Origin of the sequence: Diaminobutyricimonas sp. LJ205 (genome assembly GCF_009755725.1) — a bacterium.
Lineage (GTDB): Bacteria > Actinomycetota > Actinomycetes > Actinomycetales > Microbacteriaceae > Ruicaihuangia.
Map to the genome: position 1 here is coordinate 2392384 of NZ_CP046619.1, position 223604 is coordinate 2615987.

The 223604-nt window shown below is 66.9% G+C and carries 225 protein-coding genes, 4 tRNA genes, 3 pseudogenes and 1 riboswitch (2 of these 233 only partly in view); of the genes and pseudogenes, 92 read left to right on the plus strand and 140 right to left on the minus strand.

The genetic code is table 11. The annotated features are described in order from the left end of the window. The 3 genes from GO591_RS11605 to GO591_RS11615 all read right to left on the minus strand — a co-directional run. Positions 1-618: the 5' portion of a DUF4386 domain-containing protein gene (locus tag GO591_RS11605; RefSeq protein ID WP_232466163.1), read on the minus strand. It extends 99 nt beyond the left edge of the window; only the first 618 of its 717 coding nucleotides appear in the window; its start codon is at positions 616-618; the stop codon falls past the left edge of the window. 219 nt (positions 619-837) lie between these two features. Continuing rightward, entirely contained in the window at positions 838-1935 is a 1098-nt protein-coding gene (locus GO591_RS11610; protein WP_157156961.1) for a zinc-binding dehydrogenase, read from the minus strand. A gap of 225 nt (positions 1936-2160) precedes the next feature. Beyond that, positions 2161-3891 (minus strand): L-aspartate oxidase, encoded by a 1731-nt coding sequence (locus tag GO591_RS11615; RefSeq protein WP_157156962.1) that lies wholly within the window; start codon positions 3889-3891, stop codon positions 2161-2163. A 76-nt stretch (positions 3892-3967) separates the two neighbouring features. On the opposite strand from GO591_RS11615, the gene GO591_RS11620 reads away from it, so the two are divergent. Further along, positions 3968-4903, plus strand: coding sequence for a LysR family transcriptional regulator (locus GO591_RS11620; protein WP_157156963.1), 936 nt, complete (start codon positions 3968-3970; stop codon positions 4901-4903). Here GO591_RS11620 and nrdF read toward each other — a convergent pair. The 4 genes from nrdF to nrdH all read right to left on the minus strand — a co-directional run bounded on the left by nrdF (position 4900) and on the right by nrdH (position 8796). Beyond that, positions 4900-5919 carry a class 1b ribonucleoside-diphosphate reductase subunit beta gene (nrdF, locus tag GO591_RS11625; RefSeq protein ID WP_157156964.1) on the minus strand — a complete coding sequence of 340 codons (1020 nt, stop codon included), beginning with the start codon at positions 5917-5919 and terminating at the stop codon, positions 4900-4902. The two genes, GO591_RS11620 and nrdF, sit on opposite strands and share 4 nt — an antisense overlap. Positions 5920-5991: 72 nt before the next feature. Beyond that, entirely contained in the window at positions 5992-8151 is a 2160-nt protein-coding gene (gene nrdE / locus GO591_RS11630) for a class 1b ribonucleoside-diphosphate reductase subunit alpha (protein WP_255446908.1), read from the minus strand. Next, entirely contained in the window at positions 8121-8537 is a 417-nt protein-coding gene (nrdI, locus tag GO591_RS11635; RefSeq protein ID WP_157156965.1) for a class Ib ribonucleoside-diphosphate reductase assembly flavoprotein NrdI, read from the minus strand. Before nrdI ends, nrdE begins: the two co-directional genes overlap by 31 nt. A 25-nt stretch (positions 8538-8562) precedes the next feature. Next, positions 8563-8796 carry a glutaredoxin-like protein NrdH gene (gene nrdH, locus GO591_RS11640; RefSeq protein WP_157156966.1) on the minus strand — a complete coding sequence of 78 codons (234 nt, stop codon included), beginning with the start codon at positions 8794-8796 and terminating at the stop codon, positions 8563-8565. A 351-nt stretch (positions 8797-9147) separates the two neighbouring features. On the opposite strand from nrdH, the gene GO591_RS11645 reads away from it, so the two are divergent. After that, complete coding sequence (locus GO591_RS11645; RefSeq protein ID WP_157156967.1) at positions 9148-10356, plus strand: MFS transporter; 1209 nt, start codon at positions 9148-9150, stop codon at positions 10354-10356. 169 nt (positions 10357-10525) lie between these two features. Beyond that, a complete protein-coding gene (locus GO591_RS11650) occupies positions 10526-10744 on the plus strand; it encodes a hypothetical protein (protein ID WP_157156968.1) in 219 nt (72 codons plus the stop codon). 168 nt (positions 10745-10912) lie between these two features. Here GO591_RS11650 and GO591_RS11655 read toward each other — a convergent pair whose 3' ends face one another. Then, positions 10913-12199, minus strand: a complete 1287-nt coding sequence (locus tag GO591_RS11655) for an MFS transporter (protein WP_157156969.1) — start codon at positions 12197-12199, stop codon at positions 10913-10915. Between the two features lie 143 nt (positions 12200-12342). Then, positions 12343-13128: an alpha/beta fold hydrolase gene (locus GO591_RS11660; protein WP_157156970.1), complete on the minus strand. Its 786-nt coding sequence runs from the start codon at positions 13126-13128 to the stop codon at positions 12343-12345. 115 nt (positions 13129-13243) lie between these two features. Here GO591_RS11660 and GO591_RS11665 point away from each other — a divergent pair, with 115 nt between their 5' ends. Next, on the plus strand, positions 13244-14128 hold the full coding sequence (locus GO591_RS11665) for a DUF4349 domain-containing protein (RefSeq protein ID WP_157156971.1): 885 nt from the start codon (positions 13244-13246) through the stop codon (positions 14126-14128). On the opposite strand, the gene GO591_RS11670 is transcribed toward GO591_RS11665, so the two are convergent. Both GO591_RS11670 and GO591_RS11675 read right to left on the minus strand, forming a co-directional pair. After that, a complete protein-coding gene (locus GO591_RS11670; RefSeq protein WP_157156972.1) occupies positions 14102-14449 on the minus strand; it encodes a DUF488 domain-containing protein in 348 nt (115 codons plus the stop codon). The genes GO591_RS11665 and GO591_RS11670 overlap by 27 nt on opposite strands. A gap of 135 nt (positions 14450-14584) precedes the next feature. After that, positions 14585-15196 carry an ABATE domain-containing protein gene (locus GO591_RS11675; protein ID WP_198295467.1) on the minus strand — a complete coding sequence of 204 codons (612 nt, stop codon included), beginning with the start codon at positions 15194-15196 and terminating at the stop codon, positions 14585-14587. 101 nt (positions 15197-15297) lie between these two features. Between GO591_RS11675 and GO591_RS11680 the strand changes: the two genes are divergently transcribed. From GO591_RS11680 to GO591_RS11700, 5 genes are all read left to right on the plus strand, one after another. Next, positions 15298-15858, plus strand: a complete 561-nt coding sequence (locus GO591_RS11680; protein ID WP_157156974.1) for a carboxymuconolactone decarboxylase family protein — start codon at positions 15298-15300, stop codon at positions 15856-15858. 140 nt (positions 15859-15998) lie between these two features. Then, positions 15999-17633, plus strand: a complete 1635-nt coding sequence (locus tag GO591_RS11685; RefSeq protein WP_157156975.1) for an acyl-CoA dehydrogenase family protein — start codon at positions 15999-16001, stop codon at positions 17631-17633. Positions 17634-17672: 39 nt separating this feature from the next. Then, positions 17673-18998: an MFS transporter gene (locus GO591_RS11690; RefSeq protein ID WP_232466164.1), complete on the plus strand. Its 1326-nt coding sequence runs from the start codon at positions 17673-17675 to the stop codon at positions 18996-18998. Positions 18999-19040: 42 nt separating this feature from the next. Continuing rightward, the gene (locus GO591_RS11695) at positions 19041-20396 is read left to right on the plus strand and encodes an MFS transporter (RefSeq protein ID WP_157156976.1); all 1356 of its coding nucleotides are present in this window, start codon (positions 19041-19043) and stop codon (positions 20394-20396) included. 137 nt (positions 20397-20533) lie between these two features. Continuing rightward, entirely contained in the window at positions 20534-21130 is a 597-nt protein-coding gene (locus GO591_RS11700) for an NADPH-dependent FMN reductase (RefSeq protein ID WP_157156977.1), read from the plus strand. Between the two features lie 19 nt (positions 21131-21149). Here GO591_RS11700 and GO591_RS11705 read toward each other — a convergent pair whose 3' ends face one another. From GO591_RS11705 to GO591_RS11725, 5 genes are all read right to left on the minus strand, one after another. Then, complete coding sequence (locus tag GO591_RS11705; protein ID WP_157156978.1) at positions 21150-21860, minus strand: ANTAR domain-containing protein; 711 nt, start codon at positions 21858-21860, stop codon at positions 21150-21152. A gap of 31 nt (positions 21861-21891) precedes the next feature. Next, the gene (locus tag GO591_RS11710; protein WP_157156979.1) at positions 21892-22554 is read right to left on the minus strand and encodes a GAF and ANTAR domain-containing protein; all 663 of its coding nucleotides are present in this window, start codon (positions 22552-22554) and stop codon (positions 21892-21894) included. After that, on the minus strand, positions 22544-23659 hold the full coding sequence (locus tag GO591_RS11715) for a fatty acid desaturase family protein (RefSeq protein ID WP_157156980.1): 1116 nt from the start codon (positions 23657-23659) through the stop codon (positions 22544-22546). The genes GO591_RS11710 and GO591_RS11715 overlap by 11 nt, the downstream gene beginning before the upstream one ends. A 114-nt stretch (positions 23660-23773) precedes the next feature. Then, complete coding sequence (locus GO591_RS11720) at positions 23774-24817, minus strand: NAD(P)-dependent alcohol dehydrogenase (protein ID WP_157156981.1); 1044 nt, start codon at positions 24815-24817, stop codon at positions 23774-23776. A gap of 117 nt (positions 24818-24934) precedes the next feature. After that, the gene (locus tag GO591_RS11725) at positions 24935-25444 is read right to left on the minus strand and encodes a formylglycine-generating enzyme family protein (RefSeq protein WP_232466165.1); all 510 of its coding nucleotides are present in this window, start codon (positions 25442-25444) and stop codon (positions 24935-24937) included. Between the two features lie 126 nt (positions 25445-25570). On the opposite strand from GO591_RS11725, the gene GO591_RS11730 reads away from it, so the two are divergent. Next, a complete protein-coding gene (locus GO591_RS11730; protein WP_157156983.1) occupies positions 25571-25861 on the plus strand; it encodes a DUF4287 domain-containing protein in 291 nt (96 codons plus the stop codon). A gap of 25 nt (positions 25862-25886) precedes the next feature. Here GO591_RS11730 and GO591_RS11735 read toward each other — a convergent pair whose 3' ends face one another. The 6 genes from GO591_RS11735 to galU form a co-directional block, all read right to left on the minus strand. Then, on the minus strand, positions 25887-26900 hold the full coding sequence (locus tag GO591_RS11735; RefSeq protein WP_157156984.1) for a serine hydrolase domain-containing protein: 1014 nt from the start codon (positions 26898-26900) through the stop codon (positions 25887-25889). Between the two features lie 63 nt (positions 26901-26963). After that, positions 26964-27039: transfer RNA gene (locus GO591_RS11740), tRNA-Ala, on the minus strand. 19 nt (positions 27040-27058) lie between these two features. After that, a complete protein-coding gene (locus tag GO591_RS16050; protein WP_255446909.1) occupies positions 27059-27181 on the minus strand; it encodes a hypothetical protein in 123 nt (40 codons plus the stop codon). A 42-nt stretch (positions 27182-27223) separates the two neighbouring features. After that, positions 27224-28132: a hypothetical protein gene (locus GO591_RS11745; RefSeq protein ID WP_157156985.1), complete on the minus strand. Its 909-nt coding sequence runs from the start codon at positions 28130-28132 to the stop codon at positions 27224-27226. Between the two features lie 125 nt (positions 28133-28257). Then, a complete protein-coding gene (locus GO591_RS11750; protein WP_157156986.1) occupies positions 28258-28911 on the minus strand; it encodes a GNAT family N-acetyltransferase in 654 nt (217 codons plus the stop codon). A gap of 12 nt (positions 28912-28923) precedes the next feature. After that, positions 28924-29817, minus strand: coding sequence for a UTP--glucose-1-phosphate uridylyltransferase GalU (gene galU, locus GO591_RS11755; RefSeq protein WP_157156987.1), 894 nt, complete (start codon positions 29815-29817; stop codon positions 28924-28926). Positions 29818-29856: 39 nt separating this feature from the next. Here galU and GO591_RS11760 point away from each other — a divergent pair, with 39 nt between their 5' ends. Both GO591_RS11760 and GO591_RS16140 read left to right on the plus strand, forming a co-directional pair. Continuing rightward, the gene (locus GO591_RS11760; RefSeq protein WP_157156988.1) at positions 29857-30438 is read left to right on the plus strand and encodes a 5-formyltetrahydrofolate cyclo-ligase; all 582 of its coding nucleotides are present in this window, start codon (positions 29857-29859) and stop codon (positions 30436-30438) included. Positions 30439-30440: 2 nt separating this feature from the next. Then, positions 30441-30581: pseudogene (locus GO591_RS16140) on the plus strand (FmdB family zinc ribbon protein); the annotation flags it as partial. A 14-nt stretch (positions 30582-30595) separates the two neighbouring features. On the opposite strand, the gene GO591_RS16145 reads toward GO591_RS16140, so the two are convergent. Continuing rightward, positions 30596-30769 carry a hypothetical protein gene (locus GO591_RS16145; protein WP_370455357.1) on the minus strand — a complete coding sequence of 58 codons (174 nt, stop codon included), beginning with the start codon at positions 30767-30769 and terminating at the stop codon, positions 30596-30598. A gap of 72 nt (positions 30770-30841) precedes the next feature. Here GO591_RS16145 and mscL point away from each other — a divergent pair, with 72 nt between their 5' ends. Then, a complete protein-coding gene (gene mscL, locus GO591_RS11770; RefSeq protein WP_157156990.1) occupies positions 30842-31282 on the plus strand; it encodes a large conductance mechanosensitive channel protein MscL in 441 nt (146 codons plus the stop codon). A gap of 926 nt (positions 31283-32208) precedes the next feature. Here the strand turns inward: mscL and GO591_RS11780 are convergent. After that, positions 32209-35877, minus strand: a complete 3669-nt coding sequence (locus GO591_RS11780; protein WP_157156992.1) for an AAA family ATPase — start codon at positions 35875-35877, stop codon at positions 32209-32211. Between the two features lie 209 nt (positions 35878-36086). Here GO591_RS11780 and GO591_RS11785 point away from each other — a divergent pair, with 209 nt between their 5' ends. Further along, entirely contained in the window at positions 36087-36458 is a 372-nt protein-coding gene (locus tag GO591_RS11785; protein ID WP_157156993.1) for a DoxX family protein, read from the plus strand. A gap of 26 nt (positions 36459-36484) precedes the next feature. On the opposite strand, the gene GO591_RS11790 is transcribed toward GO591_RS11785, so the two are convergent. Together GO591_RS11790 and GO591_RS11795 are read right to left on the minus strand one after the other, a co-directional pair. Beyond that, entirely contained in the window at positions 36485-37147 is a 663-nt protein-coding gene (locus tag GO591_RS11790; RefSeq protein WP_157156994.1) for a histidine phosphatase family protein, read from the minus strand. A gap of 22 nt (positions 37148-37169) precedes the next feature. Further along, a complete protein-coding gene (locus GO591_RS11795) occupies positions 37170-37877 on the minus strand; it encodes an NADPH-dependent F420 reductase (RefSeq protein WP_232466166.1) in 708 nt (235 codons plus the stop codon). A 78-nt stretch (positions 37878-37955) separates the two neighbouring features. Here GO591_RS11795 and GO591_RS11800 point away from each other — a divergent pair, with 78 nt between their 5' ends. The 8 genes from GO591_RS11800 (at position 37956) to GO591_RS11835 (ending at position 46236) form a co-directional block, all read left to right on the plus strand. Next, entirely contained in the window at positions 37956-38837 is an 882-nt protein-coding gene (locus GO591_RS11800) for an alpha/beta fold hydrolase (protein WP_157156995.1), read from the plus strand. 166 nt (positions 38838-39003) lie between these two features. Then, a complete protein-coding gene (locus tag GO591_RS11805) occupies positions 39004-40377 on the plus strand; it encodes an MFS transporter (RefSeq protein ID WP_157156996.1) in 1374 nt (457 codons plus the stop codon). A 357-nt stretch (positions 40378-40734) separates the two neighbouring features. Next, positions 40735-41496, plus strand: coding sequence for an SDR family oxidoreductase (locus GO591_RS11810; RefSeq protein WP_157156997.1), 762 nt, complete (start codon positions 40735-40737; stop codon positions 41494-41496). Further along, the gene (locus GO591_RS11815; RefSeq protein WP_157156998.1) at positions 41496-42797 is read left to right on the plus strand and encodes an MFS transporter; all 1302 of its coding nucleotides are present in this window, start codon (positions 41496-41498) and stop codon (positions 42795-42797) included. The genes GO591_RS11810 and GO591_RS11815 overlap by 1 nt, the downstream gene beginning before the upstream one ends. A 2-nt stretch (positions 42798-42799) precedes the next feature. Further along, positions 42800-43747, plus strand: coding sequence for a 3-hydroxyacyl-CoA dehydrogenase NAD-binding domain-containing protein (locus GO591_RS11820; protein ID WP_157156999.1), 948 nt, complete (start codon positions 42800-42802; stop codon positions 43745-43747). 86 nt (positions 43748-43833) lie between these two features. Then, positions 43834-44337 (plus strand): MarR family winged helix-turn-helix transcriptional regulator, encoded by a 504-nt coding sequence (locus tag GO591_RS11825; protein WP_157157000.1) that lies wholly within the window; start codon positions 43834-43836, stop codon positions 44335-44337. A gap of 129 nt (positions 44338-44466) precedes the next feature. After that, positions 44467-45300, plus strand: coding sequence for an oxidoreductase (locus GO591_RS11830; RefSeq protein ID WP_157157001.1), 834 nt, complete (start codon positions 44467-44469; stop codon positions 45298-45300). Positions 45301-45399: 99 nt separating this feature from the next. Then, a complete protein-coding gene (locus GO591_RS11835) occupies positions 45400-46236 on the plus strand; it encodes an SDR family NAD(P)-dependent oxidoreductase (RefSeq protein ID WP_157157002.1) in 837 nt (278 codons plus the stop codon). A gap of 97 nt (positions 46237-46333) precedes the next feature. Here GO591_RS11835 and GO591_RS11840 read toward each other — a convergent pair whose 3' ends face one another. Next, on the minus strand, positions 46334-46507 hold the full coding sequence (locus GO591_RS11840) for a hypothetical protein (protein WP_157157003.1): 174 nt from the start codon (positions 46505-46507) through the stop codon (positions 46334-46336). 77 nt (positions 46508-46584) lie between these two features. On the opposite strand from GO591_RS11840, the gene GO591_RS11845 reads away from it, so the two are divergent. Beyond that, positions 46585-47583: an alpha/beta hydrolase family protein gene (locus GO591_RS11845; RefSeq protein ID WP_157157004.1), complete on the plus strand. Its 999-nt coding sequence runs from the start codon at positions 46585-46587 to the stop codon at positions 47581-47583. Between the two features lie 214 nt (positions 47584-47797). Next, positions 47798-48463, plus strand: coding sequence for a GAP family protein (locus tag GO591_RS11850; RefSeq protein WP_157157005.1), 666 nt, complete (start codon positions 47798-47800; stop codon positions 48461-48463). A gap of 64 nt (positions 48464-48527) precedes the next feature. On the opposite strand, the gene GO591_RS11855 is transcribed toward GO591_RS11850, so the two are convergent. From GO591_RS11855 to GO591_RS11890, 8 genes are all read right to left on the minus strand, one after another. Then, complete coding sequence (locus tag GO591_RS11855; RefSeq protein WP_157157006.1) at positions 48528-49757, minus strand: MFS transporter; 1230 nt, start codon at positions 49755-49757, stop codon at positions 48528-48530. An 86-nt stretch (positions 49758-49843) separates the two neighbouring features. Continuing rightward, a complete protein-coding gene (locus GO591_RS11860) occupies positions 49844-50377 on the minus strand; it encodes a hypothetical protein (RefSeq protein WP_157157007.1) in 534 nt (177 codons plus the stop codon). Positions 50378-50465: 88 nt separating this feature from the next. Next, positions 50466-52607: an ATP-binding protein gene (locus GO591_RS11865; RefSeq protein ID WP_157157008.1), complete on the minus strand. Its 2142-nt coding sequence runs from the start codon at positions 52605-52607 to the stop codon at positions 50466-50468. Further along, positions 52604-53212, minus strand: coding sequence for a hypothetical protein (locus tag GO591_RS11870; RefSeq protein ID WP_157157009.1), 609 nt, complete (start codon positions 53210-53212; stop codon positions 52604-52606). Before GO591_RS11870 ends, GO591_RS11865 begins: the two co-directional genes overlap by 4 nt. Then, positions 53202-54329 (minus strand): hypothetical protein, encoded by a 1128-nt coding sequence (locus GO591_RS11875; protein ID WP_157157010.1) that lies wholly within the window; start codon positions 54327-54329, stop codon positions 53202-53204. The genes GO591_RS11870 and GO591_RS11875 overlap by 11 nt, the downstream gene beginning before the upstream one ends. Before the next feature lie 147 nt (positions 54330-54476). Beyond that, positions 54477-54548 (minus strand) — tRNA-Arg (locus tag GO591_RS11880). A gap of 131 nt (positions 54549-54679) precedes the next feature. Continuing rightward, positions 54680-55147, minus strand: coding sequence for an anthrone oxygenase family protein (locus GO591_RS11885; protein WP_157157011.1), 468 nt, complete (start codon positions 55145-55147; stop codon positions 54680-54682). Beyond that, positions 55144-55986: a Rossmann-fold NAD(P)-binding domain-containing protein gene (locus tag GO591_RS11890; protein WP_157157012.1), complete on the minus strand. Its 843-nt coding sequence runs from the start codon at positions 55984-55986 to the stop codon at positions 55144-55146. The genes GO591_RS11885 and GO591_RS11890 overlap by 4 nt, the downstream gene beginning before the upstream one ends. A gap of 81 nt (positions 55987-56067) precedes the next feature. On the opposite strand from GO591_RS11890, the gene GO591_RS11895 reads away from it, so the two are divergent. Further along, a complete protein-coding gene (locus GO591_RS11895) occupies positions 56068-57015 on the plus strand; it encodes an AraC family transcriptional regulator (protein ID WP_157157013.1) in 948 nt (315 codons plus the stop codon). Between the two features lie 9 nt (positions 57016-57024). Here the strand turns inward: GO591_RS11895 and GO591_RS15805 are convergent, their stop codons facing one another. Next, a complete protein-coding gene (locus GO591_RS15805) occupies positions 57025-57225 on the minus strand; it encodes a hypothetical protein (protein ID WP_198295468.1) in 201 nt (66 codons plus the stop codon). Positions 57226-57497: 272 nt separating this feature from the next. After that, positions 57498-57815 carry an antibiotic biosynthesis monooxygenase family protein gene (locus tag GO591_RS11905; protein ID WP_232466167.1) on the minus strand — a complete coding sequence of 106 codons (318 nt, stop codon included), beginning with the start codon at positions 57813-57815 and terminating at the stop codon, positions 57498-57500. Between the two features lie 102 nt (positions 57816-57917). Here GO591_RS11905 and GO591_RS11910 point away from each other — a divergent pair, with 102 nt between their 5' ends. After that, the gene (locus tag GO591_RS11910; protein WP_157157014.1) at positions 57918-58649 is read left to right on the plus strand and encodes a hypothetical protein; all 732 of its coding nucleotides are present in this window, start codon (positions 57918-57920) and stop codon (positions 58647-58649) included. 72 nt (positions 58650-58721) lie between these two features. Here GO591_RS11910 and GO591_RS11915 read toward each other — a convergent pair whose 3' ends face one another. Continuing rightward, on the minus strand, positions 58722-60476 hold the full coding sequence (locus GO591_RS11915; protein ID WP_157157015.1) for an ABC transporter ATP-binding protein: 1755 nt from the start codon (positions 60474-60476) through the stop codon (positions 58722-58724). Beyond that, a complete protein-coding gene (locus GO591_RS11920) occupies positions 60457-62427 on the minus strand; it encodes an ABC transporter ATP-binding protein (protein WP_232466168.1) in 1971 nt (656 codons plus the stop codon). Before GO591_RS11920 ends, GO591_RS11915 begins: the two co-directional genes overlap by 20 nt. Before the next feature lie 186 nt (positions 62428-62613). Here GO591_RS11920 and GO591_RS11925 point away from each other — a divergent pair, with 186 nt between their 5' ends. After that, complete coding sequence (locus tag GO591_RS11925; protein WP_157157017.1) at positions 62614-63126, plus strand: OsmC family protein; 513 nt, start codon at positions 62614-62616, stop codon at positions 63124-63126. 129 nt (positions 63127-63255) lie between these two features. Here the strand turns inward: GO591_RS11925 and GO591_RS11930 are convergent, their stop codons facing one another. The 5 genes from GO591_RS11930 to GO591_RS11950 form a co-directional block, all read right to left on the minus strand. Next, entirely contained in the window at positions 63256-63549 is a 294-nt protein-coding gene (locus GO591_RS11930; protein WP_157157018.1) for a hypothetical protein, read from the minus strand. A gap of 127 nt (positions 63550-63676) precedes the next feature. Next, positions 63677-64249 carry a hypothetical protein gene (locus tag GO591_RS11935; RefSeq protein ID WP_157157019.1) on the minus strand — a complete coding sequence of 191 codons (573 nt, stop codon included), beginning with the start codon at positions 64247-64249 and terminating at the stop codon, positions 63677-63679. A gap of 14 nt (positions 64250-64263) precedes the next feature. Continuing rightward, complete coding sequence (locus GO591_RS11940) at positions 64264-65415, minus strand: zinc-dependent alcohol dehydrogenase (protein ID WP_157157020.1); 1152 nt, start codon at positions 65413-65415, stop codon at positions 64264-64266. 103 nt (positions 65416-65518) lie between these two features. Then, positions 65519-66019, minus strand: coding sequence for an HNH endonuclease (locus GO591_RS11945; protein WP_157157021.1), 501 nt, complete (start codon positions 66017-66019; stop codon positions 65519-65521). A 333-nt stretch (positions 66020-66352) separates the two neighbouring features. Further along, the gene (locus GO591_RS11950) at positions 66353-68554 is read right to left on the minus strand and encodes a copper-translocating P-type ATPase (protein ID WP_157157913.1); all 2202 of its coding nucleotides are present in this window, start codon (positions 68552-68554) and stop codon (positions 66353-66355) included. 160 nt (positions 68555-68714) lie between these two features. Here GO591_RS11950 and GO591_RS11955 point away from each other — a divergent pair, with 160 nt between their 5' ends. Genes GO591_RS11955 through GO591_RS11965 form a run of 3 tightly spaced genes read left to right on the plus strand, consistent with a single transcriptional unit; the run spans position 68715 to position 71694 of the window. Next, positions 68715-69002, plus strand: coding sequence for a metal-sensitive transcriptional regulator (locus GO591_RS11955; RefSeq protein WP_157157022.1), 288 nt, complete (start codon positions 68715-68717; stop codon positions 69000-69002). 45 nt (positions 69003-69047) lie between these two features. Next, the gene (locus tag GO591_RS11960) at positions 69048-69452 is read left to right on the plus strand and encodes a heavy-metal-associated domain-containing protein (protein ID WP_157157023.1); all 405 of its coding nucleotides are present in this window, start codon (positions 69048-69050) and stop codon (positions 69450-69452) included. Position 69453: 1 nt separating this feature from the next. Next, on the plus strand, positions 69454-71694 hold the full coding sequence (locus GO591_RS11965; protein WP_157157024.1) for a heavy metal translocating P-type ATPase: 2241 nt from the start codon (positions 69454-69456) through the stop codon (positions 71692-71694). Between the two features lie 77 nt (positions 71695-71771). Here the strand turns inward: GO591_RS11965 and GO591_RS11970 are convergent, their stop codons facing one another. Both GO591_RS11970 and GO591_RS11975 read right to left on the minus strand, forming a co-directional pair. Then, positions 71772-72473 carry a C40 family peptidase gene (locus GO591_RS11970; protein ID WP_157157025.1) on the minus strand — a complete coding sequence of 234 codons (702 nt, stop codon included), beginning with the start codon at positions 72471-72473 and terminating at the stop codon, positions 71772-71774. A gap of 376 nt (positions 72474-72849) precedes the next feature. After that, positions 72850-73560, minus strand: coding sequence for an iron-dependent transcriptional repressor DtxR (locus tag GO591_RS11975; RefSeq protein ID WP_157157026.1), 711 nt, complete (start codon positions 73558-73560; stop codon positions 72850-72852). A gap of 107 nt (positions 73561-73667) precedes the next feature. Between GO591_RS11975 and serC the strand changes: the two genes are divergently transcribed. Next, positions 73668-74780 (plus strand): phosphoserine transaminase, encoded by a 1113-nt coding sequence (serC, locus tag GO591_RS11980; RefSeq protein WP_157157027.1) that lies wholly within the window; start codon positions 73668-73670, stop codon positions 74778-74780. Here the strand turns inward: serC and GO591_RS11985 are convergent. Beyond that, positions 74777-75349 (minus strand): DUF3027 domain-containing protein, encoded by a 573-nt coding sequence (locus tag GO591_RS11985; RefSeq protein ID WP_157157028.1) that lies wholly within the window; start codon positions 75347-75349, stop codon positions 74777-74779. The genes serC and GO591_RS11985 overlap by 4 nt on opposite strands. Beyond that, positions 75342-75722: a cold-shock protein gene (locus GO591_RS11990; RefSeq protein WP_157157029.1), complete on the minus strand. Its 381-nt coding sequence runs from the start codon at positions 75720-75722 to the stop codon at positions 75342-75344. Before GO591_RS11990 ends, GO591_RS11985 begins: the two co-directional genes overlap by 8 nt. Positions 75723-75789: 67 nt before the next feature. Here GO591_RS11990 and GO591_RS11995 point away from each other — a divergent pair, with 67 nt between their 5' ends. The 3 genes from GO591_RS11995 (at position 75790) to GO591_RS12005 (ending at position 80095) form a co-directional block, all read left to right on the plus strand. Continuing rightward, positions 75790-76053: a multidrug ABC transporter ATPase gene (locus GO591_RS11995; protein ID WP_157157030.1), complete on the plus strand. Its 264-nt coding sequence runs from the start codon at positions 75790-75792 to the stop codon at positions 76051-76053. Then, a complete protein-coding gene (locus GO591_RS12000; RefSeq protein ID WP_157157031.1) occupies positions 76040-77899 on the plus strand; it encodes a helicase-associated domain-containing protein in 1860 nt (619 codons plus the stop codon). Before GO591_RS11995 ends, GO591_RS12000 begins: the two co-directional genes overlap by 14 nt. A 549-nt stretch (positions 77900-78448) precedes the next feature. Beyond that, on the plus strand, positions 78449-80095 hold the full coding sequence (locus GO591_RS12005; protein ID WP_157157032.1) for a DNA repair helicase XPB: 1647 nt from the start codon (positions 78449-78451) through the stop codon (positions 80093-80095). Between the two features lie 209 nt (positions 80096-80304). Here the strand turns inward: GO591_RS12005 and GO591_RS12010 are convergent, their stop codons facing one another. From GO591_RS12010 to folE, 4 genes and pseudogenes are all read right to left on the minus strand, one after another. After that, positions 80305-81066, minus strand: coding sequence for a pyrimidine reductase family protein (locus tag GO591_RS12010; protein ID WP_157157033.1), 762 nt, complete (start codon positions 81064-81066; stop codon positions 80305-80307). Then, positions 81059-81956: pseudogene (folP, locus tag GO591_RS12015) on the minus strand (dihydropteroate synthase). The gene GO591_RS12010 and the pseudogene folP overlap by 8 nt, the downstream one beginning before the upstream one ends. 83 nt (positions 81957-82039) lie before the next feature. Further along, on the minus strand, positions 82040-83272 hold the full coding sequence (locus GO591_RS12020; protein ID WP_157157034.1) for an NAD(P)/FAD-dependent oxidoreductase: 1233 nt from the start codon (positions 83270-83272) through the stop codon (positions 82040-82042). Next, entirely contained in the window at positions 83269-83871 is a 603-nt protein-coding gene (gene folE / locus GO591_RS12025) for a GTP cyclohydrolase I (RefSeq protein ID WP_157157035.1), read from the minus strand. The genes GO591_RS12020 and folE overlap by 4 nt, the downstream gene beginning before the upstream one ends. A gap of 90 nt (positions 83872-83961) precedes the next feature. Between folE and GO591_RS12030 the strand changes: the two genes are divergently transcribed. The 4 genes from GO591_RS12030 (at position 83962) to GO591_RS12045 (ending at position 87516) form a co-directional block, all read left to right on the plus strand. Next, positions 83962-84621 (plus strand): helix-turn-helix transcriptional regulator, encoded by a 660-nt coding sequence (locus GO591_RS12030; RefSeq protein ID WP_157157036.1) that lies wholly within the window; start codon positions 83962-83964, stop codon positions 84619-84621. Positions 84622-84672: 51 nt separating this feature from the next. Continuing rightward, a complete protein-coding gene (locus GO591_RS12035; protein WP_157157037.1) occupies positions 84673-85365 on the plus strand; it encodes a response regulator transcription factor in 693 nt (230 codons plus the stop codon). Positions 85366-85374: 9 nt separating this feature from the next. After that, positions 85375-87042: a sensor histidine kinase gene (locus GO591_RS12040; protein ID WP_157157038.1), complete on the plus strand. Its 1668-nt coding sequence runs from the start codon at positions 85375-85377 to the stop codon at positions 87040-87042. Between the two features lie 186 nt (positions 87043-87228). Next, complete coding sequence (locus tag GO591_RS12045) at positions 87229-87516, plus strand: WXG100 family type VII secretion target (protein ID WP_157157039.1); 288 nt, start codon at positions 87229-87231, stop codon at positions 87514-87516. 49 nt (positions 87517-87565) lie between these two features. Here the strand turns inward: GO591_RS12045 and groL are convergent, their stop codons facing one another. The 6 genes from groL to GO591_RS12075 form a co-directional block, all read right to left on the minus strand. After that, positions 87566-89197, minus strand: coding sequence for a chaperonin GroEL (groL, locus tag GO591_RS12050; protein WP_157157040.1), 1632 nt, complete (start codon positions 89195-89197; stop codon positions 87566-87568). A gap of 201 nt (positions 89198-89398) precedes the next feature. Continuing rightward, on the minus strand, positions 89399-89662 hold the full coding sequence (locus GO591_RS12055) for an acetone carboxylase subunit gamma (RefSeq protein ID WP_157157041.1): 264 nt from the start codon (positions 89660-89662) through the stop codon (positions 89399-89401). Positions 89663-89690: 28 nt separating this feature from the next. After that, entirely contained in the window at positions 89691-90737 is a 1047-nt protein-coding gene (locus GO591_RS12060) for a DUF3048 domain-containing protein (RefSeq protein ID WP_157157042.1), read from the minus strand. Positions 90738-90801: 64 nt separating this feature from the next. Then, entirely contained in the window at positions 90802-91005 is a 204-nt protein-coding gene (locus GO591_RS12065) for a cold-shock protein (RefSeq protein WP_157157043.1), read from the minus strand. Between the two features lie 255 nt (positions 91006-91260). Continuing rightward, positions 91261-91830 (minus strand): LytR C-terminal domain-containing protein, encoded by a 570-nt coding sequence (locus GO591_RS12070; RefSeq protein WP_157157044.1) that lies wholly within the window; start codon positions 91828-91830, stop codon positions 91261-91263. A gap of 4 nt (positions 91831-91834) precedes the next feature. Next, a complete protein-coding gene (locus tag GO591_RS12075) occupies positions 91835-92125 on the minus strand; it encodes a DUF3263 domain-containing protein (RefSeq protein WP_232466169.1) in 291 nt (96 codons plus the stop codon). Positions 92126-92247: 122 nt separating this feature from the next. Between GO591_RS12075 and GO591_RS12080 the strand changes: the two genes are divergently transcribed. Then, complete coding sequence (locus GO591_RS12080; protein WP_157157045.1) at positions 92248-93351, plus strand: heme/hemin ABC transporter substrate-binding protein; 1104 nt, start codon at positions 92248-92250, stop codon at positions 93349-93351. 1 nt (position 93352) lies between these two features. On the opposite strand, the gene GO591_RS12085 is transcribed toward GO591_RS12080, so the two are convergent. Next, positions 93353-94039 carry an HtaA domain-containing protein gene (locus tag GO591_RS12085; RefSeq protein WP_157157046.1) on the minus strand — a complete coding sequence of 229 codons (687 nt, stop codon included), beginning with the start codon at positions 94037-94039 and terminating at the stop codon, positions 93353-93355. Between the two features lie 120 nt (positions 94040-94159). On the opposite strand from GO591_RS12085, the gene msrB reads away from it, so the two are divergent. After that, positions 94160-94567: a peptide-methionine (R)-S-oxide reductase MsrB gene (gene msrB / locus GO591_RS12090; RefSeq protein ID WP_157157047.1), complete on the plus strand. Its 408-nt coding sequence runs from the start codon at positions 94160-94162 to the stop codon at positions 94565-94567. Continuing rightward, the gene (locus GO591_RS12095) at positions 94564-95106 is read left to right on the plus strand and encodes a nitroreductase family protein (protein ID WP_157157048.1); all 543 of its coding nucleotides are present in this window, start codon (positions 94564-94566) and stop codon (positions 95104-95106) included. The genes msrB and GO591_RS12095 overlap by 4 nt, the downstream gene beginning before the upstream one ends. 12 nt (positions 95107-95118) lie before the next feature. On the opposite strand, the gene GO591_RS12100 is transcribed toward GO591_RS12095, so the two are convergent. The 4 genes from GO591_RS12100 to GO591_RS12115 form a co-directional block, all read right to left on the minus strand. Next, positions 95119-95925 (minus strand): alpha/beta fold hydrolase, encoded by an 807-nt coding sequence (locus GO591_RS12100; RefSeq protein WP_198295469.1) that lies wholly within the window; start codon positions 95923-95925, stop codon positions 95119-95121. Further along, positions 95925-96905 (minus strand): DMT family transporter, encoded by a 981-nt coding sequence (locus GO591_RS12105; RefSeq protein WP_232466170.1) that lies wholly within the window; start codon positions 96903-96905, stop codon positions 95925-95927. Before GO591_RS12105 ends, GO591_RS12100 begins: the two co-directional genes overlap by 1 nt. Positions 96906-97074: 169 nt before the next feature. Continuing rightward, positions 97075-97151 (minus strand) — tRNA-Thr (locus tag GO591_RS12110). 24 nt (positions 97152-97175) lie between these two features. Continuing rightward, the gene (locus tag GO591_RS12115; RefSeq protein ID WP_157157050.1) at positions 97176-98090 is read right to left on the minus strand and encodes a DsbA family protein; all 915 of its coding nucleotides are present in this window, start codon (positions 98088-98090) and stop codon (positions 97176-97178) included. 236 nt (positions 98091-98326) lie between these two features. On the opposite strand from GO591_RS12115, the gene GO591_RS12120 reads away from it, so the two are divergent. From GO591_RS12120 to GO591_RS12130, 3 genes are all read left to right on the plus strand, one after another. Next, complete coding sequence (locus tag GO591_RS12120; protein ID WP_157157051.1) at positions 98327-99424, plus strand: ABC transporter ATP-binding protein; 1098 nt, start codon at positions 98327-98329, stop codon at positions 99422-99424. A gap of 79 nt (positions 99425-99503) precedes the next feature. After that, positions 99504-100772, plus strand: coding sequence for a DUF4032 domain-containing protein (locus tag GO591_RS12125; RefSeq protein ID WP_157157052.1), 1269 nt, complete (start codon positions 99504-99506; stop codon positions 100770-100772). Positions 100773-100858: 86 nt separating this feature from the next. Beyond that, positions 100859-102127, plus strand: a complete 1269-nt coding sequence (locus GO591_RS12130; RefSeq protein WP_157157053.1) for an endonuclease/exonuclease/phosphatase family protein — start codon at positions 100859-100861, stop codon at positions 102125-102127. A gap of 102 nt (positions 102128-102229) precedes the next feature. Here GO591_RS12130 and GO591_RS12135 read toward each other — a convergent pair whose 3' ends face one another. Continuing rightward, positions 102230-103231 carry an NAD(P)-dependent alcohol dehydrogenase gene (locus GO591_RS12135; RefSeq protein WP_157157054.1) on the minus strand — a complete coding sequence of 334 codons (1002 nt, stop codon included), beginning with the start codon at positions 103229-103231 and terminating at the stop codon, positions 102230-102232. 144 nt (positions 103232-103375) lie between these two features. Here GO591_RS12135 and GO591_RS12140 point away from each other — a divergent pair, with 144 nt between their 5' ends. After that, positions 103376-104104: a TetR/AcrR family transcriptional regulator gene (locus GO591_RS12140; protein ID WP_157157055.1), complete on the plus strand. Its 729-nt coding sequence runs from the start codon at positions 103376-103378 to the stop codon at positions 104102-104104. A gap of 47 nt (positions 104105-104151) precedes the next feature. Here the strand turns inward: GO591_RS12140 and GO591_RS12145 are convergent, their stop codons facing one another. Continuing rightward, positions 104152-104610: an Lrp/AsnC family transcriptional regulator gene (locus GO591_RS12145; RefSeq protein WP_157157056.1), complete on the minus strand. Its 459-nt coding sequence runs from the start codon at positions 104608-104610 to the stop codon at positions 104152-104154. A 132-nt stretch (positions 104611-104742) separates the two neighbouring features. On the opposite strand from GO591_RS12145, the gene GO591_RS12150 reads away from it, so the two are divergent. Beyond that, positions 104743-105999, plus strand: coding sequence for a trans-sulfuration enzyme family protein (locus GO591_RS12150; protein ID WP_157157057.1), 1257 nt, complete (start codon positions 104743-104745; stop codon positions 105997-105999). Here the strand turns inward: GO591_RS12150 and rlmB are convergent. The 4 genes from rlmB to GO591_RS12170 all read right to left on the minus strand — a co-directional run bounded on the left by rlmB (position 105996) and on the right by GO591_RS12170 (position 110182). Further along, positions 105996-106985, minus strand: coding sequence for a 23S rRNA (guanosine(2251)-2'-O)-methyltransferase RlmB (gene rlmB / locus GO591_RS12155; RefSeq protein ID WP_157157058.1), 990 nt, complete (start codon positions 106983-106985; stop codon positions 105996-105998). The genes GO591_RS12150 and rlmB overlap by 4 nt on opposite strands. Further along, a complete protein-coding gene (gene cysS, locus GO591_RS12160) occupies positions 106978-108396 on the minus strand; it encodes a cysteine--tRNA ligase (RefSeq protein WP_157157059.1) in 1419 nt (472 codons plus the stop codon). The genes rlmB and cysS overlap by 8 nt, the downstream gene beginning before the upstream one ends. A gap of 24 nt (positions 108397-108420) precedes the next feature. After that, positions 108421-109590, minus strand: coding sequence for a 2-C-methyl-D-erythritol 4-phosphate cytidylyltransferase (gene ispD, locus GO591_RS12165; RefSeq protein ID WP_232466171.1), 1170 nt, complete (start codon positions 109588-109590; stop codon positions 108421-108423). Positions 109591-109699: 109 nt separating this feature from the next. Beyond that, positions 109700-110182 (minus strand): CarD family transcriptional regulator, encoded by a 483-nt coding sequence (locus GO591_RS12170; protein ID WP_157157061.1) that lies wholly within the window; start codon positions 110180-110182, stop codon positions 109700-109702. Between the two features lie 145 nt (positions 110183-110327). Between GO591_RS12170 and GO591_RS12175 the strand changes: the two genes are divergently transcribed. Beyond that, positions 110328-110801: a hypothetical protein gene (locus tag GO591_RS12175; protein WP_157157062.1), complete on the plus strand. Its 474-nt coding sequence runs from the start codon at positions 110328-110330 to the stop codon at positions 110799-110801. A gap of 51 nt (positions 110802-110852) precedes the next feature. On the opposite strand, the gene GO591_RS12180 is transcribed toward GO591_RS12175, so the two are convergent. Together GO591_RS12180 and GO591_RS12185 are read right to left on the minus strand one after the other, a co-directional pair. Continuing rightward, positions 110853-111533, minus strand: a complete 681-nt coding sequence (locus GO591_RS12180) for a response regulator transcription factor (protein ID WP_157157063.1) — start codon at positions 111531-111533, stop codon at positions 110853-110855. Next, on the minus strand, positions 111530-112684 hold the full coding sequence (locus GO591_RS12185; RefSeq protein ID WP_157157064.1) for a sensor histidine kinase: 1155 nt from the start codon (positions 112682-112684) through the stop codon (positions 111530-111532). Before GO591_RS12185 ends, GO591_RS12180 begins: the two co-directional genes overlap by 4 nt. Before the next feature lie 165 nt (positions 112685-112849). On the opposite strand from GO591_RS12185, the gene phoU reads away from it, so the two are divergent. Next, positions 112850-113518, plus strand: coding sequence for a phosphate signaling complex protein PhoU (gene phoU / locus GO591_RS12190; protein ID WP_157157065.1), 669 nt, complete (start codon positions 112850-112852; stop codon positions 113516-113518). Between the two features lie 58 nt (positions 113519-113576). On the opposite strand, the gene GO591_RS12195 is transcribed toward phoU, so the two are convergent. Further along, positions 113577-114320, minus strand: a complete 744-nt coding sequence (locus GO591_RS12195; RefSeq protein ID WP_157157066.1) for a phosphoglyceromutase — start codon at positions 114318-114320, stop codon at positions 113577-113579. Between the two features lie 108 nt (positions 114321-114428). Between GO591_RS12195 and GO591_RS12200 the strand changes: the two genes are divergently transcribed. Further along, complete coding sequence (locus GO591_RS12200) at positions 114429-115295, plus strand: class I SAM-dependent methyltransferase (RefSeq protein ID WP_157157067.1); 867 nt, start codon at positions 114429-114431, stop codon at positions 115293-115295. A 24-nt stretch (positions 115296-115319) separates the two neighbouring features. Here the strand turns inward: GO591_RS12200 and GO591_RS12205 are convergent, their stop codons facing one another. From GO591_RS12205 to GO591_RS12220, 4 genes are all read right to left on the minus strand, one after another. Then, positions 115320-116435: an FUSC family protein gene (locus tag GO591_RS12205; protein WP_157157068.1), complete on the minus strand. Its 1116-nt coding sequence runs from the start codon at positions 116433-116435 to the stop codon at positions 115320-115322. Between the two features lie 7 nt (positions 116436-116442). After that, positions 116443-117519 carry a CAF17-like 4Fe-4S cluster assembly/insertion protein YgfZ gene (gene ygfZ, locus GO591_RS12210; RefSeq protein WP_157157069.1) on the minus strand — a complete coding sequence of 359 codons (1077 nt, stop codon included), beginning with the start codon at positions 117517-117519 and terminating at the stop codon, positions 116443-116445. Next, positions 117509-118105: a nitrobindin family protein gene (locus GO591_RS12215; RefSeq protein ID WP_157157070.1), complete on the minus strand. Its 597-nt coding sequence runs from the start codon at positions 118103-118105 to the stop codon at positions 117509-117511. Before GO591_RS12215 ends, ygfZ begins: the two co-directional genes overlap by 11 nt. 118 nt (positions 118106-118223) lie before the next feature. Further along, positions 118224-118490, minus strand: a complete 267-nt coding sequence (locus GO591_RS12220) for a hypothetical protein (protein WP_157157071.1) — start codon at positions 118488-118490, stop codon at positions 118224-118226. Between the two features lie 58 nt (positions 118491-118548). Here GO591_RS12220 and GO591_RS12225 point away from each other — a divergent pair, with 58 nt between their 5' ends. The 8 genes from GO591_RS12225 (at position 118549) to pstB (ending at position 127582) form a co-directional block, all read left to right on the plus strand. Beyond that, positions 118549-119238, plus strand: a complete 690-nt coding sequence (locus tag GO591_RS12225) for a response regulator transcription factor (protein WP_157157072.1) — start codon at positions 118549-118551, stop codon at positions 119236-119238. After that, positions 119210-120097, plus strand: a complete 888-nt coding sequence (gene mshD, locus GO591_RS12230) for a mycothiol synthase (RefSeq protein WP_157157073.1) — start codon at positions 119210-119212, stop codon at positions 120095-120097. The genes GO591_RS12225 and mshD overlap by 29 nt, the downstream gene beginning before the upstream one ends. 23 nt (positions 120098-120120) lie before the next feature. Beyond that, a complete protein-coding gene (locus GO591_RS12235) occupies positions 120121-122301 on the plus strand; it encodes an RNA degradosome polyphosphate kinase (RefSeq protein ID WP_157157074.1) in 2181 nt (726 codons plus the stop codon). Next, a complete protein-coding gene (locus tag GO591_RS12240) occupies positions 122298-123254 on the plus strand; it encodes an NUDIX hydrolase (RefSeq protein WP_157157075.1) in 957 nt (318 codons plus the stop codon). Before GO591_RS12235 ends, GO591_RS12240 begins: the two co-directional genes overlap by 4 nt. A gap of 267 nt (positions 123255-123521) precedes the next feature. After that, positions 123522-124619 (plus strand): phosphate ABC transporter substrate-binding protein PstS, encoded by a 1098-nt coding sequence (gene pstS / locus GO591_RS12245; RefSeq protein WP_370455279.1) that lies wholly within the window; start codon positions 123522-123524, stop codon positions 124617-124619. Positions 124620-124757: 138 nt separating this feature from the next. Continuing rightward, positions 124758-125711 (plus strand): phosphate ABC transporter permease subunit PstC, encoded by a 954-nt coding sequence (pstC, locus tag GO591_RS12250; RefSeq protein WP_157157077.1) that lies wholly within the window; start codon positions 124758-124760, stop codon positions 125709-125711. Then, the gene (gene pstA, locus GO591_RS12255) at positions 125711-126787 is read left to right on the plus strand and encodes a phosphate ABC transporter permease PstA (RefSeq protein WP_157157078.1); all 1077 of its coding nucleotides are present in this window, start codon (positions 125711-125713) and stop codon (positions 126785-126787) included. The genes pstC and pstA overlap by 1 nt, the downstream gene beginning before the upstream one ends. A gap of 15 nt (positions 126788-126802) precedes the next feature. Beyond that, positions 126803-127582, plus strand: a complete 780-nt coding sequence (gene pstB / locus GO591_RS12260; protein ID WP_157157079.1) for a phosphate ABC transporter ATP-binding protein PstB — start codon at positions 126803-126805, stop codon at positions 127580-127582. Positions 127583-127680: 98 nt separating this feature from the next. Here pstB and GO591_RS12265 read toward each other — a convergent pair whose 3' ends face one another. Then, positions 127681-128001: a GYD domain-containing protein gene (locus GO591_RS12265; RefSeq protein WP_157157080.1), complete on the minus strand. Its 321-nt coding sequence runs from the start codon at positions 127999-128001 to the stop codon at positions 127681-127683. 358 nt (positions 128002-128359) lie between these two features. Continuing rightward, complete coding sequence (locus tag GO591_RS12270; protein WP_157157081.1) at positions 128360-128989, minus strand: DNA-directed RNA polymerase subunit beta; 630 nt, start codon at positions 128987-128989, stop codon at positions 128360-128362. A 56-nt stretch (positions 128990-129045) separates the two neighbouring features. Here GO591_RS12270 and GO591_RS12275 point away from each other — a divergent pair. The 3 genes from GO591_RS12275 to GO591_RS12285 all read left to right on the plus strand — a co-directional run bounded on the left by GO591_RS12275 (position 129046) and on the right by GO591_RS12285 (position 130117). After that, positions 129046-129118, plus strand: a tRNA-Lys gene (locus GO591_RS12275). Between the two features lie 32 nt (positions 129119-129150). Continuing rightward, complete coding sequence (locus GO591_RS12280) at positions 129151-129855, plus strand: RraA family protein (protein ID WP_157157082.1); 705 nt, start codon at positions 129151-129153, stop codon at positions 129853-129855. Positions 129856-129940: 85 nt separating this feature from the next. Beyond that, positions 129941-130117: a hypothetical protein gene (locus tag GO591_RS12285; RefSeq protein ID WP_157157083.1), complete on the plus strand. Its 177-nt coding sequence runs from the start codon at positions 129941-129943 to the stop codon at positions 130115-130117. A 69-nt stretch (positions 130118-130186) separates the two neighbouring features. Here the strand turns inward: GO591_RS12285 and GO591_RS12290 are convergent, their stop codons facing one another. Then, a complete protein-coding gene (locus GO591_RS12290) occupies positions 130187-130786 on the minus strand; it encodes a MerR family transcriptional regulator (RefSeq protein WP_157157084.1) in 600 nt (199 codons plus the stop codon). 44 nt (positions 130787-130830) lie between these two features. Here GO591_RS12290 and GO591_RS12295 point away from each other — a divergent pair, with 44 nt between their 5' ends. Continuing rightward, positions 130831-131250 (plus strand): hypothetical protein, encoded by a 420-nt coding sequence (locus GO591_RS12295; protein WP_198295470.1) that lies wholly within the window; start codon positions 130831-130833, stop codon positions 131248-131250. 41 nt (positions 131251-131291) lie between these two features. On the opposite strand, the gene GO591_RS12300 is transcribed toward GO591_RS12295, so the two are convergent. The 3 genes from GO591_RS12300 to GO591_RS12310 are packed head-to-tail and all read right to left on the minus strand — an operon-like array spanning position 131292 to position 133409. Next, positions 131292-131939: a putative glycolipid-binding domain-containing protein gene (locus GO591_RS12300; RefSeq protein WP_157157085.1), complete on the minus strand. Its 648-nt coding sequence runs from the start codon at positions 131937-131939 to the stop codon at positions 131292-131294. Positions 131940-131945: 6 nt separating this feature from the next. Further along, entirely contained in the window at positions 131946-133016 is a 1071-nt protein-coding gene (locus GO591_RS12305) for an ATP-binding protein (protein WP_157157086.1), read from the minus strand. Between the two features lie 39 nt (positions 133017-133055). Next, a complete protein-coding gene (locus tag GO591_RS12310) occupies positions 133056-133409 on the minus strand; it encodes an A1S_2505 family phage non-structural protein (protein ID WP_157157087.1) in 354 nt (117 codons plus the stop codon). 76 nt (positions 133410-133485) lie between these two features. On the opposite strand from GO591_RS12310, the gene GO591_RS12315 reads away from it, so the two are divergent. Beyond that, positions 133486-133851: a VOC family protein gene (locus tag GO591_RS12315; RefSeq protein ID WP_157157088.1), complete on the plus strand. Its 366-nt coding sequence runs from the start codon at positions 133486-133488 to the stop codon at positions 133849-133851. Positions 133852-133867: 16 nt separating this feature from the next. Here the strand turns inward: GO591_RS12315 and GO591_RS12320 are convergent, their stop codons facing one another. Beyond that, a complete protein-coding gene (locus GO591_RS12320) occupies positions 133868-134746 on the minus strand; it encodes a bifunctional methylenetetrahydrofolate dehydrogenase/methenyltetrahydrofolate cyclohydrolase (RefSeq protein WP_157157089.1) in 879 nt (292 codons plus the stop codon). Positions 134747-134815: 69 nt separating this feature from the next. After that, on the minus strand, positions 134816-136093 hold the full coding sequence (glyA, locus tag GO591_RS12325) for a serine hydroxymethyltransferase (protein ID WP_157157090.1): 1278 nt from the start codon (positions 136091-136093) through the stop codon (positions 134816-134818). Positions 136094-136138: 45 nt separating this feature from the next. Further along, positions 136139-136220: riboswitch (ZMP/ZTP riboswitch) on the minus strand. Positions 136221-136438: 218 nt separating this feature from the next. Between glyA and GO591_RS12330 the strand changes: the two genes are divergently transcribed. Beyond that, complete coding sequence (locus GO591_RS12330; RefSeq protein WP_157157091.1) at positions 136439-137272, plus strand: endonuclease domain-containing protein; 834 nt, start codon at positions 136439-136441, stop codon at positions 137270-137272. A gap of 94 nt (positions 137273-137366) precedes the next feature. Here GO591_RS12330 and GO591_RS12335 read toward each other — a convergent pair whose 3' ends face one another. The 8 genes from GO591_RS12335 to GO591_RS12370 all read right to left on the minus strand — a co-directional run bounded on the left by GO591_RS12335 (position 137367) and on the right by GO591_RS12370 (position 145829). Continuing rightward, positions 137367-138203 carry a class II glutamine amidotransferase gene (locus GO591_RS12335; protein ID WP_157157092.1) on the minus strand — a complete coding sequence of 279 codons (837 nt, stop codon included), beginning with the start codon at positions 138201-138203 and terminating at the stop codon, positions 137367-137369. Between the two features lie 172 nt (positions 138204-138375). Further along, positions 138376-140406: a PhoX family protein gene (locus tag GO591_RS12340; protein WP_232466172.1), complete on the minus strand. Its 2031-nt coding sequence runs from the start codon at positions 140404-140406 to the stop codon at positions 138376-138378. 167 nt (positions 140407-140573) lie between these two features. Then, a complete protein-coding gene (locus tag GO591_RS12345; RefSeq protein WP_157157094.1) occupies positions 140574-141383 on the minus strand; it encodes an anti-sigma factor in 810 nt (269 codons plus the stop codon). Next, positions 141367-141942, minus strand: coding sequence for an RNA polymerase sigma factor (locus GO591_RS12350; RefSeq protein WP_232466173.1), 576 nt, complete (start codon positions 141940-141942; stop codon positions 141367-141369). Before GO591_RS12350 ends, GO591_RS12345 begins: the two co-directional genes overlap by 17 nt. A gap of 116 nt (positions 141943-142058) precedes the next feature. After that, positions 142059-142736, minus strand: coding sequence for a class F sortase (locus tag GO591_RS12355; protein WP_157157096.1), 678 nt, complete (start codon positions 142734-142736; stop codon positions 142059-142061). 5 nt (positions 142737-142741) lie between these two features. Then, on the minus strand, positions 142742-143620 hold the full coding sequence (locus GO591_RS12360) for a DUF4397 domain-containing protein (protein WP_157157097.1): 879 nt from the start codon (positions 143618-143620) through the stop codon (positions 142742-142744). A 206-nt stretch (positions 143621-143826) separates the two neighbouring features. Continuing rightward, complete coding sequence (locus GO591_RS12365; RefSeq protein WP_157157098.1) at positions 143827-144516, minus strand: DUF4397 domain-containing protein; 690 nt, start codon at positions 144514-144516, stop codon at positions 143827-143829. Between the two features lie 113 nt (positions 144517-144629). After that, entirely contained in the window at positions 144630-145829 is a 1200-nt protein-coding gene (locus GO591_RS12370; RefSeq protein WP_232466174.1) for an MFS transporter, read from the minus strand. 111 nt (positions 145830-145940) lie between these two features. On the opposite strand from GO591_RS12370, the gene purU reads away from it, so the two are divergent. Next, complete coding sequence (purU, locus tag GO591_RS12375) at positions 145941-146798, plus strand: formyltetrahydrofolate deformylase (RefSeq protein WP_157157100.1); 858 nt, start codon at positions 145941-145943, stop codon at positions 146796-146798. A 69-nt stretch (positions 146799-146867) separates the two neighbouring features. Here the strand turns inward: purU and GO591_RS12380 are convergent, their stop codons facing one another. After that, on the minus strand, positions 146868-150185 hold the full coding sequence (locus GO591_RS12380) for a S8 family peptidase (RefSeq protein ID WP_232466175.1): 3318 nt from the start codon (positions 150183-150185) through the stop codon (positions 146868-146870). Positions 150186-150367: 182 nt separating this feature from the next. Here GO591_RS12380 and nagA point away from each other — a divergent pair, with 182 nt between their 5' ends. From nagA to GO591_RS16155, 4 genes and pseudogenes are all read left to right on the plus strand, one after another. Next, a complete protein-coding gene (gene nagA / locus GO591_RS12385; RefSeq protein ID WP_157157101.1) occupies positions 150368-151525 on the plus strand; it encodes an N-acetylglucosamine-6-phosphate deacetylase in 1158 nt (385 codons plus the stop codon). A gap of 168 nt (positions 151526-151693) precedes the next feature. Then, on the plus strand, positions 151694-152179 hold the full coding sequence (locus tag GO591_RS16055) for a DUF222 domain-containing protein (RefSeq protein WP_157157102.1): 486 nt from the start codon (positions 151694-151696) through the stop codon (positions 152177-152179). Positions 152180-152231: 52 nt separating this feature from the next. Beyond that, positions 152232-152672, plus strand: a pseudogene (locus GO591_RS16150) (DUF222 domain-containing protein); the annotation flags it as partial. A gap of 169 nt (positions 152673-152841) precedes the next feature. Further along, positions 152842-153249, plus strand: coding sequence for an HNH endonuclease (locus tag GO591_RS16155; protein ID WP_370455354.1), 408 nt, complete (start codon positions 152842-152844; stop codon positions 153247-153249). Between the two features lie 110 nt (positions 153250-153359). Here GO591_RS16155 and nagB read toward each other — a convergent pair whose 3' ends face one another. Continuing rightward, on the minus strand, positions 153360-154145 hold the full coding sequence (gene nagB / locus GO591_RS12400) for a glucosamine-6-phosphate deaminase (protein WP_157157104.1): 786 nt from the start codon (positions 154143-154145) through the stop codon (positions 153360-153362). Positions 154146-154237: 92 nt separating this feature from the next. Between nagB and GO591_RS12405 the strand changes: the two genes are divergently transcribed. The 4 genes from GO591_RS12405 to GO591_RS12420 all read left to right on the plus strand — a co-directional run bounded on the left by GO591_RS12405 (position 154238) and on the right by GO591_RS12420 (position 157655). Further along, positions 154238-154645, plus strand: coding sequence for an FMN-binding protein (locus GO591_RS12405; protein WP_232466176.1), 408 nt, complete (start codon positions 154238-154240; stop codon positions 154643-154645). Next, positions 154632-155489 (plus strand): FAD:protein FMN transferase, encoded by an 858-nt coding sequence (locus tag GO591_RS12410; protein WP_157157105.1) that lies wholly within the window; start codon positions 154632-154634, stop codon positions 155487-155489. The genes GO591_RS12405 and GO591_RS12410 overlap by 14 nt, the downstream gene beginning before the upstream one ends. Next, a complete protein-coding gene (locus tag GO591_RS12415; RefSeq protein WP_232466177.1) occupies positions 155486-156988 on the plus strand; it encodes an FAD-dependent oxidoreductase in 1503 nt (500 codons plus the stop codon). The genes GO591_RS12410 and GO591_RS12415 overlap by 4 nt, the downstream gene beginning before the upstream one ends. Positions 156989-157229: 241 nt before the next feature. Then, positions 157230-157655 (plus strand): Hsp20/alpha crystallin family protein, encoded by a 426-nt coding sequence (locus tag GO591_RS12420; RefSeq protein ID WP_157157106.1) that lies wholly within the window; start codon positions 157230-157232, stop codon positions 157653-157655. Between the two features lie 117 nt (positions 157656-157772). Here the strand turns inward: GO591_RS12420 and GO591_RS12425 are convergent, their stop codons facing one another. Then, the gene (locus GO591_RS12425) at positions 157773-158987 is read right to left on the minus strand and encodes an NADP-dependent isocitrate dehydrogenase (RefSeq protein WP_157157107.1); all 1215 of its coding nucleotides are present in this window, start codon (positions 158985-158987) and stop codon (positions 157773-157775) included. Between the two features lie 98 nt (positions 158988-159085). Between GO591_RS12425 and GO591_RS12430 the strand changes: the two genes are divergently transcribed. The 4 genes from GO591_RS12430 (at position 159086) to GO591_RS12445 (ending at position 160899) form a co-directional block, all read left to right on the plus strand. Further along, positions 159086-159538, plus strand: coding sequence for a GNAT family N-acetyltransferase (locus tag GO591_RS12430; RefSeq protein ID WP_157157108.1), 453 nt, complete (start codon positions 159086-159088; stop codon positions 159536-159538). Between the two features lie 9 nt (positions 159539-159547). After that, positions 159548-160078: an MGMT family protein gene (locus tag GO591_RS12435; RefSeq protein WP_157157109.1), complete on the plus strand. Its 531-nt coding sequence runs from the start codon at positions 159548-159550 to the stop codon at positions 160076-160078. Next, positions 160075-160383: an MGMT family protein gene (locus GO591_RS12440; RefSeq protein ID WP_157157110.1), complete on the plus strand. Its 309-nt coding sequence runs from the start codon at positions 160075-160077 to the stop codon at positions 160381-160383. Before GO591_RS12435 ends, GO591_RS12440 begins: the two co-directional genes overlap by 4 nt. Before the next feature lie 78 nt (positions 160384-160461). Then, the gene (locus GO591_RS12445) at positions 160462-160899 is read left to right on the plus strand and encodes a hypothetical protein (protein WP_157157111.1); all 438 of its coding nucleotides are present in this window, start codon (positions 160462-160464) and stop codon (positions 160897-160899) included. Positions 160900-160948: 49 nt separating this feature from the next. Here GO591_RS12445 and GO591_RS12450 read toward each other — a convergent pair whose 3' ends face one another. Beyond that, positions 160949-162754 (minus strand): ABC transporter ATP-binding protein, encoded by a 1806-nt coding sequence (locus tag GO591_RS12450; RefSeq protein WP_157157112.1) that lies wholly within the window; start codon positions 162752-162754, stop codon positions 160949-160951. Continuing rightward, on the minus strand, positions 162751-164469 hold the full coding sequence (locus GO591_RS12455) for an ABC transporter ATP-binding protein (RefSeq protein WP_157157920.1): 1719 nt from the start codon (positions 164467-164469) through the stop codon (positions 162751-162753). The genes GO591_RS12450 and GO591_RS12455 overlap by 4 nt, the downstream gene beginning before the upstream one ends. Before the next feature lie 322 nt (positions 164470-164791). On the opposite strand from GO591_RS12455, the gene GO591_RS12460 reads away from it, so the two are divergent. The 3 genes from GO591_RS12460 (at position 164792) to GO591_RS12470 (ending at position 167300) form a co-directional block, all read left to right on the plus strand. Then, positions 164792-165058, plus strand: a complete 267-nt coding sequence (locus GO591_RS12460) for a hypothetical protein (protein ID WP_157157113.1) — start codon at positions 164792-164794, stop codon at positions 165056-165058. Next, the gene (locus GO591_RS12465; protein ID WP_157157114.1) at positions 165055-166806 is read left to right on the plus strand and encodes an alpha/beta hydrolase; all 1752 of its coding nucleotides are present in this window, start codon (positions 165055-165057) and stop codon (positions 166804-166806) included. Before GO591_RS12460 ends, GO591_RS12465 begins: the two co-directional genes overlap by 4 nt. A gap of 77 nt (positions 166807-166883) precedes the next feature. After that, the gene (locus GO591_RS12470; RefSeq protein WP_157157115.1) at positions 166884-167300 is read left to right on the plus strand and encodes a hypothetical protein; all 417 of its coding nucleotides are present in this window, start codon (positions 166884-166886) and stop codon (positions 167298-167300) included. Positions 167301-167328: 28 nt separating this feature from the next. Here the strand turns inward: GO591_RS12470 and purH are convergent, their stop codons facing one another. From purH to GO591_RS12485, 3 genes are read right to left on the minus strand one after another with little or no spacing between them, the layout of a single operon-like run. After that, on the minus strand, positions 167329-168969 hold the full coding sequence (gene purH / locus GO591_RS12475; protein ID WP_157157116.1) for a bifunctional phosphoribosylaminoimidazolecarboxamide formyltransferase/IMP cyclohydrolase: 1641 nt from the start codon (positions 168967-168969) through the stop codon (positions 167329-167331). Beyond that, positions 168966-169559: a phosphoribosylglycinamide formyltransferase gene (purN, locus tag GO591_RS12480; protein ID WP_157157117.1), complete on the minus strand. Its 594-nt coding sequence runs from the start codon at positions 169557-169559 to the stop codon at positions 168966-168968. Before purN ends, purH begins: the two co-directional genes overlap by 4 nt. Positions 169560-169563: 4 nt before the next feature. Continuing rightward, the gene (locus GO591_RS12485; RefSeq protein ID WP_157157118.1) at positions 169564-170784 is read right to left on the minus strand and encodes a cell division protein PerM; all 1221 of its coding nucleotides are present in this window, start codon (positions 170782-170784) and stop codon (positions 169564-169566) included. A 163-nt stretch (positions 170785-170947) separates the two neighbouring features. Between GO591_RS12485 and GO591_RS12490 the strand changes: the two genes are divergently transcribed. The 3 genes from GO591_RS12490 to GO591_RS12500 all read left to right on the plus strand — a co-directional run bounded on the left by GO591_RS12490 (position 170948) and on the right by GO591_RS12500 (position 172552). Next, on the plus strand, positions 170948-171712 hold the full coding sequence (locus GO591_RS12490; protein ID WP_157157119.1) for a hypothetical protein: 765 nt from the start codon (positions 170948-170950) through the stop codon (positions 171710-171712). Positions 171713-171776: 64 nt separating this feature from the next. Then, positions 171777-172214, plus strand: coding sequence for a hypothetical protein (locus tag GO591_RS12495; RefSeq protein WP_157157120.1), 438 nt, complete (start codon positions 171777-171779; stop codon positions 172212-172214). Continuing rightward, entirely contained in the window at positions 172160-172552 is a 393-nt protein-coding gene (locus tag GO591_RS12500; protein WP_157157121.1) for a hypothetical protein, read from the plus strand. Before GO591_RS12495 ends, GO591_RS12500 begins: the two co-directional genes overlap by 55 nt. 67 nt (positions 172553-172619) lie before the next feature. Here GO591_RS12500 and sucD read toward each other — a convergent pair whose 3' ends face one another. From sucD to GO591_RS12520, 4 genes are all read right to left on the minus strand, one after another. Further along, on the minus strand, positions 172620-173507 hold the full coding sequence (gene sucD, locus GO591_RS12505; protein WP_157157122.1) for a succinate--CoA ligase subunit alpha: 888 nt from the start codon (positions 173505-173507) through the stop codon (positions 172620-172622). Positions 173508-173532: 25 nt separating this feature from the next. Further along, entirely contained in the window at positions 173533-174702 is a 1170-nt protein-coding gene (gene sucC / locus GO591_RS12510; protein WP_157157123.1) for an ADP-forming succinate--CoA ligase subunit beta, read from the minus strand. Positions 174703-174900: 198 nt separating this feature from the next. Beyond that, on the minus strand, positions 174901-177267 hold the full coding sequence (locus tag GO591_RS12515) for an ATP-dependent helicase (protein ID WP_157157124.1): 2367 nt from the start codon (positions 177265-177267) through the stop codon (positions 174901-174903). 41 nt (positions 177268-177308) lie between these two features. Further along, a complete protein-coding gene (locus GO591_RS12520; protein WP_157157125.1) occupies positions 177309-178292 on the minus strand; it encodes a glycerophosphodiester phosphodiesterase family protein in 984 nt (327 codons plus the stop codon). Between the two features lie 24 nt (positions 178293-178316). Between GO591_RS12520 and GO591_RS12525 the strand changes: the two genes are divergently transcribed. The 3 genes from GO591_RS12525 to GO591_RS12535 are packed head-to-tail and all read left to right on the plus strand — an operon-like array spanning position 178317 to position 179925. After that, positions 178317-178553: a zinc-ribbon domain-containing protein gene (locus GO591_RS12525; protein ID WP_157157126.1), complete on the plus strand. Its 237-nt coding sequence runs from the start codon at positions 178317-178319 to the stop codon at positions 178551-178553. Beyond that, positions 178543-179061 (plus strand): hypothetical protein, encoded by a 519-nt coding sequence (locus GO591_RS12530; RefSeq protein WP_157157127.1) that lies wholly within the window; start codon positions 178543-178545, stop codon positions 179059-179061. The genes GO591_RS12525 and GO591_RS12530 overlap by 11 nt, the downstream gene beginning before the upstream one ends. A 57-nt stretch (positions 179062-179118) precedes the next feature. Further along, positions 179119-179925 (plus strand): Bax inhibitor-1/YccA family protein, encoded by an 807-nt coding sequence (locus GO591_RS12535; protein ID WP_157157128.1) that lies wholly within the window; start codon positions 179119-179121, stop codon positions 179923-179925. A 621-nt stretch (positions 179926-180546) separates the two neighbouring features. Here the strand turns inward: GO591_RS12535 and guaA are convergent. The 8 genes from guaA to guaB form a co-directional block, all read right to left on the minus strand. Next, on the minus strand, positions 180547-182160 hold the full coding sequence (gene guaA, locus GO591_RS12540) for a glutamine-hydrolyzing GMP synthase (protein WP_279586839.1): 1614 nt from the start codon (positions 182158-182160) through the stop codon (positions 180547-180549). Next, positions 182129-182560: a DUF3817 domain-containing protein gene (locus GO591_RS12545; protein ID WP_157157129.1), complete on the minus strand. Its 432-nt coding sequence runs from the start codon at positions 182558-182560 to the stop codon at positions 182129-182131. Before GO591_RS12545 ends, guaA begins: the two co-directional genes overlap by 32 nt. Before the next feature lie 5 nt (positions 182561-182565). Then, positions 182566-183294, minus strand: coding sequence for an SURF1 family protein (locus GO591_RS12550; protein WP_157157130.1), 729 nt, complete (start codon positions 183292-183294; stop codon positions 182566-182568). Between the two features lie 39 nt (positions 183295-183333). Then, entirely contained in the window at positions 183334-184695 is a 1362-nt protein-coding gene (locus GO591_RS12555; protein WP_157157131.1) for a cation:proton antiporter, read from the minus strand. A gap of 3 nt (positions 184696-184698) precedes the next feature. Continuing rightward, complete coding sequence (locus GO591_RS12560) at positions 184699-185226, minus strand: cation:proton antiporter regulatory subunit (RefSeq protein WP_157157132.1); 528 nt, start codon at positions 185224-185226, stop codon at positions 184699-184701. A gap of 82 nt (positions 185227-185308) precedes the next feature. After that, positions 185309-187039: a glycerol-3-phosphate dehydrogenase/oxidase gene (locus GO591_RS12565; protein ID WP_157157133.1), complete on the minus strand. Its 1731-nt coding sequence runs from the start codon at positions 187037-187039 to the stop codon at positions 185309-185311. A 20-nt stretch (positions 187040-187059) separates the two neighbouring features. Beyond that, a complete protein-coding gene (locus GO591_RS12570; protein ID WP_157157134.1) occupies positions 187060-188178 on the minus strand; it encodes a GuaB3 family IMP dehydrogenase-related protein in 1119 nt (372 codons plus the stop codon). 227 nt (positions 188179-188405) lie between these two features. Continuing rightward, positions 188406-189908, minus strand: coding sequence for an IMP dehydrogenase (guaB, locus tag GO591_RS12575; protein ID WP_157157135.1), 1503 nt, complete (start codon positions 189906-189908; stop codon positions 188406-188408). A gap of 263 nt (positions 189909-190171) precedes the next feature. On the opposite strand from guaB, the gene GO591_RS12580 reads away from it, so the two are divergent. The 4 genes from GO591_RS12580 to GO591_RS12595 are packed head-to-tail and all read left to right on the plus strand — an operon-like array spanning position 190172 to position 194169. Beyond that, positions 190172-191455: a branched-chain amino acid ABC transporter permease gene (locus GO591_RS12580; protein WP_157157922.1), complete on the plus strand. Its 1284-nt coding sequence runs from the start codon at positions 190172-190174 to the stop codon at positions 191453-191455. Positions 191456-191466: 11 nt separating this feature from the next. Next, on the plus strand, positions 191467-192447 hold the full coding sequence (locus GO591_RS12585; RefSeq protein ID WP_157157136.1) for a branched-chain amino acid ABC transporter permease: 981 nt from the start codon (positions 191467-191469) through the stop codon (positions 192445-192447). Beyond that, positions 192437-193408 carry an ABC transporter ATP-binding protein gene (locus tag GO591_RS12590; RefSeq protein WP_157157137.1) on the plus strand — a complete coding sequence of 324 codons (972 nt, stop codon included), beginning with the start codon at positions 192437-192439 and terminating at the stop codon, positions 193406-193408. Before GO591_RS12585 ends, GO591_RS12590 begins: the two co-directional genes overlap by 11 nt. After that, positions 193405-194169, plus strand: a complete 765-nt coding sequence (locus GO591_RS12595) for an ABC transporter ATP-binding protein (RefSeq protein ID WP_157157138.1) — start codon at positions 193405-193407, stop codon at positions 194167-194169. The genes GO591_RS12590 and GO591_RS12595 overlap by 4 nt, the downstream gene beginning before the upstream one ends. Before the next feature lie 161 nt (positions 194170-194330). Here the strand turns inward: GO591_RS12595 and GO591_RS12600 are convergent, their stop codons facing one another. The 4 genes from GO591_RS12600 to groES all read right to left on the minus strand — a co-directional run bounded on the left by GO591_RS12600 (position 194331) and on the right by groES (position 197785). Next, positions 194331-195611, minus strand: a complete 1281-nt coding sequence (locus GO591_RS12600) for an ABC transporter substrate-binding protein (protein ID WP_157157139.1) — start codon at positions 195609-195611, stop codon at positions 194331-194333. A gap of 178 nt (positions 195612-195789) precedes the next feature. Next, a complete protein-coding gene (locus GO591_RS12605) occupies positions 195790-196431 on the minus strand; it encodes a hypothetical protein (RefSeq protein WP_157157140.1) in 642 nt (213 codons plus the stop codon). Positions 196432-196479: 48 nt separating this feature from the next. Then, positions 196480-197406 carry an EamA family transporter RarD gene (gene rarD, locus GO591_RS12610; protein WP_157157141.1) on the minus strand — a complete coding sequence of 309 codons (927 nt, stop codon included), beginning with the start codon at positions 197404-197406 and terminating at the stop codon, positions 196480-196482. Positions 197407-197488: 82 nt separating this feature from the next. Beyond that, positions 197489-197785 carry a co-chaperone GroES gene (gene groES / locus GO591_RS12615; protein ID WP_123519617.1) on the minus strand — a complete coding sequence of 99 codons (297 nt, stop codon included), beginning with the start codon at positions 197783-197785 and terminating at the stop codon, positions 197489-197491. A 200-nt stretch (positions 197786-197985) separates the two neighbouring features. Between groES and GO591_RS12620 the strand changes: the two genes are divergently transcribed. Next, positions 197986-199161 carry a THUMP-like domain-containing protein gene (locus GO591_RS12620; protein ID WP_157157923.1) on the plus strand — a complete coding sequence of 392 codons (1176 nt, stop codon included), beginning with the start codon at positions 197986-197988 and terminating at the stop codon, positions 199159-199161. Here the strand turns inward: GO591_RS12620 and GO591_RS16085 are convergent. From GO591_RS16085 to GO591_RS12695, 15 genes are all read right to left on the minus strand, one after another. Then, a complete protein-coding gene (locus GO591_RS16085) occupies positions 199158-199751 on the minus strand; it encodes a DUF4190 domain-containing protein (RefSeq protein WP_157157142.1) in 594 nt (197 codons plus the stop codon). The genes GO591_RS12620 and GO591_RS16085 overlap by 4 nt on opposite strands. 14 nt (positions 199752-199765) lie before the next feature. Next, positions 199766-200083 (minus strand): DUF4190 domain-containing protein, encoded by a 318-nt coding sequence (locus tag GO591_RS12630; RefSeq protein WP_157157143.1) that lies wholly within the window; start codon positions 200081-200083, stop codon positions 199766-199768. Between the two features lie 84 nt (positions 200084-200167). Next, the gene (gene tsaD / locus GO591_RS12635) at positions 200168-201241 is read right to left on the minus strand and encodes a tRNA (adenosine(37)-N6)-threonylcarbamoyltransferase complex transferase subunit TsaD (RefSeq protein WP_157157144.1); all 1074 of its coding nucleotides are present in this window, start codon (positions 201239-201241) and stop codon (positions 200168-200170) included. Beyond that, on the minus strand, positions 201238-201714 hold the full coding sequence (gene rimI / locus GO591_RS12640) for a ribosomal protein S18-alanine N-acetyltransferase (RefSeq protein WP_157157145.1): 477 nt from the start codon (positions 201712-201714) through the stop codon (positions 201238-201240). Before rimI ends, tsaD begins: the two co-directional genes overlap by 4 nt. After that, positions 201711-202331, minus strand: a complete 621-nt coding sequence (gene tsaB, locus GO591_RS12645; RefSeq protein WP_157157146.1) for a tRNA (adenosine(37)-N6)-threonylcarbamoyltransferase complex dimerization subunit type 1 TsaB — start codon at positions 202329-202331, stop codon at positions 201711-201713. The genes rimI and tsaB overlap by 4 nt, the downstream gene beginning before the upstream one ends. A gap of 10 nt (positions 202332-202341) precedes the next feature. Next, complete coding sequence (tsaE, locus tag GO591_RS12650) at positions 202342-202815, minus strand: tRNA (adenosine(37)-N6)-threonylcarbamoyltransferase complex ATPase subunit type 1 TsaE (RefSeq protein WP_198295472.1); 474 nt, start codon at positions 202813-202815, stop codon at positions 202342-202344. Then, on the minus strand, positions 202812-203912 hold the full coding sequence (gene alr / locus GO591_RS12655) for an alanine racemase (protein WP_157157147.1): 1101 nt from the start codon (positions 203910-203912) through the stop codon (positions 202812-202814). The genes tsaE and alr overlap by 4 nt, the downstream gene beginning before the upstream one ends. Then, positions 203909-204259, minus strand: a complete 351-nt coding sequence (locus GO591_RS12660) for a holo-ACP synthase (RefSeq protein ID WP_157157148.1) — start codon at positions 204257-204259, stop codon at positions 203909-203911. The genes alr and GO591_RS12660 overlap by 4 nt, the downstream gene beginning before the upstream one ends. A 6-nt stretch (positions 204260-204265) precedes the next feature. Beyond that, positions 204266-206116 (minus strand): glutamine--fructose-6-phosphate transaminase (isomerizing), encoded by a 1851-nt coding sequence (gene glmS, locus GO591_RS12665; RefSeq protein WP_157157149.1) that lies wholly within the window; start codon positions 206114-206116, stop codon positions 204266-204268. A 54-nt stretch (positions 206117-206170) separates the two neighbouring features. After that, positions 206171-207118 (minus strand): type I pantothenate kinase, encoded by a 948-nt coding sequence (gene coaA / locus GO591_RS12670; protein WP_157157150.1) that lies wholly within the window; start codon positions 207116-207118, stop codon positions 206171-206173. 60 nt (positions 207119-207178) lie between these two features. Next, complete coding sequence (locus GO591_RS12675) at positions 207179-207988, minus strand: HpcH/HpaI aldolase/citrate lyase family protein (protein ID WP_304506149.1); 810 nt, start codon at positions 207986-207988, stop codon at positions 207179-207181. Further along, positions 207985-208458, minus strand: coding sequence for a MaoC family dehydratase (locus GO591_RS12680; RefSeq protein WP_157157152.1), 474 nt, complete (start codon positions 208456-208458; stop codon positions 207985-207987). The genes GO591_RS12675 and GO591_RS12680 overlap by 4 nt, the downstream gene beginning before the upstream one ends. Then, the gene (locus GO591_RS12685) at positions 208455-209630 is read right to left on the minus strand and encodes an acyl-CoA dehydrogenase family protein (RefSeq protein ID WP_157157153.1); all 1176 of its coding nucleotides are present in this window, start codon (positions 209628-209630) and stop codon (positions 208455-208457) included. The genes GO591_RS12680 and GO591_RS12685 overlap by 4 nt, the downstream gene beginning before the upstream one ends. Beyond that, complete coding sequence (locus tag GO591_RS12690; protein ID WP_198295473.1) at positions 209627-211744, minus strand: ATP-binding protein; 2118 nt, start codon at positions 211742-211744, stop codon at positions 209627-209629. The genes GO591_RS12685 and GO591_RS12690 overlap by 4 nt, the downstream gene beginning before the upstream one ends. Positions 211745-211749: 5 nt before the next feature. Further along, positions 211750-213351 (minus strand): carboxyl transferase domain-containing protein, encoded by a 1602-nt coding sequence (locus GO591_RS12695; protein ID WP_157157154.1) that lies wholly within the window; start codon positions 213349-213351, stop codon positions 211750-211752. Positions 213352-213433: 82 nt separating this feature from the next. On the opposite strand from GO591_RS12695, the gene GO591_RS12700 reads away from it, so the two are divergent. After that, positions 213434-214036: a TetR/AcrR family transcriptional regulator gene (locus tag GO591_RS12700; protein ID WP_157157155.1), complete on the plus strand. Its 603-nt coding sequence runs from the start codon at positions 213434-213436 to the stop codon at positions 214034-214036. 90 nt (positions 214037-214126) lie between these two features. Here the strand turns inward: GO591_RS12700 and GO591_RS12705 are convergent, their stop codons facing one another. The 8 genes from GO591_RS12705 to GO591_RS12740 form a co-directional block, all read right to left on the minus strand. Continuing rightward, positions 214127-214405, minus strand: a complete 279-nt coding sequence (locus GO591_RS12705) for a hypothetical protein (protein WP_157157156.1) — start codon at positions 214403-214405, stop codon at positions 214127-214129. Beyond that, positions 214402-215916, minus strand: a complete 1515-nt coding sequence (locus GO591_RS12710) for a dihydrolipoamide acetyltransferase family protein (protein ID WP_157157157.1) — start codon at positions 215914-215916, stop codon at positions 214402-214404. The genes GO591_RS12705 and GO591_RS12710 overlap by 4 nt, the downstream gene beginning before the upstream one ends. Then, the gene (locus GO591_RS12715; RefSeq protein ID WP_157157158.1) at positions 215913-216953 is read right to left on the minus strand and encodes an alpha-ketoacid dehydrogenase subunit beta; all 1041 of its coding nucleotides are present in this window, start codon (positions 216951-216953) and stop codon (positions 215913-215915) included. Before GO591_RS12715 ends, GO591_RS12710 begins: the two co-directional genes overlap by 4 nt. Beyond that, positions 216953-218071 (minus strand): pyruvate dehydrogenase (acetyl-transferring) E1 component subunit alpha, encoded by a 1119-nt coding sequence (pdhA, locus tag GO591_RS12720; RefSeq protein ID WP_157157159.1) that lies wholly within the window; start codon positions 218069-218071, stop codon positions 216953-216955. The genes GO591_RS12715 and pdhA overlap by 1 nt, the downstream gene beginning before the upstream one ends. A gap of 119 nt (positions 218072-218190) precedes the next feature. After that, positions 218191-219552, minus strand: a complete 1362-nt coding sequence (gene glmM / locus GO591_RS12725; RefSeq protein ID WP_157157160.1) for a phosphoglucosamine mutase — start codon at positions 219550-219552, stop codon at positions 218191-218193. Positions 219553-219567: 15 nt separating this feature from the next. Further along, positions 219568-220053: a 30S ribosomal protein S9 gene (gene rpsI, locus GO591_RS12730; protein ID WP_157157161.1), complete on the minus strand. Its 486-nt coding sequence runs from the start codon at positions 220051-220053 to the stop codon at positions 219568-219570. Between the two features lie 31 nt (positions 220054-220084). Next, positions 220085-220531 carry a 50S ribosomal protein L13 gene (gene rplM, locus GO591_RS12735; RefSeq protein WP_157157162.1) on the minus strand — a complete coding sequence of 149 codons (447 nt, stop codon included), beginning with the start codon at positions 220529-220531 and terminating at the stop codon, positions 220085-220087. A gap of 190 nt (positions 220532-220721) precedes the next feature. Further along, on the minus strand, positions 220722-221327 hold the full coding sequence (locus GO591_RS12740) for a TetR family transcriptional regulator (RefSeq protein WP_157157163.1): 606 nt from the start codon (positions 221325-221327) through the stop codon (positions 220722-220724). A gap of 115 nt (positions 221328-221442) precedes the next feature. On the opposite strand from GO591_RS12740, the gene GO591_RS12745 reads away from it, so the two are divergent. Further along, positions 221443-222912, plus strand: coding sequence for an MDR family MFS transporter (locus GO591_RS12745; protein WP_157157164.1), 1470 nt, complete (start codon positions 221443-221445; stop codon positions 222910-222912). A gap of 71 nt (positions 222913-222983) precedes the next feature. Here the strand turns inward: GO591_RS12745 and GO591_RS12750 are convergent, their stop codons facing one another. After that, a protein-coding gene (locus GO591_RS12750) for an NAD(P)-dependent alcohol dehydrogenase (protein ID WP_232466178.1) crosses the window boundary here: on the minus strand, positions 222984-223604 show its 3' portion. 378 nt of this gene lie beyond the right edge of the window; the window shows 621 of its 999 coding nt (coding positions 379-999); its start codon lies beyond the right edge, outside the window — the gene reads right to left on this strand; the stop codon is at positions 222984-222986.

Here is a 223604-nt window from a genome sequence, read left to right on the forward strand (position 1 = left end):
GATTCCTCCTAGCGGGTTCAGCGGCGTCCAGAGGCCGAACAATGAACCGGCGACGGATGCCACGAGCAGCGGTGCTCCGATGAATCCCAGCACGGGGAGCACTCGAGGCACCAACCGGGATTTGTACATCAGGGTTCCCAGGAGCAGGGCGTTCACCGCCGGCAGGAAACCCTGTCCGAGCAGCGTCGTCCAGGTGTGCAGAGCCAGCAGCGCCTGTCCGGTGACCAGCGCTTCTTCGCCCCAGCCCGCCTGCCGTACAGTCACAATCGCCATCAGGCTGACAACGCCCGCGAAGATCGCGGCGGCCTCCAGGACTCGGACGCCGACGAGACCCAGCGCGAGCCCTTCGTTCTGCCGCTTGACCACCCGGTACAGCGCGACGCCGGTACCGATGCAGGCGAGAGCAACGATGACCTCCAGAATGCCACCGAGGATGATCGGGGTATCGGGTCCCGCTCCTGCAATGAAGGTCGGGTCGTTCCGCACTTGCTCATAGAGGGCCAGGGTCGGGATGGATACGAACGTGATCAGGTAGAGCACGCCCGCGACAATCGCGGTCTTTCGTAGCGGATCCATCCGTCCACGACTCGTTGTCAGTGGTTTCGTCGTCGTACTCATGGCGCTCTCCTTCGTGGATTGTTTCCCGAACGTGCTCGGGACTAATCGGAAGGTAGGAGCAGACGTGATGAGCGCACATCACCACATGAGGTGATTGAGGTGGTGATCCTTCACAAGACGAAGTGGGCGGATGCCGTAGCATCCGCCCAACTGTCTTGCGAATAGGATGCCCAGCCTGCTGAATGCAGCTGGCTGGGCATCCTGGTGGGCGAGCGGGTGTCAGTTCTCGAAGTCGGTGATCACGACGCGGATGACGGAGCTGTCCTTGAGTAGCTCGTACCCCTGCTGGACCTCGCTGAGCGGGATCTGCACGGAAACCAGCTCGTCAAGCTTGAAACGTCCGTCCATGTAGAGACGGGAGTACATGGGGATGTCACGCTTGATCGTCGACGCGCCCATGTTCACACCCGAAATCGACTTGGAGAAGTTCTCCGCCTCGACGACCGGCAACGTCACGGCGCCGTCCGGGGACGCCCCAATCAGGTACAGGCCGCCACCGCTTCCGACCATAGCCAGCGAGTCCTGCAGGACAGCGGAGTGCCCGACGTAGTCGAAGACGTGCTGAGCGCCACCACCCGTGATCTCCTGGACCGCTTCGACGGCGTTGGTGTTCCGGGAGTTGATGACGTGGGTTGCGCCGAACGACTTGGCGACCTCGAGCTTGGAGTCTTCGACATCCACCGCGATGATCGGGTTCGCGCCGGCGACCACTGCCCCACTGACACCGTTCAGTCCGACGCCGCCAGTGCCGACGACGACAACAGACTCGCCCTGACGGACGTTCGCACGGTTGAGGACTGCCCCGGCACCGGTGATCACGCCGCAACCGAGGAGGGCAGCTTGAGCCCACGGCATGTCCTTGGGGAGTTTGACCAGCTGGTTCTGGTGCACAAGCATCTGCTGGGCGAACCCGCCGAGCGCGAATCCCTGGAACAGCGGCTCGCCGCCCCGGGAGAGGCGCGGGCGCTGCCCTTCGCGGCGCGTGGTGGCCGCCGGGTTCTGGCAGATGTAGGAGCGCTCGGTCAGGCAGTGCACGCAGGACCCACAGGACTGGATTAGGGATCCAACAACGTGGTCCCCAACTTGAAAGTCGGTGACGTCAGGGCCCGTGGCGATAACCTCGCCGGCGGGTTCGTGCCCCAGAAGAGCAGGCAGCGGGTAGAGGCCTCCGAACGCGTGCTCCTGGATGGAGAGGTCCGAACGGCACAGGCCGCTGGCTTTGACCTGGATCAGCACCTCCGCTCCGATCGGTTCGTCGATGTCGATGTCCTCGAGAACGAACCCCATACCGGTCCCGTTGGTAACTGAAGCCTTCACAGTCGCATTCCTTTCCACCCTTCGTCGTCGGAAGGGAAGCTGCTTTTGATTTATCCAACAGGTGTTGGATAACCGAACTAGATAAAGCATACGCAAGCATGCATCAGAGACCGCTGTGCGCAGCCGGAACGTTCCTCCAAGCCGTTCGTCGACACCACCCTGACTAGAGCGGCCCCTACAAGGCGGAGAACCAAACAGCTGTCGTCGTCGCTGGCTGTCGTTTGACTACTCGACGAGCTTGCCGACCACTGACACCTCCTGGATCAGGTCGGCGATCTCCGCCGGGATCGGCGGAATCTGCTCACGCACGACACCGGTCTCGGGCGACCAGACGAGGTTCACCTGCAGCTCGGGGTCGATCTCCGGATAATCGCTGCGGTTGTGGGCTCCACGGGTCTCCCGCCGCTCGCGAGCCGCCTCAAGGGTGGCTCGAGCCGCGAGCGCAGCCGACTTCAGATCGAACGCGTGAGCCAGATCCTGGTAGCCCGCGACATCCGGGTGCACCCCGATGTCGGACATGCGAGCCTCGATCTTGTCGAGCTCGGCGAGGCCCTGAGTGAGGCCCTCCTCGTCGCGCACGACGCCGGCGAACTCGGTCATGGTGTCACGGATGGCCCGCTGAAGGGCTCGCACATTCTCTTCGCCGGATGCCGCCAGCAGGGCTTCGATCTCACCGCGCGCTTCGGCGACGGCCTCGGCGGAGCGCACCTGGGCTGGCAGCGCAGTCGAGTAGGCGGCGGCCGCCTGTCCGACGATGCGACCGAAGACAAGCAGCTCGATGAGCGAGTTGCCGCCCAGACGGTTGGCGCCATGCAGGCCGCTGGACGCCTCGCCGATCGCGTACAGTCCGTCGACCTCGGTGCTGTGGTCCTCGGACCGGACCCACACGCCGCCCATCGAGTAGTGCGCGGTGGGCGCGATCTCGATCGGCTGCTTCGTGATGTCGAGCATCTGCAGCTCGAGCATGGTCTGGTAGACGCGGGGCAGGCGGGTCATGATCGTCTCGCGCGGCAAGTGGGAGACGTCGAGCCACACACCGCCGTTGGGGGTGCCGCGGCCCTCCCTGATTTCGGTGTAGCAGGCCAGCGCCACCCGGTCGCGGGTGGAGAGCTCCAGGCGCTCGGGGTCGTAGTTGTGCATGAAGCGCTCGCCCAGGCCGTTGCGCAAGATGCCGCCCTCGCCGCGTGCCGCCTCACTGATCAGCGTGCCGGCCGCGTTCTCGGGTTCGATGATGCCCGAGGGATGGAACTGCACGAGCTCGGGATCCCGCAGTCGGGCTCCGGCCTCGACGGCCAGGCGGAACGAGTCACCGGTGTTCTCGTCGCGACGTGAGGAGGTGCGCCGCCAGATCCGGTTGTGGCCGCCGGCGGCGAGGATCACCGCATCGGCATGGATGAGGTACCGGGTGCCGTCATTCAGGTCGAAGCCGTAGGCGCCGAAGACGACGTTGTCGTTCACGAGGATGCGCGTGATGTAAACGCTGTCGAGGATCGGGATGTCGAGTTGGGTCGCCCGATTCACGAGCGTGCGCTGGATCTCGAGTCCTGTGTAGTCGCCCGCGAATGCCGTGCGGCGGTACTTGTGGGCACCGAAGAAGCGCAGCGAGATCCGGCCGTCGTCCTCGCGTGCGAACGGCATCCCGTAACGCTCGAGGTCCTCGATGCCTCGGCGGGCACCCTCGGTGACGATCTGAACCGTGTGCGGGTTGGCGAGGTAGTAGCTCTCCTTGATCGTGTCGGCGGCGTGCTGCTGCCAGCTGTCATCGGCGTCCATCGTGCCCAGCGCGGCGTTGATGCCGCCGGCCGCGAGGGAGGTGTGCGCGTCGTTCTTGGGACGTTTGCCGACCGCGACTACGTCGACTCCCGCTTCGGAGAGTTCGATCGCGGCACGGAGGCCCGACCCACCGGTGCCGATCACGAGGACTGACGTAGAGATCTGGCGTTCTGGAGCGCTCATATCTCAACGCTAGGCACTCGCTTTGGATTACTCCAATGCATAATGCTGGTCGCCACGATGCGGATACAGTATCGATGTGAACCTCGAGCAACTGCGTAGCTTTGTGGAGGTGGCTCGGCTGGGGAACTTCACCCGCGCCGCCGAGCAGCTGCACCTCGCGCAGCCGTCCCTGAGCCGCCAGATCTCCTCACTCGAGCAGGACCTCGGCGCCGAGCTGTTCCATCGCGCGCGTGGTGGCAGCTCGCTCACCGTCGCAGGCGAATCACTGCTGCCCTTGGCCAGGCGGATGCTCGCCGACGCCGAGTCCGTCCGCCGCGAGTTGGCCGAGCTCGCTGGCCTGAAGCGCGGCAGGGTGCGGCTGGGTGCCACGCCCACCCTGTGCATCAGTCTGGTGGCCGAGGTGCTCAGCGCGTTCCATGCGGCGCATCCCGCCATCGAGCTGCACCTCTCGGAGCAGGGATCGCGGCGGCTGCTCGACGAACTCGCCGGCGGCGAGCTGGACCTTGCCCTGATCACCACGTCGGATGCGACATCCGCCGAGCAATTCACGGTGACTCCGCTGCTCGTCGAGGAGCTCGTGGTGATTTCGTCAGCCAGCGCGCCCCCGGTGACCACGCGCGACACCATCGGATTCGAGGATGTCGCAGCCCTGCCACAAATCGTGTTCAGCTCGACCTACGACCTCCGCAGCACGACCGATGCCGCGTTCAACGCGGCGGGGCTCACGCCCGACGTGGTGCTCGAGGGAGCGGAGATGGATGCTGTGCTGCGGTTCGTGGAACGCGGCCTCGGGGTCGCGATCGTCCCCGCGATGGTGCTCATCGACCGCCCGGGATTGCGGTCGGTGCGCCTTGCGCGGCCGCCGCTCACCCGGACGATCAGCCTCGCCCGTCCCGCCGGCGCCACGTCGACCATCGCGGTCGAGGTCATGCAGCGCACGATCGCCACCACCGCGACCGCGTTCGCGGCCAGGGCGGGGGCGACCATGCGCCGCGCTGAGGAGGAGGGCTAGAAGTCCCAGTCCTCGTCTTCGGTGTTCTCGGCCTTGCCGATCACGTACGAGGAACCCGAGCCCGAGAAGAAGTCGTGGTTCTCGTCGGCGTTCGGCGAGAGCGAGGCGAGGATCGCCGGGTTCACGTCGGTCACCGTCTTCGGGAACATCGGCTCGTAGCCGAGGTTCATCAGCGCCTTGTTGGCGTTGTAGTGCAGGAACTTCTTGACGTCCTCGGTCAGGCCGACGCCGTCGTAGAGGTCCTGCGTGTACTGCACCTCGTTCTCATACAGTTCGTAGAGCAGGCTGAAGGTGTAGTCCTTCATCTCCTCACGCTTTTCTTCGGAGACCGTCTCCAGCGCACGCTGGTACTTGTAACCGATGTAGTACCCATGCACGGCCTCATCGCGGATGATCAGGCGGATCAGGTCAGCGGTGTTGGTGAGCTTGGCGCGCGAGGACCAGTACATCGGCAGGTAGAAGCCCGAGTAGAAAAGGAACGACTCGAGCAGCGTCGAGGCGACCTTCCGCTTCAGCGGGTCATCACCACGGTAGTAATCCATGATGATCTGCGCCTTCTTCTGCAGATTCTCGTTCTCAGTCGACCAGCGGAAGGCGTCGTCGATCTGCGGCGTCGAACTGAGCGTCGAGAAGATCGACGAGTAGCTCTTCGCATGCACCGACTCCATGAACGCGATGTTCGTGTAAACGGCTTCCTCGTGCGGCGTGATCGCATCCGGAATCAGGCTGATCGCACCGACGGTGCCCTGGATCGTGTCAAGCAGGGTAAGACCGGTGAACACGCGCATGGTCATCGTCTGCTCTTCGGGCGTCAGCGTCTCCCACGACTGCACGTCGTTCGACAGCGGCACCTTCTCAGGCAGCCAGAAGTTGTTCACCAGACGGTTCCAGACCTCGAGGTCCTTGTCGTCCTGGATTCGGTTCCAGTTGATGGCGTTGACGTGGCTGACCAGCTTGACCTTGCCCTGGTGGGCAGGGTCGTTCGCGGCCGAGTTGACCTTGTCGGTGAGAGTCATTTCGAAGTCCTTGTGGTTGCGGGGTTTGGTTTCGAGACGCTCGCTGGCGCTCGCTCCTCAATCAGCGAATCGTTAGAGCATGCAGCTGACGCAGCCGTCGACCTCGGTGCCCTCGAGCGCCATCTGCCGCAGGCGGATGTAGTAGATCGTCTTGATGCCCTTGCGCCACGCGTAGATCTGCGCACGGTTGATGTCACGGGTGGTGGCGGTGTCCTTGAAGAACAGCGTCAGAGACAAGCCCTGGTCGACGTGCTGGGTGGCCGCCGCGTAGGTGTCGATGATCTTCTCGTAGCCGATCTCGTACGCGTCCTGGTAGTAGTCCAGGTTGTCGTTCGTCATGAACGGCGCCGGGTAGTAGACGCGGCCGATCTTGCCTTCCTTGCGGATCTCGATCTTCGACGCGATCGGGTGGATCGACGAGGTCGAGTGGTTGATGTACGAGATCGAGCCGGTCGGCGGCACCGCCTGCAGGTTCTGGTTGTAGATGCCGTGCTTCTGGACGGATGCCTTCAGCTCGAGCCAGTCCTGCTGAGTGGGCAGCTGCACGGTCGAGTTCGCAAACAGTTCGCGAACGCGCTCGGTGGCCGGCTCCCAGACCTGCTCGGTGTACTTGTCGAAGAACTCACCCGACGCGTACTTCGAGTTCTCGAAGCCCTCGAAGGTCTTGCCGCGCTCGATCGAGATCTTGTTCGACGCCTTGATCGCGTTGTACACGACCGCGTAGAAGTACATGTTGGTGAAGTCGATGCCCTCTTCGGAGCCGTAGTAGATCCGCTCGCGCGCCAGGTAGCCGTGCAGGTTCATCTGGCCGAGGCCGATCGCGTGCGACTTGTCGTTGCCATCCGCGATCGAACGCACCGATTCGATGTAGCTCTGGTCGGACACCGAGGTAAGACCGCGGATCGCCGTCTCGACCGTCTGCGCGAAGTCCGGCGAGTCCATCGACAGCGCGATGTTCATCGAGCCGAGGTTGCAGGAGATGTCCTTGCCGATCTGGTCGTACGACAGGTCGGTGTTGTACGTGGTCGGGGTGTTGACCTGCAGGATCTCCGAGCACAGGTTGGACATGTTGATCCGGCCCTGGATCGGGTTCTCCTTGTTCACCGTGTCCTCGAACATGATGTACGGGTAGCCCGACTCGAACTGGATCTCGGCGAGGGTCTGGAAGAACTGACGCGCCTTGATCTTGGTCTTCTTGATGCGCGCGTCATCGACCATCTCGTGGTACTTCTCGGTGATCGAGATGTCACCGAACGGCACTCCGTACACACGCTCGACGTCATACGGCGAGAACAGGTACATGTCCTCGTCCTTCTTCGCGAGCTCGAAGGTGATGTCGGGGATGACCACGCCCAGCGACAGGGTCTTGATGCGGATCTTCTCGTCGGCGTTCTCACGCTTGGTGTCGAGGAAGCGCATGATGTCGGGGTGGTGCGCCTGCAGGTAGACCGCACCGGCACCCTGACGCGCGCCGAGCTGGTTGGCGTAGCTGAAGCTGTCTTCGAGCAGCTTCATGACCGGGATGATTCCGGATGACTGGTTCTCGATCTGCTTGATCGGTGCACCCGACTCGCGGATGTTCGACAGCGACAGGGCAACGCCACCGCCGCGCTTCGACAGCTGCAGCGACGAGTTGATGCCGCGCGAGATCGACTCCATGTTGTCTTCGATACGCAGCAGGAAGCAGCTGACCAGTTCGCCACGCTGCGCCTTGCCCGAGTTCAGGAAGGTCGGCGTCGCCGGCTGGAAGCGACCGGCGATGATCTCCTCGACCAGGTTGGTGGCGAGCTTCTCGTCGCCAGCGGCGAGACCGAGAGCGGTCATCACGACGCGGTCTTCGAAGCGCTCGAGGTAACGCTTTCCATCGAAGGTCTTCAGCGTGTACGAGGTGTAGTACTTGAACGCGCCGAGGAAGGTCTGGAAGCGGAACTTCTTCGAGTACGCCAGAGCGTCGAGCTGCTCGATGAACTCGAAGGAGTACTGGTCGAGGACGGCCTTCTCGTAGTAGTCGTTCTCGACGAGGTAGTCGAGCTTCTCCTTGAGGGAGTGGAAGAACACCGTGTTCTGGTTGACATGCTGCAGGAAGTACTGCTTGGCCGCCTCGCGGTCCATGTCGAACTGGATCTTGCCGTCAGCGTCATAGAGATTGAGCATCGCGTTGAGGGCGTGATAGTCCAGCCCATCGAGCTTCGCCTGCGCGATTACCGGGAGGTCTGCGACTGCTGATTCCAAAATTCTTCCAATCCTGAAGTGACTGCCCGGGTGTCATCCGGTGTGCCGAAAAGTTCGAAACGGTATAGCAACGGCACCTTGCACTTGGCGGCGACAATGTCGCCGGCAAGGCAATACGCGGTGCCGAAGTTGGTGTTACCCGCGGCGATCACGCCGCGCACCAGTGACCTGTTCTTCTCGTCGTTGAGAAACTTGATCACTTGCTTGGGCACCGCACCCTTGCCGTTTCCGCCACCGTAGGTGGGGAGAACAAGAACGTAGGGTTCGGTGACCCGGATCGTGTCGTCGCCAGTCTTCAGCGGAAGGCGGGTTGCCTTCCGGCCCAGGCTCTTGACGAAACGATCGGTGTTGCCGGAGACGCTGGAGAAATAGACCAGCTGGCTCATCATTGCCTCGCTCGGGCTCCCTCGATCAGGACAGGCGCGTGGCGAGCTCGTTGATCTTGTCGGGACGGAATCCCGACCAGTGGTCGTCGTCGGTGATGACAACGGGAGCCTGCATGTAGCCAAGCGACTTGACCGCTTCGAGCGCCTGCTCGTCGGTCGAAACATCGAGCACTTCGTACTCGATTCCCTTGCTGTCAAGCGCGCGGTACGTGGCCGTGCACTGTACGCACGACGGCTTGGTGTAAACGGTGATTGCCATCCCAAATCCTCCCCAAAACTGCGACCTGTGATTCTGTGGTCTGCGTTGATTCGATACTACATCTAGTGGCTGACATTTAATCCGGCACTAGATGAAGTAATTACAGGCGTGTCATTATTCACAGGTTGTCCACATGGTTGTGAACAGATTCCGGCCGTTTTCCGCAGGTTTCTCCCCCGAAATACTCACAACCACCACTGACATTTAACGCAGGATTCAACATCGCCCGGCGTGTCGCGATCCGGGACATCCGAAGCTCTCCGGCGTGTCGCGATCCGGGACATCGGAAGCGTCCCTGTGGCTGCCTGCGCCGCCGACCCACGCTCCGCGGAACCATAGACTGGTGACCTTGTGAGCAGTTACATGAGCATCTTGCGGACGCCTGGCGTGGCGCGCATTATTTCTGCCCAGCTGCTCGCCCGTTTTCCCAGCGGGATGCTCTCGCTCGCGTTCCTGCTTCATATCGAGCAGGTTCTCGGCTCGTACGGTGCCGCCGGGTTGGTGCTCGCCGCCACCAGCGTCGGGCAGGCCGTGGCCGGCCCGCTCACCAGCCGGTGGATGGGCCGGTGGGGAATGCGTCCGGTGATCACGCTCACGCTACTGATCAGCCTGACCTCGATGCTCACCATCGCGCTGGTCGAAATGTCGCTCGGGCTGTACATGCTGGTGGGTCTCATCTGCGGCCTGAGCAACCCGCCGATCCAGCCGGCAGTGCGCACCATCTACCCGAAGCTGGTCAACTCCAGGCAGCTGACGCCGTTGTTCTCGCTGGATGCCTCGGCGCAGGAGATCATCTGGGTGATCGGCCCGGTCGTCACCACGTTCATCGCGGTGCAGGTCTCCACGGTCCTCGCCATCCTGACCGCGGCGGTGTTCCTGGTCGCCGGCGGGGCGTGGTTCCTCTCCTCCCCCGAAGTCGGACGGGTCCGCATCCCGCGCAGCAAGCGCGCGCTGGGCAAGGTGCTCACCCGCAAGCCCGTGCTTCTCGCCACGATCGTCGGCTTCTTCATGGTCGGCGCAACGGCCGCCGTCGAGGCAAGCGTCGTCGCGGTCTACGGCCATGGCGGCCCGGAGGCCGGCATCATCCTGGCGATCTGGGCGGTCGGCTCACTCGCCGGTGGTCTGGCCTTCGGACACATTCCGGTCGGCCCGTGGGCGCTGGCCCGACGCACCTTCATCGTCTTCGTCGGCATCGCGATCGCCGGCTTCTTCCTCGACTTCTGGTGGCTGTCGTTCGCCCTGCTCATCTCGGGCATCGGCCTCGCCCCGGCGCTCGCGGTGATGTTCGGGATCGTCTCGGCCAGCGTAAAGTTCAGCGACACCGCCGAGGCGTACGGCTGGGTCGGTACCGGCCAGCTGATCGGCGCAGCCTTGGGCTCGGCGATTGCCGGCTTCGCGATCGATTCCGGCGGTGCGAGCGGTGGGTTCATCGCCGCAGGAGTGCTCGCCGGGCTGACGTTCCTGGCCGCGCTGCTCGGCAAGCCGTGGCATCCGGATCTCCGCGGCCGGGACGCCAGCCCGATGCCCGACACCGAACCCGTGCCGGTGCAGCCGAGCTAGGACTCGATCGCGGCATCCCGGCGCACCGCCCCCAGCGAACCGCGCGGGGTTTCTCACACCACGCGGTGCTACGTAACGCTGCATTGTCAATGAAATCCCGCATTGTTCTCAAGCGTCCACCCCGCCGTATTGCTCTCCGCGCACGCGGCTCAAAGTGACAGGGTCTGGCGTGCCTCACATCGTGCGCTGCTCGAAGTTGCCGACGCGGGTGAACGTTCAGGCGCGTAAGCAACATTTGGCCGCGCATCCGGAAGCGCGCAACGGATGCTGCAACTTCCAGCCGCGCGCGCTGTCAAAAGTGGCAGCATCCGGAACCGCGCGGCGATTCATGGCGCAAAGCCGTGGTTTCAACGTCACCCGTCTGCCCTCAAAACAGCGCGGTGTTTGATCAACCATGCGGTGGTTCAAACAGCCGCGCTGTTTACGAAACTCCGCGGTGTTCGGGAGGCTCCACGAAAGTGTGGGGTGCGCCAACGCGATGCCCGACACCGAACGGGTGCCGGTGCCGGTGCAGCCGAGCTAGAGGTTTCGCCGCCACTGGTCGCGGGTGCCGCCGCTACTCCTCGCGCACGGGAAGTCCGGCGGGGGTCGGAGCCGCGTCGCCGTTGTCGACATCCTCGGGGTTGGGCAGCCGGGCGACGAAGCGGAAGTACAGCAACGCGGCGAGGGTGGCGCAGCCGCCGCCGACGATCAGCGGCATGGTGAGGTCGATCCGGCCGAGTAAGCCACCGATCAGCGAGCCGAGCGGCATGGTCCCCCAGAGCAGGGTCCGCCAGGTGCCGTGCACCCGGCCGAGCAGCCGGCTCGGGATCACACTCTGCCGCAGCGACATCATCAGCACGTTCCAGATCGTGACCGTGGCCGACGACAGCGCCAGCATCACACCGGCGACCCAGACATCGGGCCAGAGGCCGGCGAGCAGGATGGTCACACCGCAGCCGACGTTCACGATGGCCATCGTCATCCCGGTGCCGAACCGCTCCTTGAGCGGACCGACCACCATGCTGCCGAGGATGCCGCCAACCGCGCCGGCCAGCATGAACACCCCGAACCAGGCCTCGGTGATGCCGAGGCGCTCGAGCACGAACAGCACCCAGATTGAGACGCCCGCCGAGAAGCAGATGCCGATGAACGTGCTGAGGAACCACAGGGTCCGCAGCATCCGGTTGGCCATGATGAAGCGGTAGCCGTCCACGAACTGCCGGTACCAGGGCACTCGCGGCGCGTCGTCCGGATTGGTGCGGTGCGCACCGGCGGCGGCAGCGGGCAGGAACAGCGCGAGAACCAGGGCAACACCGAACACCACGGCGTTCACGCCGAGCGGGATGAGCACCGACACCGCGAACAGCACCGAGGTGAACGGCGCCGCAATGAAGTTCTGCACGACGAGCTCGCCTGCCTCGATGCGGGAGTTCGCCCGATGCAGGTTCGCCTTCGGCACGACCGACGGGACGACCGCGCGAATCGCGCCGTCGTACACGGTCTCGAAGACGCCGTAGATGAAGATGACGAGGTACAGCCACCAGATGGTGAGCGTCCCGGTGGCGGCCAGGACGACCAGGCCAGCAGCGAGCAGGGTACGCACTCCACTCGCGATCGCGAGGGCGTGCCGGCGGTCGATCCGGTCGATGAGGATGCCAGCCGGGATGGCGAAGAACAGCCATGGCAACAACGCGAGCGCGGCGACGCCCGAGATCAGCAGCGGGTCGTCGGTAAGTCGCACGGCAAGAAGAGGTGCGGCGATCCGGTAGATCCCGTCGCCGAGACTCGACGACAGGTTGGCCGTGAAGATGTTGCCGAACGCCCGGCCGAGTCCGTCTTTCTTGCTCCGTTGCACTTGCATCAGCCTAGTCAAAAGGTGAGTCCGTTCCGGGAAGGCGGACATCCGGCTTCTGTGCCTCGTTGGTACGTCTGTGCCAGTTCGAGCAGACACTCACGTACCAAGCAGGCACAGACGTCGGTGCCAACAGACCGCGCACGGCGGGCTCAGCCGACCGCCGCGTTCACCACTCGTGCGAGCCGCCGCCGGATGACATGGTCGTTCGCCTCGACCTTGTGCGTGGTCACGTGCCGCATCTGCTCGACGATGCGCAGGCCACCTGGCGTCAGGAACGGATCGAGGGTGCCGTACACGATCTGGACCGGCACCTGCGCGGCCGCGATATCGCTGATGCTGGTCTGCGACTCGATGGCGTTCTCCAGCGTGTTCACGAACGCCACCCAGTTGCGCTCGGACACGTCCAGCACGTTCTTGATGGGAGACAGCCGACCGAGTTGGGCAGCGGTACGGATGGTGAAGTCCTTGTTTTCGCGCAGGTACTCGTACATCTTCATATAGAGGCCCATCGCTGCCCGGTCCCGCGGGTCGGACACCGCGGTCGGCGGCACGTAGATCGGCGGCGCGACGAGCACCAGTTTGGTGAGGTTCTTCTTGCGCACGGCGGCATAGCGGGCGGCGATCAGGCTGCCGAGCGAGTGTCCGACGAGGACGAACGGATGCTTCAGCTTCAGTGAGCGGATCGTGCGATCCAGCGCCTGGAAGTGCTCCTCCATGGTGTAGTTCGCGCCGGCGGGCGACGGCGATTCCCCGAAACCGAGCACGTCGATCGAGATCACCCGGCGCCGCTCCGCGAGCATCGGAACCAGGTACTCGAAAGTGACCGAGGAAGACGCGATACCGTGCACGAGGATCACGACGGGACCATGGCCCTCGTCGCGAGCGATGTGCAGCAGCGGAGCCTTCGGCCTGCTGAGCCTGTCGAACCAACCCACGGTCCCCGATTATGGCAGTCCGGTATCGGCGGCCGACGACCGTCCGCGCCCTGACGCTCGAATCGTGACAATCGTTGGGTAGTGCTCAGCGTTATCCGCGCCCTACCTTGGTGGAATGAGGCGAGTACTGGTTGCGGCGGCCGTGCTGATCGGAGCACTGAGTCTGAGCGGCTGCGTTGCCAGCCCGATGAACGGCAGCGGTTCAGACTCGGGCGGGGTGACATCCGAGGAATTCGCGCCGGGCGTGCCCGCTCCCGACGGTCCAGTGCGGGACAGCGACGGGTCCACCGTCGACCAGTCCGCGCGCGATCGCGAGATCATCATGACCGGCCAGATGACGGTGGTCGTCGACGAGCCGACGGATGCCGCGGACGAAGCCACCGACATCGTCGAGGCCGCCGACGGGCGCATCGACAGCCGCACCGAACGAGCCGCCACCGAGCAGAACCGCGGCAGCGCCACTCTCCTGATGCGGATCCCCGCCGACCGGCTGACGGCGGTGCTCGAGGACATCGAGGCGCTCGGCGATCCGCGGGAGACCTCGATCTCGAGCGAGGACGTGACCGTCGTCACCCAGGACCTCGATGCCCGGATCACTGCGCTCCAGGCATCCGTCGACCGGCTGCTGGCGCTGATGGCCACCGCGACCGACACCAGCACCCTGATCGAGGTCGAGCAGGCGCTGTCCAGCCGGCAGGCGGAACTGGAGAGCCTGCAGTCGCAGCGCCGGTACTACTCCGACCAGGTCGCGCTCGCGACCATCACCCTGAACCTGGTCTCCGAGCAGGAGGCCGTGCCCGAGCAGCCGGACACGTTCCTCTCGGGTCTGATCGCCGGCTGGGAAGCGCTCGTCGGCTTCTTCGGCGGACTGCTGGTGCTGGCCGGAGTGCTGCTGCCGTGGCTGGTCGTGCTCGGTGTGCTCGCCCTGCTGGTGATCTTCATCGTGCGGACGACCCGGCGGCGCACGGTGGCATCAACGCCCGTGGAGAACGTCGAGTAGCACCCGCGCGTGGTTGACCACCGGGTCTTTCGCGCCGTAGAGCAGGGTCAGCGTCGGGTGCTCGCGCGTGAGCCGCTCAAGCTCGGCGACCGCGGGGTTGTCCTCGAGCTCGGCGCGGTAGCGGGCGGCGAAGTCGTCCCACTGCTCGGGATGGTGATGCCAGTCTTTGCGCAGCTCGGGACTCGGCGCGACATCCTTCAGCCAGAGGTCGACGGATGCCCGCTCCTTGGTGACTCCGCGGGGCCAGAGCCGGTCGACCAACACCCGGAAACCGTCCGCCTCATCGGCGTCGTCGTACACGCGTTTCAGCCGCACCGCCATGGCCTCATCCTGCCAGTACCGCCAGCGCGAATCGAGGGCGCCCCGTCCGGTGGTTGAGGAGCACGAGATCTCGGCTCCCCACTGATCGAGCTTGTCGAGATCTCGGCGCGCTCGACCAGCGGCAAGAGCAGCTACTCAGCCAGCGGAGAGCGCCGCCATGCGCTTGCGATAGGCGCGGGCGGCACGCACTCGCGCGCCGCAAGCGGGAGAGCACCATTCGCGACGCGGGTGATCTTTGAGGTAGAACAGCGGACACCCTGGCGCCTGGCAGGCACGCAACCGGGCGCGTTGGTCGCCAGTGATCAGGTCGATGGCGTCGGTGGCGAGCGCCGCGAACACCTGCTCCAGCCCCCCGGAGCCGAACTGTTCCGATCGCAGCCAGCTGCCGTCAACCCCGACGCCTGGCGTGAAAGCAGCCCACCGGGGTGCTGCCTGGGACGCCGCGTTGATCGCTGCAATGTGCGAGGGATTCGCTGCAACCCCGTCAACGGCGGCACGCGCCACGCCCCGAGCGGCGGCGCGCAGCGCCTTGAACCGGTCGACGTCGGCGTCCGTTGCGGCGACGGCCGCGGCATCCGATGCGCCCTTCGCAATCAGCCGCGGTTCAAGCTGTGCGATCCAGGCGTCGAGATCAGCAGCCGAGCGGATGCCGTCCCGCTCTTTCCCGCGGACGGCGAACCACGTGTTCATCAAGTCCAGCGCGAGGGCTTCGCCGCGGATCGGCGCACCACCCACGTACTCGGTCATGGTTCTCATGGTAACACCGGCTTGCAACCGATAGAAAAGTGTGGTCTGGTTGATCTCACGGTTCAAATATGACCTAACCGTTAGAACTACTTGGAGGATCCATGACTCGCATCGCCACCGTTGACCCCGCCGCCGCTACCGGCTCCGCCGCTCCCATGCTCGAAGCCGTGCAGAAGGGGATGGGCATGGTGCCGAACATGGCACAGGCGATGGCGACCGCTCCCGCCGTGCTCAAGGGATACCTCGGCCTGAACGCCGCGCTGAGCGGTGGCGTGCTGTCGGCCGCCACGCGTGAGAGCCTGGCGCTCGCCATCGGCGAGCAGAACGAGTGCTCGTACTGCCTGTCCGCGCACACCCAGACCGCGCCGGGCGCCGGCCTGAGCACCGCCGACATCAATGCCGCCCGCCGCGGTGAGTCGAGTGACCCGAAGATCCAGGGTGCCTTGACGTTCGCCCGCGCCGTGAACGCGGGACGCGGCGAGGTGTCCGAGGCGGATGTCGCCGCCGCACGGGCTGCGGGACTGTCCGACGCCGAGCTGGCCGAGGTCGTCGGTGCGGTTGGGCTCAACACCCTGACCAACTTCTTCAACAAGGCAATGGCGACCGATATCGAGTTCCCGGTCGTCACCCCGGGTGAGTTCACCGAGGATGCCGCGGCGTAATCTGCTCGCTGATCGAGCTTGTCGAGATCTCGGCAAGCTCGATCAGCGAAGAGCTCCAGCGGCGGCGAGCGTTGCACCCGCGCGGCATCCGTTAGATACTGCGACGAGGTGCCGCCCGAGGCGCCGAGGAGTCCGAGGCCATGCCCGAGGTCATCAAGCAACCCGTCAGCGATCAACCGGCCACCAATCAGCCGCCGCCGCGCGTTGATGTAGACGAGTTCGGCCTGAACCGGCCACTCGTCGAGGGCGTCGCCCACTTCGACGCGGCCTGGGCGCTCGGCCAGCTGCGCGAGACCGGACGACTGGTCGGCTCCGCGGTGTTCCAGCATGATGCCGAACTGGCCAACCAGGTGCCACCGGTGCTGCACACCCATGACCGCTACGGCACCCGCATCGACGAGGTGCAGTACCACCCGGCGTATCACCGCATCATCCGCGAGGCGCTCGCGCATGGAGCGCACTCCGCCGCCTGGACCGACCCGCGACCCGGCGCGAACGTCGCCCGCGCCGCCACCTTCATGCTCTTCGCGCAGGTCGAGCCCGGGCATGCCTGCCCGGTTTCGATGACCCATGCGGCGGTGCCCGTGCTGCAGAACGCGCCGGCCGAACTGCGGGATGAATGGATGCCCCGGGCCCTCAGCCGCGACTACGACGCCACCCTCTCCCTGTCGAAGACCTCCGCCCTGTTCGGCATGGCGATGACCGAGAAACAGGGCGGCTCCGACGTACGAGCGAACACCACAAGCGCCGTCGACGCCCGCGACGGGAGCTGGCTGATCGACGGCCATAAGTGGTTCTGCAGCGCACCGATGTCGGATGCCTTCCTGGTGCTCGCGCAGACCGACCAGGGCCTCGGATGCTTCCTGGTGCCGCGCGTGCTGCCCGATGGCGCCCGGAATCCGTTTCTCATCCAACGACTCAAAGACAAGCTCGGCAACCACTCGAACGCGTCGAGCGAAGTCGAGTTCCAGGCGACCACCGGCTACCTGATCGGCGAGGAAGGCAGCGGCATCCGCACCATCATCGAGATGGTTGCGCGCACTCGGCTGGACTGCGTCCTCGGCAGCGCGGCCGGCATGCGGCAGGCGGTGGCCGAGGCGATCTGGCACGTGCGGCACCGGTCGGCGTTCGGCGCGCACCTGATCGACCAGCCGGTGATGACCGCCGTGATCGCCGACCTTGCGCTCGAGTCCGAGGCGGCCACCGCGACCGCGCTGCGGCTCGCCCGCGCGCATGACGCGGATGCCTCGGACGATGAGAAGGCGTTCCGTCGGCTGGCCACCGCGGTGGCCAAGTATTGGGTCTGCAAGCGTGGGCCCGGCCACGCCTATGAGGCGCTCGAATGTCTCGGCGGCAACGGCTACACCGAGGCGTTCCCGCTCGCCCGCCGCTACCGGGAGCAACCGGTGATGGCGATCTGGGAGGGCTCCGGCAACGTGATCGCCCTCGATGTGCTGCGCGCACTGCGCGATCGGCAAACCACCAAAGCCTTCACGACCGAGGTCTCGCTGGCTTCCGGCGCACACCCGTTGCTGGACGCGCTGATCAGCCGGGTGCAGCACATGTTGGACGACCCGGATGTCTCCGCCTCACCGCGCGCGCGGCTGCTGGTCGAACTGCTCGCCCTTGCCCTGCAGGCGTCGTTGCTCGTGCGGTACGCGCCGACCGCGGTGTCGGATGCTTTCGTGGGCGCCCGGCTCGGCGCGGACCGTGCCGGACTGTACGGCACCCTGCCGGCCGGCAGCGACCTGCGCGGCATCCTCGACCGGCACTGATCCCCGACGGCGATAGGCTCAATCCCGTTCGTCACGAGATTGGCCACCGAGATTTCCAGCCCCTCCGAGCGTCGCAACCACTTCGTCGACCTCACCCCGCTCCGGCAGAGTCCCGCGTTCGCCAGGCTCTGGGTCGGCAACGTCATCGCCGGAATCGGCAGCCAGCTGACCATCGTCGCGGTCGGCCTGCACGTCTACGATCTCAGCCGATCCACGTTCGCGGTGGCCATGGTCGGCACCGTCGCCCTGGTGCCGATGATTATCGCGGGCCTCTACGGCGGCATGCTCGCCGACGCCTTCGACCGGCGCAAAGTGGCCCTCGCCGCCGCGATCATCGCCTGGCTGTCCACCGCAGGCATCGCGGCGAGCGCCTGGTTGGAGATCGAGAGCCTCACTCCGTACTACCTGTTCACCATGCTGAACGCGGTCGCCGCGACAATCCTCGGTACCTCGCGCAGCGCGATCATCCCGCGGCTGCTCCCCCGCGAACTGCTGCCCGCGGCATCCGCCCTGAACGGCATCAACTTCGGGCTGATGGTCACCGTCGGCCCCGCCCTTGCCGGAGTGCTGGTCGCTGCGGTGGGGTTCAGCTGGACGTACACGATCGACCTGGTGCTGTTCGGCGCCGCCTTCCTCGGCATCGTCACCCTGCCGCCGATCGTGCCCGAGGGCGACCGTCACCGGCCGGGCCTGGAGTCGGTGCGCTCGGGCCTGCGGTTCCTGAAGCACGCCGGGAACATCCGGACCTCGTTCGTCGCCGACCTGATCGCCATGACCTTCGGCCGGCCGCATGCGCTGTTCCCCGCGGTCGGCGCCCTGGTGATCGGCGGTGGGGCCATCACGGTGGGCATCCTCACCGCCGCCAGCGCAATCGGCACCCTGATCAGCAGCCTGTTCTCGGGTCGAGTCGGCGAGGTGCGCTGGCAGGGCCGTGCGATCGGTTGGGCGATCGCCGTCTACGGGTTGAGTGTGCTCGGCTTCGGGATCGTGCTCGGGATCGCTAGCACCGGCTGGACGCATCCGATCACGGAGTCCATCGACGATGTCAACCTGCCTGCGCTCGTTGCCGCGTCACTGTTCCTCGCCGGCAGCGGCGCCGCCGACAACGTCAGTGCCATCTTCCGGGTCACCATGATGCAGACCGCGGTGCCGGACAACATGCGCGGGCGCCTGCAGGGCATCTTCACCGTCGTCGTCACTGGCGGCCCCCGGCTGGGCGACCTGTACATCGGGGTTACTGCGGCCGTGCTCGCCCTGTGGATACCCCCGGTGCTCGGCGGCGTCCTGATCGTCACCCTGATCGCTCTGTTGCTGCGAACCCAGCGCGGCTTCCGCGAGTACGACGCGCTCGACCCGAAGCCGTAGCCGCGCCTCGACGCTCCTTCGGAATTGGGCAACAATGGCCCCATGACCCGCGAACAGCGTCTGGTGCTCGCGATCGCGATCCTCGCCTCGTTCGTGGCGTTCCTCGACGGCTCGGTGATCAACGTCGCACTGCCGGCGATCACCGACGAGCTCGGCGGCGGCATCATCACCCAGCAGTGGGCCGTCGACGCCTACCTGATCACGCTGGGTGGGCTGATCCTCGTCGCCGGGTCGCTCTCCGACGTGTACGGTCGCATCTCCGTCATCCGCTGGGGGCTGATCGGCTTCGGAGTCGCGTCAATCCTCTGCGCGATCGCGCCGACCGCCGAGTTCCTGATCATCTCGCGTGCGCTGCAGGGCGTCGCCGGGGCATTGCTGGTGCCCAGCTCGCTTGCCATGATCATGTCCTCGTTCCGGGATGCGGCGCAGGCCAAGGCGATCGGATCCTGGACCGCCTGGACCAGCGGCGCCTTCATCGCCGGCCCGCTGATCGGCGGCCTGCTCATCGACCTGATCTCGTGGCGGCTGGTGTTCGGCATCAATGTGCTGCCGATTGCGGTGACCCTGTGGCTGCTCGCCCGGCTCGGGCATCGGGACGCACGCAAGGCGGGCGCCCACATCGACTACCCGAGCGCTGCCCTGGCGATCATCGGCATCGGCGGACCGGTGTTCGCGCTCATCGAGCAGGGCCGGTACGGCTGGGGCAGCCCGGTGATCTGGGCGCCGCTCGGGATCGGGCTGCTCTGCTTCGCCGCGTTCCTCTGGCGGCAGCACACCACCCCCGACCCGATGATGCCACTCAGCCTGTTCGCGGTGCGCAACTTCGCCTGGGGCAATCTGGCGACGACCTTCATCTACGCCGCGATCGCGCTCGGCAGCTTCCTGATCGTCGTCTTCCTGCAGGAGATCGGCGGCTACCCGGCGACCCTGGCCGGCCTCGCCTCGGTACCGGTGTCGGTGATCCTGATCGCGTTGTCCTCCACCGTCGGCGGGCTCGCCGGCCGGCATGGGCCACGGCTGTTCATGACCCTCGGACCGATCGTGATCGCGCTCGGCTACTTCCTGATGTTGACGATCACCCCGGACGTGAACTACTGGACCCAGGTGCTGCCCGGCATCCTGTTGTTCGGGCTGGGCCTGGCGATCACCGTGTCACCGCTGACCTCGGCGATTCTCGGCTCGATCGATCCCGCGCAGTCGGGCATCGGCTCGGCGATCAACAACGCCATCGCCCGCGTCGCGGGCCTGATCGCAATCGCCTTCCTCGGCTTCATTACCGGCCCGGAACTGGATGTCGCCGGCTTCCAGCGCGGGCTGATCGTCACCGCCGTGCTGTTCCTGATCGGCGGGGCAATCTCCTTCATCGGCATCCGCAACCCGGTCAAGCAGAGCGCCTGACCGGCGAGGTCTCGGCACGCTCGGCCAGCGGGCGGGGCCGACCCTCCGCTTCCGCTGGGAGGGACGTGACATCCGGATGCCTCGGGATGACACTGAAAGGGCGCTTGCCCGTTGTCCCATCAAAGTAAGGAAGCGCTATGGCCACCATCATCGAACACGAGCCCCCGTACAAGGTCGGCTACTTCGTCGGCAGTCTCGCCCAGGGGTCGATCAACCGCATCCTGTCGAAGGCCCTGGTCAGACTGGCGCCGGACGACCTGCAGCTGACCGAGATCCCGATCGGCAACCTGCCGCTGTACAGCTACGACTACGACAACGACTTCCCGCCGGAAGCGCGCGAGTTCAAGCGGCAGATCGTGGAGTCCGACGCCGTGCTGTTCATCACCCCGGAATACAACCGGTCGATCCCCGGCGCGCTGAAGAACGCCATCGACTGGGCGAGCCGGCCGTGGGGACAGAATTCGTTCAACCGCAAGCCGTCCGCCGTGATCGGCGCCTCGCCTGGCCACCTCGGCACCGCGGTCGCGCAGCAGAACATCAAGAGCGTGCTCTCGTTCTGCAACTCACCGCAGATGAACGCGCCCGAGGCATACATTCACATGACGCCCGGGCTGATCACCGCCGACGGTGAAGTGACAGTCGACAGCACCACCGACTTCCTCCGGAACTTCATGGAGGAGTTCGACATGTTCATCAAGCAAGTGCTCACGGTGGTGCCGAAGGGCGAGCACTGATCACCCGCCACGCTCGGCGTCAGCCTTGCTGAGCGCGCGCCACGATCGAGCGGGCAACCTCCGAGAGCGGTTGCCCGCTGTTCCTCGCGTGCACGCGGATCTGCCGGAACGCCTCGTCCATGCTGACGTGCTCAGTGTGGGCAAGCACGCCCTTGGCCTGCTCGATGATGACTCGGCTATTGAGCGCGTGCTGCAGCTGCTCGCGCACGACATCGCCCGCGCGGAGCGCCCGCTCGTGCACGATGCTGATGCTCGCGACGTCGGCGAGCGCCTGTGCGAGCGTGGCATCCTGGTCGCTGAGAAAGCCGGGATCAGCACGGAAGACCGTGAGTGAGCCGAGCACGTTCTCACGCAACCGCAACGGCACGGCATGCGCCGCCCCGTAGCCGAGCGCGGCCGCCCCGGTGGCGAAGTCCCGCCACCGCGCATCGACCCGGGTGAGGTCATCGACGGCGATGGGTTCGCCGGTGGCCCGCGCCTCCGCGCCGGGTCCGGCGGGCATCTGCAGCAGGTCGATCAACTGGGCATCCTCGCGAGTGGACGCGATGATCACACCCGGTTCACCGTCACCGTCGGCAACGAGGATGCCGGCATCGGTCGCCTCGAGCAGGTCCGCCACACGCTCCACCAACGAGTGCAGCAGATCAACAATGTCGTAGCCGAGAACCAGGGCATCGGCGAGACCGACGAAAGCCTCGACTAGCCGGCTCTCTCTAGTTTCGCCCGCCATTTCAGAATTCTACGACGCACGCCCGGGCGACTCACCGCGACAGATTCAACACCCCGCCGACGATCAGGGCTGCCACGTCCCGAACCGAGAGCCCACTCGAGAAGGAGTGCGCCCGGATGAGAAGCAGGGCATCCGCGGCACTGACCCGTAGCTGTGCGACGACCATCCCCGTCGCCTGATGCACCTCGCGGCGGGAGTAGCCGACATCCGTCAGTCCCTGCGGGTCGCGGTCCAATGCGCGTCGCATTATTTGCGCGGCGGCGACCGAGGCGAGGCCGGTCGCGACGGTCAACGCCTGCGGAGCCATCGCGCCAGGTTCGTCGCTGTACACCGTGACCGCGCCGATGCCGAGCGTGCCGACCCGCAGCGGGAACGCATGCACCGCTCGCACGTACGCTCGATCAACACTGCGCGCGAGCATCGGCCAGCGGGATCCTGCTTCGGTGCGGATGTCGGACACCATCACTGGCAGACGGGCGGATGCCGCATCCCAGCCCGGCCCCTCACCGAGATCGATCTGCGCTTCGTCGAAGTGCGCCGCCGCGGCGTCCGATGCGCACACCATCTCGATACCGAAGGGATCGCCCAGAGTCGAGATCGCTGCACCAGTGGCCGCGAGCACGGCGATGAAGGGCTGGCACAGTTCAGCACCGTCCCCGATACCCGTTGCGGCGAAGGCCGTGTCATCCGTCATTGGATCCGATGCTCTGTCTCTGCACCATGAGCGGGCACTCGAACGGGTCCTTCTCGCCCAGGCCGACCCGGTTGATGTACCGCAGCACGATTCCGTAGGACTCGAACAGGCCGGTCTGCGTGTACGGGATGTTCCGCTGACGGCAGTACGCCGAGATGATCACCGAGGCGCGGCGCAGGTGCGGCCTCGGCATCGACGGGAAGAGGTGATGCTCGATCTGGTAGTTGAGACCGCCCATCGCGGAATCGAGCAGCCGGCTGCCGCGAACGTTGCGGCTCATCAACACCTGTTTCCGCAAGAAGTCCAGGCTGACATCGCGCGAGACGAGCGGCATGCCCTTGTGGTTCGGGGCGAACGATGCGCCCATGTAGAAGCCGAACAGGCCCAGTTGCACGGCGAGGAAGGCGGCTGCGACACCTGGGGACAGCACGAGGAACACGAGCGTGGCGAAGCCGCCCAGCCGGATGGCCAGAAAGAGGATCTCGATAGCGCGACGGTCGACGTGCTCACGTTGGAACACCCGGCGAACACTCGCCGCGTGGAGCGAGAGCCCCTCCAGGAACAGCACCGGGAAGAAGAAGATCCCTTGATGGGCGACCAGCCACGCGGTGACCGGGTTGCGACGGCGGGCCACCTGCTCGGGCGTGAAGGAGATCACCGGCAGGTCGATGTCCGGGTCTTCGCCCTTCTTGTTCGGGTTCGCGTGGTGGCGCGTGTGCTTGTGCTGCCACCATCCGTAGCTCATGCCGATGAACAGGTCGCCGACGACGAGACTGACCCAGTCGTTCCACTTGCCCGACTTGAAGATCTGCCGGTGCGCGGCGTCATGGCCGACGAAGGCGATCTGCGTGAACAGCACCGCGAACCCGGCGGCGAGCGCGAGCTGCCACCAGGAGTCGCCGATCAGAATGAACGCGGTGATGAACAGGCCAACCAGAACCGGGATGGCTGCCAGCTTGGTCCAGTAGTAGCCGTAGCGGCGGCGCAGCAATCCGGACGCACGGATGTCACGGGCGAGTTCGGTGTACTCGCTGTTGCTTGGCGTGGCGGAAGTTTTCGGATGGGTCGCGAGGACGCGCGGCGCCACCGGTTCGACGGGGCTCATGACAATCTCCAGACTCTGCGCAGGGGGCGACCAGGGTCTGGGGTTGCCTATCCGTTCACGCTACGCCCGTGGCGATGAGCCGCGCCGAACTCACAGCGCACGTGGAGGGCGACCTCAGCTGGCGTGCGGCACCACCACGGCGCGGCCGCTGATTTGGCCGGACTCGAGCTTGCGATAGGCCTCAAGCGCGTCATCCATCGAGTACCGCTCAACCTCGGGCGTGATCTGCCCGGCCCGGTACATGTCGACGACCTCGTGCAGGTCGGCGATCGTGCCCCAGTAGGTGTTCGTGATCGTCGATTCGTACGGCGTCGTGAAGAACGACCATTCAGTCGCACCGCCGGCGATGCCCACCACGGTCAGTCGGCTCTGCTTGGCCATTGATGCCTGCGCGGTCTTGATCGTCGGCACCGCGCCGACGAAGTCGAATGCGGCATCCACGCCTTGCCCGTCGGTCAGATCGCGGATCGCCGCCACCTGATCTTCGCCGCCTGGAACTGTGACGGCGCCGCTGGCCGCGGCCCGCTGCATCGCGTCCTCTTTCATGTCGGTGGCGATGACGGTGGCGCCGGTCAGTGCCGTGAGAATCTGGACCGCGATCTGGCCGAGCCCGCCGAGGCCGATCACCAGCGCGGTCCGGCCGCCACCGGCCAGGTTCGGCAGGGCGAGCTTGATCGCGTGGTACGGGGTGAGGCCGGCGTCGCTGAGCGGTGCCGCCGCGATCGGGTCGGCATCACCGAGCGGCACGAGGTTGCGCGCCGGCACGACCACATAGTCGGCCATACCGCCATCGCGGCCCAGGCCGACGCCCAGGTACGGCATGGTGGCGACGTTCTCGCAGTAGGTGTCCTGGCCGCGCGAGCAGGCCCTGCAATGACCGCAGCCGATCGGACCGTAGACCAGGAACGCGTCGCCGGGTGTGAAGCCGTGCACGCCGGGACCAAGTTCCTCGATCCAGCCCGAGTTCTCATGGCCGAGAGTGAACGCCGGCCGCTGAGACCCCGGCGCGCCCTCCTCGAAGTTGTAGATGGCGACATCCGAGTGACAGGCGCCTGCGCCGGCAACCTTCAGCAGCACCTCGCCGGGGCCGGGCTGGGGGCGTTCCACCTCCTCCAAGGTGGGGAATGTCTTGTAGTCCGAGAACACGACAGCACGCATGGTTGCTCATCTCCTTCGAGAGCGGATGCGGCTCACGCTACGCCTCGCACCACCCGCTGGTCGAGCCTGCACCGCCCGCTGGTCGAGCCTGCCGAGACCCGGCCTCGAACGGAATGCTCAGCGCAGCGGCGTCCACCCGACCGGAAGCGGCCCGCGGATGTCGGCGCGTTCACGATCGGCTGTGGCAGACCAGCCCTGCGCCTCACTCACCTGGTCGGCGGTCGTCCAGGCGACATCCGCCAGCGGTCCATAGGTCGGCGCAGTCGAGCCCGCCCGGCAGGCCCGCTCCCATTCCGCCTCGGTCGGCAAGCGAAAGCCGTCGGCGCTGACATCCCAGACGACGTTGCGGTCGTCGATCGCGTATGCAGGAGTGAATCCGGATGCTGCAGATGCCGCGTTGCACCAGCGAACCGCCTCGAACCAGGTAACAGGGTGAGCCGGAGCATCCGATCGTTCCTGTGAGGTGTCGATCGCGCCGAGCACCGCCTCGTACTCAGCCTGGGTGATCGGAGTTCGGCCGCTCTCGAATCCGCGGAGGGTGACCTCGCGCGACAACCCCGACCGCGCGTCGCGCAGCTCAATCGCGCCCGCGGGAATCGCGGTGAGCTGCGGGGAGACGGTTCTCACGGTGTCGGCTGTATCCGCCGTCTTCCCGTATTGCGCCGACGCCGGGGAGTCGTCATCGCGCAGCGCACGAACACCACGTACTATGTCGAGCAGCATTCACTAACCGCGCCCATGGGAGAAGACGACATGTCGTTTCAGGCCTACCTCGACGCCATTGAAACCAAGACCGGGCTTACGCCTCGTCAGTTGGTCGACATCGCCAAATCGAAAGGATTCGATGACCCCGCGGTGAAAGCGGGCGAGATTCTCGAGTGGCTGAAGGCCGACTACGAACTGGGCCGCGGGCATGGGATGGCTCTTGTGCACGTCATCAAGAAGGGGCCTCAGATTGATTCGAAGCACGTCGGTACGACCGGCTCGCATCGGGACGAATCCGAAGTCCTCTGGCTCGACGGCATGGAGAGCAAACCCGCGTGACCACCACGCCCCCTGGTAGTGGGTCTCAGCGGAGGGACGTGTTGATCGCCTCGGCGAGAGCGCCGATCACCGGCCAGGCGCCCTCCGAACTGTTCCCGAGCACGGACACCGTCGTCTGAGTCGCGACCAGGTGCGTCGAGCGGAACGATGTACCCGCGTCGTAGCCCTCGAGGATCAGGGCAGGATGCGTGGCGTGCAGCCAGAAGCCCATTCCGTAGCGCTTGCGCTCGTCGGGCACGTCGTGGCGCGGGCGGATCATCTCGTCGACCGTGGCGCGCGCGACGATGCGGCCCTCCAGCAGCGCGAGCCAGAAGCGGTGCAGGTCAGCGGCGGTCGTGAAGATTCCCCCGTCGCCGTTGCCGAGTACCGGGAGGTGCAACGTGTTGGCGAGGTCGCCCTCGCTATCGATGTACCCCAGCGCTGCGTCGCCCGGCAGCGCGTTGAGCGGAAGGAAGCCCGTGCGCTCGAGACCGGCGGGTTCCAACACGAGGCGCTGTACGACCTGGTGGTAGGTCTCTCCGGTGGCGCGCTCGAGCAGCACCGCCAGCACCATGTAGCCACCGTTGCAGTAGGCAAAGCGCTCTCCGGGCGCGAAGGCCTGCGGATGGCCGTCGAGCATGGGTAGGAACGCCTCTGCCGTCGTGAGGGTGTGCGCGGGGAGGCTCAGCACGTGGTCGCTTGGCTCCCAGTCGGACTCCTCATCGAGGTAGTCGCCGATGCCGGAGGTATGCGTGAGCAGGTGCTCGATCGTCACGGCGTCGTCGATGAGGGGAAGGTCGTCACCGAGGAGTACGCGCGCGGGCTGGTCGAGTCGCAACGTGCCCTGCTCCACCAGCCGCATCACCGCGAGAGCCGTGAAACCCTTACCGCCACTGGCGATCCCGATGCGCGCATCGGGAGTCATGGGCACCCTGTGAGCCCGGTGCAGATACCCCCCGCACCGCTCGAGCGTCCGCTCGTCGGCGACGTCGACGGTGGCAACGCCAGTGAAGGTTCGCTTGGCGATGGCCGCGTCGAACTGGGCGGGATCGACGTTCATGAGTCCCCCTTCGGAACAGTCAAGCCCCCGACGCGTTCTGCGACCGGGGGCTTGTGTGCATTTTGGTGGACCTAAGGGGATTCGAACCCCTGACCTCCTCGATGCGAACGAGGCGCGCTACCAACTGCGCCATAGGCCCAAACTGCCTGAACAGGTTATCACCCTGCGGGAACCGGTTCACACACGTGCCGCGTGCGTTCGATCATTCGACCGCAGTCCGGGCAGACCTGATCGAGCCAGCAGACCGGGTCGCCGGCATCCGTGAGCTCGTGGTCGGGCATGAGGGCAGGATACGCCCGGCGGAGGAGTGCGGGGGCGACTGGTTACGCGCGACGGCGACGGCGGAGGACGGCGTCGAGGTCCGGGGCGGAGGTGTCGACATCCGCCACGATGCCCATGTTCGCGAACCGGCTCTGCACCTTGGCGTTGATCGGCACGACCTCGGGCTCGGCGTGCGCCGCGACGAGGGCACGCTGGCGCTCCTCCTCCTTGGCACGCAGCTCCTCGATCAGATCGACGCCGACCACGACCGGCTTCTGCGGCGCGGGCTTCGACATGTACAGCGGCTTCGGCACCGGCACCGGCGTCCACTCGCGAGTGACCTGTTCGACGGGAGGTGCCACGACCCGCGCCCGACGCGGAGCCTCGACGACGATCGGCTCGGCGATCGCCCGGGCCAGGCGGGCGCGTCCGGTTGCGGCCAGGCGTCCCAGCATCCACAGTGCGACACCGCCGACAGCAGTGGCCGCACCAAGCACCAGCCAGGACGCCACGACAGCCCCGGTGGTCACCATCAGGCCGACCTGGGCGATGAACGTGATGAACGAGGCGAGCAGCACCAGCGATGTGACCGCGCGGGTGCGTCGAAGGCGAGCGGCGGCCGCGGATGCCGCGACCTGCGCCGCGATCAGCGGATCGGTGTCCGCAAGCTGCCGAGCGGACGCACGTGCCGCAGCCGCTTCCCTGGCACGGGCGACGGCTTCGTCGTGCTGCGCCTGCAGTCGGAGGGCACGCTGCTGGGTGGCAACCTCACGGGCGGTGGACTCGGCGCGCACCGCGTGCGGGACTTCGGCGGTCTGCGCCATCACCCGCAGGGTCTGCTGCAGCCGCACCGCATTGCGCTCGGTCGCCAGGTACTCGCGGCGCTTCACCCAACTGGGCAGAAGGTAGCCAAGCCACAACAGCGCGGCAACGGCCAGCATGACCGCTGTACCCACCCCCGAGGATTCCATGTCACTACCGTATCGATCCGGCAGGCGTGGGATTCACCATCCGGTGGGCGTGTCATGCAACGCATGTCGCGCAGTGGGGTGTCTTGCGACGGAAATCACCGGTCGCGGACGACTCGCGAGCGGATTCAGCCGAGCCGCAGCGGAGTCTGCGCCAACGCCCGGTCGGAGGCCGGCACCACTCCGGCGCCTTCCGGCACCCGGCCCTCGAGCCACCTGCGCAGCACGCCCTGCGGCAGCTCGTCGGAGGTGAGCGCGAAGCAGAAGTGGTCGCGCCAGTCGCCGTCGATGTGGATGTACCGGCGGCGCAGTCCCTCGTAGCGGAAGCCCAGTTTCTGGACCACGCGCAGGCTGGGCTCGTTCTCGGGGCGGATGCAAATCTCCATCCGGTGCAGGCCGAGCGAGAAGAAGCAGTAGTCGGTGGCGAGCGCCACCGCGGTCGGGGTCGCGCCGCGGCCGGCGAAGCGCTCCGACACCCAGTACCCGATCGTGGCGCTTGACAGCGACCCGTAGCTGATCGACGACACGTTCAACTGCCCGGCGAATTCACCGTTCGACTCGACGACGAACGGCAGCCCCGACCCCGCGCGCGCATTCGCGAGCAGCGAGCGAATAGTTGCCCGGGCGTCGTAGCTGCCCTGGCCGGCCGGGTTGGTGGCCTCCCACCGCCGCAGCCAGCCACGGTTCACTGCCAGTTCGTGCTCGAGGGTGCGGGCATCCCGCAACCGAATAGGACGGATGCCGGTCTGGCCTGACCTCAGCGTGGGGATCGGGGCGGGCATGACGAATCGGTATTAGTCGAGGCCTGCGACGAAGTCCTTGAGCCACGGCGCGAAGTCCGGGCCGAGGTCCTGGCGGTCAACGGCGAGCTGCACGATGGCCTTCAGGTAGTCCAGGCGGTCACCGGTGTCGTAGCGGCGACCGCGGAACACCACGCCGTAGACGCCGCCGGTCCAATCCGGTGCGGTCGCCAGCTCCTCGAGCGCGTCGGTGAGCTGGATCTCGCCGCCCTTGCCCGGCTTGGTCTTCTCGAGCACATCGAATACCTCGGGCTTCAGCACGTAGCGTCCGATCACGGCCAGGTTCGAGGGCGCGGTGCCAGGGGCGGGCTTTTCCACCATGCCGGTGATTCGCACCACGTCATCCTCATCAGTGGGCTCGACCGTGGCGACACCGTACAGGTGCGCGATCTCCGGATCAACCTCGAGCAGCGCGACGACGGAGCAGTTGCGCTCACTCTGCACGTCGATCATCCGGCTGAGCAGTACATCACGGGCGTCGATGATGTCGTCACCCAGCAGCACTGCGAACGGCTCGTGGCCGACGTGCATCTTGGCACGCAGCACGGCGTGGCCCAGCCCGAGCGGGTCGCCCTGGCGCACGTAGTGCACGTCGGCGAGGTGGCTGGAGTGGTTGACCTTCTCGAGCTTGTCGGTGTCGCCCTTCCTCGTGAGCGCAGCTTCAAGCTCGCCCGCACGATCGAAGTGGTTCTCGAGAGCGTTCTTGTTGCGGCCGGTGATCATCAGGACGTCGGTCAGCCCGGCGGCCACCGCCTCTTCGACGACGTACTGGATGGCAGGCTTGTCAACGACGGGGAGCATTTCCTTCGGCATGGCTTTCGTGGCCGGAAGAAATCGGGTACCCAAGCCTGCGACGGGGATGACTGCTTTCGAAATGTGGAACGCCATGGGCCAAGGTTAGTGGTCAGACCCGAATAGACTTTGAGTATGGCCCCCGACCCGAGCCACGAGAAGCGCGCGCTTCGAGCCGAACTCCGTGAGCGACGACGCACGATGACGGCACCGGAACGGCTTAATGCTGCGGATGCTCTCACCCGTAATCTGCAGGATCTGACAGCCGGTCGGGATGTGCAGTCCCTGGCGACCTACTTGTCCACGCCCGATGAGCCGCCTACGCGGGACTTCGTGCATTGGGCGCACGAGCGCGGCATCCGGGTGCTGATCCCGGTTTCACGCGACGACGGGCTGCTCGACTGGGCGGTCTACGACGGCTCCGAAGAAGAGGACCTGCTCGGCATGCCCACCTCGGGCAGCGAGCTGCTCGGCCCCATCGTGATCAACGAGGTGGACCTGATCGTGGTGCCCGCAGCATGCGTGGACCGCACCGGGATGCGGATGGGCTGGGGTCGCGGATATTTCGACAAGACCTTGGGTTCCATGGAAAAATGCCCGCCGGTTTATGCTGTGGTCTTCGACAACGAGTTTGTCGAGACCGTGCCCAGAGAAGTGCATGATCAACCCGTGGACGGGGTCGTCACCCCGTCCGGGATCGTTTCTTTCAAGGATTGACTGTGCCTACTTACTCTTATCGCTGCACCGAGTGCCAGAACTCGTTCGACATTCACCAGTCGTTTTCGGATGACTCGCTGACCGTGTGCCCGAGCTGCAGCGGCAAGCTGCGCAAGCTCTACAACACCGTCGGCGTGACCTTCAACGGGTCGGGCTTCTACCGCACGGACAGCCGCGCGGCGGCGGGGTCCGGCTCGGGCTCGGGCTCCTCCTCGGACTCCTCGAGCTCGTCGTCTGGTTCTGGCGGCTCCTCTTCGGGCTCTTCGGGCTCTTCGAGCTCTTCCAGTTCTTCCGGTTCTTCCAGTTCTTCCTCAAGCTCCTCCACGAGCAAGACAACGACTTCCAGCAGCCCTGCCGCTGGGTGACCCGCGCCGCCTGTCTCGCTCGGACTGAAGGAGTATCAGTGCTCAAGGGATTCAAAGACTTCATCACGCGCGGCAATGTCATCGACCTGGCCGTCGCCGTGGTCATTGGCACTGCGTTCACCGCGATTGTCAATGCTCTGGTCGATTCACTGCTGAATCCCTTGGTCGGCGCGTTGTTCAACGCGGAAAGCCTCAAGGACGCGTTCGTCGTCAGCATCCCGACCATGTCCGGTGGTGCCGCCGAGCTCGGCTTCGGCGCGATCATCGCGGCGGTGATCCAGTTCCTGCTGGTCGCCCTGGTCGTCTACTTCGTCTTCGTGTTCCCGATGAACAAGTTCCGGGAGCATGCCGCCGCCCGCCGAGCCGGCGAGCCCGGCGCATCGGTCGAGGAGTCAGCGCCCACCGAGACCGAACTGCTCGCCGAGATCCGCGACCTGATCGCCGCCCGCAACGAGACGGGCCGCCACTCGGGCGCGTAGGCTTTCCGGCTGAAGCGCACGGCGACCGCACTTCAGGTGGACGTGACCCGGGCCCATTTCGGGTGGACGTGGACCAGGGCGCATTTCGGGTGAACGGGGATCGGGTGGCCATGGATCGGGTGAAGGTAGTGCGTTTTTGCAATGTCACCCCACGGTGACATTCCGAGAACGGCGGGTCTTCCCGAAAACATCGGAACACAGCACGCTTCCGCTGGTCGAGCTTGCCGAGACCAGGTCTCGGCCGGCTCGACCAGCGACCATTGGCCGCGCGCGCGGGCCATTGTTGCACTCCCGGTGCTCTCGCTGAGCGGCGCGCCGCGGGAAGTTGCGTGCGCGGCTGAACGTTCGCCAGCGCCCGCAACTTTGGACCGCGCGGTGTTTCGCTGACTGCGCGCGGGTTCTAACTCCAGCGGAGTTCTCGCAACACCGCGCAGTCGTAGGGCGGGGTGCACAACCTCCGCGGAGTCGTAGGGCGGGGTGCACAAACCTCCGCGGAGTCGTAGGCTCAGGCCGGATTCGGATGCGGGGTGGTCCGAGACGCGTCACTCGCTTCGGTCGCGGCGCTCCTCAACCAGCGGAAGTGGGGCTCGGGGCGCCCCTCAACCACCGGAAGGGGAGCTTGCGGGACTCCTCAACCACTGGATGGCGGCCGCGGCGCGCGTCAACCAACCGGCGCGGGCTCGCGACCGGGTGGCGACTACCCCCAGTGGGGCGGCTTGTCGGCCTTCAGCCGGTCGTCGTTCTCGTGCTCGTTGTGACGCGGCGGTTCCGCGGTCGGCGTTGGATCGGTGCCCGGAGGCGGCGGAGTCGTCACCCGCCGACGTTTCCGCTCCCGTGGCGCCGACTCACCAGGCGACTTACCGGCCGCCTCACCCCGCGACTCCCCCGCCGCTGACTCGGCGCCAGCGGGGAGCTTCCCATCAGATTCAGACACCGACCACCTGGATCGGTTCGGTCAACGGCCCGACCGGAGCGCCGATCATGGCGCACACCTTGTCGGCGACGGCGTCCGGGTCGCTGAACAGTTCGAACGCGTGCACGCGCAGGTAATGCCAGCCGAGACGGCGCAGCATCTCCGGCCGCAGTCGCAGCGACTCACGCAGCGTGGAGCGGTGCAGCACCGCATCCGTCTCGATCGCGATGCAGCGTCCGCCGTGCGCCGCGACCAGGCCCAACTTGCCGCGGTGGCCAAGCGCGACGACGAGGCCGCGCTTCTCCAGTCGGCGGGCGAGGTCGACGAGCATCGGGTCGCTGTCATCCGGCAGCGGCTCCTCGGCGGCGCGGGCGCTGATCTCGGCGAGGATCTCGGCGAGGGCGACGGCACCGTGCTTCATGCGGCCGTGCTCGATGTCGGATGACTCGAAGCAAGTCACGATCTTCAGGTGCCTGCGGGCCCGCGTCATCGCCACGGCGAGCAGTCGTTCGCCGCCCGGTTCGCCGAGCGCACCGAAGTCGCTGAGCACTCGGCCGTGCGGGGTGCGACCGTAGCCGATCGAGAAGATCACCCGGTCACGGCTCTGCGCCACCGCCTGGTCGACGGTGAGCACCACGAACGGTTCGGCGGAATCGCCGATCACGAACTCCGACAGCTCCGGGCGTGAGGCGATCGCGCCGAGCACCGCCTGCTGCACCCGCACCGCGTGCTTCGGGCTCGCGGTGAGCACCATCAGGGACTCCTGCGGACGAGATGCCGCGTGCTGCAGCACCAGCTCGACGACCCGGTTGACCTCGGCGTCGACGCTCTCCACCGAGCCGTCGTCGGGGTCGGGCATCCCGGTGCCGTCCTCGATGTAGTCCAGGGTGAGGCTGCCGTGTCCGAGGAAACTGCCCGCCCACGGCATCGAGTCGATCCGTCCGCCGTAGAAGCGCCGGTTGACCAGCTCGGCGAGGTCCTCTCCCCCGGCCCGGTAGCTGCGAGTGAGTGACAGCGTCGGCAGCAGGCTGGACAGCTTCGCGAGTGCGGACTCCGCGTGCAGGTCGAGGTGAGCGGATGACTCGGCCTCAACCTCGGCATCCGACTCGTCGATCGCGATGACAAACGGAGCCGGCGTCTGCGTGACCGGGTCACCGAACGCCACGATCTGCCGACCGCGGCGGATCGCACCCAGGTTCTCGGCGACCGTGGTGGCGCCGGCGTCGACGATGATGACCGTGTCGAACGGCATCGTGTCGGTGATCTCATGCACCTCGTACGGGGTTGCCAGCCAGACCGGGGCGACCGCCCGGGACAGGTGCGGCGCGCTGGTCTGCAGGTCGAATGCGGTGATCTCGCCGCGCTTCAGCGCCTTGCGCAGCGCATCGGCCTCGTCGGGCCAGTCGGCGATGCCGAGCTTGAAGTTCTCGGCCAGCTGCCAACTGAGCAGGCCGGCGCTGCCGGCGGCGTGTGCCTCGTCGACCAGCCGGAAGTCGGCCTCCAGTCGGTCGAGCACCGGAGTGTTCGCGTTTAGCAGGGCACGGTCGGCGGCGAGCAGCGACTCCAGCGCGGACTGCCACCAGGCCAGCTCGAGCTCCGCGCCGACCTGCGAGTCGGGCACGTGCCGCGAGGCGAGGTCGGCGATCAGCGGATCGAGCTCGAGGTCCCGCAGCGTGGTCATGAGCGCGGTGCGCTCCTGCAAGTTCGTCAGCACGTCCGACTCGGCGGCAAGACCGTGGATGGTTGCACTGAGCTGCTCGATCGGCAGGTACGCCAGCTGCGAGTCGCGGTTGGCGTGGCCGAGCGGGCCGTCGAGCAGGCTGAGGTCCTGGGTGACCCGCTGGTACGCGACCTGGACGTCGGCGATGCCGACCGGAACCTCCGGGGTGACCCCGACGGCGACATAACGCTGCCAGAGGATCCGCTGCTGCTGGATGCGGGTGAGCGCGTCGTGCAGGTCGCCGACGTGCACGCCGGGACGCACATACTCCTTGGCCAGTTGCCGCAGGCGGCGCCGGTTGCCGCCGGACATGCTCGAGGACTCGCGGCGCGGCGCGGTGGCCGCGATGAGATCGCTCAGCGAGCGGTCGAAGACCACCGGCAGGAACTTGTCGAGCGTGTCCCGCAGGTCGGTGAGCAGTCGCAGGTAGACGCCGAGTTCGTGGATCGACTCGTACGGACGCATCCGGGTCGACCCGATCAGATCGTTCGCGCGCGTGAGCAGGCGCGGCAGGCTTTCGTCGCGCAACTGCTGGGCAAGCGCGTGTGCACGGGCGGCCTCGTCGCCGGTGGCGAATTGCGCGCCGTACCAGGGCGAATCGCCGGGGCCGTAGCGGAACTCGCCGAGGCTCGCCGCGGCGACCATGGTCTCGGCGACGCGGTGCCGGTCATGGGCGAGCCGCTCCACCGAGGTGCGCGACAGCCGCGCCGTGGTCGATGGCGGGGTGGGCAGCAGGGCCAGCCGGCTCAGCTCGGTGACGCAATCGAGCACGCTGATGCCGAGCACCGGGTCGGCCTTGGCGAGCGCCTGCCGGTAGTCGAGCAGCACGGTGCGCAGCCGCACCAGGGCGTCGTCGACCTCGGTCATATCGGACTGCTTGGCCTTCTCGGCGCGCGAGATCGCCCGGATCACGTCGCGCCGCAGGGTGCGCGGGGCGACCGCGAGTCCGGTCAGGCCGATGTCGGCGAACCGCTGGGCAATGCCGCGCAGGGTGGCCCGGCGCGGGCTGACCACGAGCACGCGCTTGTTCTGGCCGACGAGGGCGCCGAGCGCGTTCACCACGGTCTGGGTTCCGCCGGTGCCGGGCAGGGTCTTCACGACCACGGAGTTGCCTGCGGCGATCTCGGTGACGACCCGTTCCTGCTCGGCGTCGGCGTCGAGCAGCAGCACGTCGGTGGAGGGGTCGCGCACGTCCGCGGTGAGGAGGTCGACATCCGTCCGCGATTCGTCGACGGCCCAGCGCGCGGTCGGGTTGCCGGCGAGGGCGTCGAGTACCGGATGACTCGCGCCCGCGGCATCCGCGGCCATGCCATCCGCCACGCCTGCGAACGAGGACACCACGAGTCGCGGCTTGACGTTGAACCACTCAAGGTGGTTAGTCAGCCCGCGCAGCCGGTCAATGACGGCGTTCGGCTTGAAGCTGCCGTCGGATTCGCTGAGCCGCACGAACGCGTCCGCGTCGAGCGTGATCTGGAAGTGCTGCTTCATCGCCCGGGCGAACTCGGGGTTCAACAGGGCGTGCCCGCGCAGTTTGAGGTCGAAGTCACGGCCGTGGCGACGGATCGCGAGCGGACGCAGCAGCACCGGGGCGCGGTAGCTGGTGCCCTCGTGGGTCCACTCGGCGATGCCGATGCCCAGGTGCACGGCGTCGATGCCGCGGGTGGTCTGCAGTTCGCCGCCCTTGTTGGCGATCAGGGATGCCGCCACCTTCGCGGCGCGCAGGGCCAGCTCGTCGCGGATCAGGCTCGACAGCGGCGTGGTCTTGCCGGTGATGAACTGGGCCAGCCCGCCGGGGTGGGTGACGCTGAGTTCGATGCGGGTGCGCGGGGTGTCCGCGAAGTGAAGCAGGGGTGAACGGCCGCCGATGCCGGCCAGCTCGCTCTGCCAATCGGGCGCCGCGACATTGTCGCCGCCGTCCTCGGGCGAAGCGTTCTCGACCGGGAGGACCGGGGTCTCTTCCACTTCAGCTACTTTCTCGGCACGCCACACGCAGCAACCTTAAGTCCCTCGTCCTGCAAAACCGTGCAGCGTTGCGGGGTTTCGGGCTGCCGGGCATGAGTTCGACCCCTATAACGGGGTGCGCCGGGCTGGGAATGCGGAGGTCGCTCGTCAAGTTGAGGAGCATGTTCCGATTCATCCTCATCTCAACGACGATTTCACGAAGGACACCCATGGACATTGCACTCTGGATTGTTGCCGGCATCGCCGCCCTCCTCTTTCTTGCCGCTGGGGCAATGAAGGCCCTCCAGCCCAAGGAGAAGCTCGCCACCTCGATGGGGTGGGTCGACGACTTCAGCACGCCCCAGGTCAAGCTGATCGGCATTGCCGAGGTGCTCGGAGCCCTCGGCCTGATCCTGCCCGCGCTGTTCAATACCGCGACGATCCTCGTGCCGATCGCCGCCACCGGGGTCGCCGTCATCATGATCGGCGCGATGGTTGTGCATGCTCGCCGGGGTGAGGCTCAGATGATTCCGATCAACGTGGTGCTGTTCGCGCTGGCCGCGTTCGTCGCGGTCGGCCGATTCTTCATCGAGCCGTTCTAATCTGCGGCATCCGCCAGGGGTGGGCCCTAAACGGGCTCGCCCCCAGGCCCGGTCGCTGCACCCTCGTCCAGCCGCGCGCCACCGATCGCGATGCCGGTCCACGACAGTGCCGTCCAACCGAGGTCGGGCGAACCCTCGAGCGCAACCACTCCGGTGTTGTGCAGCGAGTGCCGGGCAGCGAAGTCGACGTCGACGTTGTGCGCCCGCGCCGCAGCCCAGACCCGGATCACCTGGCCGTGCGCCACGACTGCGACGGCCGAGTCGTCGGTTGCGGTCGCGGCAACCTCGTCGATGACGCTGTCGAATCGGCCGAGTACCTCGACGCCGTTCTCGCCGCCGGGCATCCGCTGTTCCAGATCGCCAGCAGACCAGCCGAAGCTGATGCGGTGGTAGAGCTCGACCGACTTCCAGTCGGACTTCATCTCCAGGTCGCCCGCGCTGATCTCGCGGAGCCCCTCGCGCACCGCGACCGGAAGCGCGAGCACGTCGGCAAGCGGCGCAGCAGTCAGCTGCGCGCGTTGCTGCACCGAGGCGAAGATCGCTCCGATCGACTCGTCGACCAGGGCCTCGGGCACCGCGGCGGCCTGCTGCAGTCCGAGGTCGGTGAGGCCCGGGCCGGGCACCGCGGTGTCGAGCGCGCCCAGCACATTGGACGGAGTCTGCCCGTGGCGGATCAGCAGCAATCGCATGCTGCCAAGCCTAAGGCGCGGGTCAGACGGGTTGGGCCGCTGGTTCGGCGGTCGCCTCGGCGAGGATGCTGCGGATGTCGGCGGCGCTGTGCCGCCCGCTGAAGATCGCCGTGCCGGGTTGGAAGTTCACGCCCGCGGCGAGCGCCCCGGCGTCGACGACATCGAAACCGAGCGCGCCGATGAACTCGGCGACGATCGCCTTCGCATCGGCGTCATCGCCGGCGATGCCCAGCGCACGACGGTCCGGCGCGTCCTCAGGCCGGCCATCGGACTCCAGCTCGTGGTACCCGATGTGGCCAAAGCTCTTGACGACGCGTGAGTCGGGCAAGAAGTCCCGCACCACCTCACTGCTCGAGCGCTGCTCGAACTCGGCGATGCTGCCGTCGATCGGCGCCCAGTAGTTCATCGCGTCGACGACGACCTTTCCAGCGAGTGCCTCTACCGGCAGCGTGCGGTATTTGTGCAGCGGCACCGCGACGATCACCAGGTCGGAGTCGCGGGCCGCCTGCTCGGCGGTGACGGCGGTCGCGCCGGGAATGACGATCTCGGTCAGCAGGGCGATCTGCTCGGGATCCTTCGAGCTCGAGACGTTCACCCGGTAGCCCGCGGCCAGTGCCTTGCGGGCGATGGCGCTGCCCACTCGTCCGACGCCGAGAACGCCGATGGTGGCATCCGGTCCCAGTCCCATGTCTTCTCCTGCCGTTGTCACGTCAACCAGAACGCGCGGCATGTCCGATTTATGCCGACTCGACGGCTTGAGCTGCGCTACTGTTCTGCTGCCCCGCGATTGCACACCCCGAGGAGACCCGTGCCCATCGAGCATTTCGTCGCGCTGCCGGATGGCCGCCGCCTGGCCTATTTCGATCTCGGTGACAGCAACGGGCATCCGGTCATCCACTCGCACGGGGCCCCGAGCGGGAAGCTCGAGACCGAGTTCTTCGACTTGGATGCCGCGGCTCGCGAAGCCGGCGTGCGACTGCTCGCGATCGACCGGCCCGGGGTCGGTGGTTCGGATGCTGCGCCCGGCCGCACCCTGCTGGATTGGGCCGACGATGTTGCCATCTTCGCCGATGCCCTCGGGCTCGACCGGTTCGGGCTGTTCGGGTATTCGATCGGCGCCGGCTCCACGCTGGCCTGCCTGCAGCGACTCGGCGACCGGGTGAGCGGCGCGGCGATCGTCTCCGGAGCCGGTCCCGCGCAGTTCCCCGAGCTCGCACAGGGTCGGGCCAAGGATGTCGCGCGCGTGCTGCACTTCGCGCGGCACTACCCTCGGCTGACCAATCAGGTGCTGAAGTTCATGCGCTGGGGCACGAAGAACCCGGCCAAGATGATCGCGGCATCCGGCCGGAGCATGCCGCCCGCGGATCGTGCCATCGCCGATCGCCCCGAGGCGGCCGCACCGTTCGCGGCGTTCATCGCCGACGCGATGCGCAATGGCACCGCCGGGGTTGCCGATGACCTGCGGCTGATCGCCTCACCGTGGGGCTTCGAGCCGGGCCCGAGCGAACTGCCCGTGTCCATCTGGCACGGCGAGGCTGACACCAACGTGCCCGTTGCCGCTGCCCGGTGGCTGGCCGAGCGGCTTCCGAACGCCACCTTGCACGTGGTGCCGCAGGGCGGGCACGTCTCTGTGCTGGCCGCCGAGGCTCGGGGCATCCTGCAACAGCTGCGGGAGTGCGCTCGAATCTGAGGTGACCCGACTGCGGTGACAGACTGCGAGTTCCACGCTCGAGGACCATCGCATTTCCATGCAAAGTAATACACCAGCAAATGGAAGCTATGGTTTACCGGTCAACGAAACTGCCGGCCGGGCGCACGCCACCCCTGAGCGTCGGCCTCGAACCAATGGAACTTCTATGACCAGAAGCGCTAACCTCGCCGCCTCCCCCAACCGCGTCCGCCGCAATGCGATGGTGTCGAGCTACCTCGGCACGGTGGTCGAGATGTACGACTTCCTGCTCTACGGGACGGCCGCGAGCCTGGTCTTCCCCATCCTGTTCTTCAACGACCTGGATCCGGTCGCGGCATCCATCGCCTCTTTCGCGACGCTCGCCGCGGGGTACGTCGCGCGCCCGCTGGGCGGCATCCTGTTCGGCCACTTCGGGGACCGGATGGGCCGCAAGAAAATGCTGGTGATCACGCTCACGATGATGGGCGTCATCAGCTTCCTGATCGGGCTGGTGCCGACGCACGCCCAGATCGGTGTCGCTGCGCCGATCATCCTGGTCAGCCTGCGGGTGATCCAGGGCATCGCCGTGGGCGGCGAGTGGGCCGGAGCCGCACTGATGAGCATGGAGCACGCGAAGCCGCAGGGCCGCGGCCTCGCGGCCAGCATGGTCGCCAGCGGCGGACCGGGCGGCGCGGTGCTGGCCACCCTCGTGCTCACCGCGTTCTCGGTGCTGCCCGAGGACCAGTTCCTGGCCTGGGGCTGGCGGGTGCCGTTCCTGCTGAGCGCGGTGCTCGTCGTGATCGCCATGGTCATGCGGATGAAGGTGACCGAGTCACCGGAGTTCGAAGCCGCACAGGAGGCAGCCAGAGAGGCACCCGCGGCCCATCAGGGAGTACCGCTCGTCACGATCCTCACCCGCTACCCCAAACAGCTGCTGTCCGCGATCAGCGGCGGGCTGGCGCCACTGTTCCTGCAGTCGCTGCTGGCGACTTTCGCCCTGAATTACGCGGTGACTGTCGGGCACGACCGGACCACCGCGCTGCTGCTGGTGACGATCGCGAACTTCGTGCACATGTTCACCATCCCGGTGTTCGCCCTGCTGTCCGACCGCTTTGGCCGCAAGCCGGTGATGCTCACCGGGGTGGTGCTCGGCATCGTGTTGATCTGGCCGTTCTTCGAGCTCATCACGGATGGCTCGTGGTGGGCGCTGCTGTTGGCATTCATGATCGGCAACCCGCTCGTGCAGGGGTTGATGTACGGCCCGCTCGCCGCTTGGATCAGTGAGAAGTTCGGCACCGAAGCCCGCTACACCGGCGTCTCGCTGAGCTATCAGATCTCGAGCACGCTCGGGGCCGGACTCGCCCCACTGATTGCCGCTGCGCTACTCGCGGTCGCCGGCGGCGGCACGAACACCTGGCTCATTGCGCTGTTCTTCACCGGACTGAGCGTGATCACCGGCATCGCGGTGCTCACCAGCCGGGAGACCGGCAAGGCGCCGCTGATCGGCACGACACCCGTCCGGCCAGGCGTGAGCGCACCCGTCGCCGAACTGGTGCGCTGACCCGACTCAGCCACTAACCCACTCGCCCGAACGCGCCCATGTCCACTCGGACACGGGCGCGTTCTGGTGTGGCGGAAGGGCATGCGTGAACCTTCGCCCTCCGGCAGGGAGCCCGTCGGCCGGCTCCGATTGGCAACCGGTTGCCACACCCGGCTAGTCTGTTGATAGTCGCGCCAGGAGAATACTGAGGCGGTTTCGAGACAGCAGTCGCCAGTCTCCCGCTACCAGGCCGAACTACTACGCCGCGTAGTTTCTATGCAAAGTAATACACCGGCGAAATAGGTGTTATGGTTTACCGGTAAAAGAAATTCCGGCTTCGCAGGAGATCCCTCAGAGGCCACGTATTAAGGAGATCACGTGACCAAGCGTGTATTGATCACTGCTGGTGCCGGTGGCATCGGTCTGGCTGTCGCGAAGGCGTTCATCGCCGAGGGAGCCCGCGTCCACATTGCCGACGTCAACGAAGAAGCGGTGACCAAGCTCACTGCCGAGTACGAGAACATCACCGGCTCGGTCACCGATGTCAGCAAGCCCGAGTCGGTCACCGCCCTCTTCGAGGACGTCAAGCGCGAGCTCGGCGGACTCGACGTGCTGATCAACGGTGCTGGCATAGCCGGCCCGACCGCGCCGGTCGACGAGTACGACGCCGCCCAGTGGGCCGCCGTTGTGTCGATCAACCTCACCGGCACCTTCCTGGTCACCCAGGCCGCGATCCCGCTGCTCAAGGAGTCGGATGCGGCGTCCATCCTCACCATTTCGTCGCTCGCCGGCCGCTTCGGATACCCGAACCGCGTCGCCTACTCGACCACGAAGTGGGGCCTCGTCGGCTTCGCGAAGACCCTCGCCATGGAGCTTGGCCCGTTCGGCATCACCTCGAACACCATCCACCCGGGCGCCGTTGACGGCCCCCGCATCATGAGCGTCTTCGAGGGCCGCGCCTCGGTCTCGGGCCGCACCGTGCAGGAGGAAATCGACTCCGCCATGGCCAACCAGTCGGTGAAGAAGTTCATCGACCCGAACGACATCGCCGCGCTCATCGTGTTCCTCGCCGGACCGCACGCGCGCACCATCTCGGGCCAGATGTTCCCGATCGATGGCGACTCTAAGGCGGCCGTGTAATGTCTACGACCTCTTCCGCCCCCGCCCCGGCGGCTTCCGCCGACCACGCATCCGGCCTCACCAAGGTCAGCCTGTGGAAGGGCCGCATCGGCCTGATCATCGGCATCGTCCTGCTCGGCATCACGCTTCGCTACGCGATCACCGGGATGTCGCCGCTGCTGACCACGATCCGCGAGGAGATGGGCATCGACGTCGCCGGCGCCAGCTTCCTGGGCATGCTGCCCACGCTGAGCTTCGGTGTCGCCGGATTCCTCGCACCGGTGCTCATCCGCCGGTGGAGCCCCGAGCTCACCGCCGCCCTGGCGATGCTCCTGGCCGCGGCAGGCACCATCGGTCGCGCCATGACCGACAGCGTGCCGCTGTTCTTCGTGCTGAGCGCCGTGGCGCTGTTCGGCATGGGCTTCGGTAACGTCGTCGGCGCACCGCTGGTGAAGAAGTACTTCCCGGACCGTCAGGGTGCGATGCTCACCGTGTTCGCGCTGCTCATGCAGGCCGGTGCGACCCTTCCCGCGATGACGGCGATTCCCCTCGCCGACGCAGCGGGATGGCGCTTCTCGATCGCCTCGTGGGGAATCATCTCCGTGCTCGCCGCGCTGCCGTGGATCGTGCAGCTCGTCAAGATGCGCAAGGACCGGAACGCGGCATCCGCGACCTCGACCGCTGCTGCGGCTCCAACCGGCCCGAAGCTCGGCCTCGGCCAGCTCATCAAGAGCCCGATCGCCGTCGGCACCGCGCTGTTCTATGCGATGGCGTCGCTCAACACCTACGCCATGCTGGCCTGGATGCCGACCATCTTCCAGGACGGTGGGATGTCGGAGGCCGACGCCGCAGCCGCGTTCTCGGTGTTCACCTTCCTGACGCTGCCGATGGCCGCCATCACGCCGATCCTCGCGACCAAGCTGAAGAACGTCGCCCCGGTCGCGGTGATCCTCGCCCTGGTGTTCCCGATCGGTTACACCGGCATCATCATCGCTCCGGAGCAGGCCGTGCTCTGGGCATTCATCGCCGGCATCGGCGGTGGCGCGTTCCCGCTCGCCATCACCATGTTCAACAAGCGCACGCGCACCCCACAGGGCTCGGCCTCCATCGCCGGATTCTCGATGGGCACCGGCTACCTGTTCGGAACGCTCGGCCCGCTGCTCGGCGGCGCCCTGTTCGCCGCCACCGGCGGCTGGACCGCGGCCCTCGTGGTCTTCGGGCTGACCAGCATCCTGGCCATCATCGGCGGCCTGATGATGACCCGCGGCAAGAGCGCTCTGGAAGACAAGTTCGCCCCCGTGAACGCTGAGGAAGGAAAGTAACCATGACCGAATCACGCATCAACGAGAAGGTCGCCGTCGTCGGCACCGGAGTCATCGGGGCCAGCTGGACCGCATACTTCCTCGCCCAGGGCTTCACCGTTGCGGCATCCGACCCCGGCGAGGGCGCGGAAGACCGCCTGCGTCGCTGGGTTGACGACTTCTGGCCCGCACTGGAGACCCTCGGCCTCGCCGAGGGCGCCTCGAAGGACAACCTGAGCTTCTCGAGCGATGTCGCCGTCGCCGTCAAGGACGCCGTCTTCATCCAGGAGAACGGCCCCGAGCGGATCGACATCAAGCGGGCGATCCTCGCCGGCATCGAGGCGGCCGCCCCCGCCGACACGGTCATCGCGACCTCGTCGTCCGGGCTGCTGATCACTGACGCGCAGGCCGGGGCGAAGCACCCTGAGCGCATCGTGCTCGGTCACCCGTTCAACCCGCCGCACCTCATCCCGCTCGTCGAGGTTCTCGGCGGCAAGGAGACGAGCGAAGAAAGCGTGCAGAAGGCGCTCGACTTCTACACCCGCATCGGCAAGCGTCCGATCCGGATCAACAAGGAAGTCAAGGGTCACGTCGCCAACCGCCTGCAGGTTGCCCTGTGGCGCGAGGCCTTCTCGCTGGTCGAGAACGGCGTCGTGTCGGTTGCCGACATCGACACCGCGATCTCGCAGGGCCCGGGACTGCGCTGGGCACTGCTCGGCCCGTTCCTGAACCTGCACGCCTCGGGCGGCGACGGTGGCATCACCCACGTGCTCGAGCACATCGGACCGGCCCAGCGCGAGTGGGCACGCGACCTCGGCGAGTACCCCGAGACCGACGACTACATCGGCCCGATGGCTGCCGGTGTGGACGCTGAGCTCGAGGGCTACGACTTCGCCGAGACGTTGAAGGCCCGTGACCGGCTGCTGATCGAGCTGATCGGCGCAAAGAAGCAAGCTCCACAGCTTCCGTAAGTGGAATGGGGCGGCCGGCGTTTGCCGGCCGCCCCTTCTGTTCCTCCCCCAACCCCTAAGCTGAGATTTCATCCAGGATAAGTAGAGTGACCACCGTGGACGACTACATCGATAAGAGCCGCGCGCAATGGGCGCAGATCGCGCCCGAGCTGGAGACCGAACCCGCGGGCATCGTCGGCCGCATCATGCGGATCGCGCACGTCATCGAGCTGCGCAGCGAGCGTGTGCTCGAGGACCTCGGTGTGACCCGGTCCGAGTTCGACATCCTTTCCCTGCTCGTCCGCACCGGCCGCCCGATGACCCCGAGCGAGCTCGCTACCCAGGCGCTCTGCTCCGCCGCCGGGGTCACGAAGCGTCTGAAGAAGCTGGTCGACTCCGGGATGGTCACCCGTGAAGCCAACCCGTCGGATGGCCGGGGCGCGCTCATCACCCTGACGGACAAGGCGCGCGAAAAGATGATTCCGATCCTCCAGGCGGTGCTCGATGCCGAGGCGGATCTGATCAGCGTGATTCCCCCTGAAGAACGCGAGCCGCTCGCCGCGCAGCTGCGCACGCTGCTGAGCAGCCTGGAAGCCGCAGGCTCCCGGTAACACCCGCTGGTCAAGCGTTTGTGCCCGTTCGGTACGTTCGCGCACGCTCGAGCGGGCTCGGATGTACCGAGCAGGCACAGACGCGGAGCGCCGTGCAAGCAGCGCCGCCCCCGGCGTAGTGTCCGGGTTATGCGAACCCCCAAAGTCGCCCTGGTCACCGGCGCGTCATCCGGAATCGGCGAAGCCACCGCCCGCCGCCTCGCCGGACTCGGCCTCACCGTCTACGGCTCCGCCCGCCGCCTGGATCGGATGTCGACCCTCGAGGCCGACGGCATCCGACTGCTGCACATGGATGTCACCGACGACGCCTCCATGACCGCGGGCGTTGAGCGCATCCTTGCCGACACCGGACGCATCGACGTGCTGGTCAACAACGCCGGCTACGGCTCATACGGTGCGCTCGAAGACGTCCCTCTCGACGAGGCCCGCCGCCAGTTCGACGTGAACGTGTTCGGTCTCGCCCGGCTCACCCAGCTGGTGCTGCCGACGATGCGCGCCCAGCGCTCCGGGAAAGTCATCAACATGTCCTCGATGGGCGGCAAGATGTACGAGCCGCTCGGCAGCTGGTACCACGCCACCAAGTTCGCGGTCGAGGGGCTGAGCGACTCCCTGCGTCTCGAGCTGAAACCCTTCGGCATCCACGTGGTGATCATCGAGCCCGGCGCGATCATCAGCGAGTGGAACGCGATCGCCCGTGACAGCCTGCTCGAGGTCTCCGGCAACACCGCGTACGGACCACTTGCGCAGAGCGTCGCGGCCGAGATGGCGGCGGCGGGTGCCCCGGGCGAAGGCTCCCTGCCGACCGTCGTCGCCGACGCGGTGGCCGCGGCGGTGAAGGCGCGGCATCCGAAGACCCGCTACCCGATCGGCCGACATGCCCGGGCGGTGGTGCTCGGGCGACGGCTGCTCCCGGATGTCGCCATGGACGCAGTGCTCTGGCGGCGATACACCCGGCACATGTGAGTCAGTCAATACATACACATGGAATATCCGGTGACGCGGCACGGTTGAACCTGATGACTGATCAATAAATCAGCCAAGAGCAAGAAGGTTGGAGAAACAATGTCAGGACTACTCGACGGCAAGGTAGCAATCGTCACCGGTGGCACGAGCGGAATCGGGCTCGCGACCGTAGAGCGCTTCGTTAGCGAAGGCGCGAAGGTAGCGATCGCCGACATCCAGGACGAGCTCGGCTCGTCGATCGCGGACCGGCTCGGCGAGTCCGTCACCTACATCCACACCGACGTCACGGACGAGGCTGCGATTGAGGCGCTTGTCGCCAAGACGGTCGAGCGTTTCGGCAAGCTCGACGTCATGTACAACAACGCTGGCGCTCAGGGTGACCCTTCGGCCATCACTGAGATCAGCGCGGAAGGCTTCGACAAGACCATCGCGCTCCTCACCCGCTCGGTGCTGCTTGGGCACAAGTATGCGGCTCGGCAGTTCCAGGCCCAGGGAACCGGTGGCTCCATTGTGACCACGGCGAGCGCCGCAGCACTCCAGGGCGGATGGTCCGCGGCCGGTTACACCATTGCCAAGCACGCCATCGTCGGCATCGTGCGGCAGTCGGTGGCGGAGCTTGCTCCCCTCCGCATCCGGTCCAACGCGATCGCGCCGGGCATCATCATGACGCCGATCATGGCGCGCACGTTCGGCGTCCCCGCGGACCAGGCGGAGGAGTTCACCACGTTCCTCGCCGATCGACTCGGATCGACCCAGCCATTCGGCCGTGTCGGCTTCGCCGATGACATCGCGAAGGTAGCGACGTTCCTCGCGAGTGACCTGTCCGAGTACGTGACCGGCACGGTCATCCCCGTCGACGGCGGCGCGACCGCCGTAACGCAGGGCACCTTCGCCTCGGAGGTTGTCACCGCCGCCCAGGAGTTCGTCGCCCGCTAAGCCGGGTCGGCCGGAGAGCTGACGGTTCGTTGCACAAAGCTGGCGGGCTCGGGATCTTGTATCCCGAGCCCGCCTTCGCGTTGAGCGGGCTGGGCGGTCAGCCTTCCTTGTGCTCCGCGAGCAGCATCGCGGTTCGCAGCCGCTGGCCGTGCGCGTACGCGTTGAGCGCGCGGATCGCCGCGATGATCAGGGCCACAAGAGACGCCAGCACCACGAGGATGAACACGAACATGAGCACCCACATGATCGAGCCCCAGAGGAAGGAATTCATATCCTGAAGGTAGCTCATTCGACACCGGATGGGCCGTAGCTGGACGAACACGGCCGCGTCAGATGCAATAGACACAAATGTCCCGCTACGCCTCCAGCACCGCTCGCCGCGTCGCGCGGCGCACGCTCGTGACATCCGGCGTCGCCCTTGCACTGCTGCTCGCGGGCTGCGGCGCAACCGACCCCGCCGTCACCGCGGATGAGACGGCCGCCCCCGGCGACCGGATGACCCTGCGCACGCTCGCCGAGAGTGACGAGAAGCCCCAGCTCGAACTGGGCGAGCGCACCGGGGGCGGCAGCGCCTACACGACCCGTCGGGTGACCTATGAAAGTGGCGGCATCACCGTGTCCGGCTCGCTGAGCGTGCCAACGGGCGACGGGCCGCATCCCGGCCTGGTGCTCGCGCACGGTCTGGTCGATCCGGAGTCCTACACCGATGGCAGTGGGATGCCGCGCGAACAGCATCACTTCGCCGACGCCGGCTATGTGGTTCTGAGCGCCGACCTGCGCAGCAGTGAACCGGGCACCGAGGAGGTGACCGCACTCAGCATCGACATGGGCGCCACCCTTGACGTGATCAATGCGGTGCGCGCGCTCGCGAGCGCCGACCTGCCCTCGCTTGACGAGGACCGCATCAGCCTGTTGGGTCACTCGATGGGCGGAGTGCTGGTGATCAACGCGATGGTCGCCAAGCCCGACCTCGTCGACGCGGTCGTGGCACTCGCGCCGGCCAGCAGCGACCCGATCGAACTGGTGGAGCAGCTCAGCCCGATGGCGGGCGGTTCCCGCGATCGGGTGTACGCCCGCTTCGGTACGCCCGAGCAGCACCCCGAGTTCTGGGAAGACCTTTCCGCGCGCACCTTCGCCGAGCAGGCGGAGGCGCCGCTGCTGATCATCCATGGCACGGAGGATGCAGTCACTCCGATCGACTGGTCGGAGGAGACCGCGGATGCCTGGGCCGCGGCCGGTGCGGACGTGGAACTGGAGCGACTCGACGGCGCCGGGCACATCTTCTTCGATGACGAGTGGCGCGAGGCGATGGATGCCGCGGAGGAGTTCTTCGAGGATGCGCTCTAGCTACTGCGTGCAGTTCCCCGCCCCGAATGAGGGTGGGCGCCGCTCTCCCCCGCTGGTTGAGGAGCGCCGCGAGCGCAGCGAGTGACGCGTCTCGAAATCAGCCTTCTTCTCACTCGATCCAGACGATTCGCGATCCAACTCGGTCGGGCAGACTGGGCCGAGGTGTAGCCGCATTTGACGTCATTCAGTCCCAAGCTCGAAAGGGGGACGGCACTTGCAGGCGATCGTTCCGATTCTCCCGATCGCGCTGGCGGATGCGCTCAGCTCGGTACCGATCATGGCGAGCATCTTCATCCTGCTTGCGCCCAACCGGTCGCGGGCAGCGCTGCCGTTCCTTGTCGGCTGGGTCGTTGGCATATTCGTCGTGGTGCTCCTGTGCACGCTTCTGGCCCAAGTCGTCCCCACCACCCGTTCCCCGCGCCGACCGGACACGGTTGTTGCCGCCCTCGAAATTTTGCTCGGCGTGGCAATCATTGGGGTCGCAGCATGGTCCTGGCTGAGGTCACGCCATCAGTCGAGACCGACAGGAGCGAATTGGCTGAAGAAGGTCGACATGCTCGGTCCGTGGTCGTCGCTTGGCCTGGGACTCCTCCTCAACCTGCGGCCGAAGGGGCTGCTCCTTGCTGGCGCCGCCGGGCTCTCAATTCGCGCCGATGCGGAGTCCACGACATCCGCCCTGCTCGCGGTCACGATCTATACCCTCATCGCCGCATCGACCGTTGCAGCGCCGGTGATTGCAACGCTCGCAGCGCCGGCCCGCATGACACCCCGGCTGGTGCGAATTAAGGAGTGGATGAGTCGACACGGTGAGGCCGTCACCAGCGTGATCCTGGCGCTGATCGGTGCGGTGATCGTTGTCATGGGCATCGCCCGCTGGTAGTCGATACCCCACCCGCTGATTGAGGAGCGCCGCGAGCGCAGCGAGTGACGCGTCTCGAAATCCTCTACTCCGCAGTCTCGGCTTCCGCGGCATCCATCGCCTCATCGGTGAGGATCCACAGCAACCCGACCAGACCAACCGTGAGCAGGCCAGCGGCAAGGAACACGAACGGCAAACCGAGCCACTGTCCGAACAGGCCGCCGAGCAGGGCGCCCAGCGGGATCGTTCCCCAGGCGAGCAGTCGATAGCTGCTGTTCACCCTGCCGAGCATGTAGGCGGGGGCGATCCGTTGCCGGAGCGAGACCGCGACGACGTTCCACAGCACGATCGCGATGCCGTCGATGAAGAAGCCCGCGGCGATGATGAACGGGTTGTCAGTGAACGCCGGCACGGCGAGGACCAGCCCGCCAGTCATCACAACGATTCCGAGGGTGCGAGCACGACCGAGCCGGCGCTCGACCCGCTCGGCGACGAGCGACCCGAGCAGACTGCCGACGGCGGTTGCGGTGAGCAGCAGGCCGTACCCCGCCTCGGTGAGATTCATCGCCGAGGTTGGGCCGACGGCGTACAGCACGAACACGGCGAAGGCTGCGTTCGAGGCGAGGTTGAAGATGCCGGTCATGATCGCGAGGGTGCGCAGGATGCGGTGGCCGAGCAGGTAGCGCAGGCCTTCGGCGATGTCGGCCCGGATGCTGGTGCGCGTAGTCCGCTCGACCTTGAAGTTGCCGCGAATGAGCAGCAGAACGCCCACCGCGAGAATCCAGAGCCCGGCGGCGTTGGCGAACGCGAGCGCGGCGCCCACGGCGACGAGGAAGCCGCCGAGCGGCGGGCCGATGAACGCGTTCGCGGTGAGCTCGACCGCATAGAGGCGGCCGTTGGCACGGGACAACTGATCCTTCGGCACGATCTGGGGCATGATCGACTGCGCACTCGTGTCGTAAATGGTTTCGGCGAAGCCGATGCCGAGTGCGACGACGTAGATCAGCCAGATCGATCCGAGGTCGAGGAACATCGCGATTGCGAGTACGACGAGCGCGGCGGCGCGGATCGAGTTCGCGGTGACCATCAGCCAGCGTCGGTCGAGCCGGTCGGCGAGCGCGCCGGCCTGCAGGGCGAACAGCAGCCATGGCAACCGCAGTGCGAGGGCGACGCCCGCGATCAGGATCGGCTCCTGGGTGTAGGCGATCGCGACGAGCGGCAGGGCAACGCTGAACAGACCGTCGGCGAGGTTGGACATGCCGGAGGACGTCCAGAGCTTCCAGTAGGAGGCGCCAAGGGGGTGGCGGTTAGGCATTCATTGGCTCCGCCCCTGAGATTCAGACGTGGTCAGGTCGCCATCTCGGATTTTGCCAGTGAGGCGGGGATGCGTGACCCACATAGTCATCGATTCATACCGATTGCGCGCCGCTGATGCGCGTGCAACGCCTTCTTGTCTGCCTTCATTCGAGCGAGGTCTGCGACGAACCATGAGACTTGTATGTTCCCCACGCGCCAGTCATTCAACCGTGCCATCACGGCCGCAAACATATCGATCGCCGCTCGCTCACGCTCGAATTGCGACCTGCCTTTTGATACGCGCGTTGACTCAAACAACTTTCCCCACGCCCAATCTGCGACGGGGCGCTCTTTCTTCTCGAGAAGCCAGGCAAAGCGCCACGACTTCGCAAGCATGTCGCTCAAATCGGCTGGAGAACGCGCCTTCTTAGCGGTGTAGGCGACTCGCGCCGCTTCCAGGGTTTCCATCAGGCGTTCCGCAGCATCCTCGAGTCGTTTGCGCGTCTCGGCCCTCCTCGTTTCTCGTTGTTGAAGTAGGAATAGCCCGATCACACCCGCTAATGCGAGGAGTCCCCCGATCAAGCTGGGCGCGACGGCATTGATGAACGCAGCGAGTGTGCCCGGGTCACTCCAGTTCATGGAGCGCACGCTACTTCCCGATGGCAGACCCCTCTACCCCTCGAGATGAGAGAGGCTGCGATCCGCGTGCGTCCACTCCGCCATGCCACTAGCTGACCGACTTAGGGGTTGTGAGGGCTGACGCGTCGCGACCATCTGCATTGTGGATGAGCCCATAGGGCGGCTGGTCTGGATCGGCGGAGTAAGTGACGACGACGGATTCGTCAGCGCGATCGGGCGGCTCATTATCGACGATAATGATCTGCGCCTCGGGATGCGCAGCCAACCACGACTCAATGTGCGCATATACGCGTTCCACGATGCTCGCGTGATTTGCTGCAATTTCCGCTTCGTCGCTGCCGGTAGAGGCTTCACGATTGGACACAGGGCGAAGGTTCTTCTGCGGACTGTCGATAAGCATGAATCCTGGGTGCCCGCCTCCGACTTCGATGGCGAGCTCGAATATGGAGAGCTGCCATGCCAATGCAATCAGTGTCATCGCGCCCGACGATCCCACTAAGTCATATCGCCGATTCCTCACCACCGGAACAAGATTCTTCTGCAGCCGCACGCCGCTTACTTTCGGGTACCCAAAAGCCTTTAGCGTGTCCTCGAACCGCGCGCCAAGGGTGGCGAGCAAAACGTCTCTCGATTGTTGAGTCTGCTCCAGGGCCCGCAAGCGGCCGATCGCATCCTTCAACGCCGCATCGGTTTGGAACACGTGATTCTCTCGCTGCTGCAACTGTAGGAGCAGTCTTCTCGTTCTTGACAGCCCTGCAAGCGACGACTCGAGCGTCGACGCCCTGGTGGTAAGTACATCGCGCTCGGCAACGAATGGAGCGATGATCGCACTCGTGGATGCGTCCAAAGCGACCTGCGCCTCCCGAACCGCGATCTCCGCTTTTTCCAACTCTCCGCGAGCGGTATCTGCTTCCGCGCGAACTTCTGCGGCAAACCGCTTGAGCTGATCCAGTCGCCGCCCGAGCCCCCACCTCTCCCGAGCTAAGAAGGCCTCATCCACGGTCGTCGACTCGTCCTCGCGTGCTCCGTCTTCCTCGTCCGGTGACAAGCTACTTGGGGTGTCGTGTCCGGTGTGCGTGCTCACGGTCGACCGGCAAAGCGAGCAGGTGCCGTCGACCATGTGGACCGGGGGAAGCTCGGACTGGCAAGCGGGACAGTTCGTCACTGATAACGAATCAAATAGACGTCGCGACTCCTGAAGCAACTCGAGCTTTCGGATGTCATCGGCGTACTGGGAGCGGAGCGGGTCTAGTCGCTTGACTAAAGTTTCCCGCTCTCTGAGCTTGGCCTCGGCCTCTCGCGCGTGCTGAGCAGCGGCATGGAAGCTTTCCCTCGCGTTCGCGGCAAACTGTGTGGAAGCACTGAGCCTCAGATCGATCGCACGCACTTGGGCGCGAGCGTCCGCCAATTCGACTCGTATCTTGTCGGCCTCATTGTCGACAACCGCGAGATCCTGGATTCCGGCATCCGAAAGAAAGCTTCGCAGGCCGCCAAGCGTAGACCGCGCTGTGTTCAACTCCTTGCGAAGCTCATCGATCTGCCCTGCGATAACTGAAGTATCACCATCATTTACACCAAAAAAGTAGTCCACGACTTGCCGAAGTTTTAGCGACTTGTGCGGATTCTTCTCAAGAACTAGATCAGCGTTATCCATCCTCCGGTTCGTGAGGAACCACAGAGGCTGAACGTCACGGAAACTGAGAATGCTGGTGTCCGACTCTTCCTGTGTCGGCGCATCCTTCAGTCTCACCCCACCCAGCCCGCATATCTGTAACAAGTATTGGGACAGCGACTCCGGGTCGGCCGGATCTGTGGTGAACGACTGAATAGGGCTTTCGGAGAGATCGTCGTGGCCTCCTCGGTAGAGCCACGCACGCGTGTTCGAATCCCCCAAAGGCCGCTCAATGACGTACGGCGAAGCCCGGACAAGTATGCTGCCGCCGTCACCGGAGCTCTCAACTTCAGCGATTTCTCTGACTTCGATCGCTAGCTGCGCTGTCCGGACGTTGTCAAGCACTTCATCGTGCTCGGGATGATGTTTCGCGCCGAGGCAGTAGTCAATGAATTCAAGGATGGTGGTCTTCCCTGTGCTGATCTCGCCAGCAATAATCGAGAGCTGTTGAGCAGTTGACGCAGGACCAGAGTTGAAGTCGATCAGATACTCGTGCTTTGGACCGACCAACTTGAGAGCTCGAATACGAATGGGCGGGATTTCACGCGAAGCATTCATTGTTCGCTCCAAGGCGCCATTAGAAAGGCCGGGTCATCGGGTGGCGACACATGTTCCAGGTCGAGCAGGTCGAACAACAGAGGATCCGCGCGTAGCCAAACGCCAAGCTGCTGTCGCAATGCTGCGTCACTCAGTCGGGCCACAACGGGACCAACAACTTTAAGGCTTGAACGAAATGCGTCGGCGTACGTCGAGGTCATCTCGGCTGCGACTGTCATCCCGAGGGGTGTTGCGTCGAGAACGCGCCTTCCGCCGACAACGCGCAGAGAGACGAGGCCGAATGCCACCAACCTGTTGAGATCACTGAAGAGGCGCTCCCGTCGGGTGGCATATCTCTGCCCCGGGGCTGCATACGAGAGCGAATGAGTACCGAATCCCGCGAGCCTGAGTCTCGTGGCAAGCTCCTCATCCTCGTCAAAGACGAGGAAAGGGTTGGCCGCCAGGAACTCGACGATTGCCAACCGCTCAAGATCGAGTGATTGTTGCGACGGGAATTCCGCTGCGATGGTTATCAGCAGCTGCGCCATGCGGAACTCTGCGACAGCGTCCGCGCGAAGGTAAGCACCGCTTGGCGCGAACAAGTCATCGTCTACCTCAGACAGCATTATCAGCCTCCGTGCTTTGATCGGTGAAGTGCCTCGAAGAGGGGGCTGAACTCGATCCCAGCGCCACCAGAGCACCTTGCTCCGTATCGAGGGATGCTGTACCGGATGCCACCGTTACATCGGACGTCCACTCTGGCGCAGGCGCGGCATGCTCCGCTGCAATAGCTCTCCAGGTTCGCACCCAGCCTGCACGTTGGCTCTCAACGGCTTGGTGCATGATCCCGAAACCATGGATTGGCGAAGCTCGCAGCGCTTTGGATTCGGGCGCGTGTTTTTGTTCGATGTCATCCATTACCCCTTTGTAGAGGCCGGGAAATTGGTCGCCGCTCTCGCGCTGGGCGGCATCGTTGTAGTGGTGCGACCATGTCGCCCGCACTCGAAGTCGCCAGTTGCGTAACCGCTCGATTTCCGCCGGCACGCCTTTGTCCTCGATCTCCTGGGTCAAGATTTCGGCGTTGAAGAACGCCTCACGGGCCTGCGAGGTTTCCATCAACTCCGCCGCATGCATCTGCCTAACGAAGAGCGTGTCGTCGTAGCGTGTCTCGTCTTCGAGGTCGGCGAGCGCACGGGTTCCGCCCTCCGCCGGCTCCCCATCCAAGACGAACACGGGGGCGAAGTAGCCGTTCCGGAGATCGGTGCCCGCATCTGAAAGCAAACGCCGACGAAGCTCCCCCTCATCCCACAGGGACTTGATCACACCGTCCTTGCTGTTGCGTTTGACCCATCCCTGCCACCACTTCAGATTGGGGGCATCAAGCGTGCATGGCAGACAGAGGGTCCAACTCCGCAACTTATATCCGTTTGTTTCCGCTGCCTTCATTGCCGACGCGTAGGAATCGCGTATGTCCTGCTGCTGAGTCTTCCCGAAGCCGTCAATGAAGTACTTCGCTTGCCAGACGAAGACCTCTCCACCTCGTGTGAGTTCGCCTACGAAAGCGTCTATCCCCCAGTCGCCAGGGTTTGCCTTCACCGAATGAACATCGGGGTGGACAAGGGAGACAACGTCTTCAACGAGTTGTTCGAATGCGTCTCTCGCAGCTTCTCGACTCCCCAAGCGTTGTACGAGAAACTCAAACTTGATCAGCCCTGACCCCACAACCTGTACCGTCGCGGCCATCGACAGCATCCCCCATTGGATTGCAAACTAGCGTGAAAACGCACGTCCCCCGTGCGTCTCGCTTGATACTATCTGCTGCTTAGAGCGCGAGCCGCACACCATCGTTCGCCGGTTGAACCGACAGCGCGCTCCTCAGACATCACGCAGTGCCCCTGGAGGGACTCGAACCCCCAACCCTTTCCTTAGGACGGAACTGCTCTTCCATTGAGCTACAGAGGCTGACCGGTTGAGTTTAGCGAAGTACTGGGGTGGTGTGGTTTCGAGACGCGCGCGACTCCGTCGCCCGCTCCTCAACCACCGGGAGTGCGGGTCTCGGCAAGCTCGACCAGCGGATGGGGCCGCGGCGCTCCTCAACCACCGGACAGGGCCAGGAGCGCCGCACCTGCCAAAGCAAACACCGCCCGCAGGTGGTTCGCACGGGACCACGGACGGTCGAACGCCTTCCATGCGGCATCCGCTCCCCCAGCATCGGCACGGGCTAGCGCGTTGTTCCTGGGAACGTTCGCCACGACCGTTGTGACGAACGACGCCAGAGCTAGCGCCGAGCCGATAGCTCGCGCCGGGTTCGAGCCAGCCGGCCCAGACGCCAGCTCGGTCACCAGCACCGCGGACGCCGCGGCCGCCCCACCGAAGAACACCGTCATGAACGGCGCTCGCACCGCGTGCTCGTTGATCCGCTGCATGCTGGCCACCGCCTCCGCGGCCGGCCGCGTCCGCAGGACGGGCGAGACCATCGCCGAGAACGCCAGGTAGACGCCGCCGGCTGCCCCAGCACCGACGGCTGCCGACGCGGTCACCGCCGTCTCGATCGCGCTCATGAGGCCACCTGACCTTCCACGTCCCAAACACCGGATGCGGCGGCGCGACGCGCGTACTCGGCGAAGTCGGTTGCCGGACGGCCGAGCGCCGCCTCGAGGTCGCCGGTCAGAGACTCGTTGCGGCCGTCGAGGATCGACTCGAACAGTTCGGCCAGCGGCGCCGCTTCCTCTGAGGGGATGCCGTCGGCGGCGACATCCGCCACGAACTCGGCTGGCGTGCTCGGCACGTATTCGATCGAGCGGCCGGTGGCGCGGGAGAGTTCGTCCGCGACATCCGCCAGCGACAGCAGCCGCGGCCCGGTCAGCTCGTAGACGCGGCCCGCGTGGCCGTCGTCGACGAGCGCCGTGGTGGCGACGTCGGCGAGGTCATCGAGGTCGACGAACGGTTCGCGCACGGTGCCGGCGGGCAGCAGCAGCCGCCCGCGCAGCACCGGCCCGAGCAGGAAGTGCTCGCTGAAGTTCTGCGCGAACCAGGACGAGCGCACCACGGTCCACTCATCCGTGGCCTGCTGGATCGCCTGCTCGCTGGCCAGGGCGCCCTCCTCGCCGCGGCCGGAGAGGATGACCAGCCGACGCACATCGCGGCGGCGGGCGTGCTCGGCGAAGTCGGCGATCAGGTCGGAAACGCCCGGGAAGGCCAGATCGGGCGAGTAGCAGACATAGGCGGCCGAGACGCCGGTGAGCGCGGCGTCCCAGGTCGACGGGTCGTCCCAGTCGAACGGCTGCGCGGCCGAGCGCGAGCCGATCCGGGTGGGGATGCCACGTGCGTGAAGACGGTTGACGATGCGCTGGCCGGTGCGACCGGTGCCGCCGAGAACGAGAACTGTGTTTTCTGTCATGCCCCTAGACAATCAACGTCCTTCCAGATGATGAATAGCTCAGGCTGTCGATTGCATACGGCATCGTCTAGAGTCATCCGCATGGACCCACTCAGCCACCTGCTCACTGGACCCCGCGCCCAGCGTGCCTTCGCGCTGCGCGTCGTGATGGACCCGCCGTGGGGCATCGACGTGCGCGACGAGGCACCGCTCACCCTGATCGCGATGGTCGCGGGCACCGCCTGGCTGACCGGCGCGGACCCGGTACTGCTCGAGGCCGGCGACGTCGCCATCGTGCGCGGACCCGCCCCGTACACGGTCGCCGACTCCCCGGACCGTGCGGCCGGCATCATCATCCACCCCGACCAGCGCTGCACCACGCTCGCCGGCGAGAGCGTCCAGCTCAGCATGAGCCACGGCCTGCGCACCTGGGGCAACGCCGCCACCGGGCAGACCACGATGCTGATCGGCACCTACCAAAGCGACGCGCAGATCGGCGCCACAGTCGCCGCGTCGCTGCCGGATGTCGCGGTCATCCGCGCCGGCGGCCTCGACCCGGCGCTCCTGCGCCTGCTCGACGCCGAGATCACCACCGACGACCCCGGCCAGGGCGGCACCGTCGACCGGCTGCTCGACGTGGTGCTGGTGCACGCCATGCGGGCGTGGGCGAACGAGCATCCGGATGCCGCCTCCGGATGGCTCGCCGGAAGCCGCGACCCGCTCGTCGCCAACGCCCTCGACCTGCTGCACGAATCCCCCGCCGCGGACTGGACCATCGACAGCCTCGCCGCCCGCCTGGCCGTGTCGCGGGCGACGCTGGCGCACCGCTTCCGTGCCGCGGTCGGCGAACCACCGATGGGCTACCTGACCAGGTGGCGGATGCTGCTGGCCAGCGAGTTGCTCGCCGCTCCGTCGCTCACGACTGCTGCGATCGCTGAGCGGGTCGGGTATGGGAGTCCGTTCGCGCTGAGCACGGCGTTCAAGCGGCAGTTCGGGCAGAGCCCGACGGAGTATCGGCGGGGTCTTGTGGACACCGCGCGTGGTGCTTGACCTCGTTGGCTACCGTTCGGCTTTCCACAGGATCTGACGGATCGGCCCCTCTCGGGACTTCGACTCGACGAACTCATACGACTCTTGGACGATCTGCTCGAGCACTGGCAACTCGACATCGCTGAGGCGCCGGATGTACAGGCAATATCCGGTCGTTGAGTGCTTGCGCAGTCTTGCCAGCAGCTCCGCGTGGCGTGCCGTGCCATCCATGAGGTAGATGGTCAGTTTTGCCTCTTCGCGGATAGAAGCCGATCGTGTGACCGTCGCCTTCGCGCCCACTGTCGTACTTGTAGTGGTAGGTGCCGAACCCGATGGTGCCGACATTCCATAGCGTTGGCTCGTGCCCAGTTATCCGCTGCATCATTTCGATCAGCGTCTCGCTGTCTTTGGCTGACTGCTCGTCAAGCGAAGCGAGAAAGTCGGCGACTGAGCGGTCGTTGGTGTCGGTCATTTCCCCTGTGCTCACGCATCTCTGAAGATGCTCAAATCATCTGCTGGTAATGGCGCACGCGGTTGTCCCGTTCCACGAGGTACATCTCGTCCTCCGGATAGAACACGGCACGCTCGACATCGGTGCCGGCGAATCGAGTGATCGCTTCGAGCGACTCCCACCGAGTGACAGTGGTGATTTCGGTGCGACCGCCCTCAAGGTCGCGCGCGAGCAGCCAGGCGTCGAGGTTGCCCGGAGTAGCGCGATAGGCGGCCATCCCCGTGCCCTCCAGATAGTCGACGTAAGCATCCCGGTCCTCGGTACGCACGACGCCGCTCCACATGCGCACTACCGCTCGCTGATCAGCCATGACTCCAGCATGCGCCAGGTGCCACTCGACCACCCGGAGAGAAGCTGATAGCTTTCAGGCACTTCGCGTATTCGAAGGTTTTTCACAGGAGAAGGGCTGGAAATGTCCACCTTGAATCACGGACGCACGTTGGTTGGAAACAAGTGGATGCTCGTTGGCGGCATCGTCTATCTGCTCGAATGGGTGGCGATCATCGGGAGCGGGTTGCTTGGCGTGGCGGACACCCACGCTGCCAGCGGCCAGACGGATTCCATGGTCGAGGCATACGCCGGGCGCGTCGACGTCGTCGCGTGGATGGCGGGATGGTTCGCCGTCGTGCTGCTCGGTCGGATCCTCGTCTTCGTTGCGCTACGGCACGCTCTGGTCTCCTCCGGGCACGGGCACCCACTGCTCGATTTCGCAGTGCTGGCCGCCACCGTGAGCGTGGCGATGGAGATCGCGGCGTACGCGATGTCGACCGCAGCGGCGACTTTCGCGGAGAACGATGTCACTGGAACCCTCTTCCTCGATCAGGCCGGGGTCTGGCTCAACTGGATGATCGCCGGAGGCCTTGGCGTGGCAATCCTGTGCTCGTCGTACGTGATGCTGCGTTCAGGGCTGTTCCCGAAGGCACTCGGCATCATCGGCATAGTGAGCGCAGTGCCGCTCATCGTCGCTCAGTTCCTCATCGCGCCCGCATTCAGCGAAATCGTCAACCTGCTGACCTTCTTCGTCTTCCTGTTCTGGATCTGGATGATCTGGGCAGGCGTCTACCTGTGGAGGAAGACGCCGAAACGCGCGGCGGTGACCCCGCTGGCCGACCCTGAGGATGCTCGCGTCAGCCCGCAGGACTGATCTGTTTACCGATCCGTTGGTCGAGCTTGCCGAGACCCGCCGTTCGCGGCCTCGGCAAGCTCGACCAACGGATTAGGCGTGGCCCGCGTCCTCGTGGTGCCACGAAGTCCAGAGGGCCGCGTACTCGCCGCCGGCCGCGACCAGCGACTCGTGCGGACCCAGCTCCACGATCCGCCCGGCCTGCACAACCGCAACGCGGTCGGCGTCGTGCGCGGTGTGCAACCGGTGCGCGATCGCGACGACCGTCCGGCCGGCCAGCACCCTCTCGAGCGAGGACTCCAGATCGCGCGCCGCGCCCGGGTCCAGTAGCGAGGTCGCCTCGTCCAGCACCAGCGTCTGTGGATCAAGCAGCACCAGCCGGGCCAGCGCGATCTGCTGCGCCTGCGCCGGCGTTAGCACCACCCCGCCGGAACCCACCTGAGTCTCCAACCCGTCCGGCATGTGCCGCACCCAGATCAGCGCGTCAACTACGGCGAGCGCCGACTCGAGCTCCGCGACATCCGCCCCCGGCTTGGCCAGCCGGAGGTTGTCGGCGATCGTCCCCACGAAGACATGGTGCTCCTGGGTGACCAGCGCGACGTGCCCGCGCAGCGTCTCCAGCGGCAGGTCGGTGACCGGCACCCCACCGACCCTCATCGACCCGCTGGTCGGCGCGTTGATCCCGGCCATCAGCCGGCCCAGCGTCGACTTGCCCGAGCCCGACGGCCCGACGATCGCCAACCGCTCCCCCATCGACAGGTCCAGGTCGATGCCGTGCAGCACCTCGCGTCCGTCGCCATAGTGGAACTTCACCGCACGGGCCACCAGCTTCTCGTCGGCGGGCATCGCGTCCGGCACCGGCTCCCGGTCGGGCGGGACGTCGGCGACGCCGATGATCCGCGACAGCGCGGTCGCGCCAATCTGCAGCTCGTCCATCCAGCCGAGCAGCTCGTTCACCGGGCCGATCAGCTGCGTTCCGTACAGCGCCACCGCGGTGACTTCGCCGACGGTCGCCGCGCCGGTGGAAACCAGATAGGCGCCCCAACCGATCACCACCACGATCGGCACCAGGAACGACAGCTCGGTGGTGGGCAGCCAGACCGTGCGCAGGTTCAGCGTGTACCGCTCGGACTCGCGCCGCTCCAGCACCGCGGCGTCGATCTTCGCCTGCTGCGCCGGCGCCAGGCTGAGTGCCTCGATGGTGCGCGCGCCCTCGACGGTCTCGGAGATCACTCCGCTCAGCAGCGCATGCGACGCGAGTTGCCGCTGGTAACCGCGACCGGAGCGGCGCAGGTACCAGCGGGTCACCAGCGCGATCGAGGGCACCCCGACCAGCAGCCCGAGCGCCACCAGCGGGTTGGTCAGGAACGCGGCGACCAGGGTCAGCAGCGTGGTTGCCGCGGCGACGAGGACGCGCGGGATGCCGAAGCGCACCGTCTGCGAGAGGCTCGAGATGTCGTTGGTGGTGCGTGCCAGCAAGTCGCCGGTGCCGGCACGTTCGACCACCGACAGCGGCAGTCTGCCGACGGTGGCCATGAACTGCTCGCGCAGCTTCGCGAACACGGTTTCGCCGAGCACCATCGCCTGCTTCTGCGCGAACCGGCTGACGAAGCCTTGCACCGAGTACGCGGCCACCAGGATCAGCGCGGCGATGGTGATGCCGAGCTGGGTGGCGGTGCCCGTGGTCATCGCGTCGATCATCCGGCCGATCAGCCACGGCCCGGCCAGCCCGCCGAGTGCGGCGATGCTGTGCAGCACCAGCACGCTGGCGAGCGCGCCGCGGTGCTCGCGGATCAGCGCCCGCGCGGTGGCGCGCACGGTCTTCGCGTCAGCGATCGGCAGCAACATCCGTCCTCGCCTCCTGCCGTTGCTCGTGCGTCGGCGCTGTGATGATCGGGATGGCGCCGGTCTGCTCGGCCTCGTGCCAGAGCGTTTCGATGGCGCCGGTGCCGGCATCCTGGAGGTCTTCCCCAGCGGCCGGCTCGGCGGAGCTCATGCTGCGCGCCACCACCGACCGATACAGGTAGCCGAGCTCGTCCTGCTGCCGCATCAGCTCGCCGTGGATGCCGCTGCCAACCAGCCGGCCGTTCTGCAGCACCCGGATCACGTCCATCCGGTCCAGGATCAGCGGACTCGCCGACACCACCACGGTTGTCCGCTCGGCGCGGGCCTGGCGCAGGCTCTCAGCGATCTGCGCTTCGGTGTGCGCGTCCACGGCGCTGGTCGGCTCGATCAGCACCAGCACCTCGGCGTCGGCGAGCAGCGCCCGCGCGAGACTGAGCCGCTGCCGCTGCCCGCCCGAGAACGAGCGGCCGCGCTCGGCGACCACCTCGTGAAGCCCGGCTGGCAACCCGGCGATGGTCTCGGTCGCGGCGGCGTGCTCGAGCGCCCGGCTGACCGCCCGCAGCTGCGCGGTTTCGGTGCTCTCGAACGCCGGGTCGCGGGCCTTCTTCACGTCGAGGCCGTCGATCAGCGAACCCTGGAACAGGTGCGGGTGCGCGTCGCTGACCACGATCCGGCGGCGCAGTTCGGCAACCGGAACGGTGCGGTGGTCGACGCCACCCCAGAGCACCGGCGCCTCCTCGTGCACATCGTCCCGGAACCGGCCGAGCCTGGTCGCGATGGCGGCCGCGGCATCCGGGTCCACGTCGACGAGGCCGGTGAAGCGTCCCGGCTCGATGATGACGCCGGATGCCACATCCACCAGTTCCGCGCCGGCCTCAGGGGCCCGGCTCGGCCCTTCGACGTCCCGCGCTGCGGCGCGGATACGCAGCACGTCGAGGATCCGGCGGGTGGCGACCAGCCCGCGGGCGAAGATCTGGGTGGCCTCCACCCCGGTGCGCAGCGGGATCACCAGGAAAGTCGCGTATCCGTAGAAGGCGACCAGCTCGCCGACGCTGATCGCGCCGTCGAGCACCAGGCGGGCGCCGTACCAGACGATGAAGGCGAGGAACACGCCGGGCAGGAACACCTGCAGCCCGTCCAGCCAGGACTGCAGCTGGGCGAGGTGCGTGCCGGCTCGTCTCACGCCTTGCGAGCGGGCGGCGTAGCGGGCGACGAACTCGTCTTCACCGCCGATGCCGCGCAGCACCCGGAGCCCGGCGACCGTATCGGCGCCGAGGGTGGTGAGCAGTCCGGTTTGTTCTCGCCAGGCGGCCTGCCGGGAGTGCAGAGGCCGGATCAGCAAGGTGAGCAGTGCCGCCAGCACCGGCACCCCGATGAGTACCACCAGGCCGAGTTCGACCGAGGTGGTGAGCATGATCCCGGAGACGACGAGGTAGGCGACGATGCCGCCGATCAGCCGGGCGACGACGTCGAACATGACGCCGAGGCTGAGCGCATCCGTGGACACGGTGGCGACGATCTCGCCGGAGGCGGTGGTCGCGGTGATCGCCGATCCGGTCTCGGCGGAGTGGTGGCCGATCAGCCGGCCGGCGCGGAGGGCACTGCGCACGAAGTTCTTCACCGCCATCCGGTGCCGCAGCATTCCGGTCAGCGCCTGCACGATCGCGACACCGAGCAGCGCGGCGCACCACCAGAGCACGTCTGGCGACGGGTTGGCCACGCCGTCGTCGATCGCCCGGCCGAGCAGGTAAGGCCAGAAGGCCTGGCAGAGCATCCAGATGACGCCGAAGAGGATGCCGCCGATGAGGAACTGCTTCTGCCGGCTGGCCTGCCAGAGCAAGAACCGCGGAACCGACTCCAGCCGGGGCGGCGGTTCCGAGGCGAATGGCAGCGGGCTCGACGTGCTGCTGGAGGTGCTGCCCGGCGTGCGCGATGTCCCCGCGGGAGAGGTCACCTGCGTGATGCTACGCCGCGGCTTCGGGCGCGGGAAGATCAGCGCTGTCGCTGCAGAGTGACATGCCTGATTGTTCCATCTGCGGGTCCGCCAGGTGAGATCCATTGCCTTCCGCGGCAAGGACTGCTTTGTTTGTCAGCAGAGGGTAGCGCTACGACGCTCCTCGTCCTACGAAAGGCGCTCGCGATGGATCAGGAACGAATCGCATCGGCGATCACCCGCGTGCGAGACGCTCTCGCGGAACATGCTGAGACGCGCTATCGAGACAGCGCGGCGACCGCCACTATCGAGGCGGGACTTCGCGTCAAAGTTACCGGCCCTGATGGTGAATTCACGGTCACGGACATGTCTGCCGGTGTCGGCGGAGAAGGATCAGCTCCGTCCCCCGGTTGGATCTTCCGGTCGGCCGTTGCATCGTGCGTTGCCACGCTGATCGCAATGCGAGCCGCCGAAGAAGGTGTCGAGCTACCCGGCCTTGAGGTCGTGGTCGACAGCGAATCTGACGACCGCGGCCTTCTCGGCATCGGCGAAGTTGCAGCTGGCCCGCTCTCAATGCGCGTGATCGTGAGGGCGCAAACCACCTCCGATGATGCAAAGGTGCGGGAAATCATCGAGTGGGGGACGGCGCACTGCCCCGTCTGGGACGCGGTCGAGCGTGCTGTGCCGGTGCAGCTTACGATCGAACTGGCAGGTCCGTAATCCGCATCGACTGTCCCCGATGCAAGCAGGTCACGTTTGAGCCGACCGCCCCGCCGCAGTATTCCGCAGCGGGGCAGGTCATCTGACTCGGCTGCCCGGGAAACAGTCTCGAGTCGGCCCTGGTGCGGCCTATCGGCCGCTTACGTCTCGAGCGTCGTCGTGGGGCTTGTTCACCCCGGACTTGGCGATACCGCGGCTCACGATGTAAGCAGCCGTAACAATAGAGACATACAGCCAGGCGCTGTTGGCGCCGAAGCCCTGACCGTCATCACCGTTGTCAACGACCGCGGAGGCGATCAGAATCGCCAAGGACACGACGATCCAGGCGTAGAACTCGGTCGACTTGAGGGCGGACTTTGTCTCATTCCAAGCTCGGCCGATTACCGGGTCGCGTCGTGCCGGGCCTCCTGGCGTGTTCGACATAGTGTCTCCTTTGTTGCGATAGGTACTCATTAACTACGTGGACTCCACTATTCCCCCGAGCTCCTCATTCGGTTAGATAGTTCCCGCATGTAGTGAACCCAGCGCTACGAGTAGGCGAACCGCGCGATCAGACCGGGCGACGTCCGGCGAACCGCTTCACCAGTGAGAACACGAGCCATCCGGCGAGCAGCCACGGTCCGACGATGATCACCGGGTCCAGCCACATGTGCGAGACATCCGCCCGCCCGCGTCCGAATCGGGAGCGGATGGGACGCCGACGGCGTTCACTGAGCACGCCGCTTTCGGTGATGGGGTCATCCGGTCGCATGCTGCCGAGCGAACGCAGGTGGCTTTCCACCGCGTCGACGCGGTCTCCGGCGAGCAGCAGCAGCCAGTGCGCGGCGCGGCCCTCGCTGTACCGGCGATATGCGAGCCGGCGGATGACGCCCGACAACCCGCGCGGCGGAGTCGCGGTACCGAACACCGGGGTGAGGAACTTGTGCTCGATTGAACGCTCGCGCGGCCACTTCTCCTCTTGGCGGTCGGGGAACTCCCAGTGAGCGCCCGTGGCATCCGGGTCGAACCGCTCGCGCGGGAAGGCCGGACGGTTGTGGGGGTCGAGGTCCGCTCCCCAGCCGGGGATACGGGCGCGGACCTCCTCGGGCACGGTGCGTCTGGGCTCACCTGCGGTGTAAGGCATGGTCGGTGATCCTCTCAGGTGGCTGCGCCCGGCACGATGATCGGCTTGATGCAGTCGTCGAGCTTGGCTGAGAACATGTGGTAACCCTCTGCGATGTGCTCGAGGGGAAGCCGGTGAGTGACGATGTCGCTGGGCTTGAGATATCCGTTCTGGATGTGCTCGAACAGTCGCGGCCATTGCCGCTTCACCGGGCACTGGTTCATTCGCAGGGTGAGCCCTTTGTTCATGGCGTCCCCGAATTTGACCGCGCTGAACATGGGACCGTACGCGCCCATCACCGAAACGGTGCCACCCTTGCGTACCGAGTCGATGGCCCAGTTCAGGGCAACCGGTGAGCCGCCCTGAAGCTTGAGCTTGGCTGACGTGACGTGTTGGGTGAAGTTGCCGTCCGCCTCGGCGCCTACTGCGTCGATAACGACATCCGCTCCCAGGTAGTCCGTGGTCTTTTTCAGATGCACGACGATGTCCTCGAATTCCGTGAAGTTGAACGCCTCCGCGTGCGCGAAGCTGCGCGCCTTCTCCAGCCGATAGTCGAGGTGATCGATCACGATGACCCGGCCGGCGCCCATCAGCCAGGACGACTTGGCGGCGAACAGACCCACGGGTCCGGCACCGAAGACGACGACGGTGTCGCCTTCGTCGATGTCACCGAGCTGCGCCCCGAAGTAGCCAGTCGGCAGGGCATCGGTCAGCAGCAGCGCGTCCTCATCGTCCATCCAGTCCGGGATGATGCTCGGTCCAACGTCGGCGAACGGCACCCGCACGTACTCCGCCTGGCCGCCGTCATAACCGCCGCAGGTGTGGGAATAGCCGTAGATGCCGCCGATGGCCGTGGCGTTCGCGTTCACGTTGTGGCAATTGGAGTACAACCCGCGCACGCAGAAATAACAGGAGCCGCAGAAGATGTTGAAGGGCACCATCACCCGGTCGCCGGGTTTCAGGTGTTCCACGGATGAGCCGACCCGCTCGACCACGCCGATGAATTCGTGCCCGAACGTCATGCCGACGCGAGTGTCCGGCATCATGCCGTGGTAGAGGTGCAGGTCCGATCCGCAGATCGCCGCCATCGTGACTTTCACGATGGCATCGTTAGGGTGCTCGATCGGCGGGATGTCTTTCTCTTCGACACGGACCTTGTACGGCCCGCGGTACACCATGGCTCGCATCGGCGCCTCCGGAACAGATCGTGACGGCCAGTGTCACCCTCGCGTCCGGGGAGAGTCAAGGGACCCTAAACGGGCGGCAAGCTAAGGGTCTTGCGTCTCGACGCTATGCGGCGACCTGAGTCAGGAAGGCTTCCCAGTCCGGCTCGGAGTGCTCAATGCCCCGCACCAGCCACGCCGATCCATACGGCGGACGCGGAGTGATCCGCAGCGACCAACCCATCTCGGCCGGGGTGCGGTCGCCCTTGGTGTTGTTGCACCGCAGGCAGCAGGCCACCAGGTTCTCCCAGCTGTCCGCGCCGCCGCGCGAGCGTGGCTGCACGTGGTCGATGGTTGACGCGGAGCCGCTGCAGTAGGCGCAGCGGTGCCCGTCCCGGCGCAGCACCCCGCGCCGCGAGACCGGGATGGCGCGGCCATTGGGCAATCGCACGTACCGCCGCAGCAGGATTACCGACGGACGCTCCCACCGCCCGGTGGTCGCCCATACCGGGTGCGCCCCGTCGTGGGCGAGGATTGTCGCTTTCTCATTCATCACGAGCAAGAGGGCTCGCTTGAAGGAGACCACGGCAAGGGGCTCGTAGCCCGCGTTCAGGACCAGGGTGCGCATTGCGTTCCTCTCGAAAGCGCCTGCACGGCTTGCAGGCATTCGAACTGCTTCTCACTGGCTCGGTGGTTTCGAAAGAGCAGCGCAAACAAAAAGGCACCGTCGTGCGAACGACGATGCCTATTTGAAAAGGTCGTGACAGTGCACGACCGGCTGGCTGCTGTGCCGTATGGAATGCAGGGCGCGCGCGTCCACGGATTGGACGCTTCCTCTGTACTCCATCAGGCTCTCCCGAGATCCCGTTGAACTGGTGAGGTCTCTAGGGTAAGGCAGATTTCCGGGCGTGTCGTCCACGGGCGCGCCGCGTTTACAGGACGTTCACATGTCCTTCCGCAATCAACGGGCGACGGATGCCTCCGGCTCACGCTCCCCGGACACGGTCTCCCGCGCCATCCGCTCCGGCCGCAGGTCGAGTCGGCGCAGCAACTGTGCGTTCAGCGCCACCACGATCGTCGACAGCGACATCAGCAGCGCGCCGACCGACATCGGCAGCACGAATCCGATCGGCGCGAGCACGCCGGCGGCGAGCGGAACCGAGATCAAGTTGTAACCGGCGGCCCACCACAGGTTCTGCTTCATCTTGCGGTAGCTGGCACGGGAAAGCTCGATCACCGACAGCACCGAACGCGGGTCGGAACTGGCCAGGATGACACCGGCTGAGGCGATCGCGACATCCGTGCCCGCGCCTATCGCCAGGCCCACGTCGGCCTGGGCGAGCGCCGGAGCGTCGTTCACGCCGTCGCCGACCATGGCGACCCGTCGTCCCTCGGCCTGCAACTCGGCGACCTTGGCCGACTTGTCTTCTGGACGCACCCCGGCGAACACCCGGTCGATGCCGAGTTCGGCGGCAACCGACTGGGCGACCGCTTCGGCGTCACCGGTGATCATGACCACCTGCACGCCCAGCTGATGCAGCCGGTCAACGGTGGCCCGGGACTCTGCGCGGACCTCGTCGGCGAGCTTCAACGCGCCGATAACCTCGCCGTCGGCGAGCACGTGCAGGATGATCGCGCCCTCCCGCCGCCACTCCTCGGCGATCTCGAGCTCGGCCACGCCGTGCTGCTCGAGCAGGTACGGCCCGCCCACGCCGATGCTGCGGCCGTCGACGGTCGCGGTCACGCCGACCGCGGGCGACGATGTGAAGTTGGTGGCTGGGAGCACCCTCCTTCCCTCCGCAGCGCGGACGATCGCCTTCGCCAGCGGGTGCTCACTGTCGGCTTCGGCGGCCGCGGCGAGCGCTCGCACCTCATCTTCGGTGTGACCACCGACAGCGGCGACGGCCGAGACCACCGGCTCACCGCGGGTGAGCGTTCCGGTCTTGTCGAACAGCACGGTGTCCACGGTGCGCATGCTTTCGAGGGCGAGCCGATCCTTCACCAGCACGCCGGCCTTGGCGGCGCGCTCGGTGGCGATCGACACCACCAGCGGGATGGCGAGACCGAGCGCGTGCGGGCAGGCGATTACCAGCACGGTGATCGTGCGCATCACCGCGGCATCCGGATCTCCGGCCAGTGTCCACGCCAACGCGGTGATGGCACCGGCGGCCAGCGCGAACCAGAACAGCCAGCCGGCGGCGATGTCGGCGAGGCGCTGCGCACGGGATGACGAGGCCTGCGCGTCGGCGACGAGCCGCTGGATGCCGGCGAGCGCGGTGTCCTCACCGACCGCGGTGACCCGCACCCGCACAGCCGTGTCGGTGGCGACAGTGCCGGCGACCACGCGTGCCCCGGGACCGCGGCTGACCGTGCGTGACTCGCCGGTGACCATCGACTCGTCCACCTCGGCGGTGCCCTCGGTGACCTCGCCGTCGGCGGGGATCCGGCCACCCGGGCGGACGATCACCAGGTCACCGACGCGGAGCTCGGCGGGAGCGACAACCGTGACCACGTCACCGTCGACACGCTCGGCCTGATCGGGAATGAGCGCGGCAAGCGAGTCGAGCGCCGAGGAGGTCTGCGCGAGCGAGCGCATCTCCAGCCAGTGGCCGAGCAGCATGATCACAATCAGCAGCGCGAGTTCCCACCAGAAGTCGAGGCCGTGGTCGAGCACGCCAAGGGTGGAACCCCATGAGGCGACAAACGCGACCGTGATGGCGAGCCCGATCAGCAGCATCATCCCAGGCTTGCGGGCCTTCAACTCGGCCCAGGCGCCGGTAAGGAACGGCCGGCCACCCCAGATGAAGATGACCGTGCCGAGGATCGGCGAGACCCAGGGCAGCCAGGCGATGGCGGGCAGTTCGTAGCCGATGATCTCGGCGAACATGCCCGACAGGGTCACGACCGGGACGGCGAGGATCAGCATGATCCAGAACAGACGGCGGAACTGCGCGACGTGGTCGCCGTGGCCGGCGTGGCCGGTATGGCCGGTATGGCCGGCATGGCCGGCATGGCCTTCATCCGCCGCGTGACCTCTATGCCCCGCACTGTGGTCAGTGATTGCCATCGCAGCGTGGTCGCGGGTCGCCGGCGCCGAGTGGTCCGCGTGCTCATGGGTCGCCTGTCCGGAGTGGTCCGCGTGCTCGTGCATCGAGTGATCCATGTACTCGTGCGCGCTGTGGTCGTGGTGATGCTCGTGACCGGCGTGGTCCTTCTCATCATGCATGCTTGCATCGTATACCCCTAGGGGGTATCGTCAAGCGTGGTTTTTGAGACGCGGCCGGATCAGGCGGGCGCTCCTCAACCACAGGAAAGGAGACACGATGCACACCCACGGGTACGTCGAGAACAAAGCCCAGCTCATCAAGCGGCTGCGTCGCGCCGAGGGTCAGATCCGGGGCATCCAGCGCATGGTCGAAGAGGACACCTACTGCATCGACATCCTCACCCAGGTTTCCGCCGCGACGAAGGCACTCGAGACCGTCGCCCTCGAGCTGCTCAATGACCACCTCAGCCACTGCGTCGCCGAGGCCACCCGCGAAGGCGGACCGGTCGCCGAGGAGAAGATCCGCGAGGCGTCGGCGGCGATCGCCCGCCTCGTCCGTTCCTGATCACGCACTCACTTCATCAAGCACCACCGACACTCAAGGAGAACCATGCTGAACGACCTCGGACTGACCGACAAGAACGCCACCGCCGGTTGCGCATGCGGCTGTGGTGGCCACGAGCAGAGCGCGAAGGCGAAGGAGACGGATGCCGCGGCCAGCGCCCAGCCGACCGTGGTGACCGCAACCCAGCAGGACTCCGCCCAGCAGGACGCCACCCAGCAGAACCCTGTCCAGCCGACCACGACCGAGCTCCAGATCACCGGCATGACCTGCGGGCACTGCGTCTCCAGCGTCACCGAGGAGCTCTCCGCCATCGACGGCGTCGAGTCCGTGCAGGTTCAGCTGAACGCCGGCGGCGTCTCGACGGTCACGGTGGCCAGCAACGCCTCCCTCAGCCCGGACGCGGTTCGCGCAGCGATCGACGAGGCCGGTTACTCGCTCGCGGACGCCTGAGATGGCCGGTGACCTGCTCGAACTCGAGATCGGCGGCATGACCTGCGCGGCCTGCGCCAACCGCATTGAGCGCAAGCTCAACAAGCTGCCTGGCATCGAGGCATCCGTCAACTACGCCACCGAGAAGGCGACCGTGACCGTGACCGTGACGGACGGCGCCACGCGGCCGACTGCCGACGAGCTGATCGCCGTCGTCGAGGCGACCGGGTACACCGCCGAACTGCCGGCTCCGCCGCAGACGGATGAACGGTCCGGCGCGCCGGCCGAGGCATCCGACCCGCTCACCTCGCTGCGTACCCGGCTGGTCATCTCGGCCGCGCTGACCGTGCCGGTCGTGCTGCTGTCGATGATCCCGGCGCTGCAATTCACCAACTGGCAGTGGCTCACGCTCACCCTGGCCGCGCCGGTCGCGGTGTGGGGAGCCTGGCCGTTCCACCGGGCCGCGTTGGTGAACGCCAGGCACGGTGCCGCGACCATGGACACCCTGATCAGCGTGGGCGTGCTCGCCGCGTTCGCCTGGTCGCTGTACGCACTGTTCTTCGGCGAAGCCGGCATGCCCGGCATGACCATGACCTTCAGCTTGTTCAGCGCGCCCGGCGAGGGTGCCAGCGAGCTCTACCTGGAGGTTGCGGCGGCGGTGACGGTGTTCATCCTCGGCGGCCGCTACATCGAGGCGCGCACCAAGCGGGAGTCGGGTGCAGCGCTGCGGGCACTGCTCGAACTCGGCGCCAAGGATGCCACCCTCGTCCGCGACGGCGTCGAGACCCGCGTGCCGGTGAGCACGCTCGCGGTCGGCGACCTGTTCCGGGTGCGGCCAGGCGAGAAGATCGCCACCGACGGACTGGTCACCGCGGGCAACTCCGCGGTCGACAACAGCATGCTTACCGGAGAGTCCGTGCCGGTCGAAGTCAGCGAGGGCGACCGCGTGGTCGGCGGCACCGTGAACGCCGGCGGACTGCTCACCGTGCAGGTCACCAAGGTCGGCGCCGACACCGAGCTCGCCCGGCTCGGCCGGCTGGTCGAGCAGGCGCAGTCCGGCAAGGCCGAGGTGCAGCGGCTCGCCGACCGGGTCTCGGGCATCTTCGTTCCGGTGGTGATCGGCCTGGCGCTGGCCACCCTCGCCGGTTGGCTGTTGTTCGGCGGCAGCATCGAGCAGGCCTTCACCGCCGCGGTCGCGACCCTGATCATCGCCTGCCCGTGCGCGCTCGGCCTCGCCACACCCACCGCGCTGCTGGTCGGCACCGGGCGCGGCTCGCAGCTCGGCATCATCATCCGCGGGCCGCAGGTGCTCGAGTCCACCCGGCGGGTCGACACCATCGTGCTCGACAAGACCGGGACCGTTACCAGCGGGCGGATGTCGCTGACCGACGCCATCCCCGCCGACGGCGTCGACCGGCAGCAGCTGATCGACCTGGCTGCCGCGGCCGAACACGGGTCGGAGCATCCGATCGCCCGCGCCATTGCCGCGGCCGCGAGCACAACCCTGGCGGCGACCCACTTTGCGTCGCACCAGGGGCTCGGGGTCACGGCCACGGTCGACGGGCACGCGGTCGGGGTCGGCAAGGCCGACTGGCTTCTCGAGGATTGGGCACTGCGGATGCCGCCGGCCCTCGCCGCGGCGGCTGAACGGGCCGAGGCCGACGCCGGCACGGTGGTCACGGTCGCCTGGGACGGCGAGATCCGCGGCATCCTGGTCGTCGCCGACGCGGTCAAACCGACGAGTGCCGCGGCGATTACACGCTTCCGCGCGTTGGGCCTCACGCCTGTGCTGCTCACCGGCGACAACCCGGGTGCCGCTGCGGCGATCGCGGCGCAGGTCGGCGTCGACGACGTCCGCGCCGGGGTGACTCCCGCGGGCAAACTCGAGACGATCCGGGAACTGCAGCAGCAGGGCCGGGTGGTGGCAATGGTGGGCGACGGGGTGAATGACGCGGCTGCGCTGGCGGCATCCGACCTGGGCATCGCCATGGGTGGCGGTACCGACGCGGCGATCGCGGCCAGTGACCTGACCGTGGTTTCCGGCGATCTCCTGGTCGTCGCCGATGCCATCCGGCTGTCGCGGCGCACACTCGGCACGATCAAGGGCAACCTGTTCTGGGCGTTCGCCTACAACGTGGCCGCGATCCCGGTGGCGATGCTTGGGCTGCTGAACCCGCTGCTGGCCGGCCTCGCCATGGCGCTCTCGTCGGTGTTCGTGGTGACGAACAGCCTGCGGTTGCGCGGCTTCCGCGCCGGGCAGTAACGCCCGGGCAACTCACCGCAGAAACGACGAAAGCCGGGAGCCCATATGCGGCTCCCGGCTTTCGAATCGTCTACTGGTTAGATGCCGTAGCGGACGATGTAGTACGCGTCGGTCCAGAGCGGACGGGTCTGCACAGCCTTGCCAGGACGCGGGGCGTCGAGGATGTTGCCGTTGCCCATCCAGAAGCCGTTGTGCGAGCCGTCATTAAAGATCACGACATCGCCGGGGCGGGCGTCTTCACGGGAGATGACGGTGCCGGCGGCGCCCTGTCCACGCACGCCGTGCGGCAGCGAGATGCCGAACTGGGCGTAGACGAACATGACGAAGCCGGAGCAGTCAAAGCCCGACGGGTCGGCCCCGCCGTAGCGGTACGGAACACCGATGTACTGCTGGGCGACGGCCGCGACCTGGTCGAGGCTGAAGTTCGGGTAGGCCGGGTTGGCCAGGAACTCACGCGCCGACGGCCCGGAGTAGGACGCAGTCTGCGTGCGCAGTGCGGCACGCTGCGCTGAGATCTCCTGCTGACGCTGGGCCTCCTGCGCGGCGCGCAGTTGCTCGGTCGTGGTCGCGGTCATCGCGTCGCGAGCGGCGTCCGGAGCGGCAACGGTCTCGTCGACGACGATCTGCTGCGACTGGGCGGCGTTGATCGCGCTCAGCGCCGATCCGGCTTCACCGTTTTCCGACTGGGTGTTCGACCCGGGAAGGAAGGCGTAGGCCGGCAGCGCGACGGTGGCGAACAGGCCGGGGACGACCAGGGTCATCACGGCGAGATTGACCATCGCAGGCTTCTTGCCACGGACAGGGGTACGCGAGCTCGCCTGGGCCTTGGCCGGGCGGAAGATCGCTGGCACACGAATCCCCCGCTTGGCTTCCCGCGCCTGTCGGCGGGAGCTGTGCTGCGAGGTCTCGGGTTGAGTCTTGGGCGGCGAATCCGAAGATTCGGGGTTGGTTCCTAATGTCAAGAGTGTGACCTCCTGCGCCTCGACAGCTCTAGGTCGCTGCCCCGTCCTTCTCGTATGCATATCTACGACACGAGCCAAGAGACGGGTGTACGAAACGTCTTGGATCGCGGCCCCTGACCGGCTTCACTGGCCTAGAGGACTTTGCCACTGTACGGGACGTCAGCCCTCTTGTCATCCTTATGGATGACTTTTGTCACAAATTGGCAACAATCTCGCGTTCAACGTAGATGTGCTGCGCGACCTCGACGGGCAATTCCAGCCCCTCGCCATACCCATCGACCTGCACCGCGATGTACGACCCGGCGGTGGAAATCGACGCGTTTGCGCCGGGTCGAACGCCGGCGGATGCCAGTTGCTGCAGCAGTTCCGGCTCGAACTGAACCGGCTCGGCCAGGCGGCGAATGACCGAGTTGATCGGCTCGGTCTGCCCGTTCGTGAACTTCACCAGGTTGATGACGCCGTCCATGAACCGCTCAGCCGGAGCATCCCCCAGTTCATCGAGTCCCGGAATCGGGTTTCCGTACGGCGACTCGGTCGGGTGGTCCAGCATCTCGAGCAGCCGGCGCTCCACCTGCTCGCTCATCACGTGCTCCCAGCGGCAGGCCTCGTCGTGAACGTACGCCCAGTCCAGGCCGATCACGTCGGCGAGCAGACGCTCGGCGAGCCGGTGCTTGCGGATGACGTGGGTGGCCCGGCGGCGTCCCTCGACGGTGAGCGCCAGGTGACGGTCGCCCTCGACGACCACGAGCCCATCGCGCTCCATGCGGCCGATGGTCTGCGACACGGTGGGCCCGGAATGCCCGATCCGCTCAGAAATGCGCGCGCGAAGGGGCACGATGTTCTCTTCCTCCAGGTCGAGAATCGTGCGCAGGTACATCTCTGTCGTGTCGACGAGATCGGTCATCCAAGGCCTCCCGGTGGCGTAAAAGGTCTTCATCAAGACTATCGGTCGCCGCTGAGCGGGCCGGGCGGGCGGACAGTGGGCGCGGCTGCGGGAAATAGAATCTGTCCATGTCGACTCTCGAGATCCCCGCTGACCTGCGCCCCACCGACGGACGATTCGGATGCGGACCCTCCAAGGTCCGCCCCGAGCAGGTGTCCTGGCTGGCTCAGGCCGGCGCATCCATCCTCGGCACCTCGCACCGCCAAGCACCGGTCAAGGACCTGGTCGGGCGCGTCCGGGGCGGCCTCAGCGAGCTGTTCCGGCTGCCCGACGGCTACGAGGTGATCATCGGCAACGGCGGCTCCACCGCATTCTGGGATGCCGCAGCGTTCGGCCTGATCGAGAAGCGCTCCGAGAACCTCACGTTCGGCGAGTTCGGCGCCAAGTTCGCCAAGGCCGCCGCCGCACCGTGGCTCGAGAAGCCGCACGTGCTGAACGCCGACGGCGGCTCGCGCAGCGAGGTCGAGGTGCTCGCCGGCATCGACGTCTACGCCTGGCCGCACAACGAGACCTCGACCGGCGTGATGGCCCCGATCAAGCGGGTGGACGGGGATGCCGGAGCGCTCACCGTGATCGACGCGACCAGCGCGGCCGGCGGCATCGACTTCGACGCAGCCGAGACGGACGTCTACTACTTCGCCCCGCAGAAGAACTTCGCTTCGGACGGCGGCCTCTGGTTCGCGCTGTTCTCTCCCGCCGCCCTTGAGCGCGTGGAGCGGATCGCGGCGAGCGGACGGTACATCCCCGAGTTCCTCAGCCTGCAGAACGCGGTCGACAACTCACGACTGAACCAGACGCTGAACACGCCGGCGCTGTCGACGCTGCTGCTGATGGAGAACCAGGTCGATTGGATGAACGGCAACGGTGGCCTCGCCTGGGCGAGCGCGCGCACCGCCGAGTCATCGTCGGTGCTGTACCAGTGGGCCGAGTCGGTCGACTACGCGACGCCGTTCGTGGTGAACCCGGAGCACCGCTCGCAGGTGGTCGTCACGATCGACTTCAACGATGACATCGACGCCGCCGCGATCGCGAAGACCTTGCGCGCCAACGGCATCGTCGACACCGAGCCGTACCGCAAGCTGGGACGCAACCAGCTGCGCGTCGCGACCTTCACCGCGATTGAGCCGGATGACGTGCGTCAGCTCGTCCGCTCGATCGAGTTCGTCGTAGAGAACTCTTAGCGGTTGTCGTCGGACTCGGTCGCTTCGGCGGCCGGGTCCGATTCGCTGTCCGTGTCAGCGTCCGTGTCGATCGAGTCGATGTCGACGCCGTCATACACGTCGTCGCCGAGGTCGTCGTCGTCCTCATCGTCGAAGTCGTCGTCATCGTCCTCATCGGACTCGTCGTCGTCATCGTCCGACTCATCGTCGTCTTCATCCGACTCGTCGTCCTCATCGGACTCGTCGTCGAGCGCCGCCTCGTCATCAGACGCCGCGCCAGCTTCAGTTTCGGCGGCAGCCGCCTGCGCGGCCCGCCACTCTTCCATGCGGTCAGACCAGGGCACCCAGTCCGGCGCGAGCAGGGCGCCGTCGCCGGGCACGAGCTCGGCCTCGAGCACGGTGGGCTCTTCGCCTTCAACCTCAGCGAGGCTGACGTTCCATTCCCAGCCGGGGTAGCCAGACATCCGCGCCTCGAAGCGAAGCGTGGCGACGCCGTCAGCGGTGGGCGCGTCCGAGAGCAGCGAGCCGACGGTGGCCGACGGCGTGATCTCGAGCAGGGCCCGACGGGCGATCTCGGTGCGCTCAGGCATCCAGCTCGTCCGCGACCTTGCGCAGCATGGCGGCGATCTTGCGACCGTGTTCCTTGTCGGGGTAGCGGCCGCGCTTGAGGCCGGTGCCGATGCCGTCGAGCAGCTTGACGAGGTCTTCGATGATGACCGCCATGTCGTCGGCGGGCTTGCGGTTCATCCGGGCCAGACTCGGCGGCGTTTCGAGAACCCGCACCGAAAGCGCCTGGGCACCGCGCTTGCCGTCGGCGATGCCGAACTCGAGGCGGGTGCCTGCTTTCACGCTCGTACCGGCCGGAAGCGCGGAGGCGTGCAGGAAGACTTCCTGGCCGTCATCAGTGCTGATGAAGCCGAAGCCCTTCTCCTCGTCGTAGAACTTGACCTTGCCGGTGGGCATGCGTGTACTCCTCTTGGACTGCTGCCCCCAGCCTAGCCGGTGGCGCCGTACCCGTATCCTTGACACTGTGGCAGATGATTCCGCAGTAACCGCCAATCGTATCGAACGAGTTCTGGCGTGGATGGTCGCTGCCATCGTGCTGCTTTCGCTCGCGTGCTTCGTCGCGATCATCATCGCCCAGCTCAATGGCGCAGACCTCGGCAGCGGCATCCTGGCTGTCGTGGCCATGACTCCCCTGTTCGGCCTGCCCGCCGCCTTTGTCCTCATCATCGTGATCACGATCATGAACGCGCGCCGCCGAACCCGGGCGGCGAAGGATGCCCGCCGGTAGGTCGGCGTCCCTCGCGCTCGCCGCTCGCCTGCGCGCTCTGGACGACGCCGAGCTGGAAGAGCTCATCGTCTCGCGCGATGTTCGGGAGTCCGGCATCCGCGACTTCTTCGATCTCGCCGATGCCCTGCTCGACCGAACCTCGATCCAACGGGCGCTGGCGCGCCTGGACCGGCCGACGCTCGGCGCGATCGCCATGGTCGGCACGCTCGGTGCGCCGACGCTGCCGGATGTCGCGGCCCGACTGCCGCTCGACGACCTCACCGAGCGGCTGGCCGCCGCGGTGAAGCTGCAGCTGCTCGATGAAGACGCCGGCCGCTACCTCGTCTGGGAGCCGGTCACCGAACAGTTGCACGGCTGGCCCGAGGATGGGCTGCCCTCCACCGACGACCTGATCAAGGTGACCCCACCGGCTGCGCTCGATGCCGTCGCCGACGTCGATCGCGACGCCACTGACCGGGCCGCCGCCGACCGCGCGTTCGCGACGATCACCCAGATCGCTGAACTGCTCGCCGAGCTGGAGCGGCTGCCTGCCCGTCCGCTCGCCCGCGGCGGGCTCGGCCTGCCCGAGATGAAGCGGCTCGCCGAGGCGACCCAGGTGACGGTCGACGACGTGATGGCCCTGCACGACGTGGCCGAGCGCGCCGCACTGGTCGGACTGGACCGGCCGGGCTGGCTGCCCACCGAGGCGGCGCAGCGCTGGTTGCTCGCCCCCGCCAAGGAGCGTTGGGCTCTGCTTGCTCAGGCCTGGCTGTCGAACCTCGGCCCGGACGTGCGGCGCCTGCTCGCCGACCGTCCCCGGTCACGCTGGGGCGCCAGCCTCGGGGAGTACGTGAGCTGGCTGTATCCGGCCGGCAGCGACTGGATGCAGGAACGCTCCCGCATCACGCGCCGCGACGCGGAACTGCTCGGCGTGGTCGCCGGCGAGGCCCCTAGCTCGGCAGGCACGCTGCTGATCACCGATGGGGCGGATGCCGCGTCCCGCGTCATGGGACCGTTGTTCCCCTCCGAGGTGGAGCGCGTCTACGTGCAACACGACCTCAGTGTCGTCTCGCCGGGGCCGCTCGCCCCGCACCTCGACGCCCGGCTGCGTGGCATTGCGGATGTTGAGCAGCGCGGCATCGCGGCGACCTACCGGATCAGTGGCTCGAGTCTCAGCCGCGGACTTGCCGCCGGTGAGTCGGCGGAGTCGATCCACGCAATGCTCGAGCAGCTGTCGCTGACCGGCATCCCGCAGCCCCTCGACTACCTGATCAAAGACACCGCCGCCAGGTTCGGCAGCCTGCGGGTCGCGCCGCTCGACGGCAGCGGCGAGCCCGGCTGGCCGGAGTATGGCCGGTTGAGCGCGGTGCGCTCGGATGACGAGCACCTGCTCGGACTGGTCGCGGTGGACGTGTCGCTCGCCTCACTTGGCCTGGTGCGCGGCGGACCGAATCGGCTGCTCAGCCGGTTCGACCAGGGTGTCGTCTACTGGGCGATGCGTGAGGCGCACTACCCGGTGGTCGCCGAGGATGCGCACGGCACGCCGATCATCCTGCGACCGCGGCGGGCGACGCCTGCCGCGACCACGCCTCCGCGAGGGGCGGCAGATCTGGTGGCGGCGTTGCGCGCGTCGACCCTGGGAGAACCGACCGAGACCGGGAAGGCCTGGCTGGCACGACAGCTGGATGTGGCAATCAAGGGCCGGCTGACCGTAACCGTGAGCGTGCGCATGCCCGACGGACGCGACGTGGACTACCTGCTGGAACCGACCGGCCTGGCCGGCGGACGCCTGCGTGGCCGAGACCGCCTCGCCGACCTGGAGCGCACCCTCCCGCTGTCCCACATCACCGCCGTCTCCCCCTCGTAGCGCTCCTTCGCCTTACCCGCTGATTGAGGAGCGCGCGACGAAGTCGCCCGCGTCTCGAAACCACCCGACGCCGGCGTCCCGCCTCCGCTCGGGCGGACTTCGGTGCCTCGGGAGGTGAATTCCGGCAAAATCGTCCTCCCGAGCCGCTGAACTCCGCCCGACATGCGGGTAACCGGTGTCGCGGGGATGCGACATCTGCCCAAACAGGTCCTGCGGATCCGACTCGCCAGAAAAGGCCCATCATTCACAGAACCATGGGCGGAATTTGGCGAGTCGATTCGTCCGCGCCGCCTTTGCTCGACACCCGCCGGCGGCTCCCACTTTTCGGCAACTGCTTGGGCGGACTTCGGTGCCTCAGAAGGTGAATTCGGGCGAAATCGTCCTCCCGAGCCGCTGAACTCCGCCCGACATGCGGATCCCGGTTGTCGTGGGCGTGACATCCGCGCTTCACCACCTCCACACGGTTTCGAGACCCGTCTCTCGCTGCGCGCGCTGCGCTCCGGGGCCGCCGAGGAGCACCCAAAACGGGCCGCGCTAGACTGGCCTGTTATGACTGACGGCCCCCTGATTGTGCAGAGCGACCGTACTGTGCTGCTTGAGGTGGCGCATCCGCTGGCCGACGACGCCCGCCACGACCTCGCGATCTTCGCCGAACTCGAGCGCGCGCCGGAGCACATCCACACCTACCGGATCACCCGACTCGGCCTCTGGAATGCCCGCGCCGCCGGCCACGAAGCCGCGGACATGCTCGGGACCCTCGAGAAGTACAGCAAGTTCCCGATTCCGCAGAGCGTCTCGGTCGACATCACCGAGACCGTCGGACGCTACGGCCGGCTCGTCATCGAACGTGACGGTGACGGCGTGCTCACGCTGACGGCGACGGATGCCGCGGTCCTCAGTGAGATCACCCGGGCGAAGAAGGTCGCGGAGCTGTTGTTCGAGAAGCGCGGCCCGAACACCTACGTCATCCAGCCCTGGGCACGCGGCGAGATCAAGCAGCAACTGCTGAAACTCGGCTGGCCGGCCGAGGACCTCGCCGGCTACACCCCTGGCACGCCGCACGAGATCGCACTGGACGAGTCCGGTTGGCAGCTGCGCCCGTACCAGGAGAAGGCTGTGACCAACTTCTTCGAGCACGGCTCGGGCGTGGTGGTGCTGCCCTGTGGCGCGGGGAAGACCCTGGTCGGTGCCGGCGCGATGGCGACCGCCAAGACCACGACGCTGATCCTGGTCACCAACACGGTGTCCGCGCGGCAGTGGCGCTCCGAACTGCTCAAGCGCACGAGCCTCACCGAGGACGAGATCGGCGAGTACTCGGGTCAGGCCAAGGAGATCAAGCCGGTCACGATCGCGACCTACCAGATCCTCACCGCCCGCCGGAAGGGTCACTACGCCCACCTCGCCCTGCTTGACGCGCTGGACTGGGGACTCATCGTCTACGACGAGGTGCACCTGCTGCCCGCGCCGGTGTTCAAGCTCACCGCCGACCTCCAGGCCCGCCGGCGGCTCGGGCTCACCGCGACGCTCGTCCGCGAGGACGGCCGTGAGGGCGACGTGTTCAGCCTGATCGGTCCCAAGCGGTTCGACGCCCCTTGGAAGCAGATCGAGGCGCAGGGCTTCATCTCCCCGGCATCCTGCTACGAAGTGCGCATCGACCTGCCGCAGCAGGAACGACTCGAGTACGCGGCATCCGCCGACGACGCCCGCTACCGGCTGGCCGCGACCGCGCCGGCGAAGCTGGAGGTCGTCAAGCAACTGGTCGCCAAGCACGACGGCGAACGGATCCTGGTGATCGGCCAGTACCTCGACCAGATCGATGAACTCGCCGAGGCGCTGGATGCCCCGCAGCTGACCGGCAGCACGCCGATCACCGAGCGGGAAGAGCTGTACCAACAGTTCCGCGACGGCGAGATCACCGTGCTGGTGGTATCGAAGGTGGCGAACTTCTCGGTCGACCTGCCCGAGGCGACGGTCGCGATTCAGGTGTCCGGCTCGTTCGGTTCACGCCAGGAAGAGGCGCAGCGTCTTGGTCGGCTGTTGCGTCCGAAGGAGAGCGGACTGCCCGCCCACTTCTACACGCTGGTCGCCCGGGACACCGTCGACCAGGAGTTCGCGCAGAACCGGCAGCGCTTCCTCGCCGAGCAGGGCTACTCGTATGAGATCCTCGACGCGCACGCCCTCGCAACCGTCGCTTGACCCAGTTTGGGTGGGAGCGGGTGATGCACGGCGTCGACCCCTCCGTTTTTGCAATGTCACTCTGAAGTGACACAGCAAAAAAGCACTACCGCCCTCCGAAATTCCGGGGGGGGCCAGGGTTCGTTTCTCAACAGTCGCGTCACTCGCTCGCGGCTCCCTTCAACCAGGGGATTTTCGAGACGCGTCACTCGCTGCGCTCGCGGCGCTCCTCAATCGGCGGAGCGATCCCGCAGGTAGCGCAGCAGCAGGGTGCCGTCGTCGGCGGCGAGCGCGTGGGCCAGCGACATCCGCGTTGGCACGACCGCTCCCCCGTCGACGATCCGGCGCACCGTGCCACCCTCCAGCCGCGGACTCAGCGTCAGGCACAGCTCGTCGAGCACGCCGGCCTCGATCAGCGAGCCGAGCAGGTGCGGGCCTCCCTCGGAGTGCACCTGCGGCAGTCCCCGGGCGACCAGTTCCGCGCGCATCAGTCGAGGATCGACCGCGGATGCCCCGGCATCGAGCACCTCGGCCACCGAGGCGAGCTCGGCCCGATGCTCTAACGGCGCCGACTCCGCCGTGAACACCAGAGGCCGCACCGGAGCATCCGTGAACACTCCGAGCCCAGGGTCGAGATCCAGCTTTGCCGAGACGATCGCCACCACCGGGTGCGGGCTCAGCCCCTGCGACACCCGCCAGTCACGCCCCCGCGAGCGCAGCAGTGACCCCGCGTATCCCTCGGCGCGCACCGTGCCGGCGCCGACCACGATCACATCCGCCAGCCACCGCAGCAGCTGGAACACGCGCTTGTCGGCGGGGGTTCCGAGCCCCTCTGAGTGCCCATCGTGGGTCGCCGCGCCGTCCGCACTGGAGACGAAGTTCGCGCGCACCCACGGCGTCGCCCGATCCGCAACCGCAACCGCATACCAGCCGAGCACGTCGTCATCGCTGGCGACATCCGCCGCCCCTTGCAGCCTGCGGATCTCACTCATTGCCGTCCCCCATGTTGTGCCGCAGCAGGGCAGGTTCGCGCCAGCCGAGGATGCCCTCCACCATACGCATCGCGTCTACGGTCGGTGCGACCTCATGCACACGCACGATCCGCGCGCCCTGCAGCACGCAGGCGACGGCCGCGGCGAGCGACCCGGCCAGCCGCTCCCCGATCGGTCGGCCGAGGGTCTCGCCAATGAAGTCCTTGTTCGAGAGCGCGACCAGGGTCGGCAACCCGAGCGCACAGATCTCGCCGAGCCGCCGGCTCAGCTCGAGCGAGTGCCGGGTGGTTCTTGTTCAGGTCGTGACCGGGATCCACCACGATCCGCTCCTCGGGCACCCCGAGCGCCACCGCGAGTTCCACTCGGGAGCGCAGGAAGCCCGACACTTCGGCGGCGACATCCGCGTACTCCGGCCGCGGATAGGCCGTCCTCGGCCGGGCGAGCGAGTGCGCGATCACGAGTGTCGCGTCGCTGTCGGCGACCACGTGGGCCAGCTCGGGATCGCTCAGCCCGGTGGTGTCGTTGATCACCGAGGCTCCGGCCACGATCGCCTGCCGCGCGACCGCGGTATGGAAGGTATCGACCGAGATGACGACATCGGATGCCTCGTGCACCGCCCGCACCAGCGGGAGCACCCGCTCGGCCTCGACTTCGACGGGCACCGGCGCCCCGGGAGCGAACTTCACCCCGCCGATGTCCACCCAGTCGGCTCCGTCACCGACCGCGGCCAACGCCGCCTCGACCGCCCGGTCAAGAGCGAACGTGCGGCCGCGGTCGTAAAAGGAGTCCGGCGTGCGGTTCACGATCGCCATCACAGCGATCTGCCGGTCGAAGTCGAACTCACGCGCGCCGATCGTCCGAACCGGCGAGCGCAGCACCGGTGACCGCAGCACGGGCGAGCCCGGCACCGGCGAGAGCAGCGCGGAACCCTGCAGCCCGACCGGCCCCGCTGCCTCTCCCACCGCCGGCAGGGTCACGCCGCCAACACTTCTTCAAGCGGCACCGCCGGATCGCTCAGGCGCGCGGCATCCACCTGCCGACCCGAGCGAATCAGGTTCTGCACCTGCTCGTTCACATCCCAGACATTGACGTTCATGCCCGCGACGACGCGATCGCCAGCGAGCCAGAAGGCGATGAACTCGCGAGCGTCGACGTCGCCGCGGTACACGAGGCGGGCGTCGCCGGTGAGCGGCGGGTAGCCCGAGTACTCCATGCCGAGGTCGTACTGGTCGGTGTAGAAGTACGGGATGTCATCGAACACCACGCGCTGGCCGAGCATCGACCGGGCGGCCACCCGGCCGCTGGCGCGCGCATTGGCCCAGTGTTCGTTGCGCATCCGCTGCCCGATTACCGGGTGATAGGCGTTCGCCACGTCGCCGGCGGCGAAAATGTCCGGGTCGCTGCTGGCCAATGTCTCGTCGACGAGCACGCCATTGGACACCGCGAGCCCGCCTGCTTCGGCGAGCGCCGTGTTCGGAATCGCACCCACGCCGACGACAACGAGATCGGCGGGCAGCGTGCCGGCATCCGTGAGCACGCTGCTCACGCGCCCATCCTGTGAACTGAACTCGACGAGGTCGGCGGGCAGCCGGAATTCCACGCCGTTCTGCTCATGCAGCCGCTGGAACATGCCGCCGAGCTCGTCGCCGAGCGGCCCTTGCAACGGCACCGTCTCCCGGCCAATGGCGGTGACGTGGTTACCGTAGCCGCGCGCTGCGGCGGCGACCTCGAGCCCGATCCAGCCGGCGCCGACCAGCACCACCTCGCGTCCGCCAACCTCAAGTTCCGAGCGCAGCCGTTCGCTGTCCTCGATCGTGCGCAGGTAGTGGATGCCGACGGCCCCAGATCCCGGCACCTCGACCCGGCGCGGGGAGGCTCCGGTGGCGAGCAGCAGCCGGTCGTAGCGCACGCTGCTCCCGTCATCGAGCGAGACCCGATGCGCGGGCGGATCGATCGCGGTGACCTTGGTCGCGGCATCCACGTCGATGTCGTGCTCGGCATACCAGGCGGCGGGATGCACGAACACGCTGTCGCGCTCGGCCTTGCCGAGGAAGTACTCCTTCGACAGCGGTGGCCGAATGTAGGGCAGGTGCGGTTCCGCGGCGAGCAGGCGGATGTCTCCGTCGAAGCCCTCCTTGCGCAGGGTGCCGGCGGCGCTCGCCCCGGCAAGTCCCCCGCCGATGATCACAAAGCTGGCGACGCTCATGGCGCGACCTCCAATCCGAACTGGCGCCGGTGTGCTCCCGGCTGAGCAAGCGTTCCGAAAAAGGCGGACGTGACCGTGCTGGTGCCGGCCGCATGCACGCCACGCAGGGTCATGCACAGATGTTCGGCCTCGAGCACGACGCCCACGCCGCGCGGCTGCACCTCGCGCTCGAACCACTCCGCGACCTGCCGGGTGAGCCGCTCCTGCACCTGCAGGTCGCGGCTGAAGTACTCCAGCACGCGCGCGACCTTCGACAACCCGAGCAACCGATCACCGGGCAGATAGCCGATGGTGGCGGTTCCACGGAACGGCAGCAGGTGATGCTCGCACAGGGACTGGAACGGGATGTCTCGAACCAGCACCAACTCGTCGTAACCGTCGCTGTTCGGGAAAGTCGTCGCCGAGAACTCGACCGGCGAGGTCAGCTCGAGCAGGGCATCGACCAACCGCCGCGGCGTCTCACGCAGGTTCTCGGTGTCCAGGTCGCGACCGAGCGCGGTGATCAAGTCGGCCGCGGCTGCAATCGCCCGATCGCGATCAACATCGGGCAGGGCCGGTTCGACCGCACGAAGCGCGGTGGTGGAACTGGTGATGGTCATCGCCGGACCTCTCTGTCGCGGATGAGGCCGACTCTACGACTGCCCTCTACTTAAGTCAACCAATCTTGTTTTTAGGCGTAGACTTGTCGCATGGACCCCCGCACCCTGAGTCAGCGGATCACCGCCGTCGCGGCGCTCGACGACCCGGTGCGCCGCGCGGTGTTCGACCTCGTCGCCGCCACTGGGCATCCGATCCCGCGCGAAGAAGTGGCCACCGCCCTGGGCGTGCCTCGAAGCACGGCCGCGTTCCATTTGGAGCGACTCGTCACGGTAGGCCTGCTCGAGGTCGAGTTCCGCAGGCTCGGCTCATCGGGGCGACCATCAAAGCTCTACCGCCGCGCGAGCACGGAACTCGCAGTGTCGGTGCCCAGTTCGTCCTACGGCTTGGCCGGCACCATCATGGCCGCGGCCATCGACGAGGCGCGCGACAGCGGCCAGCCCATCGACGATGCACTGCACCGTGCGGCAACGCGGCTCGGAGAAACCCTGGGCCGCGAGTCGGGCGCCATCGAACCGGTACTCGAAAACACCGGATACGAGCCGATCCCCGACGACGAAGGCGGCTGGGACTTCGGTAATTGCCCGTTCCACCGGCTCGCCCGCGACCACACCGCGACGGTCTGCGGGATCAATGGCGCGTTCCTCGCCGGCGCGCTGGATGGCGCCTCGGATGACGAGCACACCGTCGACCCTCCCCGCCCGGAAGCGCGCTGTTGCGCCAGAGTCAGCGCCCAGCAGACGCGGAAGTAACACCCCAAGCGCACTCAGGAAAGATTCAGTCAACTCGCAGATACTGACTCGATGAGCGATGGACCCAAGATTCTGATCGTCGATGACGAACCGAACATCCGCGACCTGCTGACCACGAGCCTCCGCTTCGCCGGCTTCGCCGTGCGCGCGGTGGGCAACGGCGCTCAGGCCATCTCCGCAGTCCTGGAAGAAGAACCCGACCTCATCATCCTCGACGTGATGCTGCCCGACATCAACGGCTTCGGCGTGACCAAACGGCTGCGTGCCTCCGGGTACACCGCGCCGATCCTGTTCCTCACCGCGAAGGATGACACCGAAGACAAGATCACCGGCCTGACCGTGGGCGGTGACGACTACGTCACGAAGCCGTTCAGCCTCGACGAGATCGTCGCCCGGATCAAGGCCATCCTGCGCCGCACCATGCAGGAAGACGAGGACGCCATCATCCGCGCCGGCGAACTCACCATGGATCAGGACACCCACGAGGTCAGTGTCGGCGACACCCCGATCGAGCTCAGCCCCACCGAGTTCAAGCTGCTGCGCTACCTGATGCTGAACCCGAACCGGGTGCTGTCCAAGGCGCAGATCCTCGACCACGTCTGGGAGTACGACTTCAACGGCGACGCCGGCATCGTCGAGAGCTACATCTCCTACCTGCGTCGCAAGCTGGACCAGCACTCGAGCGAGCCGATCATCCAAACCAAGCGCGGATTCGGTTACATGCTCAAGGCCGGCAAGGCCTAACCTGTCCTGATGCACGAGCGTCTCTCCCGGTGGTGGAGCTCGATCTCCTTACGCACCAAAGTCACCGGGGTGACGGTCCTCCTCGTCACCTTCGGGCTCCTTGTGGTGGGCACCGGCACGATCAGCGTGCTCCGTGCCTACCTGGTCGACGAGGTCGACAAGAAGCTCAGTGCATCCCTCGAACAGTTCCAGCCCATCTTCACCGTCACCGACAGCGGCTTGGAGTGCTCCACCACTGCGGGGCTGCGCGAGGAGTACTACACCGCCATCGTCACCCCCGACGGCAACATGCTCTGCGATAACCGCGCCGACGACGCGACGGTTCCGGATGTCTCCCCCGTCGATCTCGGACTGGCCAACGCGCAGGCGGGCCGCGCCTTCACCCTGAGCGATGAGGACCGTACCGGGCAGTGGCGCGCGGTGGCCCTGGTGCTCTCCCCGGACGACAGCCCGGATTACTACACCTTCGTGGTCGGCATGAACCTGGCCGAGACCAACCGCATCATCGCCCAGTTCACCGCGATCTTCTTCTTCTTCGGCGTCAACGTGGTGATCCTCGGCGCCGCGATCACCCGGCTGCTGGTCACCAGCACCTTCGCGCCGCTGCGTGAGGTGGAGGCCACCGCAGCCCAGTTCGCCGACGGCGACTTCACCCAGCGCCTGACCGGAGCCACCACCCCGAACACCGAGGTCGGCCGGCTGAACCGATCGCTGAACACGATGCTCGCGAGGATCGACAACGCCTTCAAGGACCGCGCCCGCACGATCGACCAGATGCGCCGATTCGTCGGCGACGCCAGCCACGAACTGCGCACGCCGCTGGTCTCGGTGCGCGGCTACGCCGAGCTGTACCGGATGGGCGCGCTGCAGAAGCCCGAGGACGTCGCCCAGGCCATGGGACGCATCGAGAAGGAAGCCTTGCGCATGGGCGAACTGGTCGAGGACCTGCTCGCGCTCGCCCGGCTCGACGAGGCGAAACCGTTGCAACTGGCCCCGATCGACCTGATGCCGATCGCCCATGACGCCGCCCTCGACGCGATGGCCTCGTCACCGCAGCGCACCGTGTCGGTCGTCGTGGCAGATCCGATACCGGCGCGGCCGGACGAGGTCAGCGACGAGCAGGCGGATGTCGCGGCATCCGCCCAGACTGCGCCGCCGACCGCGCGCCGCCTGGCCCGCGCCGAGGCGACTTGGGCGCGGCTGCGCAACCGTGCTGGCAAGCCGGCGAAGACCCCGGTCATCACCGAGGCGGAACAGCCGATTGAGGTGCAGACGCCGGCGGTCGTGCTGGGTGAGGAGAACAAGATCCGCCAGGTCATCACCAACTTGATGGGCAACGCGATGCGGTTCACCGCGCCTGACAGCCCGATTGAGATCGGCGTGCAGGTCGACCGGCGCAACGGCGTGGGCATCATCTCGGTGATCGACCACGGTGAGGGCATCCCGCCGCAGATTCGGGAGAAGATCTTCCAGCGGTTCTGGCGGGCGGACAGTTCGCGTGCCCGCGACACGGGCGGCAGCGGACTGGGACTGGCGATCGTCTCGGCGATCGTCGCCAACCATCACGGCAGCGTCGACGTCGTCGAAACCCCGGGCGGCGGAGCCACCTTCCGTGTCAGCCTTCCGCTGGCGCCCGTTCCAGTTCCCGCCGCTGCTCCGGCTCCGGCCGCCGAGTAGCGCTACTCCCACCCCGGTGGTCCCGGAGCGCCGCGAGCGCAGCGAGTGACGCGTCTCGAAACCCCGCACGGCGGAAAGGTCTCAGCAAGCTCGACCAGCGGGACGGCTTCTCCGCACGGGACTGCCACCGCCCACAACTGAGCCCCGCGGCATCCGCCCGGCCCCACCGCCGCCTACCGTGACCGCATGAGATATCAGGTAGACAGTGAGGCCGTGCTCGCCACATCAAGCGCGGCCAGGGCCTCGATCGCGCGGCTGGAGGCGGATGTCGCGGCACTGCACGGCCAGCTCGGCGCGGTCCAGGGCTCCTGGACCGGGGCTGCGGCGACCGCGTTCCAGTCGGCGGCCACCGAGTGGTACGGCACCGAGCAGCGCGTGGTCGAGAACCTCAGCGCGCTGACCAGGGCGCTGGCGCACGCCGCGCAGACGTACTCCGACATCGAGCACCAGAATGCGCAGATGTTCCTGCATTAACGACGAAGGGCGCCTCCTCGCGGAGACGCCCTTCGTGTAGTGGGACTGCTTAGAAGTCCATGCCACCGGTCGGGTCGCCGGCGGGCATGCCGCCGTTCTTCTCCGGCTTGTCGGCGACAACGGCCTCGGTGGTGAGGAACAGACCGGCGATCGACGCTGCGTTGAGCAGCGCGGAACGGGTCACCTTCACCGGGTCGGCGATGCCGGCAGCGAGCATGTCGCCGTACTCACCGGTCGCGGCGTTGAGGCCGTGTCCGACGGGCAGGTGACGCACCTTGTCGGCGACGACACCCGGCTCCATGCCAGCGTTCATGGCGATCTGCTTCAGCGGCGCGTCGATCGCGACGCGAACGATGTTCGCACCGGTCGCCTCGTCGCCGGTCAGGCCGGTGAGTCCGTCGGTCTCGAACGCGATCTTGCCAGCCTGGATCAGTGCAACGCCACCACCGGCGACGATGCCCTCTTCGACGGCAGCCTTCGCGTTGCGGACGGCGTCCTCGATGCGGTGCTTGCGCTCCTTGAGCTCGACCTCAGTCGCGGCACCGGCCTTGATGACTGCAACACCACCGGCGAGCTTCGCCAGGCGCTCCTGCAGCTTCTCGCGGTCGTAGTCGCTGTCGGTGTTCTCGATCTCGGCACGGATCTGCTTGACGCGACCCTGGATCAGGTCGTGGTCACCCGCACCCTCAACGATGGTGGTCTCGTCCTTGGTGATGACGACCTTGCGGGCACGGCCGAGCAGGTCGAGGGTGGCGTTCTCGAGCTTGAGACCGACCTCCTCGCTGATGACCTGACCACCGGTGAGGATGGCGATGTCCTGCAGCTGAGCCTTGCGACGGTCGCCGAAGCCGGGGGCCTTGACGGCAACCGACTTGAAGATGCCGCGGATCTTGTTCACGACGAGGGTCGCGAGCGCTTCGCCGTCGACGTCCTCGGCGATGATGAGCAGCTGCTTGCCGCTCTGGATCACCTTGTCGACGATCGGGAGCAGGTCCTTGATGTTCGAGATCTTGGAGTTGACGATCAGGATGTAGGGGTCCTCGAAGACCGCTTCCTGACGCTCCGGGTCGGTGACGAAGTACGCCGACAGGTAACCCTTGTCGAAGCGCATGCCCTCGGTCAGCTCGAGCTCGGTGCCGAAGGTGTTCGACTCCTCGACGGTGACGACGCCCTCCTTGCCGACCTTGTCCAGAGCCTCGGCGATGAGCTCACCGATGGCGGGGTCAGCGGCCGAGATCGACGCGGTGGCGGCGATCTCTTCCTTGGTCTCGATCTCCTTGGCGCTGGAGAGCAGCTCGGCCGAGACGGCCGCGACGGCCTTCTCGATACCGCGGCGGAGGCTGATCGGGTCAGCACCGGCTGCGACGTTGCGCAGGCCCTCACGCACGAGCGCCTGGGCGAGAACGACGGAGGTGGTCGTACCGTCACCGGCGACGTCATCCGTCTTCTTGGCGACCTCCTTGACGAGCTCCGCACCGATCTTCTCGTACGGGTCGTCGAGCTCGATCTCCTTGGCAATCGACACGCCGTCGTTCGTGATGGTGGGGGCGCCCCACTTCTTCTCGAGCACGACGTTACGGCCACGCGGGCCAAGCGTCACCTTCACCGCGTCGGCGAGGATGTTCAGGCCGCGCTCAAGACCGCGACGGGCCTCTTCGTTAAAAGCAATGATCTTTGCCATGTGTGTTTCTCGTCCCTCCCGGACGTTTCCAACGCAAGTATTTGGCACTCGAACGGTAGGAGTGCCAACCTCAGTTTTAGCACTCGCCTACTGAGAGTGCAAGGCAGGTGTCGGTGGGTGCGGAAACTCTGTGACACTTCTCACGCAGGGACGTGGCTCACGGAGCCTTCACCTACCGGAAGGCCAGACCGCGGCTGCCGGTCAGACCAGGTCTGCGACGGTGAAGTCCAGCTCGAGGTCGTGCAGCACCTCGTCTCTGTTCCACCGCACATCCGTCGCGAGCAGGGCCCCGCAGCTTGGGCAGGCGAACGCTTCGGCGACAAGTTCCGAGTGCAGCCCGACCTTCGGACCGAGGTCCTCGGCGCTGAGTTGGGACCGTGCCGAGAAGTCCTTCCAGTTCTTCTCGGCACTGCCAAGAACATGGCCGCAGTCGCATGCGGTGCAGGGGCGCCCGTCGACGTGCACGCGGGAGATTCCCGAGGCCTGACGCGGGCTACGGGGCGCCGAACTCCACGGATCCGCGGTCGGGAACCAGCTCGACCCAGGTGTTGCCCGGCGCGAGTCGCACGGTGACCCCGTTGTCGTCGACCAGGTGGATCGTGTCGGTGGCGCTGGCCTTGCTCCAGGTGGCATGCACGACGCCACCGCCGGTTGCCACCCAAGCTTCGCCGCTGCCGATCAGTTCGGTCTTCGGGATGTCCTGGCTCACAGTGACCGGAACGCGCACGATGACCAGGTTCGTGGCCTTCAGCTGAGCGCCGCTCTGGTCGGTGTCGATGGCGCCGCCGGTCATGAACCGGGCCCACGTCCCCGCTGCGGCATCCCAGGTCCAGGCCGGCGTCGCGGAGTCTCCGAAGCGAAGGTCGACCCGGGCGGTGGGGGCGCCATCCTTGGCGGCCGTGGATGACGGTACATCCAGCGAGAACGCGAAATGCTGCGCCGGTGCCGCCAGGTCTTTGTGCTGCCCGACGACCTCCTTCGCCTTCACATGCACGTTGTGCGGGGAGGGTTTGGCCTTGGACCGGAAGAAGGTGTCGGCGGTGTCGGACTGCCCGTGGATGGCGTTGTAGACCGGGGCATCCCGCATCATCGCGATGAACCGCTCCTGGCCGCCGGAATAGGCGACGACGCCACCGAGCGGCGAAATGATGTCGGGGTCCATCGGGCGGATCGAACGCACCGGACCGAAGGTTTCCGGCACAGTCGAATGCCACACGGCGACGTAGCGGGTCATCCCGCCCTCGACGAGCTCCTCGAAGACGATGTCGGTGGCTTCCAGCCCGAACTGGGGGCGGGCGGCCGGATGGTTGTCGATCTTCGCCGCGATCGAGGGGTGGTCGAGGGCATCCGGTTCCACGGTCCGGCCAGTGAGCGGCGCGAGCACGGTGGGCGCCGGGGTCTCGTAGCTGGACTGCCAGACCGGCTGCGCATCAGGCCCGGCGGGCATCGCGTCCCCGCTCGTGCAGCCTGCAATCATCACGGCTACGCCGGACGCCAGCACTATTGCGGCGCGCAGCCGCATCTTCCCCCCAGTACGCACGACGAAAGACTAACGCCGCCCGGCTGCCCGGACGGCGTTAGTGCATCGTGCGCGTGTCGTCCGGCTAAGCCAGGCGGACCGACTCGGCCTGAGGGCCCTTGTTTCCGGTACCGACCTCGAAGACGACCTGCTGACCTTCCTCAAGAACCTTGTAGCCACTCATGTCGATGGCGGAGTAGTGGACGAAGACGTCCTGTCCCCCCTCATCGACGGTGATGAAACCGTAGCCCTTTTCAGCGTTGAACCACTTCACGGTCCCATTCGCCATGTGTTACTCCCTGCTGTGTCCATACAGCGCGAGCGTGCTTGCCAGCGCCGGGCCGAGCGCAGTTTCCTGCATCACCTAGGCCAGGACAATTGCGACTCTGCGGGAATCCCTGTCATCCCCCGGGCTTAGATGGGCGACCAATCCCAGATAGTAGCGGGAACGCGACGAAAAGTAGAGAGTCTTTCTTCTGTTGGTGACACAAAGTCATCACGATTCAACAGAAATCAAACGCCAGCGAAACATGACGTCGGTTTCTCAGCCTGCATCGGGCTCGTAATCGGCCCCGATCACTACCGTGAGGGCGGCACCTGGGAACGCGTCCGAGAGCACCACGTCCTCGATGCCGAGCGCGAGCGCAACGCCGCGAGCGACGCCCTCATTCTCGGGAACCGAGTAGTAGACGGTGCTCGTCTCAACGTCGGGTTCGGCGGTGTTGGTGCGGCTGCCGATCGGCCAGCCGTCATCCTCCAGGTCGTCGCCGACGGAGTTCGCGAGCCCGCTCCGGGTCGTGCCGTTCAACACCGTGATGGTGATCGACGAGTCAAGCGTGCTCGGATCGGTGACCGGCTCGGCGGTGGACCCCGGTTCGGGCTCGGTCGCCGCCGGCGGCTGCGCTTCGCCGGGCAGACCGGGCAGTTCGATGCGCAACGAGTCGCTGACCCGGGACAGCGCGAACAGGCCGAGCCCGGTGAGCACGACCACGGCGAGTGCCGCCCAGGCGAACGTGATCCAGCCGCGGCCCTTGCGGCGTGCAGCACGATGAGCGCCGACTCGGTAGAGGTCGTCGGGCAGGTCGTCGAACTGGTCTTTGGGGAAGGTGGGCATGATCCTAGCGCTGCAGGTCGGTGGTGAACGATCGCGCGGCACGGGCACGCGTCCTGGCCTCACGAACCCGATGCAGTCTCTTGACAAGCATGGGGTCGTACTCGAGTGCCGCCGGTGAATCGATCAGCGCGTTCAGCACTTGATAGTACCGGGCAGCCGACAGGTTGAATTCCTCTCGGATTGCCGCTTCCTTGGCGCCGGCATGCCGCCACCACTGGCCTTCGAACTCGAGGATTCGGATGTCGCGGGGCGTCAGTGCGTGCGGATCATCCGCTTGCTCTGCCCCAGCCGCCACGTCGTATCCCTTCGCAATCGAACGCAATACTAGGCCGGGGCCGCTGGGAGCCCGACGCATCCAGCTGGCCTGTCGCTCGGCATCGATAGAATTGACAGTCTCATTCACGGAAGCGAGTTGCCATGCGAAAGCGTCCCGCATTCGCGGTGGCGGCCGCCACGGTGGCACTGGCAGCACTCACCGCGTGCACCGGCGCGCAGGGCACCACCCCGGACCCGGCACCGACCGCCGTGTCGACGGCACCGCTCGCCGACCTCGACATCCTCGATGACCCGCGCTCATTCGAAGGCCCTTCGACGGCCCTCCTTCAGCAGGACGACATCGAGCCGATCACCGAGTCCCCCCAACAGCAGCTCCCCACCACGGTGACATCGCACGACCGCAGCGGCGATCAGCCCGTCAGCGTGACGAGCACCGACCGCGTGCTCGGACTCGACATCGCCGGCTCGATCGCGGCGACCATCGCCGGGCTCGGGTTCGCTGATTCGCTGGTCGGTCGGGATGTCTCGACGACCTTCCCCGCAGCGGAGGACTTGCCCGTGGTCACCTCCAGCGGGCACAGCATCAATGCGGAGGCGGTGCTGTCCCTGCGGCCCACCCTGGTGATCACCGACGGCACCATCGGGCCGATCGACGTGGTGCTGCAGCTGCGCGACGCCGGGATCCCGGTGGTCTTCGTCGACCGTGAACCGAGCATCGCCGGTGTCGGCGAGCTCGCCCGTCAGGTCGGGGCCGCCTTCGGCGCTGCCCATACCGGGGAGCTGCTCGCCGCGCACCTGCTCGAGCGCACCGAGCAGAAGATCGCCGAGATCGCCGAGATCGCGCCCACCGATCCGGACGATCAGGTGCGGGTGCTGTTCCTGTACCTGCGTGGCAGCGCGGGCATCTACTACCTGTTCGGCGCGGAATCCGGCGCGGACGTGCTGATCAATTCCCTCGGCGCCCGCGACATCGCCGGCGAGAACGGGTGGGACGGCATGAAGCCGATGACCGACGAGGCCCTGATCGCGGCCAACCCGGATTTGATTCTGGTGATGAGCAGCGGCCTCGAAAGCGCGGGCGGCATCGACGCGCTGCTGGCCGAGAAGCCGGCGATCGGCCTGACTGCCGCCGGCGAGCGTCGCCGGTTCGTCGACATGGACGACGGCGACATCCTCAGCTTCGGTCCGCGCCTGCCCGACGTGCTCGACGCGCTCGCCAGGGCCATCTACGCCCCCGGCCAATAGGTCAGTCGGCGCTGCGGCGAGCGCGTCTGGTCAGCACCACTCCGACGCCGACACCGACGACCGCGGCTCCGCCCATCGCCCACAGCGCCCAGGCAGGCAGCCCGGGGGCGGCGAGTTCACAATCGGCGGGGGCTACGTAGCTGAGGGTGAGCGGGTCGAGCTCGGTTCCCGCCTCGTACGTGCCGAACGCCTCGGCACCGGATGTCGTGAGCACCGCTGGCACATCCACGAACGTCGTCCGACCTGCCGCGACGGTCGCCTCCGGCAATTCCAGTTCGGCGAACTCGACCTGCGAGGCATCCACCCGCTCTCCCTGCTGGGTGGTGCCGGAGACATCCAGCAGCAGCATTGCCGACTCGCTGTCCACGATGCGCACGGTCGGGTTCGCAACGGTGGTGTCGAGGATGCCGTCATGCCCGGTGAACTGTACTGAGCCGCCGAACGACACCTCGCCGGAACCGTCAGGCAGCGCACCGCTGCCGCCGCTCCAACTGAACAGCGGAGTCGTATAAGTGGCGCCATCCGCGACGGTCCACTCACCGTTCGCGATGCTGCCGCTGATGTACGCGCGGAACGACTCCTTGAATCCCCAGTCGAGGCTCGCGTCCTCAATCGTGCAGCCGGCCTGGGCGACCGGGTTCGCTCCGAGGGTCGCCAGCGCCGCGACGGCGATTGCGGTGCGGATCACGTAACACGACTCCCGTTACCTTGAGGATTGCCTACGATACCAATGCGGTCGCAGGGCTCGCCGGGAACATCTCAGGCCTTCCCGCGTTTAATGTCACTGGACCCACGAAGGAGCACCACGATGACTTACAAAGTGACGAAGACCGAAGAGGAATGGCGCGAGGAGCTCGGCGCTGACCGGTACGCGGTTCTCCGCAAGGCTGGTACCGAGCGCGCCTGGACCGGCGAACTGCTCGACGAGGAGCGCGCCGGCCTGTACACCTGTGCCGCCTGCAACGCGGAACTGTTCAAGAGCGGCACCAAATTCGACTCCGGATGCGGCTGGCCGAGCTTCTACGAATCGATCAACCCCGCCGCGGTTGAGCTGATCGAGGACAACACGCTGGGTATGCAGCGCACCGAGGTGCGCTGTGCCAATTGCGGCTCGCACCTGGGACACGTCTTCCCGGACGGCTTCGGCACGCCCACCGGCGACCGCTACTGCATGAACTCGTTGTCGCTGAACTTCAAGGCGGCCGACGAAGCGTGACGCTTCGCTCCGCCGTCGAGCGGCGCCGCTCGTGGCCGAAGGTCACCGACGCCGCCCCCACCCACGACGAGTTGCTGCCGCTGGTTCAGGCGGCGGCATCCGTCGCCGACCACGGCTCGTTGCGACCGTGGCGGCTGATCGAGTTGCGGGGGGATGCCCGGGAACGCCTCGGGGTCGCCCTTGCCGCGGCCGCCGGGCTGGAGGGCTCCGCCGCCGAGAAGCTGGCCGCGAAACCGCTGCGCGCGCCGCTGCTGATCGCGATCGTGGCGTGCCGGAAGCCCAGCCACAAGGTGCCGCACTGGGAACAGGATGCCACCGCCGCGGGTGTCGGTCACCTGCTCAGCCTGCTGCTCGACGACGCTGGCTGGGGCGTGATCTGGCGCACCGGCGGGCACACCCGCAGCAAGCAGGTGCGCAAGATGCACCACCTGGCCGAGAACGAGGAACTGCTCGGCTGGCTCTACGTCGGCGGCATGCCGGAGCCAGGCAACGTTCCGCGCCGCGGCATCGACCCCGAAGAGTTCATCTCCGCGCTCTAACGACTCCGCGCTCTAACCGACGAGGAACTCCGCGACCGTGATCGCCATCTCGCGCGGCTCCCACCGGTGGTCGGATGCCGCGACCTCGCGAAGCTCGGCATGCGGCAGGTTCGCGACGAGCGAGTCGGCGGCCGGACGCATCACGTCGAGCGTCTCACTGCCGACGAGCACGAGGGTTGGGGCGGCGATGCCCGCCCACAGGGCAGAACGCGCGGCGGACTGAGTCCAGGCGAGCGACTCGGAGTCGGGTTCGAGGCTCGGCGCCAGGCCGGTCATCACCGCCCAGGCGTCGCTGTGCTTCGCACCCTCGACCCACTCGGGAGGAAAGTCGCTCATGAAGTACTCGACGGTCGCGCTACCGTCGCCCACGGCGATCCGTTCGCGGAGCCCGTCAAGGAATTCCGCGCCGTCGGTGCCGAGTTCGTCATCGAGCGGCACCTCGAACAGCACCAGCTTCGAGACCGGCAGGCCAACCGCGGCCGCGGCGAGGGCGATTGCTCCGCCGGAGGAATTGCCGAACAAGGCGACCGCGTCGTCGGCGCCATCGGTGAGCTCATCGACGATGGCCCGCAAATCTTCGATCGTCTGCGCGAGCGTGATGGGCGCGTGAGCGGGGCTCTCGCCGCGGCCACGCCGGTCGTAGCGGACGACTGCGAACCCGCGCTCGGCCAACAGCTGCTGAAGTTCGGCGGTCGTCGGATCGAATGCACGGAATTGGAAGGCCCCGTCCACCAGGATCACCGGCGGCCCGGAACCCTGACGGTCGAACGCGATGCGCGTGCCATCGGCGCTGATCACATACTCAGACATCTTGCTCATCACCTCCGTGCTCTGGCGGGGATCGCGGCAACCACCACGGCGATCAAGGTCAGCACTGTGCCGAGGACCGTGACCGGGTGAACCGGTTCATCGGTCGTCGGAAGCAGGATATCGAGCACCAGAGACGCCAGCAGCTGACCGGCGATCATCCCAAGCCCGAGCAGCAGCACGCCGGTGAACCGCACCACGAGCGCGCCACCCGCGATGAACAGTGCACCGAGCAGGCCGCCGGTGTACAGCCACCAGTCGGACGGCAGCGCGGGGGGCGGCCCGGTGATGACAAGGCCGCCGGCGACGACCACGGCGAGCACCGCGGTGCCGACCACCCCGCTGACCAACCCTGCGGTGTGCGCGGATCCGCTGGCCTCACGCACCTCCCCGTTGGCGGCCTGCTGGAAGCCCGCCCCGAATCCGGCGACCAGCGGCAGCGCCAGCATCCAGAACGGGATATCGCCCTGCAGTTGCGGAGATACGGCGACGACCACGGCCACCAACGCCAGCGCCGAGCCGGTCAGCCGGGGCCAGGTGAGCCGCGTAGGCGGCATGCTGCCGAAGCCGGTGCGGTCGATGACCAGGCCGCCGATGGTCTGCCCGCTGACCGAAGCCACGGTGAACATGGCCACGCCGAGCACGGCGGCGGTTAGAGACTGCGCAACCACGAACAGCGCGCCGGCGGCACCACCGGCCAGGTGCCACCAGGGTATCTGGCGTGCGCCGACAGCACGTATCAGCGCGCGGATCCCGGCCTGCCCGGGGCGCCAGAACGGCAGAACCGCGAGCGTGCACAGCACCGACACCACGAATGACAACAGCGCTGCGAGGTAACCGTCGCCGAGTTGCTCGCCGAGCGCACCATTGACGCGCGCCTGGCCGGCGAGCATCGCGCCGAATACCATCGCCAGCAGGGTTGCGCCGACGGATCGTGCTCGGTTCGGTCTCGGCCGGGAAACTGCCGGCTTGGCGGAGGCTGCGGATGTCACGCGCTTACGTTACGCCGTCCGTCGGCGCGGCGTAGTCGCACGCTCGTCTGGATCCCCGATCGCCATGGACATCCGGCGCAGCCGACCGAGTGGCGACCTTCTCTCGACAACCATGCCCTCACGTTAGTGCGCGACGCGGCGACGATCGCCACCCACCGGAGACAAAGAGTGGAGCCCCTTGTCGGATTCGAACCGACGACCCCCGCTTTACAAGAGCGGTGCTCTGGCCAACTGAGCTAAAGAGGCGGATGAAAACCAATCCTAATGGCGTCAGGGGGTTGGTACTGGAGCCGGCGTCTCGGTGGACTTCTTGTTGAACACGCTGCCAGCCGCTTGCGACACGACCTGTCCAAACTCCTGGGCCTCGAACGGGCGGCTGTAGTTGTACTTGGCGCCGTTCACGAGGATCGTTGGAGCGCCGCGCACCTTGTCGACTTCGCTGTCCGGGATCGGACCATTCAGGGCACGAGCGGTCGCATCCTTGACCCAGGGCCGGAACTGCTGGTCGTGGATGCACTTCTCAATGGCGTTCGCGTTGCTGACGTCGGCGCCGCGAATGACATCGAACAGCGCGGCGTCATTCAGTCCGGGCTCGCCCTCGCCGGGCTGTTCGGCGAACAGTGCCGCGTTCACATCGAAGAACGAGTTCGGCGAGTAATTGGCCACGCAGGCGGCCGCGTTGGCAGCACGAGTTGAGTACTGCGTCGCGGCGGACTCGCCATCGAGCAGGGAGATCGGGTGGATTTCGACAGTCGCGGCGCCTTCGGAGATCCATGCGGCGATCTGCTCATTGTTCTCGGCTTCGAACTCAGCGCAGAACTTGCAGTTGTAGTCGATGTACAGGCGGATGTCGATGACATCGTCGGTGTTCTTCGTCGAGGGCACCGGGCTCTTGTCCGCTGCGAGGCCGACGGTCTGCACGGCCTCAAAGTTCTGGCCGATTTTGATGCCATCGCTCAGCATGTTCCGCGGACCGGGCGCTGCGGGGCGCACCGAGTTCACGATGATCAGTGTGACGGTGGCGATGATCGCGACCGCGACGACCGCCAGCCCGCCCTGGAGCAGCCAGCGGTTCCTGCGGTCCAGCTTCTTCTGCGCAAGGCGCAGTTCCTTGGCCTTCTCGCGAGCCACTTCGCGGCGCTCGCTCGTGGTCAGGCGATCGTCGCCGGGACCGGTATCCGTCACTGAAAAACCTCACTCGATTCTGCCTACGGCTGGCCCGATAAAGATGACGAATGCCCTCGGGACAGGCCTGAAACAGCGTAAGAGCCCTGTCTGGGAGTTCCCAGACGAACGCGGGAACAGCATAACGATCGCTCGCCTCTCTCCAAACCAATGCCATAATGAGCGCAGTCACCCACATGGGTGCATCCATTCACTACGGATCGTCCGGCACGTACCTGCCGGTGAAGGAGAAAACCATGGCAACTGTCACGTTCGACAAGGCAACCCGGCTCTACCCGGGATCCACTCGCCCCGCAGTCGACGCAATCGAACTCGACATCGAGGACGGCGAATTCCTCGTTCTCGTCGGCCCGTCGGGCTGCGGCAAGTCGACCACCCTGCGCATGCTCGCCGGCCTCGAAGAGGTCAACGACGGCAACATCTTCATCGGCGACCGCAACGTCACCGACATCCCGCCGAAGGACCGCGACATTGCGATGGTTTTCCAGAACTACGCGCTGTACCCGCACATGACCGTCGCCGAGAACATGGGCTTCGCGCTCAAGATCGCCGGCGTCGGCAAGGAAGAGCGCGCCACCCGCGTGCTCGAGGCGGCGAAGCTGCTCGACCTGGAGCCGTACCTCGACCGCAAGCCGAAGGCCCTCTCCGGTGGTCAGCGTCAGCGTGTCGCGATGGGCCGCGCGATCGTCCGCCAGCCGCAGGTGTTCCTCATGGATGAGCCGCTGTCGAACCTGGATGCGAAGCTGCGCGTGCAGACTCGCACCCAGATCGCGAGCCTGCAGCGCCGGCTCGGCGTCACCACCGTGTACGTCACCCACGACCAGACCGAGGCGCTCACCATGGGCGACCGGATCGCGGTCCTCAAGGACGGCGTGCTGCAGCAGGTGGGCACCCCGCGCGACCTGTACGAGAAGCCCGAGAACGTCTTCGTTGCCGGCTTCATCGGCTCCCCCGCGATGAACCTGTTCCACGCCGACGTGGTCGATGGCGGGCTGCAGTTCGGCACCGCGGTCGCTCCGGTCGAGCGGGACACCTTCGCGAGTGTGACCGGCAAGAGCGTCACCATCGGCGTGCGCCCCGAGGACGTCATCGTCAGGCAGGACGGCGAGGGCCTTCCGGTTGAGGTGGATGTCGTCGAGGAACTCGGCGCCGACGGCTACCTCTACGGCCACACCGAGGTCGACGGCCAGCGCGTCGACATCGTCGCCCGGGTCGACGGCCGCAACCACCCGAACGCCGGTGAGAGGGTCTTCATCACCCCCGAGCCGAAGCACATCCACGCATTCGACCTCGAGACGGGCGAGCGGCTCAACCGGGCCGTCGTCGCAGCCTAGGGATCCGAATCAACTCCTCCCGCTGGTCGAGCGCGCCGAGACCCGGTCTCGGCACACTCGACCAGCGGTTTTTCTCGATATGACGGCATCCCTTTCCATCACCTCCGCGGTCACCGACCCGGCGCTGCTCGACCTCCCGTGGAACCTTCCGCTGGACGTCTGGCCCGAAGACACCATCGCCGCCCTGCCGAAGGGAATCTCCCGGCACCTGGTGCGCTTCGTGCACTTCGGCGGCCACGTGATCGCGATCAAGGAGACGACCGCCGAGATGGCCGGTCGCGAGTACGAGCTGCTGCGCACGCTGCAGAAGATCGACATCCCCTGCGTGGTTCCGCTCGCGGTGATCACCAACCGCACCGATGACGCGGGCAACCCGCTCGACTCGGTGCTGGTCACTCGCCACCTGAAGTTCTCACTGCCCTACCGGGCGCTGTACTCGCAGACCCTGCGGCCAGACACCGCCGCCCGCCTGGTCGACGCGCTCGCGGTGCTGCTCGTGCGCCTGCACATCGTCGGCTTCTTCTGGGGCGACGTGTCGCTGTCGAACACCCTGTTCCGGCGCGACGCCGGCGCCTTTGCCGCCTACCTCGTCGACGCAGAGACCGGCAAGCTCTACGACCGGCTCTCGAATGGGCAGCGCGAGAACGACCTCGAGATCGCACGCGTCAACATCGCCGGCGAACTGCTCGACCTGCAGGCCGGCGGCCGGCTCGACCTGGAGCTCGACGCCATCGAGATCAGCAGCGGCATCGTGCAGAAGTACCGCGATCTCTGGCAGGAGCTGACCGGCTCCGAGCAGTTCGACGCGTCGGAACGCTGGCGGATCGCGCAGCGCGTGGAGCGGCTCAACGACCTGGGCTTCGACATCGAAGAACTCGCGATCAAGACCGACGAGACCGGCTCGAAGGTGCGCATCCAGCCCAAGGTGGTCGACGCCGGCCACCACTCCCGCCGGCTGCTGCGGCTCACCGGTTTGGATGCCCAGGAGAACCAGGCCCGCCGCCTGCTGAACGACCTGGATGCCTACGTCGCCACGCAGGGCAAGAAGCTGGACGAGGAACAGGCCGCGCATGACTGGGCCACGAGTGTGTTCGAACCGGTCATCCGCGCCATTCCCCGCGATCTCAAGGGCAAGCTGGAGCCGGCGGAGCTGTTCCACCAGCTGCTCGACCACCGCTGGTTCATGTCGCAGAACGAGGGCCGCGATGTGCCGCTGGCCGAGGCGCTGTCCAGCTACATCGACGAGGTGCTCCGGCATCGCCGCGACGAGGCGACCGTGATCGCCCCGGCAACCGGGGCGATCACCCTGCCGATCCCAGTGCAGGGCGACTGGCGCGACCGGGTCTAGCGACATCCGCTCACCTGAGGTTCTTCCGTTGGCTACCTGATGCCCCTACTTTGAGGGGGAATCTGTCAGCGTACGAAGGAGAGCGCATGTCCACGAAACACCGCGTCACCACCGCACTGACCGCCACTGCGGTCGGTGTGCTCGCCGCCGCGACCCTCGGTGCGGGTGCCGCCGTCGCGGCCCCGCCCGCGGGCGCCGGCACCACCGACCTGCGGGTCGCGACCTACAACCTGTCGCTCAACCGCTACGTCGAGGGACAGCTCGTCACCGACCTGAGCACCACCACGAATGCCCAGGCGAAGACGGTCGCCGAGATCATCCAGCGGACGAACCCCGACATCGTGCTGCTGAACGAGTTCGACTTCGTCGAGGGTGGCGTCGCTGCCGACCTGTTCCGCGAGAACTACCTCGAGCTGTCTCAGGGCGGCGCCGACCCGGTCGTGTATCCCTACGCCTACGTGGCGCCGTCGAACACCGGCGTCGCGAGCGGCTTCGACCTCAACAACGACGGCGCGACGGTCACCACGCCGGGCGCTCCCGGATACGGCGACGACGCCTTCGGCTTCGGCGCGTTCGAGGGACAGTACGGCATGGCCGTGCTCTCGAAGTACCCGATCCTGACCGATGAGGTCCGCACGTTCCAGAACTTCCTCTGGAAGGACATGCCCGGTGCGCTGCTTCCGGATGCCCCGAACACAGCGGCGCCAGCCGACTGGTACTCGGCCGAGGAGCTCGACGTGGTCCGCCTCTCGAGCAAGTCGCACTGGGACGTGCCGATCGACGTGAACGGGCGCACCGTGCATGCGCTCGTCTCCCACCCGACACCGCCCACGTTCGACGGCGCCGAAGACCGCAACGGCAAGCGCAATCACGATGAGATCCGGTTCTGGGCCGACTACGTCACGCCTGGCAAGGCCTCGCGCTACGTCTATGACGATGCGGGCGCCACTGGCGGCCTCAAGCCGGGCGAGTCGTTCGTGATCCTGGGCGACCAGAATGCCGACCCGCTCGACGGCGACTCGGTAGACCAGGCGATCGACCAGCTGCTCGACCACCCGCGCATCACCGACCCGCTGCCGGCCTCCGACGGAGCGGTCGAGGCATCCGCGCTGCAGGGCGGCGCGAACCTCGCGCACCGGGCCGACCCGGCGTTTGACACGGCCGACTTCAATGACAACCCGGCCCCCGGCAACCTGCGCGCCGACTACGTACTGCCGTCGAAGGACCTCAGCGTGCGCGACGCCGGCGTGTTCTGGCCGGTGCAGGCGGACCCGCTCTCGGCGCTCACGGGCGAGTTCCCGTTCCCGTCGAGCGACCACCGGCTGGTGTGGGTTGACGTGAAGGTGCGCGGCTGACCCCGCGTTCTGAAGGCGACGCATGACGGATGCCGCGGGCTTCAGCTCGCGGCATCCGTTTGTCGTTCGTCGGGCGCCGGCGGCACGCGCATTAGGCGCTCGCTAGGCGATTCGCAGAACGACGCTGCCCGTCTTGTGCCCCGTGTCCACGTAGCGGTGCGCCTCGACGACGTCGTCCAGGTCGTAGGTGCGGTCGGTCACCGGTCGCAACGCACCCGCGTCGGCGAGCCGGGACAGTTCGGAGAACTGGTCCTGCGAGACGGGCGTGCCCGAGATTGTCACGAGCTTGCCGCTGCGGCGACTGTCCCGCGACGCCCGCACCATACTGCGCAGGCTCGTGACAACCAGCAGCAGCGCACCGCCGGGCTTGATCGAGTCGGCAACCCGGTCGAACGGCGCATTGCCGACGCAGTCGAGGATGGCGTCGTAGGTTTCACCGTTCTTGGTGAAGTCCTCAGCCGTGTAGTCGATGACGCGGTCTGCGCCGAGCGAGCGGACAAGGTCGACGTTTCGGGTGCCGCACACAGCGGTGACCCGCGCACCGCGCTGCTTCGCAAGCTGCACTGCGGCGGTGCCGACGGCCCCCGACGCTCCATTGACGAGCACCTCGTCGCCGGGGCCGACCCCCGCCCGCTCAAGGAACGCGAGCGCAGTATGCCCGCCGAACACGAGCGCGACGGACTCCTGCATGTCGAGGCTGGCGGGTTTGCGCGCGATCGCCTTGGACTGTGGCACCCGGGCGTACTCGGCGTGGGCGCCGAACATCCCGCCCGGCATCGCGATGATCTCGTCACCGGGGGCGAAGCCGGTGACCTTGTCACCAACGGCAACCACAACGCCAGCGAGATCCATGCCGAGGACAGGCTTACGCGGACGGAAGAACCCGAGCGAGATCGGCACCAGGAACCCGAGGCCCTCGGGCAGGTCGCGACTGCGCATGCGGTAGTCGGCGATGCTCACGGTGCTGGCGTGCACGCGCACGAGCAGCTCGTCGGCCTTCGGCGTCGGCGTCGGTCGCTGCTCGACACGGACGGCCTCGGGTCCGCCGAAACGGTAGGCCACGGCAGCACGCATCCGCGTTCCCGGCTTTTGTTGGGTTTCCATGACTACGTCTCCTTGCCTTACGTTGTAAGTCTTACGATGTAAGTTAGCGCGGTATCGTGGAGTTGTCGATAGGTTCACGAAAAATTTCGACTATCAGTTCGGCGGCGTGAGCCGCCTTGTACCGTTGAGGCGAAGGAGGCAGCGATGTCGTCGATCGCCGCGCGGGGCACCGAGCCGGTTCCACAGCCGGACGAGCAGCCCGCCGCGCGCCGGAATCCGCTCACCCGTGAGCGCGTCCTGCAGACCGCTGTCGACCTCGCCGATGCCAGCGGCATCTCGGCCCTCACCATCCGCAGGATCGCCGAGCAGCTCGGCGTCGAAGCGATGTCGCTGTACTACCACGTGGCCAACAAGGAGGCGATCCTCGACGGGGTCGTCGATCTCATCTTCGGTGAGATCGAGCAGGAGGTCGGCGGGTTCACGGTGCCCGCAGCGGACGGCTCCTGGAAGGCCGCCCTCCGCGAACGCATCCTGGGCGCACGCACGGTCATGCTGCGGCATCCGTGGATCCCGTCCGTGCTCGACACCCGCGCAAACATCGGATTCACCCAGGCGCGCTACATCGACTCGGTCGTCGGCACCCTGCACTCAGGCGGATTCTCGTACGATCTCATCCACCACGCCATGCATGCCCTCGGCAGCCGCATGTTCGGGTTCACGCAGGAACTCGGCGATGACAACAACGCCGGTGGCGACGACCTCGCGCAGCTGGCCGAACACGTGCCGCACCTCGCGAGCATGCTCGCGGTCGTCGCGCACACCGACCCCGAGTCGACCCTCGGCTGGTGCGACGACCAGTTCGAGTTCGAGTTCGGCCTCGACATCGTGCTTGACGGGCTCGACCGGGCGCGGCAGCGCGAGTCGCGCGACTAAGGGAGTATCCGCAACCGATCGCTACCCAACCAGCGAACTGCGCGGGATCAGGCCAGCAGGTGGGCGAGGCCCTGCCCGGGCACGTGCTCGAAGACCAGGTTGGTCTCGGTGTGCGCGACGGCCGGATGCTCGGCCAGATGCTCGAGCACGAAATCGCGCAGCTCGGTGGCTCCCCTGGCCACGACGTGCAGCAGAAAGTCGTCGGCGCCACCGAGTTGGAACAGACCGAGCACTCCCGGCCAGCGCGGCGCCTCATCGCGGAACGACTCCACATCCTCGCGGACGATCGACACCAGCCGCACCGCGATCAGCGCCTGCACGGTGACCCCGAGCGCGTCGAGATTCACTTCGGTGCGGTAGCCCAGCACGATTCCGTCGGCATGCAGGCGCCGCAGCCGCATCGACACCGTCGACTCCGACACCCCGGCGGCCTGTGCGAGCGTTGCTCCCGACACACGGGCGTTCGCGGTCAGGGCCCGAAGGAGCGCGCGATCAACCTCGTCCATGCTGCCTCCACGTTCTTCGATTCGGATGCCGCCAGCCCTGCTGGAATCGCATCTTCTTCGAGAATCGGATGCCTCGTCGCATGACCTGCGCACACTCTTGCATAGAGCCGGCGGTTCTGCTGCGCTAGCCGCATGTTGGCTCCTGATTCGCGCTTCGAGACGCGTGCTGTGCACGCCGGCTTGGACGGCATCGCCGAAAGCGGCGGGCACGTGCCGCCGATCGACCTGTCCTCCACAAACCCGCTGCCCGGCGTCGAGGTCGGCGGGGACTCCTACGAGAACCTCGCCACCGGTGGCTCGCTGCTGCCTGGCCACTCCGCCGTCTACCAGCGGCTCTGGCAGCCGGGGGTCGCCCGGTTCGAGACCGCGCTGGCCGACCTGGAAGGTGCCGAAGCCGCCGTCGCCTACGCCAGCGGAATGGCCGCGCTGGCCGCGACCCTGATCGCCACCGTGCAAGAGGGCAAACCGCATGTCGTCGCACTGCGCCCGCTCTACGGCGGCACCGATCATGTGCTCGACAACAGCCTGCTGGGCACCACCGTCAGCTGGGTGACCGCGGTCTCCGACATCCCGGCGGCCCTCCGCCCGGACACCGGCCTCGTCATCCTCGAATCGCCGGCGAACCCGACGCTTGAACTGGTCGACATCCGCGCCGCTGTGGACGCGGCCGGGTCGGTTCCCGTGCTCGTCGACAACACGTTCGCAACGTCGGTGCTGCAGCGTCCGATCGAGCACGGGGCGACGCTGGTGCTGCACTCCGCGACGAAGTACCTCGGCGGGCACGGCGACGTGGTCGGCGGTGTCATGGCCACCAGCGAGGATTGGGCACGCAAGCTGCGGCACATCCGCGCGCTGACCGGTGGGTTGATGCATCCGCTGGCCGCCTACCTGCTGCACCGCGGGCTCCGCACCCTGCCGCTGCGGGTGCGTGCCCAGCAGCAGTCCGCACAGGAGGTCGCCGAGCGGCTGACCGGACATCCGGCCATCGCGCACGTGCACTACCCCGGCCTACCGGGCGGCGACCCGGCCGGATTGCTCGGCCGGCAGCTGGCCGGGGCAGGCTCCATGCTCGCCCTCGACCTGGCCGGCGGGTTCGACGCCGCGGTCGCGTTCACCGAGGCGCTGCAGTTGATCACGCACGCCGTGTCCCTCGGCGGAGTGGACTCGCTCGCGCAGCATCCGGCGTCGCTGACGCATCGCCCGGTGGCCGCCGCGGCAAAGCCCGGCGGCGGCATCGTGCGCCTGTCGATCGGACTCGAGCACATCGACGACCTGGTCATCGACCTGGAACGCGCCCTCGACGCCGCCGAGGCGGCAGTAGGGACCGCCGCCGAGACCGCCGCGGAGACAGCGACCGAGGCAGCCGCCGCCCGGGAGCAGTTCGCCTAGACCGCGCGGGCCCTGGCGATCTCGTACAGGGTCACGGAGGCCGCGATGCCGGCGTTCAGCGACTCGGTCGCCGAGCTGATCGGAATCGACACCACCGCGTCGCAGGTCTCGGTGACCAGACGCGACAGTCCCTTGCCCTCGCTGCCGACGACGATCACCACGGGCTCCTTCGCCAGCGCCAGGCCGGGCAGCGAGACATCCCCGCCGCCGTCCAGGCCGAGCACGAACACGCCGCGTTCCTTGAGCGCCTTCAGCGTCTGCGTCAGGTTGGTCGCCATCGCGACCGGGGTGCGCGCGGCCGCGCCGGCCGAGGTCTTCCAGGCGGACGCGGTCAGCCCGACCGAACGGCGCTGGGGCACGATCACACCGTGCCCGCCGAACGCGGCAGTCGATCGGATGATGGCGCCGAGATTCCTCGGGTCGGTGACTCCGTCGAGAGCCACGAACAGCGGCGTCTCACCGGTGCTGAGCACCTTGTCCAGCAGCTCCATCGGATGCGCGTACTCATACGGCGGCACCTTGAGAGCAAGGCCCTGGTGCACCGAGTCGAACGGGGTGAGCCGATCGAGTTCGGGTCGCATCACTTCGAGGATCGCGATCCCGCGCTTGTTCGCGAGCGAGAGGATCTCCTTGACCCGGTCGTCCATCTCGAGACGCGTGGCCATGTACAGCGTGGTCGCCGGGATCTTGGCGCGCAGCGCCTCGAGCACCGAGTTCCGTCCGGTGACCATTTCGTGGTCGTCCGGCTTCTTCTTCTGCTGGCGCGGCCGCGGCGTGCCACCGGATGACGCGGGCTTGCCGTGCCGGGCACGGGCCTCAGCCAGCCGTTCCTGCGCGATCTTCCGCTTGCCCGCGACGTGCCAGGAACGGTCCTCCGCCTTCGGGGTCGGGCCGCGCCCCTCGAGCGCCTGCCTGCCCTGGCCGCCAGAGCCGACTGCAGCTCCCTTGGTCTTCTTACTCGCGCCGGGGCGCCCTGGCTTAGCCATCAATACTCCAATGTGACCCGTTGGGGCTGTCCTCGATTGAGATCCCCGCGGTGGTCAGTTCGTTGCGGATCCGGTCCGCGGTTGCAAAATCCTTGTCCTGCCGAGCGCGGTCACGCGCTGCCAGCAGGTTGTCGATCAGGGCGCCCAACGCGACCCGCGCCGGCTCCTCAGCGTCATGCCGCCACTCGGGGCTGAGCGGGTTGATGCCGAGCACCTCGGTCATCGCGGTGACCTCTCCGCGGATGCTCGCCACCGTGGCCAGGTCCTCGTCATCAAGCGCGGCGTTGCCGGCGCGCACCCGGTCGTGCAGCACGCCGAGGGCTTCCGGGATGGCGAGGTCGTCGTCCATCGCCGAGGCGAACGCGTCCGGCACCACGGTCACGCCGTGCGTGGCGAAGCGGGTTTCGGCCAGCCGGCGGTCGGCGCGGACGAGGAACACCTCGATGCGGTCGAGCGCCGCCTCGGCCTCGTTCAGGGAGCCGTCGTGGTAGTCGATCGTGGATCGGTAGTGCGCGGCGCTCAGGTAGTAGCGGATCACCAGCGGGGACGCCAACTCGAGGAACTCGGCCGCGTAGATCGAGTTGCCGAGCGACTTCGACATCTTCTGCCCGTTGATGTTCACGAGTCCGTTGTGCACCCAGTAGCTGGCGTAGGCGTCACCGGCGGCGCTGGACTGCGCGAGTTCGTTCTCGTGGTGCGGGAAGCGCAGGTCGAGGCCACCGCCGTGGATGTCGAACGCCGGGCCAAGGTAGCGCGAGCTCATCGCCGAGCACTCGATGTGCCAGCCAGGTCGGCCATCGCCCCACGGCGACGGCCAGGCAGCGGACTCGGGCTCGTCGCTCTTGTGGCCCTTCCAGAGCGCGAAGTCGCGCACATCACGCTTGCCGCGGGTTTCAGCATCGGCGGAGGCCGACATGTCATCCGGCTTCTGCCGGGTGAGCTCGCCGTAGTCGGGCCAGGTGCGCACGTCGAAGTAGACGTCGCCGGTGGCGTCGTCGGCGACGTAGGCGTGTCCCCGTTCGATCAGCCGGGTGATGATCTGCTGCATCTGCTGGATGCTGGCGGTTGCGCGCGGTTCGTAGGTCGGCGGCAGGATGCCGAGCCGGTGGTAGCCGGCGGTGAATTCGAGCTCGTAGCGATAGGCGAGCGCCCACCATGGCTCGTTGCTGCCCACCGCGTTGACCAGGATCTTGTCGTCGATGTCAGTGACGTTGCGCACCAGCGTCACGTCGAAGCCGCGGTAGCTCAGCCAGCGCCGCCACAGGTCGTAGACCAGGGCGGACCGCAGGTGCCCGATATGCGGCGACGACTGCACGGTGGGGCCGCAGACATACATGCCGACCTTGCCGTCGACGAGGGGAACGAAGTCTTTCAGAGACTGCGATTTCGAGTCGTACAGGCGTACCGTCACCGGGCAAGTTTATCCGGACGCATGTCAGGAAGGCAGGCGACCGACCAGCGCCGACGCGATGACGGTGATTCCCTCGCCCCGTCCGGTGAATCCGAGCCCGTCGGTGGTGGTCGCCGCGACACTCACCGGAGCGCCGACTTTCGCCGTCAGGTGGGCCTCGATCTCGCGTCGGCGGGGCCCGATCTTGGGACGATTGCCGATGACCTGCACCGCCACGTTCGCGATCCGGAAGCCGGCGTCGGTCACCAGCGCGACCGTCTCGGCGAGGAACACGTCGCCGCGGGCGTTCTCGAAGCGCGGGTCGGCGGTGCCGAACCGGCCGCCGATGTCGCCCAGCCCGGCGGCGCTCAGCAGTGCGTCGCAGATCGCGTGCGCCACGGCATCCCCGTCGCTGTGCCCGGACAGACCAGGTTCGTCGGGCCAGTGGAGACCCCCGAGCCACAGTGGACTGTGCTCGTCGAAGCCGTGCACGTCGATGCCGATGCCGGTGCGCGCACCGGTCATCGTCCCGAGTTCCTGTTCGGCACGGCGAAGGTCCCAGGAGGTGGTGATCTTGAAGGCATCCGCGGTGCCCGGCACTGTGAGCACCCGGTAACCCGCCGCGGCGAACAGCGCACCGTCATCGGTGTACTCCTCGGTGGCCGCCGCGTAGGCGCCGACCAGTTCTGCGCGCGGGAAGCCTTGCGGGGTCTGCACCGCGACCAGCTCGGAGCGGTCGACGGTCTCCAGCACCGCGGCATCCTCGTCCACCCGTTTGACGGTGTCGCTGACCGGCAATGCCGGCAGCACGCCGTCTCCGCTGACGGTGACCCGGCGGGCGATCGCGTCGAACTGCGCGCTGGGTGTCAGCGGTCGGGCGGCGTCGTGGACGAGCACGGTTCGCACCGACTCGAACAGTGCGGCGATCCCGGCGCTCACGGACTCCTGCCTGCTTGCCCCGCCGGCAATGACGGTGACATGGTCGGCCGCCGGTCCGGCAACGGATGCCGCCACCTCACGGGCGGCGTCAAGGTGCGAGCTCGGCGCCACCACGATCACCTGAGCCGGCTCGGCCATACCGAACACCCGCTCCAGCGCGTGGGCGAGGATGGTGCGTCCGGCCAGCGGCACGAAGGCCTTCGGTTCCGGGCGGCCGAGGCGCGTACCGCTGCCTGCTGCGACCACGATGACGGCGACGGCAGGCTGAACGGGCATGCTCCGAGGGTACTGCGGCGGGGGCATCCGTTCCGCTCGGAGGATTTCGGCGGCACGATTAAAGCACGAAACCCCTCACGGGGAGGGGTTTCGTTCTTGTGCCTCAGGGCTAGGAGGCGAGAACCTCGTCGAGAACGCTTGACGCCTTCTCCTCGTCGGTCTTCTCTGCGAGCGCGAGCTCGGAGATCAGAATCTGACGGGCCTTGGCGAGCATCCGCTTCTCGCCCGCGGACAAACCGCGGTCCTGATCGCGGCGCCACAGGTCGCGAACGACCTCAGACACCTTGATGACATCACCGGACGCAAGCTTCTCGAGGTTCGCCTTGTAGCGGCGCGACCAGTTGGTCGGTTCCTCGGTGAAGGGAGCACGGAGCACCTCGAACACGCGGTCCAGGCCCTCCTTGCCGATGACATCGCGGACGCCGACCAGGTCGACGTTCTCGGCAGGCACCTCAATAGTCAGGTCACCTTGGGTGACGTTGAGCTTGAGGTATTTCTTCTCCTCGCCCTTGATCATTCGGGTTTTGACCTCAATGATGGTCGCAGCACCGTGGTGGGGATAGACGACAGTCTCGCCGACCTCAAAAAGCATAGGATTGATCCTTCCGCAGACAAAAGATTCTACCACAGGTAACTCTCAGTTAGGGTTACCTAACAAGCCGCAGCGGGACTGCGCTCGATAGGCTTATGTCAAACCGGGTTGATTCTGCCCGTCTATTGCTCTGGAGGTCCCAACAGTGACACACGGTGCCGTCACGAAGCGCTTCATCTCGGCCGCAGCCCTTGCTGGTGCGTTCGCCTTGGGCCTGAGCGGATGTTCCTACGTGACTCCGCAGGCGACGACGGTGGAGTACAGCGCGAGCGATGGGGTCAACGGGACCGTTGGCGACGTGCAGATCAGCAACCTGCTTGCCTTGAGTGAGGATGGCGCGGATGTCGCCCTCGTGGGTCGCCTGATGAACAACGGCGACTCGAACGCTCAGGTGAAGATCGCCTCCGTGGACTTCCCGGAGATCTCGACCACCGTGTCCGTCCCTGAGGGCGAGTACGTCGACCTGGGCGCCGATGAGAGCTTCATCCTCGAGGACATCGACGGCGAGGTCGGTGGCGACCTGCACCTCTTCGTGCAGTACGGCGACAGTGAGCCCACCACACTGAACGTGCCGGTGCTCGACGGTGCCCTTCCGGAGTACGAGCAGTACCTGCCGTAACCGGCGAAACGTTGAAACGGGTGAGGCGCGGAAGCGCCTCACCCGTTCTCGTTAAGCCTCGAAGCGGTAGCCCAGACCGCGGACGGTGACCAGCAGCTTCGGATCCGACGGCGTCTTCTCGATCTTGGATCGGATGCGCTTGATGTGCACATCGAGGGTCTTGGTATCGCCGAAGTAGTCGGCGCCCCACACCCGGTCGATCAGCTGACCGCGGGTAAGCACGCGACCGGCGTTCCGCAGCAGCAGTTCGAGCAGCTCGAATTCCTTGAGCGGCATGGGCGTCTCGCGGCCGCCGACGGACACCGTGTGCCGCTCGACATCCATCCGCACGTCTCCTGCCTCGAGCACGCTGTCGAAAGCGTCCTCGGGTTCGGTGTGCCGGCGGAGCACGGCCCGGATCCGCGCGAGCAACTCGCGGGTCTTGTAGGGCTTGGTGACGTAGTCGTCGGCGCCGAGCTCGAGGCCGACGACGATGTCCACTTCGCTGTCCTTGGCAGTCAGCATGATGATGGGCACGGTCGAGCTCTGGCGGATCTCACGGCAGACCTCGGTGCCGGGCAGCCCCGGCAGCATCAGGTCAAGCAGCACCATGTCGGCGCCGGCCCGTTCGAACTCGGCGAGGGCGGCGGGTCCGTCCGCGGCAACCGTCGTTTCGTATCCCTCTCGCTCCAGCAGGTACTGCAGCGGCTCGCTCAGCGCGGGCTCGTCTTCGACGATGAGGATGCGGGTCATTCTTGGCCTCCCAGGCTTGCTGCGGTGGCATGGGATGCCTCCGGCAGACGGATTGTGAAGGTGGAACCGCGTCCGGGTTGTGACCAGACGCGGATGTCGCCGCCGTGGTTCTGCACGACGTGCTTGACGATCGCGAGTCCCAGTCCGCTGCCGCCGGTGTTGCGGCTGCGGGCGGGGTCAACGCGAAAGAATCGTTCGAAGACGCGGTCGAGTTCGTCTTCGGGGATGCCGATGCCCTGGTCGGTGACGGCAATCTCGACGATGCCATCGGCGACCGAGACGCCGACGCCGACGCGGGAGGAATCCGGCGAGTATTGGATCGCGTTCGAGATGAGGTTGTGCACGGCCATCTCCAGCATCGCCTCGTCGCCGTACACCTGGGTGCCGGCATCACCTCCGCTGATCAGCTGGATCTTGTTCGAGTCCGCGACCACCCTGCTCTGGTCGATCGCCGTCGCAATGACCGTGTCGATGTCGACGATCGCGGGGTGGGTCAGCGCGTCGTTCGCCTGCAGGCGGGACAGCTCGATGATCTCCTGCGTGATCCGGCTCAGCCGATCCGATTCCTTGGTGAGCCGCTTGGCGAATCGGCGAACCTGTTCGGGATCTTCGCTCGCGGATTCGAGCGCTTCGGCAAGCAGGGTGACCGCGCCGATCGGCGTCTTCAGTTCGTGACTGATGTTGGCGACGAAGTCCCGTCGCACCTCTTCAAGCCGGTAGGACTCGGTGCGGTCCTCGGCGAGCAGCAGCACGTACCGGGCGCCCAGCCTGGCGACACGCACGAACAGGTGGATGCTCGCGTCTCCGAACGGGCCGCGCGACAGGTGCAATTCATCGGTGACCGCCTCGCCGCTCCGACGCGCCTTGTCGACCAGTTTCACCAGCTCGGGGTGCACCAGCGACTGGTTCCAGACCAGACCGAACGCCATCGCACCCGGGCTCGCCTTGATCACGTTGTTCGACGGGTCAAGCACAACCCCGGCCGATTCGAGCGCGTCGATCACCTGGTCGACGCCATCCGGCACCGCCGAGGTGACCACGTCGACGGCCTGACGTCCGCGCCGGGCCGAAAGGTAGATCACCAGCATCGAGCCGACGCCGACAATGATGCCGAATGCCAGGGAGAGCGGCACCAGCCACGCGGGATCCATAGCCCTAAGATTAGTGAGATCGGGCGGGCCGCCTTCACCGATCGGCCATTCTGCCGGGGTAGGTTGGTAGTTGTTCAGGCAGACGACACCCGGCGTTAACCTCTGCGCGGCAGTGTTGCCCGCGGTCGGGTTTTACATCGTCATGCCCGTCGGGAAGGGACGAACATGCGCGAGGTTTTCCAGCAAGAACTACGGGAAGTCCAGGACGGGCTCGTCGAGATCGCTTCGCTGGTCGCCGTGGCGATTGAGAACGCCACCCGGGCTTTCAACGAGTCGAACGTGTCGCTGGCCGAGCAGGTCATCGCCGATGACGACCAGATCGACGAGGCGACGCGCGCCCTGGACGAGCTGGCCATCGACATCCTCGCCCGCCAGCAGCCCGTGGCCCGCGACCTCCGCATCGTAGTGAGCGCGCTGCGCATCTCTGCCTCGCTTGAGCGCATGGGCGACATGGCCACCCACATTTCGCAGCTGGCCCGGTACCGCTTCCCCGAGAAGGTTGTTCCGAAGCAGCTGCGAAGCACATTCGCCGAGATGGGTGCCGTCGACGTCCTCCTCGCGAACAAGCTGACCGAACTACTGCGAAACACCGACAACGTCGGCCTCGCCGATGAGATTCGCAACGATGACGACAAGCTCGACAATCTGCACCTGAGCGTCTTCGACTCGATGCTCGGCGAGACCTGGAAGGGCGGCGCAGAAGACACTGTCGACGCGACTCTCGCTTCGCGCTACCACGAGCGCTTCGGCGACCACGCGGTTTCGATCGCCAAGAAGGTCAAGTACCTGGCCACCGGCGACTGGGTTCCCGGCGAGGGCCCAAGCACCCACTGAACTTAACGAAGAAGCGCCCCGCAGTTAATGACTGCGGGGCGCTTCTTGTTTGCTGGGGTTACTTCTTGCCCTGCGCTGCCACGGCCGCGGCACCGGCGGCGGCCGCCTCCGGGTCGAGGTACTCGGCCGGCTTCACCGGCATGAAGTTCTCGTCGAGCTCGTAGACCAGCGGGATGCCGGTGGGGATGTTCAGTTCAGCGATCTCGTCGTCGCTGATGCCATCGAGGTGCTTGACCAGGGCACGCAGCGAGTTGCCGTGCGCGGTGACCAGCACGGTCTTGCCAGCGGCGAGCTCCTTGGTGATGTCCGACTCCCAGTACGGCATCATCCGGTCGATCACCAGCTTGAGGCTCTCGGTGCGAGGCAGGTCGTCGCCGAGGTCGGCGTAGCGCTCGTCGTTCGCCTGGCTGTACTCGTCGCTGTCGTCGAGCACCGGCGGCGGCACGTCGAACGAACGACGCCAGGTCTTGAACTGCTCGGGTCCGTACTGCTCAAGCGTCTGCGCCTTGTCCTTGCCCTGCAGCGCACCGTAGTGGCGCTCGTTCAGCCGCCAGCTGCGCTTCACCGGCAGCCACATCCGGTCGGCTTCCTCGAGTGCGTAGTTCGCGGTCTGGATGGCCCGGCTGAGCACGCTCGTGTATGAGACATCCGGCTTCAGCCCGGACTCGGCCAGCAGCTGCCCGGCACGCTTGGCCTCGACGATGCCCTGCTCACTGAGGCGCACATCCACCCATCCAGTGAAGAGGTTCTTCTGATTCCAGTCGGACTGGCCATGGCGCAACAGGATGAGCGTGTGAGTCATGCCTCCAGCCTATCGAGCGCTGGGTCGCGCCCTCTTCCCCGGGTCGAGCCCTCCCGCTGGTCGAGTCCTCCCGCTGGTCGAGCCTGTCGAGACCCCGAGGCTGCAAAGATGGAAGACATGGTCGAGGGGCGGGTGACCCGGGGGACGACGGGCACGAACCGCCTGCGCCGCGTCGACCGTTGGGTCGCCGCCCTTCCATTGCTGCGCCGCGCGGACCGGCCGCTCGTGGTCGACCTCGGCTACGGGGCGAGCGCGGCGACCACGCTGGAACTGCATCACCGGCTGGTGCGGGTGCGTCCGGATGTCGATGTCCTCGGTTTGGAGATCGATCCTGAGCGGGTCCGGGTGGCCTCAGAGCAGCTTGACCGCTGGCGGGCGCACGTTGCCGCGACCCGGGCGTTGCGCACCCCACGCGGCGGGCACGTGCACCCCGGCAGCGCCCACGCCGGGCGGATCAGGTTCGCGCTGGGCGGCTTCGAGGTGCCCACCCCCGGGAACCGGCAGGCCACCGTCATCCGGGCCTTCAACGTGCTGCGCCAGTACGACGAGCACGAAGTCGCCGCCGCCTGGCAGCGCATGGTTGCCCGGCTGCAGCCCGGCGGGGTGCTCGTCGAAGGAACCTGCAGCGAAATCGGCCGGGTGTCCAGCTGGGTCGCCGTCACCGCCGACGGCCCGCGCGCGCTGACCATCAGCCTGCGGCTCACCGACCTCGAGAAACCGAGCATCGTCGCCGAGCGCCTGCCGAAGGCGCTGATTCACCGGAACGTGCCCGGCGAACGGGTGCACGAGCTGATGAATGCCCTCGACCGGCACTGGCAGTTCAACGCCGGGCTTTCGGTGTACGCGCCATCGCAACGCTGGATCGCCACCGTGAAGGGTCTCCGCGCTGACGGCTGGCCACTGCTCGGCAGCCGGAACCGGTGGCGGCTCGGCGAGGTGACCGTCGCCTGGGAGGCGGTCGCTCCTCTCCCCTGACCGGCGGATGGCGCCAGGGGATGGTCAGACCCCGGGCAACAGGGCCTGAGCGTCGGTGGCGGGCATCCCGGACGCCACCAGCAGGTCGACCAGTAGCGGCCGGAGCATGAGCACGAGCATGGTCTCCGCCATCGAGGACTCCGGCAGAAGCGCGTCTGGATCCAGTTGTTCCGCCACCGTGGAAAGGATGCCGCGGGCGCGGTCCAGCTCGGCGCCGTCTTCGATCGCCGCGGCGAGGCATCCGATCCCCTGCGCGGTCTCTTCCATGAGCGCCCCGAGCTTCGGCCGCGGTTCGCGATCACGCACCAGGAATGTGATCCGCCGCACGATCAGCCGCAGGTGCCGAGCGGTGAGATCAGCGCCGTGGAGCAGCCGCTCCTGCCGCCGCAAAACGGGCAAGTGCCGTCGCAGGAACGGTGAGATGCGCGCGACAGCGACCGCCGAGTCGAGCGACACGGTCCAGTTGTCGACCTGGGCCTGGGTGCGCCGCAACCGTTCCAGTCCGAGCGTGGCCGCCGCCTCGTCAGCGTGCCGCAGCGCGTCGATCGCAGACGAGAGCGCCTCACCGATCGCCGAGTAGAGCAGTCGACCGTCGCGCCGGGCCGCGGATGACGGGTCCCGCGGAATGAGCGCGGTGACGACGATGGCGACGATTCCGCCGACCAGCCCGTCCACGCTGCGCACGTACACGCCGCCCTCAGGCGCGGGCATGATCATCACCATCGCCGATTGCACGGCGGCCGCCACCACGAACGTGTTGCTCGTGGAGGCGAACCGGGCGATCACGAGGGTGGCGCCGAGTGCCACTGTCAGCTGCCAGGCACCGGTTCCGGCAAGTATCCAGAGGGTCTCGCTCAAAGTGATGCCGACGAGCATTCCGGCGGCCTGCTCGATGATCTGCCGCGGACGCGCGTCTCGTGTCAGGCCGAGCGACGACACGACAACGGTCACCGCAAGCACGGGCGACTCGTGACCGAGCAGGTAGTACGCCAGAAGGTAACTGAGCAGCGCGGCCACCACGATCTGCACGATCGCCGGCGTCGAAGTCCACACACGGCTGAACGCGTGGCGCACGGCGACCCGATAACGGACGCCCCGTTCCAGCCGAGCGAGCGCGTCGGCGTTTCGCTGGCCGCTCACCGCCGGGTCACCGTTGCGGGCGAGTGACGGCTCCCAGCCGAGGCAACCGCGGCACGTTCGCCTCGGCACCGGCGCTGGGTGGCACGATGACTTCCTGTGCGGCGGCGACGTCGAGCTCGCTGGTGCGCGCGGTCAGCGGATGCGCCGGGTCGACCATGCGCTTGATGACCGCAAGCGCGATCGGCCCCAGCTCGTGGTGCATGCCCACGCTGGTGATATGTCCGACCAGCTTGTCGCCGTCGAGCACGTCGTTGCCCGGCTCGGGCAGTACCGCGTCGGTGCCGTCGAGATGCAGCATCACCAGCCGGCGCGGCGGGTGGCCGAGGTTGTGCACCTTGGCGACAGTCTCCTGACCCCGGTAGCAGCCCTTGTTCAGGTGCACGGCGCTGCGCAGCCAGTCCAGCTCGTGCGGGATGGTCTTCTCGTCGACCTCGGTGGCAAAGCGCGGCCGCCAGGCGGCGATCCGCAATGCCTCAAGCGCGAGGGTGCCCGCAACGGGCAAGCCGGTCAGCGAACCGAGTTCCGACCGCGAGACGAGGATTTCGCGGTAGGTCCATTCGGCTGCCGGGTGCTCGGCCGCGGTCGCGTACTGGTGGCCGCCGGCAACAACCTGCCGCCACGGGTCGACCCATTCCAGCGGCACGCCGTTGGGCGCGGCCGCGGTGACCAGCCCCTCGCCGAGGGTGCCGATCGTCGCGTACTCGGCGGTGCGGTCCTCGATCTCGACACGCAACATGAACCGCATGGACAGCAGGAACGCTTCCAGGGCGGATGCCTCGTCGATGAGCAGCCAGGTGCTGACGCCGTCGTCAAGCACGCGGGCGGCATGCTCGAGCCGTCCGGTGACGCCGAGCACGAGCGTCTCGGCACCCTCGCCAGGCTGGAGCGCGCCCAGTTCCTGTGAGGTGATCGAGTTCAACCAGCTCAGGCGGTCCGGTCCGGTGACCGTCAGCACCGCCCGGTCGGAGAGGTCGACGATGGCCCGGCCGGCCGCGAGGGCACGTTGCTCGCCGATCGGGTTGCCGTAGTGCTGCGGCACCGTCTCGCCGACGGCACCGGGCAGGGACAGGAATTCAGTCGACACGGGCGAGCCTCGCAGACGCGTGGGTACGCAGATCCTGGCCGAGCGCGGCGATATCCCAGGCCCAGAGCAGGTGCCCCTCGACCAGCCCGTACAACCGGGTCGCCGCGGTGTACTCCTTCGCGCTCGCGGAGCGCATCACCGCGTCGGTGGCCAGGTCGATCCGCGGACCGTTCACCTCACCGAGATACAACTCGCTGATGCCATCCGGATGCACCAGGCTGACCTCAATTTCGAACCCACCGCGCGTGGTGCGCAGGGTTTCGACATCGTCAGCCGTCTCGAACGGCCGATCCGCACCCGCCGGAAGCATCGCCGGCCCCGGGTCGCCGTCCGCAGCCGGTCGGCTCAACCGCCAGTAGCCGGTCTCGGTGGCGAGCGGCGTCAGCGCGGTGTCGAGCAGCCAGGTGTACGACGTGTAGTTGAGATTCGGCAGCCCGTCCTGGCTGAACGACAGCCGCTGCCCGAACTCGTGGGTGACGGTTCCTTCACCGACCCGGTAGTTCACGACGCCGGTGCCTTCCCATACCCCGATCAACCATGACAGGGGCGCGAGCTCAGCCGGCAGGCTGGCGTCGAGGTCGAACACGGCTTAGCGCTGCCCCCGGTAGAGGTTCCAGACCACCACGCCAGCGGTGAAGGCAATGGCGAGGCTTGCGAGGACCAGCAGTCCGATGAAGAAGATTTCAAGGGCGAGAAGCATGGTTTTATCCTATGCCCGCCATCACGGCGAAGACGGCCGTCGCCACGGCGAGCAGGATCACTGATCCGCCGACGCTCAGCATCACGCGGGTGACCAGTCCGTCCTTCTCCTGTAGCGCGAGCTGCAGCGCGAAGGTGATGAGGGTCGCGGCGCCGAGCACGACGCCGAGCCAGGCGAGCCGGTCCGCGGCCGGCACGAGGAAGCCGACGAGGATGATGGCGGCGACAACACCGACCCAAACGGGAATAATGCTCAAGGGCCGCCAGGTCATGTGGACATGCTACTAACGCCGGCGCAGTTAGACTGCGAGACAGCATCTTGGAGGAACTGTGGCGCAGTTGCTGATCCTGACCTCTGCGGTGGACATCGAAGTTCTTCCCGCGCTGGGGTTGTTAAGCCACCAGGTGCGCCAGATCTCGGCGCAGCCTGCGGCCCTCGTCAACGCGCCCTCGGCCGACATCGTCATGATCGACGCCCGCCGCGATCTTGCTCAGGCGAAGTCCCTCGCGAAGATCCTGACCACCACCGGGCTCGCGACCCCGCTCATCATCATCCTCACCGAGGGTGGCCTAACCGCGATCAGTGCGGACTGGGGCGTCGATGACGTGCTGCTCGACACCGCAGGGCCGGCGGAAGTTGACGCCCGCATCCGGCTGGCGCTCGGCCGGATGACCGAACGGGCCTCGCAGTCGAAGATCCAGGCATCCGGTGTCGTCATCGACGAGGCCAACTACTCGGCCAAGGTGAAGGGTCGCGCGCTCGACCTCACCTTCAAGGAGTTCGAGCTGCTGCGTTTCCTCGCCTCGCACCCGTCGCGGGTGTTCACCCGAGAGCAGCTGCTCAGCGAGGTCTGGGGCTACGACTACTTCGGCGGCACCCGCACGGTTGACGTGCACGTGCGCCGGCTGCGCGCCAAGCTCGGTGACCTCGAGTCGGTGATCGGCACCGTGCGCAACGTGGGTTACCGCTTCACCGTGAACGAGGAGGACAGTGACCGCCAGGCTCAGCAGGTCAACTAGGGACCGGGCGGATGCCGCCACCGACGCCGCCCTCACGGCGCTGATCGATGCCGCGGTCGCCATCGACGGGCAGCCGCCATTCAACGAGGCCAGCCTGCTCGAGAAGACCGAGGTGGTGTTCTTCGAGCGGGGCGGCACCCTCGTCGGGGCGGCGATGACGGGCGCCGAGGTCGAATTCGTGGTGCACCCGGAGCAGCGCCGCCGCGGCTACGGTGACGAGATGCTGCGTGCGCTGCTGGTTCCTGGGTTCACCGCCTGGGCGCACGGCGATCACCCTGGGGCGCGGGTGCTGGCCGAACGGCATGGGCTCGAGCGGGTGCGCACGTTGCTGCAGTTGCGAGTGGGTCTCGACCAGCAGCCTCCGCTCGTCGAACCTGTCGAGACCGAGCCTGCCGAGACCTCGGCGCAGGGTCTCGGCAAGATCGACCAACGGATCCGGATCGACACGTTCCGGCCCGGTCACGACGACGAGGAGTGGGTAGCGCTGAACGCCCGCGCGTTCGCCAGTCACCCCGAGCAGGGTCGCATCACGATCGAGAGCCTGCAGCCGCGCATCGCCGAGAACCCCGCCGAGCATTTCCTTGTCGGCCGCGACGCGCAGGGCCGGATGGTCGGCTACTGCTGGTTGAAGATCGACGGTGAGCTGGGCGAGATCTACGTGCTCGGTGTCGACCCCGACCGCGCAGGTCAGGGCATCGGACGGGTGTTGCTGAAGGCGGGGCTCGCGCATCTAAAGGCCCTCGGCATCCGCGAATCCAATCTCTATGTCGAGGCCGACAACGAGGCGGCGCTGCGGCTGTATCGCGGCTTCGGGTACTCCGAGTACACCGTCGACGTTCTCTACGCCACCCCGCGTTAAGACGGCGGTGACAAGATAGGTGAATGGATCGCGGCACCTTTCTTCCTGACTCATCCGTCGCTACCGACAGGCTCGACGACGACTATGACGAAGCGGCCTACCCCGAGGACACGACTCTTCCGGCCGACCGGTTCCTGGACCGCGAACTGAGCTGGCTCGCCTTCAACCAGCGCGTGCTCGAACTCGCCGAAGACCCGCGGGTTCCGCTGCTGGAGCGGGCGAACTTCCTCGCGATCTTCGCGAGCAACCTGGACGAGTTCTTCATGGTGCGGGTCGCCGGACTGAAGCGCCGCATTGCGACCGGCATCGCCGTGCCGACCAACATCGGCACCTCACCGACGCAGGTGCTCACCGACATCGGCCGCAAGGCGCACGAGCTGCAGGAGCGCCATGCCGTCGCGTTCGCGACCATGGTCAAGCCCGCCCTGGACGAAGCCGGCATCCACGTCGAGACCTGGGCCGATCTGGACGAGGCCGATCGGGTCAGCCTGGACACCACATTCTCTGAGCGCATCTTCCCGGTGCTGATGCCGCTCGCGGTCGACCCGGCCCACCCCTTTCCGTACATCTCCGGCCTGAGCCTCAACCTGTCGATCCGGGTGCGCAATCCGAAGACCAATCGCGTCGAATTCGCGCGCCTCAAGGTGCCGCAGATGTTCCCGCGGTTCATCCGGCTGCCCGACGACAAGAGTGGCCGGCTGCGGTTCATCCCGATCGAGGACCTGATCGCCAACCACCTGTCGGAACTGTTCCCGGGCATGGAGATCCTCGAACACCACGAGTTCCGCGTCACCCGCAACGAGGACCTCGAGGTGGAAGAGGACGAGTCGGAGAACCTCATCCAGGCGCTGGAGAAGGAGCTCCTGCGGCGCCGGTTCGGCCCGCCGGTGCGGCTCGAGATCACCGAGGACATGGATGACGTGACCCTGCGCCTGCTCATGCAGGAGCTCGACATCACCGAAGAAGAGGTCTACCGCCTGCCGGCTCCGCTCGATCTCGCCGGGCTGTTCGAAACGGGCAAGATCGACCGCCCGGAACTGAAGTACGCGAAGCATGTGCCGTCGACTCCCCTGCAACTGCAGTCGAAGGAGCCGTCAACGCCGCCCGACCTGTTCACCGCCATCGCCCGGCATGACGTGCTCGTGCACCACCCGTATGAGTCATTCGCCACCAGCGTGCAGGCCTTCCTCGAGCAGGCTGCCCATGACCCGAACGTGCTCGCCATCAAGCAGACCCTGTACCGCACGAGCGGTGACAGTCCGATCGTTGAGGCGCTGATCGATGCGGCCGAGGCCGGCAAGTCCGTGCTGGCTCTCGTCGAGGTGAAAGCACGCTTCGATGAGCAGGCGAACATCACCTGGGCGCGCAAACTGGAGAAGGCCGGCGTGCATGTGGTCTATGGCTTGGTCGGATTAAAGACGCATTGCAAGCTCGCGCAGGTGGTTCGCCAGGAGAAGAACGGCAAGCTCAAGCACTACAGCCACATCGGCACCGGCAACTACAACCCGAAGACCAGCCGGATCTACGAGGACCTCGGCCTGTTCACCGCCGACGATGAGGTCGGCAAGGACCTCACCCGCCTGTTCAACGAACTCTCCGGGTACGCCATCGAGAAGAAGTTCAAGCGGCTGCTGGTCGCTCCGCTGCACCTGCGGAAGGGCCTGCTCAAGCGCATTCGCGCCGAGGAGCAGAACGCGCGCGCCGGTAAACCGTCCGGCATCCGGATCAAGGTCAACTCGATGGTCGACGAGGCGATCATGGACGCGCTGTACCGGGCCAGCAACGCCGGCGTCCCGATCGACATCTGGGTGCGGGGCATCTGCGGCCTGAAGCCTGGCCAGCCCGGGCTCAGCGAGAACATTCGCGTGCGCTCGATCCTTGGCCGCTACCTGGAGCACTCGCGCATCTTCTCGTTCGTGAATGACGGTGACCCGCAGGTCTACATCGGCAGTGCCGACATGATGCACCGCAACCTCGACCGACGCGTTGAGGCGCTCGTGCGACTCGCGGCGCCTGAACACCTGTCCCAGATCTCCGAGCAGTTCGACCTCGCCATGGCGGACACCACATCGTCCTGGCGGCTGCAGACGGATGGCACCTGGGTCCGGCGTCACCTGTCCGATGACGGCACTAGCCTCGTGCACATGCATGACGAGATGATGCGGCGGATCAGTTCGCGCCGCCGACCGGGAGTCCGTCGGTGAGTTCGGTCACCCCGTCGGCGCAGCCACCAGTGCTCGCCGCCGGTGCAGTGTGCTGGAAAATCATCAACGGCAAGGTGAAGGTGCTGCTCGTGCGCCGCACCCAGCACAAGGATGTCTCGCTCCCCAAGGGAAAGCTCGACCCGGGCGAGACGCTTCCACAGTGCGCCGTGCGCGAGATCGCCGAAGAGACCGGGCTGTCCATCGCCCTCGGCGCACCGCTCGGCAAGGTCGAATACATCATGCCGAACGGACGGTTGAAGATCGTCCACTACTGGCAGGCCGAGGTCGAACAACTCGCGATCGCCAACTCGACCTTCGTCTCGAACGATGAGATCGAGGCGCTCGAGTGGGTCTCACTCAAGCGCGCCCGGAGCATCCTCAGCTACCAGCACGACATCGAACTCCTCGACCGCTTCGCTGATCGCCTCGAGCACGGCCGAGCACGCACCTTCGCGATCATCGCGGTTCGGCACGGCAAGGCGGCGCCCACGAGCACCTGGGAGGGCCCGGATGCCGAGCGCCCACTGCTTCCGCGCGGACGCGAGCAGGCCCAGAGCATCGCGGCGGGAATTGCCGCCTACCGGCCCACCAAGCTCATCACCTCGACCGCTACCCGATGCGTCGAGACATTCGAGCCGATTGAGCGCCTCACTGGCGCACCGGTCAAGCAGACCGACGCGATCAGCCAGGACGCCTACCAAAACGGACGGGACTCCGTCGCGAAGATCGTGCGCAAGCGCATCGGGCACCAACGGACTGTTGCCTTCTGCAGCCACGGCCCCGTGCTGCCCGATCTGATCGGTGAGATCGCCGAACTCACCGGCACACCGATCGACCAGGACCTGCGCCGGGCGGCCTCCCTGGCTACCGGCGAGTTCAGCGTGCTGCACGTTGCCATGGAGCATCCGGAAGGCGGGCTCGTGGCCGTCGAAACCCACGGACCCGCCGTCTAGACTGTGCCGCATGCGCGGCGGAACCTTCACGCCGGGATACTTGGGCGAACGCTCCAACAAGGGTCGATTGCGCACCAAGCGATTTCGATGCCGATCCGTTATCTGGCCGCAGAAGGCCCGTAACGACGGGCGTCCTCACCCACCGTTCGCGTTCTGTTTACCATCCGTTCACCGTTTGGGCTGACGCTGGTTAACCGGTGTTCCTAGCGTCTAATGCGGGTCGGCACCGACCCACAACCTGAACATCACATTCCTGGAAGGAACTCTGTGAACATCAAGCGTTACGGCAGCATCGCTGCCATTGCTGTCGCAGGCACCATGCTGCTCGCCTCGTGTGCAGCCAACGAAGGCAACGCCAACGGCGACGCCAACGCCCCCGAGTCGACCCTCTCGGGCACCATCGTCGGCGGCGGCGCTTCGTCGCAGCAGGCCGCTCAGGAGGCCTGGGTTGCCGGCTTCCAGACCGCCAACCCCGACGTGACCGTCGAGTACGACCCGACCGGCTCCGGCACCGGCCGCGACAACTTCATCGCTGGTTCGAACTGGTTCACCGGTTCCGACCGTGCGTTCAAGGACGAGGAGCTGGCCGAGGACAACTTCGCCGGCTGCGTCCCGGGCACCCCGCTGGTCGAGGTCCCCGCCTACATCTCCCCGATCGCGATCATCTTCAACATCGAGGGCGTTGACACCCTGAACCTCGACGCGCCGACCATCGCGAAGATCTTCAAGGGCGAAATCACCAACTGGAGCGACGAGGCCATCGTCTCCCAGAACCCCGACGCTGAGCTGCCGAGCCTGGCGATCACCGCCGTGCACCGCTCCGACGAGTCCGGCACCACCGAGAACTTCGTCGAGTACCTGTCGGCCGTGACCCCCGAGGTCTGGGACGCCGAGGTTTCCGGCGACTGGGCTTACCCGGGTGGCGAGGCTGCTCAGGGCACCTCCGGTGTCGTTGACACCGTCACGAACGGCAACGGCACCATCGGTTACGCCGACGCTTCGCGCGCCGGTGACCTGGGCACCGTCGCGGTCAAGGTTGGCGACGAGTACGTCCCGTACTCCGCCGAGGCTGCTGCCGCCATCGTCGACGCTTCGCCGATCGTCGAAGGCCGCGAGTCCACCGACCTCGCCATCGAGCTCGACCGCAGCTCGACCGAGTCCGGCGTGTACCCGATCGTTCTGGTCAGCTACCTGATCGCCTGCTCCGAGTACGCCGAGACCGAGCGTGCCGAGCTGGTTCAGGCTTACCTGGACTACGTCATCAGCGACGAGGGCCAGCAGGTTGCCGCTGAGGCTGCCGGCATCGCCCCGATCTCGGACAGCCTGTTCGAGAAGGCTTCGGCCGCGGTCGCTTCGATCAAGTAACACCACTCACCGGTCTGCCCGGTGCCGCCTCACGCGGTTGTGTGAGGATAAGGCACCGGGCAGACTTGAGGTTGGGACGTCGGTCTCAGCCGCTTCGTACACCCGCCTTCGATCTACCTCATAGGGGCACCCGCGCAGATGACGTCACCAACGGCCACCACCAGTACCCGGGTGAAGGCAAAGCAACGACCCGGTGACAGCATCTTCTCCAGCAGCACCTATATCGCTGGCAGCCTGATTCTCGCGATTCTCGCGGCTGTTGCCGGCTTCCTGGTCTACGAAAGCATCCCGGCTTTCACCACGGACCCCGAGGACATCGACATCCTCGCCGGCGAGCCGTTCTGGTCCTATGTGGCCCCGCTCGTCTTCGGCACCGTCTGGGCTGCCGCCCTCGCCCTGCTGATGGCCGTACCGATCTCCATCGGCATCGCACTCTTCATCTCGCACTATGCGCCGCGCCGCCTGGCGCAGGGTCTCGGCTACATCGTCGACCTGCTCGCCGCGGTCCCCTCGGTCGTCTTCGGCCTCTGGGGCGGCGGCGTTCTCGCGCCAGCCATCCAGCCGTTCTACACCTGGCTGACCGAGAACCTCGGTTGGATCCCACTCTTCGCTCCGCCTGCCTCCGGCACCGGACGCACCATCCTCACCGCTGCGATCGTGCTGGCCGTCATGGTGCTGCCGATCATCACCGCGCTGTGCCGCGAGGTCTTCCTGCAGACCCCGGTGCTGCACGAAGAGGCCGCGCTCGCGCTCGGCGCCACCCGCTGGGAGATGATCCGCACCGCGGTGCTGCCGTTCGGCCGTCCCGGAATCGTTTCGGCGTCGCTGCTCGGCCTTGGCCGTGCGCTGGGCGAGACCATGGCCGTCGCGATGGTGCTGTCCGCCTCCGGTGGCATCACGTTCGCGCTGCTCACGCCGGCGAACCCCGGCACCATCGCCGCGAACATTGCGCTGCGGTTCCCTGAAGCATTCGGGGCCAACACCAACCTGCTGATCGCCACCGGCCTGATCCTGTTCGCCATCACCCTGGCCGTGAACTCGATCGCCCGCTGGATCCTCAGCCGCCGCAAAGCTTTCTCGGGAGCCAACTGATGAGCACCACCGTTACCGCTCCCGCCAACATCTACTCCTCGGGCAGCCTGTCGAAGTCGGCCGTCTGGGCGATCCTTGCCGTCTCCCTGCTGATCTCCGGCGTTGCGTTCTGGCTGATCCAGCTGGGAGCGGATGCCGAGGACTACAACATCGTCGGCGCCCTGGTCGTCGGCGCGATCCTGTACGGCGTCGCGATCTACGTGATCTCGAGGCTCGTGGAGGGCAGCCGTAAGGCCAAGGACCGTTTGATCACGGCGCTCGTCTCGACCGCGTTCCTGGTCGCCCTGCTGCCGCTGATCTCGCTGCTCTTCACTGTTTTGGTCAACGGCCTCGCCCGTTTCGACGTTGAGTTCTTCACCTACTCGATGCGAAACGTCGTCGGCGCGGGCGGCGGCGCGGTGCACGCCATCGTCGGCACCGTGCTGATGACGCTGACTGCCACCCTGATCTCGGTGCCGATCGGCCTGCTGACCTCGATCTACCTCGTCGAGTACGGTCGCGGAACGCTCGCCCGTGCGATCACCTTCTTCGTCGACGTGATGACCGGTATCCCCTCGATCGTTGCCGGCCTGTTCGCGTACTCGGTGTTCGCGATCATCCTGGGCCCGGGCGCGCGACTCGGCATCATCGGTGCCGTTGCCCTGTCGGTGCTGATGATCCCCGTTGTGGTGCGTTCCTCGGAGGACATGCTCCGGCTCGTGCCGAACGAATTGCGTGAAGCATCGTATGCGCTCGGTGTGCCGAAGTGGCTCACCATCGTCAAGATCGTGCTTCCGACATCCATCGCCGGTATCACCACGGGCGTCATGCTCGCGATTTCGCGCGTGATCGGTGAGACCGCTCCCCTGCTGGTCGCGGCTGGATTCACGAACAACCTGAACTACAACCTGCTGGAAGGCCGCATGCAGAGCCTCCCGGTCATGGTCTACAACCAGTACGTGAGCCAGGGCACGGATGCGCAGGCCTACCTCGACCGTGCGTGGGCCGGTGCGCTCACGCTCATCCTCATCGTGATGGCGCTCAACCTGCTTGCGCGCCTCATCGCCAGGTACTTCGCCCCCAAAACGGGCCGCTAGGAGTTAAGGAAACCCGTGTCAAAACGAATTGAAGTCAACGACCTTGACGTGTACTACAGCAAGTTCAAGGCCGTCGAGGGCGTCACCCTCAACATCGAGCCGCGCAGCGTCACCGCGTTCATCGGGCCGTCGGGTTGTGGCAAGTCCACCTTCCTGCGCACCCTGAACCGCATGCACGAAGTCATTCCGGGTGCCTATGTCGACGGCGAGGTGCTGATCGACGGCAACAACCTGTACGACCAGGGCGTGGACCCTGTGCTGGTTCGCCGCCAGGTGGGCATGGTCTTCCAGCGGCCGAACCCGTTCCCGACGATGTCGATCCGCGACAACGTGCTCGCCGGGGTCAAGCTCAACAACCGCCGCATCTCGAAGTCGGACTCGGACGACCTGGTCGAGAAGTCACTGCGCGGCGCGAACCTCTGGAACGAGGTCAAGGACCGCCTCGACAAGCCGGGCTCCGGCATTTCCGGTGGTCAGCAGCAGCGTCTCTGCATCGCCCGTGCGATCGCCGTTCAGCCCGAGGTCATCCTGATGGACGAGCCATGCTCGGCGCTCGACCCGATCTCGACCCTGGCGATTGAGGACCTCATCGAGGACCTGAAGAAGGACTACACGATCGTCATCGTCACTCACAACATGCAGCAGGCTTCGCGTGTGTCCGACAAGACGGCGTTCTTCAACATCGCCGGCACCGGCAAGCCCGGCAAGCTCATCGAGTACGACGTCACCGCGAAGATGTTCTCGAACCCCGCCGTGCAGGCCACCGAGGACTACGTCTCCGGCAAGTTCGGATAGTCGGTCCGCTGGTCGAGGCGTCCGCTGGTCGAGCCTGCCGAGACCCCGCAGACAACAGCCCCTGGGAGAACACTCCCGGGGGCTGTTCTCATTGAACCCTAGGCGCCGGGCGCCCGATATGACGGAGTCTTGCTCGCCGCCGCGTCGATGTCTTCAGGAGTCATCAGCGGCGTGAGGTGCACCGACACCGCCCCGGTCGAGTTGATCATCAGCGAGAGAGCCGCGGCGCTGGCCTGGTCGGGGATGTCCATCACGCCGAGGACGTCGATCTCACCGAAGGCGTAATAGATGCACTCCAGTGATCCCCCGACCGAGTTCAGCGCTTCCACGACAGCGTCGCGGCGCTTGGATCCGCCCTCCTGCAGCAGTCCTCTGATTCCCTGACCGACGTAGTTTCCCTGGAAAAAGTACTTGGTCATGACGCCTTCCCGTTTCTCTCGGTCCAGAGCGCGAATCCGGGCCGGGCGAGACATCCGCCCTGGGAGCGTGTCTGGAGTATGTCCCCGGCAGGGGCTGTGGCCGAGTCTAGGCGGGGCCTGTCGAGGCGCTCGGGGTCCGGCAGGAAATAGTCCGGAAAGTATTAGTGCCCGGCCGCAGAACGCCTCTCGGCGCGAGGCCGCTCGTAGCGGCTAAAGATGGAGCCCGGGGTTACTGCGGCCGAGCGCATCCGAGTTTACGGAACACGTCGAAGCGACGCCAATCAACTCAGGGCATACGGAGGTTGGCTGCTTTTACGGCGCGCCTCCATCAGGGATGTCGCAACGGCTGCAGCCCGTGCTACTCGAGGGACCCGTTGCGCCACAGCCGCGCGCAGGAGGTCAACTCCTGCGCGGTGGTCGACAGGCGCAAGGCACGCGTGGTGAGCTCGCTTGCTCGCTCCGGATTAGCGCCTTCCTGGTCATCCGCGATGCTTGTTGCTCCGGCGCCCATCACACGGCAGAACGCGGCCGCCCGGTCGAGGGCGACGCCGAAGTCGCCGCGGTAGACGCCGCGCAGGATCTCGTCGGCCAGGGCGAGGATCTCGGCCGGTCCGGTTGGGATGACGGCACCGGCGACCGCCGCGTCGATGGTGCCCAACACCTCGGCGCCCCGTTGGAACAGCGTGCTCGTGCCCGCGGCGTCCTGTCGCACGACCGCGCGGATCAGGTAGATCCGCCACAGCGCACCGGGCAGGCTGGTCGCGCTGGTGCGCGCCCAGAGTTCAGCGAGGGAGTCGACGCCGTGCTGGTCGGTGAACGCCACGAGCCGGTCGACGATCGCGGAGTCATCCGTTTCCCGTCCGCGATCAATGAGCGCGCGGGCGGAATCATGGGCGACGCGAAGGATCTCGGCAGGGTCTTCCCCGCCTTGGTAGGCCTCGAACCGTTCGCCCGGGAACCGGGTCGGTCGGTGGAACTCGTCGCTCACCCACCCAGCCTAAGCGTGTCTCGCAGCGCTTGCGCAGGCTGTAGATTTGAAGCGTAGGGCCTGTAGCTCAGTTGGCAGAGCATCGGACTTTTAATCCGCGGGTCGTGGGTTCGAGCCCCACCGGGCCCACCTTTCTTGGGGATCAAGGGGGATCGACTGACGTGCACGCACTCGACCTGCAACGGATCTACCTGGACTTGACCACCCCTCATGTCGCGGATGCGCTCCTGCGTCTGGGCATTCCGGTCCGGCAGGCTCCCGCAGGCGTCCGGCCGCTCTGGGAGAACACGCACATCGTCGGCCGCGCACGCCCGGCCCGCCACTCCGGCAGCGTCGATGTGTTCCTCGAGGCCATCGAATCCGCCGAGGTCGGCGACATCCTCGTGATCGACAACGCCGGCCGGGACGACGAGGCGTGCGTCGGCGATCTGGTGACTTTTGAGACGCAGCGCGCCGGTCTTGCCGGCATCGTGATCTGGGGACTGCACCGAGACTCCGCGGAGTTGCGAGACATCCGGTTGCCGGTGTTCAGCCAGGGCACTCTGCCTGCCGGTCCGCAGCGACTCGACCCCGGCCCGCCTGATGCGCTGAGCGCCGCGCAGGTCGGGTCGCATGTCGTCACGCGAGAGGACTTCGTGATCGGTGATGATGACGGTGTGCTGTTCCTCCCCGTTGATCGCGCCACGGCGATCGCTGAGGTGGCGGCAGCGATTCGCGACACCGAGCGGCACCAGGCAGCCCAGATGAGTCGCGGCATCAGCTTGCGCGAGCAGGTCCGGTTCACCGCCTACCTCGACGCCCGCGAACGCGACGGGATCACCTTCCGCCAGCATCTTCGGTCCATCGGCGGCGTGATTGAGGAGTGAGCCGCAGCGGGACGAATGCGCCAGCTCGCCGAGCCTGAAGCGCTGGCGCTAGCGCTGGCACACCCTGCGGAGTAGCCTCACCGGCATGATGGTGTTGGTGATCGTTCTGCTCGTCTTGTGGGCGGTGCTCACCGTCGTGGGCTTTGCGATCGAGGGGCTCGCCTGGCTCGGGGTGGTGGGAATCATTCTGATAATCGGGACCGCGGTCGTCGCTTTCCTGCGGCGCTCGACCCTGAAACGTCAACGAGGCACCGGCGTCTGAGGGAAGCGTCGTAGCGATGCGGGAGTGAGCGTCGCCCCCGTTTCGGGTGCGGCGCTTATCTTTGTCCGGCTACCGCGCCTGTGCGTTCTTAGCCATCACGTCCTGATGCGCGAGCCGGCGGAGCGCTGCCAAGACCGGCTCGTACAGGGCGGTGCCCAACACGGCGTACTGGATCGGGTTATCGGCCGGAAGCTGCGCGATGTCATAGTCGGCGATGCCATGGAGCTGTTCGGCGTACACCTCGAGCCGGTCCGGGCTCAGCGGAAGGCCCGCCGATTCCGCGGCAGCCAGGGCTCGCTCGAGCTGCGCGACCGCGGCATACCGGGGGTCGTAGAACCAGCCGACACGTTCGATCGCCGCACGAGCGCGCGGATAGTCGTCGAGTTCGGGCGCCTGCGGCGGCAGTTCCCCGATCGCCCTGCCGAGGGTCTCGAACAGGTCATCGGTCGGCTGCTCGATCAGTTTGAGGATGAGGCGGGTGGATGCCACAGAGACGCCGACGACATCGGTCAGCGCCCGAATCAGGCCGATGCGCCGCGCATGCTCCTTGCCATAGCTGGCCTGCGTCGCGCTCGTCGAGGCGCCCGGCTGCAGCAGCCCCTCGCGCAGGTAGTACTTGATAGTCGCAATCGGAACCCCGGTGAGCGTCGACAATTCTGAGATCCGCATCATTCTCCTTGCGTTGGATAGTCGCGCTATCCATACTAGATACTATGACTATCCAAGCTAGCTCACTCCTGTTGATCGGCATCCTTCTGCTCGCGCTGGTCACAGTCGAATCAGGCGGATACTTCCTCACCCGAGTCGTGCGCGGACATGTCGAGGCCAATCTGCTGCAGCGCAATTTCTTCCGCGCCGGCCACGCGCACGCGGCGGTGCTGCTGGTTCTGAGTGTCGCGATCCTCGCCGTGATCGACTATGCGCCGCTCGCCGACGGCTGGCTGTGGGCTGCCCGCTCGCTGGTTCCGATCGCCGCGATCCTGATGCCGGCCGGATTCTTCCTGAGCGTGCTCGGCAAGGACCCGGAGAAACCGAACGGACTCATCGCGCTGCTCTGGGTCGGCGTGGCCTCGCTCACGGTCGGTCTCATCATCGCGGGCGTCGGACTGGTCCTGGCCGGCGTCAACGGCTGAGCCTCAGATCGCGGAGTACATCGAGTAACCGAACGACGCCGCTATCCCCACTGAGGCGACCGCGGTGGGTTGGCCGGACTAGTCCCCACACGGCGAGCAAGGCCCGGATAGCTCACAACGAAGCCCTGAGGGTCGAACTCGAGGTCGGCGGTGAACGTGTCGCTCGAGTAGCGCACAATTGCCGACCCATGCGGTTCTACCCGGACGGTGTCGTACCGCTGCCGCGAGCGGGTCACCGCCAACGACGGCACACTTACCCATGCCATCTGGAACTCGACCGACCCCGGCTCGCGGTTCAACCTCTCCCGCAGCACCGGCATGGTGTTCGTCAGCGGCGACAGTCCGAGGTCGCAGTCGAGGGCGTCGGCGAGCGCCGCCATGTCCCCGCCGGGCGGTGGCATCGGGATGCCTGGACCGTCGTGCGTCTCGGTCGCCTGCGACCACTCCCCCGACGGATGCCGGCTGAGCGTGAGCCGGCGGCGCCAGCCGGTGCCATGGACCGTGACCTCCAGCAGTCCGGTGACGAAATCCGGATCGGTTTGCAGGGTGTAGTCCAGCCGGTACGGCACCGGGTCGAGGCCGATTTGGGTTCCGGATGCCACCAGCCCCGAGGCATCCAGCTGCACTGTCGCCGCCTCGGTTAGCCAGTCATCGGTCCCTGCCCAGATGAGCAGCCTCGGCTCAGCCATCTCCGCTCATCGCAGCGGCACGGTGACGTCGGCGCCGCCCTCCTGGGTGAGCCGCTGACGCACCTGGACGACAGCGGGTTCCTCGATGAAGCCTCCGGCGAAGAGCGCCTCGCCCTTGCGGAAGCGGGGCGATCGTTCCAGCAGTCCCGGCGGGATGAACCCGAAGGTGGACCCCAACTGAGCGAGATCGGCCGGCGAGGTCATCTTCATCAGGGCGACGTTGTCGCACTGCGAGATGATGCTGGAGTGCACCCGCGACGGACGCTGCGTGGACAGCAGCAGCCACAGCCCGTACTTGCGGCCTTCGGCGGCGATGCGCACCAGCTGCTCGCGCACGGCGCGTCCGAGCGGAGTGTCCAGGTCGGGTGAGCTCAGGTTGTGTGCCTCCTCGATGACCAGCAGGACCGGCTTCCGCTCCTCCCGGCGCAGCCAGAGATGCTCGAGCACCGCCAGCGCGACGACCAACGGCTCTTCGCTGAACTGGAATCCGCCGAGGTCGAGCACCGTGGCATCCGGGCGCTCGTCCACGACATCCGTGACCGCCTTCTTGCCTCTGGCCCACACCTGCCATTCCATGGCGCCCAGATTCTCGATGCGCTCGGCGAGCAGGCGGTGCTCGCCCTCATTCGAGTTGAACAAAGCGGAGAGCAACTCGTCGGGACTGTGCGTGCTGAACAGTTGCTCCAGGCGCAGCATGCTGTTGTACTCCGTCCGGTCGTTCAACGGATCCAGGCGCAACATTGCAGCCTTGGAAGCCAGCGACATGTCGGTGAACCGCACCCGCAACGTGCCGTCGGGATCCGGCCGCAAGACGCGGATGTCGCGGTCTCGAATGGCCTCGTCGCCCGCCGTGGGCGCCGGTTCGCCGAGCCGAACGAAGTCGCCGTTCGGATCGAAGACGACGATCGGCAGCTGGGTTGCGGACAGCAGCTGCTCCAGCACGACACCCAGCGCATAGGTCTTGCCGGATCCGCTTTGCCCGCACCAGAACGTGTGCCGATTGAACGCGCGCGCCTGCAGGTGGGCCGGAGCTCCTGCGCTTGTGCCGATTGCCAGGTGATCGGAGCCGTCATCCATTCGCCCACGCTAGTCCGCGATCTGCGGCGCAGGGAGGGGCTATGCGGCCGTGAAGCTCTCGGGCAGCACGACGTTGTCAGGGATATCCGTGAACAGTGGCGCGATCTGGGCGGGCGTGTAACCGGCGATGCCGCAGCCGATCTCGGTGACCAGGAAGCGGAGTTCCGGATGCTCCCTGGCGAAGTCGAGGAAGGTCCCCACCTCGCGCTGGATCTCGTCGAGGCCGCTCATCGTGTCGATGGCGTAGGACTGGCCGTGCAGGCCGTGACCCTCACCCCAGACGGCTCCGAACTTCTGGTGCGCGGTGCGGGCCGCCCCGCCGCCATGCATTCCGGACGCGTTTGAGCCGAATACGAAGACCTCGTTCGGCTCGAGCTTCTCAATGTGCCCCATGCCAGCGACGGTACTCCGGCATTGCTCGCTGACAGGCGGGGAATTAGCTTGGGAACATCCATCAGGAGGAGGCATCATGCCCGGAGACCTGTCATTCATCGAATTCGGATCGGAAGACCCTGGCAAGTCCAGACGGTTTTACGAGGCGCTCTTCGGCTGGATCTTCACCCCCGGCCCGTCCGGTGAGGAAGCGGGTTACGACATCGCCGGACTCGGAACCGCTGCTGGCATCCACGGTGGTGATCCGGCGGCATCCCCGTACATCTTCTTCAAAGTGGACGACCTGGATGCGGCCGCGGCCAGGGTGCTCGAGTTGGGCGGCACGGTTCTCGAACTCGACGTTGACGGCACCGACGAGCAGGCTGCCACGTACGGGCGCTTCAGGATGTGCACCGACAGCCAGGGCTCACCGTTCGGACTGCACCAGCCACCGAACGGATGACCGCGGATGCCGCGGCCTAGGCCGCGCGCTCGGCAGCATCGACCACGTTCTTCAACAGCAGGGCGCGGGTCATCGGGCCCACTCCCCCGGGGTTCGGGGAGATCCAGGCCGCTACGTCCGCGACATCCGCCGCCACGTCGCCCGCGATCTTGCTCTTGCCGGTCTCCGGTTCGACGATCCTACTGACGCCGACATCGAGCACGACCGCGCCGGGCTTCACGTCGGCGGCCGACACGATGCCGGGAACCCCCGCCGCGGCGACGATGATGTCGGCGCCTCGCAGGTGTTCGCCGAGGTTCGCGGTGCCGGTGTGGGTCAGCGTGACGGTGGAGTTGAACTCGCGACGGGTCAGCAGCGGTCCGATCGCCCGACCGACGGTGACGCCGCGGCCGACGACGACCACGTTCTTACCTGCCCAGGAGATGCCGTGCCGCTCCACCAGTTCGATCACGCCGCGCGGGGTGCACGGCAGTGAGGTGTCGATCGGCCTGTTCACGTTCAGCAGCAGCCGGCCGAGGTTGGTCGGGTGCAGTCCGTCGGCGTCCTTGTCGGGGTCCATCCGTTCCAAGATCGCGTCCGTGTCGATGTGCTTGGGCAGCGGCAGTTGCACGATGTAGCCGGTGGTCTGCGGGTCCGCGTTCAGCTCGTCGATGACGGCCTCGAGCTCCTCCTGGGTGACGGTCTCCGGCAGGTCCCGACGGATCGAGTTGATGCCAACCTCGGCGCAGTCGCGGTGCTTGCCCGCGACGTACCACTTCGAGCCGGGGTCGTCGCCGACGAGAACTGTGCCCAGACCGGGCACGACGCCGCGCTCGCGCAGCGCCGTGACCCGTCCGGTGAGCTCGGACTTGATGGCGGCGGCCGTGGCCTTGCCGTCGAGGATCTGTGCGGTCATTGGTGGTTCCCTGCGTGGTGGTTCAGCATCGGGTGGCGCGGCGGCCCTAATCAGGGCCGCCGCAGCGTGTTACAGCCCCGGGTAGAGCGGGAACGCGTCGGCGAGGGTCTTCACGCGCTGGCGCAGGCCGGTGACATCCGGATTCGGCTTCAGCGCGGAGGCGATCACGTCGGCGACCTCGGTGAACTCCTCGTCCGCGAAGCCGCGGGTGGCGAGCGCCGGGGTGCCGATGCGCACGCCGGAGGTGACCATCGGCGGGCGCGGGTCGAACGGCACCGAGTTGCGGTTCACGGTGATGCCAACCTCGTGCAGAACGTCCTCGGCCTGCTTGCCGTCGATCGCGGAGTTGCGCAGGTCGGCGAGCACCAGGTGCACGTCGGTTCCTCCGGTGAGCACGTCGATGCCGGCCTCACGCGAGGAGTCGGTGGTGAGCGCCTCGGCGAGCAGCTGGGCGCCGCGGATGGTGCGCTGCTGGCGGTCCTTGAACTCCTGCTCGGCGGCGAGCTTGAACGCGACGGCCTTGGCGGCGATCACGTGCATCAGCGGGCCGCCCTGCTGGCCCGGGAACACCGCGGAGTTCAGCTTCTTCGCGACATCCGCATCGTTGCTGAGGATGAAGCCGGAGCGGGGTCCACCGATGGTCTTGTGCACGGTGGAGGAGACGACGTCGGCGTAGGGCACCGGCGACGGGTGCAGCCCGGCGGCGACCAGACCGGCGAAGTGGGCCATGTCGACCCAGAGCTTGGCACCGACCTCGTCGGCAATCTCGCGGAAGGCGGCGAAGTCGAGCTGCCGTGAGTACGCCGACCAGCCGGCGATGATCACCTTCGGCTTGGACTCCAGTGCCTTCTCGCGCACCACGTTCATGTCGATGCGCATCGTCTCGGGGTCGACCCCGTACGCGGCGACATTGTACAGCCGACCGGAGAAGTTCAGCTTCATGCCGTGGGTGAGGTGGCCGCCATGTGCGAGCTCCAGACCGAGGATGGTGTCGCCGGGCGTGGCGATCGCGTGCAGCACCGCGGCGTTGGCCTGCGCGCCGGAGTGCGGCTGCACGTTGGCGAAGTTCGAACCGTACAGGCTCTTGGCCCGCTCGATGGCCAGGTTCTCGGCGACATCCACGAACTCGCAGCCGCCGTAGTAGCGGCGACCCGGGTATCCCTCGGCGTACTTGTTGGTAAGCACTGAGCCCTGCGCTTCGAGCACGGCAACGGGAACGAAGTTCTCGCTGGCGATCATCTCGAGGTAGTCGCGCTGGCGGCCGAGCTCCTGCTCGAGCACCGCGGCGATCTCGGGGTCAACGGTGGCGAGGGAATCGTTGAACGTGGAGGGAAGACGATCAGACACTGGCAACTCCTTGGGATCAGACACAGGGCACTAACAAACTAGCCGGGTGCAGGCCCAGGCGCGCGGCCAATCCGTGTCCGTCGCTCCCCGATGGGTGCCCATCTGAACGCCAGTTGCGACCCGGTCAGTGTATCAGCGGGCACGGGTGCGGTTCGGCGGTCTCTGCTGGTGCACCCTTTCGGGAAGAGTTCGGTGGCTCGGGAGGATGGTTTGCCGAAATACGTCCTCCCGAGCCGCCGAACTCCGCCTGTGCGAACACCCGCGCCCCTCCTCCACACCTGGTGACACTCCCCAGCTGGCAGCACCCGCTGAGGGGCAGCGGGTACCGGGGCTCACACTCGCGGCATGGAGCTCCCCACCTGGCTGAACACCCGCGGAGGCGTCGCCCATGTGCACGATGCCCTGCGGGCCGGATTCACTCGATACCTCATCAAGAGGACGGTCGATCGGGGCGACGTGAAACGACTCCGCAGGTTCTGGCTGGCGACGCCGCAGGCGCAGCCCGATCTGGAGTCGGCGGCGCGGATCGGCGGACGAGTCGCCTGCCTGAGCGTCGCGAAGCGGCTCGAACTGTGGCATTTTGACGATGGCCGGTTGCACGTCGCCGTTCCGCGGAAGGCTGGGCATGTGACACCCGGCGATCACATCGTGCATTGGAGTCGCGGGCCGATCCCGGTGAGCCCGTACCGGTTGGTCGAGCCGATCGAGAACGCGCTGGTCCACGTGGCCGATTGTCAGCCGTTCGAGGAGGCGCTCGTCGTCTGGGAGTCGGCACTCCAAAAGCAACTTGTCGCTCCCGCATATCTCGAACGACTGTCCCTACGCACCGAGAGGGCGAAGCGGGTGCGGTTGGCGGCGTCACTGCTCTCCGACTCGGGCATCGAGAGCATCCCGGTCGCGCGCCTGCAGCTGCTCAGGATTGCTGTCCGACAGCAGGTCATGATCGACGGTCACTCCATGGACGGCCTGATCGGCGACCGCCTCATTTACCAGATTGACGGTTACGGGTTCCATTCGGATGCCGCGACCCGGCGCCGCGACATCGCCGACGACGCGCGGCTCGTGCTGATGGGTTACACAGTGTTGAGGTTCGACTACAAGCAGATCCTGTTCGATTGGGACTACGTCGAGCGGACAATCCTCGGCGCGATCGCCCAGGGTCTGCACCTTGCCGCCTGACCACGGGAGGAGTTCGACCGATAGGGAGGACCCAATCCGCAAAACCATCCTCCACAGCCGCCGAAGTCCTCCCGAGCGGCGTCGAGGGTGGCTGTCACGCCTCGAGGAACGACTCGTGCCGATACCCGTCCCGGTCGAGGACCGCCACCGTGGACTCGGGCACCTCGCGGAACACCCCCGGCAGATCGGTCAGCGGCTCCGACACGACCACCTGGGCGTGGTCGCCGAAGTCCGAGAGTCGCTCGGCGTCGGGGTACATGCCGCGCAGCGTCGGGATGTCCTCGGAGTGGAACAGGCTCCGTGACCGTCCCTGCGATGAGTAGCGGAACGCCCACAGGGTCTCAGCGTCCGACACCGCGATGGTTCCCTGCATCGGGAACTTGACGCCTGCATTGTGCCCGACCGACTCGACCATCCGGATCGCGTCCCCGACCGCCTTGATCGGGTCGTCAGCCAGTCCGAGGGTGAGCGCCAGGTGAAATAGCACCTCCGAGTCGGTCGTGCCCTGAATGTGTGGATACAGCGACGGGTCGACCGCGTAGGTCAGGTCGCGCTTGGTGTCCGCGAACCCCGAGATGAAGCCGTTGTGCATGAACAGCCAGTTCTCGTAGCGGAACGGATGGCAGTTCGTCTGCTGGATCGGCGGACCGGCCGCCGCGCGCACATGAGTGAAGAACAGCGGGCTGCGTACGGCCCGGCTGATCTCGCGCAGGTTCTGGTCGTTCCAGGCCGGTTCGATACTGCGGAAGATCGACGGTGTCGTTCCCCGGCTCACGTCCTCGGGATACCAGCCGAACCCGAAGCCGTCCCCGTTCACGGTCTCCGCTCCGAGCGGGGAGTCCAGCGACATGGCAACAACCGAATGCTGGGTATCCAGGATGAGGGTGGAGGGCTGCAGCGGCTCCCCGGTATAAGCCAGCCAACGGCACATCGTCCGCCTCCCGTACGTCGACGCTACGCAACGCCCGAGCGGGCGTTCGCAGTGGAGCGTAAACGACGGGCGAGGCCAGGGCATCCCCCGCGGAGGCTGATTTCCTGGCGCAGGGAAGCGGATGCCGCGGCCTGCCCCCGACCGGAGGCGAGCCGCGGCATCCGGATCCGAACTAGCCGCGCCAGACCTGCACGACCGACGGCCGCGGGGCTGCGACCTTGCCGCCGCCGTTCACCGCGACGTAGTCGGGGAAGAACGAGTGCTGGTCGGCGAAGCTGCCGTCCTCACCCGGGTGCTGCACCGCGACGTAGACCATGTTGTCGCGCTCGCGGATGATCGGGCCGCAGGTCTCCGCCTCGCGCGGCACCGCGAGGAACTGGTCGACCCGGCCACGGTTCGCGCCCTCGAGGCCGACCCGGAATAGTCCGTCGTTGTAGCCGATCGTGCCCGGCTGACCATCGGTGGATATCCACAGGTTGCCCGAGTCGTCGAAGGCGAGGTTGTCCGGGCAGGAGATCGGCGACACCTGGTCGGTCGGGAAGCCGGCGAAGTAGGTCGAGCCGGAGACGGCGGGGTCACCGCAGACCAGCAGGATGCTCCAGCCGAAGTCGCGGGCGGTGGCGTCGCCGCGCGCCTCGGTGATCTCGATCACGTGGCCGTCGCGGTTGACCGTCTTCGGGTTCGCCTCGTCGACCCCGGCCTTGCCGATGGTGCCGCGCTGCGTGTTGTTGGTGCAGGCGACATACACCTTGCCGGATGTCGGGTGCGGCTCGACATCCTCGGGGCGGTCCATCTTGGTGGCGCCGACGGCGTCCGCGGCGAGGCGGGTGTGCACGAGCACCTCCTCGACGGTGAAGCCGGGCACCGCGCTGGCGCCGTTCAGGGTGAGCGGGATCCACTGCCCGGTGCCGTCGAAGGCGCCATCGGTGGGCAGCATGCCGGTGCCAGTGATCTCCGACGCGGGCGAGTTGCCGCTGAACTTCGCGACGAACAGGTCACCGGTTTCGAGGATCGTCTTGTTGTGGGCTCGCGCCTTGTCGCTGTTGCCTGGGCGGAACTTCTTGTGCGACACGAACTTGTACAGGTAGTCGAAGCGCTCGTCATCGCCCATGTAGGCGACGACCCGGCCGTCGGCTGCCACCGTGACGTTGGCGCCCTCGTGCTTCATGCGGCCCATCGCGGTGTGCTTGACCGGGGTGGAGGTGGGGTCCATCGGGTCGATCTCGACGATGTATCCGAACCGGTTCGGCTCGTTGACATAGCCGGGGTTGGCGACGCCGTCGAAGCGCGGCTCAATCGCCTCCCAACCGTAGGTGGACGGCGAGTTCGACAGGCCGTACCGCTTCTGGCCGGCGGTGGTGCCCGGCGAGCGGAAGTAGTTGTTGAAGTTCTCCTCACCCGAGAGCACTGTGCCCCACGGGGTGGTGCCGCCGGCGCAGTTGCCGAAGGTGCCGAGCGCGATGGTGCCGCTCGGGTCAGCCTCGGTCTTCATCAGGTCGCTGCCCGCTGCCGGTCCGGTGAGCCGGAACGGGGTGGAGACGGTGACGCGACGGTTGTAGTCCGAGGAGCGCAGGTAGGTCCACGGGCGGCCCTTCTTCTCCCGCTCGAGTTCGACCACGGCCATGCCGTGCGCCGCCATCGTGATGGCCAGCTGCTTCAGTCGCTCGGCCTCGTTCGCGGCCGGCGGGAACATGATGCCCGGGTTGGTGTACTCATGGTTGGTGACCAGCAGAGCGTGCCGGCCACCGCGACCCTGCAACTCGATGATGTCGAGGTAGTCGTTGTTGTAGCCGTACTGCAGCGCCTGCGCCTCGGGCGTCTGGTTGTTGATGTCGAACTCGGGGGCACCGGGAAGGATCGGGTCACCCCAGCGGATGATCGGCGCCCACTGGTAGCCGGCGGGCACCACGAAGTCGTCGATGCTGGCATCGATCGGCGGGATCGGCTCAAACCGGATGCCGGGCATCCCGACTCCGGCCGCCTGCGCCGCGGCCGGCTGCAGTGGCCCGCCGGCGCCCGCGAAAGTCAGCACGAAGGCTCCGGCCCCCGCGCCCATCAGCAGCGTGCGCCGCGACAAGGCGCTGCCGACGATGTCCTTGAAGTACTCGTTGTTGCTCTCGTTGCAGACGCCCATCGCACAGGCATTGCCGCACTTCAGCTGACAGGTCACCGGGCTGCGCTTGCCCTTGGTGTGCCCAGCCATGGGAAGAAGCATTCGAGTTTCGTGCTGCGGCATGTGTCTGTTTTCCCTCCGACGCCTGTTGAGTCAGGTCAAGGCAAGGGGATGCCGGTGGCCACCCGGTTTCGCTCGGGTGAACGCGGGGGAACCGGGACATGTCCCTCAGATGGGTGCCACCCTCGCGGGGCACCTCAGCTGGAGCGCAGTTCGCCCCTCACGATCGAATCACCCGAGTGCGCCGGGTCGCCGTTGTCGGGCTCGGCCGACACATCCACGAGCGGGTACTCGGCCAGATCGAGGCCTTTGGGGACGACGAAACTGCCGGAGGTGCCGTCGAGCAATCCGATGCTCACCAGCCCCGAGGCATCCGATTTGATCAGCCACACTTCGCGCAATTCAGTGTCGTCGGCGGTCGTGTCAAGATCCACGACGACCACCCGGCTCCCGTCGGCGCGTTCCTCTACTCGAGCCGCTCCGGTCGCATCCCACCCCGGGAACGGGTCGAGTTCCGCTTCAGCCACCACTGCCGCGGAATCCTCCTGTGTTGACTGCCACCAGATACCGGCGGCCACTCCCCCGACCAGGCCAACCACGGCGGCCGCGGCGGCGATCGGCCACCAGCCGACGTTTCGCCGGCCGGACCGGGCATCCGTGATCGAGGTCACCGGCGCCGGGGCGGCCGTGTCGGCCGAGGTGTCAGCGTCGCGTTCACTCGCACCCGACTGCGCGTCGGCATCCGTCACGAAGTCGGCCATCCGTGGAACCGCAGCCACCTGCGGGGACAGGTCGAGGCTTGCATGGATATTGCCCCAGACCACATCGGCCGGTTCAAGCAACTCGACCGTTCGGGCTGCGCGTCCGAGGTCGGCGGTCTGCCGGAGTTCGGCGAGTGATCCGGAGCAGGTTGGGCAGGAGGCGAGATGCTCCCGCTCGTGCTCGGCGGGCTCCAGCTCGGCCATGGCGATCAGCGCGAGCGTGTCGTCGTCAAGATGCTCCATCATTCACCTCCAATCGGGTGCGCAGCCTCGCGAGGCTCCGTCGGATATGGCTCTTCACGGTGCCGAGCGGCAGTCCGAGATTATCGGCGATCTGCGCGTGGGTGAGCCCGTCGAAGAACGCCAGCCGCATCACCCTGCGGGGCACTGGTTCCAGCTGCTCGAGTTCCGCCGCGATCATCATCTTGTCGGCGATCTCGTCGGTGTCGTCGACGTGGATGGTGGGCGCCTCGGCGGCATACGCCTCATCGAGGCGACGCTGTCGACTGCGCGCCTCGTGCGTATCGGCCACGGCGTGCCGGGTGATTCCGACCAGCCACGCCGGAAGCGGTGAGCGGGACGGGTCGAATCCCGACCGGCCGCGCCACGCGGCGATGAACACTTTCTGGGTGACATCCTCAGCATCGGCCACGGTGCCGAGTGAACGCATCGCCAACGTGTAGACCAACGCTGACCACCGGGCATAAGCCTCGGCGAGCGCACGTTCGTCGCCCGCTCGGAATCTCTCGACGAGACGGGTGTCGTCGTCGGTCGCGGGTCGGGTCGTGTCGCCGGATCGAGTCACGTCGCTGTGGTGCCTTTCGGCCTCGGGCGTCGCAGCAGCCGGTCGCCGGGACCGTTCGCCGGGGCGATCCAGAACCAGTACCGCTGCCGTTTCCATCAGACTACTGACTTCCACGCTCATCCGACCGGCGTCGCGGTCACGATGACGCTGCCGAGATAGTGGCGTGTGTCGTAGTCGAACTCGCCGCCGCAGGTGACGAGGATCAGCCGCGCCGGACCGGTCCGGTCGAAGATCTGATCCCACGGGACCGCGAGCTTGTCGATCAGTTGCACCGACTCGACAAGGTAGCGGTGTTCGAGCCCGTCGCTGGTGGTCACCAGCACCTGGTGACCGACGCTGGCGTTCGCGAGCGCGGCGAACGGGCCAACGTCGTAGATGAGCGAGTCCACGTGCGCGGCGATGACCGTCGCCCCCTCCTTCGCGGAGGGCGATGGCCCGTACCGATACCAGGCGGCGATCGCCGGGTTCGGGTCGAGGCCCATGGTGCCATCCGGCGCGAGTCCGAGAGGCGTAACCGGCACGTCGATACCGAGGTCGCCGACCCGGACGCGGATGGGCGGGATGCTCAGCGCCGGCTGGTTGGCCGAGATGTCGGCGTCAACCCGGGGCACGTCCTCTGCGGGGGTGGGAGGGGCGACATCGGTCGGTGACGGGGTCGGTGTTGCCGCTGGAGGCATCGGGGTCCGCTCCTCAACAGGGTTCTGCGCCCCGCAGCCGACCAGTGCACCGAGCAGGGCCAAAGCCGCAACGAGGGTCCCGAAATTCCTCGCTGCGGCCTGGCTGGTGATGTTCATCGGTGTCAGTGCTTCGCTCCCGACGCCGCGCCGTCGGCCCGGTGGGCGCGGATCTCGATCCGCTGGGCTTCGGCACGGTGTCGCAGGACCATCACAGTGATGGCAGTGCCACCCAGCATCAGTAGGGCGAAGGCGGTTACCCACATCATCGTGATGTCCGCCGGCTGGTTGGTGGCGACAAGCCCCGCCTCGCCGGCCGGGATGCCGCTCGGGTTGGAGTGCAGTCCGTCAATGGTCTGCACAGCAAGGGCGAGGTTGCCGTCGGCAAGGCTGCCCCAGGCGTAGACGATGGTGTTCACGCCTTCGGCGACGGTCACATCGGTCGGTCCGACCACCGGCTGGGTGGTGCCGGCTGCCGCGACCGCGGCGGATACCGTGCCGGCCGGGAGGGTCAGAACCTGCTCGTTGGGGTTGGTGAGGTTACTGATCACCGCGGTGCCGCCGGCGAGCACGTCCACGGCAGGTGCCGCGGCGGCATGCCGAACGGTGAGGCGTCCGTCGCCGGCGTTCAGCGTCTGGATGTCGTTGGTGAACAGCGACGCCGTCGGTTGGCCTGCTTCGGTGAGGTGAGCGGCCGCGGTGTAGTTCTTGCCCGCTTCGAGCGGCAGGTCGACCGCGGGGATGATCGGCGCACTGGCATCCGCAGCATCCGCCGCCGTGATCGCCACCGTGTAGGTGCCGGGGGCAAGATCCAGGGGTCCGGCTAGGGTGCCGGGCTCGAAGTTGTCGAGCGTGAGCGCGTTGTCCACATAGACGTCGACGGTGACGCCGGGAATTCCGTGCAGCACCGAGAGCTTCGCTCCGTCTGCCGCATAGGCGGGCGCCGAACCGGCAACCGCCACCAGTGCGCCGGCGACGATGCCGAACGCGAGTGTCTTTTTCATTGGTTGGTTCCTTTGGTTGAGCCCGGGGGCCGGGCCGGAAACTGCTTACATCCCCACTTCCGGGTTGGCCGCTCATCTGGATGCACACGCACCAACTTTTTTCAGCCGGATTCGTCGGCGGCTGACGGCTTCCGGACAGCAGAAAGCCGCAGCGAGGGGACGGACACCTCGCTGCGGCCGGCTACGTGCTCAGCGTGGAATGGTGGTCAGCGGTTGCCTCCCTTGGTTCCGACGTCCAGGCTCTGCACGGCGAGGCCGAGCGTGCCGTCAGCCAGGCTGCCCCAGGCGTACACGATCGTGTTCACTCCTTCGGGAATGGGCAGGTCGGCCGGTCCGATCACCGGCTGGGTGGTCCCCGTAGCGGCGACGGATGCCGAAATGGTGCCGGCAGGCAGGGTGAGCCTCGCCTGTTCGGAGTTGCTCAGGTCGGTGATCGCCGGGGCGCCACCAGCCAGGATGTCGACCGCGGGGGCCGCGGCGACATGACGAACTGTGAGCCGGCCGGTGCCGTCCTTCACCGGGGTCGTCTTGTTCTTGAACAGTGTCGCGGTGGGCTGGCCGGCTTCGGTCAGGTGGGCGACGGCGGTGTAGTCCTTCCCTCCCCGAAGCTTCAGTTCGATCGGGCCGATGATCGGGGCGCTGGCGTCCGCGGCATCCGAAGCGGTGATCGCCACGGTGTATTTGCCGCGCGCCAATTCGAGAGGTCCGGCCAGGTCGCCGGGCTCGAAGTTGTCGAGCGTGAGGGCATTGTTCACATAGACGTCGACGGTGACGCCGGGGATTCCGTGCAGCACGGATAGCTGCGCGTCATCCCATTGCGACGCGGACGCCGGCGTCGTGCCGGCCAGTGCAATGAGCGCGCCGGCCGCGATGCCGAGCGTGAGGGTCTTGCGCATGAGTTCCTCCTGGGGTCAGCCCGAAGAGCGGGCGGAATTTGCTTACTCCCCACTTCCGGCCTCATGCGCGGTTTGGATGCACCAATCCAGAAATCGATCGGCGCATCGCCCAGCTACGCCAGTCTGGTCCGGCGACGCGCCCGCAGCTCGGTCAGTCCAAGCACGGCGAGCGCGAGAACCAGCGTGCCGGCGTACAGCCAGGGCAGCTGGCCGACCCCGACCGAGTTGTACAGGGCAGCGCCGAGCAGCGCACCGCCGCCGATGCCGAAGTTGAAGGCCGAGTTGTAGATGGCCGACGACGCATCCCGTGCCCGGGCGGATGCGACGTGCAGCATCCGAGTGCTCAGGATCGACGGCAACGCGCCGAAGGCGATGCCCCAGATGGTGAAGGCGACGATCGCGACCGGCAGCGCGGAGGCGCCGATCACCATGACCACGACAGACACCAGAACGGCGATGAGCAGGATCACCAGCCCGGCGGTGGGCCGGTGCCCGAACACCGTGCCGACCAGGACGACGCCGACCGCCCCGGCGACGCCGAAGACGCCGAGCATCAGGCCGATCATCGACTCGGGCATCAGCAGCACGTCGGTCAGGAACGGGGCGATGTAGGTGTACAGCGCGTAGTGACCGAGCATCACCAGTCCGGTGACGGCGCAGACGATGAGCACCGCGGGCAGCGTCGGGTCCCGGCGCAGCGGCGTGGTCGCGGCGTGGTCGGCGCTGTCGCGGGCGACCGGCGGCACGAACTTCCAGACCAGGAACGCGGCCAGCACGGTCAGCACCGCGAGCACGATCCAGGCGAGCCGCCAGCCGAGCAGCTGGCCGAGCACGGTACCGAGCGGCACCCCGAAGATGTAGGCGAGCGTTCCACCGCCGGCGGTGATCGCGACCGCGCGGCCGAGTTGGCCGCGCGGGACGAGGTGTCCGGCGTATGCGGTCACGATGATCCAGAACATCGCGTGCGCGAGCCCGCCGAGCACGCGGGCGACGACGATGAATCCGTAGCTCGGGGCGATCGCCGAGAGCAGGTTGCTGACCGCGAGTACCAGCAGCACCACCACGAGCAGGCCGTGCCGCGGCAGGTTGCGGGTCAGCGCGGCGAGCGGGATGGAGCTGACTACCACGGTGCCGGCGAACACCGTCAGCAGCAGGCCGACCTGCGGCTCGGTAACACCGAGTTCACGACTGATCGGCTGCAGCAGGCCGGTCGGCAGCATCTCGTTGGTGACCGACATGAACACGGCCGCCGAAAGGACGATGAGACCGAACCAGGGGAACGCCGGAGCTTCGGTAGAAGAACGATCGGGCACAGCGCGAACTGCCTTTGAGAATCGGATGGAGCAAGACGCTGCCCGGCGGGATGTCGTCGTGGTGCGGCATCCCGTAAAGAGTACCGCGACGAAACCAATACGCTGAAGGGCGTGACCGAGCATGCCACCCACTGGATTCTGACCCTGATCTGCGAAGACAAGCCGGGGATCGTGCACGCGATCAGCGGCGCGATCGTCGAATCGGGTGGAAATATCACCGAGTCGCAGCAGTTCTCCAGCGACGACACCGGCCGTTTCTTCATGCGGCTGCAAGTGGAGTCCCCGGCATCCCGGGCCCAGTTCGAGGCCGCCCTGATTCCGGTCACCGAGCGTTACGGGATGACCTGGAAGCTCGACGTGGTCGGCCGGCCGCTGCGCACCCTGGTGCTGGTGTCGAAGGCCGGGCACTGCCTGAACGACCTGCTGTTCCGGCAGCGCGCCGGTCAGCTCACGGTCGACGTGCCGCTGGTGATGAGCAACCACACCGAGTTGCAGGAACTCGCCGCGTTCTACGGGGTGCCGTTCGAGTCAGCCCCGGTGACCAACGCCGAGGAGAAGGCCGCCTTCGAGCAGCGGGTGCTCGATGTGGTCGCCGATCACGACATCGAACTGGTGGTGCTCGCCCGCTACATGCAGATCCTCTCCCCCGAACTGTGCGCGGCACTCGAGGGTCGGGCGATCAACATCCACCACTCGTTCCTGCCCGGTTTCAAGGGTGCCAACCCGTACCGCCAGGCGCACGCCCGCGGCGTCAAGCTGATCGGAGCGACCGCGCACTTCGTCACCAGCGACCTCGATGAGGGTCCGATCATTGAGCAGAACGTGGTGCGGGTCGACCACTCGCGCAGCCCCGGCCAGCTGGTCGCGATCGGGCAGGACGAAGAAAGCCGCACGCTCACCCAGGCGGTGAAGTGGTTCTCCGAGGACCGTGTGCTGCTCGATGGCGCACGCACCATCATCTTCAAATAAGCAGCGCGTCCCGCTGGTCGAGCTTGCCGAGACCCGTCTCGACAAGCTCGACCCGTGGGGCGGCCGTGGTTAGCGCCAGCCCCCGCGCTTGATCGGCTTCACGCTGACCGGCTTGGATGACGCCGACGCCTCACCCATGCCCTCCTTGGTGGCGGTCACCACGACGCTCAGCTGGTGGCCGGCATCAGCCAGCCGCACCCAGTAGAACCGGTCCGTCGCGCCGGGGATGTTGACACCGTCGAGCTGCCACTGGTAGCTGAACTGCAGCTTCTTCGTGTCCCACTTGCCGGGGTCGGCCAGCACCGGGTTCCCCGGTTGCGCGGATCCGCTGATGCTCGGCGCGGTCGTGTTGCCCGGCACCGGCAGCGGTGGCTCACCGGAGTCCACGGTGAGCACCGTGCTCGCGCCGGTGTCGCCGTAGCGGATCAGGCCCAGGTACGTGCTTCGTGGTTCCAGCCCGCTCCACGACGCGGTGAACGTCGCTGGCACTCCTTGTGCCGCGGTGAGCACTGCCGGGTCGAGCGCGACTGCAGACCCGCCAGGCGAGACGTTCGTTGTGGTCAGGTCATAGTCCGTGGCCGGGTTGGCCGAGTACACCGAAACCAGCACCAGGTACTCCCCGGCATCCGGGGCAGCGAGGTCCACCCGCTCGTCGGCCGCGTCGCTCGCCGACTGCCAGCCCGCGATCGGTGTGCCCGCGGCGTCGAGTTGGTAGACGACGAGGTCGAGGTCGGCGGTGTCGGCCGCCGCATCCAGGTCAAACCGGGCATGCACGGTACCTTCGGCGACAGTCCACGGATACTCGTGCAGGTCACCGCTGATGCCGGACCCGGTTGTGGTCGTGCCCTTGCTGAGACCGGTCGACGACAGCGGGATCTCGCCCGAACCTCCGGGCGTCACGGTGATCTCAGTGGATCCGTCGATGCCGGTTCCGCTCACGTTCGCCGGGGCGACAATCGTGACCGGCTGCACGGCGACCGGGCTGCGCACGATGGTGTCGCCGCTGGTCCAGCTGATCGATCCGGTGGCGAATTCGTCAAGCGCGGCATCCGTTCGGGTGAACGTGACGCTGAACTCGTAGCTCTCGCCCTCGGTGACTGCGAGCGTCGCGGGCGATACCTCGACATCGATGCCGGCAAGGCCGCTGACGGATGCCGCAAAGGTGCCCGACTGCGTCGCGGTGACCGTGCGGGTCACCGTCTCGGGCGCCGTCAGCGTACCGACCGCGATCGAGGCGAGGTTGAGGTTCGACGCGTCGATCGGATCCACCCCGGCGTCATAGCCGAGGCCTTGCAGGTAGGCGAGCCAGTCCGGCACCCCGTTCAGGTAGACCAGGCCCGGCTCGAAGTACTTCGTCGGGTCGACGTGGCCGGCGCCCTGCGCGAACGGGTCGGTGACGGCGTTCCCGGCGCCATCGACGGTGTCATAGGCGGTGGTCATCATCGCCGACTTCACCTCGGCCGGGGTCGCGTTCGGGCGCTCCCCGAAGTAGAGCGCGGCGAGTCCGGCGATGTGCGGTGCCGCCATCGAGGTGCCGCTGAGGAATGAGAACGTCGGCTCGGCACCCTCAGCGTTCGAGGTCGCCGCGAGGATCGCGACGCCGGGAGCCGCGATATCGGGCTTCAGGATGTCGCTGCCGTCTGCCAGTACCGGGCCACGGGATGAGAATCCGGCGACCTGCGGAGTGGGCGGGGTCACGCCCGTGGAGTTGCCAGCGGCGAGCACGGCAGTGGCACCTACGGTGTTCGCGTACGCGATGACGGCGTCGTGGAACTGCGCGTTCAGGTGCACCGTCGGCACCGAGTGGGTGTCGAGGTCGATTGAACCGGGGACGACGTTGACGAGGACCATGCCAATGCCGCCGACCCGGGCGACCTCGGCCGACTTCGCGACCCGGTCGAATTCACCGCGTTCGCAGACGACGATGGTGCCGGGCGTCACCAGCGCCGGATTCAGTGTGCCGGGGCCGCAGAGGTTCGCTTTGGCGCCGGCAGTGCCGGTCGCGGCGAGCGCCGTGGAGTTCACCAGGCTGCCCTCGATGGGTGGGTCGGCCTCGCTGACTCCGACTGTGATGGATGCGCCGGCGTACGCCTGGCCGCTGCCGAGCGTGACCGTGCCCTCGTAGCTGGGGATGGTCGACGCGGCAACCGTGGTGATCCACGGGGACGCGTTGTCGAGGGTTGACGCGCCGGGGCCCGCGTTGCCCGCGGAGGCGGAGACGAAGACACCGGCCGCCGCGGCGCCGAGGAACGCGTCATCCGTCGCCGAATAGGTGGTCTGCGCTGCGCCGCCGCCGATCGAGAAGTTGATCACGTCCACGCCGTCGGCTACGGCCTGGTTGATCGCGGCGAGCAGGTCACTGGTCGCGCAGCCGTCGTCGCTGGTCGAGGCCGGGTCCTTACCGGTCCAGCACACCTTGTATGCGGAGATCTTCGCGGCCGGGGCCACTCCGGTGAAGGTACCGACATCGCTGCCGGCGACCGTTGCGGCTGTGCCAATGTTGCCCGCAGCGGTACTCGCGGTGTGCGAGCCGTGTCCGTCACCATCTCGCGCCGACAGATACTCACCCAGGGCCTCGCCGCCGATAGACGATGCGCCGAAGCCGTCGACGTAATAGCGGGCGCCGATCACCTTCGTGTTGCAGTCATCTACCGTGAACTGCACGCCGGTCTGGCAGATCCCGGTGAAGCTCTGCCCGTCCGCCTTGGCGAACGTGATGGTGTCGCCGCTGCGGTACGGTTCTGAGCCCGCGGTGGTGTCGAGGCTGTCGCCGGCGAAGGCGGGGTTCTCGGGGGCGATGCCCGTGTCGAGCACACCCACCACCACTCCTGCGCCGGCGCTGTCGGCTCCCCCGGTTGCCGCCCAGACGCCGTCGGCGCCCTCGAGCCCGAGGAACTCGGTGGACGGTGTTGCGGTGATGTGCTTGAGCTCATCCGGCGTCAGGTACGCGACATCCTTGTCTGCCGCAAGCTTGGCAGCCTGCTCCGCCGTAAGGTCCGCGGCGAACCCGTTGATCGCGAGCGTGTACGAGTAGTCGATCTCGGCGCCGACCGACGCGGCGACCTCGCGCTGCTTCTTGGCGAGGAAGCCGCTGTACTCCTTGACCGGGTTCGCCTTCGCGTTCAGCTGGCTTCCCTCACGCGGTTTGGTCGGCGCGAAGCCATTCACGCCACCGGTGTAGGTGGCTGCCGCGTCGTCCTGCAGCGTGACGATGTACCGCCCCGGCGCGAAGTGCGTCTGCGATTGCCCGCCGCCGATCGACTGCGGCGCTGCGCTGGCAGCAAGAGGCACCGCGGCCATCGTCGTGGCGAGGAGCGCGGCGCCGGTGATGAGTGTGAGCGTGTGACGGATGGTGCGTGCCGGAGTGCGGCGAGCGCGAGCTCTCACAGACCTTTCCTTTCGTCGTTGAACTGAAAAGCAGTCGGGTCTGCGTGCGCTTACCGTACCGGACGGTCTACCCCTTTACAGGGGATGACACGGCGCGTGTTGGGCGCGGTGTTCCGGGTCGCGGGTGTCGCTCGACGGCGCCCGAACATCGCTTCAAGGAAGGCCGGTCTAGAGTTTCACGCATGAGCATGCTGATCAGCGGCGCCCGCAAGCTCGATGCCAACGGCGAGCAAGACGATTTCTGGATGCTGGTCGATGGTGACACCATCACCGCGACCGGTCAGGGCGAGGCACCGGATGCCGCCACCCGGGTGGACGCGACCGGAAAGTGGCTGGTGCCAGGGTTCATTGACCTGCACGGCCACGGCGGCGGTGGACACGTCTTCGACGACGGGCCCGACGAGATCGAAGCCGCCCTCGCGACGCACCGTGCGCACGGAACCACCCGGTCGGTGATCAGCCTGGTGGCCAACCCGGTGTCAGCGCTGACGTCGAGCCTCGCGACCATTGCCGAAATCACCGAACGCGATCCGCTGGTGCTCGGCGCGCACCTCGAGGGCCCGTTTCTCACGCCCGCGCGGCGCGGTGCACACAATGTCAACTTCCTGCTGCAGCCCTCCATGGAGGTGGCGCGTGAACTGCTGGACGCAGGCAACGGCATCCTGCGGCAGGTGACGATCGCCCCGGAACTGCCTGGAGCCCTCGAGGTCATCGACCTGCTGGTCGAGCACGGGGTCACCGTCGCGGTCGGGCACACCGAGGCAACCGCCGAGCAGGCCGCCGCCGCGTTCGACCGTGGTGCGCGGCTGCTCACCCACGCGTTCAACGCGATGCCCGGCATCCATCACCGCGCGCCCGGTCCGGTGGTGGCCGCGCTGGCCGATGAGCGGGTGACCGTCGAGCTGATCCTCGATGGTCTGCACGTGCATCCGGATGTCGCTTCCCTGGTCTTCACGAAGGCGTTGAACCGCGTCGCGCTGGTCACCGACGCGATGGCCGCTGCCGGTGCGGCTGACGGCCACTATCGGTTGGGCTCGCTCAACGTCACGGTCCGCAATGGCCTCGCAGTGCTGTCGGGAACCGACACTCTCGCGGGATCAACGCTCACTCAGGACGCGGCGTTGCGGAATGCGATCACCTTGGTCGGCCTCGACGCGCGAGCCGCGGTTGAAGCGGTCACCCTCACCCCGGCGCGAGCGCTTGGTCTTGAGCACCGGCATGGCCTGCTGGCGGAGGGCTTTGCGGCGGACGCGGTGCTGCTCGATTCGGACTGGCAGGTCAGTTCGGTGTTTGCGGACGGGCGTCGGATCGGCGCCCACGAGACCCAGCCGGCCGCCTGAGAAGCGGACGCCTCGTCTTCGGCGCACCTCGCGGAGTCGTATTGCGGAGTCGTCTTGCGGTTGATCTTCTCTCCTCCACAGGGACGGGTTCGCGCTGGTTGCTAACAGGTAAAACTGGCCGCTGGCCAGCGGAAACAGAATGTCGGTGGTTGCTGGTTCACTGCATTTGTGACCACCAGAGAACACCCGCTCAGCCGGCCGGCACCGCGCCGCACCGGCGAAGAGGCACTGCTGTCGCCGCGGGCGATCCTGGATGATCAGATGCACGACTTCATCGACGCGGTGGCCGAGGCGAGCGCCGATGTCGCCCGAGCGCAAGCCCGGCTGCTGGAACTGGTCGACCAAACCCGGCAGCACGCCGAACGCGTGGTGCACCTGTTCGTGCCACACGATGACCGGATGCGGAAAGCCGAACAGCAACGACTGGCCAAGATGGCATTCGCCGAGCAGATCGCGGCCAGCCTGCGCCTGCCCTCCGGCTCCGCGCAGCGGTTGATCGCCGAGGCCGAGGCGCTCACGCACGAGCTGCCGGGCACGATGAGCGCGCTCCGGCGTGGCGAGATCAGCCTGCGGCACGCGCAGGTGATGGTCGACGAGTGCTGGCAGCTCGGCCGGCGGTACCGACCCGGGAGCCGACGCTGGGACCTCGGCTGAGGTTCGCCGGGCCGCGGTGGAAGCTTTCGAAGAGGCCACCTTGCCGGCGGCGATGAAGCTGACCGTGGCGAAGTTCTCCCGCAAGGCCCGGCAGCTCCGGGAGCGCATCCATCCGGAGACGATCCGGGCCCGCCGGGTGAAGGCGGCCGGGGACCGGGAGTTCAGTTTCGAGCCGTCCCGGGACGGGATGGCCTATCTGACCCTGTACACCGAGGCTCCGTTGGCGATGGCGATCCACGACCGGGTCACCGCCGCGGCGATGGCCCAGCAGCGTCCGGAGGAACCGCGCACGCTGACCCAGCTGCGGGCCGATGTCGCCACCGAACTGCTCCTCACCGGTGGCGGAGGTGCCGATGGTGGCGGACCGCAGGAGGACCGGTTCGCCGGCATCCGTCCCACCGTGTTCGTCACCGTGCCGGTCGTGACATTGCTCGGCCACAGCGACGAACCCGCCACCCTCGACGGCTACGGCCCGATCGACCCGGACACCGCCCGCCGGCTCACCGCCCAGGCACCCTCCCTGTTCCGGCTGCTCACCGACCCCGAGACCGGCGAACTGCTCGCACTGGAGCAAGGACTGCTACCGGCTCCCCCGCCTGCTGCGCCGATTCCTGCGGCTGCGGGACGAGACCTGCCGGTTCCCCGGCCGCAACCGCAAAGCCGTGCACTCCGACCTCGACCACACCATCGCCAAAGAACACGGCGGCCCCAACACCGCCGCAAACCTCGCCCACCTCTGCCGCAAACACCACCGACTGAAACACCTCACCGGCTGGAGCGTCGAGCAACTGGACCACGGCGTGCTCCGCTGGACCTCACCCACCGGACACCAATACACCAGCGAACCAGAACTGCGTTCCGATCCGGTCCCATCGCAGGACCGCGTGAATCGCGGACCGAACGTGTGGTCCAGCCCCAGCCCCGGCCCCGAGCCCGAGCCCGAGCCCGATGCATCGGCGTGCGGGGACAAATCAGAACCGACAAAGCGGCCCGAGCCTGTGGTTGAGCCCGATAGGAAACGGAAGTCTCATCCGGGATCCGATCCGGGAACAGACCCACCGCCGTTCTAGCCGCTTGTCACTGCCCGCGCGTCCTGAAATCCGTCATCACCTTTGGCTGACAATTGCCCAGACCGCGCGAACAGCCGGCCGCCCAGACCGCGCGAACAGCCCCACGCCCCCTAGGCGTACTGCTGCCAGGCTGGCTTGTTCTCCGCGATGTACTTGTAGTAGTCGGCGAGCGCTAACCGGCTCGCTGCCGCTTCATCGAGGATGACCGTCGCGTTCTGGTGGAACTGCAGCAGCGACGCCGGCACCATGCTGGTCACCGGCCCCTCCACTGCGGCCGCGATCGCATCCGCCTTCTGCTCGCCCTGCGCGACCAGCACGACCTCGCGGGCATCCATGATGGTGCCGAGACCCTGCGTCACGCAGTGCATCGGAACCTCGTCAGCGCTGCCGAAGAACCGTGCGTTGTCGGCACGGGTCTGCGCCGCAAGCGTCTTGATCCGCGTGCGGGACGCGAATGACGAGGTCGGTTCGTTGAAGCCGATGTGGCCGTTCGATCCGATCCCCAGAATCTGGATGTCGACCCCGCCTGCCTCGAAGATCTGCCGCTCGTACGCCGCGCAGGCTGCTTCGATGTCGTCGGCACGGCCATCCGGAACGTGCACGTTGTCGGGATTCAGGCCCAGCGGTTCGATGACCTCCCGGCGAATCACCTGCACGTAGCTCTCCGGATGCTCCGCCGAGATCCCGACGTACTCGTCGAGGGCGAAGCCGCGGGTGCGGCCGACGTCGAGACCCTCCTCGCGAACGCGCCGGGCGAGCTCGGCGTAAATGGCGAGCGGCGACGATCCGGTGGCCAGTCCGAGGACGGCGTCCCGCTTGCTGGCGACAACGCGGGCGATCTTGCTGGCAGCTACGCGACCCACTTCGGTGGCGTCCTGCAGAATGACGATTTCCATCACCGGTCAGCGTAGTGAACTCCGGAGGCTCTTATTGTTCTCGCAGGAAGTTCAATCTAGATTTGCTCAGTCTTGAACCTGGAGGAGTTCCTTTGATCACTGCCCGCAGCTCGCTCGCAACCGTGGCCGGCCTCTCGATGATCGGGGTATTGGCTGGATGCACGGCATCCGACGCGACGACCGGAAGTCTTGGGGCGGAGAACGACTATGTCGACGGCGACTACACGGCGTCGGGCAGCTATGTGTCGCCGAACGGCGAGGAAACCATTGACGTCACCCTCAGCCTCGAGGCCGGGACCGTCACCGCGGTTGAGGTGACTCCGAACCCGACCAACCCGAACACCGAGATGTTCCAGGGCCAGTTTGCGGGCGGCATCGCCGCGCAAGTCGTCGGCAGGCACATCGACGAATTGGACGTCGACAAGGTCGCCGGCTCGAGCCTGACCAGCGGTGGCTTCAACGACGCCCTCGAGCAGATCAAGGCCGATGCCGCCGCATAGCCTGCGCTTCGAGGCCATCGGCACCGGATGGCAGATCGACACTGCCGCGCCGCTTTCAGACGAGATCGTTGCGGCGATCCACCAGCGGATCGACGACTACGACCGTGCCTGGTCCCGGTTCCGTAGCGACTCACTGGTCAGCCGCATGGCGCGGGAGCCCGGCCAGTGGCGACTCCCGTCCGAGGCGGCACCGTTGCTCGAGCTCTACCGTCGCCTCTACACGGCCACGGACGGCGCGGTCAGCCCACTGGTCGGCGACTCGCTCGTCGCCCTCGGCTACGACCGCAGCTACTCGCTGCGCTCCACCGGACCCACCCCCGCGACCCGTTGGGAAGACGCCATCGCCTGGGACGGTGAGCAGCTCACCTGCCTGAAACCGGTGACCATCGACGTGGGCGCGGCCGGCAAGGGCCAGCTGGTAGACCTGGTCGGCGCGCTGCTGGCCGAAACGGATGCCGGGGGCTTCACCGTCGACGCCTCGGGCGACTTGCTGCACTCGGGTCCGACCTCGCTGCGAGTTGCCCTCGAGCATCCCCTTGATGCGTCGCTGGCCGTTGGTGTCGTCGAGCTCGGCACACGCGCGCTGTGCGCATCGGCGGCGAACCGGCGCACTTGGGGCGATCGGTTGCACCACATTCTGGATGCGACCACCGGGTTGCCCACGCGGCGGGTGCTTGCCACCTGGGTCATCGCCGACGCCGCGCTCATCGCTGATGGCCTGGCCACGGCGCTATTCTTCGCAGAGCCGGAGCGGCTGCACGGGTTCGAGTTCGAGTACGTGCGCATGTTCGACGACGGGCGGCTGGACTGGTCTCCCGGACTTCAGGGGGAGGTATTCGCGTGACCACGAGCGCGAGGGCATTGCTCGATCGGTTCACCGGCCGGATCTCGATGTACCTGCTTATCCTGGTGATCCTCAGCGTGCTGGCCGTGGTCGCCTTCGTGCTGGCGCTCACCGGAGAACTCGGCTTCGATCCACTGGCGATGCTGGCCAGTGCGGCCGTCCTGATCGTGGCGACCACGGCATCCGGATGGCTGCTCGCCCGCCTCTTCCGCACCCGCGCGCACCTGCAGTCGTCGCTCATCTCCGCGCTGCTGTTGTTCTTCCTGTTCTTCCCCACCACCGCCCTCCCTCAGCTCGGGTCCCTGGCGCTGGCCGGCGTCATCGCGAGCGTCTCGAAATACGTGCTTGCGGTCGGCGGTCGACACGTGTTCAACCCGGCGGCGATCGCCGCCTTCGTGGTCACCATCTTCACCGGGCTGAACGCGAGCGTGTGGTGGGTCGCGACCGCCTGGCTGCTGCCGTTCGCGGCGATCGGGGCGTTCCTCGTGCTGTGGCGCACCCGCAAACTGCTGCTCGGTGTGGCCTTCACCGTCGTCGCCGCCATGATCACGGTGACGCGGCTGGTCGATTTCGGCACTGATCCGGGCACCGCGCTGGTCACGGCCTTCACGAGTTACCCGATCGTCTTCCTGGCCGGCTTCATGCTCAGCGAACCGTTGACCTTGCCGCCGCGGCGGTGGCAGCAGGTTCTCATCGCTGTCGTCGTCGCGGTGGTGTTCGCCGTGCCGTTCAATATCGGCGGGCTCTACAACACCCCGGAACTGGCCCTGCTGGTCGGCAACCTGATCGCCTTCTTCTTCGGCCAGCGGCACGGCCTGCCACTGGAGTTCCTGGGCCGCAGGCAGCTGACGCCGACCTCGTGGGAGTTCTCGTTCAAGCCCAGGCGCGCAGCCCGATTCACGCCGGGCCAGTACCTCGAACTGTTCCTGCCGCACCGTGCCGATCTGCGTGGTTCCCGCCGCCTGTTCAGCATCACCTCGGCGACTCCGGAAGAGATCACCATCGGCGTGAAAATCAGCGAGCCGGCGTCCAGCTTCAAGCTGGCGCTCCAGGACCTCGCGCCGGGCGAGATCGTTCGCTCCACCGGCGTCGGCGGCGACTTCGTGCTGCCCCGAGACGAGTCGATGAAGGTGCTGCTGGTCGCCGGCGGGATCGGTGTCACGCCGTTCGTCAGCCAGCTCAGCGCCGGCCCGCGACGCAACGCCGTGCTGGTGTACTCGGTGTCCTCGGCTGACGAGCTGGCGTTTGCGCCGAAGCTGGCAGCATCCGGTGCGCGTGTCCTGGTAATCGCGCCGGAGCGATTTGCGGCCCTGCCCGACGGCTGGGAGTACCTCGGCCCCGGACATCTGACCGCGGACCGGCTGCGGCAGGCGGTTCCGGATGTCGCGGAGCGCGCCGCGTATGTCTCGGGTTCGCCCGCCTTCGTCGACGGCATCCGCCGAGTGGTCCGTGCGGCCGGTGCCCGGCGCCTGCGCACCGACCTGTTCGCCGGGTACTGATCCCAGCGGAGGTACCCATCTAGCTGGCGTTTGAGCCAGATTGTCGCGTTTGAGCCTGCGCGCGCAGGCTCAAACGCGCCGAAGTGGTTCAGTCGCTCACACCGCCAGTGGCAGCAAAGCGCCCCCAATTTTCAGCATTTTCGAAGGAAAGACTCGTTAGCACTCCTCGACACCGAGTGCTAACATTTCAATAGTTGAGTCACCGAGGCTCAACTTTCGACGTGAAGGAGTTGACACAAAGATGGCCACCTACTTTGACCCATTCCGTGAGCTGGACCGCGTCGCCGGCACCCTGCTTGACCGCAGCCCCCGCGTGATGCCCATGGACCTCTACCGTGAGGGAGACCACTACGTCCTCACCGCCGACCTTCCGGGCGTCGACCCGGGCTCCGTCGACGTGGACGTTGACGGCCAGCTGCTGACCATCCGCGCCGAGCGCACGGTGCGCAGCCAGGAAGGCGTCAAGTGGATCACCCGCGAGCGCATGGGCGGTTCGTTCCTGCGCCAGCTGACCCTTGGCGACGGCATCGACCGCGAGAAGATCAGCGCGCACTATGACAACGGCGTGCTGAGCGTCATGATCCCGGTCAGCGAGAAGGCAAAGCCGCGCAAGGTCGAGGTCATGCAGGCGAACAAGCCAGCGCAGTCGGAGATCACGGTCGAGTAAGCACGGTCGAGGAGCGATCTCCGAGGGGCGGATGCCGCGACATCCGCCCCGCACCAAAAACGACTCGGCGCCCCAGTATCAACTGGGGCGCCGAGTCGTCTATAGGTGCAGCGAGCGTTACGCCAGACGTGCCTTGAGGTTCTCGTCGAGCGTGACGAGGAACTCCTCGGTGGTCTGCCAGGTCTGCTCCGGGCCGACCAGCAGTGCGAGGTCCTTGGTCATCGCGCCGGACTCGACCGTCTTAATGACAACGTCCTCGAGGGTCGCCGCGAACTCGATGAGCTCCTGGTTGTTATCGAGCTTGCCGCGGTGGTTGAGGCCACGGGTCCACGCGAAGATCGACGCGATCGGGTTGGTCGAGGTGGGCTTGCCCTGCTGGTGCTGGCGGTAGTGACGGGTCACGGTGCCGTGCGCAGCCTCCGCCTCGACGACCTTGCCGTCCGGCGTGGCCAGCACCGAGGTCATCAGACCGAGCGAGCCGAAGCCCTGCGCGACGGTGTCCGACTGCACGTCGCCGTCGTAGTTCTTGCAGGCCCAGACGTAGCCGCCCTCCCACTTCATGGCCGAGGCGACCATGTCGTCGATGAGGCGGTGCTCGTAGGTGAGACCGGCGGCGTCGAACGCCTCCTTGAACTCGGCGTCGAAGATCTCCTGGAAGATGTCCTTGAAGCGGCCGTCGTAGGCCTTCAGGATGGTGTTCTTCGTCGACAGGTAGACCGGGTAGTTGCGGGTCAACCCGTAGTTCAGCGAAGCGCGGGCGAAGTCGCGGATCGAGGCGTCGAGGTTGTACTGCACCTGCGCGATGCCATCGCTCGGGGCCTGATAGACCTCGAACTTCTGCGGCTCCGAGCCGTCCTCAGGGGTGAACTCGACGGTGAGAGTTCCCTTGCCCTTGAAGGTGAAGTCGGTGGCGCGGTACTGGTCACCGAACGCGTGACGGCCGATGATGATCGGCTTGTTCCAGCCGGGAACCAGGCGCGGGATGTTGGAGATGATGATCGGCTCGCGGAAGATGACGCCGCCGAGGATGTTGCGGATGGTGCCGTTCGGGCTCTTCCACATCTTCTTCAGGCCGAACTCCTCGACGCGGGCCTCGTCGGGGGTGATCGTCGCGCACTTGACGCCGACGCCGTGCTTCTGGATGGCGTGCGCCGCGTCGATGGTGACCTGGTCGTCGGTCTCGTCACGGTGCTGGATCCCGAGGTCGTAGTACTCGAGGTTGATGTCCAGGTACGGGAAGATCAGGCTGTCCTTGATCTTCTGCCAGATGATGCGCGTCATTTCGTCGCCGTCGAGCTCGACGACGGTGCCTTCGACCTTGATCTTTGCCACTGGTGATTCCTCTCGTTGGGCCGCGACAATCCTACCCGGCCCAGCAAAGTATCTCGACATCAAGATAATCGAAGGGTGGTTCCCGCTACCCTGTCTGCATGGGCGAGCTGAGACTGGAAGAACTGTCCGCCAAGAACATCGTGGCTGCGAACAGCCTGACGTTACGGCCCGGGCAGGAGGCGTTCGTGGTTCCGACCTCGTACGCCATCGCCGATGCCTACATCAACCCGGCGACGACCTGGCCGCGGGTGGTGCTGGACGGCGACGAGGTGGTCGGGTTCATCCGCGGCAATTTCGATCCGGATGCCGAGCAGGAGTACTTCCGCAGCTGTGTCTGGCGCATCCATGTCGCCGCGGACGCTCAGGGAGCCGGCATCGGCACGTTCGCGGTGCTCGCCCTGGCCGATGAAGCACGCCGCCGCGGGTACTCACATTTGAACGCAATCTGGGATTCCGGGGAGCACGGACCGGAGTCGTTCTTTCGTACTGTGGGCTTCGAAGTTGTCGGCGAAACGGCGTATGGCGAGAAAATTGGCGCTTTCGCCCTCTAGTCTGGGCTAATGGCTGAATCAACAGGTTTTACGATTCGGGTGATCGAAATCACCGTCTCCATCCCTGCCGGGCGCACGCTCGGCATCTCCAAGGTGGCGGAAATGCTCGACAGCGACACCGGCGCGATCGGCACGGTGCTCCGCGAGTACAAGGACTCCGGTGTGCCGTGGTGGCGCATCACCGACGACGAGGGCATCCCGGTGTTCGGCGCTGAGTTCAGCGCACGGGCCCTTGAGCAGTACCTGACCGAGGGCACCCCGATTCGGCCGTCCTCGTCAGAGCTCGGTTTCGCGGTGGCACTGGATGTCGCGACGCCCGAGCCGCAGGCGGTCAGCAACCTGGAGGCCGCCCTGGCCGACCCGGCTGCGGACATCCCTGCCGAACAGGTCTCGAACTTCGATGTCACCGCTCAGCCGGTCCCTGCTCAGCCGGTTTCCGCTCAGGACGCCGCTGCGGCTAATCCGTTCGACGCCCTCCTCCGGGGCAGCGACGCAGGCAAGGGCAGCGACAACGAGGCAGCTCCGCACCACCAGGGATGATTCCCGACGCCGACGACTTCACCTCAGCGGTACTGGACGTCGTCGACAGCATCCCCGCCGGACGGGTGATGACCTATGGCGATGTCGCGGCGGTTCTCGGATCCCGAGCAGCGCGCGGCGTCGGTCGGGTGATGGCCCAACACGGTGACAACATTCCCTGGTGGCGCGTTGTGCACGCCACCGGTCGCATCACCGACGGCCTCGAGCAGCGGGCGCTCAGCCATTTCCGCTCCGAGGGCACGCCGCTGATCGAGACCGACTACGGCTATCGCGTAGACCTGCGTCAGGCCCGCTATCTGCCGTGAGTCGCGAGCACGATGGCTCCTGGTGTTACGCTCTTGAGCGCCATGCAAGAGCTCCGAGTCCCCAAACGTAGAACTCCCGTGGAGTTGGTCCTCGCCGACGGCACACCGCGAAAGGTGCTGGTGTTTCTGGCCGAGTTCGCCGCGCGGCATTCGGGTGCCGAACGCCTGTCGGACCTCCTCGACGGCGAGTCTGAATTCATCCCGGCCGTCGAAGCGTCCACGAACGCGGTGTTCTTCCTGCACAGCACGTCGGTCGCGGTAGCGCGAGTGGCCTCTTCGGTGGAGGGGGACGATGGCCAGCACACCAGTCCGACCAAGCACGAAGTGGAGATCACTCTCATCGGAGGCGCGCGGCTGCGAGGGCACGTCGCGTACGTGATGCCGCCGGATCGTTCGCGGCTCACGGACTATCTCAATTCGGAGCCGCGCTTCATCAAGCTGATCGAGCAAGAGGGAGTCGCGCTCGTCAACAAGCAGCACGTCACCCTGATCGAAGCGCTCGACTCGTCTCGCTGAACCCAAAGCTCCCTGGTTCAAGAACTCGGAACGCTCGCTCCCGGGAGGGCTAGACGAGCGATTCACGCCAGGCGGCGTGCAGCCTCGAGAACTTGCCCTCTCCGGCGATCAGTTCCTCGGGAGTGCCGTCCTCGATGATCCGTCCGTGCTCCATCACGAGCACCCGGTCGGCGATCGCCACGGTCGACAACCGATGCGCGATGATGACCGCGGTGCGGTCGGCGAGCAGCGTCTGCAGGCCTTCCTGCACAAGCCGTTCGCTCGGGATGTCGAGGGACGCAGTGGCCTCGTCGAGGATCAGCACGCTCGGGTCGGCGAGGAACGCACGCGCGAACGAGAGCAGCTGCCGTTGGCCGGCTGAGACGCGGCCTCCGCGCTTGTTCACGTCGGTGTCGTAGCCGTCCGGGAGTGCCGAGATGAACTCGTGCGCTCCGACAGCCCTGGCCGCCGCCATGATCTCGTCGAGGGTGGCATCCGGCTTGCCCAGCGCGATGTTGTCGGCCACCGACCCGCTGAACAGGTACGCCTCTTGGGTGACCATGACGATCGCGCGGCGCAGGTCCTTCGGATGCAGTCGGCGCAGGTCGACGTCGTCAAGGGTCACCGCCCCCGTGCTCGGGTCGTAGAACCGGGAGATCAGCTTGGCGAGCGTGGACTTGCCAGCGCCGGTGGTGCCGACCAGGGCGATGGTCTGCCCGGCAGGAATCTCCAGGTCGAACCGAGGCAGCACCGGGCGGCCTTGCTTATAAGCGAACTCGACACCCTCGAACCGGACCTGTCCCTTCGCCGCCCACAGGTCGACGGGCTTGCTGGGATCGGGCACGCTCGGCAGCTCCTCGAGCACGCCGGAGATCTTCTCGAGCGCCGCCGCCGCCGACTGGTAGGAGTTGTAGAACATCGCCATCTCCTGCGCCGGCGCGAAGAAGTTGCGCGTGTAGAGCAGCGCAGCGAGCAGGAAGCCGATGTCCAGCGACCCGTCGAGTACCCGGAACGCGCCCACCAGCAGCACGACCGCGACGGTCACGTTGCCGATCAGGATGAGACCGGGATCGTAAATACCGAACACCTGGATGGTCTTCGCATTGACGTCTCGGTAGTCCTCGACGAGGTCGCCGAACTCCTTCTCGTTGCGCTGTTCCTTGCGGAACGCCTTGACCGCGCGAATACCCGTCATGCTCTCGACAAACTGCACGATCATCGAGGCGGATGCGGTCCGGGTGCGCCGGAACAGCCTCTGCGAGCGCACCTGGAACCACCGAGTCAGCGCGAAGAGCGGCACCAGCGCGCCGAGCAGGATGAGCCCGCTGACCCAGTCCGCGATGAACATGGCAACGGCGATGAGCACCATGTACAGCGCGCCCTGGACGAGCTGGTTCAGCCCCTCGCCCAGCAGCTCCTTGATCGCCTCCAGGTCGCTGGTCTGCCGGGAGATGATCCGGCCGGACGTGTAGCTCTCGTGGAATTCGAGACTCAGCCGCTGCGTGTGCAGGAACACCCGCTTGCGCAGGTCGAACAGCATGGCCTGGCTGATGCGCGCGGTGAGCACGGTGTACCAGGCGACCAGCACCGCTCCGATGACGCCGGTGAGCAGGTAGGCCCCGACGGTCAGGGCAAGCGGGAACCAGTCTTGCTCGAGCACGGCTGGCAGGCCCTGGTTGATGCCGATCGCTATCAACATCGGGCCGGCGACCTGGGCGATCGTGCTGATCAGGATCACCGCAGCCGTGAGCCAGAGCGTGCCGCGCAGCGGCCGCATCAGTGAGCCGAGCAGTTTCAGCGAACGGTCCCGCACGTGTCGGCTCTCCGCCTTGGTCAGGTCGTGTCGTTCTTCGCCTTCAACTCCGATGACGCTCATGCGCCGACCTCGACCTTCGCAACATCCTGCTCGTCCTCAAGCGAGGAGATGATGAACCGGTAGTGCTCACTGGTGGCGAGCAACTCGGAATGGGTGCCGACCGCGGTGATCCGACCGCGTTCGAGCACGGCAACCCGGTCGGCGAGCTGCACGGTCGACGGTCGGTGCGCAACGATCAACGCCGTCGTCGACGCGAGCACCTCGCGCAACGCGGCTTCGACGAGCGCCTCGGTGTCGACATCCAACGCCGACAGCGGGTCATCGAGCACGAGCACGGCCGGCCGCGCCGCGACCGCGCGGGCGAGCGCGAGTCGCTGGCGCTGGCCACCGGACAGGCTCATGCCCTCCTCACCGACCTTCGTGTCCACCCCCTCGGGCAGGTCATGCACGAACCCGGCCTGCGCGATCTCGAGCGCGCGCTGCAGCTCCTGGTCCGAGCCCTCCGGCCTGCCCAGCATCACGTTGTCCCGAACCGACGCCGAGAACAACGTCGCGTCCTCGAACGCCATCGCCACGTGGGTGCGTAGTTCGTCAAGGCTGAGGTCACGGATGTCGACCCCGTCCAACAGCACCTGCCCACCGGTCACGTCATACAGCCGCGAGGCCAGCGCGGTAAGCGTTGTCTTGCCCGATCCGGTGAGGCCGACCAGTGCCATGGTCTCGCCTGGTTCCAATTCGAGGTCGATGCCGTCGAGCAGGTCGGCGTACTGCGCCGGTGAGTCCTGGTAACGGAAGTGCACGTTCTCGAAGACGAGTCGGCCGCGCGGGTCGGCGATGGTGGCCGGATGCTCCGGATCGGTGATCTCGTTGCGCTCGTCCATCACCTCGAAGTAACGGTCCACCGCGGTGCGCGTGTCGAAGGTCATCGAGAGCAGGAAGCCGATCGATTCGACTGGCCAGCGCAGCACTGTTGCCGTGGCGAAGAAACCCACCAGGTCACCGATGGTGAGCTGCCCGGCGACGAAGAGAACTCCGCCTCCGAGCAGGGCCAGGGCGAAGGTGACATCCGGAACCAGCAGCAGCCACAACCAGATGCCAGCGATCGCGCGCGCCTTCTCAATCTCGGTGCCGCGCAGGGTCTCCGCTTGGCGGCTGAACCGCTCCAGTGCGTGCTTGCCGCGACCGAACGCTTTGAGCACACGGATGCCGTGTACCGATTCCTCGACCGCGGTGGCCAGGTCGCCCGCCTGGTCCTGGCTGCGGCGGGTGACCGCGGAGTACTTGTTCTCGAAGAGGTAGCCGTAGATCCAGAGCGGGATCGAGCAGACCATGAACAGCACGCCGAGGATCCAGTTGATGTTCACCAGGAAGACGAAGCCGATCACCACGGTGACCGAGTTGACCACCAGCAGCACCAGGCCGAACGACAGCCAGCGACGGATCAGACCGAGGTCGCTCACCATGCGCGACAGCAGCTGGCCGCTCGGCCAGCGGTCGTGGAAGGCCACCGGCAGATCCTGCAAGCGCTGATACAGGTGGTTGCGCATGCGCGCCTCGACGTGGGTGCCGGGAGTGAGCACGAACCAGCGCCTCAGCGCGACCATGATGGCCTCGAGCACACCAAGGGCGAGGACGAGGCCGACTGCCGGCCAGATCGCCGTGGCGTCGCCTTCGCTGAGCGACCCGTTGACCAGGTCGCGCAGCACTTGCGGGATCAGCAGCGCGACGACTGCGCCGAGCAGCGCGGCGATCATGCCGAGGTAGATGCGCGGCATCGCCGGACGCGCGTAGGGGTACAGGCGCAACAGGGTGCGCGTGGTCGAGGCGGACTTCTTCTTCGATGCCGGGGTCGACACTTCTCACTCGTTTCAGTAGTAGCGAATCGAGACGACACAACAGCGCGACTGGTGAGCCGCGCTGAGTATTGGGATTCCGTTGCTCGATGAGCAGCCTTACAGCTTAGTGAGTCGGAATCGGCTACCGCAACACTCGCCGCCCACGCGCGTCGACCGGAAAGAAATTCACCTCAAGACACCCCCAATCGGGCACGGGCGCCGGTATGCTCGGCCCGAGAGCGGGCACCAAAGGGGGGACCTGATGCCGAACTTGCTCATCGATTCGTCGGTGTTCTCGGGTGTGGACGCGCGGTTGGGCGCCGCCTCCGCGCCGACCGTGACAAGCTGCCTCGGAGCCGGATCGTGGGGATCGTCAGCGGTCGCTGCCGCGTTCGACGTGGTCGAGGCGACCATTGGCCGTGCGGCGGCTGCGCTCACCGAGAACACCGAGACCTTGCGGGCCGACACGGCATCCGTGATCGGTGGGATCACCGACGTCGATGCCGCGCTCGTGGGCGCCCTGTCATGATCGCACCGCCGCTCGCCGGTGATCCCGGTGTGGGGAGTGTGGAAGCCATCCGGTCGGCACAGGAATCCCACAGCGCCCGCGCTGTGGCGCTGAGACTGCGAGCAGATGAGGTTCGCGGCGCCGTTGCCGACCTCGGCAGCCAGCAGGGGGTCGCTGTCGATGCGCTACGGGCGAGGCTGTTGGCGTCGGCACAGCGATTCACCGACCTCTCAGCGGTGTGCGACCAGACCAGCGGGATCCTTCGCGGGTACGCCGACGGCGTCGAGAGCATTCAGCTGCGCGCACGCGACCTTCGCGACCAGGCTCAAGCGAGCGATCGGTCGATTGCCCGCCTTCGCGACGTCGCGCTCTCCAATGTCGTCGAGGACTTCTTTGGTTTGTTCCTCAGCTGGGATTCGGTGCTGCCAGCCTGGATGCACGAGGGCGACGACCGCGCTCTGGTCCGCTGGCAATCCGCCATCAACACGTACGAGCTTCTGCAGCAACGGTGGGCCGGGCTGCTCCAGGAGCGCGACCTGCTCGACGCGGAGACCGCCAGCCGCCTCGCAGCCTCCGACGTCTTCGACGCGGTAACCGCCGCCGAACTCGGCGAGCTTCCATCCGCCACTCAGGTGCGCAGCGTGTGGAACGCGCTGAGCAAGGAGCAGCGGGCCGATCTGATCGCCGGGCAGCCGGCAATCATCGGCAACCTCGACGGGATCCCGTTGGCCGATCGTGCCGCCGCCAACCGACTGAACATCCAGGCCGAGATCGACCGTCTTGAAGCCGAGGTGGATGCCGAAGCGGGCCGGGCCAACCCACGCTATCGACGGCAGTGGCTGATCGATGAGCTGAAGTCCACGATCGGGTACTACGAACAGCTGTTGCACGCGCCGACGAGGTACCTCGGCGAGGACGGCATGAAGCAAAGCCGTACCGGCAGCATGGTCGTGATCTTCGACCCGACTCGGGCAGGAATTGCGACCTACCAGGGCCCGCTCGACGCGGCCACGGGCGAGATACCCACCTGGATCAAGAGCGTCGGGATCTATGTGCCCGGCACCGGGACCCAGATGGAAACGTTCGGCGGCGCCGAAGATCGCCTCAACGACCTCTACGACGGGTCAGCTCCGACCACCGCGCTGTTCGCGTGGGCTGGTGGGAGGTTCCCGCAAGGCCTTGAGGCGATCACGGCATCGTTCTCGGAGGACCTCGGCCCATCGCTCGCTGGTTTCGTCGGGGGGCTGTCGGTACCTGCCGAAGCCGACCTGACGGTGTTCGGCCACAGCTACGGTGCTGCCGTGGTCGGGCACGCGGAGGCATCCGGCCTCAAAGCGGACCGAATTCTGTACGTCGCTCCCGCCGGCCTCGGGAATGGCATCTCAAGCCTCGGCGACTTCCCGCATACCAAGAATGTCCCGCATTACGCGATGATGGCGCGCAACGACATTGTCGTCGGATCATCGCAAGGATTCGATCTCGGCGATCTGGGGCATGGCGCCTCCGCGCTCACCGCTGACGGAGTCGTCAGGCTGGAGACCGGTTTCCACAAGGACGGTTCAACCGTCGAGAGCGACGGCGGCATTGAGAGCCACAGCAGCGTGTTCCGTAGGAAGTCGACAGCATTCACTAACATCGTGAACGTGATTGAAGGTGGCCAGGTCGAGCTGTACGCGCCTGATCAGCTGGTGATCGCCGGTCGCACGGTGGTCACCATCCCGGGAATCCTCACCGAGGATTACGAACCTGTGATGGAGCCCGTGGAATGAGACACCCCCGCCGCGGCAACCGCGCCCTCATGACTGGCGTCGTATTCGCGCTCTCGACCACCCTTGGAGGCTGTTCCATGCCCGCATCATCAAGCACGCCGCTCGCCGATTACCAAGCCGAGTCGGAGCAGCTGGCAGAGTCACTGTTCGAGCTGCTCCCCGAATCCGCGATCGACTCACGCTCGCCCGTCGAGTCGGACAGTCGGCTCGCGACCGACGGTTACGACGAATGGCCGAAGTACTGGTACTGGAACGGCGACGTGTACCTTCTGCCAGACGGCGACCTGTCCCCCACCGAAGCCGCCGAGACCATCGGGAAGTCACTGATCGACGACGGCTGGGAACATGCAGAGAGCGGACTCAGCAGCGAAACGCGCACTGTCACGGAATATCGCCGCGACGGCTGGTTCCTCGACATCGACGCCGAATTGCAGGCCCCGCCAATGGCTCAGGCAGTGCGCCTCACCATCCTGAGCCCGGACACAGATCACTGAACCTTCGGCGCTCGTGCGCGCCCATCGCTCAGTGGAAGAAGTGGCGCTCCCCTGTGAAGTACATGGTGATCCCGGCATCCTGAGCGGCCGCGATGACCTCTTCATCGCGCACCGAACCACCGGGCTGCACGACCGCGCGCACGCCGCCGTCGATGAGTACCTGCAGTCCGTCGGCGAACGGGAAAAAGGCATCGGATGCCGCGACGCTGCCCTTCGCCCGGCCAGCCGCGCGGGTCACCGCGAGGTGGCACGAGTCCACCCGGTTGACCTGGCCCATGCCGACGCCAACCGAGGCGCCGCCGTGGGCGAGCAGGATCGCGTTCGACTTCACCGCGCGTACGGAGCGCCAGGCGAATTCAAGGTCGGCGAGCGTTGCCTCGTCGGCCGGCTCCCCGGCCGCGAGCGTCCACTCGGATGCGGGCGCGAAGTGGTTGTCGGGGTGCTGAACGAGTAGTCCACCGGAGATCTGCCGGAACTCGACATCCTCCCGCTCGTAACCCTCGGGCAGCTGCAGCAGGCGCACGTTCTTCTTCTGGCTGAGCAGTTCGAGCGCCTCGGGCTCGAAACCGGGCGCGATGATGACCTCGGTGAAGATCTCCTTGATCGATTCCGCCGCATCGCGCGTGATCACGCGGTTCGCGGCGATAACGCCACCGAAGGCCGACACCGGGTCGCACGCGTGGGCGAGCTGGTGGGCCTCGGCGATGGTCGCCGCGGTGGCGATTCCGCACGGGTTGGCGTGCTTGATGATCGCCACGGTGGGACCCTCGTGGTCGAACGCGGCGCGCAGGGCTGCGTCGGCGTCGACGTAGTTGTTATACGACATCTCCTTGCCGTGCAGCTGGGTGGCCTGGGCGATGCCCGCTGCTGCCTCGCCGGTGTACAGCGCGGCGCCCTGGTGCGAGTTCTCGCCATAGCGGAGCACCTGCTTCAGGTCGGCTTCGAGACCGATGCCGTCTCCCCATTCGGAGTCGGATGTCTCGGCATCCGCGTCGTCTTCGTTCTCGTCGTCCTCGCCTTCGCCTTCCCAGGGGTCGTAGAGGTTCTCGGCGAACCAGAGGGCGACGTTCATGTCGTATCCGGCGGTGTGCTCGAACGCGATCGACGCCAGCTTCTGTCGCAGCTCGAGGCTGGTGCCGCCCGCGAGCACCGACTCGAGCACGTCGGCGTAGTCTTCGGGGTTCACGACGATGGCGACGTTGGCATGGTTCTTCGCCGACGCGCGGACCAGTGCGGGGCCGCCGATGTCGATGTTCTCGATGACGTCGGCCGCGTCCGCGCCGCTGTCCACGGTCTTCGCGAACGGGTACAGGTTCACGACGACGAGCTGGAACGCGTCAATGCCGAGCTCGGCGAGCTGCTGTTCGTGGTCTTCGAGGCGCAGGTCGGCGAGGATACCGGCGTGCACGGCGGGGTGCAGGGTCTTCACCCGGCCGTCCAGGGACTCGGGGAAACCGGTGACGGTGGCGACATCGGTGACCTCGAGACCGGCGTCGCGCAGGGTCGCAGCTGTGGAACCGGTGGAGACCAGCTCGACGCCCTCAGAGGCAAGCGCCTTACCGAACTCGGCCAGTCCGGCCTTGTCGCTGACCGAAATCAGAGCACGCTTCACCGGGACGATATCGCGCGCGCGGTAGAGGCTGGGGTCGTGACTGCTGGGACCGCTCATGCGCTCGCTAGCTCCTTCAAATCGATGTGTCCGTTGGCAATGTCGAGCACGGTCTGCACCAGCAGTTCCCGCTCGACGACCTTGATGCGCTCATGCAAGGTGGATTCGGTGTCGCCGGGCAGGACCGCGACGCGGCGCTGGGCGATGATCGGGCCAGAGTCGACGCCGTCATCGACGACGATCACGCTGGCACCGGTTTCGGTGACCCCGGCGGCGAGGGCGTCGCGCACGCCGTGCGCGCCGGGAAACTCGGGCAGGTAGGCGGGATGCGTGTTGATCAGCTGCGGTGACAACTCGGCGACCACTCGCGCCGGCAGCAGTCGCATGAAGCCGCTGAGGATGACGAGGTCGGGCTCCCACTGCTGGATCTGGGTGAGCAGTTCGTCGCCCCAGCTGGCCCGGTCGGGAAAGTTCCCGGGCACCACGGCGAAGGTGGGGATGCCGAAGGCCTCAGCGTGATCGAAACCGTCGGCGGGCCGATCCGCCCCGACCGCGACCACGCGGGCGGGGAACTCCGCGTCCTCCGAGGCTTCGAGCAGGGCACGCAGATTAGACCCGCCCCCGGAGATGAGTACGACCAGTCGGAGCACCTGACTAGCCTACCGTGACCCGCTCCTTGACCCTGGAGAGATCGATGGATGCTGCGAGCGCACCGAGCGTCGCGGCGACCGCGATTTCCACGGCCGCCCATGCCGCCACGGCGAAGGGGTCCGGGCCGACGGTGGCCAGCCGGCCGGGTCCCGCGGAACCAGCCGACGCCCAGGCGAGCAGCCCAAGCAGAGCGCCGGCGATGACCCCGGTGCCTACGCCGGTGCCGACCCGCCACGGCCAGTCCAGCGTGTGCAGCGACCGTCCAGAGGCAAGCCCGGCGAGGAACCCGAGGATCACCGGGACGAGTACCCCAAGCAGTCCCCAGGCGTGTTCGCCGGTCGGCAGCGCGCCGAGCATCGGCACGGCGGGAATCGGACCGAGGGTGGTTCCAAGCGGGCCGATGCTCGAGCCGGTGCCGATCGCGAAGCCGGGGCCGACCAGCCAGGAAGCTGTCCAAATGATCACGTTCGGCAGCAGCGCCAGTTGGCCGAGGGTGATCACCGTGCCGCCGAGCACATTGGCCTGCACCGATTCGTAGAGGTGGATGACCTGGGCGTACCCGGCGATCAGGGCGATACCGGTGACGACCGCAGCGACCGCGATCACCGCGATCGCCGCGCCCGCCCCGCCGCGCAGGGCCGCAGCGACACAGGTCCGCAGTGGGGCCGGCCAGTCGCTGATCCAGTCGCGCAGCGAGCTGCCGTGATCGGGCAGTGGGTTACGCAGTCGTTCGCGGGTGGAGCCGATCAGAAGTCCGATACCGAACACGAGCGTCGGCAGCAGGATGCCCTGCCACAGGGACGGGCTGGCGTACGGGTAGTCGGCGCTGAGCGTGACGCCGAGGGCGAGGGCGGCGAAGGTGCCGAGGGCAACTGATTCTCCGAGCATCCGGTATCGCGTCGAGGCGACCCGACGGCCGGTGCGGATGGCGAGCAGCAGCGTGATCATGCCGAGGCCGAGCGCGGCGATGCTGATCACGAAGGGGGCGGCGTCGGGAACGCCGAGTGCGATCGCCAGGTCGGGATGCAGCTGAAGGGTCAGGTCCGTGCCGTGGCCGACCAGCCAGATGTCGGCGGCGCCTCGCCAGAATGCCGTCCAGTCAATGCCGAGCTGGAAGTGGAAGCCCCACAGCACGGTGAGCGGCACGAGCGGGATGGCGATTCCGACCATGGCGACGATGGCCGCCTCGAACGCGGCGAGCAGGGCGGTGACACGACGACTCATTTCGGGGTTGACCTTACGTCGCAGCGGCCCCGATTCCCGGCAGAACTACCGGAGAAAGACCGAACCGCCGGAGAAATATCCGTGCACGCGTCATCCGCCCGGATGATGACTTTCACTCGACCGAATGACGACGCACCTCAGCAGGCTGCGGTTGACTGCCTGCATGGCCAGCCGCGCGGGTGTCACCGCTTCCTCGATCACCCTCGTTGTGCTGCTTGCCGGCTGCTCGGCGTCCCCGACGACGAGCTACACCGCCCCGGACGGCGAGAAGGTCACTGTCGACTGGGCCGACTATCCCGGCCACGCGTACACCGATCATGCCGATGTGCTGGCGGCGCCGCTGGCCGAGGATGTGGATGAATCATCCGACGCCTTGCTGACCGAGATCGAAACGGCGCTCACCGAGGAATTCGGACTCGAGTGGGAAGCCGGCCCGGACAGTGAACCACCCTTCTGGCACAAGCAAGAAGGAAACGGCTACGGCGGTGAGTCGCTGTACCTCACCTACAACTCGCCGACGAGCGAGAGCATGACGGTGCCGTCCGGTGACGCCGCGTGGAGGCGCGCCATCGAGCTTGCGAGCGCTGTGACGACAGCGCACGGGCTCGGGGAACTTCAGCTGGAGAATCTCGATCCGGACATGGCAGAGCAATATGGCTCCGCCGATGTGTCGGACCATTGGCAGTGGGCAGCATCGACCTACGCAGACTCGCAGTGGGTGGGGGTCACCCTGATCGACGTCGACCGCGATCCCACTGGCAAGGCCGAGAAGGAGATGGCCGGCAGCGTTGAGTACGGCTGGAACCCGCGATCGATCAACATCTATTACGGGGTCACCACCATCCGCGGCGCCGATAAGACCGAGTTCCTCAAACGGCTGAAACCATTCGAAGGACTCGCCCGCCCTGAGGCGACTACCTCGGACTAGTACGCACACCCCCGTTTGCCCCCGAGATCGTGACAAGGGGCGGTCGTGCTGCTTGACTCTGCGCATGATGACGTCTCGCGCAGTCCGCGCCGGCGTAGCCCTCGCCGCTGGCGCGCTGGCGGTTATGGCTCTCACCAGCTGCGCAGCGTCACCGAAGACGACGTATGTGACGGATGCCGGCGAAACCGTCACCGTCGATTGGGCGGACTACCCCGGCCAGTCGAACATCGATTCCGCGCAGGTGCTTGCGGCACCGGCCACCGAGGACGTGGAAGAAGCATCCCTGCAGTTGCTGGCCGAGATCGAAACGGCTCTGACCGAGGAATTCGGGCTCGAGTGGGAGGTTGGCCCGCCGAGCGAGGCCACTTGGTGGGAGCACGACGACAATGGCTACGGCGGCGACTCGTTGTATGTCGGCTACCTGTCGCTGATGAGACAGAGCACACCGTGCCATCCGGCGACGCGGCGTGGGAGCGGGTGCTCGACCTCATCAACGCGGTGACCGAAGCGCATGGGCTCGGAGAGCTGGAGCTGGCCAACCTCAACCCGGAGCTCCTCGACTACTACAAGACCACTGACCTCTCGAAGCACTGGGAGTGGAACGGCGGGACTGACGCCGGTGCGCAATCGGTCACGATCTCGCTGAGGGATGTCGACCGCGACGCCACCGGCGAAGCCGAGAAGCAGATGTCCGGAGCCATCAAGACAGGCTGGAATCCGCGGGCGGTCAGCATCTATTACGGCGCCACCACCATCCGTGCTGCCGACCACGCCGAGTTCATCGAACGACTGAAACCGTTCGAAGGGCTCGCCAAACCAGAGGGAATCAACTCGGATTAATGACGGAAGGCCCGCACACGGCGGGCCTTCCGAGGGGCGGATGCCGAGGCATCCGTTGTTCGCGTGCTTAGAGCGACTTCAGGACTTCGCGCATCAGCGCAGCGGTCTCGGACGGCGTCTTGCCGACCTTGACGCCGGCGGCCTCGAGGGCCTCCTTCTTCGCCTGTGCGGTGCCCGCCGAGCCGGAGACGATGGCGCCGGCGTGGCCCATTGTCTTGCCCTCGGGGGCGGTGAAGCCCGCGACGTAGCCGACGACCGGCTTGGTCACATTGGCCTTGATGAAGTCAGCCGCGCGCTCTTCGGCGTCGCCGCCGATCTCACCGATCATGACGATGGCCTTGGTCTCCGGGTCCGCCTCGAACGCGGCCAGCGCGTCGATGTGGGTGGTGCCGATGACCGGGTCGCCGCCGATGCCGATGGCGGTGGAGAAGCCCAGGTCGCGCAGTTCATACATCATCTGGTAGGTCAGGGTGCCCGACTTCGACACGAGGCCGATCGGTCCCTTGCCGGTGATGTTCGCCGGGGTGATGCCGACCAGCGCCTCATCGGGGGTGATGATGCCGGGGCAGTTCGGCCCGATGATGCGGGTCTTGTTGCCCTGCTTCTGGGCGTATGCCCATGCCTCGGCGGTGTCGCCGACGGGAACGCCCTCGGTGATCACGACGAGCAGCGGGATCTCGGCGTCGATTGCCTCGACCATGGCGTCCTTGGTGAAGGCCGGCGGCACGAACGCGATCGACACGTCGGCGCCGGTCTTCTCCATGGCCTCCTTGACGGAGCCGAAGACGGGCAGCTCGGTCTCGCCGTGCAGCACGGTGGTGCCGGCCTTGCGGGCGTTGACGCCACCGACGACCTGGGTGCCGGCCTTCAGCATGAGGGCGGTGTGCTTGGTGCCCTCACCACCGGTGATGCCCTGGACGATGACCTTGGAGTCCTTGTTCAAAAAGATAGACATGCTGTTCTTGTTCCTCGATCGTGTCTCAGGCTGCAGCGTTGGCGAGTTCGGCGGCCTTGTCGGCGCCCTCGTCCATGGTGGCGGCGAGGGTGACCAGCGGGTGGTTCGCCTCGTTCAGGATGGCGCGGCCTTCCTCGACCTTGTTGCCGTCGAGGCGCACTACCAGCGGCTTGTTGGCGCTGTGGCCGAGCTCGGCGAGCGCGCCGACGATGCCCTTGGCGACCGCGTCACAGGCGGTGATGCCGCCGAAGACGTTGACGAAGACGGACTTCACCTGCGGGTCGTTGAGGATCACATCGAGACCGGCTGCCATCACCTCAGCGGATGCTCCGCCACCGATGTCGAGGAAGTTCGCCGGCTTCACGCCGCCGTGGTTCTCGCCGGCGTAGGCGACGACATCCAGAGTCGACATGACGAGCCCGGCACCGTTACCGATGATGCCGACCTGACCGTCGAGCTTGACGTAGTTGAGGTCGTTCTCCTTGGCCTTCGCCTCGAGCGGGTCGGCGGCGGCCTTGTCCTCGAGCAGCTCGTGCTTCGGGTGACGGAACGCAGCGTTCTCGTCGAGGCTGACCTTGCCGTCCAGGGCGATGACCTCGCCGTCCTCGGTGAGCACCAGCGGGTTCACCTCGACCAGGGTGGCGTCCTCGCCCTTGTAGACGTCCCACAGCTTGACGAAGACGTCGGCGACCTTCGGCGCGATGTCGTCGGCGAAGCCGGCGGCCTTGGCGATCTCGGCAGCCTTCGCCGAGGTGATGCCCTCCAGCGGGTTCACCTCGATGCGGGCGAGTGCCTCCGGGCGCTCGACGGCGAGCTCCTCGATCTCCATGCCGCCTTCGACACTGGCCATCGAGAGGTAGGAGCGGTTGGCACGGTCGAGCAGCAGGGAGAAGTAGTACTCCTTGTCGATGCGCGCCCCGGCAGCGATCATCACGCGCTTGACGACGTGACCCTTGATGTCGAGCCCGAGAATCTGCTCGGCTGCGGTGAAGGCGTCGTCCGGGTTGTGGACGACCTTGACGCCGCCGGCCTTGCCGCGGCCGCCGGTCTTCACCTGCGCCTTGACAACGACGGTTCCACCCAGCTTTTCAGCGGCGGCCTTCGCTTCTTCGGGGGTGTCGGCCACAAGGCCGGGAAGTACAGGCACTCCGTAGGATTCGAAAAGATCCCGTGCCTGGTACTCGAAAAGATCCACAGTACTCATCCAATGCGTCGCGTCGCCGGTCGAGAAGCATCGGCTGGTCGACCAGCATTGGGCTTAGTTTCCGCCAGTGTCTTGACACCGAGTAGTTCGACATCGAGACAAATGGGCCATCGGCAACTTTACCCCCTGGCGCCAAACGCATTTCGCCGTTCCGGGGTGTTAAGAAGCGTGCTTCTTTCCGAGGGGAAGCTAGAGCTTCTCGATCGGGGCCACCTTGATGAGCAGGCGCTTGCGGCCGGCCTGGTCGAACTGCACCTCGGCGATGGACTTCGGGCCAATCCCGGTGACGTTGGTCACCCGTCCGTCACCGAAGTCTGTGTGCCGGATCCGGTCGCCGATCGCCAGCGTCAGATCGCCGTTGTCGCGCACCTTGCCGGTGACCGTGTTCGCCCACTCTGTCTTCTTCTTCGGCGCGGGCGGCAGCGCGGTCTGCCCGAACGAGCGGTCGTCGCGGAATCCCGGGCGGCGGGCGTTCAGCGCCCTCGACTGGGTGCCACCGCGGGAGTTGGCCATGCCGGGCGACTGCTTCCAGTCGATCAGGTCGGCGGGGATCTCCTGCAGGTACCGGCTGGGCAGCGCGACGTTCACCTCGCCGAACTGGGCGCGGGTCATCGCCAGTGAAAGGAACAGCTTCTTGCGCGCGCGGGTGATGCCGACGTAGAACAGGCGGCGTTCCTCGGCCGGTCCGCCGGGTTCGGATGCCGACATCCGGTGCGGCAGCAGGTCCTCCTCGACGCCGGTGAGGAACACGGCGTCGAACTCGAGGCCCTTCGCGGTGTGCAGTGTCATCAGCGAGACGGTGCCGCTGGAGTCGTCCAGCTCGTCGGCAGCGGCAACCAGCGCGGTCTCGGTGAGGAAGTCGAGCAGCGTGCCCTCGGGGTTGTTCCGCTGGAACTCCCGGGTCACTGCGAGCAGTTCCTCGACGTTCTCGGCGCGGGCCTCGTCTTGCGGGTCACGCGAGGCGCGCAGCACCTCGACGTACCGGGTCTCGTCGAGGATGTCCTTGAGGATGTCGGCGACCGGCGCGTTCTGCGCCTTCATGCTCGCCTTGTCGAGGATGGCGCCGAGGCCGAGCAGCGCGCCGGTGACCTTCGGGCCGAGGCCGAGCTGGTCGGACTCGCGCAGCGCCTCGCGCAGCGACATCCCATTCGTATCTGCATGCAATTGCACGGCCGCCTCGGTGGCCGGCCCGATGCCGCGCTTGGGCACGTTCATGATCCGGCGCAGCGCCATCGGGTCGAGCGGGTTCGCCACGGCGGTTAGGTACGCCATGACGTCCTTGATCTCGGCCCGCTCGTAGAACTTGGTGCCGCCGAGCACCCGGTACGGGATTGCCGAGCGGATGAAGATCTCTTCCAGCGCACGGGTCTGCGAGTTGGTGCGGTAAAAGACGGCCATGTCCTTGTAGTCCATGCCCGCCTCGCGCAGCGCGGTGACCTCGTCGGCAACGAACTGGGCTTCGTCGTGGCCCGAGTACCCGGTGAAGCCGATGATCTTGTCGCCGGCGCCGACGTTGGTGAACAGCTTCTTGTCCTTGCGGTCGAAGTTGTTCGAGATCACGGCGTTCGCCGCGTCGAGGATGTTCTGCGTCGAACGGTAGTTCTGCTCGAGCAGGATCACGGTGGCGTTGGTGTAATCCCGCTCGAACTCGACGATGTTGCGGATGTCGGCGCCTCGGAACGCGTAAATCGACTGGTCGGAATCACCGACCACGGTCAGCGACGCCGGCTCGAGCGGAGTGGCGATCGGCTTCAGCGGGACGCCGTCGAAGCCGATGGCGCCATCGAGCAGGTCCGCCTTCGGCTGCTTCGTCAGCTCGCGGATCAGCGCGTACTGGGCGTGGTTGGTGTCCTGGTACTCGTCGACGAGGATGTGCCGGAACCGGCGCTGGTAGAGCGCGGCGACCTTGGGGAAGGCCCGGAACAGGTACACGGTCTGCGCGATGAGGTCATCGAAGTCGAACGAGTTCGCCCTCGCGAGCGCCTCGGTGTAGCGGCGGAAAATCTCGAGGAAGATCGCCTCGGCCGGGTCGCTGAAGTTCGCCTGCCGGGCGTAGGACTCGACATCCGTCAGCTCGTTCTTCAGCTTGGAGATGCGGTTCGCGGCCTTGGAGACGGTGAAGCCGAAGGTGTCGGCGTCCAGGTCCTTGATAATGCGCTTGAGCAGCGCACGCGAGTCGGCGGAGTCGTAGATGGTGAAGCTCTGCGAGTAGCCGAAGTGCTCGGCCTCGCGGCGGAGGATGCGCACGCACGCGGAGTGGAAGGTGGAGATCCACATGCCGCGTGCGGATTCGCCGACGATCGCCTCGACCCGCTCGCGCATCTCACCGGCCGCCTTGTTGGTGAAGGTGATCGCCAAAATCTGGCTCGGCCAGGCGTCGCGGGTCTGCAGCAGCCCGGCGATCCGCCGGGTGAGCACGCTGGTCTTGCCGGAGCCGGCGCCGGCGACGATGAGAAGCGCCGGGCCGCGGTATTCGACGGCCTGGCGTTGCTGCGGGTTCAGTCCGGCGAGCAGGCGGTCATCGGGCGCGGCGGTGCCGTCGAGAACGTAGGTCATGTCCCATCAATTCTAGGCGAGCACCCCTGACAACCGCCCGCTCAGGAGAGCCCTTCGCGCACCGCCAGGGCCAGGTCGGGCTGGTCGGCGAAGACGCCGTCGATGCCCGTGCGCATGATCAGTTCGAACTCGCCTGCCCAGTCGCCGAAGTCGGCGGCGCGCGTCCCGCGCCGGAACCGGCGGGTGAGGAACCGGTTCTCCGGGCGCAGCGTCCAGCAGAACACCTGCAGCCCTGCGGCGTGCGCACGGTCGACGAGGTCATTCGTGGTGCCATCGACCGAGAACAGCAGCGACTTGTTGACGCTCACCCCGTCGACCTCCGCGCCGAGCTGCGCGAGCCCCTCGTCGCTCAGGTGCTGGGCGTAAGTCCTGGCCGCGGCGCCGTCGCGGGCGACCAGGTCGGCGGGGGTGCCGGCCTCTTCGACGAGGTAGACGTAGGTGCCGGGGATGCCGCGATCGCGCAGCTGCCCAAGCACGGTCTGCTCGAACGATTCCACGATCAGGTTGTCCTCGCGCGCCCAGCCGCCCAGTTCCGCGGCGACGAGCTCGTCCAGCGGCAGCCCCAGCCCGGCGAAGTAGGTGGCGTGCTTGATCTCGGCGACCATGGCCAGCGGGCGCCCGGCGTCATCGATCAGTTCGATCAGATCCCGCAGCCGCAGGATCTTCTCCCGGCCATTCCAGCTGGCGCTGGCCTGCCGCACCGCGGGGATCCGCTCTATCGCCCGCAGCCGGCTGAGCTCCGCCCAGGTGAAATCCTCGGTGAACCATCCGGTGAGCTTGACCCCGTCGATCACCTTGGTGGTGCGGCGATCGGCGAATTCCGGATGCTCCGCGACATCCGTCGTCCCCGAGATTTCGTTCTCGTGCCTGAGCACGAGCACGCCGTCCTTGGTCGCGACGATGTCGGGTTCAACCGCGTCGACGCCGAGGGCGAAAGCCAGCCGGTACGCGGAGCGGGTGTGTTCGGGACGGTAGCCCGGCGCTCCGCGGTGGCCGATGATCAGGGGGCGGGGCGAATCGCTCACGCATAAACCCTAGACTGATTCGCCATGCAGACCTGTGCGAACTGTGGCGCTGAGCTCGCCCCGGACTGGAAGTTCTGCATCCGCTGTGGGGCGCGGGTGAGGACGACGGATGCCTCGGAGATCCCCGGCGCGATCCGCCCGGAGCAGCCCGAAGCCCAGCCGCTCAATCCGCTGGTGATCGCCGGCATCGTGCTTGGCACCCTGGTCGTACTCGCTGGCGTCGTCGCGGTCGCGGTCCTGCTGCTGACCAATGCGGGTTGACCTTCTTCGCACGGAGCCGACCGCCCGGCTCCCGTTGCGCTGGGGTACCTACCGTGGCCGCTACTTCGCCGGCCTGGTCCTGATCGTCGGGGGGCTCGTCGGCCTGCAGGCCTCGAGCACCGCCTTCCTGTATCCGATCGTCACGGGCTTGACCCTGCACACGGTCGGTTGGTGGATCATGCCGGCAGCCGGCTGGCGACGGAACCTGGTGGTGTTCCCGTGCGGCGTGCAGATCTGCCTGCTGCTCGCCGGGCCGCAGTCGATGTGGACTCTCGTGATTCCCTACCTCGCCTGGCTGCTGGTGCGGCACCGCCCGATCACGAGTTACGTCACCGTGCTGTTCGTCATCGCCAATGGCGTGATCATGGTGCAGCTGTCCTCGGAATACGCCATGATGCTGCCCGCGCTTGCGATTTCGGGCGTCGTGGTCGTGACATCCGCATGGATTGCTCGTCAGATCGCGGGAATCCGGCGAATCCCCAGCATTCTTCAGGAAGATCACCGATAGGTTAGGGGTTGTACCAAGCACCGATTCCTGCAGGTATTCAAGGAGACGACCACAGCCATGGCCAACCCGGCATTCAGCAACTCGCCCGCCTTCAAAGGCAACGCCCCGACGATGACCGTTGACCAGCTCAACGAGCTGTACGGTCGTCCGGCTGCGACCGACTCGGACCGCACCGTTGCGCCCGAGCCCGTAATGCTTCCCGCCGATGAGCGGATGACCTACGAAGACACGATCGTCAAGACCCTGGTGGCCTTCGCGCTGCTCGTCGCCGGTGCCGTCGTCGGCTGGATCGTTCCCGTGCTCGCCCTGCCTGCCGCCCTCGTCGGCTTCGTGCTTGCCCTGGTCAACATCTTCAAGAAGAAGCCCTCGAAGGCGCTCATCCTCAGCTACGCCGCGGTCGAGGGTGTCTTCGTCGGTGGTATCACGTTCTTCTTCGAGACGCAGTGGCCCGGAATCGCGGCGCAGGCGATCTTCGGCACCCTCGGCGTCGTCGGCGTCACCCTCTTCCTCTTCATGAGCGGCAAGGTGCGCGCCACCCCGAAGATGACCAAGATCTTCCTGGTCGCCATGGTCGGCTACGGCGCCTTCTCGCTGGTCAACCTTGGCCTGATGCTGTTCGGTGTCACCGACTCGATGTTCGGCCTGCGCAGCGAGTTCCCGCTGCTCGGCATCGGCCTCGGCGTGCTGGTCGTGCTGCTCGCGGCCTACTCGCTGGTGATGGACTTCGAGAACATCAAGACTGGTGTCGACCGCGGCGCCCCGCGCGTCTTCGGCTGGCAGGCCGCGTTCGGCATCATGGTCACCGTCGTGTGGCTGTACACCGAGATCCTGCGGCTGATCGCGATCTTCCGCGGCGGAGAGTAACCGCCAGCCACCCGCTGATCGAGGAGCGCCCCGCTGACCGAGGACGCGTCTCGAAATCACTCCTTACGAAGAAGGGCCGTCCCACTGGGGCGGCCCTTCTTCTATAGGTGCGGCCGTCACGCCACCACGACCACAACCGCGCGGAGTCGTCGCTAATTGAGGACGAGCTGCGCCCCACCGGATAGAACAGCCAGTTCACTCGGTGTTGTGCCGTAGCTCCTCGGTTGCGAACAGCGGCGGGCCAGCTCGGGACTAGACGCGCTTCCTTGCTCCGCTCGGGCGCTCCTCAATCACATGCGCGCGGCGCCCCGAGAGCCCAGCCAGCATTCCGCAGGACTTTCTGCAAACACGCCGATGTCTATGCGGCAACACGCCGACCACGAGCGAAAATCTCCTGCGCAATGCAGGCACCGCGGACGACTACACGTCGCACGCGCACCACGGCACAACTGCGCCGGAATCGGATGGTTCGCGGGGTGTCGAGTTATGAGTGGCTGAGATGGCCACGCTTTTCGGCCGTCTCAGCCACTCATTGTTTGAGCTGAGGAGCGAACCATCCGATGGAGGCCCCGGGCACGGGGTTTCAAGACGCGTCACTCGCTCCGGGGTGAGCGAGCGCGATCACTCCCACTCGATAGTCCCCGGCGGCTTCGAGGTGACGTCGAGCACAACCCGGTTGACGTCGCGGACCTCGTTGGTGATCCGGTTCGAAATGCCCGCGAGCACGTCGTACGGCACTCGGGTCCAGTCGGCGGTCATGGCGTCCTCGGAGGACACAGGCCGCAGCACAATCGGGTGCCCATAGGTGCGGCCGTCGCCCTGCACGCCCACCGATCGCACGTCGGCGAGGAGCACAACCGGGCACTGCCAGATCGCGGCGTCGAGTCCGGCGGCGGTGAGTTCCTCGCGGACAATGGCATCGGCATCCCGCAGCAGGTCCAGACGATCCTTGGTGACCTCACCGACGATGCGGATGCCGAGACCGGGGCCGGGGAACGGCTGGCGCGCGACGATCTCCTCGGGCAGGCCGAGTTCGCGGCCGATGGCGCGCACCTCGTCCTTGAACAGGGTGCGCAGCGGCTCGACCAGTTCGAAGGTCATGTCCTCGGGCAGGCCGCCCACGTTGTGGTGGCTCTTGATGTTCGCGGTTCCGGTGCCGCCGCCGGATTCGACGACGTCGGGGTACAGGGTGCCCTGCACCAGGAAGCGGATCGGGTCGCCCTCTTCGGCGGCCTCCGCGATCAGTTCGGCCTGCGCCTGCTCGAAGGTGCGAATGAATTCACGGCCGATGATCTTGCGCTTGGTCTCGGGGTCGCTGACACCCTCAAGCGCAGTCAGGAACTGCTCCTCGGCGTTGACGGTGACCAGTCGGATGCCGGTGGCCTTGACGTAGTCCTCTTCGACCTGGCGGGCCTCATCCTTGCGCAACAGACCGTGGTCCACGAAGACACACACCAGCTGGTCGCCGACGGCCTCGTGCACGAGCGCGGCAGCGACGGCGGAGTCGACACCACCGGACAATCCGGCGATGACCTTGCCGGTGCCGATCTGCGCACGAATGCGCTCGACCTGCTCGGCGATGACGCTGCCCGGGTTCCAGTCACCGGGAAGTCCGGCAGCCCGGTGCAGGAAGTTCTCGAGCACCCCCTGGCCGTACTCGGAGTGCTTCACCTCGGGGTGCCACTGCACGCCGTACAGCTTTCGCTCATCGTTCGCGAACGCGGCGACCGGGGTCACCGGCGTGGACGCGAGCACGTCGAAACCGGCGGGCGCCTTGACGACCGAGTCGCCGTGGCTCATCCAGGTGATCTGCTGCGCGGGCTGGCCGGCGAGCAGCGATCCGCCGTCGCCGGACACGGATGCCGCGGTCGCGCCATACTCGCGCTGACCAGTCTTCGCGACCTCGCCGCCGAGCTGCTGCGCCATCACCTGGAAGCCGTAGCAGATACCGAGCATCGGCACACCGAGCTCGATGATCGCGGGATCAAGCGAGGGTGCGCCCTCTTCGTAGACCGACGAGGGTCCACCGCTGAGCACGATGCCTGCGGGGTTCTTGGCGGCCACCTCGGCCGCGGTGATCGTGTGCGGCACGATCTCGGAGTACACGTTCGCCTCGCGCACCCGGCGGGCGATCAGCTGGGCGTACTGCGCGCCGAAGTCGACGACGAGCACCGGCTGGTGGTCGGTGCTGTTTGCGCTGGCGTTAATGTGCGGCCTCCACGAGTTCGGATTCACGGCTGGCGAGGTAGGCCTTGACCAGCTTCGACAGACGGATTTCAACGATGAATGACAGGAATGGGATCACGCCACCGGTGGCGAGTAGCAGCAGCTGCGGCAGCGACCAGCGCATGAAGGTCCACAGCCGGAAACAGGCGATCAGGTAGATGACGTAAAACCAGCCGTGCACGATCAGGATGCCCGTGGACAGGTTGACCGCGCTGACGGTGCCGTCCGGCACCAGGGCGAGGAATCCGTACGGGCCGGCGAACTCGATTTCGCTGCCGAAGGCGTATTTGATGATCATCTCGGCACAGAGCAGCAACAGCAGGATGCCGGTGAGATACGCGGTGACCTGGTAGAACTTGAGGCTGCTCCGAATCTGCGGGAATGTCTCGGGTTTGGGAGCAAGGGCCATGGCACTCATTCTACCGTCGCGGCCTGTGCGGCCAGTTCGGCCTCTTCCTGCTCGCGCTGCCAGGCATCCTTCACCAGCCGGTACCAGAGATACAGCGCGAATCCGGCGAAGATCACCCATTCCGCCGCGTAGAAGATGTTCAGCCAGTTGAGCGTCACCTCGTCGCTCGGCTCCGGTGAATCGATGGCCTGCAGCCCGTCGAGGTCGAGCGCGGGGGCCTCGTGCAGGACCACATAACCGCCGTACACGTCGCCGACCTCGGCCCACTGGTTGATCAGCTCGGACACGGCCAGCGCCGACTGTTCCCCGGCCTCGAAATCGGACTCGGTCGGCGAATCGCTCGGCAGGTAGCGGCCGATGATTTCCATGGGATCGGTGCGGATGCCGCGCTCGATCTCGGCGAAATGGTCGGGTTGCTCGGCCCAACCGAGCGCGACGGCGACGCTGGCGGCATCCTCAGTCACCAGGTGACCGACGAGCCAATAGCCCTCCTGGCCATCCTGCAGCCGGCCGCTCAGGGTGGTGAAGTCGCCTGGCACGAAGGACCCCTCGACCGAGACGACATAACCGGCCTCGGATTCCAGGGTGGCCTGCTGCGGCTGGGTCAGTTGCTCGATCGGCTGAACCGTCTCGGTGTCGCGTTCGATGACGGTTGCCTCGTCGACGCTGCGTTCAAGCTGCCATTGCCCGAGCAGGGCAAAGCCGGCCGCCACTGCGAGGCAGAGCACGAGCATTGCGATCCAGCGCGGCCTGCGCGCAACTTTCCACACCCGTTAGTACTCCGGATCCCTCGCGCGCTGCGGTTCGGTGCGCATCGCGTCCTCCACTGCTGCTTCGACCTCTGCTGTCGTCGGCTCGGCCACATCCTGTGCTCCGGAGCCCGGCTCGCCGGCGATCTCCGTGGCCTTCTCGGCTTCCAGAGCCCGCAGCCGCTCCGCCTCAGCAGCAGCTTCGGCCTTCCGTTGCTTGCGTTTGGTGCCGAGCACGGCGGCCCCGATCCGCTCGGAGTTCACCGCGAGGATCGGACCGAGCACAGCCATGATCAGAACGTACAGCCCGGCAAACGGGGCCATCCGCTGATCCAGTCCGGCAGCCACGGAGAGGGTGGCGAGGATCAACGCGAACTCGCCGCGGTTCTGCAGGATCACCGCAGTGTTGATGCCGGCCTGCACACCCATCTTGTTGATCCAGGCGACGAACTGCCCGGCGATCACGTTGAGCACCAGCGTCATCGCGACCGCGGCCAGCACCGGGCCAAGCACCGGGCCGAAGGTCGCGGGATCAAGCGCCAGGCCGAAGTTCACGAAGAAGAATGCGGCGAAGACGTCGCGCAGAGGTAAGGCGAGATGCTCGATGCGGGAGCGGTAGCGGCTGGCACCGAGCACCAGCCCGATCAGGAACGCGCCGATCGCATCCGTGACGCCGAGGATCTCACCGATGCCGGCGAAGACGAGGGCGAGTCCGAAGAAGAGGATGGTGAACAGCTCGTCGTCTTTGCCGCGGATGAGCCGCGATACCACCCGGCCGCCCCAGCGGGCGATGGCGAACATGACGACGAGGAACAGGAAGGCGACGCCGAGCTTCACCAGGATCGGACCGAGATCCGTCTCGCCGCTCAGCACCACCGACACGATCGCGAGGTAGATCGCGATGAAGATGTCCTCGACGACGGTCACGCCGAGGATCATCGGCGTCTCAGGGTTCGCCAGTCGGCGCAGCTCGATGATCAGTTTGGTGACGATGGCGCTCGATGAGGTCGCCGTCATGCCCGCGATCACCAGCGCCTCGCGTGGACCCCAATCCAGCATGAAGCCGAAGATCAGCCCGACGCCCATGTTGAGCACGATGTACGAGCCGCCGGAGACGATCAGGCGTCCCGCGTTCGAGAAGAAGGCGTCCTGGTCGAACTCGAGGCCGAGGTTGAACAGCAGCATGATCAAGCCGAACACGGCGATCAGTTCGACCCGGCCGGTGTCGAAGTCGAGCGGGAACCAGCCGGTGTGCGGGCTGGCGAGCAGGCCGACGACCATGTAGATCGGGATCGTCGGCAGGCCGATCAGTTTTCCGAGGCGACCCAGCACATACGCAATGACGAAGAGGAGGCCGAGGACGAGAAGTTCTTCACCAAGGGGCATGCGCTAATCCCCCGGCGCGCTTGCGCTGGGAGTCTTGCCGACGGCGCCGGTGCGATAGAACTCGAATGCCTTGGCGACCTTCTCGGGGGCGCCGGCCAGCACGAGCGTGTCGCCGGGGAAGACCTTGAACTCGTCCGACGGGGCCGGATTGGCGACGTCGTTGCGGACGACCGCGACCACGGAGCATCCGACTGCTCCAACCTCGCTCAGGTCGCCGAGCGCCTGGCCGGCGATGTGGTCGCCGTAATCGACCTTGAACCAGTCGATAGCGAGTCCCGGGATTTCGGAGAGGTCCTGGCGGGACTCGGTGATCTGGGTGCCCCCGAGCAGTTCGGCGAGGGTGTGCGCCTCGTCTTCCTCCAGGCGGAGGGAGATCTTCGTGGCATCCGAATTCTCTGAGCCCTCATCGAAGGTGATGAGGTCGGTCTTTCCGGAGCGGTGCGTGACCACCGCGACCTTGCCACCATCAGCGGGAGTGAAGCTGTGCAGCAAACCGACACCGGGAAGCTGGACGCGCCGAACATCAACCATGAGTAAGGCCTTTCTGGGGGTCGGATCGCGAACAATCCAGTGTACCGGCGGTTCCCTGAGCGACCCTCCAGTCAGAGGGCCCTCAGGAGGCCGCGACGATGTCCGGCGCCTCGAGCCGCACGCGGTCGGCGGACGCGTCATCCGGCTGTTCCTGGCTCGCCCGCTCGGCCTCGACCCGCTTCAGGTAGAAGCCGACCTCGCGCTCGATCCTGGCCTCATCCCAGCCGAGGGCCTCGCCCATCAGCCGGGCAGCCACCGGTGCCGCGGAGACCCCTCGGTCCCAGGCTTCGATCGACACTCGGGTACGCCGGGCGAGCACGTCATCGAGATGCAGCGCGCCCTCGTGGGTGGCCGCGTAGACCACCTCAGCCTGGATGTAGTCGTCGGCGCCGGGCAGCGGATCCTTCAACTCCGGCCGGGAGCGGATCAGATCGAGCAGTTCGTCGGTGAGCACGCCGTAGCGGTTCAGCAGGTGTTCGATACGCACCTTGTGCACGCCGAACGCGCGGGCGATCTTGGAGCGCTTGTTCCACGCAGCCTGGTAGCCCTCGGCGCCGAGGAGGCTGATCTCATCGGTGGTCGACGGCGGGATCTTGCCGTCGAGGGCGGCGACCGCCTCGTCGATGGCGTCCTTCGCCATCACCCGGTAGGTGGTCCATTTGCCGCCGGCGACGACGACCAGGCCGGGCACGCTGTGCGCGACGATGTGCTCGCGGCTGAGCTTCGAGGTCTCGTCGCTCTCGCCCGCGAGCAGTGGTCGCAGGCCGGCGTAGACACCCTCGACATCCTCCCGGGTGAGCGGCACGGCGAGCACCCGGTTCACCTGCTCCAGCAGGTAGTCGATGTCGGCCGCGGTGGCGGCCGGATGCGCCTTGTCGAGGTCCCAGTCGGTGTCGGTGGTGCCGATCAGCCAGTGGCGTCCCCACGGCACGACGAACAGCACGCTCTTCTCGGTGCGCAGGATCAGTCCCACCTTGGACTGGAACCGGTCGCGCGGCACCACCAGGTGCACGCCCTTCGAGGCCCGCACCTTGAACTGGCCGCGTTCACCGACCATCGCCTGGGTGTCGTCGGTCCAGACGCCGGTGGCGTTGACCACTTGCCTGGCCTTGATCTCGAACTTCTCGCCGGTTTCGAGGTCGTGGGCGATCGCGCCGACGACACGTTCGCCGACCTTGAGGAAGCCTTCCACGCGCACGCGGCTGGCGACGTGGGCGCCGTAGAACGAGGCGGTGCGGGCCAGGCTGGCCACGTAGCGGGCGTCATCGACCTGGGCGTCGTAGTAGACGAGGCCGCCGCGGAAGGCGTCGCCGCGCAGGCTCGGCGCCGCCCGGTGCAGCTGCCGCTTGCTCAGGTGCCGGTGGTGGGGAACGCCCGGCGGGCGCCCGCCGGTGTAGCTGAACAGGTCGTAGAGCAGCATGCCAGCGCCGATGTAGAACCGTTCGAACACCGGCTTGGTCAGCGGGTAGAGGAAGCGCACGGGCTTGACCAGGTGCGGCGCGATCCGCTGCAGCAGCAGGCCTCGTTCGATCAGGGCCTCGCGCACCAGCCGGAAGTCCAGCTGTTCCAGGTAGCGGATGCCGCCGTGCACAAGCTTCGACGACCGGCTGGAGGTGCCGCTCGCCCAGTCCCGCGCTTCGACCATGCCCACCCGAAGTCCTCGGGTGACCGCGTCAAGCGCGGCGCCGGTGCCGACGATCCCGCCGCCGATGACGAGGATGTCGAGTTCCTTCGTCTTCAGGGTGTCGATCGCGGCTGCACGCTCGGCGGGGCCGAGCTTCGATGAGCGGGTGACCGGCTTCTGTTTCTGCACTGCTGCCTCCGGAAGACTCGCTAGCGGTAGTAAGGGGCGACGACGACCTCGACGCGCTGGAACTCCTTCAGGTCCGAGTAGCCGGTGGTCGCCATCGAGCGGCGCAAGGCACCGATCAGGTTGCTGCGTCCGTCAGCGGTGGTGGACGGCCCGTAGAAGATCTTCTCCAGCGACGCGATCTGGCCGACCTCGACGCGCGAGCCGCGCGGCAGTTCCGCGTGGTGTGCCTCGGCGCCCCAGTGCCAGCCGCCGCCGGGCGCCTCCTCGGCGCGGGCCAGCGCGGTGCCGAGCATGACCGCGTCGGCGCCGCAGGCGATCGCCTTGACGACGTCGCCGGAAGTGTTCAGGCCGCCGTCAGCGATGACGTGCACGTAGCGTCCGCCGGACTCGTCGAGGTAGTCGCGGCGTGCGCCGGCGACATCCGCCACCGCAGTGGCCATCGGCGCGTGGATGCCGAGCGATGAACGGGTCGTCGAGGCAGCTCCCCCACCGAAGCCGACCAGCACACCAGCCGCGCCCGTGCGCATCAGGTGCAGGGCAGCGGTGTAGGTGGCGGCGCCGCCGACGATCACCGGCACGTCGAGTTCGTAGATGAACTTCTTCAGGTTCAGCGGCTCGGTGCTCTTGGAGACGTGCTCGGCGCTGACCGTGGTGCCGCGGATGACGAACAGGTCGACTCCTGCGTCGACAACGGTCTGGTGCAGTTCCTGGGTGCGCTGCGGGCTGAGCGCACCGGCGACCGGCACGCCGGCCTCGCGCATCTCGGCGAGGCGCTTCTTGATCAGTTCGGGCTTGATCGGCTCGGCGTACAGCTGCTGCATGCGTGTGGTGGCGACATCCTCGGGCAGTTCCCGGATCTCGGCGAGCACCGCCTCGGCGTCGTCGTAGCGGGTCCAGACGCCCTCGAGGTCGAGCACGCCCAGGCCACCGAGCTTGCCGATCGCGATCGCCATCTCGGGCGAAACGACCGAGTCCATCGGGGCGGCGACAACCGGGGTGTCGAACGTGAACGCGTCGATCGACCAGCTGACCGAGACATCCCTCGGGTCACGCGTGCGCCGGCTCGGCACGATGGCGATGTCGTCGAACGCGTATACACGGCGGGCGCGCTTGGCGCGGCCGATCTCTACCTCAGTCACCACACCAGCCTACCGGCGGCGGCCGACGCTCCCGTCGGGCCACGGTCGGCGGCGGCGGTCAGCGCAGACCGTCCCCGACGGTCGACCCCGAGCGCAGGCGCTAGCCTTTCGGCGTCGCGCGAGCGAAGTTTCACGCGCGCAGAGCCGAAAGACTAGCGGCACACAGATGCTCGGCGGCGCCCCGCCTTCCCTCAACGGCTCAACGGGAAACGGACCGGCAGCCGCAATTAGCGGCGGTAGTTCGGCGCCTCGACGACCATCTGGATGTCGTGCGGGTGCGACTCCTTGAGCCCGGCGGCCGTGATCCGCACGAACTTGCCCTTGTTGCGCAGCTCCTCGATGGTGCGCGCGCCGACGTAGAACATCGACTGGCGCAGTCCGCCGAGCAGCTGGTAGGTCACCGAGCCGACCGGGCCGCGGTAGGGCACCCGGCCTTCGATGCCCTCGGCGATGAGCTGCTCGTCGCTCGGGACATCCGCCTGGAAGTAGCGGTCGCGCGAGTACGAGGTCTTCTGACCGCGAGTCTGCATCGCCCCGAGCGAGCCCATGCCGCGGTAGTTCTTGAACTGCTTGCCGTTCACGAAGACCAGGTCACCGGGAGCCTCGTCGGTTCCCGCCAGCAGCGAGCCGAGCATCACAGTCTCAGCGCCGGCGACGAGCGCCTTGGCGATGTCACCGGAGTACTGCAGGCCGCCGTCGGCGATTACCGGCACGCCGGCTTCGCGGGCGGCGAGGGATGCCTCGTACACCGCGGTCACCTGGGGCACACCCACACCGGCAACGACACGGGTGGTGCAGATCGAGCCCGGGCCGACACCCACCTTGATGGCGTCCGCGCCGGCGTCGACGAGCGCCTGAGCGCCCGACCGGGTCGCGACGTTGCCGCCGATGATGTCGATGCCCCGGAAAGCGGAGTCGGCCTTCAGCCGCTTGATGATCTCGATCTCGCCCGCCGAGTCACCGTTCGCGGTGTCGACCACGATGATGTCAACGCCGGCATCGGCGAGCGCACCGGCACGCTCCCAGGCGTCGCCGAAGAAGCCGATCGCGGCGCCGACACGCAGGCGACCCTCGTCGTCCTTGGTCGCGTAGGGGTACTGCTCGGTCTTGTCGAAGTCCTTGACGGTGATCAGACCGGTCAGGCGGCCGTCGTTGTCGACCAGGGGAAGCTTCTCGATCTTGTGCTGCGCGAAGATCGCGACCGCGGAATCCGGGTCGATGCCGGTCGGAGCGGTGATCAGCGACGACTTGGTCATCACATCGCGCACCAGGGTGGTCGACTTCTCGAACTGCGACACGAAACGCATGTCACGGTTCGTGATGATGCCGACCAGCTTGCCGTCGCCCTCGACAACGGGCAGGCCGGACACCCGGAACTGACCGCACAGCGCATCCACTTCGGCGACCGTGGCGTCCGGAGTCGTGGTGACCGGGTTTGTGATCATCCCGGATTCGCTGCGCTTGACCTTGTCGACGAACCGCGCCTGATCCTCGATCGAGAGGTTGCGGTGCAGCACGCCGAGCCCGCCGTTGCGGGCCATGGCAATGGCCATGCGGGCCTCGGTGACGGTGTCCATTGCCGCCGAGATCAACGGTGTGTTGACCCGAATATTGCGAGTGAGGCGCGACGATGTGTCAGCTTCACTCGGGATGACGTCCGTGTGACCGGGCAGGAGCATTACATCGTCGTAGGTAAGGCCGACGAAGCCGAACGGGTCAGGCTGATCCATGTGTTTCCCCTAGAAAAGAGCGAGAACAAAATCCGGATGCTGCGCTGAAACCCGGTAGTCAATGTTAACCGAATGCACGCGCTGCTATTCCAAGCAGTCCATAATGTCCTCTAGCGGTAGTGATTTCCCTGAAACACTGTCGTCACAACCGAGAAGTAACGTCAACGACGACGACACGCCAGTCACAGCGGAACTACCCACCCAACTGGCGTCATGGAGGTCCTGTGGAATCAGCTCGCCAGACGATGACCCGTGTGTTCCGCATGGTGCTCCTCGTCCTCACCGCTCTGCTTGCAGCACTGATCATGCTCTCGGCCGCGCCGCCCGCGCACGCCGATGAGGTCGGTGCCGAAGAGCCATACAAGATCAGCGGCAACGTCCAGTTGGACGGTGAACCGCTCGAAGATGTCCTCATCACGGTCACCGGGGACGGCGTGGATCTCGAGGTGGAGACCGACGCCGAAGGCCAGTGGCGCGTTGGCGTGCCCGAGCGGGCCGAGTACACGGTGACCCTCGTCGAGTCGACTCTGCCCGAGGGCATCGCCGTGGTCGATGAAACCGGCGCAGACGACAGTCCCAATGAGAAGGAGGTCGAGATCGGTCCTGGCGGGCGGGTCACGATGAACTTCTTCATCGGCGAGGGCGAAAGAAACGTCACCAGCTTCTTCGACCAACTCGTCTCACGACTCTTCAACGGCCTGAACTTCGGCCTCATGCTCGGTCTCGCCGCAGTGGGCGCCTCACTCGTGTACGGCACGACCGGCCTCGCGAACTTCGCGCACGCCGAGATGGTGACCTTCGGCGCGATTGTCGCGTTCCTGCTCGGCACGAACCTTGGTGTGCCGTTGCTCGCAGCCATTCCGCTTGCGGTCATCATCAGCGGCGTGTTCGGGTGGGCAATGGATGCCGGCCTCTGGCGCCCGCTCCGACATAAAGGCCTCGGGCTTGTGCAGCTGATGATCGTGAGCATCGGCCTGTCCCTCACGCTGCGCTATGTCTTCCAGTACTACATCGGCGGCGGCACCCTGCAGCTGCCCGGGTCGGCTGAAGCAGAGTTCAACGTCTTCGGCGCCGTGACCATGAGCTGGATCGACGTCGCCAGCATGGCGATGAGTGTCATCGTGCTGGTGGTCTTCGCACTGTGGCTGCTCTACTCACGGATGGGCAAGGCGACCCGCGCGATCTCGGACAACCCGTCGCTCGCGGCGGCATCCGGAATCGACGTCGACCGGGTGGTGCGCTGGGTGTGGATCATCTCGGCAGCGATGGCCGGTCTTGCCGGCATCCTCTACGCCTACTTCCGTCCCGGCATCAAATGGGACATGGGCGCCCAGATCCTCTTGCTCGTGTTCGCGAGCATCACCCTGGGCGGTCTGGGCACGGCGTTCGGCGCGCTGCTCGGTTCGATAATCGTCGGCGTCCTCGTTGAAGTGTCCACTCTGTGGATCCCGTCGGACCTGAAGTACGTCGGTGCGCTCGGACTGCTCGTTGTGATCCTGCTCGTCCGGCCACAGGGCATCCTGGGTCGCAAAGAAAGAATTGGTTAGGGAGGCCCGACATGGATTGGTTGCAGATTTTCTCCAACACGGCGTCATCCCTCCTCGGGCCGGCGACGATCGCTTACGCACTGGCAGCCATCGGATTGGCCGTGCACTTCGGCTACGCCGGCCTGCTGAACATGGGTATCGCCGCCTACATGGCGATCGGCGCTTACGGGTATGCCATCTCCGTACTCACCTTCGGTTTCCCCTGGTGGCTCGGCATCCTGCTCGGGCTCGCCGCCTCCGTGGTCTTCTCGTTCATCCTGGGCATTCCAACCCTGCGGTTGCGCGGTGACTACCTGGCGATCGTGACCATCGCGGCGGCGGAAATCGTCCGACTGCTGTTCCTCACGACGACGTTCGATGAGTTCACCGGTTCCGCCGACGGGCTCAGCGGGTACCACACCAGTTTCCGCGCCTCGAACCCGATCCCGCCGGGAACCTACGGGTTTGGGCCGTGGGTCTACAACGAGACCGGCTGGTGGGTGCGCATCATCGGCATCGTCTTCGTCATCCTCGCCGCCGCGATCGTCTGGGCACTCATGCGCAGCCCATGGGGCCGAGTCATCAAGGGCATTCGCGAAGATGAGGATGCCGTGCGCGCGCTGGGCAAGAACGTGTTCTCGTACAAGATGCAGGCACTCGTCCTCGGCGGCATCTTCGGCGCCCTGGGTGGTGTCGTGTACGCGCTGCCGTCCTCGGTCAACCCCGGCGTCTACGTGACGTCGCTGACCTTCTTCGTCTGGACGGCGCTCCTGCTCGGTGGTGCTGCGACGGTATTCGGTCCGATTCTCGGCTCGGTCATCTTCTGGCTCGTGCAAACCTTCCTGAGCAACGTCCTCCCCGCGCTCGTCCAGTCCGGTGTCCTGCCGTTCATGTCGGTCGTGCAGGCGCAGACCCTGCGGTTCATCATCGTCGGCGTGGCGCTCATGCTGCTCGTCATATTCAGGCCGCAGGGCATCCTCGGCAACAAGAAGGAGCTGACCTTTGTCAAGTAACACGGTCCCTCCCACCGCCCGCGCCAAGACGACCGGCCTGCACCGCGGGGACTTCGTCCCCGGTGTGCCCAAGGTTGACCCGATCATCGTCGCGGACAACGTCACCCGCACCTTCGGCGGTTTGACCGCCGTCGATGTCGACCACGTCGAGATCCCACGCAACGCGATCACGGCGTTGATCGGCCCCAACGGGGCAGGCAAGACCACCCTGTTCAACCTGCTCACCGGGTTCGATAAACCGGATAGCGGGCAGTGGACCTACGATGGCACCGCCCTGTCGGGTGTCCCGTCGTTCAAGGTGTCCCGGCTCGGCCAGGTGCGCACGTTCCAGCTGACCAAGGTGCTGTCACTGCTCACCGTGCTCGAGAACATGAAGCTCGGTGGCCGCCACCAGGCCGGTGAGCGATTCTTCGCGAGCCTGTTTCCAGTGTTCTGGCGCAAGCAGGAGGCCGACCTCGACGACAAGGCCATCGAACTGCTGACCCGGTTCAAGCTGGATGACAAGAAGGAAGACTTTGCGGCCAGCCTGTCCGGCGGACAGCGCAAGCTGCTGGAGATGGCCCGCGCGCTGATGTGCGACCCGCAGCTGGTGCTGCTGGATGAGCCGATGGCAGGCGTGAACCCCGCGCTCACCCAGTCGCTGCTCGACCACATCCTGGACCTCAAGGACCAGGGGATGACGGTGCTCTTCGTCGAGCACGACATGAACATGGTCCGGCACATCGCCGACTGGGTGCTCGTCATGGCCGAGGGCAAACTCGTCGCCGAGGGACCACCGGACGTGGTCATGAAGAATCCCGCCGTCATCGACGCGTACCTCGGTGCCCACCAGGACGTCGACCTCGGCGTGGTGACTGGACGAGTGCAAGGAGAGATGACCGAGGCAGCGGAGATTCTGCTCGCCGACGTCGAAGAGGTCTCCACCCAGGGTGAGACCGACGAGAAGGAGACGACCAAGTGACCAGCACTGCCCCGGCCGCAGCGCCGGCTCCCGCCCCCGTCGGCGCCCCGGTCATCGAGGCCAAGGACATCGTCGCGGGGTACCTCCCGGGCGTGAACATCCTGAAGGGCGCGAACCTGGTCGCCCATAAGGGCGAGCTGATCGGCATCATCGGCCCTAACGGCGCCGGCAAGTCCACGCTGCTCAAGGCCATCTTCGGGCAGGTGAAGGTGCATGAGGGCGAGATTCTGCTCAACGGCACCGACATCACCGGGCTGAAGGCCAACAAGCTCGTCGCCCGCGGCGTCGGCTTCGTCCCGCAGAACAACAACGTGTTCCCGAGCCTGACGATCGAGGAGAACCTGCAGATGGGGCTCTACCAGCGCCCCAAGGCATACAAGGAGCAACTCGAGTTCGTCGTCGGCATCTTCGCGGAGCTCGGCAAGCGGCTCAGCCAGCGTGCCGGCTCGCTGTCCGGCGGTGAACGTCAGATGGTCGCCATGTCGCGGGCGCTGATGATGCGGCCCGAGGTGCTGCTGCTTGACGAGCCATCGGCCGGTCTGTCGCCGGTCCGGCAGGATGAGGCGTTCATCCGCGTCTCCGAGATCAACAAGGCCGGTGTGACGACCATCATGGTCGAGCAGAACGCGCGCCGCTGCCTGCAGATCTGTGACCGCGGTTATGTGCTCGACCAGGGCCGCGACGCCTACCACGGCAGTGGCCGGGACCTGCTGCACGATCCGAAGGTGATCGGGCTGTACCTGGGCACGCTCGGCGAGTAGCTGCCGCACAAGAACTTGAGGGCCTCGGCGAGTACGCCGGGGCTCTCTTGCTGTGCGCTGGTCGAGCTTGCCAGGACCGGTCTCGGCAAGCTCGACCAGCGGCTATGCGACACAAGAGGGGCCCCGGCTTTCGCCGGGGCCCCTCGAGGTTGCGGTGGAGGTTACTCCGCCGCGGTGTACCGGTTGTCCGGGCCGAACTGGTAGATACCAATCGTGGCCTCGGTCGGGTCGCCCACCTCGTTGAAGGTGATCGGGCCCGAGATGCCGTCGTAGTCGGCTTCTCCACCCTCGAGGATGATGTCCGCGCACTCCTGGAACGTCGTGCACTTCTCGCCGTCCTCACCGCCGCCGGAGACCGACTGCAGCTCCGCAGCGATCTCGGTGCCCACGATCGAGTTTGCCTTCAGAGCAGCAAGAGCCAGCAGGATCACCGCGTCGTACGACTCGGCGCCGTAGGTGTACTCGGTCAGCGCCGGGTTGCCCTCCGCCTGCCAGAACTCGTTCAGCTCTGAGGTGAAGTCGGCCAGGTCGTCGACGTTCGTGCCGGGGAAGGTTCCCTTCGCGCCCTCGAGTGAACCGGGCGGGAACTGCTCGCCGAACTGGGCAAGGTTGCCGTCGACGAAGTACAGGTTCTCGCTCGGGAACTGGCCGAAGAGGTTCGGCAGGATGGTCTTGACTTCTTCGAACGTGATCAGGGCGATCGCGTCCGGGTCAGCCGCCAGCAGTTCGCTGAGCTGCGAGTCGAAGCTGGTGTCACCGGTGTTGTAGGTCGGCTGTGCGACCACTTCACCGCCGGCGGCTTCGAACGCTTCCTGCGTGTACTTGGCGAGTCCAGTGCCGTACGAGTCGTTCAGCACGAGCATGCCGAGCGTCTGGTGGCCGTCCGCGGCGATCTCGTTGCCGAGCACCTCACCCTGCAGCACATCGGACGGCGCAGTACGGAAGTACAGGTCGTTGTCCTCGTACGTGGTGAATGCGTCGGATGTGTTCGCCGGCGAGAACTGGATGACACCCTCACCGATCACCTGGTCGATGAACTGCAGCGAGGTTCCCGACGACGCGGCACCGATGATGGCCGATACATCCTCGCTCAGGAGGCGGGGAATCTCGGTCTCATAGGCCTTGTTGTCGGTGTCGCCGGAGTCACCTTCGATGATTTCGATGGTGATGCCGACATTGGCTTCGTTGATCTGGGATGCTGCGTAAGCGACGCCCGCGTTCTCGGGCGGGCCGAGGAAGGCCAGGTTTCCGGTCTGCGGCAGCGCTGTGCCGACCTTAAGAGTCAGGTCGCGCGCCCCTGTGTCGCCGCCTGGCTCCTCGTCCGGGGTCTGAGCGGCACAGCCGCTCAGGACCAACGCGCTCGCGCCCAACAAGGCGAGGCCGCTGAATGCTGCCCTCAGCGTGCGTGAGCGGGATGCTGGGGCCTTCATAAGAACACTCATGTTGCTCCTAGTGTGTGTAATCACAGAACACGTCAGCACGGGCCGCACTGCCGTTACGCAACGGTATTGAGTGATTGGGCCCGGCACAATACATGAGGGTTACATCGGTGTAACAAATATTGCGTTACTCGGCGGTGAACGCCGCTAACCTGCGGGATCCGAACGTATTTCGCCGAGATCAGAGCGCGCGGGCGTACTTGAACGGAAACCCGTCGGTGTGAGCGGCGCTGCATTCGCCGAAGCTTGTGCAATCGGTGCTGCCGGCGTCGATCGCGGCCAGGCCGAAGTCGAGCGAGGCCGCCCCGTCGTCCCCGCTGATGACGGCTGCGAGCGCGATGCGCACGACTTCGTCATACGCCGACAGGGCCGCCCCGGTGAAGTTGTCGACGTTCGGGTCCATCTGCGCGAGTCGGGTGGCCATCCCCTCGTCCGGGGATTCCGACCCGGAGATCGGGATGACGAAGGCGTCGGACGACTCCGCGCCGATCTCGGCGAGGATCACGTCGACACCGCGCGCGACCAGGTCGGCCGAGGCCGCTTCAGCGACACCGCGGTGGATGACCTGCACGGGCGCCCCGTTCACGCCGCCGGCATCGTTGATCTCGCGAACGGCCAGTTCGACGGCCGCAACGATTGCGGCACCGCCGGCGGCGGCATCCGTCTGCGTGCCAATGCGGAGCACGCCGTCACCCGACGCAGCGGGCGCAGACTGCGTCGGTTTCGGCTTCGGGGCGGGAGCGGGTTCGGCAGTGCACCCGGCGAGCGCTCCGGTGATCGCTGCGGCGAACGCGAGGGCGGTGATCAGGGACGTGCGGGGCATGCGGAAGCCTTCCGGTGCGATTGAGGACACCGGCAGACTAGCCAGCCGTCACGCCGGTGTGACGGAGGCGCGGCGGGGTCGCGCAGACAGGAACATGTCAATGCTCAGCACGATGATCGCCACCCAGACGAGCCCGAAGCCGATCCAGCGCTCGAGGGGCATGTCCTCCTGCAGGATGAATGCCCCGAACAGGAACTGCAGCACAGGTGCCAGGTACTGGGTCATGCCCATCCAGGTGAGCGGCAGCCGGCGCGAAGCGGCCGCGAACAACAGCAGCGGCACGGCGGTCACCACGCCGGCGCCGAGCAGGAGAAGGGCATGCCCGGGACCCGCAGTGCCCAGGGTCAGTCCGCCCATCGAGCCCATCACGATGAGCGTGACGATAGCCGCGGGGGTCAGCCATGCGGTCTCCAGTGTGAGCCCGCTGATCGCGTCGACCTGAGACCCGACCTTCTTCTTGACGAAGCCGTAGAGGGCGAACGAGGCGGCGATGATGAGCGCGATCCACGGCACCTCCCCATAGCCGATCGCGATGACGAGCACCGCCACGACAACGAGCGCGACGGAAGCCCACTGCAGCGGCCGCAGCCGCTCGCCGAGCACCAGCACGCCAAGCAGCACCGTCACCACCGGGTTGAGGAAGTAGCCGAGGGATGTCTCGAGGATCTGGCCATTCAAGGCGGCGTAGACGAAGACGAGCCAGTTGATCACGATGAACAGACCGGCGATGGCCATCGCCGCCAGCAGTCGCCTGTTGCGGGCGATCGCAGCGAACGCGCGCCACCCGCGGGTGACACTGAGCAGGATGGCGCAGAAGACCAGCGAGAGTACGACTCGCAAGGCAACAATCTCGACCGGCCCGCTGGGGGCCAGCAGCAGGAAGTAGACCGGCAGCACGCCCCACAGGCCGTACGCGCCGATCGCGAATCCGATGCCAGACCGCCGGTCCATGGCCGGATCTCGAGAAGAAGTCATCGATCAAGCCTATGCGTGGAAAGTTCCGGGAATGACGAAGGCCCGATGGCGAACCACCGGGCCTTCACTCTCGCAGATCGTCTTAGCGGACGATGACCGCGAGCACGTCGCGAGCGGAAAGCACGAGCAGGTCCTCGCCGCCGTACTTGACCTCGGTTCCTCCGTACTTGGAGTAGATCACCTTGTCACCGACGGCGACGTCGAGCGGCACGCGGTTTCCGTTGTCGTCAATGCGGCCGGGGCCGACTGCCACGACCTCGCCCTCCTGGGGCTTTTCCTTCGCAGTGTCAGGGATGACGAGACCGGAAGCAGTAGTCTGCTCCGCCTCAACCTGACGAATGACGATGCGATCCTCGAGCGGCTTGATGGAGACCGACACGGTTGACCTCTTCTTTCTGAGACAAATCCGGGGTTAGCACTCTCACATCGAGTGTGCCAAAACCCAGTGTAGGCAAAGGGTTGGCACTCGTGCAACGTGAGTGCCAACCGTTTCGCTGGTCGAGCACCTTCGAGATCTCGGCAGGCTCGATCAACGGGCGCCTGGTCGAGCCGGCCGAGACCGAGTGGGAGGATAACCAGATGGATGCCGCGGAACTGCGCGAAGTGCTTTCGTTGGAGGGCCTTCGGCTGCTGGACGCCCTGCCGCCCTATGAGAGCTCCGCCGACGTGGTGCGGATGGTGGCCGATCTTCGGAAAGCCGGCCACTCCCCCGGGCTCGTCGCCGCGGTACTGAACCAGTCCAAGCTGCGCGGCCGGGCACGGGCCAAGTTCGGCGACTTCGCCGACCGGATGCTGTTCACCGAGGCCGGCCTGGAGCAAGCCACGCGCCTGCAGGTGGCCGCGCTGCACGCCGGCCGGTTCCAACGCGCCGGGGTGCACTGGGTCGCCGACCTGGGCTGCGGCATCGGCGCGGACGCGATGGCTCTGGCCGCCCTTGACATCGATGTCACCGCGGTTGAGCTCGACGAGGTCACCGCGGCGGTCGCCACCTACAACCTCGCTCCGTTCACCGGCGCGCGTGTTGAGCATGCCGCTGCCGAGGAGGTCGATTTGGCCGGTATCGGCGGCGTCTGGCTGGACCCGGCGCGACGGTCCGAGAAAGTCAGGCTGAAGGACCCCGCGGACTGGTCGCCGTCCCTGGACTTCGCATTCGGCCTGGCCGAGCACTATCCGACCGGCATCAAGCTCGGCCCCGGCATCGACCGCGACCTGATCCCCGCCGACTGTGAGGCGCAGTGGGTGTCGGTCGACCACGAAGTCGTCGAGCTGGGGCTGTGGTTCGGCGCGGTCGCACGGCCGGGGATCGGTCGCGCCGCCCTCGTCATCGGTGCCCATGGCAGCGCCGAGCTGACCGCCTCGGAAGACAGCGCCGATGCCGACACCGGCCCGCTCGGCGAGTACCTCTACGAACCGGACGGCGCCGTCATCCGTGCCCGCCTGATCGGCGACCTGGCCCGTCAGCTGGGCGCACGGATGCTGCATCCGACGATCGCCTACCTGACCAGCGATGCGCGCGCGGACACCCCGTTCGCGAGCCGCTTCAGGATCCGGGAGACACTGCCCCTCGACATCCGCTCACTGAAAAAGGAACTGGCAAGCAGAGATATCGGAACGCTCGAGATCAAGAAACGCGGAGTCGACATCGACCCCGCCTCGCTGCGCGGCAAGCTCGGCCTCAAGGGAACGCAAAACGCCACCCTCATCCTCACCCGACTGGGCGAGAAGAGGGTGGCGCTGCTGGCCGATCGAGACTAGAAGCTGGAGTTCGGAATCGAGCCGAGCACCAGGAACGGCAGCACGAGAATCAGGAATGTGAATAGCAATCCGAACGCGATGCCGATGTAGCCGGTGATGATGCCGGTCAGCCAGAACGGCTTGGCGTGCGGCTCGCGGTTCTGTGCCATGTGACCGGTGATCACCGCGGCGACCGAGGAGAGGAAGCCGAGGATCGGCACCCAGGTGAAGATGATGCCGGCGATACCGGTGATCATCGACACCACGCTGAGCGTCTGGGGCCTCGTAGCGCCCGGAGCGCCGTACGCGGGCTGCCCATAGGCCGGCTGGCCGTACGGCTGGTTCGGCTGCCCGTAAGGCTGATTCGGCTGCTGGCCGTACGGCTGGTTGGGCTGGCCGTACGGCTGGGTCGGCTGCGCCGGGGGCGTGGAGCCGGGCAGCGTGCCGGGGACTGCGCCGCCTGTGGACGGCGCGGCCGGGGGCACCGCGTACGGGTCTGCCGGCGGAGTGTACGGGGCGGAAGGCTGCTCAGCGGGAGTGTCTGCCGGAGGAACGGGTGGAACCCGGTCGGGGTCGTTCTCACTGGGCGGGACTGGTGGAACGGTGCTCATTGGAGTTCCTTCTACTAGCGGAGCGAGTTGAGGTTGTTCAGGTCGTTGAAGTCGTTGGGATCGAAGTTCGCAAACCACACCGCAAACGCGATTGCGGTGATGATGCCCACGACGAGACCGATGTAGCCGACGATCAGGCCGGCGATCGCCATCCCGCGACCGGATTCACCGGTTCGCTTGATCTGGCTGAGCGCGATGTGACCGCAGATGATCCCCGCAAGCGAGATGCCAACAATCGACGTCACCAGCGAGATGATCGACAGAACGTTGTACTTCTGGCCGACTGGCGCGGGCTGGTACGGCGGTGGCGGGGCGGCAGGGGGCATTGTCATCAGTGAAACTCCTTGGTGTTTGGGCCATCGTCCCACCGGCGTAACAGGGGTGTCAACGAAACTGAGCGGCGCGTCGCAACCCCGTCATGCTTGGATACTCGTCACCGGGAGTGTGGAGTCCGCCCCGAAATCGAGCCCGGAGGGGGCGTGTCCGGCCTCGATCAGTTGGGCTCCGAGTGCGGCGATCATGGCGCCGTTGTCGGTGCAGAGCGACAACGGAGGGATGCGCAGGGCGATGCCCGCGGCATCCGCTCGTTCGATCGCCACCTCGCGGAGCCGCGCGTTTGCGACCACGCCACCACCCAGCAGCAGTCGCGGTACGCCGAGGTCGGTGCACGCCGCGATCGCCTTGGTGACGAGCACGTCGACGACGGCTTCCCGGAAGCTCGCCGCGACGTCGGCGATCGGCACGTTCTCACCGGCGTCCTGCCGTTGCTCGACCCAGCGCGCGACGGCGGTCTTGAGGCCGGAGAACGAGAAGTCGTAGCGGTGCTTCTCCATGTCCTTCGGCAGGCTCAGCCCGCGCGGGAAGCGGATCGCTTTCGGGTCACCGGATGCCGCGGCCTTGTCGATCTCCGGACCGCCCGGGTAGGGCAGCCCAAGCAGACGGGCGACCTTGTCGAACGCCTCCCCTGCCGCGTCATCGATGGTCTCGCCGAGCAACTCGACGTCGCTGGTCAGGTCGCGCGCCAGCAGCAGCGAGGTGTGCCCGCCGGACACCAGTAGCGCGACCGTCGGGTATTCGACGTCATCTCCGGAGAGGATGTCGGCCCCGACGTGGCCGACCAGGTGGTTGACCCCGTAGAGCGGCTTGCCGAGCGACACCGCCAGCGCCTTCGCTGCGCCGACGCCGACCATGAGCGCACCGGAGAGGCCAGGGCCGCTGGTCACCGCAATGGCGTCCACGTCGTGCAGCGACACTCCCGCGGTCTCCAGCGCCGTGGTCAGGGTGGGTGTGAGCGCCTCAAGGTGCGCGCGGGCGGCGACCTCGGGAACGACGCCGCCGTAGCGAGCGTGCTGGTCCATCGAGGAGGCGATGGTGTTCGCCAGCAAGGTGCTGCCGCGGACGAGGCCGATTCCGGTTTCGTCGCAGCTGGTCTCGATGCCGAGGACGAGCGGGCCAGTGCCCACCCCTCCCTGAGCCTGTCGAAGCGTCATGCCGGGGTCACCTCCGTGTCGGGCACACGCAGTCGCATGATGATCGCGTCCACGTTGTCCGGCTGGTAGTACCCGGCGCGCACGCCGATCCGATCGAAGCCGAGTGAGGTGTACAGGGTCTGGGCTCCGGGGTTGTCGGCGCGCACCTCGAGGAAGACCTGCTCGGCGCCCCGGCGACGGGCCTCGTTGATGAGCGCAAGCATGAGCGTCCGGCCGAGGCCGTGGCGGCGGGCAGAGGGGGCGACGGCAATGGTCTGGATGTCCGCGTCGGGAGCGCGAAGCGGGGAGAGCAGCCCGGCATAGCCCTCGATGACGCCCGCCTCGGTGACGGCAACCAGGTAGTAGCGGTGATCGCCGGTGACCTCGTCGGTCATGTTCTCGGTGGACCAGGCGTCACTCTCGAAGATGCTGGTTTCGAGGGCCATGATCCCGTCGATGTCCGCGGCGGTCGCGGTGCGCAGCAGCCAGGTCATCCGGTCACCCGCTTCGGTCCGGTGGACAGCGTGACATCGGGTGAGCGCAGGTAGAGCGGTTCCCGGCCGGCGAAGGGTCGCTGGTTCACGAACATGGTCTCGGCGAGCATGCCGAGGGCGCCGGCGGAGACGAAGGCGGCGTCGATCCGGCGGTAGGACTCGAGTTCGGTGACGACTGAGGCGAGGTCATCGGGTTTGGTGAGCGAGGGTCCCTGTGCCCGCACGGGCAGGCCCGCGGCATCCGGTGTCCTGTACGCCGACCAGTACACCTCACGGCGCCGGGCGTCGGTAACCACCAGCACCGGCTCGGTCTGGCCCCAGGCGATCGCGTCGTGGCTGACCACGCGGACGACGGGTTTGCCCGCCCCGAAGGCGAAGGCTTCGGCGGCGGCGATGCCGACGCGGAGGCCGGTGAACGGGCCGGGGCCCATGCCGACCGCGACACCGGACAGGGCGGTTACCGTGGTGCCGGACTCGGTGAGGCACTTCTCGATCAGGCTGCCGATCACTTCGGCGTGGCTGCGGGTGTCCTCGGTGGAGTGCTCGGCGAGGACACCGCCGTCGCGGTCGACGACGGCGACGCTCGTTCCGGCGGAGGTGTCGATCGCGAGAAGCACGGAATCAAGCTTAGGCGGGCGCCAGCCAACTCAGGTCGGACCAGCGGGGACCGTGGCCGGTGATGGTGACCTCGCGGGGTTCGACGCCCTCCTCGGTTTCGATCCCACCGACCGGGCGCACGATGTCGATCTCGAGCCAGGAGTCGGTGAGCCCGTCCAGCAAGCCGGCACCCCACTCCACCACCGAAATGGAGTTCTCGAAGTCGATGTCGAGGTCGTCGAGTTCCATCGCGGTCGATAGCCGGTAGGCGTCGACGTGCACCAGCGGGGCGCCGTCGGCGCGCGGATGGGTGCGCGCGAGTACGAAGGTCGGGCTGGTGACCGTACCGCGCACGTTCAACTCGGCGCCGAGTCCGCGCGTCAGGGTGGTCTTGCCCGCACCGAGTTCGCCGTTCAGGGCGACCAGGTCACCCGCGCGGAGCTGGGTCGCGAGCAGGGCGCCGAGGGCTTCCATCGCCTCGGGCGTGTCAATCGTCAGTCTCATGAGCGGTAGCTGCGCGCCACCCGGGCGCCGATTCGGGTGACGATCTCGTAGTTGATGGTGTCGCAGGCTTCTGCCCAGTCATCGGCGGACGGCACGCCGTCGGCCGGGTCGCCGAACAGCACCGCCCGGTCGCCGACCTTGACCGGGGAGTCGCCGACGTCGACGACGAACTGGTCCATCGCCACCCGGCCGGCGATCGTGTGGGTGACACCGCCGATCGACACCGGCGCGCGGTTCGACGCGTGCCGCGGCACCCCATCGGCGTAACCGAGCGGGATGAGCGCGAGCGTGGTCGGCGCCTCGGTGCGGAAGGTGTACCCGTAGGACACACCTTGACCGGCGGGCACCCGACGGATGGCGGCGACCGACGCCTGCAATTGCATCGCCGGCCGCAACCCGAGCTCAGCCGAGCTGACCCCGACGAACGGTGAGAGTCCGTAGATGCTGACCCCGAGACGCACCATGCTGAACCGGGACGCCGGCAGCCGCAGCGCAGCGCCGCTCGCCGCAAGATGCGGGAGCTCGGGCTGCAGTCCCGCGGCGTGCGCGGCATCCAGCTGGCGCTCGAACTCGGCGACCTGGGCTGCATCGTCGGCAGGGCTGGTGTTCGAGAGGTGGCTGAACAGTCCACGCACCCGGATGCGGCCGGCCCGTTCGAGTTCAGCCGCGCGCGCGAAGACGGGGGCGCAGTCATCCGGTGCCAGTCCGTTGCGCCCCAGCCCGGTGTCGATTTTCAGGTGCACGGATGCCACGCCCGCGGCCGCGGCGCGCTCGAGCTGCTCGAGCGAAGACAGGCCGAGGTCGATGTCCGCGGCGATTGCCGGAGCGAAATCGGTGTTCGGGCCGTGCAACCAGGTCAGGATCGGAGTGGTGATGCCGGCATCCCGCAGCCGGAATGCCTCGGTCAGGTCGACGACGCCGAGCCAGTCGGCGCCGCCGTCGAGCGCCGCATGCGCGGCGGGTAGGGCGCCGTGACCGTACCCGTCGGCCTTGACCACGGCCATCGCGTGCGCCGTGCCTGCGGTGCGGCGCAGGGCAGCCATGTTCTCGGTGATCGCACCAAGGTCGATGACCGCTTGGCGGAACTCGCCGCTCACGACTCGGTCACCACGTAGGCGATCGCGATTCCGGCATCGTGGGCCATCGACAGGTGCACGTGCGCGATGCCGCGCCGCTCGGCGATCTCGCGGGCGACGCCGCCGAGGCGAAAGGACGGGTTGCCCTCGCTGTCGGTGATCACTTCCATGTCGTGCCAGCGGATGTCGGCGGTCTCCCCGAGGGCCTTCATGAGCGCCTCTTTGGCGGCGAACCGGCCGGCCAGCGAGCGCAATGGCAGGTCGCGTTCGCTCTCGGCGAACAACCGCTCGACCAGGCCCGGGGTGCGGCGAACCGCCCGGTCGAACCGGGCGAGGTCGACCACGTCAACCCCGATGCCGACGATCATTGCGGCCTACTCGACCGTGACCGATTTGGCGAGGTTCCGCGGCTGGTCGACGTCGAGACCCTTGGCGTTGGCGAGTTCCATGCCGAAGATGTGCAGCGGCACAACCGAAAGCAGCGGCTCGAACATTCCGCCGGCCAGCGGGATCTGGATGACCTCGTCGGCGTGCGGCAGCACCGCGGCGTCACCCTGCTCGGCGATCGCGATCACGCGGGCACCACGGGCACGGATCTCCTGGATGTTGGAGACCACCTTGGGGTGCAGCGAGCGGGGGTCGCGCGGGCTCGGCACGACCACGAACACGATCTGGCCCGGCTCGATCAGGGCGATCGGGCCGTGCTTCAGCTCGCCGGCGGCGAAGCCCTCGGCGTGGATGTAGGCCAGCTCCTTGAGCTTCAACGCGCCCTCGAGCGCGACCGGGTAGCCGACATGGCGGCCAAGGAACAGCACCGAGCGGGTGTCCGCCATCCAGTGCGCCAGTTCGCCGATCCTCTCGCTGGTCTGCAGCACCTGCTCGAGCTTGTCGGGGATGGCTGAGAGCTCGGCGACATTCGCCGCAATCTGGCTGTCATCGAGCGTGCCGCGGATCGCGGCCAACCGCAGTCCGAACAGGTACAGCGCGGTGATCTGCGCGACGAACGCCTTGGTCGAGGCGACCGCGACCTCGGGTCCGGCGTGCGTGTAGATCACGGCGTCGGATTCGCGCGGGATGGTGGCGCCCTGCGTGTTGCAGATCGACAGGGTGCGGGCGCCCTGCTCGCGGGCGTACTTGACCGCCATCATGGTGTCCATGGTTTCGCCGGACTGGCTGATCGACACCACAAGGGTGCGCTCGCTCAGGATCGGGTCGCGGTAGCGGAACTCGTGCGAGAGTTCCACGTCGACGGGCACCCGGGCCCATGCCTCGATGGCGTACTTGCCGACCATGCCGGCGTAGGCGGCGGTGCCGCAGGCGACCACGATGACGCGGTCGATGTCCTTCAGCACCTGGTCGCCGATCGGCTCGAGCTCCTCGAGCACGACGGCGCCGTCGTGCACGCGGCCGAGCAGCGTCTTGGCGACGGCCTCGGGCTCTTCGCTGATCTCCTTCTTCATGAAGCTCGACCAGCCGCCCTTGTCGGCGGCGGAGGCATCCCAGGACACCTCGAATTCCTTCAGTTCGACCGGGGCGCCGGCGAAGTCGGTGACGGTGACCGAATCCGGGCGGATGGTGACGATCTGGTCCTGGCCGATCTCGGCGGCGCGGCGGGTGTGCTCAACGAAGGCCGCGACATCCGACCCCAGGAAGTTCTCGCCCTCACCGAGTCCGATCACCAGTGGCGAGTTGCGGCGGGCGCCGACCACGACACCAGGCTCGTCCTGGTGCATGGCGAGCAGCGTGAACGCACCCTCGAGGTGGTTCACGACCGACCGGAGCGCCTCGTAGAGGTCGCCGGTCTGACGGTAGGCGCGACCGACCATGATCGCGGCAACCTCGGTGTCGGTTTCGCTCGTGAAGGTCTCCCCGTCGGCAAGCAGGTCCTGCTTCAGGTCGTGGAAGTTCTCGATGATGCCGTTGTGGATCAGGGCGAGCTTGCCGTCATCGCCCAGGTGCGGGTGGGCGTTGCCGTCGGTGGGTCCGCCGTGGGTGGCCCAGCGGGTGTGCCCGATGCCGGTGCGGCCGTCGGTGAGGGGGCGCTCGGCGAGCTCGTCGACCAGCATCTGCAGCTTGCCGGCCCGCTTGCGCGTGTCGATGTGACCGGCCGGGTCGAGCACGGCCACGCCCGCGGAGTCGTAGCCGCGGTATTCGAGGCGCTTCAGTCCGCCCATGAGGACGTCGATGCTGCTGTTATCACCGACGTATCCAACGATTCCACACATGGGCTCGATTCTACGGGGCGCTGGCCGTAAGCATCCTGCGGGGGTGCCTCAGTTTTAGATCTTGCGCAGCAGGACGCTGGAGACGGTGTGGTCGGAGCTCTTGCGCAGGACGAGGGATGCCCGCGCCCGCGTTGGCAGGACGTTCTGCAGCAGGTTCGGTTCGTTGATGCTGGTCCAGATGCTGTGCGCGCGCTCGATCGCCTCCTCCTCGCTGAGGCTTGCGAAGCGGTGGAAGTAGGACTGCGGGTTGGTGAACGCGCCGCGCTGCAGGCGCAGGAACCGGTCGATGTACCAGCGCTCGATGTCGGCGGTGCGCGCGTCGACATAGATGCTGAAGTCGAACAGGTCGCTGACGGCGAGGCGGTGGGAGGTCATCGGTGGCTGCAGCACGTTCAGGCCCTCGACGATGAGCACGTCCGGTCGCCGCACGACGACCTCGGCGTTCGGCATGATGTCGTAGCTCAGGTGCGAGTAGAAGGGCGCCCGCACCTCGGGAGCTCCGCTCTTCACCTGGCTGACGAAGCGCAGCAGCGCGCGCCGGTCGTAACTCTCCGGGAAACCCTTGCGCTCCATCAGCCCGCGGCGTTCCAGTTCGGCGTTCGGTAGCAGGAAGCCGTCGGTGGTGACCAGTTCCACCCGCGGGGTGTCGTCCCAGCGGGCGAGCAGCTCACGCAGCAGACGGGCGATGGTCGACTTGCCGACCGCTACGGAACCGGCGACCCCGATCACGAACGGCGTAGTCGGCGAGTCCTCGCCGAGAAACGCGCGGGTCTGTCGGTGCAGCTGCTTGGCGCCGGCGACGTACAGGTTCAGCAGCCGGCTGAGCGGCAAGTATACCTCGGTGACCTCGCGCAACGAGAGAACGTCGCCCAGTCCGCGTAGTTGCACGACCTCGGTCTCGCTGAGGGGTTGCGGGATTGCCGGCGCGAGCTCCGCCCAGCGGGATCGGTCGATTTCAAGAAACGGTGTACTGGCGCCATTGGCAGTGTCTGGTGCGGACATCGCAGACCACAGTACTGCCAGAAGCGAGGGTAGTTTCGATTCTTCCCGTTGGTCGAGCCCTCAATCACCGGGGATGGCGGCGGCGCGGGCCAGGACGGCGCGGGCGTGCCGCAGCAGCGGTTCGTCGACCATGCGCCCGCGGAAGGTGAACACCCCCGAGTGAGTCCGTGCCTGCTCCAACAGCTCGCGGGCCTCGGCCACCGCGGCCTCGTCCGGCCGATAGGCGGCCCGGATGACGTCCACCTGGCTGGGGTGGATGCAGGCGCTCGCGGCGAAACCGCTGGCTGCGGCATCCTCCGCCTCGGCGGCAAGTCCCGCGACATCCGCGATGTCCAGGTGCACCGTGTCGATGGCCGACTTGCCGTGCGCTCCCGCAGCCAGCAGCACGCTCGAGCGGGCGTGGACGGCGAGCGCGCGGTAGCTGCCATCCGGATGCCGCGTGCCGGTGCCGCCGAGGGAGGCGACCAGATCCTCGGCGCCCCACATCAGCGCGATCACGTTCGGGATGGCGGCCAGGTCCGGCGCGGCGAGCACGCCGGCCGCAGTCTCGCAGAGTGCGATGACCTCGTACTCTTCGAGGCGCTCCAGGGCAGCCGCGGAGTCCGCCTTGGGCAGCATGACGGTGTCGTATTCGGTGTTCGCGAGGGCGGCGAGGTCGGATTCGAAGTCGGCTGACCCGATCGGGTTCACCCGGACGATGGTGCGCGCCGGGTCGATCGGCGTTCCCATCAGCGCCGCGCGCGCCGCCGGCCGATTCTCGGGAGCGACCGCGTCCTCGAGATCGATGATCACCGCGTCCGCCGCGGCGAGCGCCTTCTCGTACCGATCGGGCCGGTCAGCCGGGCAGAAGAGCAGCGCGGGACCGATCACGGCGCGGCATCCCTGCACCAGACGAGCACCGAGCGCACCGCGGTGACCACGACCGCCTCGTGCTGGTTGCGGCCGGTGTGCTCGAGCGTGACGATGCCCTGCCCCGGCCGCGACTCGGACAGGCGCTTGGCGGTGACCACCGTCTCCGAGTAGAGCGTGTCGCCGTGATACAGCGGGTGCGGGAACGCGACGCGCTCGAAGCCCAGGTTGGCGACGATGGTGCCCTGCGTGAGTTGGGTGACGGATGCCCCGACCACCGTCGCGACCGTGAACATCGAGTTCACCAGCCGCTGCCCGAATGGCTGAGTGGCAGCCCAGGCGGCGTCGAGGTGCAGCGCCTGCGTGTTCATCGTCAGCGCGCTGAACAGCACGTTGTCGGTCTCGGTCACCGTGCGCCCTGGTCGATGCCGGTACACGGTGTCCTCGTCGAACTCCTCGAAATACAGGCCGCGCTGCTCGCTGACGTTCACAGGCCTCCCCCGTCCAATCCCATCTCACGCGAGATGACCATCAGTTGCACCTCGCTCGTGCCTTCGCCGATCTCGAGGATCTTGGAGTCACGGTAATGCCGGGCGACCGTGTTCTGGTTGAGGAATCCGTAACCGCCGTGAATCTGCGTGGCATCCCGGGCGTTGTCCATGGCGGCCTCGCTGGCCATCAGCTTGGCGATCGAGGCCTGCATCTTGAATGGCAGGCCTTCGCCCATCCGCCGGGCGGCGTCGTAATAGGCCAGCCGGGCGGCGTGCACCCGGGCCTGCATGCGCGCGAGCTTGAAGGCGATGTACTGGTTCGAGCCGATCGACCGGCCGAACACGACGCGCTTCTTCGCGTAGCTTTCCGCTTCGTCCAGGCAGCCCTGCGCGGCGCCCGTGGCCAGTGCGGCGAAGGCGATGCGGCCCTCGTCCAGGGTGGCGACGAAGTTCGCGTAGCCGCGGCCGCGTTCGCCGAGCAAGTTCGCCTCGGGCACCCGCACGTTGTCGAGGGTCAGCGGATGGGTGTCCGAGGTGTGCCAGCCGACCTTGTCATAGGAGGGGTGCACGGTGAGCCCGTCGATCGGAGTCGGCACCAGGATCGCCGACAGCTCTTTCTTGATCGATCCGTCGTCGCGGCGGCTCTCACCGGTGACCGCGGTGATCGTGATCAGCCGGGTGATCTCGGTTCCGGAGTTGGTGATGAACTGCTTGGTGCCATTGATCACCCATTCGCCGTTCTCGAGCACCGCGGTGGTCTCGGTGCCCGCGGCATCCGAGCCCGCATTGGCCTCGGTCAATCCGAACGCGGCGAGCGCCGTGCCCGACGCCAGCAGCGGAAGCCACTCCTGTTTCTGCTCCTCGGTGCCGCTGCGGAACACCGGCATTGCCCCGAGTCCGACGCCTGCTTCGAGGGTCACCCCGATGGACTGGTCCACCCGGCCGAGTTGCTCGACGGCCAGGCAGAACGTGAAGTAGCTCTCGCCCGACCCGCCGTACTCCTTGGGGAACGGCAGTCCGAACAGGCCCATCTCGCCCATCTGCGCGATGATCTCGTACGGCAGTTCACGCTTGGTGTCGTACTCGTAGGCGGCGGGCGCGACGACCGTGTCGGCGAAGTCCCGTACCTCGGCGACGAGTTGCTTCTGGCGGTCGGTCAGGTCGTAACTCATGGCTTCTCCCCGGTTGCTGCTGGGCGGGCCTGGCCTTGTGGGCCTGCCCCATCTTCTGGATTGTCATTGGTGATGGTGGCGACCAGTTGGCCGGCCGTGACCAGATCGCCGGCGGCGACCGTGATGCTGAGGACTCCGGCGACCGGGGCGGTGAGCTTGTGCTCCATCTTCATCGCCTCGACGCTCGCCAGATGCTGACCGGCCGCGACCCGGTCGCCGCCGGTGACGAGCACCGCGGTGACGGTGCCTGGCATGGGCGTACGCACCTCGGGCGACCTGGGCGATGCGTCGTCCGTGCGGGCGGCGAGTGCCCGGTTCAGCGCCTCTCGCCGGCTCAGTCGGTGCAGTTCGAAGGTGGCCCCGTCGAACGCCACCCAGACTGTGTCGCCATCCTCGGCGATCAGCAGCGAGCGGGTCACGCCGTCGATCTCGATCTGGTTGCCGTGGATGCCGCAGCTGAAGTACCGCGCGGTGGCAGTCTCGTCAGCCCCGACGCCGGCGCCGCCGCTCGCCGCGGTCTCGTCGGGGGTGCCGCTGACCCAGACCTGAGCGGCTTGCTGCCCACCGAGCACCCGGACGAGCACCTCGCGACCTGCCGCCTCGAACCGGTACTCGGTTGGCCGCGGTTCGCCCAAGCGCCAGCCGGTCGATTGCTGCCACGGTGAATCACCGGTGCCGATCTGCCCGTGCAGGTGCAACGCGGCCCCCACGAAGGCAGCGGCATCCGGAGTCCGGAATGACATGTCGGGCAGCAGCCGGTCGATCAGGGTGGTGTCGAGCCGGCCGGCCTGTACATCTGGATTGGCGATCAGGGCGCGCAGGTACTCAAGGTTGGTGTGCACACCGAGCACGGTGGTGCCAGCGAGAGCGGCGTCCAGCCGGGCGAGTGCTTCGGCGCGGTCTGTGCCGTGCGCGACCACCTTGGCCAGCAGCGGGTCGTAATGCATCTGCACGTCGGTGCCCGCGGCGATACCGCTGTCCACCCGGATGCCCTCGCCGGTCGGCTCCCGCAGGGCGAGCACCCGGCCGGCGCTTGGCAGGAAGTCCTGCTCCGGCCGCTCGGCGTAGATGCGCGCCTCGATTGCGTGCCCCCGGGCACGAACCGGCTCGAGGGTGAGCGGTTCGCCGGCCGCGATGCGCAACTGCCACTCCACCAGGTCGACGCCGGTGACCTGCTCGGTCACCGGGTGCTCGACCTGCAGCCGGGTGTTCATCTCCATGAAGAAGAACTCGTCGGGGGCATCCGCCGACACCAGGAACTCGACCGTGCCGGCACCGCGATAGCCCACGCTCGAGGCCACCGTGCAGGCGGCCTCGCCGATGCGGGCCCGGGTGGCGTCATCGATCAGCGGCGACGGTGCCTCTTCGATCACCTTCTGATGGCGGCGCTGCAACGAGCACTCGCGTTCGCCGAGATGGATGACCCGGCCGCCGTTGTCGGCGAGCAACTGCACCTCGATGTGCCGCGGGTTGGTCACCAGCCGTTCCAACAGCAGGGTGTCGTCGCCGAATGCGGACGCAGCGATCCGGCGTGCGGCGGCGAGCGCGGCCGCGAGTCCGTCGGCGGAGTGCACGACCTGCATGCCCTTTCCCCCGCCGCCGGCTGAGGGCTTGACCAGCAGCGGGTAGCCGACGGAGGCGGCGGCATCCATCAGCGCTGCGTCGTCGAGGCCGGGCTCGGACACCCCGGGGATCACCGGCACGCCATGATCGACGACGTGATTCTTCGCGCGGATCTTGTCGCCCATCACCTCGAGCGCGCCGACTTCGGGGCCGACGAAGACCAGCCCGGCCGCTGCGCAGGCTTCGGCGAGCGCGGCGCTCTCGGACAGGAACCCGTACCCGGGGTGCACGGCCTGGGCTCCGGCTGAGACTGCCGCGTCGACGATCGCGGCAGCGTCGAGGTAGCTGTGGCCGGCGGGCGCCGGTCCGATCCGGATGGCGGCATCGGCCTGCCGGACATGCAGGGCATCACGATCGGCGTCACTGTAGACGGCGACCGATCGGATGCCGAGGCGCCTGAGCGTGCGGATCACCCGGCAGGCGATCTCTCCCCGGTTGGCGACGAGCACCGTGGTGAACATGGCTGCGGTGGACATGGCTGCGGTGGACATAGCGGTCACATCCGGAACAGGCCGAAGCCGGGCTCGGGCATCGGGGTGCGGGCACACAGGTCGAGGGCGAGGCCAAGCACAGTGCGGGTGTCGGCCGGATCGATGATGCCGTCGTCCCAGAGCCGGGCCGTCGAATAATACGGACTGCCCTGGCTCTCGTATTGCTCGCGGATCGGGTTCTGGAAGGCCTCTTCGTCCTCATCCGACCAGGTTTCGCCCGCGGCATCCAGCTGGTCCCGCTTGATCGTGGCGAGCACCGATGCGGCCTGCCGTCCGCCCATCACGGAGATCCGCGCGGCCGGCCACATCCACAGGAATCGCGGCGAATAGGCACGGCCGCACATCGAGTAGTTGCCGGCGCCGAAGGACCCGCCGATCACCACGGTCAGCTTCGGAACCCGGGTCGTGGCGACGGCGGTGACCATCTTCGCGCCGTGCTTGGCGATGCCGCCGGCCTCGTAGTCACGGCCGACCATGAAGCCGGAGATGTTCTGCAGGAACAGCAGCGGGATGCCGCGCTGGTCGCACAGTTCGATGAAGTGCGCGCCCTTCTGCGCCGACTCGCTGAACAGCACGCCGTTGTTGGCGACGATGCCGATCGGGTGCCCGTGCAGTCGCGCGAAACCGGTGACCAGCGTGGCGCCGAACTCGCGCTTGAACTCGTGAAAGTCGCTGCCGTCGACCAGCCGGGCGATCACCTCGCGCACGTCGTACTGTCCCTGCACATCGACCGGAACCACGCCGTACAGCTCTTCGGCGTCATAGGCCGGTGGCCGCGAGGGCTGGATGTCCCAGGCCGGTTCGAGCGGCGGCGGCACGGTGGCGAGGATGTCGCGGACAGTCTCCAGCGCGTGCTCGTCGTTCTCGGCCAAATGGTCGACGACGCCGGATGTCTTGGCGTGCAGGTCGCCGCCGCCGAGTTCCTCCGCGGTGACGATCTCACCGATCGCCGCCTTCACGAGCGGTGGCCCGCCGAGGAAGATCGTGCCCTGGTTCTTCACGATCACCGTCTCGTCGCTCATCGCCGGAACATAGGCGCCGCCTGCGGTGCACGAACCCAGTACGGCAGCGATCTGCGGGATGCGTTCGGCAGACATCCGCGCCTGATTGTAGAAAATCCGGCCGAAGTGCCCCCGGTCGGGGAACACCTCGTCCTGCATGGGCAGGAAGGCGCCGCCGGAGTCGACCAGGTAGACGCAGGGAAGCCGGTTCTCGAGCGCCACCTGCTGCGCGCGCAGGTGCTTCTTCACCGTCATCGGATAGTAGGTGCCGCCCTTCACGGTGGCGTCGTTGGAGATCACCAGGACCGGGCGCCCGTGCACCTGGCCGACGCCGGCGATCACGCCAGCCGCCGGCGTCTCGCCGTCGTACATGCCGTCGGCCGCGAGCGGGGCGAGTTCCAGGAATGGGCTGCCCTCATCGAGCAGCCGGTCGATGCGGTCGCGGGGCAGCAGCTTTCCGCGGGCGACATGCCGGTCGCGGGAGCGTTCCGGTCCGCCGAGTGAGGCCTGCCGCATCCGTTCCCGGAGCTCCGTGACCAGAGCGCGCTGATCCTCGTCGTTCCGCAGGAAGGCGGCATCCGACCGGTTGATCGCAGTCTGCAGCATGTGTCTCCATCGACAGTCGGTTAATGCTTGTTAACCCGAATTCAGGTTAGTCAGCATTAACTGAAATGTCTATAGTGAAGGGATGCCGCAGCCCACCCCCACCACCATGCGCAGCCAGGCCAAGGCCAACCGTCGCGCCGCGCTGCTCACCGCGGCGGCCGGATTGTTCGCCGAGCGCGGGTTCAACGGCGTCTCGATCGAGGAGCTCGGCACCGCCAGCGGCGTGACCGGACCGGCGGTCTACCGGCACTTCAGCGGCAAGCAGGCAGTGCTCGCGGCGCTGCTGGTCGGGGTCAGCCGCACGCTGCTCGAGGGCGGGCAGGCGGTGGTCGACGCCGCGCCGGATGCGGCGGCCGCGCTCGAGGGACTCGTTGCCTTTCACGTGCGGTTCGCACTGTCGAACCGGGACGTGATCCGCGTGCAGGACCGGGACCTGGACAGTCTGGAGGCCCCCGACCGGCACACCGTGCGTACCCTGCAGCGGCGATACGTCGAGCTCTGGGTCGGGGTGCTGGAGCGGCTCGGTGGCTCCACCGCTGGTGAGGATGCCGCGCTGCTGCGGATTCGGGCGCAGGCGGTGTTCGGCCTGATCAACTCCACCCCGCACAGTGTGCGCGGCGGGGTCGATGAGGAGTCGGTGCGCGCCCTGCTCGAGCGGATCGCACTCGCGGCGCTCACGGCCTGAGACGCCCGCTCGCTGGGCGAGCCCCACTCTCCGTTGGTCGAGCCTGCTCTTCCGCTGGTCGAGCCTGCCGAGACCCCGCTCGGGCGGACTTCAGTCTCTCGGGAGGACGTTTTCGCCGATTTGATCCTCCCGAACCGGCGTTCTCCTCCGGTCGTGACAGGCGCGGCGGACTTGTCCCCGCTCCTGACCACAACGGGCATCGCCGGAATGATGGAGTTTTTCACCAATGTGCACGAAATGGCGGAGTTCTTCTCCTGCACTTTCAAAAAACTCCGCCATATCGGCCGTCAGACTCGCCATGTGCCGGGGTCTCGGCAGGCTCGACCAGCGGATGTGGCGGCCGCTCACCTCGCCCACCGGATCGGTCACACCATCGTCAGTACCATCGCGGGGTCGGCGAGGATCGCACCGACATCCGCCAGGAAGCGCGATCCCTGCTCGCCGTCCACCAGCCGGTGGTCGAACGACAGGGTGAGCGTCATCACACTCCGCAGCGCGATCTCGCCGCGGTGCTCCCACGGCTGACGCCGCACGGCGCCGATCGCCAGAATCGCGGCCTCTCCCGGGTTCAGGATCGGCAGACCCGAGTCCACTCCGAGGACCCCCACATTGGTGATCGTGAGCGTGCCGCCACGCAGGTGCTCGGGGCTCGCCTTGCCGGAGCGCGCCGTCTCAACGAGCTCGCCGATCGCACGCGCCATGTCGGGCAGGGTGAGCCTGTGCGCGTCCTTGATGTTCGGAACGATCAGTCCGCGCGGGGTCGCCGCCGCAATCCCGAGGTTCACGTAATGGTGCTCGACGATCTCCTGCGCCTTGTCGTCCCAGCGGCCGTTCACCGAAGGGTTTCGCCCGACCGCGATGCAGACCGCCTTGGCGACTGCGGTCAGGATGGTGAATCGGATGCCAGTGAACTCGCGCTTGCCCGAGAGCGTCTCGATCAGTTCGAGAGTTGGCGTCACGTCTACGGTCAGCTGGGCTGCCGCGTGCGGAGCCGTGAACGCACTCTGCACCATCGCCGCGGCGGTGGCCTTGCGCACACCGGCGATCGGAGTGCGCGACTCGCGCTCGCCTCCTCCGCCGGCGTCGGCCCCGCGAAGCTCACCCACACCGCGGGTCGCTCCCCCAGCGCTGGACGCTTCCCCACCGCCGGTCGAGCCCGTCGAGACCCCGCTGGCCGCGCGGTCGACGTCTTCCCGGGTGATGAGTCCGGCTTCTCCGGTGCCGATGATGGTGGTGAGGTCGATGCCCAGGTCGCGGGCGTGCTTGCGGACTGGCGGGGTGGAGCGTGGTGCTTCGGTGGGGGTCTCGGAAGGCTCGACCGGCGACGTTTGGGTCTCGGCAGGCTCGACCAACGGGGGCTGGGTCTCGGCAGGCTCGACCGGCGGGCGTTGCTCGACCAGCGGGCGCTGCTCATCCTGCGGAGGCTGCTCGTCCAGCGAGGACGAACCGCGCCTCGCCCGACGCTGCGGACGAGCTCCGGAGGCGACTGCCGGTCCGTAGCCGACGAGCACCGGTTCACGTTGCGGCGTTGCGGCCTCGTCCGACTCCCCCTCGACGACAGCTGGGGACTCAGCGGGCGACTCCGCCGCTGCCTCCGCCGCCGGCTCCCCCTCCGCTGCCGCCGCGGCCGCAGCATCCGCCACCTCGAACGCGACGATCGGGGACCCGACCGTCACCGTGGTCCCCGGCTCGGCATACAGCTTGCTGACCACTCCGGCGAACGGCGATGGCAACTCGACAAGGGCCTTCGCGGTCTCGACTTCGGCGATGATCTGGTTCAGTTCGACCGTGTCGCCGACATCCACCTTCCAGGCAACCAGCTCGGACTCGGTGAGACCCTCACCCAAATCCGGGAGTGCGAAGTCGCGGTTGGCGGTCATCGGGTCTCCTTCCAGCCGGTGAGCGAGTTCGGGCGGCGCAGCACTCGGTCGACGGCGTCCAGAATGCGGTCTAGGTCGGGCTGGAAGTACTCCTCCAGCGCCGCCGGCGGATACGGGGTATCGAAGCCGGTCACGCGGGCGGGCGCATGGTCGAGCCAGTCGAAGCACCGTTCGGTGATGCTCGCGGCGATCTCCGCGCCGATTCCGGCGAACTGCTGCGCCTCGTGCGTGATCACCAGCCGGCCGGTCTTGCGTACCGACCGCTCGAGCGTGGCGAAGTCGATCGGCGACAGCGAACGCAGGTCGATGACCTCGATCGAGACACCGTCGGCCTGGGCGGCGATCGCTGCGTCGAGCGCGGTCGGCACCAGCGCGCCGTGCGCGACCAGGGTGACATCCGTTCCCTCGGCGGCGATGCGGGCGGTCTCCAGATCGCCGGATGCCGCCTCGTCCACCTCGCCCTTCATCCAGTAGCGCCGCTTGGGCTCGAAGAACAGCACCGGGTCGTCCGACGCGATCGCCAGCCGGATCATCGTGTGCGCGTCCTGCGGTGTTGCCGGGCTGATCACCCGCAGCCCGGAGGTGTGCACGAAGTACGCCTCGGGCGACTCGGAGTGATGCTCGACCGCGCCGATTCCTCCGCCATAGGGCACCCGGATGGTGATCGGCATCTTCACCGCACCCTGCGTGCGGTAGTGGAGTTTGGCCACCTGGGTGACGATCTGGTCGAAAGCCGGGTAGATGAAACCGTCGAACTGGATCTCGCATACCGGCCGGTAGCCGCGGTACGCCAGGCCGACGGCGGTGCCGATGATGCCGGATTCGGCGAGCGGGGCATCCATCACCCGGTCGGCTCCGAACTCGGCCTGCAGCCCGTCGGTGACCCGGAACACTCCACCGAGCTGGCCGATGTCCTCGCCGAACAGCACGACCTTCGGGTCATCCTGCAGGGCGTGCCGCAGCCCGCTGTTGATTGCCTGGGCGAGCGACCGCGTGCTTTTCTGCGTCGACGTGGCGGTATCAGCCTGCTGCAGCATCAGGCCTCCCCGTCGAACTGGCCGAGGTAGGCGGCGTACTGGCTCTTCTGCCGCTCGAGCCATGAGTTCGGGGTCGCGTAGACGTTGTCGAAGACGCTCAACGGTTCCGGCGACTCGAGCGCGAGGCATCCGGAGCGGAGTTGCTCGGCTGCCACGTCGGCGCGCTCCTTCGCGCGCTCCTCGAATCCGGTGACCCCCTTGGCCTCGAGCAACGCACCCAGCCGGGTGATCGGATCCCGGGTCTGCCATTCGGCGAGATCGGCGGTGTCCCGGTAGCGGGTGGGGTCGTCGGAGGTCGTGTGCGGGCCCATTCGATAGGTGACCGCCTCGATGAAGCTCGGCCCGTCACCGCGCCGGGCGCGATCGAGCGCGACCCGGGTCGCCGCCAGCACGGCCAGCACGTCGTTGCCGTCCACGCGGATGCTCGGGATGCCGAAGCCCGGCGCGCGGTCGGCGATCGGTCGCCGTGCCTGCAGGCCGACCGGCTCGGAGATCGCCCACTGGTTGTTCTGGCAGAAGAACACCACCGGCGCCTGGAAGCTCGCGGCAAACACCATCGCCTCGCTGACATCACCCTGGCTGGTGGCGCCGTCGCCGAAGTAGGCGATCGTCGCGGAGTCGACGCCGTCCTTGACGCAGCCGAGCGCGTAGCCGGTGGCGTGCAGCGTCTGTGCGCCGATGATGATGGCCGGCGTGGCCATGTTGATGCTGTACGGGTCCCAGCCGGAGTTCGACGATCCGCGCCACATGCGCAGCAAGTCGGTCAGGTCCACGCCGCGGCACCAGGCGACCCCGTGCTCGCGGTAGGAGCTGAAGACGAAGTCATCCGATCGAAGCGCCCGGGCGGAACCGACCTGGGCGGCTTCCTGGCCCAACAGCGGCGGCCAGAGTCCCAGCTGTCCCTGCCGTTGCAGGGCGATCCCCTCGGTGTCGATGCGGCGGATGACGACGAGATCCTCGTAGAACGTCATCAGCGCTTCATCGGTGACGTCGTCGACCCATGGGTCGTACGTCGGATTCGGCACCCGTTCACCTGCGGGCGTCAGGAGCTGAACGACATCGTCGCTCCCGTGCAGGTTGTCGGGCGTGCGGATATCACGTGAAACAGTTGTAGGCACCGTTGTCTCCCACTGTCAAAGCGCCGCCGCTTGTGGCCGCGGATCGCTCCCCAGCTCCGTTGCTGGGTTAGTGGAAGGTTACGCCGCGCAGTCGAGAAGTGACAACCGGCCGCGCGGGGCTACAGTGAAAGACGCTCGCGGACGACGTCGGCCAGGCCGTTCGCGATGCGATCGGCAGTCGACTGCTCGGTCGCTTCGACCATGACCCGGACCATCGGCTCGGTTCCCGAGGGACGCAGCAGCACCCGGCCGGTGTCGCCCAGTTCAGCTGATGCCTCGGCCACCGCCTGGGCAACGGATTCGTCCGCGCCCAAACCGTGATGGTTGACGCCGCGCACGTTAACGAGAACCTGCGGGAGGACGGTCATCACCGACGCGAGTTCGGCGAGCGACTTGCCGGTGCGCGCCATCTCGGCCACCAGGTGCAGGCCGGTCAGGATGCCGTCGCCGGTGGTGGCGAACTCGGTCATGATCACGTGCCCGGACTGCTCACCGCCGAGCGACAGGTTGTGCTCGTTGAGGTCCTCGAGCACGTACCGGTCGCCGACCTTGGTCTCGCGAACGGTGATGCCGTTCGCGGCCATGGCGCGGCGCAGGCCGAGGTTGCTCATCACGGTGGCGACGAGCGTGTTGTCGTTCAGGTGACCGCGCTCGGCCATGGCGATGGCGAGGATGGCCATGATCTGGTCGCCGTCGACGATCTTGCCGTCAGCGTCCACGGCGAGGCAGCGGTCGGCGTCGCCGTCGTGGGCGATGCCGACGTCGGCGCCGTGTTTGAGCACGGCTGCGGCGAGGTTGTCGAGGTGGGTGGAGCCCACTCCGTCGTTGATGTTCATGCCGTCGGGATCGGCGCCGATCACGGTGACGCGAGCGCCGGCATCCGTGAACACCTGGGGCGAGATCCCGGCGGCCGCGCCGTGGGCGCAGTCGAGCACGACGTGGATGCCGTCGAGCCGGTGCGGCAGGCTGCCCAGCAGGTGCACGACGTAGCGGTCTTCCGCGTCGGCGAAGCGCCGGATGCGGCCGACTCCAGCGCCGGTCGGGGCGAGTTTCTCGGCCGCCATGGCGGCTTCAATGCGGTCCTCGACGACGTCGGGAAGCTTGGTGCCGCCGGTCGCGAAGAACTTGATGCCGTTGTCCGGGGCGGGGTTGTGCGAGGCCGAGATCATCACGCCGAAGTCGGCGCCGATGTCGGCGATCAGGAATGCCGTGGCGGGGGTGGGGATGACTCCGGCATCGAGCACGTCGACGCCAGAGCTGGCGAGCCCGGCGGAGACCGCGGCGGTGAGGAACTCACCCGACACGCGGGGGTCACGGGCAACGACGGCGATCGGGCGGCGGCCCTGCGCACGACGTTCTTCGGCCTGCCGGCCCTGGGTGAGGACGACGGCAGCGCCCTGGGCGAGGCCCAGGGCCAGGTCAGCGGTGAGATCACCGTTGGCCAGGCCCCGGACCCCGTCAGTTCCGAATAATCTCGGCATCTACGCGAGCGGGGATTAGCGCTTCGAGAACTGCGAAGCCTTGCGGGCCTTCTTGAGACCGGCCTTCTTGCGCTCGATGACGCGCGCGTCACGGGTGAGGAAGCCAGCCTTCTTCAGGGTCGGGCGGTTGTTCTCACGGTCGATCTCGTTCAGCGCACGAGCGATCGCGAGACGAAGCGCGCCGGCCTGACCCGAGGGGCCACCACCGGTGATCTTCGCGACGACGTCGTAGCTGCCGAGGAGCTCGAGCACCTTGAACGGGTCGTTGATCAGCTGCTGGTGCAGCTTGTTCGGGAAGTAGTCCTCGAAAGCACGGCCGTTGACGGTGAAACCACCGTTGCCGGGAACGAGGCGCGCGCGGGCGATGGCCTGCTTGCGGCGGCCGACAGCCGCACCTGAGACGTTGAGCACCGCGCGCGGAGCCTTGGGGGCTTCCTCAGCGGGGGTCTCGGTAGTGAAGCTCTCCGGAGCCTGGTCGATGGAGTCTGCGATCTTCGCCATGGAAATAATCCTTATTACCTATCCGGCGCGCTTACTGGGCGACCTGGTCGAGGGTGTACGTCTTGGGCTGCTGGGCAGCGTGCGGGTGCTCGGGGCCCGCGTAAACCTTGAGCTTCTTCAGCTGGGCCCGGCCGATCGAGTTCTTCGGCAGCATGCCGCGGACAGCCTTCTCGACCGTGCGCACGGGGTGCTTCTCGAGCATCTCCGAGTAAGTGGTGGCGGTGAGGCCGCCCGGGTAACCCGAGTGGCGGTACGCCTTCTTCTGCTCGAGCTTGGAGCCGGTCAGGGCAACCTTGTCGGCGTTGATGATGATGACGAAGTCGCCCATGTCCATGTGCGGAGCAAAGGTCGGCTTGTGCTTGCCGCGCAGCAGGGCTGCGGTGTGGCTGGCCAGACGGCCGAGCACGACGTCGGCGGCGTCAATGATGACCCATTCGCGCTGGACGTCAGCGGGCTTGGGGCTAAAGGTGCGCGTCACTGTAGTGGCTGCTTTCTCTATCGAACGGAGGTGTTCGTGAATCCCACTCCGGGTGTGTTCTGTGAGGAGAACACGGATGGTGGAGGGCTCACGTTCGTGTGTCGCGGCAGATGACGCGGACACCAAGGAGCTATCCTAAGCGGTCTGTCTCGCCCGGTCAATTCAGCGCGGTGGAGCGCGCTTCGCGGGCTCAACCGACGATGCGTCGAAGCTCTTCCCGGCAGGCGCGGTAGTACTCGACGGGATCGCCGGCCTCCCCCTCGATGACCGATTCGCCCCACCGATCCCAGCTGGTGCGCCAGACGGCGACCGCAATCTCGGCGATCAGGAGCAGGGATGTCGGATCCTGTCCCTCGAGCTGTTCGGTGAGCCGGGCGCGCAGTCGGTTCGTCAGCTCCTGCTCCTGCGAGGCTGCGAGCATCTGGAGGTCGGGCTCGCGGGCGAGCAACCGGGCGACCCTGCGGTGCTCCTCGAGTTCCGGGTCATTCTCGCCGCCGATCGCGGCCTCGGTCGCCGACTCCACCGCCCGCAGGACAGCCGTGAGGTCGGCATCCGGTACTTCGAGCGCGTCGATCGCGGCGAGCAGCCGGCGCTGGCCGGGCAGCGCCGCCTGCTCTTTTGAAGTGAAGTAGCGGAAGAACGTCCGCGCCGATATCCCCGCCCGGTCGGCGATCTGCTGCACCGTTGTCTCGCGCACCCCCTGCGCCTCGAAGAGCTCGAGGGTCGCCTGGTGGATCTCCTGATGGGTATCGAGACGGCGCCTCGTGAGCAGGTCGGGGGTGGCGTCGTCGGTCATGCGGTCCTTCTTAGCACGCGGTTCTATTCACGGCACGATCATCAAATGACACACTCTGCCACTATGTCGCAGTGTGACATAATGATGCGTTCGCTTGCGCAGAGGAAAGGTACAGATGACTGACGTTCAGAACCGGGAAGAGCCCCTGGCCGGGGGAATCCCATCCGCCATCGAGACGGAAAAGGTGACCCGCCGGGTCGGACCCGTGCTCGCCGTCCTGGTGATCTCCGCGTTCATCATGATGCTCAACGAGACGGCGCTCAGCGTGGCCTTGCCTCCGATCATGGGCGAGTTCGGCGTCGAGGCGGCCACGGCTCAGTGGCTGACCACTGGGTTCATGCTGACCCTTGCCGTGGTCATCCCGACCACCGGCTTCCTGATCCAGCGGTTCACGACACGAGCCCTGTTCGTGGCCGCGCTCCTGCTGTTCATCGTCGGCACGATCATCGCGATCGTCGCGCCGAGCTTCGTCGTTCTGTTGATCGCCCGTGTCGTGCAGGCCGCAGGAACGGCGATCATCCTGCCGCTGCTGATGACCACGACGCTCACCTCGGTCGCGCCTGAGAAGCGCGGCGTGATGATGGGCCTGAACTCCGTCGTGATCTCGATGGCGCCGGCCGTCGGTCCCACCCTCGCCGGCATCATCGTCGACGCGCTGGACTGGCGTTGGATGTTCGGGATGATGCTGGTGGTCGGCGCGATCGTCTTCGTGCTCGGCATCGCCCTGATCCGCACCGACAACGAAACAATCAGGGCGCGCATCGACGTGTTCTCGATCATCCTGTCGGCGATCGGTTTCGGTGGCCTGGTCTACGCGCTGTCCTCGATCAGCCTGATCATCCGCGGCGACCTTGCCCCGGTTGTCGCCCTGGTCGTGGGACTCATCGCGCTGGTCGGGTTCGTCACCCGCCAGGTGCGCCTGCAGAAGACCGACTCAGCGCTGCTGGATCTGCGGCCCTTCGCCGTGTCCAACTTCCGGTTCTCGGTGATTGTCGTGATCACCGCGATGGCCATGATGCTCGGCACCGTCGTGGTGATGCCGATCTACCTGCAGGTCGGACTCGATGTCAGCATCATGACCACCGGTCTGATGATGCTGCCCGGTGGTCTGATCCAGGGCATCCTGTCTCCGTTCGCCGGCAAGATCTACGACAAGGTGGGCCCCAAGCCCGTCGTCATCCCGGGCATCATCCTGATGGCGGGCGGCCAGTTCTGGCTGAGCACGGTCGGCACCGACACCCCGGTCATGCTTGTCGTCGCGATGCACTTCGTGTTCTGCATCGGCATGTCGATGGTCATGACCCCGCTCATGACGGTCGCGCTCGGCTCGCTGCCGCGTCGCCTGTACCCCCACGGCAGCGCGATCATGAACACGCTGCAGCAGCTGGCGGGTGCCGCCGGCACGGCCGTGCTCGTTGCCGGGATGACCATCGGCGCCGGTATCGCGGCCACCGCGGGCGCCGGCGCTGCCCTGGCGCAGGCCGAAGGAGCGCAAACTGCGTTCATCGTCGGCGGAATCATTGGCCTGATCGGTGTCGTGTTCTCGCTGTTCGTTGGCCGCATCAAGGCGGAGGCGCAGCACTAGCCGCTGCAGTCGTAGCGCGAAAGGGCCGGTCGGGGAGATACCCCGGCCGGCCCCTTCATGTGCTGCACTCCTCAACCAGCGGAAACACTCAGCGCGATCTTCCCCTGGGAGTGCCCCTCGGCGAGATACCGGATGGCCTCGGCGGCCTGCTCCAGCGGGTAGGTGCGATCCATGAGCGGAACCACCTTGCCTTGCTCGATCAGTTCGCGCACCACCTCGAGGTCGTCGGCCTTGGTGAGCGCGAGCAGTCCGGTGAGGCGCTGGCTGATGAAGGGGCTGAGGATGAGCGACTGCAGGTTGCGGCTCACCGCTCCAATCATCCGGCCGCCGCCCTCGCCACCGACGAGGACCAACGTGCCCTTCGGCGCCAGCATGCGACGCAGGTCAGCGAGCGGTCGACTGCCTGCAATGTCGATCACGAGGTCGAAATCGCGAGCACGTTCGGCGAGATTCTCCCGCGTGTAGTCGATGACCTCATCGGCGCCGAGCGCACGGACCCGATCAACGTTTCGCGTGCTGCAGACGCCGGTCACGGATGCCGCGCCAAGCGCCTTGGCAATCTGCACCGCGAACGATCCGACGCCGCCGGATGCACCGATCACGAGCACGCGCTCGCCGCCGGTCAGCCGGCCCGCGTCGCGCAGGGCCTGCAGGGCCGTGGTCGATGAGATGGCCACCGCAGCCGCCTGCTC

Coding starts and splice junctions, on each gene's coding strand:
- folE (WP_157157035.1), bottom strand. CDS start 83,871: ATGACCATCACCAGTTCCACCACCGCGCTTCGTGCGGTCGAACCGGCC.
- rimI (WP_157157145.1), bottom strand. CDS start 201,714: ATGACCTGGCTGCTGCGCACCGCGACCGCCGCGGACATCGACGGGATC.
- tsaD (WP_157157144.1), bottom strand. CDS start 201,241: ATGACGCTTCGACAGGCTCAGGGAGGGGTGGGCACTGGCCCGCTCGTC.
- nrdH (WP_157156966.1), bottom strand. CDS start 8,796: ATGGCAATCACCGTTTACACCAAGCCGTCGTGCGTACAGTGCACGGCC.
- GO591_RS11930 (WP_157157018.1), bottom strand. CDS start 63,549: ATGTCGAACACGCCAGGAGGCCCGGCACGACGCGACCCGGTAATCGGC.
- GO591_RS12455 (WP_157157920.1), bottom strand. CDS start 164,469: ATGCCGCGCATCTACCTCGGCATGATCGCCGCGCTGCTCGGCGCAGTC.
- GO591_RS12490 (WP_157157119.1), top strand. CDS start 170,948: ATGGCCAGCCGCGCGGGTGTCACCGCTTCCTCGATCACCCTCGTTGTG.
- nagA (WP_157157101.1), top strand. CDS start 150,368: ATGAGCATGCTGATCAGCGGCGCCCGCAAGCTCGATGCCAACGGCGAG.
- pstA (WP_157157078.1), top strand. CDS start 125,711: ATGAGCACCACCGTTACCGCTCCCGCCAACATCTACTCCTCGGGCAGC.
- GO591_RS12005 (WP_157157032.1), top strand. CDS start 78,449: ATGACTGACGGCCCCCTGATTGTGCAGAGCGACCGTACTGTGCTGCTT.
- GO591_RS12185 (WP_157157064.1), bottom strand. CDS start 112,684: ATGGATCCCGCGTGGCTGGTGCCGCTCTCCCTGGCATTCGGCATCATT.
- GO591_RS12630 (WP_157157143.1), bottom strand. CDS start 200,083: ATGACAATGCCCCCTGCCGCCCCGCCACCGCCGTACCAGCCCGCGCCA.
- nrdF (WP_157156964.1), bottom strand. CDS start 5,919: ATGACTCTCACCGACAAGGTCAACTCGGCCGCGAACGACCCTGCCCAC.
- GO591_RS12320 (WP_157157089.1), bottom strand. CDS start 134,746: ATGACCGCACAGATCCTCGACGGCAAGGCCACGGCCGCCGCCATCAAG.
- sucD (WP_157157122.1), bottom strand. CDS start 173,507: ATGTCTATCTTTTTGAACAAGGACTCCAAGGTCATCGTCCAGGGCATC.
- GO591_RS12485 (WP_157157118.1), bottom strand. CDS start 170,784: ATGAGTCGTCGTGTCACCGCCCTGCTCGCCGCGTTCGAGGCGGCCATC.
- GO591_RS11840 (WP_157157003.1), bottom strand. CDS start 46,507: ATGAATTCCTTCCTCTGGGGCTCGATCATGTGGGTGCTCATGTTCGTG.
- glmS (WP_157157149.1), bottom strand. CDS start 206,116: ATGTGTGGAATCGTTGGATACGTCGGTGATAACAGCAGCATCGACGTC.
- groL (WP_157157040.1), bottom strand. CDS start 89,197: ATGGCAAAGATCATTGCTTTTAACGAAGAGGCCCGTCGCGGTCTTGAG.
- GO591_RS11745 (WP_157156985.1), bottom strand. CDS start 28,132: ATGGAATCCTCGGGGGTGGGTACAGCGGTCATGCTGGCCGTTGCCGCG.
- GO591_RS11805 (WP_157156996.1), top strand. CDS start 39,004: ATGACCAGAAGCGCTAACCTCGCCGCCTCCCCCAACCGCGTCCGCCGC.
- GO591_RS11905 (WP_232466167.1), bottom strand. CDS start 57,815: ATGGCTGATCAGCGAGCGGTAGTGCGCATGTGGAGCGGCGTCGTGCGT.
- serC (WP_157157027.1), top strand. CDS start 73,668: ATGTCGACTCTCGAGATCCCCGCTGACCTGCGCCCCACCGACGGACGA.
- GO591_RS12200 (WP_157157067.1), top strand. CDS start 114,429: ATGGAAGACATGGTCGAGGGGCGGGTGACCCGGGGGACGACGGGCACG.
- GO591_RS11760 (WP_157156988.1), top strand. CDS start 29,857: ATGGCCCCCGACCCGAGCCACGAGAAGCGCGCGCTTCGAGCCGAACTC.
- GO591_RS11795 (WP_232466166.1), bottom strand. CDS start 37,877: ATGCCGCGCGTTCTGGTTGACGTGACAACGGCAGGAGAAGACATGGGA.
- GO591_RS11940 (WP_157157020.1), bottom strand. CDS start 65,415: ATGCGAGCCATGGTGTACCGCGGGCCGTACAAGGTCCGTGTCGAAGAG.
- GO591_RS11820 (WP_157156999.1), top strand. CDS start 42,800: ATGACCGAATCACGCATCAACGAGAAGGTCGCCGTCGTCGGCACCGGA.
- GO591_RS11705 (WP_157156978.1), bottom strand. CDS start 21,860: ATGGCGGGCGAAACTAGAGAGAGCCGGCTAGTCGAGGCTTTCGTCGGT.
- GO591_RS11835 (WP_157157002.1), top strand. CDS start 45,400: ATGTCAGGACTACTCGACGGCAAGGTAGCAATCGTCACCGGTGGCACG.
- GO591_RS12295 (WP_198295470.1), top strand. CDS start 130,831: ATGACTATCCAAGCTAGCTCACTCCTGTTGATCGGCATCCTTCTGCTC.
- GO591_RS11875 (WP_157157010.1), bottom strand. CDS start 54,329: ATGGCCGCGACGGTACAGGTTGTGGGGTCAGGGCTGATCAAGTTTGAG.
- GO591_RS12290 (WP_157157084.1), bottom strand. CDS start 130,786: ATGCGGATCTCAGAATTGTCGACGCTCACCGGGGTTCCGATTGCGACT.
- GO591_RS12340 (WP_232466172.1), bottom strand. CDS start 140,406: ATGGCTGGGCACACCAAGGGCAAGCGCAGCCCGGTGACCTGTCAGCTG.
- GO591_RS12740 (WP_157157163.1), bottom strand. CDS start 221,327: ATGACCGACGACGCCACCCCCGACCTGCTCACGAGGCGCCGTCTCGAT.
- GO591_RS11865 (WP_157157008.1), bottom strand. CDS start 52,607: ATGAATGCTTCGCGTGAAATCCCGCCCATTCGTATTCGAGCTCTCAAG.
- GO591_RS11970 (WP_157157025.1), bottom strand. CDS start 72,473: ATGGTCAATCTCGCCGTGATGACCCTGGTCGTCCCCGGCCTGTTCGCC.
- GO591_RS12030 (WP_157157036.1), top strand. CDS start 83,962: ATGGACCCCCGCACCCTGAGTCAGCGGATCACCGCCGTCGCGGCGCTC.
- coaA (WP_157157150.1), bottom strand. CDS start 207,118: ATGTCCGCACCAGACACTGCCAATGGCGCCAGTACACCGTTTCTTGAA.
- GO591_RS11855 (WP_157157006.1), bottom strand. CDS start 49,757: ATGCCTAACCGCCACCCCCTTGGCGCCTCCTACTGGAAGCTCTGGACG.
- GO591_RS12360 (WP_157157097.1), bottom strand. CDS start 143,620: ATGAAAAAGACACTCGCGTTCGGCATCGTCGCCGGCGCACTGGTGGCG.
- GO591_RS11990 (WP_157157029.1), bottom strand. CDS start 75,722: ATGCCCACCGGCAAGGTCAAGTTCTACGACGAGGAGAAGGGCTTCGGC.
- GO591_RS12130 (WP_157157053.1), top strand. CDS start 100,859: ATGTCCACGAAACACCGCGTCACCACCGCACTGACCGCCACTGCGGTC.
- GO591_RS12465 (WP_157157114.1), top strand. CDS start 165,055: ATGATCGCACCGCCGCTCGCCGGTGATCCCGGTGTGGGGAGTGTGGAA.
- GO591_RS12300 (WP_157157085.1), bottom strand. CDS start 131,939: ATGGCTGAGCCGAGGCTGCTCATCTGGGCAGGGACCGATGACTGGCTA.
- ispD (WP_232466171.1), bottom strand. CDS start 109,590: ATGCCCGTTCAGCCTGCCGTCGCCGTCATCGTGGTCGCAGCAGGCAGC.
- GO591_RS12450 (WP_157157112.1), bottom strand. CDS start 162,754: ATGAGCGTCATCGGAGTTGAAGGCGAAGAACGACACGACCTGACCAAG.
- nagB (WP_157157104.1), bottom strand. CDS start 154,145: ATGGAAATCGTCATTCTGCAGGACGCCACCGAAGTGGGTCGCGTAGCT.
- GO591_RS12715 (WP_157157158.1), bottom strand. CDS start 216,953: ATGCTGCAGCAGGCTGATACCGCCACGTCGACGCAGAAAAGCACGCGG.
- GO591_RS12690 (WP_198295473.1), bottom strand. CDS start 211,744: ATGTCCACCGCAGCCATGTCCACCGCAGCCATGTTCACCACGGTGCTC.
- GO591_RS11670 (WP_157156972.1), bottom strand. CDS start 14,449: ATGGCGGTGCGGCTGAAACGCGTGTACGACGACGCCGATGAGGCGGAC.
- GO591_RS12555 (WP_157157131.1), bottom strand. CDS start 184,695: ATGCCCCTTGGTGAAGAACTTCTCGTCCTCGGCCTCCTCTTCGTCATT.
- GO591_RS12545 (WP_157157129.1), bottom strand. CDS start 182,560: ATGGCCCTTGCTCCCAAACCCGAGACATTCCCGCAGATTCGGAGCAGC.
- GO591_RS12100 (WP_198295469.1), bottom strand. CDS start 95,925: ATGAGCAAGATGTCTGAGTATGTGATCAGCGCCGATGGCACGCGCATC.
- GO591_RS12020 (WP_157157034.1), bottom strand. CDS start 83,272: ATGAGCGTCGCCAGCTTTGTGATCATCGGCGGGGGACTTGCCGGGGCG.
- pstC (WP_157157077.1), top strand. CDS start 124,758: ATGACGTCACCAACGGCCACCACCAGTACCCGGGTGAAGGCAAAGCAA.
- GO591_RS12660 (WP_157157148.1), bottom strand. CDS start 204,259: ATGATCGTCGGCATCGGGGTTGACGTGGTCGACCTCGCCCGGTTCGAC.
- GO591_RS12180 (WP_157157063.1), bottom strand. CDS start 111,533: ATGACCCGCATCCTCATCGTCGAAGACGAGCCCGCGCTGAGCGAGCCG.
- GO591_RS12515 (WP_157157124.1), bottom strand. CDS start 177,267: ATGACCTACGTTCTCGACGGCACCGCCGCGCCCGATGACCGCCTGCTC.
- GO591_RS12345 (WP_157157094.1), bottom strand. CDS start 141,383: ATGATGGAGCATCTTGACGACGACACGCTCGCGCTGATCGCCATGGCC.
- GO591_RS12010 (WP_157157033.1), bottom strand. CDS start 81,066: ATGAGTGAGATCCGCAGGCTGCAAGGGGCGGCGGATGTCGCCAGCGAT.
- GO591_RS12305 (WP_157157086.1), bottom strand. CDS start 133,016: ATGGATGACGGCTCCGATCACCTGGCAATCGGCACAAGCGCAGGAGCT.
- GO591_RS11950 (WP_157157913.1), bottom strand. CDS start 68,554: ATGGATCACTCGATGCACGAGCACGCGGACCACTCCGGACAGGCGACC.
- GO591_RS12585 (WP_157157136.1), top strand. CDS start 191,467: ATGGATTGGTTGCAGATTTTCTCCAACACGGCGTCATCCCTCCTCGGG.
- GO591_RS11785 (WP_157156993.1), top strand. CDS start 36,087: ATGGACATTGCACTCTGGATTGTTGCCGGCATCGCCGCCCTCCTCTTT.
- GO591_RS12600 (WP_157157139.1), bottom strand. CDS start 195,611: ATGAGTGTTCTTATGAAGGCCCCAGCATCCCGCTCACGCACGCTGAGG.
- GO591_RS11915 (WP_157157015.1), bottom strand. CDS start 60,476: ATGTTGCTGCCGATCGCTGACGCGAAGACCGTGCGCGCCACCGCGCGG.
- GO591_RS11925 (WP_157157017.1), top strand. CDS start 62,614: ATGGATCAGGAACGAATCGCATCGGCGATCACCCGCGTGCGAGACGCT.
- GO591_RS12460 (WP_157157113.1), top strand. CDS start 164,792: ATGCCGAACTTGCTCATCGATTCGTCGGTGTTCTCGGGTGTGGACGCG.
- nrdI (WP_157156965.1), bottom strand. CDS start 8,537: ATGAGCCAGCTGGTCTATTTCTCCAGCGTCTCCGGCAACACCGATCGT.
- GO591_RS12700 (WP_157157155.1), top strand. CDS start 213,434: ATGCCGCAGCCCACCCCCACCACCATGCGCAGCCAGGCCAAGGCCAAC.
- GO591_RS11830 (WP_157157001.1), top strand. CDS start 44,467: ATGCGAACCCCCAAAGTCGCCCTGGTCACCGGCGCGTCATCCGGAATC.
- GO591_RS12420 (WP_157157106.1), top strand. CDS start 157,230: ATGGCCACCTACTTTGACCCATTCCGTGAGCTGGACCGCGTCGCCGGC.
- GO591_RS12550 (WP_157157130.1), bottom strand. CDS start 183,294: ATGCTCGTGCTCTGCCTCGCAGTGGCGGCCGGCTTTGCCCTGCTCGGG.
- GO591_RS12150 (WP_157157057.1), top strand. CDS start 104,743: ATGTTGGCTCCTGATTCGCGCTTCGAGACGCGTGCTGTGCACGCCGGC.
- msrB (WP_157157047.1), top strand. CDS start 94,160: ATGACTTACAAAGTGACGAAGACCGAAGAGGAATGGCGCGAGGAGCTC.
- GO591_RS11870 (WP_157157009.1), bottom strand. CDS start 53,212: ATGCTGTCTGAGGTAGACGATGACTTGTTCGCGCCAAGCGGTGCTTAC.
- GO591_RS11910 (WP_157157014.1), top strand. CDS start 57,918: ATGTCCACCTTGAATCACGGACGCACGTTGGTTGGAAACAAGTGGATG.
- GO591_RS16085 (WP_157157142.1), bottom strand. CDS start 199,751: ATGAGCACCGTTCCACCAGTCCCGCCCAGTGAGAACGACCCCGACCGG.
- GO591_RS12530 (WP_157157127.1), top strand. CDS start 178,543: ATGCGGGTTGACCTTCTTCGCACGGAGCCGACCGCCCGGCTCCCGTTG.
- GO591_RS12560 (WP_157157132.1), bottom strand. CDS start 185,226: ATGGTTGATGTTCGGCGCGTCCAGCTTCCCGGTGTCGGTTTGCTGCAC.
- GO591_RS11975 (WP_157157026.1), bottom strand. CDS start 73,560: ATGACCGATCTCGTCGACACGACAGAGATGTACCTGCGCACGATTCTC.
- GO591_RS11680 (WP_157156974.1), top strand. CDS start 15,298: ATGACTCGCATCGCCACCGTTGACCCCGCCGCCGCTACCGGCTCCGCC.
- GO591_RS12045 (WP_157157039.1), top strand. CDS start 87,229: ATGAGATATCAGGTAGACAGTGAGGCCGTGCTCGCCACATCAAGCGCG.
- GO591_RS12000 (WP_157157031.1), top strand. CDS start 76,040: ATGCCCGCCGGTAGGTCGGCGTCCCTCGCGCTCGCCGCTCGCCTGCGC.
- phoU (WP_157157065.1), top strand. CDS start 112,850: ATGCGCGAGGTTTTCCAGCAAGAACTACGGGAAGTCCAGGACGGGCTC.
- GO591_RS12605 (WP_157157140.1), bottom strand. CDS start 196,431: ATGCCCCGCACGTCCCTGATCACCGCCCTCGCGTTCGCCGCAGCGATC.
- rpsI (WP_157157161.1), bottom strand. CDS start 220,053: ATGGCGAAGATCGCAGACTCCATCGACCAGGCTCCGGAGAGCTTCACT.
- GO591_RS11695 (WP_157156976.1), top strand. CDS start 19,041: ATGACCCGCGAACAGCGTCTGGTGCTCGCGATCGCGATCCTCGCCTCG.
- GO591_RS12580 (WP_157157922.1), top strand. CDS start 190,172: ATGGTGCTCCTCGTCCTCACCGCTCTGCTTGCAGCACTGATCATGCTC.
- GO591_RS12065 (WP_157157043.1), bottom strand. CDS start 91,005: ATGGCGAATGGGACCGTGAAGTGGTTCAACGCTGAAAAGGGCTACGGT.
- GO591_RS12170 (WP_157157061.1), bottom strand. CDS start 110,182: ATGCTTTTTGAGGTCGGCGAGACTGTCGTCTATCCCCACCACGGTGCT.
- GO591_RS12535 (WP_157157128.1), top strand. CDS start 179,119: ATGGCCAACCCGGCATTCAGCAACTCGCCCGCCTTCAAAGGCAACGCC.
- GO591_RS12035 (WP_157157037.1), top strand. CDS start 84,673: ATGAGCGATGGACCCAAGATTCTGATCGTCGATGACGAACCGAACATC.
- GO591_RS12195 (WP_157157066.1), bottom strand. CDS start 114,320: ATGACTCACACGCTCATCCTGTTGCGCCATGGCCAGTCCGACTGGAAT.
- GO591_RS12495 (WP_157157120.1), top strand. CDS start 171,777: ATGATGACGTCTCGCGCAGTCCGCGCCGGCGTAGCCCTCGCCGCTGGC.
- GO591_RS11945 (WP_157157021.1), bottom strand. CDS start 66,019: ATGCGCACCCTGGTCCTGAACGCGGGCTACGAGCCCCTTGCCGTGGTC.
- GO591_RS12080 (WP_157157045.1), top strand. CDS start 92,248: ATGCGAAAGCGTCCCGCATTCGCGGTGGCGGCCGCCACGGTGGCACTG.
- GO591_RS12435 (WP_157157109.1), top strand. CDS start 159,548: ATGGCTGAATCAACAGGTTTTACGATTCGGGTGATCGAAATCACCGTC.
- glmM (WP_157157160.1), bottom strand. CDS start 219,552: ATGCCGAGATTATTCGGAACTGACGGGGTCCGGGGCCTGGCCAACGGT.
- GO591_RS12430 (WP_157157108.1), top strand. CDS start 159,086: ATGGGCGAGCTGAGACTGGAAGAACTGTCCGCCAAGAACATCGTGGCT.
- GO591_RS11730 (WP_157156983.1), top strand. CDS start 25,571: ATGTCGTTTCAGGCCTACCTCGACGCCATTGAAACCAAGACCGGGCTT.
- rarD (WP_157157141.1), bottom strand. CDS start 197,406: ATGACTTCTTCTCGAGATCCGGCCATGGACCGGCGGTCTGGCATCGGA.
- GO591_RS12470 (WP_157157115.1), top strand. CDS start 166,884: ATGCCCGCATCATCAAGCACGCCGCTCGCCGATTACCAAGCCGAGTCG.
- GO591_RS12330 (WP_157157091.1), top strand. CDS start 136,439: ATGGAGCTCCCCACCTGGCTGAACACCCGCGGAGGCGTCGCCCATGTG.
- GO591_RS12620 (WP_157157923.1), top strand. CDS start 197,986: ATGGATGCCGCGGAACTGCGCGAAGTGCTTTCGTTGGAGGGCCTTCGG.
- GO591_RS11710 (WP_157156979.1), bottom strand. CDS start 22,554: ATGACGGATGACACGGCCTTCGCCGCAACGGGTATCGGGGACGGTGCT.
- GO591_RS11700 (WP_157156977.1), top strand. CDS start 20,534: ATGGCCACCATCATCGAACACGAGCCCCCGTACAAGGTCGGCTACTTC.
- GO591_RS11685 (WP_157156975.1), top strand. CDS start 15,999: ATGCCCGAGGTCATCAAGCAACCCGTCAGCGATCAACCGGCCACCAAT.
- GO591_RS11675 (WP_198295467.1), bottom strand. CDS start 15,196: ATGACCGAGTACGTGGGTGGTGCGCCGATCCGCGGCGAAGCCCTCGCG.
- GO591_RS11890 (WP_157157012.1), bottom strand. CDS start 55,986: ATGACAGAAAACACAGTTCTCGTTCTCGGCGGCACCGGTCGCACCGGC.
- GO591_RS12355 (WP_157157096.1), bottom strand. CDS start 142,736: ATGAACATCACCAGCCAGGCCGCAGCGAGGAATTTCGGGACCCTCGTT.
- GO591_RS12040 (WP_157157038.1), top strand. CDS start 85,375: ATGCACGAGCGTCTCTCCCGGTGGTGGAGCTCGATCTCCTTACGCACC.
- GO591_RS11895 (WP_157157013.1), top strand. CDS start 56,068: ATGGACCCACTCAGCCACCTGCTCACTGGACCCCGCGCCCAGCGTGCC.
- GO591_RS12365 (WP_157157098.1), bottom strand. CDS start 144,516: ATGCGCAAGACCCTCACGCTCGGCATCGCGGCCGGCGCGCTCATTGCA.
- GO591_RS11655 (WP_157156969.1), bottom strand. CDS start 12,199: ATGCAAGTGCAACGGAGCAAGAAAGACGGACTCGGCCGGGCGTTCGGC.
- GO591_RS12685 (WP_157157153.1), bottom strand. CDS start 209,630: ATGAGTTACGACCTGACCGACCGCCAGAAGCAACTCGTCGCCGAGGTA.
- GO591_RS11720 (WP_157156981.1), bottom strand. CDS start 24,817: ATGCGTGCTGTCGTGTTCTCGGACTACAAGACATTCCCCACCTTGGAG.
- GO591_RS11935 (WP_157157019.1), bottom strand. CDS start 64,249: ATGCCTTACACCGCAGGTGAGCCCAGACGCACCGTGCCCGAGGAGGTC.
- GO591_RS12135 (WP_157157054.1), bottom strand. CDS start 103,231: ATGGAAACCCAACAAAAGCCGGGAACGCGGATGCGTGCTGCCGTGGCC.
- GO591_RS12140 (WP_157157055.1), top strand. CDS start 103,376: ATGTCGTCGATCGCCGCGCGGGGCACCGAGCCGGTTCCACAGCCGGAC.
- GO591_RS12120 (WP_157157051.1), top strand. CDS start 98,327: ATGGCAACTGTCACGTTCGACAAGGCAACCCGGCTCTACCCGGGATCC.
- GO591_RS11715 (WP_157156980.1), bottom strand. CDS start 23,659: ATGAGCCCCGTCGAACCGGTGGCGCCGCGCGTCCTCGCGACCCATCCG.
- GO591_RS11815 (WP_157156998.1), top strand. CDS start 41,496: ATGTCTACGACCTCTTCCGCCCCCGCCCCGGCGGCTTCCGCCGACCAC.
- GO591_RS15805 (WP_198295468.1), bottom strand. CDS start 57,225: ATGGATGGCACGGCACGCCACGCGGAGCTGCTGGCAAGACTGCGCAAG.
- rlmB (WP_157157058.1), bottom strand. CDS start 106,985: ATGGCTAAGCCAGGGCGCCCCGGCGCGAGTAAGAAGACCAAGGGAGCT.
- GO591_RS12745 (WP_157157164.1), top strand. CDS start 221,443: ATGACTGACGTTCAGAACCGGGAAGAGCCCCTGGCCGGGGGAATCCCA.
- GO591_RS12315 (WP_157157088.1), top strand. CDS start 133,486: ATGCCCGGAGACCTGTCATTCATCGAATTCGGATCGGAAGACCCTGGC.
- GO591_RS11665 (WP_157156971.1), top strand. CDS start 13,244: ATGAGGCGAGTACTGGTTGCGGCGGCCGTGCTGATCGGAGCACTGAGT.
- GO591_RS12525 (WP_157157126.1), top strand. CDS start 178,317: ATGCAGACCTGTGCGAACTGTGGCGCTGAGCTCGCCCCGGACTGGAAG.
- GO591_RS11965 (WP_157157024.1), top strand. CDS start 69,454: ATGGCCGGTGACCTGCTCGAACTCGAGATCGGCGGCATGACCTGCGCG.
- GO591_RS11985 (WP_157157028.1), bottom strand. CDS start 75,349: ATGCCTGAGCGCACCGAGATCGCCCGTCGGGCCCTGCTCGAGATCACG.
- GO591_RS12335 (WP_157157092.1), bottom strand. CDS start 138,203: ATGTGCCGTTGGCTGGCTTATACCGGGGAGCCGCTGCAGCCCTCCACC.
- GO591_RS11615 (WP_157156962.1), bottom strand. CDS start 3,891: ATGAGCGCTCCAGAACGCCAGATCTCTACGTCAGTCCTCGTGATCGGC.
- GO591_RS11790 (WP_157156994.1), bottom strand. CDS start 37,147: ATGCGATTGCTGCTGATCCGCCACGGGCAGACTCCGTCCAATGTGCTG.
- tsaE (WP_198295472.1), bottom strand. CDS start 202,815: ATGAGACTGACGATTGACACGCCCGAGGCGATGGAAGCCCTCGGCGCC.
- GO591_RS12440 (WP_157157110.1), top strand. CDS start 160,075: ATGATTCCCGACGCCGACGACTTCACCTCAGCGGTACTGGACGTCGTC.
- GO591_RS12125 (WP_157157052.1), top strand. CDS start 99,504: ATGACGGCATCCCTTTCCATCACCTCCGCGGTCACCGACCCGGCGCTG.
- GO591_RS12410 (WP_157157105.1), top strand. CDS start 154,632: ATGCCGCCGCATAGCCTGCGCTTCGAGGCCATCGGCACCGGATGGCAG.
- GO591_RS11885 (WP_157157011.1), bottom strand. CDS start 55,147: ATGAGCGCGATCGAGACGGCGGTGACCGCGTCGGCAGCCGTCGGTGCT.
- GO591_RS11845 (WP_157157004.1), top strand. CDS start 46,585: ATGTCCCGCTACGCCTCCAGCACCGCTCGCCGCGTCGCGCGGCGCACG.
- GO591_RS12220 (WP_157157071.1), bottom strand. CDS start 118,490: ATGACCTGGCGGCCCTTGAGCATTATTCCCGTTTGGGTCGGTGTTGTC.
- GO591_RS16050 (WP_255446909.1), bottom strand. CDS start 27,181: ATGCCCGACCACGAGCTCACGGATGCCGGCGACCCGGTCTGCTGGCTC.
- GO591_RS12145 (WP_157157056.1), bottom strand. CDS start 104,610: ATGGACGAGGTTGATCGCGCGCTCCTTCGGGCCCTGACCGCGAACGCC.
- GO591_RS12265 (WP_157157080.1), bottom strand. CDS start 128,001: ATGACCAAGTACTTTTTCCAGGGAAACTACGTCGGTCAGGGAATCAGA.
- GO591_RS12710 (WP_157157157.1), bottom strand. CDS start 215,916: ATGACCGCCAACCGCGACTTCGCACTCCCGGATTTGGGTGAGGGTCTC.
- GO591_RS12695 (WP_157157154.1), bottom strand. CDS start 213,351: ATGCTGCAGACTGCGATCAACCGGTCGGATGCCGCCTTCCTGCGGAAC.
- GO591_RS12235 (WP_157157074.1), top strand. CDS start 120,121: ATGGATCGCGGCACCTTTCTTCCTGACTCATCCGTCGCTACCGACAGG.
- GO591_RS11750 (WP_157156986.1), bottom strand. CDS start 28,911: ATGCCCGCCCCGATCCCCACGCTGAGGTCAGGCCAGACCGGCATCCGT.
- GO591_RS11960 (WP_157157023.1), top strand. CDS start 69,048: ATGCTGAACGACCTCGGACTGACCGACAAGAACGCCACCGCCGGTTGC.
- GO591_RS12070 (WP_157157044.1), bottom strand. CDS start 91,830: ATGCCCACCTTCCCCAAAGACCAGTTCGACGACCTGCCCGACGACCTC.
- GO591_RS11860 (WP_157157007.1), bottom strand. CDS start 50,377: ATGAACTGGAGTGACCCGGGCACACTCGCTGCGTTCATCAATGCCGTC.
- GO591_RS11735 (WP_157156984.1), bottom strand. CDS start 26,900: ATGAACGTCGATCCCGCCCAGTTCGACGCGGCCATCGCCAAGCGAACC.
- galU (WP_157156987.1), bottom strand. CDS start 29,817: ATGGCGTTCCACATTTCGAAAGCAGTCATCCCCGTCGCAGGCTTGGGT.
- GO591_RS12285 (WP_157157083.1), top strand. CDS start 129,941: ATGATGGTGTTGGTGATCGTTCTGCTCGTCTTGTGGGCGGTGCTCACC.
- GO591_RS11955 (WP_157157022.1), top strand. CDS start 68,715: ATGCACACCCACGGGTACGTCGAGAACAAAGCCCAGCTCATCAAGCGG.
- guaB (WP_157157135.1), bottom strand. CDS start 189,908: ATGGATCAGCCTGACCCGTTCGGCTTCGTCGGCCTTACCTACGACGAT.
- purH (WP_157157116.1), bottom strand. CDS start 168,969: ATGAGCGGTCCCAGCAGTCACGACCCCAGCCTCTACCGCGCGCGCGAT.
- GO591_RS12310 (WP_157157087.1), bottom strand. CDS start 133,409: ATGGGGCACATTGAGAAGCTCGAGCCGAACGAGGTCTTCGTATTCGGC.